We start from the raw sequence: 227,495 nt of genomic DNA on the forward strand, positions 1-227,495 counted from the left end.
GTCATACCAGAGGCTGCTAATGCCAGCGGGTACTACGTGCAAGGAGCGACGGTTTCGCCGAGGCTACCTGCGGCGTCTCAACCTTTCGTTAACGCTCTCGTTGCAATGCTTGGCGTCAGTCGAATACTGGCATCAGGGGAACGCGCGTGCTGTCGATCACTTGCTTGCCGCTGTTTTCAAAGTTCACTGTGACCTTGGCGCCGACGTTGGACTGGACTTGGCCCAGTCCCCAATCGGGCGCCTCTGGATGTCTGACCAACATCCCAGGCTCAAGCATTGCGTTTTGGTCATTTGACAAGGAAGGTCTCCGATGACGAGTGGCTCACAGGATAGCACGACGATGGCAGACACCAAGACCGATCCCGATCTTGTCGCGTTGCTCGGCTCCCGTCTCTGCCATGATCTGGTCAGCCCCATAGGCGCCATCGCCAATGGGCTGGAACTGCTCGAACTGACAGACGGGGCCTCGGAAGAGATCGCTTTGATCCGTGGGTCGGTCCAGGCGGCCTTGGCGCGTATCGCGTTCTTTCGTCTCGCCTTCGGGAAGGCCAGCGATGATGCCGTCGTTTCCGCCCGAGAGGTCCGGGATACGGTCGATGCCATGTATCGCGAGACCCGGACCACTGTGAAATGGCTCGATCAAGACGACCGTCCCCGGTCTGAGTTGCGCTTGGCCTGTCTTGCGTTGAACTGCATCGAGGTTGCGACGCCTTGGGGCGCCGTCGTCGAGGTGTCGCGCAATCCGAACGCCTGGCTGTTCCATGTTGATGCGAAACGCCTCAAGATCGACGCGCCGCTCTGGCAAGGCTTGGGTCGAGGGGATTTGCCGTCCGACCTCCAGGGCTCAGAGGTACAATTCGGCATTCTCGCGCGAGATTGCCGACGGCTGCGCCGCCCCATCTCGGTCAGTGCCGATGACACGCATCTGAGCCTTTTGGTATAAGGGGCGGCCCCGCCCCCAAACCCAACCGGTCATACTGGCCCGTCAGGGGCCGCTCCCTCAGACCGGCTTCAGCCCCGCGCGAAACCGCGCCGCTGTCGCGCGGTAGTGCGCTGCCGAAGCCAACAGCTTTTGCTGCGCCGGGCCGTCCAACTCCCGCACGACCTTGCCCGGTGCGCCCATCACCAAGCTGCCTGGCGGGATGACCTTGCCTTCGGTGACCAAGGCCCCTGCCCCGATGAGCGACCCTGCACCGATGACGGCACCGTTTAGCACGGTTGCGCCCATCCCCACCAAGGCCCCATCTTCGATCGTGCATCCGTGAAGCATGGCCTTGTGACCGATGGTGCAATCGGCGCCAATGGTCAGCGGATAGCCCGCATCCGTGTGCAACACGCAGTTCTCCTGCACGTTGGATCCGCGTCCCACCACGATGGGCTCTCCGTCTCCGCGCAAGGTGCAGCCGAACCAAATGCTGGAGGCCGCAGCCAGGGTCACGCGCCCAATCACGTTGGCATCGGGCGCCACCCAAGCATCCTCCGCGACCTCGGGGGTGACGTCGTCCAGTGCGTAAATCATTGCTCTCTCTCCCGAAATTCGTCGGATAGGCCCCGCGTGAACTGCGACAACCAAGGTTGGCGATCCCGGCGCAGGCGTTCTGCGGTCAAAATCGTCCGCAGGCGATCTTCGGTCTGGTCCAAATCGTCGTTGACCAGGACGTAGTCATATTCCGCCCAGTGGCTGATCTCGGACTCGGATTTCTGCATCCGGCCGGCAATGACCTGGGCGTCGTCTTGACCCCGGTCCCGCAACCGGCGCGCCAGTTCCGCGATGGACGGCGGCAGAATGAAGATCGAGACCACATCGCGCCCCAAAGCGGAGTTGCGCACCTGCTGTCCGCCTTGCCAGTCAATATCGAACAGGACATCTCGGCCCGCTTCCAGGGCCGCCTCGACCGGTGCGCGGGGGCTGCCGTATCGATTGCCGAACACGTCCGCATGTTCCAGCATTTCACCATCGGCAACCATCTGGTCGAAAGCCGCCCGCGATCGGAAAAAGTAATGGACGCCGTCCACCTCACCGTCCCTGGGCGCGCGCGTTGTGGCAGAGACCGAAAAGCTCAGCGTCGGGTCCCAGTCCATCAGGCGACGCGCCAGGGTGGATTTGCCCGCCCCCGAGGGGCTCGACAGGATCACGGCCAAACCGCGACGGGGGGATTGGGACGGGGCGGTCATGGGGTCACTCCACGTTTTGCACCTGCTCGCGCAGGCGGTCGATGACGGTCTTGAGGTCCATACCGATGGCCGTCAATGCCGACATCTGCGCCTTGGAACATAAGGTGTTGGCTTCGCGATTAAATTCCTGGGTCAGGAAGTCCAGGCGGCGGCCCACCGGACCCTCTGCCGTCAACAGATCCCGAGCCGCCGACACATGGACGCCAAGGCGGTCCAACTCCTCCGTCACATCGCCCTTGACGGCCAGCATCGCGATTTCCTGGGCGAGGCGTGCCTGATCCACATCGGCGGCCGCGATGCGATCAAGGGCCGCCGTTAAAGCCGCGGACAAATGGGCGGATCGTTCCGGCGCAAGGTCCGTTGCCGCTCGGGTCAGGCGCTCGATCTCATCAACGTGCTCCCCAAGAACCCGGGCCAGAGCACCGCCTTCCCGCGCCCGGTCGGCATCAAACGCGGTGAGCAACTCAGACAAGTCGCTGCGACAGGTCTCTGGGGTGAGGTCTGGCGCCGTCTCGCCCACCTCCCAAAGACCGCGCAATGCCAAGATGTCGGTCGCTGACACAGGCCCAAGCGCGAGGCCTCTCGCCTCAGCCGTTGCCTGAACCTCGGCCACGGCGTCGAGGGCCGCAGGCAGGGACCCCGCGTTCAATTGTGGCACCCCTCCGCCCGCGGAATTGATCCGCAAGGTAAGCGTCACATTTCCGCGCGCCACTTGGCTGGTCAGCATCTCCCGCGCCAGTGGCTCCAACCCCGGGACGGCTTCTGGCAGTTTGAGCCGCACGTCCAAACCGCGCGCATTCACCGAGCGAAGCTCCCACCGCCGACCGGGCCGATCGAGCGCCGCATATCCCGTCATAGACTTCATGGCAGTGACCTAGAGCCCTTTGCGGCGAGTCGAAACCGGTCTTTCCGAAAACTGCGATGACAGGATGCAAGTCCCATCTGGGCCACACCCCGGCCTGTCCCGCGCTCGGCTGCTCACGGACGTTAACCAGACATGAAGGAAATGCGGGCATTTTAAGGCAACTCGCCTTATTTCTGCCATCGGGTGGCGGGTTTCGCCGCATTTTGGTCCGCATCGGGCCCAAATCGGCGCCCAACAAAGGATAGACCAATGACCGGTCGTGACAGTTTCGATGGTGGGTTTGCCGACACCGGCGCCGATGTCCACGATATCATGGGGCAGCGTATGATGCGCAAATCGCCCCTTCTGGAGGAGGCCTGGCGCTATTGGTCCTCGCTGCGGTCGGGCAGAAACCTGCCAAAGCGCGAGGCGTTGGACCCCCGTGCCATGTCTCTGACACTGGGCCATTCCATGATCCTGGACCGCGTGCGTCCCGGCACGGTTCGCGTCCGCCTCGGTGGGCGTGTCATGAACAGCTTGATGGGCATGGAGGTTCGGGGCCTCCCCGTCCGCGCCTTTTTCGACGTGGCGCAACGGGCGCGTGCCATTGATCTGGTCGAGCATGTCTTCGAAGGACCCTCGACCCTGGAACTGGATCTGATCAGCCAGACCGACAGCGGCCTGACCCATGCGCGCATGCTCATCCTGCCACTCCAGGATGCCTCCGGCGCGGTGAGCAAGGCCCTCAGCGTGATCGCCTTGGACACCTTCGACCCAGAACCGCCCCACCGCTTTTCGATCCTGCGGGAGCGGATCAACCCGCTGACCCGTCAAACGGATACGGCCTTTGCACGATTGGCGCGGCGTGCACCTGTGCAACCACCGATGGAAATGGCCGACCCGGCTGCGCCCTATGCCGCTGGCCCCAAAGCCCGTCCCTATCTGCGCGTCGTAAAATAATCGCCTATCGAGCAGAGGCGAAAAGGGCCGGACGAGCTGATCGTCCGGCCCTTTCCAAATAAGCTACGCCGCCGCTCAGGAGGCCGCGCGCGCCCGGTCTTGACGTAGACCCGACAGTTCCTCGGCAACCAAGAACGCCAGTTCCAAGGACTGCGAGGCATTCAGCCGAGGATCGCACGCCGTGTGATAGCGCAGCGACAAATCTTCGGACGTCACATCTCGCACGCCGCCGGTGCATTCGGTCACATCTTGGCCCGTCATCTCAAAATGAACACCAGCCGGGATCGTGCCGTGATCGCGGTGGACGGCAAAGAACTCCCGCACTTCGGACAAGACCTTTTCAAAGGGCCGCGTCTTATAGCCGGAGTTCGCCTTGATCGTGTTCCCGTGCATGGCGTCACAGGTCCAAACGACGTTGGCATCCATCTCCTGAACGGTGCTGATGAGGCGCGGCAAATGCTTCGCCACTTCGCCCGCGCCGAACCGGGCGATCAAGGTCAGACGACCCATCTCGTTCTCGGGGTTGAGCTTTTCGATCAGGATCTTCAGGTCTTCGGCGGTGGTGGACGGCCCGCACTTCAACCCAATTGGGTTCAGCACGCCCTGGCAGAATTCCACGTGGGCGCCATCGGGCTGCCGCGTGCGGTCCCCGATCCAGATCATGTGACCCGATCCCGCAAGCCATTGCCCACTGAGCGAATCCTGGCGGCAGAGCGCCTCTTCATACTCCAGCAGCAGCGCCTCGTGGGAGGTGTAGAAGTCCACGGTGGACAATTCGGCGTTCGTATCAGCGGTCAAACCTGCCGCCGTCATAAAGTCGAGCGTGTCTTGGATCCGGTTCGCCATATCCCGGTACTGCTCAATGCGCTGGCCCTGCGCGAAGCCCAGAGTCCAGGCATGGACCTGGTGGACGTCGGCGAAACCACCTTTGGAAAAGGCGCGCAACAGGTTCAGCGTCGCCGCCGCCTGGGTGTAGGCGCGCAACATCTTATCGGGGTTCGGGATGCGCGCCTCGGCGGTAAAGGGCAACTCATTGATGATATCGCCGCGGTAGCTGGGCAGCTCCACGCCGTCCTTCATTTCTGTGGCCGCACTGCGCGGCTTGGCGAATTGCCCTGCCATGCGACCCACCTTCACCACAGGCACCTTGGCGCCATAGGTCAGGACCATCGCCATTTGCAGCATGACCTTGAAGGTGTCGCGAATGGTATCGGCGCTGAACTCCGCAAAGCTTTCGGCGCAATCGCCCCCTTGCAGCAAGAAGGCTTCACCGCGTCCGGCGGCCGCAAGCTCCTCTTTTAGCGTCCGGGCCTCGCCCGCGAAGACCAAGGGGGGATAGGTGGCCAGGCGCGCCTCGACCGCGGCCAAGGCGGCCGTGTCGGTATACTCGGGCATTTGAACCCGTGGCTTCGCTCTCCAATCGGCTTTCGACCATGCCATATCATTCCCTCCGGTCGGTCGGTACGGATGCCTGCGATAGCGCAATCAACCGGTCAGGACCAGACGATCCGAGAAGGATTCGCTTGATCCTGGTCACGAAGGCGGTTTTTGCTGTCACCCGCGCCGCCGGGCGCGGGCCGCGCGCAGGGGATTCGCCATGGCAACACAGGGTCGGCACATGACCTCCTCCACCACGCAAGTTCGCCAGGCGAGCGTCTTGACCAAGCCGGTGCCGACGCGGCCCCTCCACTATGTTTTCGTCTTGCTGGATGGCTTTACCTTGATGTGCCTGGCCAGCGCCGTGGACGCCATGCGCATCGCGAACCGGATGGCTGGCGCCACGCTCTATAGCTGGGAAATGATCGGAGAGGGCGGCGGCACGGTCCGGTGTTCGGCCGGCACGGCCTTTGTCATGGACCGCGACCTGGAAGAGATCAGCCGCGATGACACCCTTTTGGTGGTCGGCGGCGTCGACGTTGCCGAGGCGTCTTCCAAACGCATCATCTCCTGGCTGCGGCGTGAGGCGCGCCGGGGGATCACAATCGGCGGGCTTTGTACGGCGTCCTACACATTGGCGGTCGCCGGGCTTTTGGATGGGAAACGTGCCACGATCCATTGGGAAAACCACGACAGCTTTGCCGAGACGTTCCCGGACATCGACCTCACCAAATCCGTGTTCACCGTGGACGGCAAACGCTTGACCACCGCTGGCGGCACGGCAGAGGTCGATCTGATGCTGTACATCATCGCCCGCGATTTCGGTGAGGACCTGGCGTCTCTCGTGGCCGACCAGATGATCTATAGCTCCATTCGCACGGATCAGGACACGCAGCGTCTGTCGATCCCGACGCGGATTGGCGTGCGTCACCCACGCCTGAGCCAGGTGATCCGCGAGATGGAGCAGAACATAGAGGACCCCATCAGCCCCTCCGTTCTCGCAGCCGACGTCGGCATGTCCACACGGCAGCTTGAGCGGCTGTTTCGCCGGTATCTGAACCGCTCGCCAAAACGCTACTACATGGAACTGCGCCTGGGCAAAGCCCGCAACTTGCTGATGCAGACGGATATGTCGATCATCAATGTGGCGCTGGCATGCGGGTTTACATCACCATCGCATTTCTCGAAATGCTACCGGGCGCAATATGGCACGACCCCCTACAGGGAGCGCGGCGCCAAAGCCGCGCCCGCTGGGTGACCGCGCCCATACGCCCCGCCTGCTAGGCCAACGGCAGGACGCCACGCGCCGGACGGCCCCCTAATCGGGCGTCCCCACACGGGCCGCCCGCCCCCCACGGCGCCCGGTTTGAGCCGGCGCGGTGAGGCCCTCGTTCAAAACCTGCGTCATCGGGTGATCCGGGGCGCCATGTGCCGCGAGCAGCCGGGGGATCGCCTCAGTCGCTTTGCGCTCCGTCAGGCTCAAGGCCCAATCCAGAAAGATCGACCGGCATTCCGCCAGGCTGATCCCGTCGATCCGATACGCCTCGTGGATCAGCGCTTTTGGATCGTCCGCACTGCGTCCTTCTTTGGCCATCTCCACCCCTCTCTGACTAGTGCCCGTCAGCTAGACCTAGCCTAGGCCGCGGGCAAGGGCGCCTTCGATCACGACCTGGGCGGCCTCCGCTGCGGCATCGCTGGCCGCCACGACAGCCTCGAAATCTGGCAATCCGAGGCTGCGGGCAACGAACCCTTCCCCGCCCGTTCCCAAGGACGCCGGAACCTCGTCCCCCGTCAGCAACCGCACGACCTGCTGCACCCGCGACAGATGCTGATGGCTTTGGAACAACGTCTGCTGTTCTGCCTCCGTCAGCCATGTCCCGACCACCAGTTGCGCCTGCACATCCCGCGCCGAGCTACCAGCGAGCAGGGTGTTGGCCTGTGCCAAAAGCTCAATGTCCTGGAGGCGCCCCGGTCCGGTCTTTACGGCAATGCCCTGGCCGCCGACCTTTGCATCGGCCAAACGGCGGCGCATATCGACCAGATCTTCGAGGATCGTTGCAGGAGCAAATCGCCCTGCGCCCAAGACCTCCACCCGCGCGGCCTCTGTCATCGAACGCAGATCAGCGTCGCCCGCAACAGCGCGCGCGCGGGTCAGCGCCATATGCTCCCACACCCAGGCCGCCTCCGCCTGATAGCTGCGGAAGGCGGACAGGGACGTCGCCAGAGGCCCCTGCCGCCCGGACGGACGCAGGCGCATATCCACCTCATAGAGCCGACCATCCCCCATGGGCGCGTTGAGCGCCGTAATCAGCACCTGAGTAAATTTCGCCGCCCATTGACCGGGTCCCAGGCCGCGACGACCGTCCGAGAGGGCATCGGCCGCCGCGCCATCGTGCAGGACGACCAAATCCAGATCCGACCGTGCCGTCAAAGATCCGACACCCAGGGACCCCATGCCAAGACCGGCCAGGCGCAGCCCCGCGATGCGCCCATAACGGCGGGCCGTCTCCCCCTCTGCGGCTACCCAACAGGTGCGCAGGACGGCGTCTGCCAGACGCGCGTATTGGCGCGCGGCCTCGTCGGGCGGCACCAACCCGCGCAACAAATGGACGCCAATCCGAAAATGAGCCTCCCGATGCCAACGCCGCACGGCCTCCAGACATTGCTCAAAATCGTCAGACAGACAGAGGTTCGCGTCGTAGTCCTGTGGCAGCGGTGCCAGGAAATCCCCAGCAATCACCGCATCAAACACCGCCGCATTCTGCGCCAGATACCGCGCAAGGTCCGGCGCGACGGCACAAATTTCGCCAACCAACTCGATCAGGATCGGATGCGCATCGAACAGCGACAGGATTTGCACACCAGCAGGCAGGCCCGCGAGAAAACCGTCAAAGGCTGCAAGCGCCTCATCGGGGCGGGCCGCCGATGCCAGCCTGCGCAGCAGCCCTGGCCGAATACGGGTAAAGATTTGCCGCGCCCGATCAGAGCGAAGCGCCGGATACGTCTGCCACCTGTCCAAGACGTCCCGACGATTGAGGAAAACGTCAGAGGCGGGTGCGGGATCGCGCGGACGAAAACGCGGGTCCGTTATCGCCTCTACGGCCTGTAGCCGGGACCGGAGATCCTCCACAAATCCATCCGCGTCGTCCGTGCCCATGAAACACGCAAGGCGCCGGATCCCTTCGGCATCCTTCGGAACGCTATGGGTTTGGGCATCTTGGACCATCTGCAACCGGTGCTCCATGCTGCGCAGCGTGCGATAGGTCACTGACAGAATCCGCGCTGCGTCAGGCTCGACCCATCCCGCCGCCACCAAACGATCAAGCGCCTCTAGGGTTTGCGGCGACCGGAGGGAGGGATCGCGTCCACCGGAGATGATCTGATGGGTTTGGGTGAAAAACTCGATTTCTCGGATCCCGCCCTGCCCCAGTTTCAAATGGTGTCCCGGAACATCCCAGGCGGCGCCGAACCCTTTGTGATCACGAATGCGCAAACGCATGTCATGGGCATCCTCAACCACCGCGTAGTCCAGATGCCGCCGCCAAACGAAGGGTGCGAGCCGCTGAATGAAGGCAGCACCGGCCTCAAGGTCGCCAGCAGCGGGCCGCGCCTTGATCCAGGCCGCCCGTTCCCAGGTTCGACCCATGGCCTCGTAGTACCGCTCCGCCGTTTCCATGGACAACACGATCGGGGTCGAAGATGGGTCTGGGCGCAATCTGAGGTCTGTGCGGAACACATACCCATCGGCGGTAATGTCTGACATTTGAGCCAAGGCCAGCCGAGCAGCTTTCAGCAACTTGGCCCGGACCATGGCGTAGTCGCTCGGCGCATAGCGTGCCTCGTCGAACAACAGGATAAGGTCTATATCGCTGGAATAATTGAGTTCTCCGGCCCCCATCTTGCCCATGGCCAAAGCGACCAACCCGCCGCTCGGGCCGACCAGATCAGCGCCGTGACGGCCCAACGCAAATGTCAGACATTTGTCCAGCGCAGCGTCCGCAAAACGCGTTAGGGCGCGCGTGGCCTCCATCACGGGCCAGACACCAGACACCTCAGCCAAACCTACCAGCAGAGCGGCGCGGCGCTTGGCCTGCCGCAGGGCACGCTTTGGCTCTCCCCCTATGGCGGCCACATCATCCAGAAGCGTCCGAAGCATCACCTCCGGCGAGTGGTACCAAAGGGCGTCTAGCCAATCGGCTTCTTTTGCCATCAGACCAGCGAGATAGGGGCTGCAACCAGCTACCCCTGCCACCAAAGGAGCAGCCTCTGGCGGAACCTTTGCCGCAGCGGCTGCTCCGGCGTCTCGATCAAAAGGAATTGGATGATAGCGGAGGCGATCTAGGAACATATCATACGGTGTGGGCTTGGCTTGGCCTGCGTCAATGGGCACAACACGGCAATGAGCAAGAGTCTGAAACGTGTGATCACAGCCCTAGAGAGTTTCAACCTTGAGGGTCGCCCGATTGAAATGCCCGGCGAAACCCGGACAGCCCAGCAGGCGGCAGACGCCGTGGGCTGTGCCCTGGACCAGATTGCGAAGTCGATCATCTTCGGGTGCGGCGACGGATGCGCGCTCTTCCTCACGGCCGGCGGTCGCCAGGTCTGCCCAGACAAAGCCACCGCCCTCGCCGCCATGCCTCTCACTCGCGCAGATGCGAATACGGTTCGCAAAATCACGGGTTTCGCAATCGGCGGCGTCGCGCCCGTCGGACATGTCACGCAAAGCCCCGTCTGGATGGACCGGCGTTTGCTGGACTTTACAGAGGTCTGGGCAGCAGCCGGAACCCCACGGCACGTGTTCCCAATCAATCCGATGGATTTGCAACTGGTAACGGGCGCAACCGTCGCCGATTTCACCTCAAGTTAGTCGTCTAAGCCACTGTCACGAAAAGAGATCGTGACAAAGCTCCAACGCGTCCACAAGCACGTCTACCTCGTCAGTCGTGTTATATACAGCGAAGCTGGCACGGCAGGTCGCACTGACGCCGAGATGTTCCATCAAAGGCTGCGCACAGTGGTGACCGGCACGCACCGCGACGCCCCGCTTGTCTAGAACAGTGGAGATATCGTGAGCATGGGCCGCCCCATCCAAGGTGAAAGAGAAAATTGCTGCTTTATCAGCGCTTTGCCCCTGCACATTCAACCAGTTCAACCCTGCCAATCTGTCCCGGGCGTAGTCGCGCAGCGTGCGTTCATGGTCGGCAATCGCCCCCATGCCCACGCCCATCATCCACTCCAAAGCGGCGCCAAGTCCGATGGTCTGCACGATCCCGGGCGTTCCCGCTTCAAATTTCATGGGCGGGTCGTTCCAGGTCACACGATCCCGGTGGACCTCCCGGATCATGTCACCACCGCCCATGAAAGGCTGCATCTCCGCCATTCTGTCAGGGTGGATGTAGATCGCGCCAGAGCCGGACGGCCCATAGAGCTTGTGCCCGGTCACAGCATAGAAATCACACCCGAGGTCAGAGACGTCCACCGGCATGTGGACCGCCGCCTGACTGCCATCCACCAAAACAGGGATGCCGCGCGCATGCGCGCCCGCAGCGATTGCCTTTACATCAACAACTGTTCCTAAGACGTTGGAAAGATGGGTTATTGCGATCAGCCTTGTCCGGTCAGTCATCGCGTCCAAGACAACCTGCGGATCGAGATCGCCGTTGACGTCGGGTTCCACCCAGACGAGTTTGACGCCCTGCCTCTCGCGCAGAAAGTGCCAAGGCACGATGTTCGCGTGGTGCTCCATCACCGACAGGATGATCTCATCCCCGGCCTCAAGGCGGGGCGCGGCCCAGCCGTAGCTAACTAGGTTCATCGCCTCCGTGGTGCCTGACGTAAAAACGATATCTTCAGCCCGTGGTGCGTTCAGAAACCGCGCCACAGTCCCGCGCACGGCCTCATAGTTCTCGGTCGAGATGGTCGAGAGGGTATGAAGGCCCCGGTGCACGTTCGAATACTCCTGGGCATAGGCCCGCTGGATCGTGTCCAGAACCACCTGAGGCTTTTGCGCAGATGCCCCATTATCCAAGTACACCAGGGGTTTGCCATTCACCTCACGGGAGAGGATCGGGAATTGCGCGCGTACCGCGTCGATATCAAACATGGGGAGTCTCCGCCACGTAGAGGGAATTGGTCCATATCCAGATGAAGCCGGATACGGTGATCGTGCCGACCAGCGTCTGAGCCGGACCTGGGCCGACAAAGCCTGCCGTCAAGCCGAGCAACAGCAACGCTGGGCTGATAGCAAGGAAAGACCAGAAGAGCGCGACCCTGGACCGCAGGCCCGTGCCCCGCCCGCCGACAACCCGCCCGACCAAGCGCGTGATCCATGCCAGCGCGTACATCACCACTGGAATGATGAAGATCCAGCCCATCAGCGCGCCAGAGATCAGCGCGTCGAATTTGGTATCAGCCACGCTGGAGACGGCCATGCCAGCCTCGCGCGCCTCCTCGGTGAGAACGGCATCAAACGTCGGATCCACCTCCCGTGAGCGCCGCACAATCGCAGGAAGTTGGGACACGAAGCCGAGCACCGACCCAACGGCCAGATAGACAAACGCCACGCGTTCATCTGGACCACGGCTCAACAGATCCACCATCACTTGCCGCGGGCGCAACCACGCCCGCGGGATGTCACGGGTTGCGGCCATTACTGCTGTGCCAGCCAGTCTGCGAGATAGTCGGACACGCGCTCTCTGAGATCATCATCTTCAATCTCATCAAGGGCTTCCGCCAGGAAGCTCAACACCAAAAGGTCCGTTGCGACACGTTTCGGCACCCCGCGCGAGCGCAGATAAAACAGCGCCGTCTCATCGATAGCCCCGGTTGTCGACCCATGGGAACAAGCAACGTCGTCGGCATAGATTTCCAGCTCAGGCTTCGCGAGGAAAACACTGTCGTCGTCGAGCAAGAGGGACTGGCTAATCTGATAGCCATCCGTCTTTTGCGCGCCTTCTTTCACCAGGATCTTCCCTTGGAAGACACCCGTGGCGCCATCGCGCAGAACCTTCTTGAACACCTGGCGGCTTTCGCAGCGCTCGGCGTCATGGGTCACAAACACCGTGTCATCGTGGTGAAAATCACCTTTGCCGAAGGCTGCGCCGGCAACATGCGCGATCGCATCGTCGCCCGTGAGTGTGATCACAGCTTCATTCCGCGTCAGCGCACCGTTTGCCGAAAGCGTAAAGGACTTGATCGTACTCGCCTCGCCAAGCGCGGCGAAGGTGTGGGTGTTGGCGTGCCGCGCGTCGTCCGGGCCTTGCACCCGGATGTGATGGAAGGCCCCACCGTCGGCGACCTCCACCTCAGCGACCGTATTTCCACGCCCGCCTGGGGTGCCGACTTCGAGAAGCGTCATCGACGCGTTGGCCGTTACGCGGATCACGTGATGCAGGATCGGGTCCTCACCCGGCGCGTAGCGGATCACCACGGGCGTCTCTACCGGCGCGGTTGCCCGGATGAGCACGCCATCTTGCGCATAGGCCGTGTTGAGCGATGCCAGAGGACGCACGACGGGTTGCGACCCCGCTGCCTCCAGGGCGCCATAGACCTCACGCGCCCAGTGGATGTCGGTGGTTGCGACAGAGGCGAGTGTCGAGATCTCCAAGCCTGCCGGAGCGTCCCCCGTGAAGGAGACGACGCCGTTCTCGACTGTGATCACAAAGGCTTCGAGATCTGCGAAAACCTCTGTTGTGTTCTCGGTCGCGACAACACCTGGTGCGGCTTGAACGAACGCTTTGGGGTCCGTGTAGCGCCAGTACTCGTCCCGACGTGCCGGTAGGCCGGAGACGCTCAGACGCTCCCGAGCGGCCTCCCGCGCGGATTGCAGCCAACCGGTCGATTCCGGCATCGTCAACGCACCAAGGCGTTGATCAAGATCCGTTTTCTTCGATTCTGGCAGCATCAGGCCACCTCACCCAAGATATCGGCATAGCCGTTCTGTTCGACTTCCAGAGCCAACTCGGGCCCACCCGATTTCACGATCCGGCCATCGGCCATGATGTGCACCACATCGGGTTTGATGTGGTCCAGAAGACGTTGGTAGTGCGTGATCACAAGGAATCCCCGGCCCGCATCCCGCAGGGCATTAACCCCTTCAGACACCAGCTTCATGGCGTCCACGTCGAGACCTGAGTCGGTCTCATCGAGGATACACATCTTCGGCTCCAGCATTGCCATCTGGAGGATCTCGTTCCGCTTCTTCTCACCGCCCGAGAAGCCGACGTTGACCGGTCGCTTCAGCATATCGGCGTCGATCTTGAGCGTCTTGGCCTTGGCGCGGACCTCTTTGAGGAAGTCACCGGCGGACAATTCGTCCTCGCCCCGGGCCTTCCGCTGGGCATTCACGGCGGTACGCAGGAAGGTCATATTGCCGACGCCCGGGATCTCAACGGGGTATTGGAACGCCAGGAACAGACCTGCTGCGGCACGCTCCTCCGGTTCCATTTCCAACAGGTCTTCGCCTTCGAGGGCCGCTTCGCCGCCCGTCACTTCATAGCCGTCGCGCCCCGACAGCACATATGACAAGGTCGATTTGCCCGAGCCGTTCGGCCCCATGATCGCGTGCACCTCGCCCGCGGGCACTTCCAAGTTGATCCCCTTGAGGATCTGCTTGTCTTCTTCTTCAAGTTTGACGTGCAAGTCCTTGATGTTCAGCATGTCTTTCGTCCCTTGTCAGCGCCGCTTGGCGCGATGTTCTTCAAATTTCACCAATTCGCCCTGGCGTTTCGCGCGGGCTTGCCGTTTTGCCGTCTCGGCCCGCTGATACGCCTCGGTCAGCACCGTCATGCGCGCGGCGTGCGCTTGATCCAGCCGCTCCAACGCGTTGATGACAGTGGCAAACACGACCGGCCCGATCAGCAGCCCCGCCATGGCAAGCGGGTAGCCCTCATGCCGCAGCAGCAGGTCAAACAAGCTGCCGCCTACCGCACCGATCACCATCGCAGGCAAAAGAAGGTGCAGCCCGATGCGGGGCAAGACGCGCAGCACCTCCAACGGGGTCGGGATGACCCTGGTGGAGGGCTGCTTCGCCATCAGCCGACCGACCCTTCCAACGAGATTGCCACCAACTGCTGTGCCTCCATGGCGAACTCCATCGGAAGCGCCTGGAGCACTTCCTTACAGAAGCCGTTCACCACCAGCGCCACGGCCTCTTCTTCGTCCATCCCGCGGGAGCGGCAGTAGAAGAGTTGATCATCGTCCACCTTCGAGGTCGTGGCCTCATGTTCCACGCGGGACGAATTGTTCTTCACTTCGATGTAGGGAACCGTGTGGGCGCCGCACTTGTCACCGATCAGCAAGCTATCGCACTGGGTGTAGTTGCGCCCGTTCTTTGCCTTCGGGTGCATCGACACCAGGCCGCGATAGGTATTCTGAGCCTTACCAGCGCTGATCCCTTTGGAGACGATGCGCGACTTGGTGTTCTTGCCCAGGTGGACCATCTTGGTCCCCGTATCCGCCTGCTGGTAGTTGTTGGCGATGGCGATGGAGTAGAACTCGCCCTGGCTGTCGTCACCGCGCAGGATGCAGGACGGATACTTCCACGTCACGGCGGAGCCGGTTTCGACCTGGGTCCACATCACTTTGGACCGCGCACCCCGACAGTCGGCGCGCTTGGTCACAAAGTTATAGATGCCACCCTTGCCGTTCTCATCCCCCGGGAACCAGTTCTGGACCGTGGAATATTTGATCTCCGCATCATCCAGCAGAACCAGTTCCACGCAAGCCGCATGCAGCTGGGCGACGTCCCGCTGGGGCGCGGTACAGCCTTCGAGGTAGCTGACGTAGGACCCTTCGTCCGCGATGATCAATGTCCGCTCAAACTGGCCCGTGTTTTCCGCGTTAATGCGGAAGTAGGTGGACAACTCCATCGGGCAGCGCACGCCCTTGGGGATGTAGACGAAGGAGCCGTCGGAAAACACGGCCGAGTTCAGCGTCGCGTAGTAGTTGTCGGACTGCGGGATCACCGACCCGAGGTACTTCTTCACAAGCTCCGGGTGCTCTTTGATGGCCTCGGAGATCGAGCAGAAAATTACGCCTGCTTTGGCCAATTCGGCCTGGAAGGTGGTGCCAACGGAGACGGAGTCGAACACAGCGTCCACGGCGACCTTACGATCCTCGGGCGCGGGCTCGACACCAGCCAGCAGCGCCTGCTCCTTCAGCGGAATCCCCAGCTTATTGTAGGTCTCCAGCAGCTTTGGATCGACCTCATCCAGGGACTTCGGCTTTTCCGTCATCGAAGCCGGGCGGGCATAGTAATACTGATCCTGGAAGTCGATCTTGGGGTAGTCGACCATGGCCCAGGTCGGCTCTTCCATCTGAACCCAGCGGCGGTAGGCGGCCAACCGCCACTCCAACATCCACTCCGGCTCATCATTCTTTTCGGAGATCAGCCGCACGATATCTTCGGAGAGACCCTTGGGCGCATACTCCATCTCGATATCGGTGTCCCAACCGTGCTTATAGGTCCCCGAAAGGGATTTGACGGCTTCGACGGTTTCCGCGTCAACGCCGTCTTTGACCTGCACTTCGTCCAAGCTCATGCCCGTCTCCTGTTTCTCAGACGTGTGAAGGTTTCCACGAACCGCTCCACGTCCTGTTCCGTTGTTGTGGGCCCCATGGACACGCGGATCGCACAATCCGCCTCGGCCGGCCCGTATCCCATGGCGCGAAGCACCGCGCTTTCCCTCACTTTGCCGCTGGAGCACGCCGATCCGGCGCTGACAGCGATCCCGGCAAGGTCCAGCGCCATGACCTGCGTCTCGCCCTTCCATCCAGGCGTGATCAGACAGGTCGTGTTTGGCAGGCGCTTTGTCTTGCTACCGACGAAAATAGTCGGATTATCCGCAGCCTCAAGACTTGTTTCTAGAAAAGTTCTAAGTTGCGCCACCGGCTCCCATAGACCTTGGTCCAAGTCCCGGGCGGCGGCCTCGGCTGCGGCCCCGAATCCCGCGATCCCGATGATGTTCTCGGTGCCGGACCGGCGCCCCATCTCTTGCCCGCCGCCACGGATCTGGGCGGCCACGTCCAGCCCACGTCGCAGAACGAGGGCACCGATTCCCTTTGGCCCGCCAATCTTATGGGCCGACACGAGGGCCATCTGCACACCAGACCAGTCGAATGCCACCGGCACCTTGCCAAAAGCTTGGGTCATGTCGCTGACGGCCAATCCGCCAGGCATGTCCTGAATGACCCCCGTTTCGGAGTTGGCGAGTTGCAGGGCCGTCTGTGTCGGGTCCTCAACAGCGACGCCGCCCTGCCCATTCACGGCAAGTGCGCCGTCGCCCCAAGCGACCACCGCCTCATGCTCGATCGGGGCCGTGCGAAGCCCGCGTCCGGCCATGGCCAGGGCCGCGCCTTCGGTCGCGCCGGACACAAAGACGACGTCCGCCGCCTCTGCGCCCAACGCAGTCGCGACTTGGGCCCGTGCCCGCTCCACCAGAGCCTTTGCCGCCCGCCCCTCGCCGTGCACCGAAGACGGGTTGCCCACCACATCCATGGCGGCGACCATGGCTGCGCGGGCCTCTGGCCGCAGGGGCGCCGTTGCGTTCCAATCCAAATAGACGCGCCCGCCCATGGACGATCCTCCGTAGCGACGATGATGGGGTTGGGCCGCAGATGGGCCGCCTGAATTCAGTCGTCAACAACCTGCAACAGGCTGGGAACGGCTGGGCACGGTGTCAGATCGTTCTGCACAACATCCGACAGCCGCGTCTGGTGCAGGAAGACATAGACATGGGCCGACAGCGATTCCCAAAGACGGTTCGTCATGCTCTGGGCGCGCGATCCAGAGACTGCCCCCTTGGCCCCGGCCCCCGATTGCAGGGCACTGACCGTCTCATCAACGGCAGCCAGAATGTCAGACACGCGAATGTCCGAGGCAGACCGCGCCAGACGGTATCCGCCGCCCGGTCCCCGGACAGATTCGACAAGCTCTGCCCGGCGGAGTTTGACGAACAATTGCTCCAGATACGGCAGTGAGACGTCTTGTCGTCGAGAGATATCGGCCAGCGAAGACAAACCACCCGTGGGCTGCATGGCCAAATCGGCCAGGGCGACCATTGCGTAACGTCCTTTGGTGCTGAGCTTCATCGCCAGTCCCTCCCACTGGGTTGCCGTTGACCTTGGCGCGGGCACCGCATAACTCTCCGGGACCGCAAGAACAGGCGCCCACGGGCTATCGTCTAGCCCGCCTCGGCGTCAATACATACCGGCCCCGCCCTGCCAGGCGTACCACCAAGGAGTGACGATGCCCGAAGTGATCTTTCCCGGCCCCGAGGGCCGCCTAGAGGGCCGCTATCACCCGCAGAAAGTCAAAGACGCTCCGATCGCAATCATCCTGCACCCGCATCCCCAATTCGGCGGCACGATGAACAATCGCGTGGTGTACAACCTGCATTACGCGTTCATGTCCCTGGGGTTCACGGTCCTGCGGTTCAATTTTCGCGGCGTGGGCCGCAGCCAAGGGGAATACGATCAAGGCGTGGGCGAATTGTCCGATGCCGCCTCGGCGCTGGACTACCTGCAATCCATGAACGCAAATTCAAAGCATTGCTGGGTGGCGGGCTTTAGCTTTGGCGCTTGGATTGGAATGCAGCTTTTGATGCGGCGCCCAGAGATCACCGGCTTTATCAGCGTCTCGCCACCGGCAGACCGTTATGACTTTAGCTTTCTCGCCCCCTGCCCCTCATCCGGTTTGATTATCAATGGCGCCGCTGATCGGGTCGCGCCGCCAGCTGATACGACAGCCTTGGTGAATAAATTGCATGAGCAAAAGGGCATTACGATCACCCATGAAGAGGTCGAGGGCGCCGGACATTTCTTTGAGGATCCGCATATGGATCCGATGATTGAGAGCGTGAAGGGCTATGTCTCGCGTCGCCTGACCGAGACCACGCGGTGACAATAGCGGACCAGCAGCCGAACCACACCGGAGCGCACCTGCGCCCGCTGGGGTGCGCTGTCGTTGGTCCTCTTTACGCCGACCCGCCTGATGCGCGCCCACACGCGGCGCAGTGGGGTCACCCATGAGCATCGCGAACACCCTCGCCGACAAGCTCGCCACGGATGTGATCCGGCACGTAGAGGCGACGGGTGACGAAGAGATGATCACGATCATGGCTCAGACGCTGGGGGATAGCTCCCAGACGCTGCAAGAGGCCTTCATTACCTCCGTCCGGGTGCAGCGGGCCGCAATACGGGCAAATCGCCTGCTGAAGAAACGGATCGCGCAACATGCCGCGAAAACGCCAGACGGCGAACCCGACGGCCTTGGGTGATCGGGCGGACATCGACGCACGCATGGCCTTTCTCATTGAGGCCGGAAAACTCGCGGGCGTGGACCGCGCAACCCGTATCGTGGATGGCAGTCGGGTCGAAAACTCCGCCGAACACTCCTGGCACCTCGCGCTCTTTGCGCTGACGCTCGGCCCCCATGCCCCGGACGGCGTGTCCATTGACCGCGTGATTCGAATGCTGCTCCTCCATGATTTGGTCGAGATTGACGCAGGCGACACCCCGTTTTTCGCGCCCGGATCAGAAGATACGGCCGCCCAGGATGCGGCGGAGTGTCGAGCCGCAGACCGTTTGTTTGGCCTTCTCCCGGTTGAGCAGGCCCGTGCCTTTCGGGCCCTATGGGACGAATTCGAAGCGGCAGAAACACCAGATGCCCGTTTCGCCAAATCCCTCGATAGGTTTCAGCCCCCGAACCTGAACCTCGCAAACGGTGGTGGGTCCTGGGCAGAGTTTGGCGTGGATGAGGACCGGCTGCGCGAGAGACTGGGCCCCCGGATTTCTCGCGGGGCGCCCACACTCTGGGATTGGCTTTCGCCAAAGATCGCTGACTTTTTCGCGAAACGCCGTGCAGATTGATCTGTAGCGCGGCTAATTCGAAAATTATCTTCCTAAAGTTGTATTAAGACGCTATTTCACCCGCCTTAGGGATATTAAGACAGTATAAGCAATTCCCGTGCTTTATGTCATGTATTGAGACAATAGCCGCCATACCCGCGCCATGGTAAATGGCGATACCAGACCCGACTGCCGCGCAATCAGCGCGATGCAGAGACGCCACCTCGATTCTTGGTTCAACGGCCATGGGGGTGGTAGGCCCGGCCAACGGTATGGCCGGGCCGCTTTTTTCTCCCTCAGCCCCTTATTCAAATGCCGGCAGTTCGGCTTCATGATCCCCGGACCAATCGCCGCGGCGCCCATCCCTCAGCAGCTGCCCAGACCATCGGGCCAGCGAGCGGGACGCCTGCGGAGCGCGCCTGCCCTATGGCGCGACGGCCAACTATGGGGTCGGACAGAAAGTCGCTGTATACCGCTGCATACAGTCTAGCCCTGCCCCGCCGGATGCGTTAGGAGGCGCCCGAGACCACCCCCCAGCCGGAGGCTAGAATGACCAAAATCAAGGTAGACAACCCCGTCGTCGAGCTCGACGGCGATGAGATGACCCGCATCATCTGGCAGTTCATCAAAGACAAGCTGATCCTGCCCTACCTGGACGTGGACCTGCTGTACTACGACCTCGGCATCGAAGCGCGCGACGATACCAATGACCAGATCACCATCGATGCGGCGGAAAAGATCAAGGAAATCGGCGTTGGCGTGAAATGCGCTACTATCACGCCCGACGAAGCCCGCGTCGAAGAGTTCAACCTCAAGAAGATGTGGCGCTCGCCCAACGGCACCATCCGCAACATCCTGGGCGGCGTTGTGTTCCGTGAGCCGATCATCTGCTCCAACGTGCCGCGCTTGGTCCCCGGCTGGACCCAGCCCATCGTCATCGGGCGCCACGCCTTCGGCGACCAGTACCGCGCCACCGACATGAAGTTCCCCGGGCCAGGCAAGCTGTCGATGAAGTTCGTCGGCGAAGACGGCACGGTCGAAGAGCACGAAGTCTTCGACGCGCCCTCCTCGGGCGTTTTCATGTCCATGTACAACCTGGACAAGTCGATCATCGACTTCGCCCGCGCCTCGTTCAACTACGGCCTCAAGCGCGGCTACCCCGTCTATCTGTCGACCAAGAACACCATCATGAAGCAGTATGATGGCCAGTTCATGATCCTGTTCCAGAAGGTGTTCGACGAGGAATTTGCCGACAAGTTCAAAGAAGCCGGCATCACCTATGAGCACCGCCTGATCGACGACATGGTCGCCTCGGCCATGAAGTGGAACGGCGGCTACGTCTGGGCCTGTAAGAACTACGATGGTGACGTGCAGTCCGATACCGTGGCCCAGGGCTTCGGCTCGCTGGGTCTGATGACCTCGGCCCTGATGACGCCCGATGGCAAGATCGTCGAATCCGAGGCCGCCCACGGCACGGTCACCCGCCACTACCGCCAGCACCAGGCCGGTAAGGAGACCTCGACCAACTCCATCGCGTCGATCTTTGCCTGGACCGGTGGTCTCAAGCACCGCGCCAAGCTGGACGATAACGCTCAGCTGATGACCTTTGCCGAGACCTTGGAGAAAGTCATCGTGGATACCGTCGAAAGCGGCCACATGACCAAGGACCTGGCGCTGCTGGTTGGCCCCGATCAGAAGTGGCTGACCACCATGGGCTTCCTGGAGAAGATCGACGAGAACCTGCAAGCGGCCCTGTAAGGCGCAAAGCATGGTCGGCGTGCCCCAATTTTTCGCCAAAAATTGGGCGCGCCAATCGCCGAGTTGAAAGACAACGGGGCGGGCTGGACAACAGCCCGCCCCGTTTTGCAGATGGGGCCATGGCACAAGATACAGAGCCCCACCGCGCCCTGGCGCATACGCCCCTCGAAGACGCACAAGCCTTCGTCCTCGGCACTGTTCTCTGTGCCTTAGGCGTACACTTTCTGACATCGGATGGGTTGATCACCGGTCAGACAGCGGGCTTGGCGGTTCTGCTCAGCTACCTCTCCCCCCTGTCTTTCGCCGTCTGGTTCTTTGTCGTGAACCTGCCCTTCTACGTTCTGGGCTGGATGCGGATGGGTCCGCGCTTTGTCGTCAAGACGGGGATTGCTGTCACGCTGGTGTCCGTTCTCTCGACACTTCTGCCCGGGTGGATCACCCTCGACAGCGTCTCGCCCTGGCTATCCGCAACGCTCGCGGGGGCCGTCACAGGCATGGGCCTGATCGTGATCTTTCGGCATGGCGCATCGCTCGGGGGCATCGGCATCCTGGCGCTTTGGTTACAAGAACGGCTCGGCGTTCAAGCGGGCTGGGTTCAACTGGGATTCGACGGCGTGCTGTTTGTGATTGCCGGTGCGGTGCTGGACCTCTGGCTGGTCGCAGCGTCGCTGTTGGGGGCGGCCATTGTGAACATCATCGTGGCCGTGAACCATCGCCGCGACCGGTATGTGGGGCGATGAGATGCGAGACTGGATTTTTCTGACCTTGGCCATCGTCGCCGAAGTCATCGGGACCTCTGCGTTGCAGGCCAGTGCGCAGTTCACGCGGTTGGCCCCAACCGCCGTCACCGTTGTCGCCTACGCCATGTCGTTCTTTTTGTTGGGTATGGCCCTGCGCACAATTCCGGTCGGGATTGCCTATGCGATTTGGTCGGGTCTTGGGATCGTCCTGATCGCATCCATCGGGTGGGCTGTCTTCGGCCAAAAACTCGACCTGCCGGCGGTCGTCGGCCTGTGCTTCATCATCATCGGGATCGCGATCATGAAGCTCTTCTCACAGACAACTGGGTCTTAGCATGGGTCGAAACGAGCGCAGCGTTTGTGGCAGTGCTTTTGGGTCCTCCAACGCCGCTTACCCTCACTAGCGCCGCTCCCCTGCGACAGCATACGGGGACGCCCCATGGGATTGTGCGGCGCTCCATCGAGCTAGCAATCCATGGCCTCCATCGACCGCGCGATCAGATGGTGTTCAAGATCGCCCGCACGGCCTCCAGCGCGTCTTCGGCCTTCGACACGTCCGCGCCGCCACCCTGGGCCATCTCTGGACGACCACCGCCACCGCGGCCGCCGAGCGCCTCTACCGCCGCTTTGACGAGATCGACAGCCGACACCCGCTCGGTCAGGTCCGGGGTCACGCCCGCTGCCACCGCAGGCTTCGCCCCGGTGTCCGCGATGAAGACGACGACAGCCGAACCGAGCGCCTGCTTCTGGGCGTCGATCATCGGGCCGAGATCCTTACCGGACACACCAGCTACGACCTGAAGAACGGCCTGCATCCCATTGATGTCTTGTGCATCGGCACCCTGAGACAGGGCCATCTCGCGCCGCAGTTCCGCCACTTCGTTTTGCAGGGCTTTGCGCTCATCCATCAGGCCTTTAACGCGCCCTTCCACCTCATCTGGCTGCGCCTTGAACAGACCCGCCAGCGACGCCATGCGCTGGTCCTGCGCGCGCAGGTGATCCATGGCGGCCTGTCCCGTCAGGGCCTCGATCCGGCGGACCCCCGCGCTGCTGGCTTGGTCGCCCAGGGCAACAAAGGCTCCGATCTCGCCGGTCCGCCGCACGTGCGTCCCACCGCAGAGTTCGATGGAATAGGTGGCACCGTCGGTTCCCTTCCCGGACCCGTCAGCGGTACCCATGGACACAACACGCACCTCATCGCCGTATTTTTCGCCAAACAGCGCTTGGGCCCCCAGGTCGCGGGCGGCGTCTGGGTCCATGATCCGCGTGCTGACCTCGCCATTTTGACGAATGTAGGTGTTCACCTCGGCCTCGACCTTTGAAAGCTCCTCGGCGGTCAACGCTTTCCCGTGGCTGAAATCGAAGCGCAGGCGATCATCGGCATTGAGCGAACCGCGCTGCGCCACGTGATCGCCCAAAGCACCGCGCAGGGCTTCGTGCAGCAGGTGGGTGGCGGAGTGGTTGGCGCGGATAGCCTGCCGACGGTGAGCGTCGACGATGAGTTCCGCAGGCTGCCCGGTACTCACCTGGCCCTCTTCCACCTCCGCCATATGCAGGAATAACCCGCCGACCTTGCGCGTATCGGTCACCCGGGCACGCCCCGTTTCGGTCGAGATGATACCAGTATCCCCAACTTGACCACCAGACTCGGCATAAAAGGATGTCTGGTTCACGATAACGGTGACCTTGCCGTCCGCCGACGCAGTGCTGTCACCATCGACCACCAAGGCCAGGATCTCGCCCTCGACGTGGTCCGTGTCGTAGCCCAGGAACTCCGTCGTTCCGTGCGCATCGACCAGATCAAGCCAAATGGCCGCGTCGGCTTGTTCGCCGGACCCGGCCCAAGCCGCGCGTGCCCGGGCCTTTTGCTCGGCCATCGCCGCATCAAATCCGTCCGTATCGACGCCTAACCCCTTCTCGCGCAAGGCATCTTGGGTCAGGTCGAGTGGGAACCCATAGGTGTCATAGAGCTTGAACGCCGTCTCCCCGGGCAAAGTTGCCCCATCGCCCAAGGCACTGACCTCGTCCTCCAACAGGCGCAGGCCGCGATCCAGGGTCGTGCGGAAGCGCTCCTCTTCGTTGCGCAGGGTTTCTTCGATCAACGCTTTGGCGCGCCCCAACTCTGGGTAATGCTGCCCCATCTGCTGCACCAGAGCAGGCACCAAACGGTGCATCAGAGGGTCCTTTGCCCCGGCCTGGTGCGCATGGCGCATGGCCCGGCGCATGATCCGGCGCAGCACATAGCCGCGGCCCTCGTTCGACGGCATCACACCATCGGCAATCAGGAAGCCCGTCGACCGCAAATGATCCGCAATCACGCGGTGATGCACATTCTGAGGACCATCAGCATCGGTGGAGGTGGCATGGGCGCTCGCCTCGATCAGCGCGCGCATCAAATCCGTGTCGTAATTGTCGTGCTTGCCCTGCAGCAAAGCACCGATCCGCTCCAACCCCATGCCGGTGTCGATGGACTGCATGTCCAGCGGTTCCAACCGGCCATCGGCGAATTGCTCGTTCTGCATGAAAACGAGGTTCCAGATCTCAATGAACCGGTCGCCGTCTTCGTCCGGGCTGCCCGGAGGGCCACCAGGGATGTGGTCACCGTGGTCGTAAAAGATCTCGGTACAGGGTCCGCAGGGACCGGTCGGCCCCATGCGCCAGAAATTATCATCGGAGGCGATGCGAATGATGCGGTCATCCGGCAGACCGGCGACCTTCTTCCAGATGCCGTGGGCCTCGTCATCGGTGTGGTAGATGGTGACCAGCAGTCGGTCTTTGTCGATGCCGAACTCACCGGTGATCAGCTGCCAGGCAAAGGCGATCGCGTCGTCCTTGAAGTAATCCCCGAAGCTGAAATTTCCGAGCATTTCAAAGAACGTATGGTGCCGCGCCGTATAGCCAACGTTGTCGAGATCGTTGTGCTTACCACCCGCACGCACACATTTCTGGCTGGTCGTTGCTCGATTGTAGTCCCGTGTTTCAACACCTGTGAACAGGTTCTTGAACTGTACCATGCCGGAGTTGGCGAACATCAGGGTGGGGTCGTTGCGCGGCACCAGAGGTGAGCTATCGACGGCGGCATGACCGTTCCGAACGAAATAGTCGAGGAAGGTCGAACGGATATCGTTGAGGCTAGCCATTGTCTGAGGTTCCCTTGAACTGCGCAGGCGTTCCTAGCCCCGGCCCGCTGGCCTGTCGAGGGCCACAATGCGCGAAGGCCGCCCCAACGGACGGCCCCATAACGTTCATCGACGAAAGCCGCAGCTATTCGTCCAAGATCTCGTCCTTGTCCACTTCGCTCATCTGAAAATCCAAACCATGGGCGGCGCGGATCTTATCCTCGATCTCCAGCGCGACCTTTGGGTTATCTCGCAGGAACTGCTTGGAGTTTTCTCGGCCCTGGCCGATCCGTTCATCTGCATAGCTGAACCAAGCCCCGGACTTGTCCACCACGCCAGCTTTCACGCCCAGGTCCAAAAGCTCCCCCATCTTGGAGATGCCTTCGCCGTACATGATGTCGAACTCGACCTGTTTGAACGGCGGCGCCACTTTGTTCTTAACGACTTTCACGCGGGTGGCGTTGCCGACCACTTCGTCACGGTCCTTGATCGCGCCAATCCGGCGAATGTCCAACCGGACGGAGGAATAGAACTTCAGCGCATTGCCGCCCGTCGTCGTCTCGGGCGAGCCGAACATGACCCCGATCTTCATCCGGATCTGGTTGATGAAAATCACCATGCAGTTGGACCGGTTGATCGAACCTGTCAGCTTGCGCATGGCCTGGCTCATCAATCTCGCCTGGAGCCCGGGCGCATTGTCGCCCATGTCGCCCTCCAACTCCTTCTGCGGGGTCAGGGCTGCGACGGAGTCCACGACGACCAGGCTCACCGCGCCGGACCGGACGAGCGTGTCCACGATCTCTAGCGCTTGTTCGCCGGTATCGGGCTGCGAAATCAGCAGTTCGTCAAGGTCGACACCCAGCTTTCGCGCGTACTGCGGGTCAAGCGCATGTTCCGCGTCCACAAACGCGCAGACGCCGCCCTTCTTCTGCTCTTCGGCCACCGTATGAAGCGTCAGCGTGGTCTTGCCCGAGCTTTCCGGACCGTAGATCTCAATGACGCGCCCTTTCGGCAAACCGCCAATCCCGAGGGCGATATCCAGACCCAAAGACCCCGTCGACGTGGCTTCGATATCGGGGAGCTTATTTTCACCCCCAAGTTTCATGATCGAGCCCTTGCCGAACTGCCGTTCGATCTGAGCAAGGGCGCTGTCCAGCGCCTTCTGTTTGTCGCTATTGCGTTTATCAGCCATGTCGAGAAGGTTCGCCGTTGCCATCCGTTCCGCCCTTGTTACATGCTGCCGCCGACGCGGCAATCACGGTTTGTGTTCTCATCTTGTTCTAGTTATACCTGAAACAAAGTGAGAACATTTACAACCCCCATCGGGGTGCTTGAGCCTAGGCGTCGCTTGGTTAAGAAACCGTTACTGGCCAATTTCGGCCCTAGCGTGAAAGGCTTGGCCGCATGTTAATCTTTTGGAAGCACCGCTTCGTTCTCCTGGCGGTCCCGAAAACTGGGACCACCGCATTGGAGGACGCATTGGCGCCCTTGTCCGATGCTGCCATCGTGAATCCGCCGGGGTTGAAACACTGCGGTGTCGCTAAGTATCGGCGGGAATTGGCACCGTTCTTTGAGCAGAAGGGGCGGCGCCCGCTGGAGTTGGTCGCCGTCATGCGTGAACCGGTCGATTGGCTGGGAAGTTGGTTTCGCTACCGCTCTCGCCCGCAACTGGACGGGCAACAGAATTCGACCAAAGGGCTCACCTTCGATGAATTCGTGGAGGCCTACCTTCAAGATCCACAGCCGGATTTTGCCAAGGTCGGGTCCCAAGCCCGCTTCCTGCAAGGTGGGGTCACACATCTCTTTCGCCACGACCGCCCGGCCGATCTGACTGCGTTCCTATCGGACCGTCTTGGCCCACTGCCAGACATCCCGCGAATGAACGTCTCGCCACCGGGTGACCTCGGTCTGAGCGCACGTCTTCACGCGCGCCTTCGGGAAGAAAACGCCGAGGATTTTGCCCTTTGGGACAGCCTGCAGAACGCCGACGACGCCCCCTAGGCCAACACCTTTTCGACCGTGCGCGTCAGATCGGAGAGTGAAAACGGTTTCGGCAGAAAGACGGCATGGGCAACCGGCGCACTCGTTTCGGACAGCGCATCCTGAGCGTAGCCCGACATAAACACCGTGCGGACGGAGGGCCGCTCCTTCAGGGCCTCACGGACCCAAGTGGGTCCGTCCATACCCGGCATCATGACATCCGTCACGAAAAGATCCACGTCTAACTCTTTGTCTTCAAGCGTCTCTAGCGCATCTTCCGCGCTCGCGGCTTCCAGAACGGTGTAGCCCCTCAGACGCAAGGCGCGGGATGCGAACGCCCGGACCGGCGCCTCATCCTCCACCAACAGGACGACAGGTCGGCGAGCGACGATGGTGTCAGCCTCAGACAGGTCAGACGCCGCTGATGCATTGGATGTGGGCGCATTCAACGAAGCGTCCGGCGTCTGGCCCGCCGCTTCCGCCACCACCGCAGACACGGCTTCTGTCAGCGTGTCTGCATTGTCCGGAGCACGCGCGACAACAGGATCCACGAGAGACAGGGCGGGACGCTTTTCTACAGCATCAAGGTCAGACTGATCCGGAAGGCCCCGCGCCCCACGATCAAGTGCCAGAGCCAGTCGCGCGCTGCCAGCGACGGTGAATTCGCGGCCAACCGAGACGTCTCGCACGCGCGGCTCCGAGTCTGCGGGAAAGTAGAGGCTGAAGGTCGCGCCCTGCCCTGGGGCACTATTGGCGAAGATATATCCGCCCGATTGCTTCACGATCCCATAGGCCATGGACAAGCCCAAGCCCGTCCCCTCTCCGGGACGTTTGGTCGTGAAGAACGGCTCGAAAATTCGCTGCAGTTTGTCGGGGGGGATTCCCACGCCTTCATCGCTGACCGTCACAACAACAAACTGTCCCGGCGGCACGGTAACACGGTCGCGGGTCATCGGTTTATCGAGGTAGCGGCACTCCGTCTCAATGCGGATCTCACCGCCGTTGGGCATGGCGTCGCGCGCATTCACCACAAGGTTCATCAGCACCTGTTCCAGCTGCCGACGGTCCCCACGGATTGGAATCAGGGCTGGGTCATGCTCCAACCGCAGGCGAACACGCTCCCCGACCAAACGGTTCAGCAGATGGGTTAGGTCGCCAAGGGTGTCGCGCAGATCGACCTGCTGCATCTCCAGGGTTTGTTTGCGCGAGAACGCCAGGAGCTGACCGACCAGGGCGGCGGCCCGGTTGGCATTCTGCGTGATTTGCGTCAGATCCGCGTGGTCCTCATCCCCTTCTTTGTGGCGCAGCAGAAGCAAGTCGCAATGGCCGGAAATGGCCGTCAGGAGGTTGTTGAAGTCATGGGCCACGCCGCCAGCCAACTGACCGATGGCCTGCATTTTCTGACTTTGCACAAACTGAGCTTCCATGGTCTTCAGCTCTGTCGCGTCATTCAAGACGGCGATCAGACCACCTGCGTCATCTTCAAGCGGACGTCCCAAGGTCACCTGGAGAAAGGTCTCGGTGGCGGCGTCGGAGACACGCACGATCTCTGGCCGATACAGGCCGCGCCCCATGGCCGCCTCGCCGACCCATTCGCGCACGGACCGACCCAAACCTTCGACCATGGCGGCCAAGCGACGCTCCTCTCCATCGGCGGCGGCGGGCAACAGGTCGCGGGCCGAACGGTTTGCAAAAACCACGCGCCCGGTTGAATCCAAACGCAGCAGGGCCACGGGCAGCGCGTCGAGCGCCACGCGCCCATCGTTGCTTTCGCCAGCGGGCATGACAAAGACCTCTTGCCGTCCGTTAACCGCGTCGGACAGCACGAGGCGCACGGACTCCCAACCGGTCTTTGTCTGGATGCGGTTCAGACCCCCATTGACCAGCGGCACCAGTTCAAAAACGTCTCGTATCCGCTTGGCCCGGCGCCCGATTTTGCTCCGCAAAACCTCGTTCATGAACAGAATCGTGCCGCTCGGCCCAAAGGTCAGAACAGGCAGCCCTACGCCGTCCGCCGCCCGGGGCGGACGATCTACCAGGTCTTCAAGTCGCCAAAGATAGCCGCCTGGAATCCGATGCACCGCGACACGGACGTGACCCCGCCGGGTCACGACATCTTCCCTGGCCGTAGCCCCAGCGTCTGCCTGATGCCGAAGCCGATGGACGACCGCGTCGGGGTTGGCAAAGAGCCCATCCAGGGCGCGCGCCATGGTTTCCCCGACCTTGGAGCCGAAGCGATCTGACGCGCTGACGTTCTGGCCATAGATCGCGCCCAGATCATCTGTGCAAAAACCTGCGGCGGCGTCGTGTTCCAGAAAGTCCAAAATGATGCGCAGCCGTCTGCGCGACAAAAACGTGTTCAGAAGGCTGAGGCAGTGGAGCCCTGCTACGATCACGACCATCGCAACCGCAGAGGCCCAGAGCACGACCTTGGTCGCTTCGACGTCAGACAGATAGGCAGCGATTCCCGATGCGATGGCCACGATGATAAACACCGCTGAACCCATGCGTAAGCGTCTGGTTAGCACTGCCACGTGGCCCACGTGATCCATCCCCCCGGCAGCGCCATCGCGCCCCCTGACCTTCGATTCCGTGGTTCCTCTATCGACGCCATAGGTTAAAGTTCCCTTAACGTTCCGAGCAAAACGTTAACGGAAACTAGCACGCCGACGGCAAACGCGCCTAAGCCTTTCGCAAAATGCTAAGGTGAAAGCCGTCCGCGTCGTCCAGCGGGTCGCAGCGCCACTGGGCATCCAACCGCAGATCGGACCGCTCGGACAGGAGCGTTTCGACCACCGCCTCATTTTCGGACCGCAACAGCGAACAGGTCATATAAGCAATCCACCCGCCAGCATTCGTAAGGTCAACGGCCCGCCGAAGGATATCATGCTGGAGGGTGGTCAAAGCCTCCAAACGCTCCGGGATCAGGCGCCACTTTGCTTCGGGCGCACGCCGCCAACTGCCGGAGCCGGAACAGGGCACATCGGCGATCACCCCGTCAAAGGGGGCAAACCGCTCCGGCGTTTCAACAATTTGGATTCCAGCACCTGCCCGGCGCGCCCGGGCTGGCAGGTCTCGCATGCGGCGGGGATCGGCGTCATGGGCCATGATCTCCCCTGCATGCCGGGCCGCCAGGGCTAATGCCTTCCCTCCGCCGCCACTGCACAGGTCCAGAATGCGTTGCCCCGGCACGACTGGCACGCGATCCACAAGCGATTGTGACCCGGCATCTTGCAATTCAAAAAGACCTTCGGCGAAGGCTTCCAAGTTCGTCAAACCCCGGGCCGGACCAACGACCCGTAACGCCGTTGGCGACAGGGGATGCGGCGCCGTCTCAACTCCGTCCTGTGCCAAGCGTTCGGCCACCTGATCCCGTGTCGCCTTTTGGGTATTGGCCCGCAGAACCACCGGCGCGCGATCTCGTAAGGCCAGCAGAACGGCCTCGGCCCTTTGTCCCAGACTGTCGCGGAAACTCGGGAGCAGCCAATCGGGGCAGTCCAACGCCACGGAATCGGGCATAACCCCAGACGGCGGATCGCGATCCCACGGCGCTGGGGCATGGCCCTGCCCCGTGAACAGGGCGTCCAAGTCGGCGCCCTGCCCGCGCAACGTACCAGCTAGCACGGCGCTGCCCTCCATCTGGGACATGTCCATGTCGCTAAGCCCCCCGAGCCAGGCCGAGGATCGAAGACGGCGCAGCGCATCAAAGACATGGTCCCTGACGGCGGCCCGGTCCTTGGACCCCGCGTACCGGCTGCGCCGCGCCCAACGGGTCAGCGCTTGCTCCGCCGCGGCCCCGGCTAGAACACCATCCAGGACCTCTATGGCCGCTTGAACGCGGGCGCCCGGCGTCACGGGCCCAGATCCAACATCACGGCTCGTCCCTCAACCGGCGCGGTAATTCGGGCTTTCCCGCGTGATCTGGACGTCGTGGACATGGCTTTCCTTCAGACCGGCGCCCGTAATCTTCACGAAGGCGCAGTCGGTGCGCATCTCATCCACGGTCGCGCATCCGGTGTAGCCCATGGCCGCGCGCAAACCGCCGACCAATTGGTGCACGACCGCGCCCGCGCTGCCTTTGTAGGGCACCTGCCCCTCGATCCCTTCCGGGACAAGCTTGTCGGAGGCTGCGTCCTTTTGGAAATAGCGATCCGCGGACCCACGGGCCATGGCCGCCATGGACCCCATGCCCCGGTAAGATTTAAACGATCGCCCCTGGTACAGGATGACCTCGCCCGGGCTTTCGTCGGTGCCCGCAATCATCGATCCGACCATGGCGCAGGACGCGCCCGCCGCGATGGCCTTAGCGAAATCGCCCGAGAACTTGATGCCGCCATCGGCGATCACCGGGACGTCCCCTGCCGCGCCGGCCGCGTCCATGATGGCGGTCAATTGGGGCACGCCCACGCCCGCCACGATCCGCGTTGTGCAGATGGAGCCGGGCCCGATCCCCACCTTGACCGCATCGGCGCCCGCATCAATGAGCGCACGCGTGCCAGTCGCCGTGGCGACATTCCCCGCGACGACCTGCACATCATTGGACAACCGCTTGATCCGGTCGACCGCGATCCCCACCCCTTCGGAATGGCCGTGGGCGGTATCGACCACGATCAAATCGCAGCCAGCGGAGATCAGCGCCTCAGAGCGCTCAAACCCAGCATCGCCCACTGTCGTGGCCGCGGCCACGCGCAGCCGTCCGAGGTTGTCCTTGCAGGCCTGTGGGTTCAGGACCGCCTGTTCGATGTCTTTGATGGTCAAAAGCCCCGTCAGGTGACCCTGATCATTCGTCACGAGCAGCTTTTCAATCCGACGCGCATGCATGATCGACCGCGCCTCGGACAGATCCACAGGCTCCCGCAAGATTGCCAGGTTGTCCGCCGTCATCATCGTTGCAACGGGGGTCGCGTCGTCGCTGGCAAAGCGCATATCGCGGTTGGTGACGATGCCGAGAACCCGACCCTTTTCGTCGATCACGGGAAAACCCGTCACGCGATAGCGATCCTGTAGCGCCTTGGCATCGGCCAGCGTCTGATCGGGGCGGAGGGTGACCGGGTTATAGACCACGCCGCTTTCGAACCGTTTGACACGACGCACTTCTTTCTGCTGTGCATCCAAATCTAGGTTGCGGTGAATGACGCCCATTCCCCCGGCCTGGGCCATGGCGATGGCCATCCGCGATTCCGTCACCGTATCCATGGCAGAGCTCAGCAGCGGGATGTTGAGCGCAATGGATTTCGTGACCCTCGTCCGTGTATCCGCCGTCGCCGGGAGCACTTGGCTTTCAGCGGGTACGAGCAAAACGTCATCGAAGGTCAGCGCCTCGCGAATCTCCATCGGGTCTCTCCGGGACATGGGATCGGTTGGCGGTTTCCTGTTTCATGGGATGGCACGAAGGGCAACCCCACAGGAGGGGTCGCCCAAGATGGTGATGGCACGGCGGACACGGGGCGCCGCACGTGCTTGCCCGTCCGAGGGAAAGGCTTGGTTCAGCTCGGAGAGGCGATCAAGACGTCACACGGCGCCGACAGAGCCAGGTCTTCAGCCGTCGCGCCGAGGATCAGGCGCGCCAGACCGGACCGCGCATGGCGCCCAACGGCGATCAGGTCCGCTTGCCCGCCCTCAGCCCGGGTACGCAGCACATGGCCCGGTGGTCCCATGGCCACCAAAGCGGCAAACGGAAGCCCCTCACCCGCCAGCCGAACCGCAGCCCGCTGCACATCCGATTGGAGGCGCTGCTGCGTTTCTTTCGGGATAAGGCCACCGGTCTCGAAAGCATAGGGCGCGGAGGCCAGGACCTCCTGCCAGGCGTGGACCAAGGTGATCTCTGCCGTCGGCGCCATCCGCCGGGCGATCTGTGCGACTGCTTCGGCCCCATCGGAATCGTCCCACCCGACGCTGACGGCCTCATAGGCGACTTCTGGACGGGCCACGGAGACGAGAACGGGCACGTCCAACCCACGGAGCAGACGGGACAGCGTCGGCGCCCCCAGCAACTCGCCAAAGCCGCGATTGCGGTGGCTGCCGACCACAACCAGATCCACGTCCTGCTGGGCAACGATCTTGGGCAGCAGCTTGTCCAGATGCCCGACCTCCACATGGATCGTGGGGGCAAGTGCAGAAAGCCCCTCGTGATCGGCCACCATGGCGGCGAGGACCTGCTCGGCGGCTTCGGATCGGGTCTGCAAAAATGCCGCCGGGACTTCATCGTCGATCACATGGAGGATCCGAAGCGACGCGCCAACGGTCTCGGCCAAATGGGCCGCGCGCAACACGGCGCGGTCGGACCGGGCACTCAGGTCTGTGGCCACTAGAATGGTTTTCATGCTCTCCCCCTCCTTCAATGGTGCTGGACACAGCTTGGCATCTCAGGGGGTATGGCGCCTTGACGCGGATCAATCCGGGCGCCACAAGCGCGCCACACATACCCGCAACCGGGCGTTCCGTGGGCGCCAAAACGACGGAGGACACAGACAGATGTCCCAGATCACCCTGACATTCCCCGATGGCAACACGCGCGAGGTCCCGCCAGGGATCACCGCCGCAGAGGTTGCCGCCGACATCTCCAAATCCCTGGCGAAGAAAGCAATCTCCGCGCAGGTGAACGGCGCCCATTGGGACCTGGCCTGGCCCATCGAAGACGATGCCGCCATCGCGATCAACACCATGCAGGACGAAGAGCCCGCGCTGGAATTGATCCGCCACGACCTGGCCCATGTGATGGCCCGTGCCGTCCAAAGCATTTGGCCCGACGTCAAGGTCACCATCGGCCCGGTCCGCGATTTCGGTTGGTTTTACGACTTCGACCGGGAAGAGCCCTTCACGCCCGAAGACCTGGCCCAGATCGAAGCGGAGATGAAGCGCATCATCGCCGCCCGTGACCCCGTTCGCACCGAGGTCTGGGATCGCGCCCGCGCGCGCCAGCACTACGAGGACGCGGGCGAGCCGTTCAAAGTCGAACTCCTCGATCGGATCCCTGGGGCTGAACCGATCCGCATGTATTGGCATGGCGACTGGCAAGACCTGTGCCGCGGCCCTCACCTGCAACACACGGGCCAAATTCCGGCGGATGCTTTCAAATTGACCCGCGTGTCCTCGGCCTATTGGCTGGGGGACAATACCCGTCCCCAGTTGCAGCGGATCTACGGCATCGCCTTCCGCAACAAGAACGACCTTAAGGCACACCTCAAGTTCCTGGAAGAGGCCGAGGCCCGCGACCATCGCCGCCTGGGCCGCGAGATGGACCTCTACCACATGCAGGAAGAGGCGCCGGGCCAAGTGTTCTGGCACCCCAACGGCTGGACGATCTACACCACCTTGCAGGACTTCATGCGCCGCAAGCAGCGCGCCGACGGCTACGTGGAGGTGAACACCCCCCAGGTCGTCGACCGTAAACTATGGGAAAAGTCCGGGCATTGGGACAAGTACCAAGACCATATGTTCATCGTGGAAGTGGACGAGGACCACGCCCGCGAAAAGGCGGTCAATGCGCTCAAACCTATGAACTGCCCTTGCCACGTTCAGGTCTACAACGATGGCTTAAAATCCTACCGGGACCTGCCGCTGCGCATGGCAGAGTTCGGGTCTTGTTCGCGCTATGAGCCGTCGGGCGCGCTCCATGGCATCATGCGGGTGCGGGGCTTTACCCAAGACGATGCCCATATCTTCTGCACCGAAGAACAGATCGAGGCCGAATGCGCCAAGTTCATTCGCTTCCTGTCTTCGGTTTACGAAGAACTGGGGTTCGACACCTTTGAAATCGCCTTCGCCACCCGCCCCGAAAAGCGCGTCGGCAGCGATGAAAGCTGGGACCATGTGGAAAACGCCCTGGAGTCGGCCATCAAATCGGTCGGGGCACCCTACCGGATCGAGGAAGGCGACGGCGCTTTCTACGGACCAAAGCTCGACTTCTATCTGACCGACGCCATCGGACGCGTCTGGCAGTGCGGGACCTTCCAAGTTGATCCAAACCTGCCGGAACGGCTGGGCGCCACCTACGTGGGCGAAGACGGCGACAAGCATCGCCCCTACATGTTGCACAGGGCCTGTCTGGGGTCTTTCGAGCGGTTCATCGGCATCCTGATCGAGAACAGCGCGGGACGACTGCCCTTCTGGCTGGCCCCGCGCCAAGTCGTGGTTGCCTCCATCGTCTCGGACGCCGATGCCTACTGCGAAGAGGTCGCCGCCATGCTCACCAAGTCAGGCGTGCGGGCCGAGGTCGATTTGCGGAACGAGAAAATCAACTACAAGGTGCGTGAGCATTCCGTCGGCAAGGTGCCCGTGATCTTGGCCATTGGCCGAAAAGAGGTCGAGGATCGCACCGTAACCCTGCGGCGCTTGGGCGAAAAGGCGACCCGTGTCGTGAGCCTGGACGAGGTGCTTGGCGACCTCAGCCGCGAAGCGACCCCGCCCGATCTCCGCTGATCGACGCGGCCTGGTGCCAGAAGAGAAACAATCGGCCCGACCAGGGCCGATTACCACCAGATCACCGTCATTCCGCCGCAAAGCAGCCACAATCCGAGGCTATCGTTTACCTACGGCAACGGTACGACACGGGGTTGATCAACTCCCCCCCAGCGGTCCCCCGGTCGCACCTTTTGCTCTCTCTCCTAAGACTGGCTGGCCCGCGCTTTGATGCGCGGGTCTAGCTGTTTGTGACCTTGATCCTTGCCGGACGGACGCCACCTCTGTGCTATGCTGCTGCGCGTCCTTTCATGACACCCCTGCCCTTGTTGCCCAGGCTCGTTGCCGCGATGGACCGGATCCTTTTGCCAGACGTCGCGCGCCTCACGCTTTCGCCCATTTGCGTGGCGGGCGAACGGTCCTCCGGGCTAACCGACATGACCGTCGACGAAGCGCGTGACATCATGGCCGAAATTGATGCCAAGTCCTCGGCGCTGCTGTCGGTCCTCGCGATCCTTCTGGCGACCTCAGCCTTTGTCTTCTCCCTCCAACAGACTTGGGCGACCCTTGTGATGATGTTTGCCCAGGTGGCGACGATCTCGATTGCGATCCTGTTGCTGCTCAGATGCCTGATCTATGAGCCGACGCCTCGCTTGCGCCATATGTTCGGTCGGGCTGAAGTCGCGCAGGAGCATCGGCTGCAAATCGAAGCCATCAAGCAGGTGCGCTATTTCAATCGCGTTATCGTCCTGACAGTCATCACGGCCGGATTGTTCTTTGCCATGTCTCTGATGGTGGGGATGGACAGCGTCATGACCGTTCCAGACGAGCGATAGGACCGGCCCCAGGACGAAGCGACCTCAGAAGACTCTTCAGTTATCGTCTTCGTCGATCAACGGGTCCACAAGCTCGGACCCCGTTGCCCTATTGGAATTCACGGCGCGCGACACCCGATGCCGTAGAACACGGCCCTCGGGCACCGAGTGCATGAGCCGGGCGGCTCCCTTGCCCGCCTCACCCAGCCAAAGGGCCCAATCCTCTGGGGCGAGCATCACCGGCTCCCTATGATGGATCTCCGACATGGTCGGGCCAGCGGCACAGCTTACGATGGCACAGGTTGGCACCTGATCCGGGCCCCAGGTCTGCCAAATGCCAGCAAAGGCGATGGGGCTGCCATCGGCGTGATAGAAATACCAAGGCAGCCGCGTGCCGTCTTCTGTCTTGACCCATTCATAGAAGCCGGTCGCGGGGATAAGGCATCGTCGCGCGCGGCACGCCTCGCGAAACGCAGGCTTTTCGGCAATCGTCTCAGCCCGCGCATTTATCAAAAGGGGCCCATCGGTCGGACTGGCATACCAATGGGGCAAGAACCCCCACCGCATCGAGACCAGCGCCCGCCCCCCTTCTCCGGCTTGTCGAATGACGGGGACCTGTACGGTGGGGCAGACGTTGAAACTGGGCGTCTCGGGCAGATCGTTTGCTGGCACAGCCTGAAACATCTGTACCATCGCCTCTTGCGGTAACGTCAGGGCATAGCGGCCACACATGTCAGTCTTGCTATACGCCTTCGCTGGTGACCGCAAAAGTCACGCGCGCCTCATAGCCAGGGCCATCGGATCTTGGGCCACAGCTAATCTGGCCGCCAAGTTGAACCGCCGTGGCGCGCATCAATTGACTGCCAAGCCCTGTTCCCTCCTCCTCGCTCGCCCCGCTGCCCAGACCATCATCGCGGCAAATCAACTCGTAGGTGTGGCGACCGTCCCGGCGGCCAACCAGGGTGACCGTACCCGGCTGCGCATCGGCAAAACCGTGTTTAAAGGCGTTGGTCACCATCTCGTTGACGATCAGCCCAATGGCCCCGACCGCCTGACTGCGCAGGGCCAAAGGCGCGATGTCCCAGGTTAAACTCACATCATCGGGCGACAGATCCCGCAACGAGGACAGGATGTCCTCCAGGTATTCGGGGACCGACATCAGACCCTCGCCGCCGTGGCTTTGACGATAGAGTTGCCCGTGCAGCTTGGCCGTCGCCTGAATACGGTTCTGAACTTGCTCCAAAGCCGAGCGCGTTTCTTCCGAGGATGCGGTCGCGGCGCTCATCCGTGCCAGCGCGGCAATGCCGGTGAGGCTATTCTTGACGCGATGGTCCGCCTCTTTGCGGAGTGTGTCTGCCGCGCGCATGGCATCGTGGAGTTCCAGCATCCGCATCGCCTGATCCGCAAGGGTCCGCAAGCCGCGCCGTTGACTGTCGCTCAAACGGCGGGGGGTCCGGTCCATGACACAAAGCGAGCCGAGCATCACGCCATCCGACGTCACGATCTGCGCCCCCGCATAGAATTGCAGCGGATCTTTCTTATCCAGAACCAGCGGGTTGTCGGCGGTGCGCGGATCGGCCCGCAAATCCTCGATCTCTAGAATATCCTGCTGCAAAATCGCATGGGAACAGATCGACGCCTCCAGCCCGGTATGGGTCACAGCCAAACCACAGGCGGCTTCGAACCTTTGGCAGTCCTCATGGACGATAGAGACGAGCGCGATGGGGCAATCGGTGATCTGAGACGCCAGTTCCACCAGATTGGTCATCTGCCCGGCATGGACCCGCTCCCCCAGGCCATACTGACGAATGGCCGCCAACCGTTCGGATTGATTCACCGGTTTGGATGCGAGCATAGGTCTCTCCCCATTGTGGGATCTCGTCCGGGCACACAAAGATCACGGTCCACCGAAACCTTCATCAGAACGCGCCAAACGCCCTGCGACGTATTACCTAGGGCACCAAACGAAAAAAGCCGGGACAAACCCCGGCTTTTCCGATCTTTTTTCAGGCTGTTGGGCTCTGTGGCTTACTTCGCCGTGATCCGACCATCCGTGTAAGGCGTGTAGGAGCCACCCAAATCTGCGATGAAGTCGGCCACCACGACCTCCAGCCCGGGGCCGAAGTCGTAGGCATCGGCTGCGTCGGCGAACATGCCGTAGCCGTCGCCACCGTTGCGCACATAGTTGTTCGTCACGACCTGGTAGGTGGCCGCCGGATCAATGGGCGCGCCGCCGACCATGACGTCGCTGATACGGCTGCCCGGTTCGGCAGCGGCGTCAAAGGCAAAGGTCATCCCCGCAACCTGGGGGAAGCGGCCGGCGCCGTCCTCGATCTGACCGACGCCGTTTTCCAGGGCGTCGATCATGTCCTGACCTGACGCGCTAAAGGTGGCCAGCGTGTTCTGGAACGGGAGCACGGTCAGCACCTCACCCATGGTGATTTCGCCCGCGTCAATCGAGGCGCGCAATCCGCCACCGTTCTGGATAGCAATCGTGACACCTTGGTCGGCCACGCGGTCCAGCATGGCATCGGCGACGAGGTTGCCCATGGCGCATTCCATTGCACGACAGACGGAGCGGTCCCCCTCAATGGCGTCGGTCGCTTCTCCGATCACCCGGGCCTTGAGCTCTTCGATAGGCCCGGCAAGCTCGGCCACGCGGGCTGCGATGCCCTCATCGGGCGTCACGGACGCGTCCAAAAGCGTCGTATCCCCCGAAGCGTCCACCACGTTGCCCTCGCCATCGAAGGCGAGCGTCAAGTGACCCACGTACTTGGAATAGGCATAGGCCTGGACGATCTGAACACCGTTGACCTCGGTCGGGTAAGCCTCCGCGCCGTCTTCGGTGTTCGAGAACTTCGTATGGCTATGGCCACCAACAATGGCGTCGAGACCGGTGGTGCCTTCGGCGATCCGGCGGTCCATGGGCAGGCCCACGTGGTTGAGCGCGATGATCTTGGTGACACCCATGTCGGTCAGGGCGTCGATATCGGCCTGGAGCGCGTCGATCTCATCCTGGAAGATGACATTGGGCCCGGGGGAGGAGGTCTCGACCGTGTCCGCCGCAAGGGCGGAGACGATCCCGATCTTTTCGCCGCCCACCTCCAGCACCAAGTGATCCTCGATCTTGCCGTTCAGCAGGTTCGACTGGCTCAGATCCAGGTTGCCGGAAACCAGCGGCACGTCCACCTCATCCACGAATTCGGCCAGTTGTTCTGGACCGTCGTCGAACTCATGGTTGCCGACGGCCATGGCATCGAAGCCGATGGCGTTCATCATCTCGGCTTCGACGTCGCCCTTGTAGGTCGTGTACATCAACGACCCCTGGAACTGATCGCCCGCGTCCAGAACGATGACGTTTTCGCCCTCTAGCTCCGCCCGCTTGCCGTCGATGAACGTCTTGATCCGCGCGACGCCGCCAAAGCATTCCCCAGCGGCATCGTCCTCGGCGGAACAGGTGCCGTCGTACTTGCTGACAGGTTCAATCCGGCTGTGCAGATCGTTGATGTGCAAAATATGCAGCGTGTAAGCCGCATGACCATCGGCAGCCGCCATGCCAGCGGTCAAAGCTAGGGCGGCAGTTGCCGTCAGAAGTCGGTTCATTTGATTAATCCCCTGGTTGGATACGTCGATGGTGCGCGGCTCGCGAGGCAGTGTCAAAGGGATATGAGCGGTCGTTTGCTTGACGGCGCGGCAGAGGCACGGCACAGGGTCGCGGCATGATCTACAAGATTTTCCGAACGCCCGAATGGGAGGCACTGCGCGCTGACGGCACCACGGCGGGCGCGCCCGTTGATCTGGCCGACGGCTATATTCACTTCTCCACTGCCGAGCAGGCGCCTGAGACGGCGGCGAAGCATTTCGCGGGGGTGGACGGCCTGTGGCTGATCGGGGTCGACGATGCCACTCTGGGAGAGGCACTGAAGTGGGAAGTGTCGCGCGGTGGGGCGAAGTTTCCCCATCTCTACGCCGCCCTCACGCTTGAAGCGGTCGCTTGGGCACAACCCCTGCCCTTGGTCGATGGCCTGCATCAGTTTCCGGCCGGTCTCAAATGATCGAGCGTCTTGGTTTGGCTGCCCTGCGCCAGTTTGATCCCGAGCGGGCCCATGGGATTGCCCTGTCCGCCTTGAACGCCGGGCTTGGACCGCGTGGCGGCCCTCTCACCTCGGAGCGGTTGCAAACGACCGTCGCAGGCCTGCCCTTGCCGAACCCCATTGGCCTTGCCGCTGGGTTCGACAAAAATGCGACGGCCCTGCCCGCCTTGGGACGCAGCGCCTTCGGCTTTCTGGAGGTCGGCGCGGCGACGCCGCGTCCCCAACCCGGCAATCCACGTCCTCGGCTGTTTCGCCTGACCGAGGACCAGGCCGCAATCAATCGCTTTGGGTTCAACAATGACGGGGCGGAGGTGATCGCCTCCCGCCTGCGGGATCGTCCCAAGGGGACGATTGTGGGTCTCAACCTGGGCGCCAACAAGGACAGTACCGACCGTGCGGGGGATTTCGCCTCGGTCCTGGCCACCTGCGGCGCCCATGTGGATTTCGCAACGGTCAACGTGTCCAGCCCGAACACCGAGAAGCTGCGCGATCTGCAAGGCGCAGAGGCCTTGTCGGCCCTGCTGCACGGGGTTCTGTCGGCACGCGATGCCCTGCCCCGCCCCATTCCCGTCTTCCTCAAGATCGCACCCGATCTGACGGAGGCGGAGTTGGAACAAGTCGTCGAAGCGGCGCAGGGCGTTGACGCGATTATCGCCACGAACACCACGCTCGGGCGCGAGGGCCTTGCGTCACGGCACCGGTCGGAGGCTGGGGGGCTATCGGGGCAGCCCTTGTTTGAGCATTCGACCCGCGTCCTGGCCCGGCTGTCGACCCTGACGGATGTGCCCCTTGTCGGGGTTGGCGGGGTGGCCACCGCCGAACAGGCCTATGCCAAGATCCGGGCCGGCGCTTCGGCGGTACAGCTCTATACCAGCCTGGTCTACGGCGGCCTGTCCCTGGTCCGAGAGATTGCCATCGGCTTGGACCGTGCCCTGGCCCGTGACGGCTTCACCACCGTTTCTGAGGCTGTGGGCAGCGGTCGGGCGGACTGGCTGTAAAAGCTTTCTGCCTCCCTGCACGTTCGGGAGAAGGCGGCCTTTAGCGGCTCCTGAGCGGGCACGCGCCGGTTCGGGGCCTCCCCTGGCAAGACTTTGCTGTGGTCTGCGCAGCGCCACGCCCAAACTGGCGTGTTTCGGCGGGTACCGGCCAGTGGGACGGGGCCGCCGTTTTGACCAGAAAGGCCCGATCCCAGAGCATGGGTCTCGGCGGCGTCGGGGCGCGGCCTGGTCCTCTGTTTTCCTCCCCTGGCCGTAGATCGGGTCAGCGTCCCGCACGTCGCCAAACCACCCAAACCGGGGGCGGTCTGACGACTGGTCCCCCGCCCCTGAGGAAGGATTGCGATGATGATATCTAGACGTGACGATGCCAGCCAAGACCTGCTGTCGGCCACCAGTTTCGGGGGCGGAAGCGGCGGTGGCGGTGGGGGGCGGAACGACTCCGGTCGCCGCTCCGACCCGGAGGGCCGCTACGCCGACCGCACAAGCGATGGGTACGACTTCAACGGCAACGGCACGGTCGTGGACGAAGCGGCCACGGCCATCGGGATCGGCGCCTCTATCGCGGGCGGTGGCGTCTTGGGCGCAGTGGGTGTGGCGGCAGGCGCCATAGGCTACGGCGCCGGGATGGACGGCCCCAGTGGCCCAGGATCGGCCGGGCGGAACGACCCACGCTGACGTCTGGAAGTAACGCCATGACCTCCGCCCACATGGGCGCGGGTCACCCGGCCGCCCGCTCCAATGCGGGATACCGGACAGCCAAGGTCACCGCGCGCACCACAAAAGACACCATCAGCGCCGCCCAGAGACCGTCGTTGCCAAGTGCAGGCAACAGAAGGGCCAAGGCGAGTGCATAGGCCCCAAAGCTGACGGCCATCATATTGCGCATGTCGCGGGTGCGGGTGGCACCGATGAACACGCCATCCAGCATGAAGGACCAGACGGCCACCAAAGGCACCGCAACAATCCACCAGAGGTCAGCCCGGGCGGCGGCCCTTACATCTGGTGCGGCGGCCATGGTGTCGATGATCGTCGGACCCAGAACGGCAAAGGCCACGGCAAGCCCCACTGCCGTCGCGGTGCCCCAGATCGTCGCCCGCCAGACGGCGTCGCGCAGTCGCGCGGGATTGCGCGCGCCAAAGGCCTGCCCCACCAGCGCCTCGGCTGCAAAGGCGAAGCCATCCAGCCCGTAGGATGTGACATAGAGGAACTGCAGCAGGACCTGATTTGCGGCCAGGGTCACGGTCCCCAAGTCCGCTGCCAAAAACAGGAACGACAGAAAGGTCGCCTGCAAGAGGACCGACCGGATGAGGATATCGCCGTTCACATTTGCCATCCGGCGCAAGCGCGCCCCGTCGAACACCCGCGCAGGATCGCGCCAAGAGACCCCGCGAAAGGCAGACCGGCAAAACCAGAGCCCCAAGGCAGCCCCGGTCCATTCCGCCAGGAACGTCGCGATGGCCACGCCCTCGACGCCCCATCCGAGCCCGAGCACAAACCAGAGATCCAGGACAATGTTTGTGCCGTTCATGGCAACTTGCAGGATCAAGACCGCCCCGGTCCGTTCCTGCGCGATCAACCAACCGGTGATCCCATAGACCGCGATGGCGGCGGGGGCCGACCAGATGCGAATGGCCATGTAGCCGCGTGCTAGGTCCTCGACCTGTGCCTCGGCGGGGGAAACGGCGAAGGCCGCCGCAAAGATCAGCGCTTGGCCCCCGATCAGGATCAGGCCCGCCCCCGCCGCGATCATCAACGCCCGGCTGAGCAAGGCGACGCATTCGGCTTGATCGCCCGCGCCAATGGCCTGGGCCGCCAGCCCGGTCGTGCCCATCCGCAGAAACCCAAAGATCCAGTAGATCGCCGAGAGGATGATGGCGCCGATCCCCACGGCCCCGATGGGAGCCGCGGCGCCCATTTGACCGACCACGGCGGTGTCCACCGCGCCCAGGATCGGAACGGTCGCATTGGACAGCACCACAGGCACCGCGATGCGCAACACCCTGCGGTGGGTCAGCGGGTCGCTCACCCGTCGCGGCGCGGCATGAGGAAATGCCCCGTGGCCTGGGCAAACAGACGGTCACGGTTGTCCTGCCAGCCCTCTACGTGGACGCTGGCATAGCGGCGGCCAGAGCGGTTCAGCCGCGCCCGCGCATAGGCGTCGCGCGGCAAACCGGACCGCAAGTAATCGACGCTAAAATCGATTGTCTTGGGCAGGCGCGGCAAGGTCGTGGGCGTCAAATGCTCCGCGTCGAGCGCGCCGGACTCCAAATCGTCCCAGAGCATCGACCAGGAGAGCGTCACAATCGCGGTCACCTCAAGGAAGGCCGCCGTGACGCCCCCGTGGAGTGCAGGGAGAACCGGGTTTCCGATCAGCTTGTCGGAATAGTTCAAAACGCCGGTCAACTCGTCCCCACGACGATCAAATGAAATGCCCAAGAACCGGATGTAGGGCACGCCTCCCACCAAGGCCGTCAGGGCCGCGTCGCGCCTTTGCTTGACCACTTGGATAGGTTCGGGCCGCTTCATGCGCTTGAGCCCCGGTCTAGGGTGAAGGCGCCATTGGCAACCGCCACCGGCCCATCGCCGTCCTCGTCAAAGGCCTCGGCCCGAACGAAGGCGACCGAGCGGGTGACATGATGGCAAGTTGCACGGGCCGTGATCCTTTGGCGAGGCTTGGCCGCACGCATGTAGTCGATGCGCAGGTCCATGGTCGCCGTCGACAGGGGCGCCGTCGGGTGACAAAGCACCGCCGCCCCGCCACAGGTGTCCATCAAGGCCGACACCGCGCCACCGTGGACCACGCCCGTCGCCGGATCCCCGACCAAGTCTTCGGACCAAGGCATGGACAAAACGGCCACCCCGGCGGACACCTCTTCGACGCGCATTTGAAGCGCACGGCAATGGGGTAAGGCCGCGATAAACTGCTGGGCTGCCGCGTCGCGTTGCTCGGCCTGGGCGTCTGTGTCTGTTGCTTGGGTCATCCCTTTCCCTTGCCGCAGGGATCGGGCACCGGCAACCCCTCGCACCGCAGGATGACGTGGCCGCCGCGGCGATAGACAGATGCCCCCTGCACATGCCAAGCTTTGGCCGGGAGGGCCGTTATGGCAGACAAGCTCGATTTCAAACAGATGTGCGCCCGGTTCGACGTCACGCCGCGCACGCTCCGACACTATGAGTATATCGAGCTTCTGTTCCCTGAACGCGTTGGCCGCGCGCGGTTCTACGGCTCCCGGGAGATCGCGCGGATGACCCTGATCCTGCGGGGTCGCAAGTTCGGTTTCTCCCTGGAAGAGATCCGCCAATGGTTGGAACTCTATGACGCCGACCCCGAAGGACTGACCCAGAAGCAAGCCTGGATCGACCTGGCCGACAAGCAACTTGCCGAGCTGGATGAGCGCCGCAAGCACCTCAACGAGGCGATCGACGAGCTACGCACCCTGCGCGACAACGTGCAGGTTGATCTCGCCGCCTTGACCAAAGCCTAGGCCACAGCACCGCGCCACTGCCCGCGACATCATCGAAACATGATTCTCCAATCCTGCAAACTGGGATTGAAAGCGCTTTGACGCGACATAAATTTGCGCTAGAGCAAGCTTACGCAAACGGAAGTTACGTCAACTTATAAGTGACGTAACGTCCAAGTTACGTAAACGTCGAAAGTTCTTGTAGCGTGAGGGCGGGTTCCGCATTTCCGGCTCCGCGCCAGAGAGAAACGAACCTGAGGATGGACCAAGAGGATGTCAGACGTCTTGATGACGATCCGCCAAATGTGTGACGCGTTCGAAGTGACGCCGCGGACCCTTCGCTTCTACGAGGCGAAAGAGTTGCTGTTTCCGAAGCGAGAGGGGCAAAAACGCCTGTTCACGCGCCGGGACCGCGCGCGGTTGAAATTGATCCTACGTGGTAAGCGTTTTGGCTTCTCGCTCGAAGAAATTCGGCAACTGCTGGATCTCTATGACTTGGGCGATGGCCAGTTCACCCAATTTGCACGGACCTACGATATCGGTCGCGAACGGTTGGCCGAGATGGTCGCTCAGCGGGACGAGTTGAATACGGCAATCGCCGATTTGGAAGAACAACTGCGCTGGGGGGAAAAGATGCTCGCCCAGATGCAACCGAGAAAGGCGGGCTAACAGGTCTCTCCAGACCACCCGCCGCAGAACCGACCGACTGGAGGAGTCGAGAATGCCCAGCTACACCGCCCCGACCAAAGACATGCAGTTCGTTTTGCACGACGTCCTGAAGGCGTCGGCGCAAGATATCTCTGGCTACGAAGAGATGGATCGGGACTTCACCGGCGCCGTCTTGGACGAGGCGGCGAAGCTGGCGCAGGAGGTTCTGCATCCCCTCAACGCCGTGGGCGATACCCAGGGTTGCGTGTTAGAGAACGGTGTTGTCCGCACACCAGAGGGGTTCAAGGCGGCCTTTGACAAAATGCGCGATGGCGGCTGGACCGCCCTCGACGCGGACCCGGAGTTCGGCGGTCAAGGTTTGCCGTACCTGATGCACACCGCTGTGGGAGAGATCTTTTCCGCCGCGAACATGGCCTTCAACATGTATCCCGGTCTGACCCACGGCGCCTATTCGGCGATCCACGCCCATGGGACCGAGGCGCAGAAAGCCAAGTGGTTGCCCAAAATGGTGACCTGCGAATGGACCGGCACCATGAACCTGACCGAGCCCCACTGCGGCACGGATCTTGGCCTGATGCGCACGAAGGCCGTCCCGCAAGAGGACGGGAGCTACAAAATCAGCGGCCAGAAAATCTTCATCTCCGCCGGCGACCATGACATGGCCGACAACATCATCCACCTGGTTCTGGCCAAAATCCAAGGCGGTCCAGAGGGGATTAAAGGGGTGTCGTTGTTCATCGTGCCGAAGACGCTGGTCGATGACGAGGGCACCCTGGGCGCCCGCAACGGCGTGTCAGTCGGCAAGATCGAAGAGAAGATGGGTATCCACGGCAATTCCACCTGCGTTATGAATTATGACGAGGCGACGGGGTACCTGCTAGGGACGGAACACAAAGGCATGCGCGCCATGTTCACCATGATGAACGAAGCGCGTCTGGGCGTGGGCCTGCAAGGCTATGCCCAAGGCGAAATCGCCTATCAGAACGCCTTGGCCTATGCGCTGGACCGGTTGCAGGGACGCGATGTGACCGGGGCCAAAAACCCAGATGGACCCGCCGACCCGCTGATCGTGCACCCCGACATTCGTCGCAACCTGATGGATCAGAAGAGCTTCGTCGAAGGCGCGCGTGCCTTCACCTTCTGGGGGGCCACGATGATTGACCGGGCCCACCGCAACGAAGACAAGGACGCGGATGGGCTGATCTCGCTGCTGACGCCGGTGATCAAAGGGTTCCTGACGGACAAAGGGTTTGAGTTCGCCACCAACGCGCAACAGGTCTATGGTGGACACGGCTATATCGAAGAATGGGGCATGTCCCAATTCGCCCGCGATGCCCGGATCGCTATGATATACGAAGGCGCCAATGGCGTGCAGGCCTTGGACCTTGTGGGCCGCAAACTGGCCCAAGACGGCGGCAAGCATGTCATGGCCTTCTTCGAGATGGTCAAAACCTTCTGCGCAGAGCACAAGGACGACGACGCCATGAAGGGCTTCGTAGAGCCGCTCAAGGCCGCGTCGAAGGATCTGCAGGCGGCGGGGATGTACTTCATGCAGAACGGCATGAAGAACCCCAATGCGGCGCTCTCCGGCTCCTATGACTTCATGCATATGATGGGGCATGTCTGCCTTGGGCTGATGTGGGGGCGCATGGCCAAAGCCGCCATGGAAAAGCTCGGCGAAGACGGGGCCGACCGCGACTTCCTGGAGGCAAAGATCGCGACCGGGCGCTACTACATGGCCCGGCAATTGCCCGCGACCGCCATGCACCTGGCGCGCATCCAGTCCGGGGATGAGCCTGTCATGTCCCTGGACGCATCGGCCTTCTGAGATCGGCGGGGTCACCCCCGCCCGACGGCCAAGGTTCGGAGGAGATTGGATGCCCAGACCGCAACGCCTGACCCGACGGTTTCCCGCTCAGATGAGCGAGGCGGGATATAGGCGCTTGCGCCGATTTGCCGATGAGGCAGGGTTGGACGAAGGCGAAGCCCTGAGTTTTCTGTTCGAGAACTTCGACAGCGTCACCCATCGGGAGAACCTGCCCCATCGACTGCGGCTCCATAAGGAGATGTTGGCCGCGCGGTCGGCAAATGACGGCACCAGGTGATCGGTTGGATGCCTCCGGCGGGAGGTATTTAGACCGAAGAGAAACCGGCTCCCCTTTCCCAGGTCGTGCAAGGGCCTTCGGGGAACCGGTGGGTGAAGCACTTGGCTTCTCCTCGGACGGTCATCGGCTCTCCAGCCTGTACCGCAGGGGGAGCATGGCCCGTTAACCTTAACGGGCCGTAAACGCCGGGGTCTTCTTCTCGGTGAAAATACTCCGCGGGGGTGCGGGGGTGCGAAACCCCCGCTCTGCCCGCGGCCCTACGAGACGCCATCTGGGAGGAGGCACCACATGACCATCAAGCTGCATTGCTTTGGCGAAAGCGGAAACAGCTACAAGGCCGCGCTCGCTCTGGAGTTGTCGGGTTTGGAATGGGAGCCGGTCTTCGTCGACTTCTTCGGCGGGCAGGCCCGAACGCCTGAATGGCGCGCCGAGAATGGGATGGGCGAGGCCCCGGTCATGGTGGACGGCGATCTGCGGCTGAGCCAGTCGGGCGCGATCCAGCAGTATGTCACGGACAAGACCGGCAAGTTCGGCGGCGCGGCAGACGACAGGTACGAAGTGCTCCGCTGGGTTCTCTGGGACAATCACAAACTCAGCAGCCAAGCCGGGATGACGCGGTTCCTGATGAACTTTCTGCCGGAAGACAAGCGCCCCGCAGAAGTGATCGCCTTTTCCCTAGGGCGGTTGAAGGCAGCTTACGACGTGTTGAACCGGCACCTTGAGGGACGGGACTGGATTGTCGGGAACGGACCAACCAATGCCGACCTCTCCTGCTGTGCATATCTTTACTATCCAGAACCCTTTGGGTTCGAACGTAGCGACTGGCCCCATGTAGACGGATGGCTCGACCGAATCGCGGCGCTGCCTGGCTGGAAACACCCCTACGACCTGATGCCCGGCAACCCATCGGATCGCGCATGACGCTTGCCCGCACATATCCTTTGGCTAGGGTGCCGACATGCTATCTCGGACCGCCCTTGCGGGGATCCACCTCTACCAGCGCTTTCTTAGCCCGCGAAAGGGCTATCGCTGCGCCCACTCCGTGGTCCACGGCGGGACGGGCTGTTCCGGTTATGCCAAGTTCGCAATTCGGGATCATGGTTTCTGGCAGGCCGTACCGCTCATACGCGCGCGCTTTCGTGACTGTGCGCAGGCCTACGAGACGATCAAGCAGCAGGATGAACCGCAGCGAAGCGGAAAGGCCAGGCGACGGGCAGAGAAAACCTGCGACACCGCCTGCTGCGGTAACGAAGCCTGTGCCTCAGGCCTGCCGTCTGCCCTGTGCCGGGGCGGGTCTGCCGCTGGCCCGTCAAAGACTTGCGACGCCAACCCCTGTGATGGCGACATCGGGTGCGGCGGCTGCGACGTCTGCTCCTGCGGCTGAAGCCACCGCTCTTCGTTCAAGACATAACAGCGCCGCCAAGGCGACTGTCCAGTACACCCCCAAGAGGATGCAGCAATGACTGACGCCTATATCTATGACGCCATCCGCACGCCGCGGGGCAAAGGCCGCAAGGACGGGGCCCTTCACGAGGTCTCGGCACCGCGCCTGAGCAGCGTCGTGCTGGACGAATTGGCCGACCGCAACGGCTTCGAAGGACATGCCCTCGAAGACGTCATATGGGGCAACGCGACCCAAGTCATGGAACAGGGTGGGTGCCTCGCCCGGACGGCTGTTCTGGGCTCAAAGCTGGACGAACGGATCCCCGGGCTGTCGATCAATCGCTTCTGCGCCTCGGGCATGGAGGCCGTAAATCTGGCCGCAAACCAGATCGCAGGTGGGGCGGGTGATGCCTATATCGCTGGCGGCGTGGAGTGTATGAGCAGGGTCGCCATGGGCTCGGATGGCGCGGCGGTGGCGGTGGACCCCTCCATCGCAATGAACCAGTACTTTGTCCCCCAGGGGATCAGCGCGGACATTATCGCCACCGAATATGGTTTCACCCGCTACGACGCCGACGCCTTCGCCGTCGAGAGCCAGCGGCGGGCCGCAGCCGCATGGGAGGACAACCGGTTTTCCAAGTCGGTCTTTGCGGTCCGCGACATCAACGGCCTGCCGCTACTGGACCACGACGAATACATCCGTCCCGGAACCGACATGCAGAGCCTGGGCGCCTTGAACCCAGCCTTTCAGGCCATGGGCGAGGTCATGCCCGGTTTCGACAAGGTCGCCTTGATGAAGTACCCCCACCTGCCGGCCATCAATCACGTCCATACGGCGGGCAATTCGTCCGGTATCGTGGACGGGGCCGCTGGGGTTCTGATTGGCAACAAGGCCTTTGGGGAAAAGTGGGGCCTAACACCCCGGGCACGGATCAAGGCGACGGCGAAGATCGGAACGGACCCGACGATCATGCTGACAGGTCCGGTTCCCGTGACGGAAAAGATCCTGGCCGACAGCGGCATGTCCATCGGCGACATCGACCTGTTTGAGGTGAACGAGGCCTTCTCGTCCGTCGTGCTGCGCTTCATGCAGGCGTTCGATGTGGACCATGACCGGCTGAATGTGAACGGCGGGGCGATCGCCATGGGGCATCCGTTGGGCGCCTCCGGGGCAATCATCATCGGCACCCTTCTCGACGAGTTGGAGCGGACGGGCCAGGGCACCGGTCTCGCCACGCTCTGCGTCGCCTCTGGCATGGGCGCGGCCACAATCATCGAGCGGGTCTGACACAGTGGACGAGGCGCGCGTCATCTATCAGGCCTTTCTCGACCATACGTCCCAGGCCGCCTGGGACCGGGATTTTGAGACCGTCGCCGATGCAATGGCCTATCCCCATTATATCGGCACGCGGGGTCGGGAGGTCACCGTGCCTGATCGCGCAAGCCTCATCACACTGGCCCGAGACTTTCGGGACAACCTGCACACGCTGGGGGCCACGGCGTATTACCGCATCTGTCGCGGCGCCACGTTTGGCGGCGACGCCCAGGATCAGATCAACGGCCTGCACGAAACCTTTGTGCTGCGGGGAGCGACGATGCTGCTCACGCCGTTCACAGGCACGATGACGCTGATCTTGCGCAACGGCACCTGGCACGGTGCCGGGATCCGGTCGGATGTGCGCAATGCCGACCTGCGGATCAATGCAGCCCCCCTGCCCCACACTGGCGCCTGCGCGCCCAACGAACACTCCGGCCCGGCCGGACCAAAGACCGAGGACAAAACATGACCGACTTCACTTGGGAGAAGGACGCCGAGGGCGTTGCCACCATCACTTGGGACGTCACTGCGAAATCCATGAACGTTCTGAGCCTCGAGGGCTGGGACGAGTTGGACACCTGCGTTACCGAGGCCCTGGCAGATGACAGCGTCACAGGGATCATCATCACCTCAGGCAAGGATACCTTTGCCGGTGGTATGGACCTGAATGTCATTGCCAAGATGAAGGCCATGTCGGGCGACGATCCGGCGGCGGGCCTGATGGAGGGGCTGATGCGGTCCCACGGAATCCTCCGCAAGATTGAGCGGGCGGGCATGGACCCCAAGACGCTGAAAGGCGGCAAGCCCATCGCCTGCGTGTTGCCGGGCACGGCGCTGGGCATCGGGTTTGAAATCCCGCTGGCCTGCCACCGCATCTTTGCCGCCGACAACCCCAAGGCCAAGATCGGTCTGCCCGAAATCATGGTGGGCATCTTCCCCGGCATGGGCGGCACCACGCGTTTGGTGCGCAAAATGGGCGCTATGGCGGCCTCGCCCTTCCTGCTGGAGGGTAAGCTGTCTGACCCGAAGAAGGCCAAAGCCGCCGGTCTGGTCGATGAGGTCTCGGACGATCCCATGGCCGACGCACGCGCCTGGGTCCTGTCGGCGACGGACAAGGACATCGTGAAACCCTGGGACGCCAAGGGCTATAAGATGCCCGGTGGCGCGCCCTATCACCCGGCGGGGTTCATGACCTTCGTCGGGGCCTCGGCCATGGTGAACGGCAAAACCCAGGGCGTCTATCCGGCGGCCAAGGCCCTGCTGAGCGCGGTCTATGAAGGCGCGCTTGTCCCCTTCGACACCGCCCTGAAGATCGAGGCGCGGTGGTTCACCCATGTGCTGATGAACCCCTCGTCCGAGGCCATGATCCGCTCGCTCTTCATCAATAAGGAAGCGCTGGAGAAAGGCGCCAACCGCCCCGAGGCCCCGGATCAGAAGGTGCAAAAGGTCGGCGTTCTGGGCGCGGGCATGATGGGCGCGGGTATTGCCTATGTCTCGGCCAATGCGGGCATCGAAGTCGTTCTGATTGACCGGGAACAGACCGCCGCCGACAAGGGCAAGGCCTATTCTGAGGGGATCCTCGACAAGGGGATGAAGCGCAAAAAGGTCACCGAAGAGAAGAAGGCAGAGGTGCTGGGTCGCATCACCGCGACCACGGACCTGCAGGCGCTGCAGGGCTGCGACCTGATCGTCGAGGCGGTGTTCGAAGACGTGGGCGTCAAGGCCGAGATGACGAAGGCCGTGGAGGCCATCGTGGGCGAGGACTGCATCTTCGCCACCAACACCTCGACCCTGCCGATCACCGAACTCGCCAAGGCCAGCGCCCGGCCGGAACAGTTCATCGGCATCCACTTCTTCTCGCCCGTCGACAAGATGCTGCTGGTGGAAATCATCAAGGGCAACACGACGGGCGACCGGGCCACGGCCAAGGCGCTCGACTTTGTGCGTCAGATCCGCAAGACCCCCATCGTGGTCAACGACGCGCGCTTCTTCTACGCCAACCGCTGCATTATCCCTTACATCAACGAAGGCATCCGCATGGTGGCCGAGGGCGTGAACCCGACGCTGATCGAAAACGCCGCCAAGCTGCTGGGCTTCCCGCTTGGGCCTCTGCAATTGGTGGATGAGACCTCCATCGACCTGGGCGTGAAGATCGCCAAGGCCACCAAGGCCGCCATGGGCGATGCCTACCCTGATGGGGCCGTGGACGAGGTCTTGTTTGCCTTCGCCGATGCGGGTCGTCTGGGCCGCAAGAACGGCGCGGGCTTCTACGACTACGACGACAAGGGCAAGCGCCAGGGTCTTTGGGGAGAGCTTGGGTCGCGGTATCCGCAGGCCGACACCCAGCCCGACCTGCATGAGGTGCAGAACCGTCTGATGTTTGCCCAGGTCCTAGAGGCAGTGCGCGCGCTGGAAGAAGGCGTGTTGGAGGACATCCGCGAGGGCGACGTCGGCGCCATCCTGGGCTGGGGCTTCGCGCCCTGGTCGGGCGGGCCGTTCAGCTGGCTCGACATGGTCGGCGCCGATTGGGCGGTGGAATGCACCGAAGCGTTGAGCGAGCGCCACGGGGACCGCTTTGCCACGCCCCAGTTGCTCCGCGACTTAGCGGCAGCGGGCGAGACCTTCTATGGACGCGCTGCCGCTGCGCAGGCCGCTTAAGGCAGCCGCCCGCCCATGCGACGCCCGCCCCCCGGGCGTTGCACCCCACTCCGGCCTCAAGGCGAGCCAGTATCGCCACGGGTGCCCGCGAATGACCGTGCAGGCGCCGGGATCGTTTCGCGAATCCGCCCCAATTGACCGTCATCGTTTCCCATGAAGCCCCCCAAACGACTGGGAGAAGGGAAATGAAACACATAATCCTCGCGCTTGTCGCGCTTACGACCTCTGCGGGGGCCGCCCAGGCCCTCGATTTTACGCGCATCGCCAGCGAGCATTCCTTCCGCACGTTTATCGCGGGCCGCACCCTTGTGGACGAATTCGGCGGCACGCTGATCTTTGCGGCCAATGGCGGGATCGCGGGCCAGAAAGACGCTTTGGTCGTCTCGGGCGGTTGGGTGTGGAACAACGGCGCCCTGTGCCATCGGACAAGGCTCGACGGGATCGCGGTCGAAACCGACTGCAAACACCTCTATTTGCGTGGAAATACCGTGGTGATGCAGCAAAAGCGAGGCCGCTCCACCGAGGAGATTTGGACGGTCCGGTAAACCGAACCGCCCTATCCCAAACCGCGCTCAGGCGAAGATGAACGCGTCTGCCGTAATCGGACCGCCTTGGGCAAAATCCGCGACCGTAAGCCCCTGCAACAGCACGGTTTCGGTCCCGGCAAAAAGCTCCGCCGTGCCCGCCGCATCGCGCAGGTTGTTAGCGACCAGGTCGTCGAAGCTTGTCGCGACGCCCAAGCCACGCAGGTCGATCACATCACCATCGGCTGCCGTAAAGTCCGTGATCACATCCTGGCCCGTGGCAAACCCAAAGACAAAGGTGTCAGCGTCGGCGCCGCCCGATAGGGTGTCGCTCCCAGTCCCACCAAACAGGGTGTCGTCGCCACCGCCGCCTTGCAGGGTGTCATTCCCGCTGCCCCCGTCGAGAGAGTCGTCCCCGCTCGTGACGACGTCTGGGTCATCGCCCGTCAGGTTGTCGTTGCCGGAGCCGCCCCCCAAGGTGTCGTCGCCAGCGCCGCCGAACAGGACATCGGCGCCCTGTCCCCCGTCCAAGTTGTCGTTGTCCTCATCGCCGTTGAGGACATCCGTCCCGGCGCCGCCTTCAAGACGGTCCGCGCCGGTGCCGCCGAACAGGACATCGACCCCATCACCGCCGAACAACCAGTCCTTACCGGTTTCCCCAAAGAGAAGGTCAAAGCTGTCGCCGCCGTATAGCGTGTCATGGCCGGTGCCACCGTACAGCGTGTCTCGCCCGTCATCGCCATACAGAAGGTCAAAGCCGCCTTCGCCCTGCATGCGGTCCGCGCCCGCGTCGCCATAGAGAACGTCCGCATCCCCTTGGCCATTCAGGTCGTCATTGCCGTCGCCACCATAGAGCGTGTCGAGGCCAAATCCGCCCCGCAGGTTATCATTCTCTTCCCGGCCATAGACGAGATCATCGCCCGCATCCCCAAAGAGGGTGTCGTTGCGGATGCCGCCGTCCAGCGTGTCGTTGCCGTCGCCGCCGTAGAGGAGGTCTCGGGCGAACCCACCTTCCATGCTGTCGTCGCCCGCGTCGCCATACAGCGTGTCACGGCCAACCTGTCCGTAAATCGTATCGTTCCCGGACCCACCCCGGAGAGAGTCGTCGTTGCCTGAACCGGTTCGAGCAATCAAATCACCGTAGATCAGGTCGTCGCCTTCACCGCCGCTGATCGTATCCTTCAGGAGCCCGCCTTCCAGCGTATCGTTCCCCTGATCACCGCGAATGACGTCGCTTCCCATCTCGCCATGGATGACGTCATCATCGGCACCGCCATCGATCGTATCCCGTTCAACCCCACCAAATATGGTGTCGTTACCAGCGTCGCCGAAGATCCTGTCGCGACCGGCACCAGTCGTAACCGAGTCGTCGCCGTCGCCTCCCAAAGCATAGTTTCGTCCGTCGACGGCAAGCAACGTATCGTCGCCGTTGCCCCCGGAAAGGTAATCATCGCCAACGCCAGCGATCAGCAGATCATCACCGTCCTCACCATAAAGATCATTTCGACGCCCATCATCTTGGCCGTCTTGTGAATGCCCAATAAGAAAATCTGCCCCGTTTCCCCCGTAAAGACTATCAACGCCATTGCCGCCTTCGAGCGTATCATCTTCGTTCTGACCGTGTAGACGATCACTACCGTCCCCGCCCAAAAGTGTATCTTGTCCACCGCCGCCGCGCAGGGTGTCTCTCCCGTCTCCACCATCCAGAAGATCGGGAGAGGCCAAACGAACCGTTTGGTCTTGCTCATCCGCAACGGCATGGCCCGTCATGGAGACGTTCAGTTCGTATTGCCTCCCTTCTTGAACTACTCGTCGCGAGTATCGCGCCGCTTCAATCACGAGAGTGAGATCAGAACCGCTCTCGTTCCTATACTCCAAGTAGGAGTCCAAGCCGGTGTCAGAGCCTTCGCCGCCAAGTCTTCGGCTTGCGTCATCGTTGGACGCGACTTCTCGTTGCGCCGTCAGCACGCCGTCAACGTAACTGCTAGAAAAAACGCGGAGATAGGTATCAAAGCCGTTCGTTCGGTCCGTATCCATATCAAGCGTCAAGGTCTCGCCAGCCGGAAGGGTCAGAACGAAGTTGTCGAAGGCGTTCGCGCCGAGACCAAGAATAGTCGTATGTGGAACGGAATTGTCGCCGATGCGCGGATTGTCAGCAATCACCCATGCCCTCGGATCGTCAATATCCAAGGCCGTTGCAACGGTGCCATTGCTATTGTCATCGTCAACGAGCGAGAAGTCGAGGAGGACGTCGCCATAGAGCACGTCATCGCCACCAAGCCCGCGCAGTTCGCCGACATCAATACTGCTGTCTTCTTGCTGACCCAGAACGTCGTTCTCTTCCGTCCCAATAATGAGTGTGTCTGTCGATAGAATGACGGCCATGGTTTGTTCCTAAAAGCAATTGTACGTACTCTGCGCGATTGAAGGTGCCTTCCCCTGCCATCGGCCCAGAAACCGGAGGGACCCGGCCTGCCGCCCAGAGGTCTGCTATTGGCGGGAACTTGCCAGCAAAAATCTGAAACCCGCCAAGGAATTGGCGGAAATCCACCGATGCGGCTTAAAAAGCGTATCCAAAACGAGCGATATCGTCGGCACAGACCTGTTCCACGCGCGCCCGGGTTGCAGCGGTGTAGTACCCCCTCCAATCCGCCTTGCGGGTGGAGACATTCACACGGCCCATCCGCAGATCGAACCCAAGCAGGTCGGCAAAGGGTTTGAGGTCCGTCTCCAAATGCTCCAGCCGCACGAAGATCGGCATCTGCTGCCCCGCCACGTAGGACGCATAGGGATTGCGGCGCAGGCTGTTGGCCACGCCCGGATCATCCAAAAACCCCGCGAAGTCCTGCGCGCGCGCTACACGGACGGCCTGATGGTCAAAGGTTTGGTCCCGCAGCCAGTGGTAGTAGCTGACCAACCTGTCCCACGGATTGCGCACCAGCGTCACCGGAGTCAGCGCATCCAACGTGTCATCCGGCAAGAGCCCCCGTATGTCCGACAGCTTCGAATGCTTCCAAAGCCTACCGACGGTCTTGGCGGATTTGAGGCGATGTCGCCGCTTGAGTGCCTTGGGCGTATCCCCGATCAGGATGTCATCGGCCTTGGCGCGGTCCTCTAACGCCAAGGCAAGGGCCGTCCCGCCTGTCTTTGGGATGTGGACAAAGACATATCCCCGACCGGGCGAGACAATCACGCCGCCACGCTCCGCCGTCCGCGCAGGGCGATCACGCTGCCAGCCGCCACGATCAGCGCCAAGCCCAACACCCCGAACCAGCCCAAGGTGTCGCCCCAAATGAGCCAACCGAACAACGCAGAAAAGCCAAGCACCGAGTATTCGAAGACCGACACAATCGAGGCCTCCGCCAATTGATACCCACGGGTGAGCAGGATCACCGCCAAGAGCGACCCAATCGCCTGCACGGCACACCAGAACAGCACCTCAGAGTTTGGCCAAACCCAGGCCGCGCTCAAGAAGCCGTCGCCTGGACCCAGCACGGTCATAACGGATACCCCGCCGAGCCCCCAGATCCCCATGGCCGTGAAGATACCCAGTGACAACTCCGCCGCGCCTTCCTCGGGGCACCATTGCCGGGTTGCGATCACGGCTGTTGCGTAAAACGCCCCGGCGAGAAGGGGCAGAAACACAAACGGAGACATCGACGACGGGTCCGGCGACAGGACCAAAATAACGCCCAGGAAGCCCGCCAAGACGGCTCCGATCCGCAGGGGCCCAATGGTCAAGCCAAAGAACGCGACCGAGAAGATCAAAACGAAAATCGGCGCCGTAAACAGGCCCGCCGCCACCTGGGCCACTGGCAGGAACCCAAGCGCCCCGAAGTAGATGATCATGGCCGTGGACATGATGGCAGAGCGGGCCACCAACCCGCGCCAGTTGACCACGCGCAGGCGCCCCCCTCTCAGGGCCAGCCAGCCCAGGATGATCGCCCAAATCATCACCGTCCGAATGATGTGAAAGGTCCACAGGCTCGACTGGTCGGCGATAACCTTCACGAACTGGTCGATGAAGCCGATGATCGCCATGCCGGACAGAATAGCCGCCGCCGCAACAAGGGGTTTGTTGTCCATGCCTCTTGTCCTCGCCCCGTGCCTCGCGTCAGTATCACAGGCCGAGGGGACATGCGCAAGCGGAGGGGGTGCAATGGGCTGGTTACCGGATGAAACGGGTCTGGAGAAATGTGCGGCGAACCATGTGGCGCTGACACCCTTGTCCCATCTGAACCGTGCGGCCTTGATCTGGCCGGATCGGGAGGCTCTGGTCTACGGCGCCGCGCGATGGACCTATGCCAATCTGCGGGATCGCGTGACCCGGCAGGCGGCAATGCTGGCCGCCCTGGGCGTGGCACCCGGCGACGTTGTGGCCACCCTGCTGCCCAATGTCCCGGCGCAGGTCGAAGCGAGCTTTGGCGTGCCCGCCTGCGGCGCTATCCTGAACACGATCAATACTCGGTTGGACGTGGACACCGTGGCCTACATTTTGGGCCATGGCGACGCGAAGGTCGTGCTGGCTGACACGCAATTCATAGCCCTCGCCGAAGAGGCCGCTGCCGCCCAGGACACCCCGCCAACCATCGTCGAGGTCCCGGACCCGGAGGCTGGGTTCCCCGCGACCGGGCGTCACCCGGTGTTCGAAGAGTTGTTGGCCCAGGCAGATCACGGCTTTGAGTGGCACCTGCCCCAGGATGAGTGGGAAAGCATCGCGCTCAACTACACGTCAGGAACGACGGGGCGACCCAAGGGCGTCGTCTATCACCACCGTGGGGCGTATCTGATGACCATGGGGACCGTGGTTAGTTGGCGGATCACGCTGTACCCAAAACTTCTGACAATTGTGCCTCTGTTTCACTGCAACGGATGGTGCCACGCCTGGATGATGCCCCTGGTGGGCGGAACGATTGTTTGTTGCCGGGACGTCTCGGCGGGCGCGATCTTTGATGCCCTGGCCGATGAGCAGGTGACCCATTTTGGCGGCGCGCCTATCGTCCTCAACATGCTGGTGAACGCGGGCGAGGACAGCCGCCGCAGCTTTGACCAAGCGGTCGAGGTCTTTACCGCAGGCGCCCCACCCCCAGCGGCCACTTTGGCCAAGATGGCGGCGCTTGGGTTTAATGTGACCCATGTCTATGGCCTGACAGAAACCTACGGCCATGTGTCGGAAAACATCTGGCAACCGGGCGATTGGGACACCTTGGACGATGGCGCCAAGGCGGCGTTGCGCGCGCGCCAAGGGGTCGCCTTTCCCATGATGGAAGGGCTGGACGTCTTTGATGCGAACCATGCTCCGATCCCAGCAGATGCGCAAACCCAAGGGGAAATCGGCATCCGAGGCAATGCGGTCATGAAGGGCTACTACAAGAACCCCGAAGCCACAGCCGAAGCCTTTGCTGGGGGTTGGTTCCGGTCTGGCGATATCGCGGTCAAGCACCCCGACGGCTACGTACAGATCGCGGATCGTGCCAAGGACATCATCATCTCAGGCGGCGAGAATGTCTCCTCCGTCGAGGTGGAGGGGGCGCTGATGCATCACGATGCGGTCGACCTCTGCGCCGTTGTGGCCCGCCCAGACGACACCTGGGGCGAGGTGCCCTGTGCCTTCGTGGAGGTCAAACCAGGCGCCCAGACGACCGAGGCAGAGCTAATCGCCTTCGTGCGCGCACGGCTCGCCGGATTCAAAACCCCAAAGGCCGTCGTGTTCGGAGAATTGCCCAAGACCTCCACGGGTAAGGTGCAAAAGTTCGTTCTGCGGGAACGGGCCCGCGCCATGCACGCGACCGAGGCCGAGGGCATCGATTGACAGCGATCGAGGGCATAGACCGGTTGGAGACAACCGGCCTTTGGCGCCAATCGGCCGACGACCAGCGCCAGGACGTCTTCGTCTCAATCGGCGAGGCGGAACTGGTGGTCCAGGACAAGACCGGCGCGACCCTGTCCCATTGGTCGCTGCCTGCGTTGGTGCGGCTCAATCCGGGCAAGACACCGGCGCGATATGCCCCGGCCAAGGACGCCGACGAAGAGCTGGAGGTTGAGGACGAAGACATGGTGACGGCCCTTGACCGGGTCGTGAAGGCCGTGGCCAAGGGTCAGCAAAAACCCGGCCGCCTGCGGCGTATCCTGACCGGCCTGATACTTGGTGCGGGCCTCGGGTTGGGGATCATGTGGCTGCCGGGCGCCATGCGGGATCAAGCGGCGCATCTGTTGCCCTTGGCCAAACAGCAAGACATTGGCCGCCGCATGCTGACGGAATTGACGCTGTTGACCGGTCCTCCGTGTGAGACCGTCACCGGCCGCGAAGCGATGGATCGCTTGCAGGAGCGGATCTTGCCCACGACCCCGGCGCGCATCGAAGTTCTGCGAGACTTGCCCCATCCCGCGCTGGCGCTGCCGGGCGACCTCCTCGTGCTGTCCGATACGCCCCTGCTGACCCAGGACGACCCCGATGTGGTTGCGGGGCACCTTCTGGCCGCTGCCCTGACCGCCAAGGTGGACCGTCCGCTTGTGGCCTTCCTCAGCGGTCTAAACACCCTCGATCTGTTGCGCTTGCTATCGGCGGGCGAGGTCACCGACGCGCAGGTCACAGCCCATGTGGAGGGTCTGCTGCTGGATGCGCCGCCCTTGCTGCCTGCGGGGGAGTTGCGCACCGGCTTTGCTGCCGCGCGGTTGGCTTGGGGCGAATATGCTGCGGTCGCGGGTCTGCCCAGGGGCGTGGCAAGTCCCTCTGACATGACGCCCTCCCTCGACGACACCGGTTGGCAGACATTAAGAGAAATGTGCGACGCATAGCGGCTCGATCCTGCTGAGCAGGTCCCGCCCGCCGCGTCAGCCAATGGACCGCAAGGCCGCGCGGATGAATTTCGCGGCGGATCGATAGTGACTGGACCCCGAGGCCTCGGCCCATCGTCCGGTGGTCCAGGTGTTCTTGGCCCCTTTCATCGGCCCACCATACAAGGCGTCTTCGGAGAGGCCCGCGATCAGCGCCCGCAAGGCCGCCGCCCTCTGGACCAACATCTCGACCGCCTCGGACCATGTCATATGCGACTGCCGCAAACGCAGGTCCGCGTTGTAGCGCTTTAGCTCCGACCACTTGTAGCCCTCTGCCGGAAAGAACACCGGTCGTCCGGCTTGGCCATCGGCGTACCAGCCGAGGAACAGATCGATCCAATGGGCGCGATGGGCGATCACGTCCTTTATGGACACTTCTCCGTCCACGGGCACGAAGGCCGCAGCGGGATCCACCTTACCGATCAAGGCGGTGAGCTTGCTATATTCCTTGTCCGTCACGGACAGGAGCTCCGCTTTCGTGGTCGCAGGCATGGCCAAACCCTCCTGACGTGAGGATGTCCCGTGCCCCTAGGGTATGTCGTTGATGGCGATCAAACCCCTGCGGGTCGTGTCAATGTGCGGTCTCATCCACGTCCTTGACGGTGAAGAAGAAGTCTTCGGCCAGATCGCCGGTGACGACCTCATCCGGGATGCAATCGGGTCCGGCCAAGAAGACGTTTGCGCCGAAATGCTTATGCAGACGGCTCAACCGCTCCATCCGGGCGGAGGTGATTTCGGCAAAGAAGGACCCGAAGGCATCTCCGGCCCGCAGTTGCTGAACGCGGGCGCGATGGGCCGCCAGACAGGCCGCATGGGCCTCGGCCACGCCGGGAAGCGCCAACAGACGCTCCATCTCGGTCCGCATCGCAGGCAGCATCCGCTGGATAGAGATGTCTTGCTCTGCGTTGTTGTTCATCCGAAACCAATAGCCCAGCCCCTGGTCCCGCTCCACGTGGTTGACCCGGCCCCTGTCGCGCTTGACCAGAAAGCTCTCGGCGTCGCGAACGGCGTAGTGGTTCAACGTCACCAGATCATAGCCGTAGGTTTCCAGGGAGGAGCGCCAACCCGTGCGCAGCATCTCTTTCGGCATAGGCTGACCGGAGCCGTTGACCCAACGCACCTGCTCCCAAAGGTCGGGACGCAGGCCCTTGGGGCGATGGACCCCGAACTTGCGGTAGATATTCATGTTGCGGAACAGGGTTTTAAAGCCCCAGGCTTGATGCGGCTTGCGGATCAACTGCGGCGCGCAGGACGTGAAGCGCTCAATCGTCGGAGCCGTGTCGAACAGGTGGTGATCGCCGTTCCCGAACAACCGCCAGGTTGCCGAGATCATGTTCGCATCCCCCACCGCGCCAAAGAGGTCACGCAAATGTCCGTCGCCCACATGGACATTGATGTATTCGTCCACATCCATGCAGATGGCCCAACCGGCGCGCGCCATGATCGGTTCGCTTTCTGCAGCGGCCAATGCGGCGTGTTGAGGCTTCATATCCGTCGTGCGGAACGGATTGTCGCGATGTTGGACGATCCGATGGCTTTGCAACAGATCCAGCAGCCGATCCGTCCCGTCCGTGCAATCGTTGGTATAGACGAGGAAGTCGTCGACCCCGATGGCCCGGTGATAGGCGATCCACTCCAGGATGAAGGGGCCCTCGTTCTTCATGCAGGTGACAATGGCCGTTCGCCCCGGAACGCTTGCTGGCAGCGGTCCACCGGCGTCGGCGCTGATGGGCGGCAGCACAGGACTATGGCCAAAGGCGTCCTTGGACAGGGCAAGGAGATCGTCGTCAAGAACAAGACCGGCCTTGGGCGCCAGGGGAAGCTCCAAATCCTCGTGGCAGCGCACGGCCATGGCGCGGTAGAAATAGGCCACGCGCGGATCGGGTGTCATTCCGCCGATCCGCACAAGGCGGAACGGAGCCTCCGGCGGAATGCGGCGCGGATCGCAGGCCCAGCGGCGATTGCCCCCCGCCTCGTCGAACTGATCGCAGATGTGATCACCATAATGGGGGTATCGCCCCTTGCGGACACGCCACGGATAAATCCGCCGCCCCACAAGTGGGACAAGTCCGGTCTCAGAAGCCGCCACCAGATCGAAGACCCCGTGCCCGGGCGCCACAGGCACCAAGATATCGCAAATATCCAGCCAAGCCACGGCCCGCGCCTCTGTAAGGAACCGCCAGCGCAGCGCTTCCAACACGATCAGATCAGCCAGCGGTGCCGTCCAGGGGTCCGGTTCTGGAGAGACCATGCGGTCTTTGCCAGGCGCATCCGGGGCCGCCATTGGGTGTCTTTCGGAGGCCGCGTGTTTCCCGAGGGGCAACGGGCAGTCGACAACCACGCAGCGGGAGAGCGCAAGGGCGTCCCGACCGGGCAAAGCGGCCAAGTCATCGGCCAAGGAGGCCTCACCGGGGCGGCGGCGGTCCAGGATCAGGGCCGCGTCGGCGCCATGCCGTGTGGCGTGGTATCGCATCCAATCGGCCACGGTCGCCGCAGGCTCCCCGTTCCGCGTGGCCATCAGCACGCGACACCCGGCAAGCAAGCCCGGTTCTGGCGTGGCGGGCGGGACACTCGTCGCCGCCCTTTGCAGCGGCAGGGGCAGTCCCGCACGCTCTGGGTTCCAGGTGCCCGTCACCATGAGAGCGGAACTCACCGACAGCACACGATCCACGGACAGTCCATCGACAGAGGTAACGCAGGCGGTCGGGGTCCCCGCACCCAGAAAGACACGGACCTCAGACTGCCCCGCGCCGTCGGGCAGATCCGCCACCACATCCAAAACGCGAATGTCTCCCACGGTCTGCGCGGTGAGTGTCCGGTGTTCGATCATCGGGACGTCCTTTCTGCCCGAAAGCCCTGTCGGAGGAGGTGGCGTCCCAACTCGGGCGTTGGAACGTGGCTGTCACCTGCCAGGATGAGCCGACCGCATAGGCGCGCCCCGGCTGGGGAGGCAAGTATTTCGGCCAGACGGGCGCCGTGCCACGCAACTGCGCACGCCTCCGCCTCTGCGACCATAGGCAAGGCTCTCAAACGCGCCGCCTCAGCGGAGCAAGCCGGGAGTTGGGCCGCAATCATGTTACAAGCCTCGGTGTTGAAGTTGCGTTCCACCCAGTAGGTGAGGTCAATCGCCTTACCCGTTCGGTTGGGCAGCCCACGGGAGCGCTTCACCAGAAACTCATGGACGGAGCGGACGGAGTAATGGTTCACCTGCACCCGCCGCGCGGACGCCTTTGGGTCCCGAGACATCAATATCTGCCCCTCGCGCTGCGCCATCTCAGGCCGCTTCGTGCCGGTATCGTCGTATAAAACCGGGGGCGCGGTTTGTTTGGGCCGATGAACCCCGAGCCCGTCAAAGGGACCATGCCTGCGAAACAGGGTCTTACAGAAGGATCCCAGGGCCGGATACACCATGTCGCGCGGCGCGGCCCGTTGGAAGCGCTCTGCCGGGCTGCCCTGCCCTGGGGCGAGGCGCCCGTTGTTGCCGAACAACCGCCAGCCCATGGCAATCGCCTCCGCATCCGGGCAAAGGTCGATCAGATCAGACAGGTTTTTCAGGCCCATGGAGGCGTCGAGCGCGATCCACTCGTCCACGTCTAAATGGAGCACCCAATCAGCCTCCGTCACCGCCCCATGGGTCCAAGCGGCCTGGAGCGCGCGCCATTGGGGCACTGATCCCTTCTGCCCCAAAACGTCCCCTTGGGGCACATGGATCACGCCCGCAGGGCGCAGGGCTTCCAGGATATCTTCGGTCCCGTCGGAGCAATCGTTGGTGTAGACAAGCACCGTGGCCACGCCAAGCGCCCGTAAATGCGCAACCCAGTCGACCACGTAAGGCCCTTCGTCGCGGAGACAGCTGACGACCGTAATCCGGGGCCCCGGTGCGCGCTGATCAGGCATCCGGCCTCCTACAACATGGTTAACAATCGGATCACTGGCCGTGGATTGCCATGCAAACCGTGAAAAATCGAGGAATTAACATGGCAGTTTTCCGCAGAAGCCCCGGAATTTGTTCCGCCTACGGTAACCATTTCGGGCTATGGTGGGCGGTGTGCCCCATCGTTGAAGGACCCGTTCCATGCCAACCGACGCCATCGCGCCCGATGATCGCCTAACGCCCCTGCGCGATGCAGCCGGGACCGATGGATGGTTCCGGGATGTGGGCGACGTCCATTCAGCCCTGTTCCGTCCAGGCGACGGGACCCTGTTGGTGGAGTTCGACAGCGAACGGTCCGTCCTTGCGCGCGACGGCGCCCTGCCCTGGTCCACGGGCCTCGCGCGCAAACGCGGCTGGGCGACGCTGTCGGTTCTATCCAAAGGACGCACCTGGTTTCGGGACGACGCGGTGTTCGACCTGTTCGATGAGCTGACCGACGATGGGTTCTTTGACGACTACGATACGGTGCTGTTCGTCGGTGCGGGGATCAACGGCTATGCTGCGGCCGCCTTCAGTTTGGCGGCGCCAGGGGCGACTGTCTTCCTGATCGCGCCCTTGGCAACGCTGTCGCGGGATCACACCCCGTGGGAGCCGCGGTTCCGCACGGATCGGGCGCTGCCCTTCACGTCGCGATATGGCTACGCGCCGAGCATGATTGATGGCGCGCGCCGTGTCTTCGTGATCTCCGACCCGACCGAGACCTATGACGCCATGCACGCCAGTCTTTTCCAGGGCGACCACGTTACGCATCTGCGGGCGCGCCACGGGGGCCCCCGCCTCCATCGTCGCTTAGAGGACATGGGGATCTTGGATCGCCTCGTTGCGGGCGCGGTGAGTGGGGCACTGACACCGCTCCGCTGGGCGCAGCTTTGGCGGGCACGTCGCCAGGACGATATTTGGCTCAACAACCTCATGCGCAAGCTAGACCTTATGGAGCGGCCCTGGCTGCAAGCCATCTGCGCGGGCCAGATCCTCACGCGGACGGGCAGTGACGCGGCCCGGCGGCGCATGAACGATGCGCTGTCGCAGCTTGCCGATGCCGGGCGCGAAGCCCCTGCGGGCCTGGACCCTCAGGCCCCCGCTGCGCCGGAACGGATGCGCCTCGCCGGGGAATAACCGCCTTGGCGGCAGCCGGGTCGGCTAGGATGGTGCTGGGTCACGGGATGGCTGTGCTCGGAACCTCGAAGTCGGTCAGCGCTATGGGTCCGTGCGTTCGCATTGGCAAATTTCAACAGCCTTAGCGACGGCAGCAGCAATTATCCGGAGGCGCCCGATGAGAGGTGACAGATCTTCGAAGCGATTTGAGGCACGAGCCGGGTTCGCTGAAACGCCCAGAGCCTGCGATGCAAAGCACTCACAGTAAGGGCGCGGCTAAGACCCTGATGTCCGCGTGCCTTGTAACGACTGGGGAAGGGAGACGTGATCCACATCGGCAGAATTGGTCAGCTCTTAGGAGCAGGTATCGCGCCCTTAGATCGGCACGTCGAAGTACATTGCATCTCTACGCGCGCCGGTTCAGCCGATGCATTCAGCGCAGCCTCAAACCTGTTTCCGGCGCAATGCCACGGACGCACCTCACACAGCGCCTTGGCCTGCGCTCAACCGGCTGGGGTCGTCTCAAACCGCACGTTCGGACCGAGTGGCGAAATGAAGAGACGGCGCTGCCCGCTCACATCGGTCACGATCACCTCGGCGCGGGGACCCGGGCGCCCATCGGGACCGGCTGGAACGCCAGTCGGGTCTTCGATGACAAAGCGCGCGGGGCTGCCCCCTTGGACAAACGTCACCGCATAAGGAAGCTGGTAGCCGCAATCGGCAGTAACACCCGACCAACCACCGGGAACGCCTTCGGGCCGCGCCGCGACGCACCGTGCCCCGTCCGACATGCGAATCGTCACGCGGCTTGGCGTCGCCACGGCGCTCAAGACGCGCGTTTCCCCCGAGGGCACGCCCTCTGGCCCTGCTGAAGAGGTTTCGTCCACAACGACGCATCCGGCCATAAGAGCTGGAAGAGCAAGGAAAAGTGCGGGGCGCATGGAAACCTCCGAGGGCTGGCGATGCGTCTACAGCGGCCAGATCACGGGAATCAGCGCCGCCGAGACAAGCGCGACGATAATGTTCATGCCGATACCCACTTTGACGAAGTCGGTAAACCGGTAGCCCCCCGGACCGTAGACCAACATGTTGGTCTGATACCCGATTGGTGTCGAAAAAGCACAACTGGCTCCCACCATCACCGCGACCACGAGAGGCCGAGGATCAACACCCAACGCCGGTCCAAGGGCAATCGCGACGGGTGTGACCACCACCGCCACGGCGTTGTTGGACACGATTTCCGTCAACGTCGAGGTCAGCAAAAACACCGCCAGGACAAGCAGCGGTGCCGGTAGCCCCAAAAGAAACGGGGCCAACCAATCGACGATCATTTGAACCGCACCAGAGGATTGTAGGGCCGCGCCGACGGCGAGCATCGCGAAAATCATCGCCAAAAGGCGCCCGTCGACGAAGCCAAACGCCTCGTCAGAATCAACACAGCGTGTCAGCAGCACGACAACGGCGCCAATCACCGCCAGCGCAAAGATCGGCGCCAGTCCGAATGCCGACAGCGCCACAATGCCCGCAACGGCGGTCAGCGGAATCCAGAGGTATTCGCGGCGATACCCCTGCTCAGACGGTTTGGTGACCTCGACCAGGTTCATGTCCTGGGACAGGCGCTGGATGTCCTCGCCCGACCCTTCCAGCAGGAGCGTGTCACCAACGCGCAGCACCATCTCTTCCAACTGACCGGACAGGTTCCGATCACGCCGGTGCAACGCAATGGGGTACACGCCATAGCGCCGCCGCAGGCGCAGCGCGCCCAACCTGCGGCCGACCAGTTTCGCATCGGGCGTGATCAGGACCTCTACGGTAGAGGTCTGGACCGCGCCAACTTGGTCCAATCGTTTCAGGGACTTGTTACGCTGGAGAGTCAAGAGTTCTGCGATCTCCGTGCGCAGGATCACCCGATCCCCCATCTGAAGCGTGACGTCCCGCAGGTTACGCCGCAAGGAGGCATCGCCCCGCACCACATCGATCAAGCGTACTCCGTCGCGTTGGAACAGCTTCACATCCAAGGCCTGTCGATCGATCAGGTTTGATCCTTGGGGGATGACAGCCTCGGCGAAGAATTTTTGCCCTTTCCGGGAGGTGAGCGTCGCCGCCATGGACGTCCGCTCTGGCAAAAGGTGGCGCCCGACGAGGTAGAGATACGCCAAACCGACCAGGGCCACCGGCAAGGCAAGGGGCGTGACCTCGAAGATTGTGAACGGGGCCAGACCGCTTGCCCGCGCAACGCCATCCACCAAAAGATTGGTCGACGTGCCGATCAACGTCATTGTCCCGCCTAGGATCGACGCATAGCTGAGCGGGATCAAAAGCTTGGACGGCGCATATCCCATCGACGCAGCCAATTGCACAAAGACCGGGATCATGACGACGACAACGGGCGTGTTCGCCACAAAGCCCGATGCAACCAGAACCACGCCCAGAAGAATGGCCAAGGCCAACCGTGGCCGGGTCGCCGCATGGGATTCCGCGAAGCGCGTGAACCAGTCGAGGGCACCCGTCCGCACCAAGGCGCCCATCAACAGGAAGAGCGCGGCGATCGTCCAGGGCGCAGGGTTCGCCAGAACGGCCACACCGGCCTCGTAAGGCAGAACACCGGTCACCAGCAGAAAGACAGCGCCCCCCATGGCGGTCACTTCGGTGGGGTATGTCTCCCGCATGAAGAGAAGCAGCATGACACCCAGGGTGGCCAGGGTCAGCCAGGCGTCGATGTGCTGAGGCAAGTCAAGCCAGCTCATGGATTTGGCCTTACCGGTCGGACCAAAGCCATTCCCAACACCATCAGAACGCCCGCGACCAGGACCGATGCCGGATACCGCTCCCCCAGAAGCAGGGCAGACCAGAGGACACCGAAGCCGGTCACGAGGTAGGCCGTCTGCCCCGCAAAGACGGCCCCTGCCTGTCCCAACAGCCACAGGAAGCCGGAGTAGACCAAGGTGTGGACAACGGCGATCAAGAGAACAGCAAGGGACGCGGCAACGCGGCCTTCGTCGAACAGTGACAGGGGCTGATCGGACACGAGGGCCAGCCCGAGCGACAGGGGCAGCACAAGCACCATGGCGCCCCACAGAATGGCTAAGGGGTTCACGTCGCCTGTCCCGTTCCGCACGATCAAGGCCGCATTCACCGCGTAGCACAGGGGCGCACAGAGGGCGACGGCCACTGCCCAGGGTGCGCCGCCCGCCAGGTGGCCTTGGGCCAGGGCGATGAGAGCCACAGCCGCCATGCCAAGGCACAGGCCCGCGACCCGGCGCAGGGTCACCACCTCCACGCCAAACAGCGCGCCGATGGGCAACGCCAAAATCGGGATCGTCGCGATCAAGATCGCCATAAGTCCGGCAGGCAGGTGGGCCACAGCCGTATAGGTCGCCAGATGGGGCAGCAGTGTTCCAAGGATCGCCACTTGCACGCAAAGCAGCCAAGCCGCTTGGGGCGGGAACGGGATTTGCAGCCGTCGTAGCAGGACGGCGCCCAAGACCAAGGTCACCACCGCTTGCCAGACCATGATTGCAAAGGGTTGAAAGCCGCCCGCGACCGCAACCTTGTTGAACGGCTGCAACAGACCCCACCCGGCCCCGAACAGCAGCAGGCTGCCCCAAAGGACCGGACGCGGCGCGCTCATCCGGGACCCATGGGACTGAGCCGACCGCCCACCCGGACTTGAGACACGGAGGCTGCGAGACCAGTGCTGTCGTCCGTTTCCACAAAGAGACCGCAGAGCGTTGCGTCTCCGGCCGCAGGCTCGAATCGCGCCTTGTTCATGCCGGTTACAAAGCGGCGGAGTGGCTCCGCCTTCTCCATGCCGATGACGCTGTTGTAATCCCCACACATGCCTGCGTCCGTCTGATAGGCCGTGCCACCCGGCAGGATCATCGCGTCTGCTGTGGGGACATGGGTATGGGTGCCAACGACGACGCTGGCGCGCCCGTCGCAAAAATGGCCCATGGCCATCTTCTCCGACGTGGCTTCGCAGTGGAAATCGATCAACGTGGCTTGCACCGCCCGCCCCAAGGGCTGCGCCTTGAGGAGCGCATCTATGGGCGCAAATGGGTCGTCGTACTGCCGGGACATGAACACGCGACCCAACACCTGTGCCACCAGCAATTTGCGGCCCCCAATTGTGAAGATCCGCGCCCCGGCCCCCGGCGCCGCCTTGGCATAGTTCATGGGGCGCAAGATGCGGCTGTCCTCGCCGATGGCCTGCATCATGTCCTTTTGATCAAAGGCATGGTCGCCGAGTGTGATCACATCGGCACAGGCGGCAAAGATGTCTTTGGCTTGGGCGGCGTTGAGCCCACGACCGGAGGAGGCGTTTTCCGCGTTGACTACAACAGCGTCCAACGCCCAATCCGCCCGCAGCGCAGGCAACCGTTCGGACACGGCGCGCCGACCCGCGCGGCCCATGACATCCCCAAGGAACAAAAGTCTCATGGATGCCGGTTACGCTGTAGCGCGCTGGGCCGAAAGAGATTTCGCTGAAATCTCTTTCCCGATCCTTCGTTGAAGGATCGCATGCGCCCAGTTTTTCAGCGCGGGGCGCAGGCCCCTACCCCTTCACGGCACCTGCGGTCAGGCCGGAGACGATTTGCCGTTGGAAGATCATCACCAACAGGAACAACGGCGCGGTGATGGACACGGCTGCGGCCACGGCCTCCACCTGGTCAGTGGTCGTCGTCTCGCGGTTGAAATACCCGGCGATGGCAGGGACCATCGTCTGATTGGAGGCATCCAACAGCAGCGAAGTCACCAGGAAGTCGTTGTAGGCAAGCAAAAAGCTGAACAGCCCCGTCGTGATCACACCCGGCCACATCACGGGCATGATAACCCACCGAAACGCCTGAAAATGGGTGCAGCCATCGACCCGGGCGCTTTCATCTAGGTCCACCGGAATATTTTGGAAGAAGCTCCGCAGCATCCAGATCGTGAAAGGCTGGTTGATGGACACGAGCACGGCAATCACAGCGAGGGGCTGTCCGTAGAGTGTGGGCGCATTCTCGCCCAGGATCGGAGAGAGAAGCTCAGCGGAATTGATGAACACCGGGAGGTAGCCCGCAACGAGAACCGAATGGGGCAAGGCACGGAAGATCAGCGCGATAATCAGGATCCAGAAGGCGAAAGTGGAGCCCGACCGTGCCAGGCCGTATCCAGCCAGTGTCCCGACGGTCAAGGAGACGGTGACCACCCCAATGGTCACGACCATGGAGTTTCGGAAGTTCTCGTAAAAGGCGTTCTCGACCCAGACGGCGGCGTAGTGCTGCGTCGTCAGGCCAAAGATCGGCTGCCCGAGGGGACCAAGCAGCCCCTCGATGGGTGCGGCAACCACTGGCAGCAGAAAGAACAGGCCAATGACGGCAAGAACCCCAAAGCCGAGAGCAATCACTGCCCAGTTGAAGATCTTTTGCAGTGTGCCCTCCGCCGTCGCCATGGGCATCAGCCAGACGGTCGCGGCTTTGATCGCACCCCAAGCAAAGACGACGAACAGGACAATATCGACAATGCTGATCCCCGCGCCGTCGGCCAAGGTCCGCGGCCCGGAGATGACTTCCCAGGCATTGGACGAAAACGCGTCCACCGGGGATTTGAACGACATCAAGAGGACCCAGACCAGCGGGAAAGCTGCGAGCAACAGCCACACGAGGAGGAAGGCATTGGAGGCCAGCTTCAGCGAAAAGGGCTGGCGCATGGCCCGCGGGATAGATGCGTCGGACATGGGCTCAGCCCCCCCTATGGTCGCGCCAAGTGCGGCGCAGCGGTGCAGCAAGCAAGATCACGACCCCGATCATTGTCAGCATGGCCGAGGCAGAGGCCGACGACACGGCTCGGTTCCCGGCATCATCGGGCGTCAGGTAATCGTAGGTGAGGTACTGCAAGGTGATCCTGTGGGATTCCGATGAGAAGCCGATCACCTCTTCAAAGGCGCGATAGGCGTCCATCAGGTGAATGAGGGTGATGAACACGATCAGCGGCATCAGGTGCGGGATCACAACGTAACGCAGGCGTTCCCACCGGGAGGCGCCGTCGATGACCGCCGATTCTAGCGTGTCCTGGTTCACCGTCTGAAGGCCTGCGTAAAAGATCACGAAAGCAAAGGGCGCCACGTGCCAGACCCGATAGAACATCATAAGAAACTCGATCGCCCAACCGTTCGCCGCGACCGATAAGTCAGTGTTCCACAGCGCCTCAAGCCAGACTGTGACGATGCCGTCCCCATAGAACAGCCACCGGATCGAAAGCGCGCCGATTACGGGCGTGATGATAAACGGCAGGAGCGAGACAAAGATCACGGGCCCTTTCACGGCGCGAGAGGCGTTGTTGACGACAACCGCGATGGCCAGCCCAACAATCAACACCAGGGGCAAAGTGATGAGGGTGAAGGTCAGCGTGAAGCGCAAAGCTTTCCAGAAATCGATCTGGAGCAAGGCGCCAAAGTCCAACCCGCTGAGCGCCGCGATGGCCCGCTCACCACCGAGGACGTTGGCGTAGGACCGGAACCCAACCCATTCGGTGCGCGTCACCGTATTTCCGTCGTCGTCCAGAACCGGGATCGTCTTCACCTCAGTCACGCAGGTCTGTTGCAGGAACCCCGGCGTACAGGTCTCCACCTCTTGGGTGGTAAAGATCGGCTGTGTGACTTGGAATGAATTCACCAGCACCGTGACAAGCGGGAAGGCAATGAACAGGAGCATCAGGAATACCGATGGTCCCACGAACATGGCGAAGGTTTTGAACTTCACGCTGGCCTCCGTGCCGCTGGTGTTTCTGGACCGTTGCATAGGAAAACCGGGGCTGTCACGGAGTTTCACGCCGATGTCCGTCGGTCCCGTCAGAAATCTTGCATAGGAATGCAAAGCGCTGAAAGTCTCACCGGAGTTTGCGCGGAACTCGGGGACCATCGGACGGCTCGCCGCTATGAGATCCCCGCCCTTGGCGGTTTGGTTTCAGCCGTAACGGCGGACGTCGGGGCGTATGGATGCGGAGTGATATTCAGAGAGAGGGCCAAACAGGCGGCCCTTTGTAAGACGTTCTTTCACCTCCTGGATGCGCCGCCACCTGCGCCCCGTTCGCCGTAGGCTTCCATAGCCATGAAAAAGGGGCGGCCCGTTCGGACCGCCCCATCGCTCATACCCTTTGGGTGAGTTACTGCAGCAGACCAGCTTCCTTAGCGGCCGAGGAATAGGCCTCCTCAACGGCGGCCAGAGCCTCCGTCGCCGTACGATCACCGGTGAAGAACGACGGCAATTCGTTCCCCAGGGCGGTGTGCATCAGGCCCATCTGGCTGGTGGAGGGGTAGCTGGGCGGCGCGGGCTGGGCCGTCGCCGTGGCGATAGCACCCTGGGCCATATCACTCGGCTGATAGCCTTCGACCAACCAAATCGCGGTATCATTGGCGCCCTGAACCATCTCGCTGTCCAGACCCTCCATCGCGACGCGGAAGGCGGCTTCGGCCGTCGCGTCGTCGATATTCTTAGCCACGACAATGCCGTCCCACCAGAGTGTGGTTGCTGGCACGCCCCCAGCCATCGCCAGCGGTGCCGCAGCCGATCCGACTTTGCCGACGACCGAGCTTTCCGCCTCGTCGTTCATGGCGCCACCCCGGCTGGCCCAGAGGTTGGCCATGGCAATTTTGCCTTGCTGGAACTGTTGCTGGACGTAGGTGGAATCGCTGACCAGATACTCGGGGTCCATGTATTCGGTCAGGGCCTTCATCATCTCCAACGCTTTGACACCGGCCTCGGAATTGACCGCAGGCGTGCTGTCATCGTTGTAGAAATCGCCGCCGAAGCCCACGAACATGTTGTTGAAGTCTTGGGCAAGGTTCCAGCCGGACTTCATCGTGGCGCCCAATGGGTATTCGACGACACCCGCCTCTTGGATGGCGGCGGCGGCTGTCAGAACCTCATCGTAGGTGGTCGGAACCTCCAGCCCCAGCTCCTCGAAGATGTCGGTGCGGTACATCATGTGCTGCGTGTTCACCATCATGGCGATGGCCATGATCTGACCGTCGATGCGGATCAACTGGTTCGGGCTGAGGTTCTGGCCGTAGGCTTCCACCAGGTCATCCAGGGGCCGGATCGTGCCTTCGTTCAAGAGCGGCGTGACCGTCCCGTTCGACACACCACCCAGGGCATAAAGCGACGGATTGGCCGCGAAGGCCGCGGGCTGCTTGGTCCGGAACTCTTGATCCAGCTCGGCAGAGACGTTGCCGCACTCCGACATGGCATCGGTCACGGCTTTCCAAGCCTCAAAGCCAGCCGACAGTGATTTGACCTCGACCTCATTCTGGAAGGCGCAGGCCATGGCAGAGGTTGTGCCCAGCATGGCGACGGCACCCGCAAGCGCCAGTTTTTTCATCAGCATTGTATAGCTCCCTGATAGTGTTTTCGCGGGTCGGGTTGGCCCGATCCCAAGGCATATGCCCCTGCCGCACCCTGACCTGAGCCAGGCGATCGGTTCAATTCAAATCCCACTTTTCATTTCGGACGGGGTCTCTAGGGTGCCGCTCTGCATACGCTTGCAAGACGCTAGCCCCAGGCCAGCGCCCCGTGCAAGTCGGAATCTAGGGCCACCACGCTGAGGACAAGATGATCGACCACCGTCACACCACGCGCGCCGGGCTGAATGCCCTGCTGACAGCGCCAGACCCGCAGGACGTGGCGCTAGGCTTGCTGGCAGAGGATGCGGTCTGGGACATGATGGCACCGGTCGACCGGGTGACCGGACGGGATGCCATCTTAGAGAGCGTCATCCGTCCCCTACGCGCGGCGCTGGCTTTCCCCCATCGCCGGGATGAGATCGTCATCGGCGGACTGAACCGTCGGGATGAGGGGGGGTATTGGGTCGCCTGCGTCAGCCACGTCGTCGGCACACATGTCGCCCCGCTCTGGGGTGTCGCGCCGTCCGGCAAATTGGCGTTCCTGCGGGTGGGAGAGTTCCACCGGCTGTCCGACACCGGACAGATCACCCAAAGCCGCATTTTGATCGACCTGCCGAACCTGATGATCCAAGCGGGACGCCAGCCCTTTACCCAGGGTCTGGGCACCGAAATGCTGTTCCCTGGCCCCGCCACCCATGATGGCGTCTGCCCGGGCTCCGACGGTGGCAAGACCAGTCTCGATCTGGTCGAGCGGATGCTCGGTGCCCTCCACGTCTACGACCCGGAGACCGGTCACTCCGCCCAGCAAACCGGCGAAGACGGCACCTGGGCGGACGATATGCTCTGGTACGGTCCCGCGGGCATCGGCAGCAATTATCGCTGGGACGGGTTCATGGCAGACCATCGCACCCCGTTTCTTAAGGCATTCCCAGACCGCAAGGGCGGCAATCACTATTGCCGCATTGGTGACGGTCCTTACGCGGCCGTATCCGGCTGGCCCTCCATGACGATGACCCATCGCGGCCCCTATCTGGGTGTCCAACCAACCGGGCGCGCTCTGACGCTTCGGGTGATGGACTTCTATCGCTGCGCGGACGGGCGGATTGCGGAAAACTGGGTGCTGCTCGATTACGTGGATCTGTTCCGACAAATGGGTCACGACATCCTGTCTTAGGACGGACAGGCCAGCAGGCCTGTTGCACGCCTCTTTGCCCTGGCCTATCCCGGCGCCACTATCTCAAGGAGGCTCAGATGCCCACGTCCGTATTCATCGATGGCGAAGCCGGAACCACCGGCCTTCAGATCCGCGACCGTCTCGCCAACCGCGAGGACATCCGCCTGATCTCCCTCGATGCGGACCGCCGAAAGGATACGGACGCCCGCCGCACGGCCTTTCGGGAAGCGGACGTGGCGATCCTCTGCTTGCCCGATGACGCGGCGCGGCAGGCGGTGACCTTGGCCGGGGACACCCGGATCATCGACGCCTCCACCGCCCATCGGGTGGCCGCCGATTGGGTCTATGGAATGCCCGAACTGCCCGGCCAGAGGGAGCGGATCGCCGCTGCCACACGGGTCGCCAATGTCGGCTGTTTTGCCACGGGCGCGATCGCCATTCTGCGCCCACTGACCGATGCGGGTTTGGTGCCAAGCGACGCAGGCGTCGTGTTGACCGGCGTATCGGGCTATACTGGCGGCGGCAAATCGTTGATCGCCGAGTACGAGGCCGGCACCGGCCCTGCCCATTATCTCTATGCCCACGGTCAGACCCACAAGCACCTGCCGGAGATCATGGAATTTGGCGGGATGAGCCGCAAACCGGCCTTTCAACCGGCGGTCGGTGGCTACGCCCAGGGGATGGCGGTCCAACTCCATCTCCACGCCGATCTGCTGCCGGGGGGCGTTGGTCGACACGCCAGGATTGAGGCGGCTCTCCGTGAGGCCTACGCCGGTGACCCCTTCGTGGGCGTGGAAACGGCCCAAGCCCGAATCGACCCGCAGGCTTTGAATGGAACAAACCGCATGGTTTTGTCTGTTCAAGGCGACGGCGAGGGCCGCGTGACCGTGGTCGCCGTCCTCGATAATCTGGGCAAAGGCGCCTCTGGCACCGCCGTTCAGAACCTAAACCTGATGATTGGTGCCAAAGAAACCGAAGGTTTGACATAATCGGCGCTCAATCGCGCCGCCTTTGCGGGTGAGACTTGGTTAACGCCACCAAGGAATGGACCTTAGCCATGTCTCGCCTGCGCTTGCCCTTGTTGTGTTTTGTCCTCGGGGTTGTTTCCACCCCTGCTTTCGCTCAGAAATTCGTCTCCCCGAGCGACTTAGACAACATTCCCCTCGTCACGCCGACGGTCACAGTCCTTGATCTGAATGCGTCCACGCTTCGGGGTGATTTGTTCCAACGTCCAGCGGCATTGCCTCAGACGTTGGATATTCAGCCCGTCCGCCTGCGTGCCAAGCCTGAGCAGGATGCCGAAAAAACCGACGAATAAACCAATATGGCGGCAATCGCCGTCCCAGGCATCGTTCGCATCCGCGACCTCGTTGACGCTCGCTAAGATGTCACTGGAAAACGCCAGGCTGTAGGGCATTTATGGCAGGCAGACAACCAAAGGATATTACCATGTCTCGCCTCCCTCTTTTGACGGTTGCGCTCGTCGCGCTGCCGTCGCTCGCTTTTGCGGCCGGGTCAGGACCCACAACGCCCACGCAAACGACCAAACAATGCACCGGATCGCAGGTCTATGACGCAGCGACCAAGGCCTGCGTAGACAGCCGCGACAGCAGCATGAACGACACCCTCCGGCTCGATGCCGCGCGGGAATTGGCGGCGTTCGACCGTGCCGATGATGCGCTGGCAATTCTTGCCAACCTGGAAAACGCGGAAACGCCCGAAGCACTGACCCTGCGTGGGTTTGCGACGCGCAAGGCTGGCGATTTCGAGACGGCGATGACCTTCTATGACGCCGCGCTGGCCATCGATCCCGACTACATCCTTGCGCGCAGCTATATGGGCCAGGGCCTCGCAGAAAAGGGACAGACCGAGGCCGCGCGCACGCAGTTGGCCCTGATCCGGCAGGCGGGCGGTCGCGGGACCTGGGCCGAAACGTCCCTGGCCCGCGCTATCGAGACGGGACGCGGCTACGGTCAGTGATGCGCAGGCAGTAACCGTTTGGTAACGCGCGTCGGGCCATATGGGGCATCATCACAAGGATGCCCCGGCCCGACGCCATGACACAGCTAAGCCCGACGTTCCCGCCGCCCTTTGACCGGCGTCACCTTAGCCAGGGCCAAAAGGCCGCTGTGATCGTCCGCCTGCTCATCAATGGGGGCGCGGATCCGGGCATTCGCCATCTACCCAAAGAACAACAAAGGCGTCTGGTGCGCGACATGGCCTCCCTCAGGTTCGTCGACCGGGACACGCTCGCCGCAACAGTGGCGGAGTTTGCCTCCGAACTGGACAGCATTGCGTTGCATTTCCCGAGGGAGATTGACCGCGTGCTCGCAACCCTCGATGGCAGCCTATCCCTAGACGTTGTGGAAGGGCTGATTGCCGAGGTAGGTGGTGACGTCGGTGCCCTTGGGGATGCAGCCTGGGACACCATTGGCCTTCTGGACGAAGACGTCATCCTCGATCTCATGTCAGGGGAAACGCCCGAGATCTGTGCGATCATCCTGTCGAAACTACCGGCTGCCAAAGCGGCAAGCCTGATCGGACAGCTTGAAAAGGAGCAGTCAGAAGCAGTCGCGGCGGCCTTCAGTCGAACGGAGGACGTCACTCCCGAGGCGGTCTCTCGCATCGGAAATGCCCTTGGACGGCAATCGGATTCGCGCGCGCAACCCGCTTTCGAGACCGCTGCCGTGACCCGCGTCGCCAATATCTTGAATCTGGCAACCTCAGCGGTGCGTCAGGCTTTGCTCGACCGTCTGGAGGCGACCGATCCGGGCTTTGCCGCGCGCGTCCGCAAGACCGTGTTCAGCTTTGAGAACATTCCCCAACGGCTTGATCCCAGGGATGCCCCGCGCGTGTTGCGCGGTGTCGACAACGCGGTTCTGGTGACCGCGCTTGCAGGCGCGAACGCGGCGCAAGCAAAGGTCGGAGAGTTCTTGCTGAGCGCGATTTCCAGCCGCCTCGCTGACCAGATACGGGAAGACATTGGAAATGCGGGCAAGGTAACCTCCGACCAAGCCGAGGAAGCCATGGCCGAAATTGTCACTGCTATTCGCACCTTGGAAGAGTCGGGAGAGCTGTCGCTCCTTGTGCAAGAAGACAGTGCGGAGTGAGATCGGATGTGTCTGCCGCAAGCGCTGACTTGACCGTTGAGTTCGCGCTATTGGCGGTCGCTTAAAACTAACGGGCCGCCAAGATAATCGCGCACCGAACCAAAGTTAGAAATGGACGATGTCCTACGAGGCAAACAGGTTACGCGGGTGCTGTGTGTAGCCGCTCGCGTCGGCCCCTGACCTTCGCACCAAAACAAAGCACCTTAGGGATTCGATGAATAGCAAGGGCATGCCCCGCTCACACCAAGTAGGGAATGCTAGTCGTGTGCTTTAACCGATCCTGCCTGCATCGACCGACTGTCGCGTCCACAAGCAGGCCCCGGAGTGCAATTCACTGATCTATTCCAGCGGCTTTCACACTGGATGACCTGAAACAGAAACGTTGGCGCGGACACGCATGGCCTCGGTCGAAAGGTCACATGGGTGTTCGGCGCAAAACGCTCCAATCAGCGCCGATATGTCCGAGAACATGCGACGGGTCCGCGATCTAGCTCTCCTCTTAGCAGGAAGCGGAACGACCAATGAACTGAAGGTCTGCAGATCTTTCGGTCAAAACCGTCGTATCAACACACCGCAAAGCGGTATTAGGGGCGTGGCCCATTACGCTCAGAGTTTTACGACTCCAATTCCAGACACCACGATGCAGTTTGACCCCGCGTCCTCGGCAAAGGCCCAGGCCGCTTTCCTATCGCCAAACAGGTTCGCCGCCCTAACGTCTACGTATGGTTTTGGAATTCAAAGATGAGGGGATCTATTGCCCTTCAGGGGACTTCTACATCGACCCCTGGCGTCCGGTGGAGCGGGCGCTGATCACCCATGGGCATGCCGATCACGCGCGCTGGGGCCACCGCTATTATCTCGCAACTGAAGCGGCGGGTCCTGTGATGCGGCACCGTTTGGGCGACATCGCCTTGGACGGCATCGCGTTTGGGGAAAAGCGTCAGATCGGCGACGCCATCGTCACCTTCCATCCGGCGGGACATGTGCCCGGCAGTGCGCAAATACGCGTCGAACACCGGGGCGAGGTCTGGGTCGTCTCGGGCGACTACAAAACCGTTGCGGACCGTCTGTCGGAACCGTTTGAGCCCGTTCGCTGCCATGCCTTCATCACGGAATGCACATTCGGGCTTCCGGTGTTCGATTGGGAAGATGACGCGATCCTCTCCGCGCAGCTCAACACCTGGTGGCAAACCTGCCGCGACAACGGACAACACGCCGCTATTGGTGCCTATTCGCTGGGAAAAGCGCAGCGCGTTATGACCATGGTCGATCCATCGATCGGCCCGATCCTGACCCATGGCGCGGTGGAAAACACCAATGAGGTTCTGCGCGCCCAGGGCGTCCCCCTGCCCGCTTCGGTGCGCGTAACGCGCGACACCGACGTCAAGGCAACGCCTGGAGCTTTGATCATCGCGCCACCATCGGCGCTGGCGGGGTCGTGGCTCCGTAAATTCGGGTCGGTCTCGACCGGAATTGCAAGCGGCTGGATGCGTCTGCGGGGCGTGCGGCGGCGTCGGGCGGCGGAGCGGGGCTTTGTCATTAGCGACCATGCCGACTGGCGCGGGCTGAACGACGCCATTCGCGAAACAGGCGCAGAGCGGGTCTTTGCGACCCATGGATATACCGCGACGTTCAAGGACTGGCTGACCGAACAAGGGTACGACGCTGCCGTGGTTGAGACGGAATACGAAGGCGACGCCCTCGACGCGGCGGACACGGATGCCGATGCGCCGACTGAGGCCGAGACCGTCACATGAGCCAGGTTTTCGACCGGATCCGCCGGTTCACAACACGCTACGTGGATCGCCCGATCCTAGCCCTGCCCCTCCCCGTTGGTATCCACCGCAGTTTGTTTGCCCTCCAAGCCAAACTGATGACCACGGAGGTCGAGGTTGCCGTCCGCTGGCAGGACGTGGGCGGCGTTCCAACGCGCATCGTCTCGCCCCCACGGCCAAAGGGGCGTTTACTCTGGCTCCACGGGGGCGGCTTTGTTCTGGGGTCGCCAGACACCCACGCAGGGCTTACCGACCATCTGGCGCTCGCCTCCGGGTTGGAGGTTTGGACCCCTCGGTATCGTCGGGCGCCAGAACATCCGTGGCCCGCCGCACCTGACGATGTGCGATCCGTGGCCCAAGCGATGCCCCGCCCGTTTCACCTGGGCGGTGACAGTGCCGGAGGCAACCTAGCCCTTGTCCTGCTTGCCCAGGCACTGACCGACGGTCGAGCCCCCTTGAGCGTGACGCTCATCTCGCCGGTTGTCGATCTTCGAGAACGTCAGGATGACTCTCGCACCGATGCGGAAATGTTGCTGCCGCGTGCGTTTCTGCACCGTTGCCGCGCCGCATATTTGCGCGATGCCGATGGCCGAGACCGGCGCCAAAGCCCTGTCCTTGCGGAGTTTCCGGGCTGTCCGCCCGTTCACCTGGAACTGTCTGCACGGGAAGTACTGGAACCGGACGGGATGGCAATCGCAGAGAGGTTGGAGGCCGCTGGCGCCACGGTCCACCTGCATGTGGAGCCTAAAACGCCCCATGATTACCCGCTCTGCGCGGGGCGGTCCTCGGCTGCGGATATGGCCATTCTTCGGATGGCCAAACATCTGGAGGCCCATCAGCCGTGAAGGACTTTGCCAATCTGTTTACCACCTTGGACCAAACCACAAAGACCACGGCGAAAACGGCTGCGCTGAGCGCCTATTTCAAGCAAGCGGCCCCGGAGGATCGGCTTTGGACCATCGCACTCCTGTCCGGGCGACGTCCGAAACGCACAGTGACGGCCACACGACTAGCGGAGTGGGCAGCGGAGCGGGCGAGCCTGCCTGACTGGCTGTTCCGCGCCTCCTACGACGTGGTCGGGGACCTGGCTGAGACGATCCATCTGATGGTGCCACCGGCGGCGCAGAGTGTTGACCGGAGCCTGTCCGCATGGGTCGCGGAGATCCGCGCGCTCGCCACCGCGGAGGAGGCGGACAAACGCAGCGCAATCCTGTCTGCCTGGGATCAACTGGAGGGTGCCGAGCGCTTTGTGTTCAACAAACTCATCACGGGCGGGTTTCGCGTGGGTGTCAGCCAAAAGTTGATGACACGTGCCCTCGCCAGCGCGACCGATATCCCGGAGGCGGAGCTGGCCCACAGGCTGATGGGAAACTGGACGCCCGACACGACCACCTACGAGTCCCTCATCCTGGCGCCGGACCCTGCTGCCGACCAAAGCCGCCCCTACCCGTTTTGCCTGGCCCATGGCGTCGACGGGGACCCGGACGATCTCGGCCCTCCCGAAGAGTGGCTGGCCGAATGGAAGTGGGATGGCATCCGGGGCCAGTTGATCCTTCGTGGAGGGACACATCACCTGTGGAGCCGGGGGGAAGAATTGATCACCCACCGATTTCCTGAACTGGCGCGGGCGTTGGATTTCTTGCCCGATGGGACGGTCCTGGACGGCGAAATCCTGGCGTGGGATCCCGAAAAACAGGTGCCACAGTCGTTTGCCGCCCTCCAGAAACGGATCGGTCGCAAAACCGTCCCGAAAAAGCTTCTGGCCGAGGCGCCAGCCGTCTTACGCGCCTATGACCTGCTGGAAGCCGAGGGTGTAGATGTGCGCGCGCGTCCGTTCGCGGAGCGGCGCGCGATGCTCGAAACCCTCCTGGCCGATCTCCCACCAGAGGCGCCGGTGCATCTTTCGCCGGTGGTTCCGTTCACCGACTGGGCGACCCTCGCCGATGTCCGGGCCGGTGCCCGCGATGCCCAGGCCGAGGGCCTGATGCTCAAACGCCGGAGCAGCCCCTACCATGTTGGTCGCAAGAAGGGCGACTGGTGGAAATGGAAGCTGGAGCCGCTGACAATCGATGCCGTGATGATCTACGCCCAAGCCGGTCATGGCCGCCGGGCGAACCTCTATACCGACTTCACGTTTGCCGTCGCCAAGGACAATGAGTTGGTGCCGTTTACAAAAGCATACTCAGGTCTGACGGACGCCGAGTTTCGCAAGATCACCGCCTGGGTCCGCAAAAACACGCTGGCCCGGTTTGGTCCCGTGCGACAGGTGCCGCCCGAGCAAGTGTTCGAGATCGGCTTTGAAGGCATCCAACGCAGCACGCGGCACAAATCCGGCATCGCCCTGCGCTTTCCCCGCATGTTGCGGTGGCGGCAGGACAAGCCCGTGTCCGAGATCAATACGCACGCGGATTTGCTCGAAATGCTGGAAACCTACGGCTGACGCGGCCTCCCCGCTGGCATAGCCTCTATCCGGCCCGGCGCAATCCTGACCGGGCGGCGCGCCATTCCGCGCAGGCGGCGCCAAAGGCTTCAAACAGGGGGCGCGAGACGGGGTCCTGATCGGCGTTCCACTCCGGGTGCCACTGGACCGCCATGCAGAAGCCCGGCGCGCCATCGATCCAGATCGCCTCGGGCGTATCATCGGGGGCCCATCCGTCAATGCGCACGCGGGGACCGGCCTTTTTGATGCCCTGCCCGTGCAAAGTGTTCGTCTCCACGGTTTCGGATCCAAACAGCCGCGCAAACGGTCCGCCAGCCGTCAGGCGCACAGGGTGGCGCAGCGCGAACTTTTCTTCCAACGTCCCATCGGGCGGCATCCGGTGGTTCATACGACCCGGCAGGTCGCGGATCTCCGGATGCAGGGTCGACCCCATGGCGACGGCGATTTCCTGGAACCCCCGGCAAATGCCCAGTACCGGCTGCCCACGCTCCACCGCCTGACGGATCAGGGGCAGCGCAATGCGGTCGCGGTCCCGGTCGAACTCCCCATGGGCCTCGGTTTCGGGTTCGCCGTATTCCTGGGGATGAACGTTGGGCCGCGCCCCGGTGAACAGAAACCCGTCGAAGACCTCCAACAGCTCGTCGATGCGGGTCACCTCGGGATCAGCGGGGAAGGTCAAAGGCATCGCGCCCGAGACCTTGGCAATCGCCTCCGTGTTCATAGAGCCATTGGCATGGGCGGGGTACTGATCGTTGATCAGGTAGTGGTTCGAAATGATGCCGACGATTGGGCGCATGGGGTCCTCCGGTTGGTTTCACATACCGCCCAAAGGTCCCCACGCAAAGCCATGCCACGTCACAGGTGCCTTGGCCCTGGCGCACGGTCCAAACTATGCCCGTTGTTTCACCCGTCCGCTGTCAGACCGCTGACACCTTCGACACCGGCGGCACCGGCGATCAGATCGTTGTCCGATGTATCCCCGGTGACGCCAACGGCACCGATGACCGTGCCCTTACCGTCTCGCACCAGAATGCCCCCGGGCACGGGCACAACCTGCCCGCCGAACACGCCGTTCGCGGCGGCCATAAAGTAGGCTTGCTGCTCGGCCCGGGCCATCTGAGCGGTGCCGGACATACCCAACATGATGGCGCCATAGGCCTTGCCGTGAGCAATGGCGAAGCGGCCCGGCGAGGCACCGTCTTCGCGTTCAAAGGCGATGACGTGACCGCCTGCGTCCAACACAACGACGGACAGCGGCTTCAACTCCAACTCGCGCCCCTTGGCCAGCGCGAACCGGATGATCTGCCGCGCCTTGCGCAGGTTGATGTCTGCCATTTTGCAATCCTTGTTTGTTTTCTCGGTCTTAGCTCGCGGCCTTCAGGTCGGCACGGCGACGGTGAAGGACCGGCTCGGTGTAGCCGGAGGGCTGGGCGGCCCCGTCGAAGATCAGTTCGGAGGCCGCCTGAAAGGCAATGCCGTCAAACCCAGGCGCCATAGGCCGATATCCGGGATCGCCCGCGTTTTGCGCATCGACCTTAGCCGCCATTTTCTCCAACGCGGCCCGCACCTGATCAGGTGTGATCACACCATGATGGAGCCAGTTCGCCAAAGCCTGAGAGGAGATACGGCAGGTCGCGCGATCCTCCATCAAGCCAACATCGTTGATGTCCGGGACCTTGGAACATCCAACCCCCGCATCGACCCAGCGAACGACGTAGCCCAAGATGCCCTGGGCGTTGTTCTCAATTTCCGCCGCGACGTCCGCATCGGACAGGTTCCGGCCTTCCATCACGGGGATGGAGAGCAGGTCCTCCAGACTGCCGCGCGGCCCGCCCTCTGCCAGGGCCGCCTGCCGGGCCAGCACATCCACCTTGTGATAGTGCATGGCGTGCAGGGTCGCCGCCGTTGGCGATGGCACCCAGGCGCAAGTCGCACCAGCAAGGGGATGGGCGATCTTCTGCTCGATCATATCGGCCATCTGGTCGGGCATGGCCCACATACCCTTGCCGATCTGTGCCCGTCCCCGAAGACCACAGGCCAGGCCGATATCGACGTTCCGGTCTTCGTAGGCAGAAATCCACGGGGTCGCCTTCATCGCCCCTTTGGGCAGCATCGGACCCGCTTCCATGCTGGTGTGGATCTCATCGCCGGTCCGGTCCAGGAACCCTGTGTTGATGAAGGCCACACGGGATTTCGCGGCGCGGATACACTCTTTCAGGTTGGCAGAGGTGCGGCGCTCTTCGTCCATGATGCCGATTTTGACGGTGTATTTTTCGAGGCCGAGCATTGCCTCGACACGGCCGAAGATCTCATTGGCAAAAGCGACCTCGTCCGGCCCGTGCATCTTGGGCTTCACGATATAGACGCTGTCGGTGATGGAATTGCCGCCCGTCCGCGCAAGGTCGTGCATGGCGATCATCGTGGTGATGGCCGCGTCCATCAATCCTTCGGGGATCTCGCTCCCGTCCGGCAGCAGAATCGCCGGATTTGTCATCAAGTGCCCCACGTTGCGGATCAACATGAGCGCACGACCTTTGAGCCGCAGCGTCTCGCCCGTCGGGGTCACGTAATTGCGGTCCTCGTTCAGCTTTCGCGTGAAGGTCTTGCCGTCCTTTGTGACCTCTTCCGCCAGGTCGCCGCGCATCAGACCCAGCCAATTCGCGTAGGCGCCGATTTTGTCTTCCGCGTCGACACAGGCCACCGAGTCCTCGCAGTCCATAATCGCGGACAGCGCAGATTCAAGATAGATGGCATCGATACCGGCCGGGTCGGAGGCGCCGATGCGGCCCTTTGGATCAACATGAACTTCGATATTCAAGCCATTGTTTTGGTATAGGAATATAGATCCATCCCGACGCGTTCCGCGAAGCTGCGCCGGATCCGCCAGAGGCGCATCGGCCACTGACGTCACCGCCGCCCATGTCGTCCCTGAGAGCGGAACGGCGTCATCCAGAAACGCCTTGGCCTGGGCGATCACGCGTGCGCCACGGGCCGCATCGTATCCGCCACCGGACGGCAAATCGCCAATCGCATCCGTCCCATAGAGCGCATCATACAGGTTGCCCCAGCGGGCATTCGCCGCGTTCAAGGCATAGCGGGCATTGGTAATCGGCACGACCAGTTGCGGGCCGGGCGTGCGCGCGATTTCCGGATCGGTCCCTTCGGTCTCAATCTCAAAGTCCGGCCCCTCGGGCACGAGGTATCCGATCTCACTCAGAAAGGCCCGGTAGGCTGCACCGTCGTGGGGCCGACCGCGGTTGTCCCGGTGCCACGCGTCAATTTTGGCCTGCATGTCCGCACGGATGGCCAGCAGCTCCGCATTGCGCGGCGCCAGATCCGTCACCAGCCGCGCAAACCCCGACCAGAAGTCGTCCCGCGACACACCCGTTCCGGGCAGCGCTTGCTCCTCCACAAACTGGGCCAACGGGGCCGCAACGGCCAAACCATATTTGTCGACGCGTTCCATGAGGACCTCCCTGCACTCTGGTTCCAGTTGCCGATTAGCGACAAAATTTCCTATCGGCAACAGGATTGGTTAGGTTTTCTTACCAGATCGCGCAGAACGGCACTTATCCGAGCAGTATTTGACCTCATCCCAGACCGACGCCCACTTTTTGCGCCAGGTAAACGGGCGTCCGCAGGTGGCGCAGTCCTTGGTGGGCAGATCGCCTTTACGTCTCATCTTTCCGGCCATGGCACAGACATAGGCAGCCGACCGGCCCCGACCACGAAAAGTGCCATCGGGCGAAAACGCACTGGCCCCGCCCCGTCACGGCGCCTAGCTTGCCCTCTGCCAAGGCAGGAGACACCCATGCGCGACGCCGCCCCCGATCAATCGCAAACCGTTATTCACCTGGCCGATTACGCCCCGGTTCCGGTGACGGTGACCCATGTGGACCTGCACCTGAGGCTTGATCCCCTTGCGACCGAAGTCTCGGCGCGGTTGACTTGCCGTCGGCAGGGGCCGGGGGTCATGGTCCTCAACGGCGAGGGCTTGGATATGGTGTCCTTGGCAATCGACGGCGTGCCATTGGAGGCGTCGCGCTACATGCTGACGGACACGACACTTACCCTGCATGACGTGCCTGACGCGTTTCTGTTAGAGACCGTGGCCCGCATCGCGCCCCAGGAAAACAAGGCGCTTGAGGGGCTGTATATGTCCAATGGCATGTATTGCACCCAGTGCGAGGCCGAAGGCTTTCGCAAGATCACTTGGATGCTGGACCGCCCGGACGTGATGGCCACCTACGACGTGGAGATTGAGGCCGACCTGCCCGTCCTGCTGTCCAACGGCGATGAGGTGGCGCCCGGCAAATGGCACGACCCCTGGCCCAAGCCGACCTATCTTTTTGCCCTGGTGGCGGGAAACTTGGTGGCAACCACGGATCAGTTTACCACCTGCGAGGGGCGCGCGGTGACGCTCAACATCTGGGTGCGCCCGGGGGACGAGGGGCGTACGGCCTATGCGATGGACGCCCTGAAACGGTCCATGGCTTGGGACGAGACGGTCTATGGGCGGGCCTATGATCTGTCCGTCTTCAACATCGTGGCCGTGGACGATTTCAACATGGGTGCGATGGAAAACAAGGGGTTGAACATCTTCAACTCCAAATACGTCCTCGCATCGCCAGACACAGCGACCGACACGGATTTCGCCCTGATCGAGGGGATCGTCGCCCATGAGTACTTCCACAACTGGACCGGCAACCGCATCACCTGCCGCGACTGGTTTCAACTTTGCCTCAAAGAGGGTCTGACGGTTTTCCGGGATCAACAGTTCAGCGCGGATATGCGGTCGGCACCCGTGCAGCGGATCGGCGACGTGTTGCAACTGCGCGCGCGCCAGTTCCGCGAAGACGCAGGTCCCCTGGCCCACCCTGTGCGGCCCGAGAGCTTTGTCGAGATCAACAATTTCTACACGGCAACGGTCTATGAAAAAGGCGCGGAGGTGATCGGCATGCTGCGCCGTCTCGTGGGGGACGCCGGGTATGCGGCTGGCTGCGCCCTCTATTTTGAACGGCATGATGGCCAGGCCTGCACGATCGAAGACTGGCTGGCCTGCTTCGAAGAGGCTACGGGCCGCGACCTGTCTCAGTTCAAGCTGTGGTATTCCCAGGCTGGCACGCCATTGGTCTCTGTGACGGAATCCTATGGCGACGGTACCTATCGACTGACGCTTCGTCAGACGGTGCCAGACACGCCCGGCCAGACGGATAAGGCGCCGATGGTGATCCCCGTTGCGTGGGGCCTGTTGAACACTGCGGGGGACGAGGTTCGCCCGACCGAAGTGCTAGAGCTCACGGAAGCGGAGACGACGCTGACCTTCGATCTGGACGCGCGCCCGGTCTTGTCCGTTCTGCGTGGCTTTTCCGCGCCGGTGCGGCTGGAATATCAGCAAAGCGACACAGATCGTTTGACCTTGCTGGCCCATGACACCGACCCCTTCAACCGGTGGGAGGCGGGGCGCGCCCTCAGCAAAGATCGACTGTTGCGCCACATCACGGAGGACGCACCCTTTGACGCGGCCTGGCTCGATGCGCTGGCGGCCGTGGCGCTCAATGATGGGTTGGATCCGGCGTTCCGTGCCCTGGCTCTCGCCCTGCCCTCCGAGGATGATCTTGCGCAAAGCCTGCATGACGCCGGTGTCGTGCCAGATCCGACCGCCATTCACGCGGCCCGTAAGCGAGCGTTCGCGGCTGTGGCCGATCGATTGGCAACCGACCTCCCGCGTTTGATGGACGATATGGCCACACCCGGCCCGTACACGCCGGAGGCATCGGACGCGGGCAAACGCGCCCTGCGGGCCGTCGTGCTGCGCCTTCTGACGACACAAGACGGCGGGGGCGCGGCGCGGGCGACCTATGACGGGGCCGATAACATGACCGACCGTATGGCGGCCTTTACCTGCCTTCTGGAAGCTGGGGACCCAAACGTCGCCGACCAGTTCGAGGCGCAATGGTCCGACGACCGTCTCGTGATGGACAAATGGTTCATGGCGCGCGTCGCCCATGCCGAGCCAACCCGCGCCGTCCAAATCGCCCGAGACCTCACGGCGCGCCCCGATTTCGACGCCAACAACCCGAACAGGGTTCGCTCCGTCCTGGGCGGGCTGACGGCAGGCAACCCGGCTGGTTTCCATAACCCAGACGGGTCTGGTTATGAGTTCTTGGCTGAATGGCTGTTAATCCTAGACAAATCGAACCCGCAAACGGCTGCGCGGCTCTCGACGGCGTTCGACGCCTGGCGCCGGTATGACGCCGACAGGCAAGCGCTGATCTCGGCGGCGTTAACGCGTCTGCAAGGGCAACCGCTGAGCCGCGATCTATCTGAGATGGTTGGACGGATACTGGGATCATCCAGTGCGACTGAGGCGTAAGGATCTTTGGATATGGCACGCAAAACGCTCTTGGTGACAGGCGCCTCCTCCGGGATCGGGGCGGCAACCGCGGTCATGGCGGCGGAGGATCACGACCTCGCCCTCCACTACAACAGCAACGCGGCCGGGGCCGATGAGACGGCAGCGGCGGCGCGCGCGAAAGGGGCGCGCGTGACAATTCACCGCGCGGACCTGAGCGACCCGAGCAGCGTCCCGGCGCTCTTTGCGTCGATCGACCAAGAACATGGGCACTTGGATAAGCTGGTGAACAACGCGGGCGTGGTGGATCAGGCCCAACCGGTGACCGCGTTTACGCCGGCCCGTGTGATGCGCATGGTCTCGATCAACCTCTCGTCCCCGATCCTGGTGGCCGGAGAAGCCGCCCGGCGCATGTCTAGCGGTGGCGCGATCGTCAATGTGTCCTCGGCCGCGGCGCGGTTTGGCAGCCCCGGCCAGTATGCGGACTACGCGGCAACCAAAGGCGGGTTGGAGGTCTTCTCCAAGGGACTGGCCCAAGAGCTTGCCCCCCAGGGGATCCGCGTGACGGCCATCCGGCCCGGTATCATCGCCACACCCATCCATGGCAAAGGCGGCGATGCGGAGCGGGTGGACCGCCTCGCCCCCAGCATCCCCATGCGCCGCGCGGGCAGCGCCGAGGAGGTCGCGCGCGCCATCCTCTGGCTGTTGAGCGACCAGGCCAGCTATGTCACCGACACCGTCTTGGACGTCTCCGGCGGGCGGTAGATCGCCGCCACCGGCTCCATCGGATGACAGCTGTGTGGACTTTCGAGTAGAAGTTCAGGAACGACGGCCATAAACGCGCGTTATGCACCGGGGCGTCATGCCCCTGTGATGTGACCATGTTGGGAGGGCAGCTATGCGTGATCGCCTCGACCCTATGATTGCCGAACGGGCCCCTTGGCTGTTCCAGCAAACGTTGACCGCCAAAACAGCATGGCTGGTGCTTGGAAGACTGCTGGCCTACGAGCGCTCGGTCGAGATCGGGACGACCTATCTTGATCGCGAGGTCTCCGAGATCATGGCGGATCTCGCCTACCGGATCGCACGGCAGGTCACGTTCGACGGTTTGGAGAATGTGCCAACCGACGGCCCCGCCCTGATCGTTGCGAACCATCCGACTGGAATCGCCGATGGGATCATCCTGCACGATGTGTTGCGGCAACGACGGTCAGACGCCTTCTACTACGCGAACTCCGACATCCTGCGTGTTTTGCCCCAGTTCGAAGACATGATCGTCCCCGTCGAATGGCGTCCGGAAAAGCGCACCGTTACAAAAACGCGCGAGACGATGAAGCTCACCCGCGAGGCACTGGAGGCGGGGCGCCTTGGCGTTATCTTTCCGTCAGGTCGCCTGGCCAAACGCCGCGGTCTGAGACTCTATGAGCGGCCATGGATGGCCAGCGCCGCCATGATCGCACGCAAGTTTAAGCTGCCGGTGATTCCCGTACACGTCCGGGCCCGCAACTCCGCGATGTTCTATGCTTTCGATGCTCTCCATCCGACGTTGCGCGACATTACCTTGTTCCATGAGACGCTGAACAAGGACGTACAGCCGTTCCACATCACTGTCGGGCGACCGCTGGACGGTGCGGCCCTGCCGAAGGATGCCAACGATGGGATCGAAAAACTCAGGGACGCGACACTGCGACTCGCCAATCGTCGCGATGGTGAAATCAGCTTGACCCAGACACGCCCAGGACGCCGTTGGTTGCCCCGGCCCGCTGGTGCGCCGTCGTAAGAGCTTCATACGATGCGGAAAAATGAAAAGGCTGCCATCAAGATTGATGGCAGCCTTTTTTCCGCCGGTCGGATGGTGCGGTCGAGAAGACTCGAACTTCCACGGGTGTTACCCCACAGCGACCTCAACGCTGCGCGTCTACCAATTCCGCCACGACCGCATCGCCGACGTGGGCGCTGACTAGCCAATGGTTTGCAGCAAGGCAAGGCACAAACGTCACGGTAGGTGACGTATCAAAGCCACTGTCGTCGGCGGCTTTTTAAGCCTATGAAAGCCAGACAATTGACACAGTTTTGTCAAAATTTCTTGTCGCCCCGTTAAGGAACTGTTAACTTTTGGACGTTGGGAACTTTTTTTGTTCATGGGATGGAACAACATGACGAGTATTGTAGGAAGTGCGACGGACGACTCTGTTAACGGAACCGGTGCCGACGAGATGATTCTGGGCCTCGGCGGCGAAGACACTCTCAAAGGCGGCAATGGCGATGACACCGTTTCCGGCGGCGCCGGAGATGACAAAGTCAGCGGCAACCAAGGCAATGATGTCGTTAAAGGCGGCTTCGGCGACGACTTCATTAATGGGGGCGAAGGGAGCGATGTTCTGGTCGGCGGCCACGGGAATGACGAATTCATCTGGACGGCCAATCAGATCGAAGATGGCGCCACCGATGTGATCGTCGATTTTGCTGCGATTGATAAAGGCAAAGGCGTCGACAGCTTGAGCTTGCTCGACTTCGGCGGTGCGACTGTCCAAATCAATGCCATTGCCGTCGGTGACTACGAAGGCGGCGCCATGAATGGTGAGGACCTGCGCAACAACGCGACGGACGACGTCATTCTGACGATCTCCAGCTACGACGAGCATGGCGGTATTATCGCCACGCAGGAGCTTGTCATGCTAGACGTTTGGCGCCGGGACAGCATCGATGCGCTGGAGGCAGCCTTCGCCGAACTCGGCTTCGAAGGCGAGATCGGTGAGTACGTACCGGTCGAGTACGGCGTCGACCTCCTGGCATAAGCCTTTACGAACAAACACGACGTGCGCGCCGAGGTTTTTTTGGTGCGTACGTCATTTCGGTGGTAGCCGCTTATGTCTCCAAATCGCGGCAACCATTAGCTTAGTCGCACCGCCGCCGCTTTGAACACTGTGTTTCATTATTCGCATTGATGTGTTCAATACGATCTATTTTTGCTCTCTGTTGAATGAGAGAAGCGCCTTTATTGACCTTGGGACCATTCAGTAAAGTCACGGTTCGCGCAAATAACCCCTATAAGGTGTTGATACCTAAAACAGTCTCGATCCACGCTGTTATTGTTTCCCATTCTGAGACAATGCGTTTCTACTGTCTTTCAATTTCCGCAATCACGCCTTTGTTTCGCCCAAAGTGTATTGATGGCGCTTACTGCGGCTGTTAATTTTTATTCACGGGTGTGGGTTTTTTACAATGGGGATAAGTAAGAATGGCTGACATACTTGGAACAGACGGAACCGATATTGTTTTCGGGACGCGCCGGAGCGACGAAGTCGTGACATTGGGCGGTGACGACTTTGTTGCAACTGGGCGGGGCCAGGACTTCGTGTCGGGTGGCGAAGGCGAAGACATCCTTGCGAGTGGGAGGTCTGCCGACGTCGTCAAGGGCGGCTTCGGCGACGACATCATTAACGGCGGACGCGGCAGCGATGTGATGACCGGCGGGCATGGTGATGACGAATTCATTTGGGCCGTTACTGATGTCACCAACGGCGCGACCGATGTGATCGTTGATTTCGCCTCCGTCGATAAGAACGGCAAAGGCGTGGACGGGATTTCGTTCCTGGGTGCCTTTGGCTTCAACATCCAAATCGACTCCATCGACGTAGGTGACTTCGGCGGAGAGGAGATGAATGGCGAGGACCTTCGGAACAACAGCACCGATGACGTCGTGCTGACCGTGTCCTCTACGGACTTCTTCGGACGGGTTATCGCTACACAGGAGATTGTCCTCCTGGACGCCTGGCGCCGCGACAGCATCGATGCCCTGGAAGATATGTTTGCAGACCTCGGCTTTGACGGCGAGATCGGTGAATATGTTGAGGCACCGACGTACGACTTGGTGTGACCCGAGCAGAGCGTCCCTAACCACGGATGCGCGCGCCTTCGGGCGCGCGTTTTGCTTGAGGCGCGTGCTGGCACCAGGCGGTTCGTGTTTGACGTGGGACATGACCCATGGCACGGCGTTCCGATGGAACGGGACGGCTCACTTTCAGATGCGACGACGCAACCGGACTGGATCACATCCGGGCCGCTTGTGGACTACAGAACGGCGCTCCGCGAGATGGAGCATCGGGTTGAGAGCATTATTGAGGGCTCCGCCGCCGAGGCGATTTGGTTGTTGGAGCATCCTCCCCTCTACACGGCGGGCACATCGGCCAAGCTGGAGGACCTGAAGGACCCGGACCGGTTTCCCGTCCATCAGGCCCGTCGCGGGGGGCAATACACGTACCACGGGCCCGGCCAACGGGTGGCCTATTGCATGCTGGACCTCGGTCGACGGGGACGCGATGTGCGGGCCTTCGTTCAAACCCTGGAACATTGGGTCATCGATACCCTAGCAGAATTCGGCGTGACTGGCGAAATTCGCGAGGGACGCGTGGGCGTTTGGGTTCCGCGTCCCGATAGGCCGCCCCTGCCCGATGGCACCCCACGCGAAGACAAAATCGCCGCTATCGGGATCCGCCTGCGCCGCTGGGTGAGCTTCCACGGAATCTCGATTAACCTAGAACCGGACCTGGAGCATTTTGACGGCATCGTCCCCTGCGGCATCTCTGGGCACGGCGTGACGTCCTTGGTGGACCTGGGGCTGCCGGTGAGCATGGATGATCTGGATGCGGCGCTGCGGCGGACGTCACCCTGGCACCAAACACCTGCGTGATCCCCTTGGCCGGGAACGCCCCGGTCCCTACGTCTAAAGTTCCGCGACAATTTCCCGCGACATGCGCTGTCTTGTGCCGTTGCCCCCGCGTGCCCCCATCGCTAGAAGGCGGCGACAGACATGCGCGGGGGCGAGTCTTCCGCGTGCCACGAGCAACTACGCAGGAGCGACCAGATGGCAGACGCCGCCATTTCGGGCCACGATCACCACGAGAAGCCTGGCTTCTTTACGCGGTGGTTCATGTCCACGAACCATAAAGACATTGGGATCCTGTATCTCTTCGTATCGGGCCTGGCCGGGTTTATCTCGGTCGCTTTCACCGTCTACATGCGGTTGGAGCTCATGGACCCCGGCGTCCAATATATGTGCATGGAAGGCGCGCGCCTGACGGCTGCCGCTGCGGGCGAATGTACGCCAAACGGGCACCTCTGGAACGTGCTGATCACCGGCCACGGCATCCTGATGATGTTCTTCGTGGTTATCCCGGCGTTGTTCGGGGGCTTCGGTAACTACTTCATGCCGCTGCACATTGGCGCGCCTGATATGGCGTTCCCCCGGTTGAACAACCTGTCGTTCTGGTTGTTTGTGGCTGGCACGTCCCTCGCGGTTCTGTCGGTCGTCGTTCCTGGCGGCAACGGACAACTCGGGTCGGGCATTGGCTGGGTTCTCTACCCGCCGCTCTCCACGACGGAACAGGGGATGTCGACTGACATCGCCATCTTTGCCGTGCACGTGTCGGGCGCCTCTTCGATCCTCGGCGCCATCAACATCATCACGACCTTCCTGAACATGCGCGCGCCGGGCATGACGCTGCACAAGGTGCCACTGTTTGCTTGGTCGATCTTTGTGACCGCCTGGCTGATCCTGCTGGCCCTGCCCGTTCTCGCCGGTGCGATCACTATGCTGCTGACGGATCGTAACTTCGGTACGACCTTCTTTGATCCGGCTGGCGGCGGTGACCCCGTTCTTTACCAGCACATCCTGTGGTTCTTCGGTCACCCCGAGGTGTACATCGTGATCCTGCCGGCCTTCGGCATCATCTCGCACATCGTGTCGACCTTCTCGAAGAAGCCGATCTTTGGCTACCTGCCGATGGTCTACGCCATGGTCGCCATCGGTGGTCTCGGCTTCGTCGTCTGGGCGCACCACATGTACACCGTCGGCATGTCGCTGACGCAGCAGGCCTACTTCATGGTTGCGACGATGATCATCGCGGTCCCCACGGGGGTGAAGATCTTCTCCTGGATCGCGACGATGTGGGGTGGATCGATCACCTTTAAGACGCCCATGCTCTTCGCCATCGGCTTCATCTTCCTGTTCACCGTGGGTGGTGTCACGGGGATCGTGCTGTCTCAGGCGGGTGTGGACCGAGCTTACCACGATACCTACTACGTGGTCGCGCACTTCCACTACGTGATGTCTCTGGGTGCTGTGTTCGGGATCTTTGCCGGGATCTACTACTGGATCGGCAAGATGTCGGGCCGCCAGTACCCCGAATGGGCAGGTAAGCTGCACTTCTGGATGTTCTTCATCGGCGCGAACATCACCTTCTTCCCGCAGCACTTCCTGGGTCGTCAGGGCATGCCGCGCCGCTACATCGACTACCCGGATGCCTTCGCGCTCTGGAACGAAGTGTCGAGCTGGGGTGCCTTCCTGTCCTTCGCCTCGTTCCTCTTCTTCATCGGGATCGTTTTCTACACGATCTTTGCTGGGAAGCGCGTGACCGACGAATCCTATTGGGGTGAGCACGCCGACACGCTGGAGTGGACACTGCCCAACCCGCCGCCGGAGCACACCTTCGAGCAGCTGCCGACCCGCGACATGTGGGACAAGCAGCCGGGCCACTGATGCCAATCAAGGTCATCACCGACCATACACAGGGGGCCCCGGCATCGTCCGGGGCCCCTTCGTCTGTGGTCCTCTCTTTGGAACTCTGGCCGCACCAGTCGCTGACACCTGGCGGGTTCGTCACCATGATTGGCGCAACCTTTGCCATGCTGATGGTGCCTTTGGTCGGCCTCTTGGGCACGGCCGTCCTCTGGGGGGTCTTGCCGTTCGAGCTGCTGGTCTTGGGCCTTCTGTGGTTCGGTCTCAAACGCTCCTGGCGCGACCGCGACATTCTCGAACGCTTTGAGATGACGACAGACGCGGTCACCCTGACGCGGCGCGATCCCGACGGAAGCCTTCGGGATTGGGAAGCAAACCCCTACTGGATGCGCGTCGAACGTCATGAACGGGTTGCCGGAATCGAGGACTATCTGACCCTGGAGGGCGGCCCCCGTAAGGTCGAGATCGGTGCGTTTCTAACCCCCGAAGAACGCCGCCAGTTGGAGCGCCAACTGCTGAACGCCCTCGGTCGCGTCAAAAGCTAGATCGACCGCAGGCCGCCACCGCCGACGTCCAGGCGTGCCACACCGGTTGTCTTGATGACGGCCCAAACGGGCCGCCCCACGACCAAACCCAAACGATCCGCCGACACGCGGGTCACCCGCGCCAACAGGGCGCCATCGCCCGCGCGCAAACGAACCATCACGCCCGGCCCTTGGCCTTGCAACACCTGCTCCACCACCATGGGCAACACGTTCAGCGCGGACAGCCCCACGGGTTCCTGGGTGGCGACAATGACGTCTTCTGCCCGGATCCGAAGGCGAAGCGCCGTGCCGACCCCGCCCTCCACGCCAGCGAGGTGCAGGCATCCGGCTGGCGTCTCCACCTCAGCCAGGCCGTCGGCGATCTTTCGAATGATGCCCGACAGGACCGCCCCGGCTTGGGACGGACCAATATCGGCGGCGACGGTCGGATCCGACAGCATCTCTTCCACCGGGCCAGACCGGACGACCTGTCCCGCGCGCATCAGGACGAGCGTCGAGGCCAAGCGCGCAACCTCCTCAATGGCATGGGAGATGTAGAGGATCGGAATGCCGTGATCCCGCAACCGTTCAAGATAGGGCAGGATCAATCCGCGCCGCCGGGCGTCCAGCGCCGCCAAGGGCTCGTCCATAATCAGGAGCCGCGGTTGCCGTAGAAGCGCCCGCCCAATGGCCACACGCGCCGCCTCTCCCCCGGACAACCCCGCCGTGCGGCGCCCCAAAAGCGGCTTGATCCCCAGCATATCGGCCACCTGACCCGGTGCTGTTCCCGTCGGCGCGCCGTAGAGCAGGTTTCGCTCCACCGTCAGGTGGGGAAACAGCCGTGCTTCTTGGAAGACATAGCCAATCGCCCGCTTGTGCACGGGCACCCAAGCGTTTGGTCCGAAGACTTCCTGCCCGTCCAAAACGATCCGCCCCGCATCGGGCCTCTCCAACCCGGCCACACAGCGGGCGAGCGATGTCTTACCCGCTCCGCTCGGGCCAAAGACCGCCGTGACGCCCGACCCGGCCGTCAACGCCACGTCCAAGGTGAAGCCATCCACGCGCCGTGTGATCGCCACATCCAGCATCAGCGGCCTGCCACGCGTTGGGCCACGCGACGGGCCAACCAGTTGGATAGGATCACCGCGCCGATGGCAACGACCACTGCCACCGCTACGAGACCACGTAGCGGCGCCTCGCCCCCCGGCACTTGCAGAAAGGCGTAAATCGCAGAGGGCAACGTCCTGGTTTCACCGGGGATCGACGCCACAAAGGTGATCGTTGCCCCGAATTCACCGAAGGCCTTGGCAAAGCCCAGCGTCACCCCGGCCAAGATCCCGGGAACCGTCAACGGAAAGGTAATCGTCCACCAGACCTTACGGGGCGACGCCCCGAGGGTGGCCGCCGCTTCTTCCAGTTTGGGATCGACCGCTTCGATGGACAGGCGAATGGCCCGCACCATCAGGGGCAGTGCCATGATCGCCGCCGCCAGGGCCGCCCCGGTCCAGCGAAAGGCGAGGCCCAGGCCCAGGGGCTCCAACACGGCGCCAAATGGCCCGCTGCGCGAAAACAGCAGAAGCAGCGCGTATCCAGTCACCACGGGCGGCAAGACCAACGGCAAATGGACGACGGCATCAAGCAACCCGCGCCCCCTGAACTGACCCTGGGCCAGCAGCCGCGCGATCCAGATCGCGGGCAACAGACTGGCGAGCGTCGCGACGACGGAGACGCGGAGCGACAACGTCAAAGCCTCCAGAGCCTCTGGCGGCAATGTGATCACAGATGGAACCCGTGCCTGGCGAAGACGTCGGTGGCTTGTGCGATATGGTCCAGAAGGGCGCGGGCGCTTGGGGCAGCCCCTGCCAAGACGGCGCCTGGATAGACAATCGGTTGATGGGCACGCGCGGGAATGCGCGCCACGTCTACGGCGCCGGTCCCGACCACGTCGGAGGCATAGACCAGGCCCAAGGTCACGTCCCCGCGCGCCACATAGGCCAAAGCGGCGCGCACATTTTCCGCGAGGATCGCGCGGGGGCGCAGAGCGGTCCACAGACCCAGCGTCTCCAGCGCCTGTTGACCGTAGCGTCCGGCAGGTACCGACAGGGGGTCACCCATGGCGAAGCGCCCCTCTGTGCCCAAGCGTCCCTCAACACCATCGGACGTCAGCTCAATCTGACCCGCGCCAGCCGGGCCAGCCATCACCAAACGGTTGGACGCCACCGACCGTGCGGTGCCTTGCACAACGCCCTGACCCACAAGCCACTCCATCCAATCGGAGGCCGCCAGCAGGACAAGATCCGCCGGAGCCCCCGCCGCCGCCTGTCGCGCAATCGTTCCGCTGCCGCCATAGGACAGGGCGACCGGCTCGGCCCAGGTCGTGGCAATCTCATCCAATGCGGGCTTCAAGCTGGCCGCCGCGAGAACCGTTAAGCCCCCCGCCGCACGTACGGGAGGGGAGACGGACAGCGCCAAACCCGCCAAGACGCTGCGACGCGTCAGACAGCCCAACGGACGACGCACCGTCATCACGCCAGATCCCGTAGTGAACCGTCTGTGACCATGGCGCAGGGCATCAATTCATCTTGCGCTTGGGCGCGAAGGGTAGCGGTGCAACGGGGATGCCATCCTCCAGCAAGGCCTTTGCCTCCTGCGCGTTGGCCTCGCCCCAGATTGGTTTCGCCGGATCGTCGCTGGCGGCGATGGCCCTGGCCTCTTCCGCAAACCGCCCGCCCACATATGTCGCCTCAGCCTCGACCTTCGCGCGCAGGGCGGCGATCTTTGCCTCCACCTCACTTGGGGACGGATCGGAGGGCGTAACCTCGGCCGGAACGCGAACCTTTGGCGCCATCAAAGCCTTACGAACATCCGTATCGCCGCAGACGACACAGGACACCATCCGCTGCGCCGCCAAGGTGTCAAACGCATCAGCGGATTTGAACCAGCTTTCAAAGTCATGTCCCTGACGACAGCGCAGCGCGTATTTGATCATGACCACCCCGTTCATCACCGTGTGCACCGCAAAATAAGGGGTTCGACGGCGGGCGCAATATGGCTTGAAGACGCGGGGCCGACAGCTAACTTTCAGGACATGAGAGCTTTCATGTTTTTGTGCCTATCGGCCCTACCCGCCTCAGCCTTTGAGTTCGACGCGTTGGAAGGGGGGACCCTCGACCTAACCGACCTCCGGGGCCAAGCGGTTCTGGTGGTGAACACCGCCTCGCTGTGTGGCTTCACGGATCAATACGCGGGCCTGCAAACCCTGCATGAGCGGTATGGTGACCGTGGCTTTACCGTCGTCGGCGTCCCATCGGATGACTTCCGGCAGGAATTGTCGGATGATGCCGCCGTGGCCGAGTTTTGTGAGGTGAACTATGGCCTTACCTTCCCCATGACGGCCATCACGCCCGTCACTGGGGACGACGCCCATCCCTTCTATGCCTGGCTGGCGGATCAGGGGGAGCGCCCGCGCTGGAACTTCAACAAAGCGCTTTTGGATCCCGAGGGGCAGCTTGTGACATTCGAGGGGTCCAGCACCCGGCCCCTGTCGCGCAAGATGATCAGCGCCATTGAAGGTGTCCTGCCGGAGTGACCCCCCTCCTCCTCGGATCGGAGATCTATCGCGGCTCGTCCTATGGCAAGTGGCACCCCCTGCGCGTGCCGCGCGTGTCCACTGTGCTGGATCTTGTCCGCGTCCTCGGGTGGCTTCCGCCGGAGCGGTTTCGCATCTCGCCACGGGCCAAGCCGGCGGCCCTCTCCGTCTGGCACACCCCGGAGTACTTGGCCGCGCTAGAAGAGGCTGAGGTCACCGGCGCCGTCGATGACACGACCCGCACGCGCCATGGGCTGGGCACCGTGTCCAACCCGGTCTTTCCAGAGATGTACCGTCGTCCCGCAACCGGCGCAGGTGGATCGCTGCTGGCCGGAGAGATCCTGTCTGGCGGTGGTGTCGTCCATAACCCAGGGGGCGGGACACACCACGGGATGCCGGATCGTGCCTCGGGGTTCTGCTATTTGAACGATGCGGTGCTTGGCATTCTCAGCCTCCGGCGGAACGGCGCGCAACGGATCGCCTATGTGGACATCGATGCGCACCACATGGACGGCGTGGAGTACGCCTTTGCCGATGACGCCGATACTCTGTTGATCTCAACCCACGAAGAGAAGCGTTGGCCTTTCACCGGTGCCTTGGATGACCAGGGTATCGGCCAGGTGTTTAACCTGCCCCTGCCCCGCGCGTGCAACGACAGCGAATTTGCCTTGGCCCGGGACCGGGTGATCCGTCCAGCCGTCGAAGCCTTCGCGCCCGATGCCATCGTGCTGCAATGTGGGGCGGACGCTGTCGAGGAGGACCCGCTGTCCCGCATGGCATTGTCGAACACGGCCCATTGGGCGGTGTTACGCGCCCTTTTACCCCTGGCGCCACGCGTTTTGATCCTCGGCGGCGGTGGCTACAACCCCTGGACGGTGGGCCGTCTTTGGGCCGGAAACTGGGCCATCGCATCCGGTCAGGACATCCCCGACCGTTTGACTCCAGAGGCCGAGGCGATCCTTCGAGCGATCCCGTTTGACGGCAATTCCCGGGGACGAAACCCGCCGGATCATCTGTTCACCACCTTGCGCGACACCCCGCGTCCAGGCCCCATCCGCCAGGACGTCATCGACCGGGTCGATCGCCTCGCCGCGCGCCTGGGCGCCATGCCCGCCCGCGCGGCGGGGTAGACCCCGCCGCCACGACCGCTGTCACAGATGGCGGCACTCCGGCACGGCGGTCTTGACCGTCCCGTCGACCAGCCACTGTTGCAGGTTCTCCACCACCAGATCGCCCATAGCTTGCCGCGTCTCATGGGTGCCAGAGGCCACGTGCGGCGTGAGAACCACGTTGTCCATGGACTTGAGCGCATCGGGCACCTTGGGCTCCGCCTCGAACACATCCAGACCCGCGCCCGCGATGGTGCCCGCCTCCAGCGCTGCGACCAGGGCCGCCTCATCGGCCACGGACCCGCGCGCCACATTGATGAAGATGCCATCGGGTCCCAGGGCGGACAAAACCTCCGCGTTCACCATATGCTGGGTGGAGGCACCGCCCGGCGTGATCGCAACCAACACCTCAACGGCCGCCGCACACTCCGCCGCCGTCGCGTGGTACGTGTAGGGGACGTCCTTTGGCGAGCGGGAGTGATAGTTAATATCCGCGTTGAAGGCCTTGCACCGCTCCGCAATGGTTTGCCCGATCCGGCCCAGGCCAAGGATGCCAACGCGCCGCTTCTGCACGGAACGGGTCAAGGGATAGTTCCCCTCCGCCTCCCAGGCGCCGCTCCGCACATGCCGGTCCGACGGGATCAACTGGCGCGACACGGCCAGCCACAGCATCACAAAGGTATCGGCCACCTCATCGTTTAGGACATCCGGCGTATGGGCAACTTTGATGCCCCGCGCGGCATAGACGTCGGCGTCAATGGCGTCGTAGCCAACCCCATAGGAGGACACGACCTTCAGGTTGGGCGTCGCCGCATCCACATCCTCAGGCACGCCATAGTGCCCGTTGGTGAGGATCGCGGGGTACGACGCCCCGTTGGCGGCCAAAAACCCCGCACGATCCCCTTGGTCGAACAGCACATCGATCTCAAACTGATCCGACAGGGCGTCGCGCATCCGGTCGGTGATATCCCCAATCTGGAGCAGCTTGGTCTTAGCCATCCGCGCGCACCACCTGTCGTTGGCTGCCCAGCTTCTCGATCGTCAAGTCCATCACGTCCCCCTCCTTGAGGTACACCGGGTCCGGCTTCATCCCCATACCGACACCCGGAGGCGTCCCGGTCGAAATCACATCGCCCGGGTGCAGGGTGAACATCTGGCTGAGGTGGCTGATGCACTGGGCCACGGTGAAGATCATCGTATTCGTGTTCCCAGTCTGCCTCCTGTTACCGTTAACATCAAGGTGCATTGCGAGGTTTTGTGGATCGCCCACCTCGTCGCGTGTCACGAGCCACGGCCCAGTCGGCCCAAAGGTGTCGCAGCTTTTGCCCTTGGTCCATTGCCCGGTCAGCTTGGTCTGAAAATGCCGCTCCGACACGTCGTTGCAGACGCAGTAGCCTGCGACGTAGTCCAACGCCTCCTCCTCCGAGACGTACTTGCAAGCCTTGCCGATCACGACGCCCAGTTCCACCTCCCAATCGGTGTGGGTGGATCCGCGCGGCATCACCACATCGTCGTTCGGCCCAACGATGGCCGAAGTCGCCTTCATGAACAGGATCGGATGCTCAGGGATGGCCGCACCCGTCTCCGCAGCGTGGTCGGAATAGTTCAGTCCGATGCACATGAACTTACCGATCTGGCCAACGCAGGGACCGAACCGCACCTCCCGATCCACCTTCGGCAAGGCCATGGGGTCCAATGTGCGCAGCATGTCGAGCGTTGTATCCGACAGCACGTGCCCAGCAATATCGTCAACCTGACCGCTAAGGTCGCGCAGGTCGCCGTTGTGATCGATCATGCCGGGCTTTTCGGCCCCGGCGTCGCCAAAGCGGACGAGTTTCATTGCCTGTTCTCTCCCATAAGGACGTTACGAATTGAGGTATCCCACCAAGAGCGAGATGAAAGCGCCGACATGGACGACCATGATCGCACGGTCGTTCCACATCACACCAACGGCAAACCAGAGCGCGATCCCAACGAAGAAGGCCCATAGGTTCCAAGGTGTGGCGCCTAGCCCGGTCAGACCGTAGCCGACCAGCTGAACGATGGTCGCCACCCATTTAACCACATCCGCCGTGCGACGGTCGAAGCGGCTAGTGGTTGTCACGGGGCAATCCTTTCCCAGCCACGTCCTGATACGCATCCGCCCCGCGCAGCGTCATCCCTTCGGACAGGGGGCCAACTCGGTCGCGGAAGATCTCTTGCCAGGGGGTCTGGCTTGCGGGTGTGAAGGGGTGCGGCGGCAGGGCGCGGCGGCGCTCGGCGAGTTCCTCGTCGGACACGAGCATATTCGCGGTGCCCTTGCCCAGATCGATCCGAAGTCGGTCACCGGTCTGCACCAGGGCAAGTCCACCGCCCGCCGCCGCCTCCGGCGAGGCGTTCAGGATTGACGGGCTGCCGGAGGTTCCAGACTGCCGCCCATCCCCAATACACGGCAGCGCATGGATACCTTTCTTCAGCAGATACGCAGGCGGACGCATGTTCACCACCTCCGCCGCACCGGGGTATCCGATGGGTCCGGCCCCGCGCATGATGAGAATGCAATTCTCATCAATTCCAATGCTTTCATCGTCGATCTTCACGTGAAAATCCTCGGGTCCGTCAAACACGATCGCCCTGCCCTCGAAGGCATCCGGATCGTCCGGGTTCGACAGGTAGCGGTCCCGGAACTCTTGCGAGATCACGCTAGTCTTCATGATCGCGCTCTCGAACAAGTTGCCCTTGAGGTTCAGGAAACCCGCCGCCTCCAACATGGGCGCGTCGATGGGCTTGATGACGTCCGGCAGGACGGAAGAAAGCCCGCCGCAGTTTTGCTCCATGGTCTTGCCATTGACCGTCATGGCACCCGGATGAGGCAGCATGCCGGCAGCGATCAATTGCCCGGTCACGGCGGGCACCCCGCCCGCATGGTAGTAATCCTCGCCCAGGTATTCGCCCGCAGGCTGCAGATTGGTCAGCAAGGGAACGCTATGGCCCAACGCCTGCCAATCGTCATTGTCCAGCGCCACACCCATGTGCCGCGCCACGCCGTTCAGGTGGATCGGCGCGTTGGTCGACCCCCCAATGGCGGAGTTTACGACGATGGCGTTCTCGAACGCCTCGCGGGTCATGATGTCCGACGGCTTCAGATCCTCGTGGACCATCTCCACGATGCGCTTGCCCGTCTCATAACTGATGTGTCCCCGCTGGCGGTAAGGCGCCGGGATCGCCGCCGATCCGGGCAGCTGCATCCCCAAGGCTTCGGCCAGGGAATTCATCGTCGTCGCCGTCCCCATGGTATTGCAGTAGCCAACCGACGGTGTGGACGAGGCGACAATATCCATGAACCCAGCGTCGTCGATTTCTCCGGCGGCATGCATCTCCCGCGCTTTCCAGACGATGGTGCCAGAGCCCGTGCGCTCTCCCTTGAACCAGCCGTTCAGCATTGGGCCGACCGAGAGGGCAATGGCCGGAATGTTGACCGTCGCCGCCGCCATCAGCAGCGCGGGCGTGGTCTTATCGCAGCCGATCATCAGCACGACACCGTCGAGCGGATAGCCGTAGAGCGTCTCTGTCAGACTCAGATAGGCAAGGTTGCGGTCAAGCGAGGCCGTGGGCCGCTTCCCCGTCTCCTGAATGGGATGAACGGGCACCTGCATGGGCACGCCCCCGGCGGCGATGATGCCGTCTCGCACACGCTTTTCTAGCTCCAGGTGGTGTCGGTTGCAGGGGCTCAGGTCACTGCCGGTCTGGGCGATGGCGATGATGGGCTTGTCGCCCTGCAACTCCTCCCGCGTGATGCCGTAGTTCAAATACCGCTCCAGATAAAGCGCGGTCATCTCGCGGTTTTCAGGGTTGTTGAACCACTTGCGGGAACGGAGGTCGGTCATCGGTCGGTCCTGTGTTTGGGGCGCCCAACAGCCGGGGCGGCAGAGGCGTCGAAACGGTCGTTGGGCAGCATCGGGTTCGCATCATCGGCGCAGGGGCGGGCTTTGCACGCACGGGCGGAGCCGTTCAGCACGCTTCGGCTTGCATAGGCCGGACAAAGGGTCGGGGCGTGAGCTTGGCCGAGAACCACTAGAGGCACGTGACCGGGGTCCACCCGAACCGGAGCGCTGTTCGTCATGGTGTCTCTCCCTCTGGCGCGCCAGACCTATTGGCCGGACCAGCCGCCATCGATGATATGGGGGTGCCCGGTGGTAAAGGCGCTCTCGTCCGAGGCCAGGTAGGTGGCCAACGCGGCGATCTCGGTCGCCTGCGCCACGCGCCCCATGGGTTGGCGGGCGACGAATTGGGCCATGGCTTCCTCCTGGCTGCCCAGCTGTTCACCCAACGCGCGCACGCGGTCGTGCCAGGATGGCGATTCGACCGTGCCGGGACAGATCGCGTTACAGCGGATCCCCTGCTTGATGTAATCCACGGCCACGGACTTCGTAATCCCGATCACAGCGGCCTTGGTGGCCCCATAGATGAACCGGTTCGGCGCCCCGATCACGGAGCCGAGTGCCGACGACATGTTGATGATCGACCCGCCGCCCCGCTCGACCATTCCAGGCAGCGCGGCGCGGATCGTGCGGTACATGGACCGGACGTTGAGGTCGAAGCCCATATCCCACTCATCGTCCGTGGCATCGAGGATAGTGCCATGGTGAACGAAGCCCGCACAGTTGAACAAAACATCCGGCTCGGCCCGCGCCACGCCTTCGGCCACCGAAGCATCGTCGCGAGCATCCAAGACGAAGGTTTCACAGGACAGACCTGCCAATAGGTCGCCGTTCACATCGGTCGCAAAGACCTTCGCGCCTTCCGCAATGTACATCTCAGCCGTGGCGCGCCCGATCCCCTGACCGGCGGCGGTGATGAGGGCGCGTTTGCCCTTGAGGCGGTCTGTCATGGCAACTCCTCGGTTGTGCAGGGGGCTAGTGGGTTTCTAATGTGAGCGCAAACATGGAGAGACCGATGACCAAACTCACCCTGCTCGGCACTGGATTGATGGGCGCGCCCATGGCCCGCAACCTGATCGCGGCGGGCCACGACGTGACCGTCTGGAACCGGTCCCTGGACAAGGCCCGCGCCATCGAGGGCGCGACCGTGGCCGAGACCCCAGCCGATGCTGTCGCGGGGGCGCCCCTCGTGATCTCCATGCTGTCGGACGGGCCGACCTCCGACCTGGTGCAAACCGCGGCGATGGAGGCCTTCGCCAAAGGGGCCATCTGGGTTGAGATGGGGTCGATCAAACCTGCCGAGGCCCGTGCCCATGCCGAACGCTTCGCCACGCGCGGCATTGGATACGTGGACGCGCCGGTGTCGGGCGGGACGAAGGGCGCCGAAACCGCGACCCTGGCCATCATGGCGGGTGGAGACGTTGCGGCCTTTGCAGCGGTCGAGGGCACGTTGCAGGCCCTGGGGCGCCCGGTCCACGTGGGCCCCGTGGGTGCCGGGCAATTGTCCAAACTGGCCAACCAAGCCATCGTCGCCTGCACCATCGGCGCGGTGGCGGAGGCCATGCTGCTGCTGGAGGCAGGCGGCGCTGACCCGGCGGCGGTGCGCGACGCGCTCAAAGGGGGGTTCGCCGACAGCACCATCCTGCAACAGCACGGTGCGCGCATGACCGAGCGGAACTTCGTCCCTGGCGGGCTGACGAAGTTTCAGATCAAAGACTTGGACAATGTGCTGGACGAAGCTGCGAACCTCTCGCTGACCCTGCCCGCTGTCCAAGCGGTCAACGACAGGTTCAAAGTGGTGCGCGACGAGATGGATGGCGGCGATTGGGATCACTCCGCCCTGTTCTTGGAACTGCGCGCGCGCAATAACCTGTGAGCAAGCCAGGACACCGCGCGGCGCGGCGCATGGCGCGCTGAGGTCGGTCGGCAGCTTCCCGGCCTGGCCAATGCACCAGGTCATCGGTCGAGGTGCCTCGACTGGTGCGCCCGGATGGCCGCGCGCAACGCCGGCTCATCCCCGGAAACGGCCGCATCCATGATGGCCTCATGCTCCACCACGATCCGCTCGAAGTAGCTTGGGACGCAGTTCGCCTCTAGCCCGACCATCTGCTGGCGAAATTGCATGTAGACATGCTCAAACGTCTCGATCAACGGCGGCAATTTACATTCTGAAATCAACGTCCTGTGGAAGGTCAGCTCCGCGTCCGACCAGATCCCCACGAAGGGCATCGTGTTCTCTGGCGCCCGCGCCAACTGACGCTCGATATGGACAAGCGAATGGTGGGCTGCGGACAACCGCGCCTCCCAGGCGAGCCCGCCATTGCGCATGGACAGAACCGCGCCTTCCTGTTCCAGCAGGACCCGAAACGCGGCGACCTGGGATCGCCGCTCCTGACTGACCGCGCGGGCGCGGAATCCGCGCTGGATCTCGAAATCCACCAGGCCGACCTTGGACAGTTGCAGCAACACATCGCGCACGGTGTTGGCCGACACGCCGTATTGGTCGTGCAGCAACGTCGGCATCAGCTTGGACCCCGGATCGAAGGCACCCGTCAGCAGCCGGTGTTGGAGGTCGGCGTAAATGCTCGGCGTGTCGATTCTTTCACGGCCTTCCGGCATGCGCTCTCCCCCTCAGAAATTTCAATATTCTGCAAAATAGCAATCTGTCTACCGATTTTCATTTTTTGTTTGCGCCATCGCGAATCCTCGTTAGGCTCCGATCACGCCCCTCAACGGGAGGCTCGGAGAACCGGGTTCGAGGGACCGTAACGATAAATGGGAGGACTATGATGAAGACCTTGACGATCGCGGCCATCGCCGCGGCGAGCACCGCCCTATGCAGCGTTGCAGCCTTGGCCGACGGCCATGCCACCACCACCCTTCGGATCCAGACACACTACGCCCCCGAGACGACGTCCGGCAAATTGCTGAGCGAGTTGTTCGACAACATTGAGTTGATGTCCAACGGCGAGATCCAGATCGAGGCCTTCTATTCCTCGTCCGTGGTCAAGTCGGTGGAAACCTTTGACGCGGCGGCCACCGGCATTCTGGACTGCGACGCCACCGGCGGCGGCTATCAGACCGGCAAGAACCCCGCGTTCCAGTTCGTGGGCGACATCATGGGCGGCTATGAGACCCCCGCGCAGCAGTTGTCGTGGCTGTACTACGGCGGCGGGCGCGAGGCCGCGCAGGAGCTGTATAACACTTACGGCATGGAGCTGATCGGTTGGATCGTCTACGGCCAGGAAAGCTTTGCCTCGACCCGCCCCATCGCGGGGATCGAAGATCTGAAGGATTGGAAATTCCGCTCGCCCCCCGGCATGGAAACGAAGATCTTTGAAAAGCTGGGCGCCTCGCCCATCGTGATGGACTTCACCGAGATCTTTACCGCGCTGGAAACCGGCATCATCGACGGGGCGGACGCCTCGGGCCTGGCCAATAATGTGGGCCTGGGTCTCTATGACATCGCGAAATTCGCCAACTTCCCGGGCTTCCACTCCATGCCGTCGGACCACCTGGCCTGCAACAAGGCAGTGTGGGACGCGATGCCGGAGCATCATAAGGCGATCATGCTCACCGCCGTGTCGGATACTGCGCTCAAGTCGGCCCTGATCTTCGAGAAGGAAAACGCCGAAGCCAAGGCCATGCTGGAAGAGCAAGGCGTGACGATCTCCGCATGGTCTGAGGAAGACTTGGCCGAGTTCCGCGCCGCAGCCCAGGCCACCTGGCCCGAGTTCGCGACCACGCCAGAGGCCGAGGCCCTGGTGGCGAGCCATGTCGCCTACCTGACCCAGCTGGGCATCGTGAAGCCCGAGTAATCGGTTCGACACTTCGCCTATCGACGCGGCCCGCCCTTGGGCCGCGTCATTCCCCATGGGGTTTCCGGTGATGCAGATCACACGCATACGCAGCCATGTGCTGCGCTGTGACATGCCCGAAACCCTGGGCTATTCGCAGCAATACTACACGCAACGCACCGCCCATCTGGTCGAGGTCGAAACCTCGGACGGCGTGATTGGCTGGGGCGAGTGTTTTGGCCCCGGCGCGGTGGCACGCGCCAACGCCCACATCGTCGAGGACGTCATTGCTCCGATGGTTTTGGGGATGGATGCACGCGATCGGGACGTGATTTGGCACAAGGTCTATAACCTTCTGCGAGATCATGGCCAGAAGGGCATGCCGCTCCAGGCCTTGTCCGGGGTGGACATCGCCCTTTGGGACATCGCGGGCCAAATCGCCGGCCTGTCTGTTAGCCGTCTGATCGGCGGTCGGTTCCGCGACCGCGTGCCCGTCTATGGCTACGGCATGATGCTACGCCCGGAACCCGCCGCCGATCTGGCCGCGCGCTTTGTGGATGAGGCCGCCGCGATCCGGGACGCGGGATTTCGCGCCACCAAGATGAAGGTGGGGATGGGCGTCCGCGACGATATCCTACTGGCCCAGGCGGTGCGAAAGGGCGTGGGCGACGACTTCGATTTCATGGTCGATGCCAACCACGCGTACGACGTCAACGATGCGCTAGAGGTCGGGCGCGCCTTGGATGACCTGGGCGCCTATTGGTTCGAGGAACCCGTCGCCCCCGAGGATCGCGCGGGCTATGCCACGCTGCGTGCCGCCCTGAAGACCCGCATTGCGGGCGGCGAGGCGGAGTTCACACGGTGGGGCTGGCGGGACCTGCTGGCATCTGGCGGCCTCTCCATCGCCCAGCCGGAGATCTGTGCCCTGGGTGGGATCAGCGAGTATCTGCGGGTCCTGGCGCTCTGCCATGCGCAGTTCACGCCCGTTGTAAACCACGTCTGGGGCAGCGCCATTGCCGTGGCCACCAACCTGCAACTGCTCGCCGCCATGCCGCCCCTGCCCGGCGGCCTGTTCCCGCGGGAGCCGCTGCTCGAATTCGACACAACCGAGAACCGGTTTCGCGACGAGATGCTGACCGACCCGCTCGATATCCAAGGCCAAGTCGCCGCCTCGGGCGGCACGGTGGCCATTCCCGACATGCCTGGCTTGGGGGTCGCGCCCGATCGCGACTTCCTCGCCCACTACCGCATCAACTGACAGGAGGACGCCATGGCGGAGGCCACAAACGATCAGGTGCAAATTGTCCCCGGACCGCTGCAAATCGCGATGCCAGTGGTGTTCACGATCTGCTTTGGCTGGGCCATGTGGCGGATGCCCGCCTTCCTGATGGTGTTTTCCGAACCGGGACCCACGGTGGATGCTCTGGCCCGCCGCTACGCCACCGCAGGGGTTTTGGATTGGGCCGCGCTGGCTGGTGTGTTCGTCTTCGCCGTCCTGGGCGTCATGACCGTGCGCCGCGCGCCCATGGAGTGGGAGGACTGGGGCGTCTTCGACCGCATCTCGGTCTTTATCGGGCGCATCACCATGCTGCTGATCGCGACACTGGTCTGTGTGATGGTCTATGAGGTTGTCCTGCGCTACGTCTTTGAAAAGCCGACGCTTTGGGCCAATGAGATGTCGCTTTGGATGGCGGGGTTCATCTTCATCCTGTCCGGCCTCTACGCCATGCAACAGCGCAGTCATATCCGTATCTTTCTGCTCTACGATATGCTGCCCAAGGCCTTGCAGCGAACCTGCGACGTCATTTCGACATCGCTGATCGTGACCTTCGCCTTCTTCCTGTTTTGGGGCGGCTACGGCGAAAGCCGGGACAAGTTCCTGCGGTGGGAGACGTTCGGCACGGCCTTCGACCCGCCCATTCCCGCGACGCTGAAGCCAATGGTGTTGATCGTGGTGACCCTTGTGGCCGTCCAGGCCGTGGCGAACCTGATCCGCGATTGGAACAAAGAGCCGGTGATCCATTCGGCGGCCGACGACATCGACCAGGACGAAATCGACCGCCTGCGCAAACAGGTCGGCGGGGAATAAGGCCGCAAAGGCCAGACAGAGGGGAGAGGGCACATGGACGTCGGAACAATCTCAATCGTGCTGCTGATCGGGCTGATGCTTTTGCTCGCCATCGGGATGCCGCTGGGCATGGCATCGGCGGTGCTGGCGGTGCTCGTCCTGGTCATGAAGTTCGAACCGAACCTGCTGACCGCCCCGTGGGAGTTCGGGGAAGGCATCCTCACGGGTCGGTTCGGGTCCGGGCCGCTGAACATCCTGGCACAGAAGATCTATGGCCTGCTGACCGACTACGTCCTGATTTCTATCCCCTTGTTCATCTTTATGGCGGCCCTGCTGGAACGCTCGGGTATCGCCAAGGACATGTATTCCTCGCTGAACGTCTGGCTCAGCCGGACGCGGGGCGGCATCGCAATCGTGACCTCGATCATGGCTGTCATCATGGCCGCCATGTCGGGCATCATCGGTGGAGAAGTCGTTCTGCTGGGCCTGATCGCCCTGCCCCAGATGCTGCGCCTGGGCTACGATCAGAACATGGCCATCGGGGTAATCTGCGCCTCCGGCTCGCTGGGCACCATGATCCCGCCGTCCATCGTGCTCATCATCTTCGGCCTCATCACCGAAACCTCGATCAAGGCATTGTTCACGGCGGCGTTTGTGCCGGGCTTCATGCTCGCCAGCTTCATCATCCTCTACATCATCGTGCGCACGCAGATGAAGCCGTCGCTTGCCCCTCTGCCCCCCGAAGACCCCAACGACCCGCCCACGGGCGAGAAATCCATGCTGTTCGGTGCCTTTATGGCAATCCTGGTTGCGGGCTTTTCGGCGGCGTTGTTCCTGCGGGCACTGTTTTTCACGGTCACAGGCCAGAACGTGATCATCGAAAACGTCGACCCCATCGCCTACGGCACGGCAGACTACGTGCCGTTCTTCGGCATCGTCTTTGCGGTCGCCATGGCCTCGATCTTCTTCGTCTTCAAAACCCACCGCGCCAAACGCGGTTGGGACATGGGCAAAGGCCTGGTCGCGCCCATCGTGGTGATCGGCGTGGTCATGGGCTCGATCTATGGCGGGATCTCGGGCATCACCGAGGCCGCCGGCATGGGCGTCGTCGCGGTCTTCGTGATCTCCATCTTCCGGGGCGAGGCGAACGTAGAGCTCGTCTGGGACAGCCTTATGCGCACGCTCAAGTCCACCGGCACGATCATTTGGGTCACCATTGGCGCGGCCACACTCGCCGGGGCCTATACCATCGCGGGCGGGCCAACCTATGTGGCCAACATCATCGTCGCGGCAGACCTGCCGACCATGGGCATCCTGCTGGTCATGATGCTGATCCTGCTGTTCATGGGGGCGTTCATGGATTGGGTTGGGATCGTCCTGCTGATCATCCCCGTGTTCCTGCCCATCGTGCAGCGTCTGCCCATCGAGGAAATCGGCATCCTAGGACACGTTGAGCCTAAGAACTTGGCCGTATGGTTCGGCGTGCTGTTCTGCATGAATATGCAGGTCAGTTTCCTGTCCCCGCCCTTCGGGCCCGCCGCGTTCTACCTCAAGTCCGTGGCCCCGCCGCACATCGCGCTGACGGACATCTTTAAGGGCTTCCTGCCGTTCATCTGCATCCAGCTTTGCGCTCTGTCGGTCCTGTTGATCTATCCGCCCATCATCGAAGTTCTGTTGGACTAGGAGGACGGCTGTGTGGCCTCGCCGAACGAAAGGAGGCACTGACCCGTGCTGACCACCGAGCAGATCGAGGCCTTTCGCCGGGACGGCTATCTCGTGATCGAAGATGTCGTGCCCTCGGGTCTACGCGACGCTCTGGAGCAGGAGTACCGCCGGGTCTTGGCGCCCATCGCGGCGCGCGCCGCGATCTCGGCTCAACCGTCGTTCCTGGAGACGCTGCGCGCCGTCCATGGGGCGGGCGTCGACTGGTTCCAAGCGTTGGACATCAGTCTGCCCGGGACACAGATCGACATAAAGACGCCGTTCCACTACGGCCCAGCAGTCCACGACCTCTTAACCTGCCCCCAGGTTCTGGCGATTGTCCAAAGCCTGCTGGGGTCAGAGGTCACCTCGAACCCGATCCAGCACATTCGCATCAAACCGCCCTCTCGCACCGTGGCGCGGGATGCGCCGGTCCATACGACGGAAACCGCCTGGCATCAGGACCGCGCGGTCGCCCATGCGGAGGCGGACGACACAGATATGGTGACCGTGTGGGTTGCCATGACCAATGCGACCCCCGCCAACGGATGCCTGTTGGTGCAGCCCAAGGAAGCAGATCAAGAGATGCTGCCCCATTGTCCCCTGAATCAGACGGCCATCCCGGCGCGCTTTCTGGAGCGATCGCGCCGCCGCCCCCTCCCCGTTAAGGCGGGCGGGATTATCCTGCTGGACCCGATGACGCCCCATGCCGCCGGTCCGAACGTCAGTGATGGCCTGCGATGGTCCTTCGACCTGCGCTATCAGAGGACCGGAGCACCGACCGGTCGAGCGCAGTTCCCGTCGTTCCCGGTCCTGCCAGGCCCTGCCCCCGACTGGCGCAGTGTCCGTGACCGCTGGCGCGAGGCCCGAACCGCCTGCGCCGCCGCACCGCACATCCCGATCCACCGCTGGACATCGACCAGCCCCCAGTGTGCCTGAGCCATGCCCGATACCATTCGCCTCTCCCCAGACGACACTGTCGTCACCGCCACCCGCGCGCTGGAGGTAGGGACCTCGGTCGAGGGGATTGCGACCCGCGCCTTGATCCCCTCCGGCCATAAGATCGCAACGCAGGCCGTCAAAGCGGGAGACCCCATCCGCAAATACGGACAGATCATCGGCTATGCCGCGCAAGACATCGCAGCTGGCGATCATGTGCATACCCAGAACTGCGCCTTCGCCGCCACCGATCATGCCTATGAGTTCGGCACGGACCTGCGGCCCGTTGCGCCTTCCACGGGCGACACGTTTCAAGGGTATCGCCGGGCGGACGGGCGCGTGGGGACGCGGAATTACATCGCGATTGTCACTTCGGTCAACTGCTCCGCCACCGCCGCGCGCCGCATCGCAGACGCCTTTGGACCGGAGGAATTGGCGGCCTACCCCAACGTGGACGGCGTGGTTGCCTTCGTCCACGGCACCGGTTGCGGCATGGCCAGCGACGGCGATGGGTTCGAAGCTCTCCAGCGCGTCATGTGGGGCTACGCCAAACACCCCAACCACGGCGCGGTTCTGATGGTTGGGTTGGGATGCGAGATGAACCAGATCGACTGGCTGCTCGACGCCTATGGTCTGAAGCAGGGTCCAACCTTTCAGACGATGAACATCCAAAACGTCGCCGGGCTGCGGCGCACGGTTGAGGCCGGGGTCGAGAAGGTCCGCGCCATGCTGCCCATCGCCAACGAAGCGCGGCGCACGACTTGTCCCGCCTCAGACCTGACCGTCGCCCTACAATGCGGCGGCTCGGACGCTTGGTCTGGGATCACGGCGAACCCTGCCCTGGGGCACGCCTGTGACCTCTTGGTGGCGCAAGGCGGGACCGGTGTCCTGGCCGAGACGCCCGAGATCTATGGCGCGGAACATCTGCTGACCCGGCGCGCGCTAACGCCAGAGGTCGGCGCGCGCCTCATTGACCTGATCCGCTGGTGGGAGGACTACACCGCCCGGAACCGTGGCTCCATGGACAACAATCCCTCGCCCGGAAACAAGAAAGGGGGCCTGACCACGATCCTGGAGAAATCCCTGGGCGCCGCAGCCAAAGGCGGCACAACCCCCCTGACGGGCGTTTACAAGTACGCCGAACAGGTACGGGCCAAGGGCTTCACCTTTATGGACAGCCCGGGCTACGACCCGGCCTCTGTCACTGGTCAGATCGCTGGCGGCTGCAATTTGGTGTGCTTCACGACCGGGCGTGGATCGGCCTTCGGGTCGAAACCTGCGCCGACGATCAAGATCGCCACCAATAGCGCACTGGCCGCCCGGATGCCTGAGGACATGGATGTGAACGCAGGCGATATCCTGACGGGCGGTGTCTCGGTCGAGGATAAGGGCCGCGAGATCTATGACCTCTTCCTGCGCATCGCCTCAGGCGAGATGTCCAAATCCGAGGCCCAAGGTCTCGGCGACTATGAATTCGTCCCCTGGCAGATCGGAGCAGTGATGTGAGCGAGACCAATTCTTCCAAGAAGAATTGTCCACCGGTGCGCCTGCTGTTGGCTGGAACGGGTTTGATCGGCGCGCGGCACTTGGCGCATATGGAGACGCACCCGGACCTGGACCTTGTGGGCATCATTGACCCGGATCCTCTGCGGCGGAAGCATCCGAACGCACCGGGCTTTGCATCAATTGATGACGTGGACGTGACTGCGGATGGCATCGTCCTCGCGACGCCCACGGGTAGCCATGCGCCCCTGACCATCGCGGCCTTGGCCCGCGGCTGGCATGTGCTGGTGGAAAAACCAGTGGCCGATACATTGGCCAATGCCGATGCCATGATCGCCGCTGCTAAATCTGCGCAGCGCCATGTGCTGGTCGGGCACCACCGCCGCCACCATCCGCGCGTTGTCGCCTTGAAGGACATCATCGCGTCAGGCCGCCTAGGCACCCCAGTCGCGGCCAGCTTGCTCTGGCTGATGCGCAAGCCGGACGATTACTTCGACGTTGGGTGGCGGTCGGGGCTCGACGGGGCGCCGATCAAGCAGAACCTGATCCATGATGTGGACACCCTGCGATGGCTGTTTGGGGAGGTGACGGATGTGGTTGGCCTCGCCTCCAACGCCGTGCGGGGCGCCGCGCGGCCGGAATCCGGTGGCGCGGTACTGCGCTTCGACAGCGGCGTGACCGCCACGCTGACCTATGCTGATACGACCCCCACACCCTGGGGGTTCGAGGCGGGCACGGGCGAAAGCCCCCATATCCCCCACACAGCCCAAGACAGCCTGCGCATCGCCTGCACCGGCGGCGGCGTGGAATTCCCCAGTCTGCGCACGTGGTCCGGCGCCGCCCATTGGAATGAGGAGCCTAAGCCGACAGAAACACCTGTGGAAGACGGGGTTCCCCTGGTCCGACAATTGTCGCATTTCGCCGCCGTCATTCGGGGCGAGGCGGACCCAGTCGTGGATGCGGCTTCGGCGCGGGAAACCCTCGCCGTGATCCTTCAGATCGAAAAGACCGCAAAATGGGACTGAGGGTTTTGGCGTTGGCCTTGGCGGTTCTGCCCGGCGGTGCCTTTGCCGATACCTGGTGCGACGACCTGTGGTTGGCCCGCAATGCGCTGTTTGCCCAGGCGGGGCAATGCTTCGGGACGCCGCTTGGGCGGGCCACCTTTGGGGAGGATTGCACTGGGGCCGCGTCCCTAGACGATCGCCAGAAGCGCGCGGTTGAGATGATCCGCAGGCAAGAGGCGGCGCTGGACTGCGACGTCGATACCTCTCGCGCGGCGCCCCTAGATGTGGATCACCTAACGCTCCGGCTGCGCATGCCCGACCAACCCATCCGCGATTTCGAGAGCGCCTGCATCGGATGGCAGGGACGCGCCGTGACCCTGCGACACGGGGCCCGCGCGGACGCCGTCGCGGTTATCGAGATCCCGCCGGGCAGCGACATCGGATCCTACCACGCAAGCCCCTATGCGGGGTGGCACTTCCTGACTGTCACGCTTCCCACGGGTCTGACCGCAGCCGGGTGGACCGACAGAGATGTCTTCGCCGAGGGCACGTGCGAGATGTTTGCGGGATGAAGAACCTGCGCTGCGGATTGATTGGGGAGAATATCGGACGCTCCCGCTTGGCAGCCGCGCTTCGGATCATGGCCGACGACGCTGGAATTGGGTTCGAGTTCACGGCCATCGATACGGCAAACGATCCCGATGTGGACTTCGACGCCCTTGTGGATCACCTGCGCCTGCAGGGCTGGACCGGCGTCACCGTCACCCACCCGTGGAAGACACATGCTGCCGCCTGGGCGGGTGACAATATGGGCGCCGTCGGACATTTGGGCGCCGCGAACACGCTCACCTTTGCGCCGGTGGCAGGCGATAACACGGATTACCGTGGCTTTCTCGCGGCCTGGCGGGCGCAGATGGACCGCGCCCCTGGCCATGTGGCCGTGGCAGGGGCTGGCGGTGTCGCGCGTGCCGTTGTTCCGGCGCTGCAAGAATTAGGTGCGGACCAGATCACCCTATGGGACCCGCGCACCGAAGCGGCAAAGGCATTGGCCGACCAAGCCGGTGTCTCGATTTGTTCATTGGCCGACGCGGGCGCTGTTTGCGGTGGCGCAGATGGCTTGGTGAACTGCACACCGCTCGGCATGGCGCCAGACGCGCGGTCCGCCTTTGACGCGGCGTGGTTCGGGCCGCAGGCTTGGGCCTTTGACGCTGTCTATACGCCGACGGACACGCCCTTCCTGCGCCTGGCAGAGGCGGCGGGGCTGACCACGATGACCGGCTTCGACCTGTTTCGGCATATGGCCATGGCCTCGTTTGAAACCTACACCGGCCATCGCCCCGACCCGGCAGCGACCCTCCCGAAACTCGACGCATTGAGACCGGAGTAGCCCATGGAGGTCCTCACCCAGTCCCAGAAAGACAGCTATGCCCGAGACGGTTACCTCCTGTTGGAAAGGCGGCTGTCGTCCACCCAACTCTCTGCTTTGCATGGTGAAATTGATCGCTACGTGGCCCAAGCCCAGGGCCTGACGGCGAGCACGGCAGAGTTGGATCTGGAGGAGACGCATCGGCCCGATGCGCCCAGGGTCCGCCGGATCAAACTGCCCCACACCCATTCCGAGATCTTCCGCGCCCTGATGCTGTCGGACACGATCCTGGCCCCGGCCCGCGATCTGCTTGGGCCGGACCTGCGTTTGCACACGACCAAGCTGAACATGAAAGAGGCCGGTCATGGCGCCGCCGTGGAATGGCACCAGGACATGGCGTTCTACCCCCATTCCAATGATGCGGTGCTGGCGATTGGCGTCTTGCTGGATGACATGGGACCGGAAAACGGTCCGCTCCAGGTCATACCGGGATCACATCTGGGTCCGACCTATGATCATCACGCGGATGGCCATTTCGTGGGCGCCGTTGACCCAGAGGCACTGGGCATCGATATGGCGCGCGCTGTCGCACTGATGGGACCCGCTGGGTCGATCAGCATTCACCATGGGCGCATCCTCCATGGCTCGGCGCTCAACACCTCCACCAAACCGCGCCGCATTTTGTTCTATGAGATGATGGCGGCGGATGCTTGGCCGATCATGGGGTCGATGACCAAGTTCGAGGACTTGGCCGACTACGACGCGAGGATGCTTTGCGGGCAATCGCGGCAGCCCCGGCTTAGCGATTGGCCGGTGCGCATTCCCCTGCCCGCGCCCCCCGTCGGCAAAACCATCTATGAGATCCAGAAAGGGCTGACCGCCCGCGCATTTGAGACCGCAAAGGACTGACATCATGACGAAACCTGCCATCGGATTTATCGGCCTGGGCCTCATGGGCTCGGCCATGGTGCAGAACCTGCTGGACAAGGGATACGGCCTGACCGTGTTGGGCAACCGCGACCGCACGGGCGTCGAGGCGGCCCTGGCCCGTGGCGCGACCGAGGCGTCGAGCGCCCGCGACGTAGCCCAAGCGAGCGACATCGTCATGCTGTGCATGGGAACGTCGGAGCATGTGGAGGGGCGGATGCGCGGTCCGGACGGTGTGATCGCGGGTCTGCGGGAGGACGCGGTCGTGATTGACTTCGGCACCTCCCTGCCCGGCTCGACCAAGGCCCTGGGGGCAGAGGTCGCCGCCGCAGGCGCCGCCTATCTGGACGCACCCCTGGGCCGCACGCCGACCCATGGCCGCACCGGTGAACTGAACATCATGTGTTCTGGCGACAAATCGGCCTACGACAAGGTCGAGTCGGTTCTCAAAGACCAAGGCGAGAACGTCTTTCACCTGGGCGCCTTGGGCAACGGCCATACGATCAAACTGATCAACAATTTCTTCGCTCAAGCCGTAGCCAACAGCATGGCCGAAGCCTTTGCCATAGCCGACAAAACGGGGATCGAGCGGCAAGCGCTGTATGATGTCATGTCGGCTGGGCCGCTGCGGTCGGGCATGATGGATTTCATCAAGGGCTACGCCATCGACGGAGACGCCAGCCAATTGGCCTTTTCGATCCGCAACGCCGCCAAGGACGTGGGCTATTACCGTCAGATGACGGCGGATATGGGCCTTGCGTCGGTCATGTCCTCCGGTGCGTTCACAGCGCTAAGCGACGCGATTGAAGCCGGTCGGGGGGACGAGCTTGTGCCCTTGATGGTGGATGCCTTTTCCGACCGTTTCGGTCAGTAGGTGACGCCGCGCGCCAGTGCCACGGCCGTCCGGCCCCACGCAGACAACATCCCCAAGGGCATCGCCCTTATGCTGTTGGCCTATCTGTTGTTTTCCTTCACGGACACCAGTGTGAAGTGGCTAGGGTTGGCGGGCATCCCGGCACTGCAATTGGCCTTTATGCGCTTCTTCACGCACCTTGCCTTGTCGAGCGGTCCGGTGGTCCGCCACCCGCAGATGCTGGTGACCCCGCGCAAACAGATGATCCAACTGCTTCTACGGGGCGGCCTGCTGCTGATTTCGACGGTCGCGAACTTCCTGGCGCTGGCCTACCTGGATCTGACGGTCACAGCGGCGATCATGTTCTCGGCGCCCATCATGGTCTGCGCGCTCTCTGCCCCTGTGTTGGGTGAACGTGTGGGCCCCTGGCGTTGGACGGCGATCCTGGTCGGGTTTCTCGGCGTGTTGCTGGTGGTTCGTCCCTGGTCGGCGGCGTTTCACCCGGCGGTCTTCTTTTCCCTGACCGCTGCCACGGCGTTCGCGCTGTTTTCGATCATGACGCGTCAGATGTCGGGCGTGGTCTCACCCCGCGTTATGCAGGTCTATGTGGGCGTCGTCGGCGCCACCGCCCTGCTGCCAGCCGCGATTTGGATGTGGCAGAGCCCTGTGACGGGCTCTGATTGGATCTTGTTGGTTTGCGTTGGCGCCTTTGCGTGGGGCGGTCACCATTTCTTCAACCTCGCCCATGGCTACGCACCCGCCAGCGCGTTGATGCCATTCACATATTCCTTCCTGATTTACCTGACGGCGTGGGGATACCTCGTGTTCGGGACGGTGCCAGACCAACAAACCATTCTTGGCGCGATGACCATTTCCCTGGCGGGTTTGGTTATCTGGTGGCGCGAACGTCGCGGGCCAACTGGCGCGCCCCCCGGTCGGGGCAACCCGTAACGTGTCACCTCGCCCCGTGCAGGTTCAGAGGCCAGCCGCCACCTGAGACGCGTCAAGGCACCCAGACACATCCGAGGGGTTGGGACAGCGGTCACAAACTGGGGAAGCAATGACCGCTGTCCCTGGGGAGGGGCATTCTGGCCGGGGAGCCAGACGCCCCAGTCGCACTCCGGTCAGCCGGAGGCGACGAGCTTGGGCGAGGGCTGGCGGTGCGACGGGATCGCTCCGGCGCCGGACGCCCATGTCGAACTCCTGATCCGTTCGACGCTGTGAAGTATCGCGTAGCTCATGGACTGGAGATCAGGACAGTTTCGGGAATTCAATGTGTTGCGCCACCTCTCCATTCAAGCGATGCCACCACGCCGATGGGTCCGCGCCACCCTCCACCAGCAGCGTCGCGGCGCCTTGGCCATCCCCGGACAAGACCAGGGCATCGCCGTCAAAGCTCTCGAAGGTCAGGGACGCCGGTTGGTCGGATGCGGCGAGACGGTCAAGCAACAGGCCCACCGCCAAGCGTTCGCCCATGCGCATGGCATCCCAAGACGCACCGTAGGTATGGATCCCGGCAAAGCTGCGCGCCAAAGCAACATTGGCGGCAAGTTTGTTGAGCTCTCCCTGCAACGTCAGCTGTGATCCAGCATCTTCGGGCGCGGTGGTCGCCACAAGGCAGCTGCCGGTGCCATTAGGAACATAGGTTGTTCCCAGCGTTCCCGTGCCGACTTGGTCCAGTGTCAACGGGGCGGCGCCATCGGTCGATATCTTGAACATCGCTTTCAGAAGCGTCGCGCAGGCCCCAGCCACTGTGGCCTGACGGGCGCCGAAGGCGGCTTCCTTTGGCGCACCTTCGGCGAAAGCCATCGGAAGCATAAGATTTCTGGACAATTGGAACGGAGGACCCTTTGGCTCCCCGCCGAACTGGCCCGTGGTTGGCATCTGATTGACAGCCTCCAACAGGTCGAAGTTCGCGGTGGCTGCCGCCTCCAGCTTTTCGACATGGGTCTCAACCAAGGGCCGTGCGGCACCCAAGCGTGCGCCCTCTCCGTTTGTCACGAGCGTCGCAAGGGCACCCAAAACCTCGGGTTGAAGGCGCCCCCTCCCCCTGGCTGCCTGCTCGGCCAGCAGCACCTGCGCCGCGCTGGCGGCCTCCGAGATCAGAGACAAGACATCGGCAGCGGTGAGGGGCGGCGCCGACGACCGTAAAGACGTCGGCTCTGGCAGACCATCGTCCGCCGCAGCTTCCGCCGCGAGGAGTAGATAATATGCGGTGACGAAGGGTTCCTCGGGGGCGCTCTGCCGCATGCGCGCGGAAAGGTCCCGGGGCGTGCAAATGAAGCCGCGCGTTCCATCAAAGGCCTGCGCGGACGCCGTATCCGCACCATCCTGCACGTCCAACCACTCAGCCCAGTCGCGCATGTAGTCGACACCACTGACATGCCGCGCAATCATCTGAGACATCCGCTGGGTCCCAAAGGTGACGAACCCCATGTCGGGCGTGAGCCCTCCGGTGAGCCCAGAGTTCCCAATCAGCAGGAACTGCGACACATAGGGACCCACGGCACAGCCGGGCGCGGCGGCTCGGAACAAGGACTGCGGTGACAGCCGGTTGCGCTTCCCACGGGGACCTTCGGAAGTTTGAGGCTGCATGTGGCGGTCCGGGGTCGGCGCCCCCTCATCAAACCAGGACATTTTGCGGAGCGCATGGACCGTTGTCGCGGCCCCATGCTGGCCGTCCCGCAACTCCTCGAAGGGTTTGTCCCGCAGGATCGCCATCGCATAAAGCTCGGCCATCTCAGCGGCCAGTTGGTCAGACCCCAAACGAGGTTCTGGCGCGACATCCAAGCCGAGGACCTGCTTGGGCAACGCTTCCCTCGCTGTCGTATTTGGTGGGGAGCCTTTCAGAGCCGCCCAAGACGCACCATCCAGCGCGGTCGTGCGAAACCTGCGGGTTCCCGTCGCCTGCGTCGAGCGCAGTGCGCCATCGCCCGGGATCGCGAGGCCATAGTCATCGTGGTCCTGACCTTTAGAACAGACAACCGCCCACGGGCCCCGCACCAGCGTGACGTCATTGGTCGCACCCCCAAGCGGTGCGACGCATTCACCCTCCTGATGCCCGGAAGGCTGCGCCTCAGAGGTGTTCTGACGCACATGGGTTTCGCCGCCGGAGGATTTCCAGATCCGTGATCCCATTATCATCGGAGTCTCATCAGGAATAAAGTCCCACGCAATTTCAACACCATACACCCGCCATATCTGTCCCTGACGGCTTCGTTACCTAAGTCTTAACGGGGCATCGTGATCGCTCCGTGACTTCTGCGGTGCAGCAACAGTGGTTGGGATGTCTTATATTAAGTTGAATGAAGGCTTGCGTGACCCCACGGCACCCCCTAGCGATCTGAATGGGGAAGCACGGGGCGCACGCCATCGGGGGTCGGTTTTGTATCTGGCGCACATCTGGGGGGATCTCGATATCGCTTCGGGCGGTGTGGCTGGGCTGTTGCCGCCACGCACGAAGGATAAGGCCGTTTTGGCGACCCTGTTGGTCTCCCCTGAGATGCGCAGATCCAGAAAGTGGCTCCAGGCCATCCTCTGGGGTGATGCAGAACCGGATAACGCAGCAACCAGCCTGAGACAGACATTGACCCGGCTCCGGCGTGTGTTCCAGGGCGAGGAGCAGGTCCTCTGCGCGGATCGGCATTCCGTCTGGCTGACCCCTGGTAAGATCCAGGTTGCCCCACGCACGACGGCAGACCAGGTCCTCTTCGAAGGCCTCGATGTCGGGGAAGAGGCGTTCGAGGACTGGCTTTTGGAACAACGGCAAGCTCTGGATCGCGCCCACCCTGCGCCGGACGTGGTGACCTCGGCCCGGTTTGTGCAGGGATTAATTGCGCCGTCAGCACCAGCGCCATCTGCCCGTGTGCGTATCTCGCTTGTGGCAGGCATCGGATCCATGCCCAATGACCCCGAGGTTCATAGGCTGATTGGGCGGGCAAGGGACAGGCTCCATGCCCTTGAGATCTTCGACATCGGCGAGGCCGCAACAGCGGCACTGGCGCCCGAAGGCATTGCCCTCCGGTTAGAGCGTCCCCACCCCAGTATGGCGACCGCGGTGTTTCTGACCAACGGCGGCAGAGACATCCTATACACGCTGACAGAACCGGAGTTTCAGGAAGATCCAAACGCACCAGCAGCATTTGTTGATCGGATCTTCGAGGTGCTGTTGAGCCTGACGGATGGGTCCACCACCGATGACGCACAGGCCGTCGCAGCGCAGATGGATATGCGTCAGGTTTTCGAAGGCCTGTTCATCCCGGGATCCCACGCCAGCAGTGACCTGATGACCCGCGTGGACCGGGCTTTCGACATGGGACAGTCGGGCGTTCTCTTTGGGCTGCGCAACGCCGTGCGCATGTTGTGTTATGGGGAGCGCCTCAATGGTCATGACGCGATCCCCATGGACCAAGTGCTTGCGGATATCCGCGCCTCTCTCTGGCACAGTCCCGACAACGGCCTAGTCCATTGCCTTGCGGCGCATTGCTATTCGTTGTTCGTCCGGGATCATTCCGCCGCATTGGATCATGGGCGCTTGGCCGTTCGGGCCGCGCCAGATTCGGCCCTCTGCTGGGCAATCCTAGCCCTCGCTCACCTGCGCGCGCAGGATGTCAAAGGAGCACTCGGACCCGCGCAAACCGCAAACGCCATCGGTCAGATGAGCCGGTATCGTCCGTTCTACGACGGCGTGAGTGCGGCGAGCCATGCGGCCGCCCAAGACTTTGACACAGCCCTAAAACACGCCCAGCGGAGTTTGCGGCAAGCCCCCGACTTCAGCTCTGCACGTCAATTGATGTTTTTAGCATCTGAGCGGACAGGCAAAGCATCGAACGCAGAAACAATTGCAGCCTCTCTCATCCAATCCGGTCAGAATTTCGGGCGGGAAGGGATTACCTCTGATATATCGCCCGTGAATATCGAATTGCTGCGTCCCGCGATGGCAGAAAGTGCCGCACGGTTGGGTTTTCATTGACCAGCGGCTTAGATGCTGCGCCAAATAACAGTCCAATTCATCCGATTAGATGTGAGAGGCTGAGTCTATGGTTTTACCTCCCTACGGTGCCCCGTCGCGCGAGTTGCGTATTGTCGATGACGGGGCACGCCCCAAAGATTGGAGCGGCTCTGCCGAGGATTGGGCCGCGTTCTATGCCCACTTCGTAGAAGACGTGAGCGAACACATCTCACCCAAATGGGATATGGCCACGGGCACCTGGACCGGCGCCTCTGCGCAATTCGCGACGGAGGCGACCCGCCGCGAATTGGACGTGGTCATCAAAACCCTTCTCGCAAAGGGCATCATGGACCAGATCCCCATCACGCCGACCTACAAAGGGCCCTTACCAAAGCGGACGCATTACTGGCTGTACGCCATCGAAGACTACATCGGACCGTTTTTGTCGCGCTTACAATCTGGCGAGCCGGTCCTGCCACCAGCCGATAAGGAACTGGAGCAGAAAGTCGGGGCGCATCCGGCCAATAGCATCTATTATTATGACGACACCGTTGATCTCCAACAGATGCCAAGCCTATTTGGGCATATGTTTCAACACAAGTACAACGGCATCTTCCAGACAAAGCTGATCTTTCGCCGGGCACGCCCACAACAGACGGCCTTTATGCTTGGCCTGACCGATTTCGAATGGCGCCAAGCCCAGGCCAATGTCCATACGGGCAACCACCCCGCCCTGATCAGCGGCCATTGCGCCCAGGGCCTTCTGTTTGCCTGTACCATCGTCGACAAATTATTGAGCGCCGGGCGGCAGATGGAAGACATTCCCATGGAGGCCTACAGCCAATTTGCCGTGGATTTCGGGGATCGGCGGGTGTTCGGCGGCGTGCATTACCCGACAGACAACATCGCATCCTGGATCGCGGTCATGCGGATGATCCCCTGGGTCTTTCCCGAAAACGGTCCAACCCTCCTAGCCTTCATCCAGTCGGCCATTCGCGACCGCAGCTTGCTCTATGGCGCGATCGAAGGCGCCTTCTCGGCCCCCGATCAACCGCTCCTGCCAGCCTGGACACTGCTGCAACAGGAATTGGCACCGGCGGACGCGGGTGACGTTGCCTAGGCCGCGCCGGGCGTCAGAAAGGCGGAAATCTCGACGCCGGCAGCAGTGAGACGGGCGCGAATATCTCGTGCCATCGCCACAGCGGCCGGACCATCGCCGTGAACACAAATGGACTGCGCCGCCAGGGGAATGGGCGGCCCATCCACCACGGGCATCAGCCCGCTGTCCAGAAACGCGAGCAACCGATCCGTGGCCACACCCGGGTCGTGGATCATGGCGCCCGCGTCTCCGCGTGGGACCAGCTGACCATTCGACAGATATCCCCTATCGGCGAAAATCTCTGAATAGACGGTCAAGGATCGCTCGCGCGCGACCCGCTCCGGTTCGGTTCCAGAAATCGCAAGCAGCGACAGATTTGGATCGATACGTTGGATGGTCTCAACGATCACCTCCGCCACCGAGGCATCCCGAGCCGCGAGATTGGCGAGTGCCCCGTGGGGTTTGACGTAGTCGACGGAAACATCGGCCAAAGCCGCCACGGCACGCAGCGCGCCGATTTGAGCGGCGCACATGCGGCCAATCTCTTCGGGCGACATGGGGATGACGCGGCGACCGAACCCAATCGGATCCTGGAAGCCGGGGTGCGCGCCAACAACCACGCCCTGCGCCTTGGCGAGGCAGAGTGTCTTATACATCGTCTCGGGGTCGCTGGCGTGCCCGCCACAGGCCACATTGGCAGAGGTGACAATCGACAACATCGCCGCGTCATCGCCCATCTGCCAGGGGCCAAACCCTTCGCCTAGGTCCGAGTTCAGATCAATCCGCATGGTTCCCGTCCCTGACGTCATTCACCTCACCAGGGTATCGCAGAGATTGGCGCCAGCGCCAGTTTCCAAGCGCATGAGACCGATCAAAGGTGTGGCCCATTGTCCGATGATTGGACGTCACAGGCGGCCTGCCTAAGTCCAGCCCATGTCGAATGATACACGCTTTGCTCGCCTCTTGAGCCTCTGCCTCGGTGCGCTCCGTCCCCCTCGGGGATGGCGCCGAATTGCGATTGCCTACGCCTATGGCATCATCTGCCGCACGATTTTTGCGGCAGCTGTGCTGGCGATGATTGTCGCCATGTTCTTCGGGATGAGCGAAAGTCTCGGGCGCGTCCCATGGCCCTGGGCGGCCTTGGCCAACGCACTCCTGGTCTTGCAATTCCCCATTGTCCACTCGCTCCTCCTCTCCAAGAAGGGGCGCTCGGTCCTGGGCAGACTGGCGCCGGAGGGCTACGGCGGAACGCTCGGCACAACGACGTTCGCCATCATCGCGTCAATCCAACTCGTGGTCCTATTTGTCCTTTGGACGCCCAGTGGCATCGTCTGGTGGCGGGCGGAGGGTGTTGCGCTCGCTGGGATCTGCGTGGCCTACGCGCTGTCTTGGGCATTGCTGATTTGGGCCAGTTACGACGCCGGGGCGGAGGTGCAGTCGGGCGCCTTGGGGTGGATGTCGCTCGCCGCAGATCGCAAGCCGCGCTTTCCCGACATGCCCACGGATGGGCTGTTCCGGATTATCCGCCAACCGATCTACGTGTCGTTTGCGCTCACCACCTGGACCGTGCCCGTTTGGACACCGGACCAACTGGCCCTCGCCCTTGTCTTAACGGCCTACTGCCTGCTGGCGCCCCTTTTGAAGGAGCGGCGGTTCGCGAAGCGGTATGGGGAGCGTTTCGCGAGGTACAAAGCTGACGTGCCCTATGCCGTCCCAGGGCTGACGCGCAATGGCGTTACCGCGCAAGAACCACGTCGGCCCTGATATCCAAATCGTCCTCGATGGCCGTTACGAGGTAATGGGCCACGTCGGCGCGCGAGATCAGACCATTCCGCCACTGGGACGGGTCGCGTAGGACGCGGTACTTTCCAGTCTTCGCCCCGTTTGTCAGGATTACGGGCCGGACCAGCGTCCAGTCGGTGTCGCTGGCCTCAATCTGATCTTCCTGGCGGTCCTTGTCCTCATAGGGTTTGCCCAAGATGGCACGGTGTCCAATCCGCTCCAGGCTGCTCATGGCGGCCCTGCTGCGGCCCGCCCCAAACCCGGTCACGACGAGAAGGCGGGACACACCTGCAGTCTTCATCTGGGGCAGCAACACCGCCGTCGTGTCCGAAAACAGCGACACCGGCGTCCAGATCATCGACAGGCTTTCCTTGATGCCGAGCGCATAGATCACGGCATCCACACCTTGCAGCGCAAAAGCCACTTGGTCCGCATCATAGGCATCGCCGACGACGGGCTCTAACCCAGGGCGACCGTCTAAGGTGTCCGCCGTCCGGGCAAAGGCACGAACGCGGTGTCCCCGGTCCAGCGCCTCGTCCATGGCGTCACGGCCAATGCCCGAGGTCGCGCCCAGGATCAGGATGTGTTTGCCCATATCGGCATTCCTTTCAGTTGGGTCGTCAGGTCGCCGCGGGTTTGCGCGCGGTACCCATGTAGATGATCGCCCGGCCAGGCAGCCGCCCAAAGACGAAGTCCCCGCGCCGGGTGATACCGCGCGGTCCCAGTCCCGTCATCGGACCCGGATGTAACCCTGCGCGCGTCATCGCCGTGGTCAACTCCGCAGGCGTGATGAACATCTCCGGATCATGGGTGCCCTTCGGCAGCAGTCGCAGCACGTCTTCGGCCATGGTAATGACCGCGAAGCGCGCCAGCGGATTGCGATTAATGGTGTCGAACAGAAACAGGCCGCCGGGCTTCAGGACCCGCGCGACCTCGGCCATGACCTTTTGCAGATCCTGCACGTGTTCCAGAACGTCGACACAGACGACCGCGTCAAAACAGGCATCCTCATAGGGCAGCGCTTCACCAACGCCGACGTCGTATCGGATGGTACGTCCGCCCTGCTCCGCATGGGCGCGTGCTGCTGTGATGGCCTCGCTGGCTGGATCGATCCCGGTCACGGTGGCGCCGCGATCGTCCAACGCCTCCGCCATGAACCCGCCAGCGCACCCCAGATCTAGGACCGCCTTACCTGGCCAGTCGATGGCGCGGTCGAACCAAGCGAGCCGCCCCGGCACCATGTTTTTGAGCGTCCGCACCCACCGGATGTCGTCGGACCACCACTGGCTGGCTACATCATCGTAGATGGCCAGATTATTCCGTGAAACCTGTGTCATGCCTGTCAGGTAGCGTCACCTGTAAGGTGTCAAGCCCGGACCGTTTGCACCCCTACGGACCTGGCTCAGCCAGCCGCACGCGCCGCCTGAAGCGCTTCGGACAGAATGTCGAGGTCGCCGATATGGTTGGCCAGAATCAGGATCAGGCGTGCGTTCAGCGCGTCGCTCTGCGCCTTATCCAGACCATCGTGGGCGGCAATCAAAAGGTCATAGGCCCCATCGGGGTCCGACAGGTTGGGATCAAGCTTCAGGGGCATGGAAACCCTCTTGACCCGTCGCCCGCGCCACAGCGGCAAGCACGGCGTCGGGTGTCGTTTCGGCCCAGCGGGCGAGGATATGGTGATCCGGCCGGATCAGATAAACGGCACCCGGTGCGTCACCGAGAAAGCGAGCGGCCACCTCTGCCGTTGGCCTCTCGATATGCAGATGCGCCAAGCCAGGGACACTCAGATTGGCCTGTCCAAGTGTCAGGACGGTGAAACCGTCGGTCAATGCGTCAAGTAAGAAGCCATTCCCCAATGGCCCGTCGCAGCAGGCCGACCCGGGCCGCGTCTTGACCGGACCATCGAAATCATCGGGTCCAAAGCCATGGTGAGCCTCATAAACGCAGGGCACCGATAGTCGTCCCGAATTAACCAACGGCCGCGCGAAGGCATAGCGCCCGGCGAGGTCCAAAACCGCATCGCGGAACAACCGCGACGCATCGGTCTTTGGCGTCATGAAATCGGTGGAGCGCGACGAATTCAGGATGTTTTCATCGGCGGCAAAGGCCCGCTCCGTATGGTAGCTGTCCAGCAGGGGCTGACCCGCCTTGCCTTTCACGACGAGATCCAGCTTCCACGCCAGGTTTTCTGCATCTTGCACGCCCGAGTTCGCCCCACGCGCCCCAAACGGAGACACCTGATGGGCGCTGTCCCCGGCAAAGAACACAGGTCCATGGCGAAACTGCCGCATCCGACGGCACTGGAACCGATAGATCGAGGTCCAGACCAAGTCATAGGCGGGGACCTCTCCGGTCTGGCTGGATAACATCGCATCAACACGGGCCCGCACGCGGTCGTCCTGCAACTCCACCTCGCGGACGATGTCGGAGCCCAGCTGAAAGTCGATGCGCCAAACGTCATCGGGCTGCTTATGCAGCAGAGCCGATTGACCGCTGTCTTTGAAGGGCGGCTGAAACCAGAACCACCGCTCGGTCGGGAAATCTGCGGACATGCGGACGTCTGCGATCAGAAAGTTGTCCTCAAAAACACGACCGTCGAACCCAAGCCCCATCATTTTGCGCAGCGGTGACCGGGCGCCATCACAGGCGATCAGGTAATCCGCCTCCAGGCTGTAGGGACCGTCTGGGGTGTCGACCTCTAGCCGCGCGTGATCGTCCCGCACCTCTAACCCGGTGACCCGATTGCCGCCCCGGATTTCGATGGGGGCTCCGGCCGCTTGTTCGCGCCGAATGGCCTTAACCATCGCCTGCTCGAAATAAGGCTGCTGAAGATTGATGAAGGCCGGGTGCCGGTCCCCCGGCTCGGGTTGCAGATCGAATTGGAACAACTGCCCGTCACCGTGGAACACGCGGCCCCGGCTCCAGACAATTCCCTTGTCCATCATAGGGGCCGCAGCCCCGAGCCTATGGGCAATGTCCAACGTCCGCTTGGCGAAACAGATCGCTTTGCTGCCCTGCCCCGGCCCCGCGTGATCATCCAGCACCACCACCGGCGTGCCCCGTCGCCCGAGATCCAGCGCCAGCGTCAACCCAACAGGCCCGCCGCCCACCACCACGACCGGATGACGGACACAAGCATCTTGGTCCGCCACACGCGCATAGGGGTATAGGTCAAAGGCTAGGTCATAGTTTGCCTGCACCGCATTGCCGGTCGAGGTCATAGGTGATGCTCCGCTTGGGCCGCATAGGAGGACAAGGCGGTCCTTTGGTAGGTCGGGACACCTAACGCGCCGCCTGCGCGAAAACACAAACCGCCCCCTCCGCCGCTCGCAGGACGGAGACTATGAGTCGGGCCAATCATCCCTGCAACGCCTCCCACATCTCCAGGTCGCGCTGAGCGGTCCAGATCCTGGGTGTGTCAATGTCACGGGCTTCGTCATAGGCGCGGGCCACATTGAACGGCAGGCAATGCTCATAGATCGCATAGTCGTGAAACTTCGGGTCGCAGGTGTCGCGCACCGCGTGCCAAGCCTCTTTCAACGATCCCCCCCGCAGGGCGACCCGGGCCGCTGGGCGGTATGTGGATCGGACGAAATCGGTGGTCGAGGTAATGGCGCGGTCGACCGCCTCCGCCCCAATCAGCGCTCCACCGCGTCCAGGCGCAATTGCGTCGAGATCGAAAGCACGGATCCGCGCAAGCGTGTCGGGCCAGTCGTGAAAATGACCATCTCCACAGTAGCAAGCCGAGCGATCCTCTACGATGTCGCCGGTGAACATGGTGTTCGCATCCGGCACATAGACGACCGCGTCACCCGCCGTATGGGCGCGGCCCAATCGCGTGATGTCCACACGGCGCTTGCCTAGGTAAACAGTCATGCGGTCATTGAAGGTTGTGGTCGGCCAGGTGAGGCCCGGAATACTCTCATGACCTTCGAACAGACGGGGGAAGCGTTGGAACTCGCTATCCCAATCCTCCTGCCCCCGTTCAGCGACCATGGCCCGCGCAGCCTCTGACATGATGATCTGGCCCGCGCCGTAGGCCGAAGCCCCCAGCACGCGGACAGCGTGATAATGGGTCAGCACCACATGGCTGATCGGCTTATCGGTGACCGAGCGGACCTTTTCGATGACCTTCTGGGCAAGTCGCGGCGTTGCCTGGGCTTCGACCACCATGACACTGTCATCGCCGATGATAACACCCGAATTTGGGTCCCCCTCGGCGGTGAACGCCCAAAGATCGCGACCAATCTCGTCGAATGTGATGGTCTTCTCGGTCATATCCCCCTGGGAGGCAAAGGTCTTGGTCATCTCGATTGCTCCTGGAGGACAGCGATAAACTGGGGTGTCACCTTTGCGTGCATCTTTGCCGTGTTCATGATGGCGACGGACGCCAGCTTGCCCGTCACGGCTCCGCCACGTTCGAAACTGCGGACGTCGACTAGGGCCTCAGCCTCACCCGCGGTGGAGACCTGGACGCCGCGCTTCTTGCTGTCATCCTGCGCGCGCGGCCACACCTTTGGCATGGCACCGCCCAGCCGCTCTGGCACAAGAGGGGTCTCTGGCAGCACACGCGCGACGATCCGCTGGCGCAGGGCGTTAGCAATCGACACACCCGCCATCAATCATGCCCCGCGCGATGTTTGACCGTTTGGCTGATGTCCCCGAAAGGACGATTGCCTTCGGTATCTTCAAACCAGATCGTGACCTGATCTCCCTCCGTCAGAAAGGGCGTACGTGGCCCACCATGGGCCAGCGTCTCCACCGTCCGTTGTTCTGCGATACAGGCGTAGCCCAGCCCTCCGTCGGCCACTGGCTGCCCCGGCCCGCCTTGTGCATCCCGGTTCGACACGGTGCCGGACCCGATCACGGTCCCCGCTGGCAAGGCCCGGGTCTTGGCGGCATGGGCCACAAGCTGGCCGAAATCGAAGGTCATGCCCTCGCCCGTCTGAACCCGGCCAAAGGGCTTACCGTTCAGATCGATACACATGGTCCCATGCAATCGCGCGCCGTCCCACCCGGGCAAGGCCTCCGGCGACACGGCGAAGGGTGCGCAGGCCGACGGCGGCTTGGATTGCACGAACCCAAAGCCTTTGGACAACTCGTCGGGGATCAAGGCCCGCAGGGATATGTCGTTGAGCACAGTGACAAACCGGATCGCGGCTGCGCCTTCCTCCGGCGAGGCTCCACAGGGCACATCCCCCGTAATCACCGCCAGTTCCGCTTCGAAGTCGGTGCCCCAGGCCGGATCCGCTAAGATCGGCGCATTTGGCGCCTCAAACACGGCGCAGCCTTGATACATCAACGGATCCGTCCAGAACCGCTCTGGCATCTCCGCCCCCCGGGCCCGTCGCACAAGATCGACGTGGTTCACATAGGCCGACCCATCGAGGAACGTGTGGGAGACCGGCAAAGGCGCAGCGCATTGAGCCGGATCCAGCGCCAAAGCATCCCCATCAGGCGCATAGCTGCCACCGCGCAGCGCCGCCAAAAGGCTGACCGACTGGGCAGGCACACAGGTTTGCGCGTCCTCTGAGACAAGCACGAGGCGGTCGTTCACGGTTGCGAGCCGCACCTCAGCGGCCCTCGCGCCGGTCGGGACGATCCCACTGCATCCGTTCCGGCCCGCGCAAGTCGTGCCCTGGACCTTTGCCGTACTTCTCGGGCGTATTCGTCACGAACTTGTGCCACCAGGAATACAGGATCGCACCGACGGCAAGGCCCAGGAACGCAAAGAAAAACCATCCCCAGAGGTTCATGCCTTATCCTCCCCATCGGTCTTGTCGCGCGACCAGGGCCTGACCCACATTTCGCGCAAGGCCCGTGGCAAACTGATCAGGCCGATGGCCGCCAACGCCAAGACGGCCCAACCGAACAGGCCAAGGGACGACAGAAAGTCCATCATTTGCGCCCCGGCGTTCCGTCGAACATCTTATCCAGATCCGCCCAACAATCGATGTAGTCGTCTTGCAGCGGGGCCTCGCAAGCCGCGAACCGCGTCAAGTGCTGGGGAAAGCGGGTTTCAAACATAAACGACATCGTATCCGACAGCTTTTCAGGACCCAGATCAGCGTTCGAGGCCCCCTCAAACGCCCTTTTGTCGGGCCCATGGGGGAGCATCATGTTGTGCAGGCTCATCCCCCCGGGCACGAAACCCTTGGGCTTGGCATCGTACACTCCGTGAATGTTGCCCATAAGCTCGGACATGACGTTCTTGTGGTACCAGGGCGGGCGAAAGGTATCCTCCGCCACCATCCACCGATCTCGAAACAAGACGAAGTCAATGTTGGCGGTCCCCTCGATCCCGCTGGGCGCGGTTAACACCGTGAAGATCGACGGATCCGGGTGATCGAACAGCACTGCGCCCACAGGGCAGTAGGTCCGCAGGTCGTATTTGCAGGGTGCGTAATTGCCGTGCCAGGCCACCACGTCCAAAGGGGAATGGCCAATCCGCGTTTCATGGAATTGTCCGGCCCATTTGACCGTGACAGTCGATGGCGCGTCACGGTCCTCAAAGGCCGCAACTGGGGTCTTAAAGTCGCGCCGGTTGGCCATGCAATTCGCCCCAATCGGCCCGCGACCAGGCAGATCAAAGGTTTGACCGTAGTTCTCACAGACAAAGCCCCGACAGGGTCCCTCCAACACCTCGGTGCGATAGACCAAACCCCGCGGCAGGATGGCGATCTCCTGCGGTGCGACGTCTATGACCCCAAGCTCCGTACAAAAGCGCAGCCGCCCCTCCTGCGGGACAACGAGCATCTCGGAGTCGGCGGAATAAAAGTAAGCATCCGCCATGCTTTCGGTGATCAGGTAGATGTGGCTCGCCATGCCAATCTGGGTGTTCACATCCCCCGCCGTGGTCATCGTCCGCATGCCCGTAAGCCACGTCAGGGTTTCATCGGAATGGGGCACGGGGTCCCAACGGTATTGGCCCAGGGACACGACATCTGGATCAATATGGGGGGCCGACCGCCAATACGGCAGATCGATCTTTGTGAATCGGTGGGTGTGCTTCACGGAGGGCCGGATGCGATAGCACCATGTGCGTTCATTTTGGTGGCTGGGTGCGGTGAAGGCCGTCCCGCTCAATTGCTCCCCATACAGGCCGTAGTTCACCTTTTGGGGGGAGTTCATGCCCTGCGGCAGCGCGCCCGGCAGGGCCTCGGTCTCAAAGTCGTTTCCGAACCCGGGCATATAGCCAGGGGTCGTGCCAATGGCCGTGGCCGCTTGGGTCAGCCCGGACGGAGACGTCTGCCTATTCATCGCACCCTCCCTTGCGCTGCTCGCACGATATTGGTTGTTTTTGTAACTAACAACAGGGGCGACACCGCGATGGGCGACATAGATCTACGGGCATTCACGCCATATCTTCTGGCGATGGCGGCAGAGACGACCAGTCTCGGCTTTCAATCCACCTACAAAGCTCAACACGGAATGTTGCGGACCGAGTGGCGCGTGTTGTTTCACCTGGGCCAATATGGGCCTTTGACCGCCAAGACGATTTGCGACCGCGCGCGGCTCCATAAAACCAAGGTCAGCCGCGCGGTTGCGGCGTTGGAGGCCAAGCGCTTTCTCACGCGGTCCGAGGATCCTCAGGATCGGCGGTCCGACGTCTTGGAGCTGACAGCATCGGGACAGAAGGTCTTCCGCGCCTTAACCGAGGAGGCCGCCCGGTTCGACGCAGCCTTGATGGAGCGGTTCAGCGCCGAAGAACGGCGCATCCTGCGCCAGTGTCTGACGCGCCTCGCCCAACTCTGAGACCCCTTGCGCGCCCTCAAGCAGGCGCGTATGTCCCAAGGCCTGAGCGCGGGTATGGTGAAAAGGTATCACGCGAGCTTCCCAAGCTTAAGTTACGGGTTCAATTCCCGTTACCCGCTCCAAACTCTCCGCATCACGTCACAGGCTCGCTCGCAGCCCGCCGAGCGATTTCACTGGTCCGCGCCGAAACAGGCGATGCGCCCCATCCCGTTCCCGACGGAGGGAACATAGCGTCCACAGGCTCGGTCTCTGACGGTCCACACGTGGACGCGCAGGCAGAGACGGTGTAGCGCGGGACCAAGATCGCACGACCGGAGGCCTCGCAATGTCCTTGCCGCTGTTAACCCCGCTGACCGGAGACCTTTTGCGACAGGCCGGCGTCCCTGAACCCTTCGCCTTCGGTCAAGCGGACCGGGTGAAGTTCCACGAATTGGATGTCCTCGATCATGTGAACAACGCCAGGTACTTGTCCTGGTTCGAGACCTTTCGCATCGCGTACCTGCGGGCCTATGGCATCTCCGACTACGCAGATACCGAAGGCCGCCCGGTGCTGGTCCTCAAATCAGTGGCCATCGACTACCGCGCGCCCTTGCACCTCGAAGACACCTATGTGGTCGCCGGGCGCACACGGGCCTACCGACGCACCTCCTGGGCGATGGACTACGCTGTGTTTTGTGATGGCAAGCTCTGCGCGACCTCGAACGCGGTCATCTGTCTGATGGAAAACGACTTCGTGACGAAAAAGCCGTTGCCGGAACGCTATATCCAGGCCTTCGAAACCCGCGATGGGGCGCAAAAGGACAGCTAAAGCGCCGACCTCCCCGAGGTCAGGTCGACCGGCGTCCGACACGCGCGCATGCGGCTACCCGCGCCACGCGCGCAATTGCGCCAACAGAGCCTGGGTCGAGGCGTCCTTGTCAGACGCATCGCCGCCCTCGACCAAGGGGCCAAGCGATGTGGCGAGTTCCTTGCCCAGCTCAACGCCCCATTGGTCGAAGCTATTGATGCCGAGCATCACACCCTCCACGAAGACCCGGTGTTCGTACATAGCGACAATCCCACCCAAAACGGCGGGCGTCAGCTTGGGATAGATCAGCGTGGTTGACGGACGGTTGCCCTCAAACACCCGGTGCGCGGCCTGGCGTTCCAACTCGGCCCCGTCAAACCGATCCGCGATCTTGGCGCGCGCCTCGTCCAGGCTGCGCCCTTTCAGCAAAGCCTCCGACTGGGCCAGACAATTCGCGATCAGCAGACGGTGGTGATGATCCAGCGCGGGCTCATGCCCGGCGGCAGCGACCATGAACTCGCACGGTACCGGGGTGCGCCCCTGATGGATCAACTGATAGAACGCATGCTGCCCGTTGGTCCCCGGCTCGCCCCAGACGACGGGTCCAGCGGGTCCCGGCAAAGCATCGCCCGCCATGGTGACGCCCTTGCCGTTGCTCTCCATCTCTAACTGTTGAAGGTACGCGGGCAGCCGTGCCAGGCGGTTGTCATAGGGCAGCACCGCGCGCGTCGGATACCCACACACCTGGTGGTTCCAAATACCCACGAGCGCCAGCAAGACCGGCAAGTTTCGCGCCAGGGGTGCGGTGCGGAAATGGTCATCCATCTCGCGCGCACCACGCAAGAAAGCATCGAAGTTAGCCGCACCGATAGCGATCATCAGCGACAGACCAATCGGTCCCCACATGGAGTAGCGCCCGCCGACCCAATCCTCGAACCCAAAGACGCGGGAGCGGTCGATCCCAAAGGCATCGGTCTTGTCCATGGCGGTGCTGAGCGCGGCAAATTGCGCCGCCGGATCAGCCACGCTGCCCGCCATCCAATCCCGCGCGGTTTTGGCGTTGGTCAACGTCTCGATGGTGGTGAAGGTCTTGGACGCCACGATCACCAACGTCGTCGCCGGATCAAGGCGCTTGGCCGTCTCGGCCCAATCGGCGCCATCGACGTTGGAAACGAAGTGACACGCGGGTCCGTCGTGGTAGGGCGACAACGCCAGGGTCGCCATGGCAGGACCCAGATCCGATCCGCCAATCCCGATGTTGACCACATCGGTGATCCGCCCGCCCTGCCCCTGAAAGGTGCCGTCTCGAACGTCATTGGCAAATGTGCGCATGCGGGCCAGCGTGTCATGGACGCCCGGCATCACGTCGGAGCCCTCCACCATCACCGGACGGTCGCCACGCAATGCCGTGTGCAGGACAGCACGACCTTCCGTCTCGTTGATTGGGGTGCCGTCAAACATCTGGTCGCGGCGCGCGGGGACATCCGCGGCCATCTCGATCAGCAGGTTGAGAGCCTCACTCGTCAGGGACGACTTGGACAAATCGAACAGAAATGGCCCGTCCGTCATGGTAAAATCCGCAGAACGGTTGTCGTCTTTCAGCAAATCCGCGATGTGCGCGCCGCGCATTTCGCGGAGCTTGGCGATACCTGTCCAGAAATCCATTTTTTGTCCTTTATGTCGAGGCCGCCGCACCGTGGCAGAGGCCCGTAAGTCTAAATGCGCGGCTCACGCGGCCCAGTGAACCGTCGCGTCTTTGAGGAAGGCAGCGATGGGCGCGGCCATCGGGTCCATGGTCCGGGCTTTGTCGAGGACGGCGCGCTTTTCGTCCCCCATGATCAAAACATGGGTTTCCATGGCCGTCGCCAAGGCCGGGCGCGAGAGGGTCACCCGAGGCTCCCCGGCCCCGTCGGCGCGCATGGGAACCAGCGTCGGCGCGTCCGGCGCCATAGCCTCCGCCAGGCGGTCGGCGCCGGGAAACAGGCTGGCGGTATGCATGTCGGCGCCCATCCCCAAAAGCAGCAGAGAGATTGGGAACTCCGTGGCGAACGCGCCCGACAGATCTGGGATGCCCTCTTCCGGTGTGGCTGCACCATTCACGAGCGGCACATGAACCGCGCGGGCCGCACGGTCGGTCAAAAGCGTCCGTTTCAGCAAGCTGGTGTTTGACCGCTCATGCCCCTCTGGCACCCAGCGTTCGTCATTGAGAAAGACATGCACCCGGGCCCAATCCAGGTCGACCCCCGAGAGCGCAGCGAATGTCTCGCCCGGAGAGGTTCCGCCGGGGACGCAGAAACTCGCGTGGTCATGGACCATCAGACAATTCTTCAGGGCCGAGGCCAGGCGATCCGCAAGCGACATCGCCAGCATTTCACGGTCAGGATATTCGATCAGGTCCATGGGCAGGGTCCTTTGTCGCAAGTCATCCGAGAAGGCCGGGCGCCAGTCCTTCATCTTAGCCCGTGAAGCAGTGGCGAGGGGCGCCCGTTGGGTCAAGGCCGAGGGATGCCGAACCCCTCAATCTCCCAGATCGCGCCAACGACGGTTATCGCGATGCAACAGCGCAAGTGCCTCTTCCGGCCCAGAGGACCCTTGGGCATAGGCATAGGGCTGCGCCCGCCGCTCGACCCATCCCTCGATGATGGGATCTGTCCAGGCCCAGGCAGCCTCCACCTCATCCCCGCGCATGAACAATGTCTGGTTGCCGCGGATCACGTCCATGATCAGGCGTTCATAGGCATCGGGGATCTCTTCGCCCTCGGGGCCAAGGGCATCGGCGAAGGTCATGTCCAGCGGCACGTTCACAAGACGCATACCGCCCGGCCCCGGTTCTTTGATGGTCATGGAGAGATCCATACCCTCATCGGGTTGCAGCCGGATGGTCAGCGCATTGGCCGGCGCGTGGCCGTCCCGTTCAAAAATCGAATGAGGCGTTTCCTTGAACTGCACCACGATCTCGGACAATCGCTTGGTCATCCGCTTGCCCGTGCGCAGATAGAAGGGCGTGCCCTTCCACCGCCAATTGGAAATCCCGATCTTCATGGCAATGAAGCTCTCGGTACGGCTGTCTGGGTTTTCCGCATCCTCTTGGTAGGACGGCCCCTCCGATCCGGCCTTGTACTGTCCGCGCACCAGTTCCGACTTATCCACGGGGTCCAATGCCCGGATAACCTTCAACTTTTCGTCGCGCAAAAGATCTGGCTCAAACCGCGTCGGGGGTTCCATCGCGGTCAAGCACAGCAATTGCATGAGATGGTTCTGGACCATATCCCGCATGGCGCCCGATGTGTCGTAATAGGCACCGCGCCCGCCTACGCCGACCGTCTCGGCCACGGTGATTTGCACGTGATCGATGTAGCGCTCATTCCAGAGCGGCTCAAAGAGGACGTTGGCGAACCGCACGGCCATCAGGTTCTGGACCGTCTCTTTCCCGAGGAAATGGTCGATCCGGTAGATCTGCGCCTCCTCGAAACTGGCGGCCAGATCGGCGTTCAACTGCTTGGCGGTCTCAAGATCGACGCCGAAAGGCTTTTCGACCACAAGGCGGCTGTCTTCACAGGCGATGCCGTGGCTGCGCAGCCGCTTGGCCAATGGACCAAAGAGACTGGGGGCAACGGAGAAGTAGAACGCCTTGACCACATCGTCGCGCATCGCCTCCTTCAGTTGCGCCCAACCGCCATCCCCCTTTGCGTCGATGGGGATGTAGCTGCACTGCGCCAGAAAGGCTTTGATTTGATCCTTGTCCCGTTTCGCTTTGCTAACGAACTCATTTAGCGCCTCAGACACCAATTTCCGAAAGCCAGCGTCATCCATCTCGGACCGTGCGGCGCCAATGATCCGGGCATCCTCGGGCATCTGCCCGGCAAGGAACCGCCGGTACAGCGACGGCAGGATCTTTCGAGCCGCCAGGTCGCCGGTCGCGCCGAAAAGAACCAAATCAAAGGTGTCGACGGGTATCGTTCTAGAAACCATGGGCGGTCCTTAGGCTTGGGTTAGGGCCAACGGGAACGCCGTTAGCGCTAACGATCTTGTTGCGCGTGTCTTACGCGCCGTCTTGGATCCTGTCTAGCGACAGTTGACAGTCTGTCCACCATCCCGTCGGGCAGACTGACCTGCCCGCCGCCCACCTGTGCCGACACGCCGGTCGTGTCAGGGAAGGAGGTCGGCAGGCCCCGCCGCACCCGAACCGCAAGGTAAGCGAAGGCCTGGGCCTCCAGCATGTCACCGTCGAGGCCAACATCTTCGACAGGGCGAACGGGGCACGGCAGGGCCGCCGTCAGCGCGTCCAGGATTGCCGGGTTCAGGCGACCACCGCCTGTGACAAGCAAACGGTCCGGTGGCTGCGGCATCTGTGTCAGACCATGGCGGACGGAGGCCGCGATGACGGCCACCCAGGTGGCGGCGGCGTGGCTGGGCGGCAAAGCGTCAATGGCCGCCCCGGCCGTGCGAAACGCGTCTCGGTCCAATGACTTTGGCGGCATCTTATAGAAGTACGGATGGCGCAGCAGCTCTGCCACCAACCCTGGGTGGACCTCTCCCTCAAGCGCCAAAGCACCGTCCCGGTCAAATGGCTGACCCAACCAATCCATGCACAGATCGTTGATGGGCGCATTGGCCGGTCCCGTATCAAAGGCCAGCAAGGCCCTGTCTTCGGCCATATCCGTCTTTGCCGGATCGACCCAGGTCAGGTTCCCAACGCCGCCCAGGTTCAGGAACGCCAGGGGCGCTTGGGCGCCGATCCAGCGGGCACAGGCATGGTGGAACGCCGGCGCCAAAGGCGCACCCTGCCCGCCCAAGGCCACATCCGCCGTTCGAAAATCCCAAACCACCGGCCTTCCCAGGACCTGCGCCAGCACCCCCCCGTCCCCCGCCTGATGGGTGCGCCGCGCGTCTGGGTCATGGGCCAGGGTCTGGCCGTGAAACCCGACAAGGTCCGCCTGCGCATAGGGCGCCAGCAGACGGGCGTGGGCCGTCTCCACAACCTCAGCGGCTTCGGCCACCGTCGGCTCCCCAGGCCAGCGCCCCAAGGCCGCACGGATCACAGACCGCTCCGTCTCGGAATAGGCGCGATAGGACGAGGCCCCAAAGCGCGCAATCGTCTCGCCGTCGGTCCAAATCTCGGCGGCGTCCACCCCGTCGAGCGAGGTGCCAGACATTGCGCCCACGGCACGGATCGGCTCCATGTCCCTTTTCCTTCGCAGGTCCATCCTCTATGGCGGACAGGCTGATAAATGGACCGGAAACGCCATGACCTACCACCCCAAATCCGACTTCCTTCGGATCATCACGGAGCGCGGCTTTCTCGCCGATTGCACCGATCTGCACAGCCTGGACGAGAAGCTGCTCGCCGGTGGGGTGCCCGCCTATATCGGTTATGACGCCACGGCGGCCTCGCTGCATGTGGGCCATCTGCTCAACATCATGCTGCTGCGCTGGTTCCAGAAGACGGGAAACAAGCCGATCACGCTGATGGGCGGCGGCACGACCAAGGTGGGCGATCCGTCCTTCCGATCCGACGAGCGGCCTTTGCTGGGACCCGAGGAAATCGACGCCAATATCGCGGGCATGCAGAAGGTCTTTGACCGCTACTTGGCCTATGGCGACGGGCCATCGGATGCGATCATGCGCAACAACGCCGAATGGCTGGACGGGCTGAACTACCTGGAGTTCCTGCGCGACATCGGGCGGCACTTCAGCGTCAACCGGATGCTGTCCTTCGAGTCGGTAAAATCGCGTCTGGATCGTGAGCAGTCTCTGTCCTTCCTGGAATTCAACTACATGATCCTCCAAGCCTATGACTTCATGGAATTGAACCGCCGCTACGACTGCCTTTTGCAAATGGGCGGGTCGGACCAATGGGGCAATATCGTCAACGGCATCGACCTGACCCGGCGGGTGATCGACAACGAAGTCTATGGACTGACCACGCCGCTGCTGACGACCTCTGATGGCCGCAAAATGGGCAAAAGCCAGGGCGGCGCCATCTGGCTAAACGGAGATATGCTGTCGCCCTATGAATTTTGGCAGTTCTGGCGCAACACCACGGACGCGGATGTAGGGCGGTTCCTGAAGCTCTACACGGAGCTTCCCGTCGACGAATGCGACCGCCTAGGCGCGCTGGCCGGGTCGGAGATCAACGACGCCAAGATCATCCTCGCCAATGAGGTCACGACCTTGTTGCACGGGGCAGACGCGGCACGGGCCGCGGAGGCCACCGCGCGGGAAGTGTTCGAGAAAGGCGGGGCGGGTGATGATCTGCCGACGACGTCGGTCACGGCGGAGGAGGCCGCCGCAGGGATTTCCGTGGTGCAGCTTTTCGTCCGCGCGGGCCTCGCCAAATCCGGCAAGGAGGCGAAACGACTGATCGCCGAAGGGGGCGCCAAATTGGATGACGCCCCCGTGACAGACGCGGGGCTGGTCGTGTCGGGTGCGGCCCTGTCGGAGCCCGTCAAGCTGTCGGCGGGTAAGAAACGGCACGCCCTGGTCAAGATCGGCTGATGGACCGGGGCGCAATCGCCGCGCGATTTGCGCCCCACCAGGCCCTCGTAACCACCTTGCTGAACCATGGCATCGAGGGACCCGACGACGGCGCCCATGACATCGGTCACGTTCTGCGCGTCTGGGCCAATGTTCAGACCATCGCCGCCGCCGAGGGTGGTGACCTTCGCATTCTTGCCGCGGCGACCCTGCTCCATGATGCGGTCGATGTGCCAAAGACATCGCCTCTCCGTGCGCAGGCGTCACGCCTGGCCGCCAAGGCCGCACAGGACCGCTTGTTGGGCCTCGAGTGGCAGGCCGAGGACATTGAGAAGGTTGCCCACGCGATCGAGGCCCATAGCTTTTCCGCGGAGGTGACACCGCGCACGGCAGAGGCTCGGGTTTTGCAGGACGCTGATCGCTTAGATGCCATTGGTCTGATCGGCGTGGCACGGTGTTGCGCGGTGTCCGGTCGGTTGGGACGCGCCCTCTATGACCCCCAAGATCCCATGGCGCTACAGCGGCCCTTGGACGACACGGCGTGGGCCCTCGACCACTTCGAGACGAAGCTTTTGCGCCTGGCCGAAGGGTTTAAGACCGACACCGGTCGCAGGCTGGCACAGATGCGGCATGCTAGGTGCCTCGCCTTTCAGCAGGGCCTCATTGCGGAGATCAGCGGAGCCGACGGAACCCTTCCGGCTGGCGCGGCGTTTCCTCTGCAACCGCCACAGCTATCGCAGGAGGATGCCATGAGCGCCCCCGACACAAACGTTGAAACGCAGAAGAAACGCCATTTCGGCCCATTGATCGGAATCACGGCCGGGCTCGTCTTTGCGGGTATCCTGGTGTTCGCCTACATCACGTCCCTAGCTCAGCCCCCCGGAGAAGGGCAAGCGGACCAAGTGGAAAGCCCCTCCGTCAGCGTGCCCGCTGAGAACTGACATCTGCTTGATTGCGGGCAGGGCTTAAACCATGCCGTGCTTACCCTTCGAGGCATATCGTCGGTGCGCAACACGGCGTTCGCTGGGAATTGGTATAGATCCATCAGGTCTGGGTCATACCCGGCCCTGAGATCAGTGTTGCGAAGAGTTCAGCCCCCTCCCCAGGGGGCCCACTGCCAAGTCTTCTCAAATGCAGCGTCGTGGATGCATGTGTGCAGACGCTCGCCGTCGTGGCGCTTTGCCTGTCACAGCACGCATTCGTCACCCGCCGAGGCTGGGTCTCTACCGGCGGAGCCCCCTCCACCGGTAGGGACTTTGGCTTAGCGAGCCTATTCCGTCACCCGCACGACTTCCATCAGATCGGGCGCACCGATAACGGCGCCGTTGGGACCGGCGCCTTTCTTGATCGCGTCTACGACGTCCATGCCATCAGTCACACGGCCCACAACGGTGTATTCCCCGTTAAGGTAGGGGGCAGGCGCGAACATGATGAAGAACTGGCTGTTGGCTGAGTTTGGATTGCTTGACCGGGCCATACCGACCACACCCCGTTCGAAGGGCACCTCCGAGAACTCTGCCGCGAGATCGTCACGGTCGCTGCCGCCCATACCCGCGCGGGACATGTTGCCGCCGATACGCCCGAATTGAACGTCACCGGTCTGGGCCATGAAGCCGTCAATCACGCGGTGAAAGACCACACCGTTATATGCGCCGGAGGCAGCCAACCCGGTGATCTGAGCCACATGCGCCGGGGCCACGTCCTCCAAGAGGTCGATGGTTATGGTGCCGGATGCTTCGCCAGCAACATCGATCTCCAGCCCCGCGGCCAGGGCAGGACCGCTGGCCACCAAAGCCAGGGCGCAGACCAGCTTACGCATCTGCGGCCACCTTCATGGAGATCATCTTGTCGGGGTTTGCAGGCGGCTCACCCCGCGTGATGGCATCCACATGCTCCATGCCTTCGATCACGCGGCCATAGACCGTGTACTGACGGTTCAGGAAGTGGTTGTCCGCAAAGTTGATGAAGAACTGACTGTTGGCGGAGTCGGGGTTCTGGGACCGCGCCGCGCCCAAGGTGCCACGGTCGTGGGGCACACCCGAGAACTCGGCCTTCAGGTCTGGCTTATCGCTGCCGCCGGTGCCGGCCCGGCCCAGGTTGCCGCCTTCCTTGCCGTGGGCCACGTCACCGGTTTGGGCCATGAACCCTTCGATCACACGGTGAAACACCACGCCATCATAGGCGCCTTCCCGCGCCAACTCCTTGATCCGGTCGCAATGGCCGGGGGCCACGTCGGGCAGCAGCTCGATGGTCACTGTCCCGTCCTTCAACTCGATGAGGATCGTGTTTTCGGGGTCTTTGATGTCAGCCATGTCTGGCTCCTTCCTGTCCATTGACGGCAGAGCTAGGACATCGCGCCGCGAAGGGAAAGCCAGATGGCGCGGTTTGGTCCTGGAGCGGGCCTTTTCGCCGGGGATCGCCGCCACGGGCTTCAGATTACGCTGGCCAAACCCATAGACAAAATCCCGTCCCCAGCATGCGCGCCCCCGAGGACGACGGGCACGTCGGACGAGGGCCTAGAGCGGCTTTCCCGCCGTACGGTGCAGCTCTACCACTTCGCCGGACGACAAAGCCAAAGCTGTCGCAAACCGCTTTAGGAAATCCCGCTCCGCCGGGTGGTCCGGGTCAATGGCCGTCAACGCCGCCGCATAGACCTGTGCCTCGGCGCCTCGGGGGACATCACGGGCCAAGCCCTCCGGATGGATGTCTTCGGCCAACGCCGCGTCCAGGGCCGCACGGTCGTGATCCGTTTCCGCATCGTCCAGAATATCGCGCAGGATGGCCCGTTCCTCCGGGTCGATCTGTCCATCGGCGCGCACAGCCTGACCAATGGCGCGGATCATGGCGGCGGCTGTGGCTTCGTCGGTGGGGGCTGCGTCAATGGTCGCAACCGTCTGAGCTTGGTCAGGGACCATACCTGCGGCTGCGGTGCCACCGGCCATGGCCGTCAGACCGCCCAGAAGCCCGCCCATACCGGACCCACCCGAAGAAGTGCCGCCGCCCAAGGCGCCCAGCAACCCGCCGAGGGATCCGCCCGAGGCGCCCCCGTTGCTGCGAGCGTCAGAGATCATCTGCTTGACGCCCTGCATGCCACCCCGTTGGCGGAACGCGTCATACCCCTTGGCGGCGGCAAACCCCAAAGCCATCTTGAAGGCTGTTTTCTTGAGCGACATCGGTCTCTCCCCTCACATGCTGTTGACGGAAGAGATGGGGAGGCCAGGCCGCTCGATCCAGCCCTTGCGGACTTAGGGCAGCAGGTTCGGCACAATCGTGACAATCGACGGGAACGACCACAGGAGCGCCAGCCCGGCCACCTGGATCAGCACGAAGGGGATCACGCCGCGATAGATATGGCCGGTCGTAACCTCCTTCGGCGCGACGCCACGCAGGTAGAACAACGCGAAGCCAAACGGCGGGGTCAGAAACGAGGTCTGCAGGTTCACCGCAATCATGATCGTCACCCATTTGGGATCAAAGGTTCCGCCGTAAATGACGGGACCAACGATAGGGATGACGATGTAGATGATTTCCAGGAAGTCGAGAACGAACCCCAGGATAAACAGCACCAACATCACGATCAGGAAGACCTTCAACTCATTGTCGAAGCTGCGCAGGAAATCCTGGATGTAGTGTTCCCCGCCAAAGGAGATCAGAACGAGGTTCAGGAGCTGCGACCCGATAAGGATTGTGAAGACCATCGAGGTGACCTTGGCCGTCTCGCGCACCACGGGCCCCAAAACACCCGTGCGGAACAGAACCCAACAGGCGTAGAGCAGACCGATGAAGGCCGCATGGTACGCAAGCTGCGCGATGACGCTGGCGATGACATCGGCCGTGGTCGTGGTTTCCAACCCCATGCGCAGATCGAAGTTCACACCGAACAGCAGCATCACCACCAGCGCAAGCGATGCCAACAGGATCATCGAACCGGTCTTATTTTCGTCCTTCAGCTTACGGTACGCGGCCAGCATGATCGCCCCCCCTGCCCCAAGCGCGGCGGCCGGTGTTGGGTTCGTAATGCCACCCAGGATCGACCCGAGAACTGCGACGATCAGAACAAGGGGTGGGAAGACGACGGCCAAAAGCTCATTCTGGGCCAATCGTGCGAAAGCGGGCCAAATCCCGACCATCGTGATCCCCAGCGGCACAGCCATCAGCACGAACGTCGTGCCCGACGACGTGTTGGCCGCAATCAGCAACCAGTCGATCAGGAACGCCAAACCAATCCCCGCCGCACCGATGGCGAGCGGCTTTCCATCTGCTATCGGGTTGATCCCACGGGCGACGGCCAGGACGAGGCCGAGGCCCAGGAACAGAACCGCGACACCCGTTCCGATGGGCGCCGCGCCGAGGACGGCCACGCTGCGCGCGCTCTCCAATTCTTCGGCAGTCAACTCGCGTGCCAGTTGGACGCCGCCTGCCTCGTTGATTGCCGCTTGTTGCGCCACGGCAAGATCCCAGGCGGCTTGGCCGTGCAACTCAATCATAGCGGCCTGACAGGCCTCGGAGACGTTGGTGCGCAGGCTCGCCTGTTCGCCGGCTTGCGAAAAGCTGGACACCGACACGCTTTGGGTTCCGATCACATCCACCATGGCGAGCCCGATGCCGCCCAGGATGATGGCGCCGGGGACCAACAGGAACCAAATCAGCGCATCGTCTTTGGAAATGACGGAACCGTTGCCCGAGTCCAGATTGACCGGCGGTGCCTTGGCCGGGTTCAGGAGAGCGAAACCGAACGCATAGGCGCCATACAGTAACGCCAGCAGGATGCCCGGCAGCAGAGCCGCCTGGAACAAGGTTCCGACCGAGACCACCGCAGGCTCACCCAGATACGTAAGAGCATCGGAACATCCGACCAATTGGGCGCGGCTTTCTTGGGCGGTCGAATAGATATCCCCCGCCAAGGTGCCCAGCAGAACGATAACGATGGAGGGCGGGATGATCTGCCCCAGGGTGCCCGAGGCAGCGATCACACCAGTGGCCAGTTCCGGCGAATAATTGTTGCGCAGCATCGTCGGCAGCGCCAGCAGCCCCATGGTCACCACGGTGGCGCCCACAATGCCGGTCGAGGCGGCGAGGAAGGCGCCCACGATCACGATGGACACCGCAAGACCGCCTGGCAGTGGGCCAAACACCCGTGCCATGGTTGTCAGCAGGTCATTGGCGATCTTGGACCGCTCCAGCGTTATCCCCATCATCACGAACATCAGGACGGCCAGCAACGTCTCGATGGAGGCACCGGCGATCACACGCTCGTTCATGCGGTTGACGATAAAGGCAAGGTTGCGGTCCACGGCCTGTTCCCACCCTTGGGGGAACAGCGCCTCTTCAACGCGGGGCAACTCGGGGTATCGGAAGACCGAAATCGCGTCCCGTCGGACCCCTTCGGCGATCAACTGCGCATATTCGGCCGAGGAGGTGTCGATCGCCGCGTGCAGCAGCAGACCAGCGCTGTCCAAAGCGGCGATGATGCCGAAGCTGATGACACCAGCGCCCGCGATGGCGAAGGCCACCGGGAAGCCCGACATGATCCCGCCAAAGAGGCACAGGAAGACGATAATCAGGCCGACTTCGACCCCGTCCAAACCGAATGGCATGTTGTTTCCCCTCGTCTCGATCCCCGGCCTTGTCCGTGACCAGGTGATCGCCAATCTCGTCTAGTCCGGGCAGACCCGGTGTTCTTGCATGGGCTCTGACGCGGTGAAGACCCGCACAACGTCTTGGCCCGCATCGTCGAATTCGCGCACCACGAGGGCCGTCCCGATCCGCACGGGGTTGCCCTCATTCACGGCGGCAGCCTCATAGGCAGTCGCATTCAATCCTGGAACAGGCCGCGCCTCCGCGAAGGTCAGGCTTCCCGCCTCGCCTCCGGGAAAGAAACCCCCATCGGACAACGTCCCTGACCGATAGGTCCCGCATTCCGCTGGGTCGGTCTTATAGAGGGTCACCGTCTCCGCCCCCAAAGGCGTGGCCAGGGTGACCGACAGGAGCAACAGCAACGCGCGCATCAGTGGATTTCCGCAACGCGTTCGGCGTCTTCATCGCCCAGAACGTCCTTGTCCAGGTAACGGTCCGCGCTCAAATCGCCTTCGCGATATTCCAGCCAAGACCGCCAGAAGAAAGCACAGGCCTGCAGAAAGGCCGTGGCCGCAAACAGCAGGATCAGGACCTTGAACAGGAAGTAGGCGTCAAAGCCGTTTGGGCTGAACCCAATGGTTTCGACATTCCAACGGGCGGCACGTGCCTTCAGCAGCAAACGGTCCAACTGGTCCGAGGCGGAGGTGGCGGGTGTAATCATCGACCGCCAGAAGAAGAACCATGAGAACAGCCAAATCAGAACCAGCGAGGGGATCATGAACAGCATCGTGCCGCACATGTCGATGACGCGCTTGGTGCGGTGGCTGACGGCGGAGTAAACGAGGTCGACCCGCACGTGTCCGCCCTGGATGAATGTCCAGGCCACGCAGAGGCAAACGATCATCGCGTTGTAAAGCTTCAACTCTTCGGAATACCACGACAGGTCTCGGGTGAAGACGCTGCCGAAGGGTCCGATGGAGATCTCGGACACGCGGAAGATGCGTTGCAAAAACACGATCATGATCTGTTGCAACACCATGATCAGCCCGGCCCAGGCGGCGATCCGTCCGATCCAGTTGAGGCCCGCCTCCAGGCCCCGAACGACGCCCCACAAAGCGTCGCGAAAGAAGTATCCCGCCACGGTGATCGCGAGGAACAGGACCAAGGTCACAAAGAAGAACTCAACCGAGGCGCCGTAGTAGACGAGACGCATCAGGCTTTGCTTGTCCTCCAGCGTTTCCCAGGATCCGGTCCAAGCCAACCACGACCCGGGGTTCAAGAGCGCGTACCCCAGATTGTAGATAGCCAAGGCCAGATTGGTGAAAAACCAGGAAATAGCTTCGAGCATCGCGTCCCCCGACTTGCCGCGTGCGAGGCGGGCGTAGGGCTACGTCCCGCAAAGAAGATGGCCCGCCCCAGGGTGGGACGGGCCGATTTGTGTTAGGCCCGCACGCGGTCCCGCTGGGCGCGGTAGGCGCCTTCGGACCGGGTGATCCAGTTCGACGAGGCGGCCATGGATTCCATCGCGCTGTCGTGGACGGTCTTGAACAGGTCGTCGCCCATGTTCTCATCCATAACGGCCTGGGCCGCAGCACCCATGGCATCCCAGACGCTGTCGGGGAATTCGCGGACGGTGACGCCGCCCGACTGCAGACGCTGCAGCGCGGTCCCGTTGTTGGCCAGGAACTGGGCCAGGTTCCACTGGTGGCACTCACCGGCGGCGATCTCGATGATCTTCTGATGCGCGGGGCTCAGGCTCTCGAAGACGTCGCGGTTGGTGGCCAGGGACAGACCGGCACCCGGCTCGTGGAAGCCAGCGGTGTAATAGGTCTTGGTGATTTCCTGGAAACCGGCCTTTTCGTCGGCCCAGGGGCCAATCCACTCGGTCCCGTCAATCGCGCCCGAGGCCAGGGCCTGGTACACTTCGGAGCCGGGCAGGTTCTGAACCGAGGCGCCCATCTTGCCCAGCGCTTGACCGCCGAGGCCCGGCATACGGAACTTCAGACCCTGGAAGTCTTCTGGCCCGCTGATCTCGGTGCGGTACCAACCGCCTGCCTGGGCGCCTGTGTTGCCCGCGAGGAAGGACTTCAGACCGAAGATCTGGCCCAACTCGTCGTGCAACTCCATACCACCGGCGTGGTAGTACCAGTTGACCAACTCCTGCGCGGTCATGCCAAACGGCACGGCCGTGAAGAACGCATAGGCAGGGTGCTGACCGACGAAGTAGTAGTCGGCGCCGTGGTACATGTCGGCCTGGCCAGAGGTCACGGCGTCGAAAACTTCGAACGCACCAACCAACTCGCCAGCGGCCTTCAGATCGACGGTGAGCGAGCCATCGGACATGGCGGTGATGCTATCGGCGGCGCGCTGGGCGCTGTCGTGGACACCGGCGAGGCCACGACCCCAGGTGGTGACCATGGTCAGCGTGCGGTTGCCCTGCGCATAGGCGGGTGCGGCCAGGGCGGCGGCCCCTGCGGCGGCGCCTGCTCCGATGGTGGTATTCTTCAGGAATGAACGACGGTCCATTACTTCCTCCCCTGTATTAACGTACCGCCCTACCCTCCCGGTAGGTGCGGTCGGCCCGGTTTTCGGGCGTGCGGCGGACCCTAGGCTTTCGGGTCGCAGTGTCAAATACCGGAAAACACGTAGACGGCTTCCGAGGGCGGGCGTCGCGTCCGCTTTTCCGTGTGCGGTTACGAGAGGGCGGCGCGTGCGTAATCGTCTGCCGTGCGGGCATATTCTAGCTGGGTCAGCAGCTGTTTTTCCACGAGGTTCCAATCGGTTCCGGCGACAACTTCGATCAGCGGGACGGACGCCATTGCCAGTGCGATACGCTTTGTATGGTCGCGCCGTTCCGCCTCCGCTGCGCCTTTCATGCGGTGCCCGCTCCCGTGGTATTCAACCACGCACACGGGCCGCATCGCCCGGTCTGTGAGACAGAAGTCCACGCGTTTGCGGCTGATTGCGTTGAACCCGGCTTGCGACATGGACCGATCACCATGCCGTACCGTGACGATGGCGGACAGCGCCGTCTCACCATGGACGACCAGGCCGTTCTGATCCGCGAACATCCGCAACTGCCGACCAAGCGATGTCTGCGGCCTGGACATGAGCGGTCGCGCGGTCACCTCGCATTGCTTCAGCTTTTCAAGGCTGGCCTGCCGCGTCGGATCTAAGGTGGGCTGTTTCTCTGGACGCGCGTCCTGCTTCGGCGGTTGTGTCGCACGACGACGCGGAGCAGTCGCGGGTTTGCCCATGACGACAAGCCCGCAGAGGAGAATGCCGCACCCTATGATGACGAGGGGCACGAGATCCGTGAAGAGATGAGCCAAGTTACTGAGGTTCGGAAACAAAATCATATCAATCATGACCCGTCCTCTGCCGCGTGAATGGGGCGATTCTATGGGCCAGTCTGCTTCCGTATCGGTGGGATGCGACCATGGGGCACCGCCCCTTTGCATCCGACCAGACAGACCACTAGGCTGACCAAATGCGCGTCCCCACCCTGTCCTATGGCCAGCGCCTGCTGCTACTGGCATCTCTGCCGATGATCGTGACCGTTGCGGGCATCGCCGTCTTGGTGACCTTGCAGTCGGAGCGGGCCGCAAAGCGTGAAATCGCAGCGCTTGAAACGGCCATGATTGAGGCGAAGCGGCGGGAACTTCGCAACTACGTCCAGCTGGCGCGCACGTCCTTCATTACAATCTATGGGAATGCGGCGCCCGACGATCAGGCGGCTAAGCTGCGCGTCACGCAGATCCTCTCGGCCATGGTTTACGGCCAGGATGGCTTCTTTTTCGTCTACGACTATGAGGGCACCAATCTAGTGGCGCCCCGCCAGACCTGGCTGATTGGCCGCGATTGGTCAGGCTTGGAGGACAGCGATGGCGTGCCCGTTACGGATACCTTGATCGATTTGGCGCGCTCCGGCTCTGGTTATCACACCTATCAGTGGCGCAAGCCCACCACGGGCGAAGAGACCACGATCATGACCTATGTGACCGGCCTCCAGGACTGGCAGTGGGCGATTGGAACCGGGGTCTTTTTGGACGATGTGCTCGAACAGGCGGCTTTGGCCCGCGCGGATGTGCGCGACCAAGTGCGTACTCAGTTTCTGTGGATTGGAACCATCGCATTTGGCGCGTTGATGATCGTCTTCGCCAGCGGGCTGAGCATCACCGTGCGCGAACGCCGCTTGGCGGATGCCAAGCTCAAACAACTGGCCCAAAGGGTTCTGGATACCCAAGAAGAGGAGCGCGGGCGCGTGGCGCGGGAATTGCACGACGGGATCAGTCAGATCCTGGTCGGCATCCGCTACCGCCTGGAACTCGCGCGCCGTCTCACCGCTAAGGGGGACCCTAAGGCAGAAGGGGCCGTAGACGGCGCCATTGAGGGCCTGCAAGGCGCCATCGGTGAGGTGCGGCGCATTAGCCATGACTTGCGCCCTGGCGTGCTGGATGACCTGGGCCTGGGTCCGGCGCTCAAGTCCCTCTGCGAAGCCTTCGAGGCGCGCACGGGCTTGCCGGTGACGTTTCGGACCGTCGTCTTTCGCAACCGGTTGGATATTGAGGCCAAGACGGCGCTCTACCGCATTGCCCAGGAAGCCCTGACCAACATCGAACGTCATGCGGGGGCCAGTCGCGTGTCGGTCCAGGTCTTCGGCCATCGACGGGGCGCAACCCTGCGGGTGGAGGACGACGGCTGCGGCCTCGACCCCAGCAGCCAGGGCCTGGGCCTGCGCAATATGGCGGAACGGGTGGAGCAACTGGATGGCACGCTCCGCCTATTGCCGCATCCATCCGGTCGCGGCACCGTCGTCGAGGCTGAGGTGCCGCTGAGCCATCTTCTTGCCCCACAGACCGGCGATGCAGCGCTTTCCGCCGCAGAGTAGCCTTTGGTTCCCGCCCCAAAATGTGAAGGCGCCTTTGCGTCCGGGAACCCTTAATACACTGAATTGAAAATACTTTCTAAAGCCTTCGCTAAGCCCTGCACGCCTACGGTTCGTGTCGGAGGTGCGGCATGGCACAGGCGAAGACACCGACACTTGAGGGTGAAGTCATTTCCCCCGCCCTCTTTGGCGGAAACTTCTTAGCAGACCGTTATCCCCTGGGGACATCTGGCGGAATCGAATCCCAGATCGACGCCCTTGGGGTCACGGGCCTCCGCTACCCCGGTGGGTCTTTGACCGAGCGGTTGTTCGACATCCGAACCCCCGATGCGCCCCGCGTGACCAATGATGACGGATCGGAGCGGGAGTTCGTTCCCCTCTCGGATTTCCTGGACTACGCCGAGGCAGAGGGCCACGCGGTCACAATCGTCGTCCCGACCCGCGACAACCTGTCTGTCCGCACCGACGCGGCGGGCGACCGCTTCCCGGCCTTCTCGGAGACGGACCTGAGGGACTTCGTCCGTGATGTGGCCACGGGCGTCTACGGCGATGCCGAGATCGAAGCCTTTGAGATCGGAAACGAGTACTGGGGGTCGGGCGAAATGACCGCCGTCGAGTATGGACGCCTTGCCTCGCGAATGGCCGATATCATCGACGACGAACTCCTCGCCGTTAAACTAGAAACCGGCGAAGACCCCGGCATCGACGTCATCGTCCAGGCGGGCACGAACAACGCCTTCTCGAACCTGAGCGATGACTATGCAGGCCAACCGGTTGACGCCGTCTTGGACGCACTGAACGACCGCTTTGACGCCGATTTTCAAGCAGAGGACGTTGTCTTTTTCGGCGGCAAGATCAACTGGCGCGGCGTGAACGATGAACTCGTGCTCCGCGAATTCAGCGCCGATGAGCGTGAGGCCGTCGATGGCGTCGTCACCCATATCTATTCCAAGGAAAGCGTCTCGCCCGGTCAACGCGACTTCGGCCTGAAACAGGTGGAACGCGCCTGGGGGGAAGAGCTGCCTGGTGTCGACATCCATGTGACGGAATGGAACAAGTCGGCGTCGGACAGGCGCTTGGCCGACGATGAGGATTTTGGCCTCTATCAAGCGCACGAGATCCTCGACGTGATGGAAAGCATGATCACGGCGGGGGTGGATCAGGCCCATGTCTGGCCCCTGGTCCAAAACACCCGGAACGCCCTGGCCCCAGACGCCGCCGATGGAGCGCTGAGCCCGGCGGGCGAGATGTTCGCGATGATGTCATCCTCACTGCGCGGCAAGGCCCTTTTGGATTTTGCGCCTCAAGACCGCGACGTCACCGAAGTGCAGACCGGAGAGGCGGACATCCATGGCTTTTACGGCGACGGCGAGTTGGTTTTCTACCTCGCCTCAACCTCACCGAAGGTCGAAACCACGACGTTTGACCTGAGCGGTATGGTTGCCGGAGGGTCTGGCATTGTGTCGGCCAAGCTCCTTGGCGTCGCGGAAGGGGACCTGCCCGGCTCCACCGATGCGCGGGCTATGGTCGAGGATGTGCCGGCAGACGAGGTGTATGACAACGGGACCGTGGTCGCCACGCTCGCCCCTGGCGAAATCCTGGAACTGCGGATCGAGGATTTCGACCCGACAGCAGACTTTCGCACCTTGATGGATCAGGTGGACATGCCCGCCGATCTGCCGCCCCCCGACCCCCGACCGGAGCCGGTCGAAGACCCGGATGATCCGGCGGATGTGGGCCTCCCTGCCCTGCCCGCACCCGAAGAGGATCCAGATGACGACCAATCGGAGCCCCCAGCCGATGAAGACGGCGGAGCGGATGGCGGACTGTTTGAGTCCATGGGTGTCCTCCTCTTGCTGCTGCCAGTGCTGGCCCTCGCCGGTCTGGCGGGCTGACGCGCGGCTTGCAGCAACGGCGAACCTGCCGTATCGCGATCCCATGTGTAGCGATGGCCCTCCGAATGGGTTGCCAAACCCGATTCGCGTTCTGATCGTGGATGACCATGCAATGGTCGCCGAAGGCATTCGCGCCCTCCTGGAAACCTACGATGGTCTGGACGTGGTTGGTGTCCTTCGTGATGGGCAATCGGTTTTGGACCAATGCAGTGTTTTGGCCCCGGATGTGGTGCTGCTGGATCTGAACATGCCAGGGATCAACGGCCTGCAAGTCATTGAAATCTTGCGCGACCGCGAGCCCGATGTCGCCGTATTGGTGCTCTCCATGCATGACGCCCCGGAATATGTGGCAACCGCCATGCGCCATGGTGCGGCAGGCTATTGCCTCAAGGACCAACCCACAGACGAAATCCGCCGCGCCATAGACACCGTAATGTCCGGTGGGCGGTACCTATGCCCCGGCGCCGAAGAAGCGTTGGAGCCAAGCCTTGATGGGTCGGAGCCGCTGACGTCGCGGGAACAGACGATCCTGCTGCTCTTGGCGCAGGGGCGGTCGAACAAAGAAGTTGCCCACGAATTGGATATCTCCGTGCGCACCGTGGAGACTCACCGCAAGAACCTGAAACGGAAGCTGGGTATTTCGTCGACTGCTGGGCTGACGCGGTATGCGTTGGAACATGGCGTCTTGCAGGGGACTGGGCTGACCCGCTGACATGGGCCGTTGGTCTTTGACGGTGTAGAACCGCCGTCATTGACCGCGGCGGAGTGCCCACCATTTCCAAGATCAAATCGAGACGCCTACGACAGCCGCGAAGTTCGGTGGCCCTACACCTTCGGTCCCGGGCAACTCGGAAGGCCGAGACCGTCGGTCACCCCTGACCCATGATGATGCGCACATAATTCCGTGTTTCGCGGTACGGAGGAATGCCGCCATGGCGTTCGACCGCGCCGGGTCCGGCGTTGTAGGCGGCCAGTGCCAATCGCCAGCTGCCGAACTTGCGATACTGCTGCGCCAAATAGCGCGCCCCGCCTTCCAGGTTCTGCTTTGGATCCGCTGGGTTGACGCCAAGGGCGCGGGCCGTGCCCGGCATCAACTGCGCCAGCCCCATCGCCCCCTTGTGCGACTTCGCGGTCGGGTTCCAACCTGATTCCTGGCGCACGAGTCGCAGGAAGAGGTCTTCGGGAATGCCATGGCGTCGGGCGGCGACGCGGGCATCAGGCAGATATCGGGACCGCTGGGATCCGGTGTAGCGCGGAATGCGTTCTTCCTGCGCCAAGTTGGGACGCTCGCGCGTGAGCGGTACCAAGCGGTTGGAATGGGCGTATTGGCTGGACAGACGCCGGTCCATCAGGGCTGTTTGGTTTGAAAACGAGTCTAAGCGATTGCGCGACGACAACATCCCCTGAGCTTCCGCAACACCCCCCGTGACGAGCGCCGCCAGCGCCACGGACCATCCAAATCGATGCATCGACCACCCTCGACTGTCCAATGTCCAACCCGCGCCCCTGTTGCCGAGGCTTCGCGCGTTGCGCGGACGCTACCGAAAGTGGCGGCAATTTCCAACCCTGGCGTCACCTGCTCTGGCGAAGGCGGATCGGTGGCCTTAAAGGTTCGGTAACCATGCCGGGGCCAGACTCCGGCCAAGCACGACATCCAATGGGGGATCCATGGCCGGCAGCGTCAACAAAGTCATCATCATCGGCAACCTGGGCCGCGACCCAGAGGTGCGCACCTTTGGCAACGGTGGCAAGGTCTGCAACCTGCGCATCGCAACGTCTGAGACGTGGCGCGACAAGAACTCGGGCGAGCGGCGCGAAAAGACGGAATGGCACTCGGTCGCGATCTTCAACGAAGCGCTGGTGCGCCTGGCCGAGCAGTATTTGCGCAAAGGCTCCAAGGTGTATCTGGAGGGGCAGTTGGAGACGCGAAAGTGGCAGGATCAATCGGGCCAAGATCGCTATTCAACCGAAGTCGTCCTGCGCCCCTACAAGGGTGAAATGACCTTCCTCGACCGTGCAGGCGAAGGCGGCGGCGGCGGCGGTGGAGGCGGCGGCTATGGTGGGGGTGGCGGCGGCTACGACGACCGTGGCGGCCCATCCGGCGGGTACGGCGGCGGGTCCCAAGGTGGGGGCCAAGGCGGCGGATATGGCGGCCCGTCCGACATGGATGACGAGATCCCGTTCTGAGGACCGGGCCTACCCCACCAAAACACCTAGATCATCCAAACGCCCGAGCGCCCCTGGCGTCGGGCGTTTTGCTTGCCCTGTTGCCATGCCCGCCCTATCGCTTGTCGCCATGACGCAGCACATCACGCCCGCCCTTGCCGCCACGTTTCCCCCGCCCGTGATGGAGGCGCGTCGCTGGATCGAAGGGGCCGTTTTTCCGCCGGACCGCCCGCTTCTGAACCTCAGCCAGGCCGCCCCCGCCGATCCCCCGCCCGAGCCGCTGCGGCAGGCCATGGCCGAGATCGTGCTGACCGACACAAGCGCCCACCTCTATGGCCCCGTCTTAGGAATACCCGAACTCCGCGCCCGCGTCGCCAGCGATTGGAGCACGGCCTACGGTGGCCAAGTGCGGGCCGATCAGGTCGCCATCACCTCCGGCTGTAACCAAGCCTTTGCCGCGTCCTTGGCGACGCTCGCCAGCGCTGGCGATAATGTGATCCTGCCAATTCCTTACTACTTCAACCATAAGATGTGGTTGGACATGGCCGGGGTCGAAGCACGGTATCTCGACACGGACGACGGCCTGCTGCCTGACGCCGAAGACGCCGCTGCGCTGATCGACGACCGTACCCGGGCCATCGTTCTCGTGAGCCCAAACAATCCTGGTGGTGTGGAGTACCCTGCGTCCACCCTTGCCGCGTTCCGGGATCTGGCGCGCAGACGGGGCCTCGCCCTGATCGTGGATGAAACCTATCGCGATTTCGATGCCCGGGACGGGGCGCCCCATGATCTCTTCGCCGACCCGGACTGGGACGAGACGCTGATCCAGCTCTATTCCTTCTCCAAGGCCTATCGCCTGACCGGGCATCGGGTGGGTGCCATATGCGCGGCCCCTGCCCGCTTGGCGCAGGTGGAAAAATGGTTGGACACGGTCACGATTTGCCCCGCCGGACTGGGCCAGAGGGCTGCGCTGTGGGGGATGGAGAACCTCGGCGATTGGTTGGCCGGGGAACGGCAAGAAATCCTGGCACGGCGGGCAGCGATGGACGCCGGATTTGCCCAACTGGGCGATTGGCGGGTCCTTGGGTGCGGCGCCTATTTCGCCTACGTGGCCCATCCTTTCGACCGACCCTCGGACGACGTGGCCAAGGCACTGATTCAATCCGCATCCCTACTTGTCCTGCCCGGTACGATGTTCGGCCCCACGCGCGCGCAGGGTGGATCTGGGCGCGCCGAGGCGACCCTGCGCATCGCCTATGCCAATGCCGACCGCAGCGGGATCGAGGTTCTTTTCGACCGTCTGGCACAGGTGACTGCAAGCGGTCTGTGATCCGCTTGTCCCTGGTCGCGCGGGCGCCTATGCACAGGGGCGAAACCGCGGGAGGGGATGCCATGTCCGACGAGGCCAAGCCGAAGAAAAAGACCAATATTGTCGTCTGGGCCATCCTCGGGCTGTTGGTCCTGGCCCTGGGCGGATTCGGCGCTGGCCAATTTGGGGGCAGCCTGTCCACCGTTGCGACCGTCGGAGACCGGGAAATTACGGTCCAGGACTACGGCAATGCGCTCCAGGCGGAGCAACAGAGGCTCTCGCGCCAAACCGGGCAATCGCTGACCCTGCAACAAATGCGGATGTTCGGCTTGGACAGTCAAATCATGGAGCGTCTGCTCGCCACCGCCGCGCTGGAGGAAGAGGCCGGTCGCATGGGGCTATCGGTTGGCGACGCGGAGGTGGCAGAGCGTATTCGGGCCACGCCAGCCTTTGGTGGCATCACCGGGGGTTTTGACCGAGAGGCCTACGCCTTCGCCCTGCGCAGCGCGGGTCTGAACGAACGGCGGTTCGAAGCGCGGGTTCGCGATGAGGCCGCGCGGGAGCTGCTGCAAGCCGCCGTGATCGGCGGAGTTCAAGCGCCGGAGACTTACGTGGATAGGCTGATGGCTTGGCTCGGTGAGACGCGGGACGCCACCGTCGCCACCGTCACCGTTGAGGCCCTGCCCGCCGGTGCGGTTGCCGTCACCGAAGACCAACTGACGGCGTTCTATGACGAGAACGCCACAAGGTTTGAAACGCCCGAAACCCGCCGGATTACCTATGCCTGGGTGACGCCTAGCGACCTGATCGACCAGATGGACGTGCCCGAGGACAGGATCCAGGATCGCTATGACGACTTGGCGGCAGACTTCAACCGACCCGCCCGCGTCCTGGCGGAGCGCCTGAACTACCTCGACCCCGAGGCCGCAGCCACCGCACGCGCGGCCATCGATGCCGGAGAAACGGATTTCGATACGCTGGTCGCGGATCGGGGGCTAACGCTCGATGATGTGGATGCGGGTGAAATCGCCGCCGATGACGTGCCCGTCGCCGTTGCGGAGGCACTTTTTGGTCTTGAGGAACCGGGCATCGTAGGCCCCATCGAGACCGGCCTGGGCGCCGCTCTCTTTCGGGTGAATGCCATCCTCGACGCCACAATCGTGCCTTTGGAAGAGGTGCGGGAGGACATCGTCGCCTCCCTCGCCCGCGACGCGGCCCGCCGGGACATCGACGCCGCACGGGAGGACATCGACGATCTGCTCGCCGGTGGCGCCACGCTGGAAGAAGTCGCAGACGAGACCGACATGATCTTGGGCACCGCCGAGGTTTTCGCCGGGGCATCCGGCGGCCCCCTGGACTATGACGCCTTTCGGGCCGCGGCGCTGGCCGTAGAAGAAGGCGACTTTCCTGAGTTGGAAAGTCTGTCCGATGGCGGGCTCTTTGCCCTGCGCCTGGACGGGATCGACGCCCCCGTCACACCGCCCTTGGACGAGATCAGGGACAGAGTGGAAGAGGCCTGGCAGGCCGATGACACCGCGCGCCGCCTGGCCGATTTGGCACAAACGCTCGCCGACCGGATCGACGCCGGGGACACCTTCGAAGACGTGGGCCTGACGCCAGATAGCTTAACGGGGATCACGCGGGACGGCACCGTTGAGGGCCTGCCCCGGCGCCTGATTTCGGAGCTGTTTGAGCTAGATAACGGGCAAGTTCTCTCCCAACGGGGTGACGCCCAAACCGCGTTCGTCGTGCGATTGGACGCCGTCAACGCCGTCGATCCCGAGGCTGAGGATACCCAGGAACTGCGCACTGCGTTGGAAACCCAGACCCGGGCAGATGTGGCAGCCGACGTCTTTGATGCCTATGGCCGTGCGGTCCAGGCCCAGATCGGGTTCAGCATTGATCAAGGCGCGGTCCAAGCCGTTCAAAGCCAGCTCCTCGGCGGCGCCCACGGGGGCATGTGAGACATGATCGAACCGAGTTTTGCGGACTTCGAAGCACCGTTCGACACGGGCCAGAACCAAGTGCTTTGGACCCGGCTGCCCGCCGATTTGGACACGCCCGTGTCATTGATGCTCAAACTGGCGGAGGCACAGCCGTTCTCCTTTGTCCTCGAATCCGTCACAGGCGGCGAGGTCCGGGGGCGCTACTCGATTGTTGGCATGAAGCCGGATCTGATTTGGGAATGCCGTGGTGAGACCAGCCGCGTGAACCGCGCGGCCCGCTACGATCCCGATGCGTGGCATGATGCGGGGGCGCCGCTGGACGCGATCCGGGCGCTTCTGGACGAAAGCCGGATTGATCTGCCCGAAGACCTGCCTGCGGCCTCCGCCGGATTGTTCGGATACCTGGGCTACGACATGATCCGCCTGGTGGAGCATCTGCCGAACGTGAACCCGGATACGCTGGATCTGCCGGATGCCGTTCTCATGCGTCCCTCGGTCGTCGCCGTCTTGGATGGGGTAAAGGGCGAAGTGACCCTGGTCGCGCCCGTTTGGGCCGCATCGGGTGCCACTGCCCGGGCCGCCTATGCCCAAGCCGCGGAGCGTCTGCAGGACGCGCTGGCCGCGCTGAGCCGAGCCATTCCCGAACCGCGCGACATGGCCGAGCCCTTCGATCTGCCGGAGCCTAACTGCAACTTCACGCGCGACGGCTATGAGGCCGCAGTGGAGACCGCGCGGGACTACATCGCTGCGGGCGACATCTTTCAGGTCGTGCCATCGCAACGCTGGACCTATGATTTCCCCCTGCCCCCATTTGCCTTGTATCGCGCCCTACGCCGCACGAACCCATCCCCGTTCATGTTCCACTTCGACTTGGGCGACTTTCAGGTCATCGGCGCCAGCCCAGAAATCCTCGTCCGCGTGTTCGGAGACGAAGTCACCATCCGCCCCATCGCGGGCACACGCCCCCGTGGTGCCACGCCCGAGGAAGATCGCGCCCTTGAGGCCGATCTCATGGCAGACGAAAAGGAATTGGCCGAGCACCTCATGTTGCTCGACTTGGGCCGAAACGACGTGGCCCGCGTGTCAAAACCTGGGTCAGTGCGCCCTACCGAAAAGTTCATCGTCGAACGCTACAGCCACGTGATGCACATCGTGTCCAACGTGGTGGGCGAGTTGTCAGAGGACCAGGACGCCCTGTCGGCCTTGCTGGCGGGTTTACCTGCGGGGACTGTCTCGGGGGCGCCAAAGGTGCGCGCCATGGAGATCATCGATGAGTTGGAGCCTGAGAAGCGCGGTGTCTATGGCGGCGGCGTCGGGTATTTCAGCGCGGGCGGTGATATGGATATGTGCATCGCATTGCGGACGGGCGTGGTAAAGGACGGGAAACTCTACGTTCAGGCGGGGGGCGGTGTCGTCCATGACAGCGACCCAGCCGCAGAGTGGCAGGAAACCGTGAACAAATCTCGCGCCCTGAAGAAAGCAGCCGAAGAAGCCGGCAGGTTCATCCGGCGCGGCAATCGATAAGGTGGACGCCTGGCGTTTGGCGCGCGCCTGCATATTTTTGGAACATCAAAAGAGGGGGCGCGCGCGTTAACCTTAACGCTGCATGCGTGTCCGTTTGGTAGCAACGGCTTTCACTGGAACGGCGCGTTGGCTTCTAACGAACACACGGACGGTCCGCCACGGCGTTGCGTTACGCGCCCGTCGGACGTTTCAAGCGGTTCAACACACGATCCAGACCGACCTTGAACAAGGCCCGATCCCGCTGACTATAGGGCGCGGGGCCAGAGGACTGGCCCCCGCTTTGCCCCATCATGCCAGGTCGAAGTTCCGCCATGAGGTCACGGGTTGCGACGGTATCGCCGATGCTCGTCTCGGTGAATTCTTGACCACGTGGATCCAAGGCAGCCCCCCCTGCCTTGAGGACGCGTTCCGCCAAGAGAATATCTGCCGTCACCGTGACCGTTCCCGGTTGCGCGACCTCTGCGATGGCATCGTCGGCCGCATCGAACCCATCGCCCGCCACAAACAGACGGACCAATGGATGCTCGGGCAGCCGCAGATAACTTCCAGCCACGAAAATCGCCTGAACATCGTAGCGGATGGCAATATCGATGATTTCAGCCTTCACGGGGCACGCGTCGGCATCGATGAGGATCATTGAAAATGCTCCGGTGCAAAGGGGACGGTATGCGGACCTTCGGTCGTCTGCACGCGGAGTGCATCATCCAGCGTGACATCCGTGACGGTCAGCGCCTCAGGGATCCGTAAGATCGCGTGGGGAATGACATGGCGTCCCGGCGGGAGCGCCAGCGGCACGTGATCTTCGGACAAGTCTGTTGCGCCAGAGAGCGCAGCCGCGAACCCATCCGCACCCGCGCAGATCGCGTCTTCGATCCCCAGCACGCCCCCATGACATCCGTTCCAGGGGGATGATTGACGGCCGCCGTTGGACATCCACAGGCAGGTGAGCGGCAGTTGCTCGGAGCGCTTGAGCAGGAGGAGTGTATCCCCCTCCCCATGGCGACGCAGCGCGGTCCAGGCCAGACCGGGACGATGGACAATCGCAAGGAAGTCTTCGCACGTCTGATCGGGGTATTGACGCCAAGGCCGAGGGCCCGCCGAGGTCTCCAAAACGTCACCGGATGTCACCTGCCCCGGATGGTACAGGGCATGACCCTCAGCGGTCGGGGCCGCGAAGGTCCGCACACACTTTAGGGGGCCGGTCGACACCTCCCCGCCCGCAGCAAGACGAAACATTGGGTGATGGGCAAACGTACAGGGTTGGGCCAAGTCCAACGTATGGGTCTGATACAGCACCGGGTGTCCGGGCCGAAGGGCGATCTGAGCGCGGATTGACCCCCGCGGGACCGCAAGGGTGGCCGTCAGAGCCTGGGGGGAGGTCGCGGTCACATGCCAGCGATTGTTTGCGGGTGCGCCATGGGGCGGGCCATGGTCCACATCATCCAAGCCAAATGGCGCACAGACAAAGGTCCCGCCCAAGCGTCTGTCGACCCATGGTATCGCAGTATCCGATTGGATGTCGGGCTCGGCCCGCCAAGGGGCGGTGTGCAGGACCTGAACCCCGTCGATGACAAGGCCGGGCAGATGGCCACCGTTTGGATCGAAGGTCGCGCGAATGCCTTTTGCGGCGAGTTGGATCATCACAACGCGGCCAGACCTGCCGTCAGCACCATCGCATCGCTCCCCAAACAGATCACCCGGGCGCCCGCTCCCTGCCAGCGGTGAGGCTCGGCGCCAAAGATGCCCGGGGCCGTTCCTGTCGCTGCGATCCGTTCAATCGCCTGCTCCAGCAGTGCGATGACCTCGGGGGCGTCCGGACGCGTACCCATATCCCACGCCAAGTCTGCTGGCCCCAGAAACACACAATCCACACCCGGTACGGCGCAGATCGCCTCAAGGTTCTCCAGCGCCAAGCGGCTTTCTGCCTGCACCCAGACGGACACTTCACCGTTCGCGCGTTCGAGGTAGTCGGCATCCCGTCCCCACCTACCGGCCCGCGCGACCATGGCGCCAACACCGCGACGGCCCTCGGGCGGATACCGGCAGGCGGCGACCGCTGCGGTGGCCTGCTCGGGCGTGTTCACCATGGGGATCAGGACGGTCTTCGCCCCAAGATCCAAGGTTTGTTTGATCACCCAGTCTTCTGCTACGGGCACGCGCACCACAGCTTCGGGGGCCGCAATCAAGCGGGCGCGAATGTCGGACGGGTCCCAGGCCCCATGTTCCCCGTCGATAACAAGCCAATCGAAGTCTGCATTTCGGGCGATCTCAGCTGCCTCTGGACCTGGCAGGTTTTGCCAGATCCCCCAGAGGGTGTGTTGGGCGAGCAAACGATCTTTGAGTGCGTTCATGGCGTCTCGTTGCCATGGCGATGGGGGCACGGGCAAGCGGCCTGACCTCTGACTCGCGCACTTGGCGCCCAAACCACTGTGCGAAAAGTCGCACAGTGGGACGCCGGGTCAGGCGCCGACGCACCTAGCCCATTGAAATACCTTGGTAGATCGCCCTCACGCGAGTTCCCTTTTGACGTGGCAAGTCGGGCTGCTACGCTTTGATGACGACGCGGGGATGGGAGCCCCGCGCACAGGGAGAACGAATATGAAATACTTGACCACGGCGCCTGTCGCCGCCTTGACCCTTGCCTTTGCAACCGAGGCCATGGCGACGGAGTGGAACGTCTCCGTTTGGGGCAAGCGCCGCGCCTTTACCGAACATATCGAGAAGCTTGCGGAACTGGTTGCCGAACGCTCTGGCGGCGAATTCACGATGAACGTCAGCTACGGTGGGTTGTCGAAGAACCGCGAGAACCTCGACGGGATTTCCATCGGAGCCTTCGAGATGGCGCAGTTCTGCGCGGGCTACCACCGCGATAAGAACCGGGCGATCACCGTTCTGGAACTGCCCTTTCTCGGCGTTCAAACCCTGGAGCAAGAGGTGGCGGTCGCAAACACGGTTTATGCCCACCCCGCCGTGACCGAAGAAATGGCCCAGTGGAACGCTCGGATCCTGATGACCAGCCCGATGCCGCAGTACAACATCGTTGGCACCGGAGAGCCGCGCGCCACCGTGGACAGCTTCGACGGCATGCGTGTGCGCGCCACGGGCGGCATCGGTGCCATGTTCGAGAGCGTTGGCGCCGTGCCGACCTCCGTCACCGCGACCGAGGCCTATAACGCCATGGAATCTGGTGTGGTCGACACCGTGGCCTTTGCCCAGCATGCTCACCTAAGCTTCCGCACCATCGATATCGCCGATTGGTGGACTGAAAACCTGAACCCGGGCACGGTGAATTGCCCCGTCGTCGTCAATACCGATGCGCTGGAGGCCCTGTCTGACGAGCATCGCGCGATCCTGGATGCGGCCGTCACCGAGAGCATTGACTATTACCTCACGAACTACGCCGAATTGCTTGAGGGTTGGGAGGCGACCCTGTCAGAGAAGGGCGTCCAAAAGGTGACCGTCGATGCCGCGGAAATCGCGAAGCTGGCCGAAGGCGCCCAGCCCATCCACCAAGCCTGGATTGAGCAAGCCAACGCCGATGGGCTGCCAGGGCAGGAACTCTATGACCTGGCCGTGCAAGCCGTCGCCGACAACGCCCCTGAGTGAGGGCAAAAGTCTTCGCTGAAGACTTTTGGAAAGACTTTTCACGGAAAAGTCTTGCACCGTCCCGTGTTTGCGGGGCGGTCCGCTTTGACCGAAAGGGCCTGCAATGGCGACCATGTCCTCTGTCTTGACCGATGACAGCAGTCTGTCCCGTCTGGACCGCGCGCTGCTGCGGGTGGAGAGCGCTTTGAACCTTGCCTCTGGCGTGGTGATCTTCGCCCTGGTGGGCCTTGCGATCTACAACGTCCTTGCTCGAAAGCTGCTGAATGCGCCCGTGCCGGGATACGTTGATTGGACCGAGCAGTTTATGGCCGTCTTCGCCTTTCTGGGTCTAGCCTATGTCCAGCGAGAGGGCGGGCACATCCGCATGGATCTCGTCGTTGGCAAGCTACGGGGGCGCTTGCTTTGGCTGTTCGAATGGCTGTCAGTCGTCTTCATGTTGATCGTGACCACGGCCCTCATCTACGGCACGTGGTTCCATTTCGATCGCTCCTTCGATTGGGGCGCACCGAATTTTTCGACCGATAGTTCCATCGACATTTCCCTGCCGCTCTGGCCTGCCAAACTGGCGGTGCCGGTTGCCCTGTCGATCCTGTGGTTGCGGCTTGCACTCCAAATCTGGGCCTACGGGCGCGGCCTGCGGCGGGGCGGCGACCGGATCGTGGCGGTCCCCTTGCCCGAAGACCCGGCTGAGCAAGCCAACAAAGAAGCGGCGACCGTCGCGGGGGCCGACTGACATGGACCAGTTCATCGATATGAAGGCGCTGCTAGACGGCGTCTCTATTTTCAATGTCTCGCTTTGGCTGTCTGGCCTGTTGCTCGTCCTCGTGCTGATCGGCGTGCGGGTGGCCTTTGCGGCGGCGTTTATCGGGTTCATCGGTCTCTGCGCGTTTTTCATGCAGAAACAGGGGTTCGACAGGGGTCTCGTGACGGCGGCCAAGTTGACCGGTCAGATCCCCCACTCAAAATCGACGACCTACGCCCTATCGCTTATCCCAACCTTCATCCTGATTGGGTATCTGGCCTATTACGCAGGTCTCACGCGGTACCTGTTTGAGGCCGCGAAGCGGTGGATCGGCTGGACACCAGGGGGCCTGGGCGTCGCGACGGTCTTTGCGACAGCAGGCTTTGCGGCAGTCTCGGGCGCATCGGTCGCCACATCCGCGGTCTTTGCCCGCATCGCGATCCCGGAGATGCTGCGCCTGGGCTATGATAAACGCTTTGCCGCCGGTGTTGTTGCGGCGGGCGGAACCTTGGCGTCGCTTATCCCGCCCTCCGCGATCCTTGTGATCTACGCGATCATCGTCGAGGAATCCGTCGGCAAGCTGTTGCTGGCGGGCTTTCTGCCCGGCCTGGTGTCAGCCCTGATTTACGCGGCTTTGGTGATGGGCCTGGCGCGCCTGCGCCCCTCTCTCGGGCCAGCGGTGGGCGGCTACACTTGGGGTCAACGCTTTGCGAGCCTGCCCGGGGCGATGCCCATCCTACTCGTGGTCTTCATCATCGTCTATTCGATCTACTTCGGCTGGGCGACGCCAACGGAGGCTGGCGCCCTGGGCGCAGGCGTTGTCCTGACCATGGCCATTTGGAAGGGCATGCGCTGGCAGCAACTCAAGGGTGCCTTGATGGAGGCCGCAAAGCTGACCGTCATGATCTTCGCCATGATCTGGGGCGTTCTGATCTATGTCCGTTTCCTGGGTTTTGCCCGCCTTCCCGATGCTTTCGCGGAGTTCATCACGGGGCTCGACATGGGTCCCTACCAAATCCTGCTGATGATCTTGTTGGTCTATGTGGTGTTGGGCATGTTCATGGATGCCATCGGGATGCTGATCCTGACCCTGCCGATCACCTTTCCCGCCGTTATGGCGCTGAACGGGGCCGAGGCGGGAGGCGTTGGCGCGCTTGGCATGACGAACCAAGAGGCGGCGATTTGGTTCGGGATCATCGTGGTGAAGATGGCGGAGCTCTGTTTGATTACGCCGCCCATTGGCCTGAACTGTTTCGTGGTGGCGGGCGTCGCGCAGGATGCAAAGATGGAGATCTCCGTCCAAGACGTGTTTCGGGGTGCCTCACCGTTCTTTGTGGCGGACGTGGCCACCGTGGCCGTTCTGATCGCCTTTCCGGGCATCGTGCTCTGGCTGCCGGGGCTACTGGGGTGAACGGCGGATTGGGCCAACGGCCGAGCGAAAGGTTTAGGGGACCTTTCGAGGTGCGAACGGGCGGACCTCCGTAGGCTTCAAGTCCAAGGGTCGCACCCAGGCTAGACGCGTTAAGAACGCACGACCTCGCGAAGCATCCTTAAGCCCCCATGACCTGAGCCAATGCCGGATGGGGAAAGCGGCGTCGCAAGGTCACCGCATAAAACGGGACCCGAACCCCGAGATCGAATGGCGCGGTGACGATCCGACCTGAGGCGATTTCGTCGGCCAAGACCACCGACGGCGCCACGGCCAACCCCGCCCCGTCCCGCGCCAGAAGGCGGATCATGGCCATATCATCCACATCGGCGACCACGCGCGGGGCGACGCCCAAACGGGCAAAGACACCCTCCACTTGGGTTCGGATCGCCGTATCGGTCGGCAGGATCAGGGGTTGAGCCGATAGAAGTCCAGCCAAATCTCCTTGGATGACGCGGTCAGGCACGCCATGCAGCCCAACGACCTGTTCGTCGATGCGGGTCGCGGTCAACCCCTCCGCCTCTGGCAATTCCGTCGTCAGCACCACGTCCAGAGATAGTGCCTGGAGGTCTGCGAGAAGCCGCTCTGTCCCGCCGGAGCGTAGCACAACCTCGATGTCGCTCTCCAAGACCGGGCGTAGGAATCGCAGCTGAAAGTTGCGCGAGAGCGTCGATTGCGCCCCGACCCGCAAGGGCAACCCGCCACCGGCCCCTGCCAGACTGGCCAGCAATTCCTCCCCCGCACCAAAGATCCGGTCGGCATGATCGAGCGCGATGCGCCCCGCCTCCGTCAGGACGAGTCGTCGGCCCGCGCGCTCAAACAAGTCATGGCCAAGGCGCGCCTCCAACTGTTTGATCTGTATGGACAGCGCTGATTGAGACAGGTTCAGCCGCTCGGCCGCACGACCAAGGTGACCCTCCGTCGCGACAGCGTGGAAGTAGCGCAGGTGGTGGTAGTTCAGCGGACTCATACTTTTATTTTATAGAACAATAATACGAGAAAGATATATTTTCTATTTCAGCGCCGTCTCCCTATCTCCGCTGCAACACCGGATTGGAGAGATATCATGGACATCATCGCGGGCATCGCCGCCACGCTTCTGGATCAGCTTCAAAAACCCACCCTCGCCTTCCTGATTGGTGGCATGTTGCTCGCCTCGCTTGGCAGCAAGTTTGAGGTGCCGGAGCCGGTCTATAAGTTCATCGTTATCCTCCTGCTGCTCAAAGTCGGGCTGGGCGCCGGTATCTCGGTGCGCGAGGCGGAGCTTTCGGAGTTGGTCTTGCCCGCCCTGCTGGCGGCGGGCGTAGGTATCGGCATCGTTGTCTTGGGGGCGGTGACATTGGCGAAGCTGCGCGGGGTGTCCCAGACCGACGGGCTCGCCACCGCGGGTCTGTTTGGGGCGGTGTCGGCCTCGACGCTGGCGGCAGGCATGGCCGTCCTGGACGACGAGGGGATCGCGTATGAGGGCTTCATCGGCGCGCTCTATCCCTTCATGGATGTGGCGGCCCTGGTCACGGCCATCGTGTTGGCACGGCTTGCCATGGCGCGGCGGACGACGCCCGTAGGCGGCGGCACGATGGCACTGGGTGGCGGTCAGGCGCCGCGCCTGGACAAAGGCCTGTTGCGCGGCATCCTTGTGGATACCTTGCGCAGCCCGGCCATCTCAGCCCTGCTCGTCGGTCTGGCCATTGGGCTGTTTGCCGACCCTGCCTCTGTCTACGGCAGCTTTTATGAACCGCTGTTCCGGGGGCTGTTGTCCGTCCTGATGTTGATCATGGGGATTGAGGCCTGGTCCCGTCTGTCGGAGCTGCGGCGGGTCGCCCATGCCTATGTGGCCTATGGCCTGCTGGCGCCCTTGGTTCACGGCGCGCTCGGGTTCGGTGCCGGAGTGATCGCGCACCATATGACCGGCTTTAGCGAAGGTGGGATCGTGCTTCTGGCCGTGATGGCCGCGTCATCCTCCGACATTTCGGGCCCGCCGACCATGCGCGGCGCTCTGCCCGAGGCGAACCCGTCGGCCTATGTCGGCACCTCCACGGGCTTGGGCACGCCGGTCGCGATCTTGTCCATTCCTTTGTGGATTGCCCTCGCTGCACAGGTCGTGGGCGGAGGAGCCTAACAACAATCGTGCCGGACCGCGCCATCCACGCGGTCCGGTCATCTTTTACAGGGACCGACCGGCCCGGAAGACGGGATCCCAATGCTCAGACGTCGAGCACAGCGTGGAACGGGGGACATCCCCATCGCGGAGCGCGCGTTCCGCGGCGCGCTTACCAATATAGGCAAAGGCCATGACAAACCCGAAGGTGGTCAGGGAAAGCAGTCCAATCAGCGTAGCCATCGTCTTGTCCTTTCCATTTTGTCAAAAAGGGTCGCAACACGAGCGTGCCGCGTGACCCAGACCTTGGCACCTGCTAAATTTGTCCAATTTTTTCAGTAGTATACATGCGCATACGGGTGGAAAGTCGTGTGAAATCGTTCAGTTACGGGCCATCGCGGCACGCTGCCGCACCCGGTCTAGGTTAGCCCACCAGCAGCATGACCACCCCAAAATACACCAAAATCCCGATCCAGCCGTAGGTGGCAGCGACGAAGGCGCCCGCCAGCAAAGCGCCTAGCGCCATACCAACCAGCGCCGCTTGGCGCCCCACTGGCAATGATGCCAAACGCGCCTCAAGGGACATCTGGTCCTGACCCGGCCAGAGCCGCGCGACCATGCCGACGGCAACGGATCGACACAACCGTCCAAGGCGAGTGACTGCGGGTTCTTCGGCCATGACAGGACCCTAGACACCCCTCTCGCCAGAGGCCAGCCCACCCGCACCCGCGCAACAAATGGAAATATCTGCCAGAGACGAGGAAATAATCTCCGCAGCCTGTTGACCCTGCCCCGCGCATCAGTATGGATAGCGCCAGATGTAAGGGACACGCAGATGGCGACGCTTCTCGTAATCGTAGGACAAGGGTGCATGGGCTGAGAGATCGGCAACCATAACGGTAACCATGCGCCCCCCGGAGTTCCCCTCCGGGGGGTTTTTCGTAGAAGCGGCGGTAAGGGAGACAGACGAATGAGCAAGCAAATGACCGGCGCACAGATGGTCGTCAAAGCCCTGAAGGATCAGGGTGTCGATACCGTCTTTGGGTATCCCGGCGGGGCCGTCCTGCCGATCTATGACGAGATCTTTCAGCAAAACGACATCCGTCACTTCCTGGTGCGCCACGAACAGGCCGCCGTCCACGCCGCCGAGGGCTATGCCCGGTCGACCGGTAAGCCCGGCGTGGCTTTGGTCACGTCCGGCCCCGGGGCAACGAATGCGGTCACGGGCCTGACCGATGCTCTGATGGATTCGATCCCGATTGTCGTGCTGACCGGTCAGGTGCCTACCTTCATGATTGGCTCTGACGCCTTTCAAGAGGCTGACACGGTCGGTATCACGCGCCCCTGCACCAAGCATAACTGGCTGGTGAAAGAGACCGACGACCTGCCCAAGGTCCTGCATGAGGCGTTCCACGTCGCGACCAGCGGTCGGCCCGGCCCGGTCCTGATCGACATCCCGAAGGACATTCAATTTGCGTCCGGCCAGTATACCAGCCCCAAACAGGCCCAAACCTCCCACTACCAGCCGCGCCTGAAAGGCGACCCCGAGGCGATTGAGCAGCTGGTCGAGGCCATGGAGACGGCGGAGCGCCCGATCTTCTACACCGGCGGCGGTGTCATCAACTCGGGCCCCGCGGCCAGCCAACTGCTGCGCGAATTCGTCGAGGCCACGGGCTTCCCGATCACCTCGACCCTGATGGGTCTGGGTGCCTATCCGGCGTCGGGTAGCAAATGGCTGGGGATGCTGGGGATGCACGGCCTCTATGAGGCGAACATGGCGATGCACGGCTGTGATCTGATGATCAACGTCGGCGCGCGCTTCGACGACCGGATAACGGGGCGGCTGGATGCCTTCAGCCCCAAGTCGATCAAGGCCCATATCGACATTGACCCCAGCAGCATCAACAAGGTGGTCAAGGCCGATATCCCGATCCTGGGCGACGTGGGTCACGTGCTGGAAGACGCCCTGCGGATGTGGAAGGCGCGTGGCCGCAAGACCAACGCGACCGCCGTCCAGAAGTGGTGGGCGCAGATCGAACAATGGAAGACCGTCGACTGTCTGTCCTTCCAGCAGGAAGGCAAGGTCATCCGGCCCCAGCACGCCGTCGCGCGGCTAGAGGCGCTGACCAAGGGGCACGACCGCTACATCACCACCGAAGTGGGTCAGCACCAGATGTGGGCCGCGCAATACATGGGGTTCGAGGACCCGAACCGCTGGATGACTTCGGGCGGTCTGGGCACCATGGGCTATGGCCAGCCCGCCGCCATGGGCGTGCAGGTGGCGCACCCGGACAGCCTGGTCATCAACGTGGCCGGTGAGGCGTCCTGGCTGATGAACATGCAAGAGATGGGCACGATGGTGCAGTACCGCCTGCCGGTGAAGCAGTTCATCCTCAACAACGAACGCCTGGGCATGGTCCGCCAGTGGCAGGAGTTGCTGCATGGTGAGCGGTATAGCGAAAGCTGGTCCGAAGCCCTGCCCGACTTCGTCAAACTGGCCGAGGCCTTTGGGGCCAAGGGGATTCTCTGCTCGGACCCAGATGACCTGGACGATGCGATCATGGAGATGATCAACCACGACGGCCCGGTCATCTTCGATTGCCTGGTGACCAAGCACGAAAACTGCTTCCCCATGATCCCGTCGGGCAAGGCCCATAACGAGATGCTGCTGGGCGAGGCCGAAACCCAGGGCGTGATCGACGCCAAGGGGAGTGTTCTGGTGTGAGGGTGATCCTGGCGCTGCTGGCTAGTCTAGCCATGACGGCGTGTACGCTCCCTGCGATCTCACCTGAGCGGGCGCAAATTGAGGAGTGGGAAGCGGGTATGTCAGCGCGCTTTCCCGATGCGGCAACGCTTCGGTCCTTCTTGGCAGGGAAGACGTATCGCATATTCGGGTCGCGCCACGGAAATCAGGTCGAGTACTTTCATCAAAACGGGCGGGCGTACCTTTGGTACCCCGGCAACCGGTCTGCAGTCCCATCCCTTTGGACGGTAAGAGAGCGCGAAGATGTTCGACCTGGCCCAGGTAAACTCGAGATTTGCTTCCTCTACGGACCCAGGAGTTATAACCCCGTGACGAGGCGATCTGGAGGTCAATGGGAATGTGAAAGAGCCATTTTCATGATGTCCAAAATCATAGAGATCGTTCCGGGCGACATCTTCGGTTTGGCGTCAGGGTCCATACCCTCCACCTTACCAAAGACCCCGGAACGGTCGCTCGCGCAACTCGCAGGCAGACCGGTCGCACCAACGCTCCTTCCATCGGCGCCGGCAATTCGGAAAGTGTATCGGATCGAAATGCGGCAAAGCATCGAGCGGTCAGCTAGACGAGCCAGAAATTCCAGTCGGTAGTCTGGTCAAGACAACGGCACCCAAAGACATCCATCTTCAAGGACTTTCAGAAATGTCCCCCCTCAAAATCAAAAAAGGCTCCAACAGCCATTCCGCTTACAACCTCCGGCCCACGTTTTCGGACGTGCAGGAACGGCATACACTCGCCGTGATCGTCGATAACGAGGCGGGCGTCCTGGCTCGGGTGATCGGCCTGTTCTCGGGGCGCGGCTACAACATTGAGAGCCTCACCGTGGCCGAGGTCGACCATGAGGGCCACCGTAGCCGCATCACCGTCGTGACGACCGGCACGCCCCAGGTCATTGAGCAGATCAAAGCCCAATTGGGCCGGATCGTGCCTGTCCACGAGGTCCATGACCTGACCGTCGAGGGCAAACCGGTGGAGCGGGAGTTGGCCCTGTTCAAGGTCGCGGGCAAAGGCGACCAGCGGATCGAAGCGCTTCGCCTCGCTGAAATCTTCCGTGCCAACGTGGTCGATTCGACGCTCGACAGTTTCGTCTTCGAGATCACTGGCGACGTCGGCAAGATCGACGCCTTTGCTGACCTGATGCGCCCCATCGGCCTGGTAGAGATGGCACGCACCGGGGTCGCCGCCCTGTCGCGCGGTGCCGAGTGACAGACTGGACGACTGGACGGCCCCCATCCCACACGCCGTCCAATCCCGGCTACAACAGATCGACGGTTTCGGTGAAATCGGTCTGGCGACCGTCGGCATCATACGTCCAATCGCGCCGGTCCCAAGCGTATCGGTCTGACCGATCCTCGGCCACGCGCGACAGGACAACACCGTCGTCATAGGTCGTGGTAAAGACCACGCCGCTGTCATAGGTGACGACGGATTGGGTTAAATCGCCATCGGCATCCCAAGACATCACCTTGCTTTGCCAGCGGAAAAGATCCCGCGTATCCGTCACCTCCTGGCGTGAACGACCACCCGTCTCGTCATAATCGGATACTGTCACGATACCATCGTCATCCCGGCGCTCCGTTCGAGAAAATTCCCCGTCGGCATTGAATTCATAGCGCCAGGAAGACCAATCGTATCGGTCACCCGCATCGTCCTCAACGCGCACCGTTCGATTGCCATCGACAAAGGTCGTCTGGATTATCCGCGAGTCTGCCATGGTCAAGATCTGCCGTGTGACCATACCCTCCGTATCATAGACTAAACCTCGGGACACCCATGGATATGTCCCATCGCCATCCACTTCGAAGGTCCTCGTCTGCGTACCATCTACGGAAATGGACCAGAACGTATCCCCGTTGTCTTGCCGTTCAAACGCGTAGACGACCGTCGAGCCTTGGAACCAATTGAAGATCTCTTCTGGCGGAAGGTACTCGAACATATTCCGACCCACTGCACCCGTCCTGGGATTAATGTCCCAAAGGTCAAGCAGATCGGGGCCAACCGTCAAAACCAGCTTTTCTTCCCAGGCATAAACATCACCAGCGTCGCGCTGTTTGGTTAAATGCACGCCCTCGGCAAAATCCGTCCTTTCAAGGTCCACCAAGCCATTGTCGTAGACGATCTCGCGGGCCACGGCGGTCTCACCATCATAGAAGAACGCCCAGGACGTCCAGGGCGCGACATCACCGTGATCATGGGTAATCCTCTCTTGGAGATGACCTTCCGCATCATAAGTCACGACCCGCTCCAGCAGGGAATCTTCTAGCCGGATCGTGGCCTTCAAGACACCGGGCGCCTGGTAGTAGATGTCCCGTGACAACCAGGGCTCCACATCTGAAGCATCCGTAAGTCGCCGCCGCACAATATCCGGGCCATAGGACGTCCAAACCGTATCCGTAGTGCCATCGTCATAGAGCGTGACCTGGCCGACTTGGTTTCCTTCGCTTGCAAGATACGTCCATCGCTTCGCCCATGGGGCGTCTCCGTCGTCGATTTCGGACAAAACCTGTTCCACGTAATTGAACGTGGGCCACACGCTGGGATCGCCGCCATGGTTTGGAACAAAAGTCTCTGACACTTGCAGACCTGTATCAGGGTCGTAGGTAAGCGTTGCCGTACCAGTCTCAAATCCTTCGCTTCCAGAGAAGCGAGCCTCGTTATCTAGTGTCCGGCTGACCACCACCTGACCGCGGACAGTCGTGACAATCGAACGCCCGTCCAACAGGGTCCTAAACTGAATATCCATTCCTACGAACCTTAACAAAATGAGTATGTTACCCCTATCTTGAAACACCTGGGCGTGATTGAGGCGAGATCTGGACCGGTGCATGACTCGTGACGGGGCCATGGGGCGACCGCGCGTGTCGCTATGGGACAAGACGGTCAGGGTCCGGGCGAGGCAGCCTTTCTCAAAATCATCACCGACCGGAGGTCCGCCATGAAAGACATCGATGCTTTGATCGCCGTGCGGCACCCAATCGGTCGGGCCAGCGGTCTGCCGAATGCCCATTATATGGACGTCAGCACCTTTGCCGAGGAATCCCAGGCTCTGTTGCTTGGGCAATGGGCGGGCTTGGGGGTTGCGGCACAGGTCCCCTGCCCCGGAGATGCCGTGCCGATCACCTTCGCCGGTGTGCCGCTCTTTTTGCTGAGGGACCGCGACGGAGACGTCCGGGTGTTCCAAAATGTCTGCCGCCATCGCGGGATGATCCTGGTGTCGGAGCCTACGAGGATTGAGGGCGCGATCCGCTGCCCCTACCACTCCTGGTGCTATTCCACTCAAGGACGACTCGTCGCAACGCCCCATGTGGGCGGGCCGGGGCGAAACAGCGACCCGAAGTTGGATACATCGGATTTGGGACTGATCGAGGTGCGCAGCCATATCTGGCGAGACGTGGTGTTTGTGAACATCGACGGCACGGCCCCGCCCTTTGAGCGTGCCAACGCTGAGGTGATAGCCCGTTGGGCGGAGTTTGACGCACCTCTCCATCACGACGGTCGGGCGTTTTCGCTGGACATTGCCTGCAACTGGAAGCTGGCGGTCGAGAACTACTGCGAAAGCTATCACTTGCCCTGGGTGCATCCCGGTCTGAACGCCTACTCGCGCCTAGAGGATCATTATCCGATCGAAGGTCGCGGCCACGCTGGCCAGGGGACGGAGGTCTATCGCCAGTTGACGGACGGCCCAAAGCGGTTCCCGGATTTCCCCGGTTTGGCGCCAAAGTGGGACACAGCGGCCGAATACATCGCCGTCTTTCCAAACGTCTTGCTCGGCACGCACCGCGACCATGCCTTTGCGATTGTGCTTCATCCCGATGGCCCGTCGAGGACTCAGGAGCACATCCACATCTACTACGCGACGGAGCAGGCCGAGCCCGACCTGGCGGATCGCAACAGCGCGCAGTGGCGCGGCGTTTTCGAAGAGGATGTCTTCGTGGTCGAAGGAATGCAAAAGGGACGCGCGGCGCCCGGGTTCGACGGAGGACGGTTTAGCCCGGCCATGGATGGGCCAACCCATGCGTTTCACATGTGGGTCGCACAATGCCTTGGGGCCTAAATACCGCCCAGACGGCAGAGATCGAAGCCGGATTGCTGCGCGCCCACGCCCATGGGGACACCCGGACGTTGGTTTCCCTTTACACGGAGGCCGCGACGGAGGCGCCGCCGGACGCCGCCGCGTTTTTGCTGACCCAAGCCTGGGTCTACGCGCTCAGCGCAGGGGATCCGCGCGCCAAAACGCTCTCCGAGACGCTCGCCGCCATGGGGCGTGCTTGAGCCATAGATCAGGTCAATAAGGCGTAATCCTGCGTCAGGAACGGATCAACGCTCGCCTCGCCCAGTTCGATGACTCGCCCGTCATCCATGATCCGGCGATAAAAGCTGGGCGCACCCGTCTCATCATACTCAAGATAGATCGAATCCCAGCTTTTGCTGTCGGAGGCGTCGGCCCGGTAATACGCCGCCAATTTTCCGTCCTCGCCATAGCGCCACTGCCGCCAGTCGCCGTCATCCTCTAGCTTCTGACGCTCCCGCGCCTTGCCGGTCTCTTGATCGTACAGCGTGATTTCCGTCTGCCAGTCCAGGGTGTTCGCCGCATCCACGGATTCCCGCCGAACCTTTCGCCCCTCGTCAAAGGTCATCACGGTCTGCGCCCCGTCGTCGTGGGAGATCCGGTGCGCTTGGATCACGCCTTCATCGTCGTATTGCCAATACTTCTGGGTCCAACTCCAGCGGTCACCGAAATCGTCGTAGGTCTTTTCGATGACCTCGCCGCGTCCATTGTAATCCCAGCGCCACTGCATGCCGTCGTCATCGATCCGCAGCGCGCTGGTGTGTTTGCCGTCGCTGTTGAAGTTCTCCATTTGGACGGCCCAATCGAACTGATCGGTGACGTCCATGTGCAGCTCACCGGTCTTGCGACCCGTCTCATCGAAGGTGATCGTCATCTCGCGCCCATCTTGGTAGCGCTCGAAGATCGTCTTCATCTTACCGGTCTCATGGTAGGTGAAGGTCTTGTACCCATCGCCATCGAAGACGACGCGCTGCATTTTCATGCCAGCCTCGTTCAGGGTGTCGATGCGCAGCCGACCATCGTCATATTGGGTCACGTCCTGCCGCACGCGGCCCGCCGTATCCAGGACCCAGGCGCGCAAAGACCAGGAATAATTGCCGCCAAGATCCGTCGCCAAACGCGCCACGTCGACACCGTTCAAGCTGTAGGTCACGTCCGAGGTGCCGTTGCCCCAAATAACCGTCTTGCTCTCAACGCCCATCGGAAGGTCCCGCAGGGACGGTGCAAGTCGCCCAGCGGGAAGGCCCGCCGTCTTCCAGGCTATGGACTGGGACGCGATCAGCGCGATCTCATCGAGTGTCAGGTCGGCGATGGCCGAAAGGTCGGAACGGCGCATGGGGTATCCTTCAGCTCACTGATACGCGAACCGCAGGGCCCGCCCTACGCCTTTCCCAAGCCGCCAGGTCCGCCCAAAGGCAAGAATTAGGAAATTTGAGGACAATTGTCGTGGTTCGCCCGGATTGTTCCCAACACGGGGGGCGCCGGCCCGATCCGTCGCGTCAGCCGCTGAACCGGGCCTTGAGGGCCTCATGCACCGGGGGTGTGACAAAGGACGAGACGTCGCCCCCCAAACGCGCGATTTCTTTCACGAGTTTCGAGGCAATGGCTTGGTGTTCCGCCTCGGCCATCAAGAACACCGTCTCGATCCCGTTGTCCAAAACACGGTTCATGCCAACCATCTGGAATTCGTACTCAAAATCCGCGACGGCGCGCAGGCCGCGCACGATAACCTGCGCCCCGACATCGCGGGCGCAATCGATCAGGAGATTTTCAAACGGATGGGCCACGATTTCGCAGCCTGTGCGGGCGCTCCAATGGGCCGCCTCGGCCTCGACCATGGCCACCCGTTCCTCCAACGTGAACAGCGGGGATTTATCCCGGTTGATCGCCACGCCGATGACAAGCCGATCCACAAGGGTACAGGCCCGTTTGATGATATCGATATGTCCCCGCGTGATCGGGTCGAAGGTTCCCGGATAAAGGCCTGTGCGCATGGGTCGGTCCCTGGGTCTTGGTCGTTCCTCTGGGTTACATGCCGCGCCCCTACGTTCAAGCACCACCCCCTGCGTCATCCGTGCGACCTTTGGATGGGGCCTGATACCGCACCCTAACCCGACGCGCGCCCTTTCCCCGCCGGGCCCGAGGCCTTTCCACGCCAAATCAGGCTCTGCCGGTTGAGGGACAGCAAATCGGCATCCCCCGCCAGAATCGCCCGCGCCAGAACGACACCCTCTCGCAGTACAGCATCCGAGGCGTGGCGATAGGCCGGGCGCTTGGTAATGGTGTCGTACCAAACACCCCTCGTGGCATGGTCCAGCAGAATCCGTTGAAAGCAGTGGTCCAGATGAACCGGCCAGTCCCGACCCCGCAGGCGCGCCGCACGCGGGAGTGTTTCTCGGGTCAGCGTGAGCCAGGCCAACTCTAGCACGTCTCGGTCCATGGCCGAGACCTAGGCGCCAGGCCGCAAAAGAACAGATGCGTCTTGAACCGAGCCGACGTACACCGGCCAGCATGAGCCCCGAAGCCACCCTCCTCTGCGTCAACAGCGTCTTCGTCGCCTTTGCCTTCCTCTGGGTCTATCCCCGCCTCGCGGAACGGCGCCTGCATCTGATGCTTCGGTACGACATCGCCATAACGGGCGCCGCAATGACCGTCGCTGGGCTGCTCTACGGCGGGAAAGGCCTGGGCTTCACGTTTCTCGACCTGCCGTGGTGGGCCTTCTCCCTCCTCAGCTTGGCCGCGTTAGAAATACCCGCCTGGATACTGTTCCTAAACACCAATGGCGTGGACGAAGAGTGATCCGGATTGGACGAACCTAGTGTCCAGAGATCATGGCCTCCAGCGCGTCCTTCTCCATGCTCACCTCGCTGAGCCGCGCCTTGACCACATCGCCCAGCGAGATCAACCCGACAAGCAGCCCGTCTTCCTCGACTGGCATGTGACGGAAGCGGCCGGTCGTCATCCGTTCCAAAACGGCATCGGACCGATCCCCAGGGGCACAGGTCTGCAGGTCGCGCGTCATCAAACTCGCCACGGTTTGCGACAGTACGTCGCCGCCCGTCTTGGCCATTTCGCGCACGATATCACGTTCGGACAGGATCCCCTGCGCACGCCGCCCATCCGCACTAACCACAAGCGCCCCGATCTTACGCGCGCCAAGTTCGGCCACCGCATCGGCAATCGACGCCTCCGGCCCAATGGTCAAAACACCTTGGTTTGATTTCGTAGCGAGGATCTTGGTTACAAACATCTTTTAGCCTCCCGTCCGATCATGCATGTCCTGCCCCAGCGTCGGCCCGCCGCCGCGTCAAGTCAAGCGTACGTGACAGCGACGGTGTTTTGAGCAACGCTCGCAACATGGACGACCTGACTACAGACGACCTGGATGCGCTCGTCGCGCTCCGTCGCGATTTGCATCGGCACCCAGAGGTTTCGGGTGCTGAGGTGGAAACCGCCGCTCGGGTGACTTCTGAACTGCGTGCCCTTGGTATTCGAGAGGTCCACACGGGCCTCGGCGGTCACGGTGTCGCCGCTGTCATCCAGGGACGATCCTCTGGCCCGACCGTCCTGTTGCGATGCGAGTTGGACGCCCTGCCCATCCAAGAGGCCGGGGCCCCAGACTGGGTCAGCACCCGACCGGGGACGGCACACCTTTGCGGCCATGATGGGCATATGGCATGCCTATTCGGCGCAGCGCGCCTGTTGTCTCGCCAGCCACCGCCCCGAGGCCGCGTGATCTTGCTGTTTCAACCCGCCGAAGAGATTGGGACAGGGGCCATTGCCGTTTGTAGTGACCCACGATTTGAAGCCTTGAAACCCGATTGGGCCTTCGCACTCCACAATCTACCCGACATTCCAAGGGGCCAAGCCCACGTGCCACAAGGTTTGGTCAGCGCGCCGTCTGTTGGGCTGCTCTTGCAACTGAGCGGGCTCGAAGCCCACGCCAGTACGCCAGAGGCGGGCCGAAGCCCGGCGCCCGCCGTCGCCCAACTGATGGACGCCCTACCCGCGCTATCCCATGGCACGTTTCCGGCGCCTGACTTTAAGCTAGTGACCCTCTGCCATGCCGCGCTGGGCACACCGGCATTTGGCATCGCCCCGGGCCAGGCGGAGATGCGCGTGACATGCAGGACCACCTCCGACGCGGATCTTGAGGGGCTGGTTCAGGATGTCCAAGCCCTGGCCCAGGATGCCGCGTCCCGCCAGGGCCTCGACCTCAAGGTTACACATCAAGATCCCTTCCTGGCCGGAATCAACGATCCGAAGGCAGCCGCAATCCTGACCGAGGCGGCACAGGACGTGGGCCTTAGCGTTTCGTCCGGGACGCCGCTGCGCGCTTCGGAAGACTTTGGTCGGTTTGGTCACGGAGCGCGCGCGGCGATGCTGTTGCTCGGGGCCGGACCAGGTCCCATGCTGCATCACCCAGAGTACGATTTTGACGACGGCTTGATTGCCCCCGGCGCGACCTTGCTGGCAAATGGGGCCCGCCTGGCCCTGGCGGCGCAAAAATCTTGACCCAAGACTTTTTCAAGACTTTTCATCGAAAAGTCTTGCCCCCTCCAACCGCGCCACCTCCCGACGGACCCCATCGGCCAGAAGGTTCGCCGTGCGGGTGACCAATGTTCCACCAGCGTCGCCATGGCGCACCAGATGAAACGCGCGGCGTAAGCGCACCGCCTCCCGCAAAAGAGGCACCAAGTCCGGATCAGCGGCGAACATGAAATCATGGATAACGCCTATCCCCGCACCCGCTCGGATCATGCCCAATTGCACGGCTGCGGAGTTTGAGGCCAGACCCGGCGCTTCCGCGCCCACATCCGCGAGGTAGTCCAGATCCGCATCGAAGATCATATCGGGGATGTAGCCGACAATGCGGTGTGACCGCAGGTCGGACCGGTCCCGCAGCGGCGGGGCAGACGACAGATAGCTGCGATGCGCCGCCAAGCTGAGCCCATACTCACAGAGCTTGCGCACCATCAGACGCCCCGCCTTGGGCGGCGACACGGTAATGGCAAGATCCGCCTCCCGTCGGCTCAGGTCGAACACGCGGGGCAGCGCCACAAGCTCTAGTGTTAGGGCGGGGTTCGCCTCAGATAGGCGGGCAAACACCTGAGGTAGAACGTGGTTGGCGATCCCATCGGGCGCGCCAACGCGCACCCGACCGGCCAGCGCTTCACCACCGGCCATGGCCGCGACGCCACCACGGGCACTGTCTGCCATGGCCTCCGCATGGGGCAGCAGTCGGTGCCCCGCATCGGTCAGCGCATAACCTCGAGGGGATTTCAGAAACAGCGCCGCGCCCGCCGCCGTCTCCAACCGCGCGATCCGACGGCTCAAGGTGGCGGGATCCAACCGCAGGCCGGGTGCCGCCTCCGCCAAGGAGCCTGTCCGCGCCACGGCAAGAAAAATGCGCATGTCGTCCCAGTCCATCGGCACTCCTTGCAAATTTGCAAGATCACCCTGCTCAGTTACGCCTATGACCGCAAGATCCGAGGCGTCTAACCTACCCGCAAACACAAAGGGAGCGTTCAGATGCAGCAGATCGGACATTGGATCGAGGGAACTGAGGTCAACGGTGGCGATCGCCATGCGGAGGTGTTCAACCCAGCCACGGGTGAGGTGCAGGCCCATGTGGCGCTGGCCACTTCCGATGACTTGGACCGCGCCGTCACCGTGGCCGCAGCCGCCCAGCCGGATTGGGCCGCCACGAACCCCCAGCGCCGGGCCCGTGTGCTGATGAAGTTCGTGGATCTGCTCCACCGCGACATGGACAAGCTGGCCGAGGCCCTGTCCCGCGAGCACGGCAAGACCCTGCCCGACGCCAAGGGCGACGTCATCCGGGGTTTGGAGGTCGTGGAGTTCTGCATCGGTGCGCCCCACCATCTAAAGGGCGAGTTCACCGATAGCGCAGGCCCCGGCATCGACATGTATTCCATGCGCCAACCGCTGGGCGTGACGGCGGGGATTACCCCGTTCAACTTCCCGGCCATGATCCCGATGTGGATGTTCGCACCCGCCATCGCCTGCGGCAACGCGTTCATTCTGAAACCGTCTGAACGCGACCCAAGCGTTCCCATGATGCTGGCCGCGTTGCTGGAAGAGGCGGGCCTGCCGAAGGGCATCCTGCAGGTGGTGAACGGCGACAAGGTGGCGGTTGACGCCATTCTGGATCACCCAGTCATTCAGTCGGTGGGCTTTGTGGGGTCCACCCCCATCGCGGCCTACATCTACGAACGGGCCAGCGCGAACGGCAAGCGGGCCCAATGCTTTGGCGGCGCAAAGAACCACATGATCGTCATGCCCGATGCGGATATGGACCAAGCCGCCGACGCGCTGGTGGGCGCGGGCTTTGGCGCGGCGGGGGAACGCTGCATGGCGATTTCGGTCGCCGTGCCCGTGGGCGAGGAAACCGCCGACCGCCTGATCGAAAAGCTTGTCCCGCGGATCGAAGCGTTGAAGGTCGGGCCCTACACGGCGGGCGACGATGTGGACTTTGGCCCAGTGGTCACAGCCGCCGCAAAGACCAACATTCACCGCCTGATCCAAACCGGGATCGACCAAGGCGCCGAACTGGTCGTCGATGGCCGTGACTTCAAAATGCAGGGTTATGAGGACGGCTTCTTTGTCGGCGCCCATTTGTTCGACCGCGTGACCAAGGACATGGACATCTACACGACCGAAATCTTCGGGCCTGTCCTTTCGACCGTGCGCGCCAAAACCTACGAGGAGGCCCTCGGCCTCGCCATGGACCACGAATATGGCAACGGCACCGCTATCTTCACGCGGGATGGCGATACGGCACGCGACTTCGCAAAGCGGGTGAACGTCGGCATGGTGGGGATCAATTTGCCCATCCCGGTCCCACTGGCGTACCACACGTTCGGTGGTTGGAAGAAATCCATGTTCGGCGATCTCAACCAGCACGGGCCGGACGCCTTCAAATTCTATACCCGGACCAAGACCGTAACGGCGCGGTGGCCTTCGGGGATCAAAGAGGGTGGGGAATTCTCGATCCCCGTGATGGAGTAATTAGCACCCCTCGACTGGAGGCCCCGCGCCTCCCCTCCCGACCCATAGACCGAGAGCAAAATCATGGCTGCCCGCTTGGGCGGCCATTTTCGTTAGCGGTTAGTCAGGGCCGTCTCAAGCATCACAACCAGGGTAATCGCGCTCGTCAGGATCATTCCAGTCAGCATGTCGTCGCCTTTCGTAAGTGCCTTTGTTCGGTCGAAATCTCGACCTGTCTTGGCCTTACCTTAGCCTGGTCTTGCCCAGATCTGGCGGCGAAAGTGGCTCCCCTAGGTCAGAAAATGTGTCCCATTGTCCGCCATGCAACGGCAAAGGCGCTGCGCGTCGGTCAACGTTTCCATTTCCGTCGATTAGGGCCAATGCAGCTTGGGGTCGCCCGGCAGAATCGGGCAGAATCTGGACACCGTCGAACCAGCGCGAATTGTGGCTAAACCGTGGCAAACGCTGTCGGATTTCTGCTCGCGGGCCTCGGATGAGGGCTTCGCAGCCGAAATAATGGCAGTCGAAAAGCGCAGCCGAGAACCGGTGCAGAGGTGGGAAGCATGCACCGGCGGATGTACAATACTATTGAGAGCGAAACGCGCAGCGCCATCGGGCCAATAGGCGGCGGGCCCCAAGGAACGCCTAGCCGCGCATTAACAGTCCGGTGCCGTCGACCGCGTCGGCAAAAGCCGAGACATCAAGAACACACGGGGCCGACGCTAGACCGCCTGCGCGACCCTCCTGACCGTCCCAGGCTTACGAAGCGGACCCCGCCATCCGGGAGTGACGCATCCGCCGAAGGTCTTCGGCGCTTTGACGCTGGTTTGCCGCCCCGACGGGCACTGCGGGCATATCGCTGACGCGGTTGGACCGCTCGATATCCGAAGTCCGACCAGGGCCGAAGCGATTGCGGTGCATATCCCCAGGCGCAGCCAAAAGGATCAGCAGGATCAACCAACCGACAAACGGCACCAGGCAGACCCAGTACCACCATCCGCTCCGGTCCGTGTCATGGAGGCGGCGGACCGTGACCGCCCACCCCGCAACGGTCGGCCAAATCGCGAGCACCGAGAGGATCGCGAAATAGGTCACCTGTGACGCGGCGATAGACCCCAAATCTGGAAAGGGCGGCGGAACCACCTCGGAAAACGTCCGGTAAGCCGTCGCAACCGCGTCTGCCTGCGCCTGTTGGTACGCTTCAAAGGCGTGAACATAGGGCATCACCAGGGGAACCATGGCCGCTGTTAATGCAACGGTCTGGAACGCGGTAAACCACCAGAACTCGGAGGGTGCAGCACGGCCCGCCCATGTAAATGGACGCGTCATACAAGTCAGCGTGGCCTTGATAGGTCCCATGGTGCGCCTCCGGTGTCGCTCTGCGGGACTGTCACAGCGGAATGGGGCAGCGGTCGGGCCATGCCGCAGCGCTTTGTCGGCGATTTACCGCCCAATGTGTCGAATGGCCCGCGAATATGTGAACGCGCGGGCACTTTTCGCCTGGGACCCGCGTTGGTATCACGCCTTGACCGGACGAAGGAGTTATCGATGAGCCGCCGTACAACCCGTCGCAGCCTCCTGTTGGGGGCCACCGCCGCCCTCGCCGCGCCGACCCTTCTGCGCGCGCAAGAGACCCCTCGCCAATATACCGCCGAACAATTTGGCGGCGTGACCGGCCCGACCGAGACGCGGCGCAACACGGCCAGCTTCCAGCGGATCGACTGGCGCGACCACTTCTCGAGCTTGGGCAAGGCCACGATTGTCTGCGATACCTCCAGCCGGGCGCTGCATTTCTGGGATGCCACTGGCAACGATTACCGCCTCTATCCCACCTCCGTTCCCATGACCGATGAGCTGACCCGCACCGGATACACCGAGATCGTCCGGAAAAAGGTTGGCCCCACCTGGACGCCCACCGCGAACATGCGCGCGCGGGACCCTTCCCTGCCGGAGTTCATGGAAGCGGGCCCGGGCAACCCCCTGGGCACCCATGCCATGTACCTGTCCTGGCCCGCCTACTTGATCCACGGCACCCATGACACGCGCAAAATCGGACGTCGGTCATCATCCGGGTGCATTGGGCTTTACAACGAAAAGATCGCTGAGCTGTTCTCCATCACGCCGATTGGGACCCAAGTTCGTTTGATCTGACCTTGGGAAATGCGGGTCGAAGGTCTTTGCCTCGCCGCAAAGGTCGTCACTTACCGTACAGACCTGTTTCTAGGATCGGCGTGCTCAACCTGTGTCCTAAGGTCAATCGCCCGGACACTTGGGTGAACCCCACAGGTAGAGCGTGAGTGCCGGACACCTCATCAGTGTTACCTCTTGATGAAGCAATCGCTTGATCTGGTAGCCCCACGAAACTGCCGACCGTTAAAGTGTGGACATCTGAGCGGTTAACAGGGGCACGATAGGAGCACTAGGCAGAGAGGGGCCGCAACGTCCTTCGTCCTTGCCAGCCCGCAAGCGGCGCCCGTGTCGCTGCGGTATTCGTGTCGCTCTTGAGCGCCAAGCGCGCCAAATGCGGGCGGGGCGTCTCGTGACGCTGGATCTGGCCATGGCAGCTTATGTGGTCACTGCTAAGGAAGCAGTGCGGGATCGGGACGCGGACGCGCTGGTGATTGCCAAACGTCTGCTCCGGCTGCTCTAGACAGCGCCTGGAGCCTGGGTCCCGTGAGCGTTCAACGGGCCGCACGCCAAACCCTTCAAAGCCTGATGACAGCCGCCGTGCGAGGAGACTCGGCCGCCGCCGAGAGCTTTGCGCGTGGCCTCCGCGACGCCACGCCCGCCGCCGCCCGCGCCATGGCCCAGGCCACGCGTTCTGCCGCGCGGGTCAATACCTCCGATACGCGCACTGCCGAGACCGCCGCGCGCACCGCTGGCGGGCGCGCCCTGGGCGGCGGCGTCACCGCCGGGCGCGTCTATGAGATCGGCGAGCAAGGCCGCGAGTTGTTTATGCCGGGCGTCTCCGGCCAAGTGGTGGCGAACCGTATCTTGCGGGAGCTGGCCAGCCCGGTGGTGGAGGCCCCGGCGGGGCAACCGGAGCTTGGTCTCTTCGCACCGCAGGCGGCGAGCCTCGATCCGGTAACCTGGTCCGAGACCTCAAGCGCGTCCCAGTTCGAGAGCCGCCACGACCTGACTGAGGTCCGGCAAACGGCCTTGATCGCCCGCGCGATCCAGACGTTGGAGACGATCCAGGACCAGACCCTGCAGTCCCATTCGCTTGAAGAGAACATGCGATTTGAGAAGCAGGTATCAGACCTCTCTGCGCGGACGCTCCAACAAACCGAGACACTGGTAAGCGAGGCCCGGTTCGACAGTCGTCGTGATCTGTTCGAGACAGACTTGGTTGGCAGAACGCTCCGGCAAGCGGAGGACCTCACCAGAGTTGCCGAGATCGCGCAGCCGACGGCACTGCGGGGGATCGAGGAACTGGCCCCACGCGCGCTCTTGCAGGACCATGATCCAATCCTGGCCGCATCAAAGACCACGGGACTGCTGTCCGCGATCCGCCCGCCGGATCTACCCGTCAATCGGGAGGTTTTGGAGACCCTACGGACAGTGGGGCAAACGTTGATCACCGAGGCGACCAACGCGGCGGAGGCTCCGCCGATCATAGGCTCGGACGGGTTTCGCGGGCTGCCAGATCTAACCGTCAACAGCGAAGTCATTGAGACCCTTCAGGCGGTCGCGCAGACCATCATCACACGCGCAACGGACACCACTCTGTCCGATCACCGGGATCGCACCCTCACGCTGTCCGACCTGACGGAGCGCACTGCCGTTGCCACAGCCCGCATCGACCGAGGACAGGCCAACGTCGCGGCCCCGGGGACGGTGCGCCATGGCGCCTCCTTCGGCGATGTGCATTTCCATCTGTCGGTCGCCCCCGGCGCAGACCCCAGGGAGATCGCGCGGGCCGCTTATGCCGAGTTGCAGCGCTTGGCCGCGCAGCCTCGGAACACGGCGCTCCACGATGGGGGCGACCATGATTTCTAGCTTCGTCATGATGTGGCTCGGCGCCTTTCGATTTGGCGCCTCCAGGCCCTCCCACGACAAGATCCGCCAGACCAGCACCTACCGCTGGGAGCCGGTGGATCTGGTCGGGCGCAGGCCCCAGCTGCACTTCCTCGGCCCCGGCGAGGAGACCATGGCCCTGGAGGGCACCATCCATCCGCACTTTCGCGGCGGCCTTCGCCAGGTGGAGGCCATGCGCGCCCAGGCCGCCCTCGGCCTGCCCATGCTCATGGGCGACGGCCTGGGCTTCGTGCTGGGCCATTGGGTCATCGCGGGCGTCGAGGACCAGCGCAGCTATCTGATGGCCGATGGCGCCCCCCGCCAGATCGACTTCACCCTCAATCTGGTCCGCGCGCCAGGCCTGCTAGGATAATCCGATGACCCGCCGATACACCACGGGACACCTGTCTGAGCCTCTGGACCGCATCGCCCGCGACCAGGTCGGGGCCGAGACCGATGTGACGGCCATCCTCGACCTCAACCCCGGCCTGTCGGAGACCGGCGCCATGGTCCCGCCGCGCACCACCCTCCTGCTGCCCGCGCGCGCCGACCGCACCCTGGCCACGCCGCGCCGGTTGTTCGGCTGATGCGCCCCCGGGCGGAGATCCTGCTGGACGGGCAGCCCGTCGCCTCGGCCTTCTACTCCGTGCTGACGTCGGTCCATGTGACCGACGAGCTGGGCATCGAGAGCGATACCGTGACCCTTGTCCTCGACGAGGGCCGGGGCGAGATCGCCCTGCCCCGTCCCGGCGCCCGGATCGACGTGCGGCTGGGGTTTCTCGAACAGGGGCTCCACCGCATGGGGACCTTTGCGGTGGACGCCGTCTCCGGCTCTGGCCCGGTGGCGAAGCTGACCCTCTCCGGCACGGCCATCGACCTGGGCAGCCCCATCCGCCAGGCCAAAACGCGGTCCTGGGAAGCCCAAACCCTGCGCCAGATCACCGACACCATCGCCAGCGAAGCGGGCCTGCGTCCGGTCGTGTCGGACGACCTCGCCGATACCTTCTACGCCATGGTGGCCCAGACCGCAGAGAGCGACCTGCACCTTCTGACCCGCCTGGCCCGCCCCCTGGACGCCGTGGCCAAGGCCGCCGACGGGCGCCTGATCCTGGCCAAACTGGGCACCGGGCGCGATGCCAGCGGCGCGGCCTTGGCGCCCGTTCCCGTCACCCGCCGCGACCTGACCGAATGGACCTGGTCCGAGGAGGAGCGCGAGAAGATGGGCCGCGTCCGCGCCCGCTGGCAGGACCTCGCCATGGGCCGCGACGAGGTCGTGGAGGTCGGCGACGGAGACCCCGTCAAGGACCTGCGGAAGGTCCATGCCACCCGGGCCGAGGCCGAGCGCGCCGCCGCCGCCGAGCTGGACCGGTCCCGGCGCGGGGACCTGCGCATTCACTGCCGAGGGCGGTTCCAGCCGGGCCTCTTCGCCGGTGGCCAGGTGGATCTGCGGGGCCTGCGCTCCACCCTCGACGGGATCGGCGATGTCCGCTCGGTGACCCACCATCTGGGCGGGGCCTTGACCACCGCCTTTACGGTCAGCCGCAGAAAGTCTTCAGGGTGATGGGGCCTGTCCCCGGTCGCTACCCCTGCGGTCATTGGAGGTGCCCATGACGACGACGATCCCCGTGTCCAACGCCTGGCCGGACCAGCCCCAAGTGCTGGCCGAGGCCGACACCAGCGGCGCCCTGATCAACACCGGCGGGCGGCGCATCCGCTGGATCACCAGCGCCGCCGGTGCCCCTCCGCCCGTCGCCCCCCGCCACGCGGATATTCTGCTGCCCAACGAACGGATCCCCGTGATCCTCGTCGCAGGCGCGCGCATCTGGCTGGCCTTCGACGCCTCCGGCCCAGCCGAGACCACCATCGCCGCCACCTGGCACGTGGCCCCCTGATGTTCGGCCATCCCTTCGGCAGCCGGGGGACACGCCCCCTTCAGATCTCGGGCACCTTCCGCGTCGGCGAGACCATCACCGCCATCGTCCCAAACGGCGCAACCGTCGCCTGGCACCGCGACGGCTCCCCCATCCCAGGCGCCACAGACCTGACCTACACCCTGGTCGATGCCGACGCCGGAACCACTACAAGCTACGTCGTCACACACACCATCCTCGGCGGACAGGTCGTGGCGGTCACCGTCGATGCCGCCACCGGGCAGGCCACCTCAGTGGATGTTACGGCTGGCCCGCTCACCGAGACGTTCACCTTCAATCAGCCGGTCGATTACATCCTGGTCCAGGACGGCACCTTGGCGGTGCGCGATCCCGTCGGGCTGACCATCGACCGATCCACCGCGCCTGGCACCATCAGGGACACCACGGGGGAGACGCAGTTCGACATCCATGGCGCCATGATCAATCCGCCCGCGCTCGATGACACAATGGCCCAGGCCTGGGACGCGCGGGCCGGGTCTTATGTGCCATCTGAAGCGGTCACCTTCCCCGCCGCCATGTCCGCAGGCGACGTCCTGGTCGCAAGCGTCGGCAGCACCTACCAGCCAGATGGAACCAACGGCATTCGCTGGGGCTGCATCCAACGCAGCTTCTACGTCTACGTCGTCTCCGAGTTGCCCGCGTTCGAGAGCATCTCGCCCAGCCCATTCTTCTGGCCGGGCCGGACCGAGCAACCCTACCATTCCTGCGACGTGGACGCCTGGCTGGACGCGGTCGAAGCCCGGGGACCGAACGGCCAAGCCTTCGATATGACATTCGTCGATTTGCCGGATCTGGCGGCCTACATTGAGCGCATCGACCGCCTGGAGTTATGGGGCCACACCAACCGCAATTCCGGCATGAACGGCTATGAGACGCTGACAACCCGCGAACGGGGCGATGGCAGCAATTACGGTGGCAACCTCCAGCCTTTGGAAGAAACGGGCGCGTTCAATATCCTCGGCAACGTCGCCCCCCGTGCCCTAAAGAAGCGCGCCGCAATCTCAATGATCGCCAATGGCGTCCACCTCCACGATGCCCGCAAATTTACCGGCACTCCAATCCGGGGCGAAGGCGCGCATAGTCAATTCCAATTGTTCCCCGTCATTACCGCCTTATCGGCGCTTGGTCGGACTGCCGAGATTGCGGATCTGCCCACCGTGCTGGGAACCAATCCGCTTTTGACCTGCAAGATCGCGGATCAGCCCTTTGTCGACAGCTTGGCGCCACACACCGATTATCAAAAGCCCCATACCAGCCGCATCCGCACGATCCTCGATATTCTCCAAGATGGGGAAGGCAATACCTGGTTTACCTTCGAGTATTATCGCGATGCCGACGAGGGCGATCCGGTTCGCGTTAATTTTGACCAACTCCTTTGCACTCGCGTGAGCGACGGCATTCAAACCACAATTCGCACTACGCAATCCAAAAACCGGGGGGACGTGGCAGGAGCGCCATTCCAGTATCAAACAGCCGCTGGCGCCGGAGAGCGCTATTCCGTCCAGGTGACTGGCGGAGATTTGGCGCAATTCCAGATTGGCGATCAGATTGTCTGTCTGTCACCCAATCCGCCCCAAATTGGGGACGTCTATTGGCTCCTCGAACCGACGGCGGCCTATTCTTATAATCCGTCGCCGTCGGCGCCTTATATGAATGTGAATGACTTCGCATCCCTTGTGGCCTATGCGGAAGCCTTGGGCGTCATCCCGGACGTGCCTGCGTGGCACGCGCTGAAGGCATTCGTCACATTAAGCAACCAGCCAGATTATCCGTCCGCGACCTTCGATTGGCCGACCCAATTCGGGCCGACATTCGGGCACGACCTCACATCGACGTTCTGGGCAAACCATGCCGGGTTCCTGGGCCTCGCCAATGAAGCCGCAAGCCTCGATAGCCCAGCGACACTCGGCACGGCCTATTTCGTGATCCCGCGCCCAGCGCCAAATACCACCCGCGCCCGGTTCCGCGTCACATTCCGCCTGGTCGAAAGCACCTCCACCAATGACTACCTAGTCGGTCAGGTCAGCGCGGGCGGCCTCCGGTTCAGCGGCGGGTCCGAGGCCAGTATCACCGCGCTAGAGGACGGCAACGGCGATCCGGTCATCTACGGCGCCACAGCGGTCTCGACCGAGCTGACCATCGGCGTCGTCTATGACGTTGAAGTGGACATCGACCACGACGCAGGCACCGTCACCACATCGCTGGGCGGAGACGTGATCGAGACGCTGCCGATCACAGCCGCAAACCCGACCCTTCAAACCAACCGGGACTTCGTCGTCTTCAGCCGGACCGGCAACGGCCAGAGCTTCCCAGCCACCACAGAGTTCCAAGTCGTAACCCTCGACACCTGGACCGACGGTGTCCAAACCCGCGTCCTCGACATCGACACAAGCCGAGACAGCCTCGCCGCCATCAATGCGCTCCCCGAAATCAGAGGCGCCGTCACACAGGGTTAAACACCCCGTTTAACGCCCCCAAACAGGAGGACCCGCAAAAATCAAATGTTGCAAAGGTCACTGTCCCGCAGTGCAAAGGTAACTGTCCCGCTACACGCAGTGCAAAGGTAACTGTCCCGCTACACCGCTACATACATACAGCTACAACGACCGAATGGCTTTGACAGACACCTTCTCGGCAGGTTAATTGAACAGACGTTCAGTTCTTTGGCTTGGGAGGGCCCCATGGACTTCGCACTTTCGGAAGAAAGCCAGGCGATCTTTGACATGGCGCGGGATGTTGGCCTGTCCGAGATTGCGCCCCATGCGCGCGACTGGGAAGCCGCTGGAACCATTCCCAAGGAACTATGGCCGAAGCTCGCTACGCTTGGTTTTGGTGGGCTATATGTCTCGGAAGATCAGGGTGGGTCCGGTCTGAGCCGCTTGGACGCCACGCTCGTATTCGAGGCGCTATCGATGGCCTGCCCCTCGGTCGCAGCCTTTTTGTCGATCCATAACATGTGCGCTAAAATGATCGATGGGTTTGGCTCTGACGACCTGAAGGATCGGGTCCTACCTCGCGCGCTCACCTGCGAGACCTTCTTTAGCTATTGCTTGACGGAGCCTGGCAGCGGGTCTGATGCGGCGGCGCTCAAGACGAAAGCCGTCAAAACCAATACCGACTACCGCCTCACCGGGACCAAGGCCTTCATTTCCGGCGGAGGATACTCCGATGCCTATATCGTCATGGCCAGAACAGGCGAAGCGGGCCCCCGGGGCGTCTCGGCCTTGATCGTCGAAGATGGGGCGGAGGGTCTGTCGTTTGGCGGCCTCGAAGACAAGATGGGCTGGCGGTCGCAGCCCACGCGCCAAGTCCAGTTCGATGATTGCGCGACACCGCTGCACAACTTGTTGGGCGAAGAGGGACGCGGCTTTTCCTATGCCATGGCGGGGCTGAATGGTGGACGGCTCAACATCGCGGCCTGTTCACTGGGCGCGGCGCAGCAGGCCTTGGACCAAACGGTGGCATATGTGCGCGAACGGCGCGCTTTCGGACAGGCGCTTTCGGACTTTCAGAATACGCAGTTTCGTTTGGCGGAGATGGAGATCGAGCTGCAATCCGCCCGCATTTTCCTGCGGCAAGCGGCGTGGAAACTGGATCAGAGCACCCCAGACGCCACGAAGTTTTGCGCCATGGCCAAGAAGCTGGTGACCGAGGCGGGCTCTCGGGTGGTGGACGGCTGCCTGCAATTGCACGGCGGATATGGCTACCTTGGCGATTATGGGATCGAGAAGTTGAGCCGGGATCTGCGCGTCCATCAAATCCTGGAAGGAACCAATGAAATCATGCGTTTGATTGTTGCGCGTCAAATGTTGGCGGCGTGAGCAGGTCCATCGGATCGGCGAGGCCGATCCGATCCGCGGGGGACTTTGCCCCCCGCACCCCCCAGAGGTATTTTTGCCGAGAAGAAGAGGAGGCCCGGGTTAGGACGCCCTCCAAGGAATTTCATCGCGCCGTACTTTCATGCGATCTTTTAGAACGCCTCTGTATGGGAACGAGTGGGGTATGGCCGCGCCCGGCTTCGAAACGATGTGCAAAAAGGGATACGCGACAGACGAGGCCTCATGACCTGTTCTTATGCTGATAGCCTACTCATATGGTCGGGCCACATTTGCGGCCCTTACCCACCAAGGATCTGGAAGCCTGTGACGGAGCATATGTCACTCGGTAGCAGGGAATTGGCTCTGCGGGGGAAGGTAGCCCCGGCGCGAGCCGCCATTGCGGAGCCTGTCTCTGGCACCCCATACACATCAAATCATTGCATCTCAAACCTCAGATTTACCACCAGTTAGACCCCACCATGACCGATATCCTCATCCGTACCGAAGGCCGCGCTGGGCGGATTACCCTGAACCGGCCCGAAGCCTTGAACGCGCTGACCTGGCAGATGTGCATAGACATTGAGGCCGCCCTCGATGCCTGGGCAGAAGATACCGCAGTTGACCTCATCCTCATCGACGGTGCGCCGGGCCGCGCTTTTTGTGCCGGGGGGGATATCGCCGAAATGCATGCCGCGGGGACACGCGGGGACTATGCCTATGGTCAGCGGTTTTGGCGCGACGAATACCGAATGAATGCCAAGCTCTTTCGGTTTCCCAAGCCGGTGGTCACCTTCCTCCATGGGTTCACAATGGGCGGCGGCGTGGGCGTTGGGTGCCATGCCTCGCAGCGGATCGTGGACGACAGCAGCCGCGTGGCCCTGCCCGAATGTGCCATCGGCCTTGTGCCGGATGTGGGCGGTACGCTGATCCTCGCGCGCGCCCCCGGACGGCTGGGCGAATTCCTGGGGGCCACGGGCCATCGCATGGGGCCCGGAGATGCCATCTACGCGGGCTTTGCCGACCTCTACATCCCTGGCAACTGGGACGATCTGAAGTCCGAGCTCTGCGCCACGGGGGACGTGACCTTAGCGGACGCGGCGGGGATACGGCCGCCAGAGGCACCCTTGCGGGATTGGCAAGGCGAGATTGACCTCACTTGGGGCGGTGAGACGCTCGGCGATGTGGCCCGCGCCCTCGCGGACGCCACCGGTCCAGCCGCTGAGGCCGCCCGCAGCGCGATCGACCGCAATGCGCCCCTGTCCATGGCCTGCGCGGTGGAGATGTTGCACCGTCTCGGGGACGATCCGACCATCGAACAGGCCCTCGGGATGGAATACCGGTTCACCCATCGCGCGCTGGAGCATAGCGATTTCGTCGAAGGCATCCGCGCACAAATCATCGACAAGGACCGCAGCCCCCGTTGGCGACATGGTTCAGCCATGGACGTGCCAGCGGTCGAGGTCTCGAGCATGTTACGCCCCCTGCCCCCAGGCACCCCACAACCGGAGCTTACACCATGAACATTGCCTTTATCGGTCTCGGCAACATGGGGGCGCCCATGGCCCGCAACCTTGTAGCGGCGGGTCATACCGTCACCGGCTACGACACCGCGGCGACGCCTGAGGGACTGACCCTGGCCGAAACGGCCGCCGGAGCCGCTCGGGACGCTGAGGTTGTGATAACCATGCTGCCCAATGGCGCGATCCTGCGCAGGGTTGCAGCGGACGTCATTCCCGCCATGGCACCCGGCGCCGCGCTGCTCGATTGCTCCACGGTTGATGTGGACAGCGCCCGGGCCGTGGCCGAACAGGCCGATGCCGCGGGCCTCTTGGCGCTGGACGCGCCTGTCTCGGGCGGGATAGGAGGCGCTGAAGCCGGGACACTGACCTTCATGGTCGGCGGCAGCGACGCTGCGCTGAAGAAGGCCCAGCCGCTGCTCGACATCATGGGGGGGCGCACGGTCCACTGCGGGCCTTCGGGCAACGGTCAGGCGGCGAAGATTTGCAACAACATGATCCTGGGCGCGACCATGGCAGTGACCTGTGAGGCCTTTGCGCTGGCCGACAAATTGGGGCTGGATCGTCAGGCCATGTATGATGTGGCCTCGACCTCGTCTGGCCAATCCTGGAGCCTGACGACCTATTGTCCGGCACCGGGCGTCGGCCCGACGTCACCGTCGGACAACGGCTACCAACCGGGATTCGCGGCGGAGCTTATGGCAAAGGATCTCGGCCTGGCGCAGCAAGCGGCCCGTGCGGTGGGGGCCGTGACGCCGATGGGGGATGCCGCCTTGTCCGAGTACACAACCTTCGTGGACGCGGAAGACGGGCGCGGGCGGGACTTCTCGGCCTTGCTTCCTCGGCTGTCCGATAAGTCCTAGAGGTGACTGCCCTGGCCACGTGCCAGGGCATGACTGTCGGCGCTAAGGACGACAGGTTTCATGTCCGTCCAGGTGACCCTCGCGAGGATGGCGAGCCACTGTAGCACAGGACGAAGAGGAAAGTGGCGCGGTTGACGGGGCTCGAACCCGCGACCCCCGGCGTGACAGGCCGGTACTCTAACCAACTGAGCTACAACCGCGCGTGAGGGGCGGGATAGCCCCAGCGTCCGGGGGCGTCAATGGCCTTTTGCACGCAAGAACGCACCAATCGCATTTGGAGCATCGCGCCACCTTGGCCATGGGCATGGGCGCGATCATGGCGCGTCAATCGCCAGAGTGTTTGTGGGATATGGTGTGCTTGTTGGTTCGGCGACGGCTCCAGCTTTCCATGTCCGCCCCGTTCTACCCCGTGCCAGAGGGAAACGAGGGTCGCGGTCTTTGCATAGGGTCAAAAGCAAGCGTCCCGAGACTGTCAGCAGGTCCTGGGCTATCTCTCATCTGGAAACCAACAGGCCACAGTTCTAAGCCATCGCGTCGACTCCACACGAGAACGGTAGCCCGTTTTATGTAAGCGATTCTTAATACTTGCAGACGTGAAATCAACGAACAGGCAATTAACCGACCAACATCAGCCTGATATGCCGAAGGAACTCAAATCATCGAGAGAGGAAAGTGGCGCGGTTGACGGGGCTCGAACCCGCGACCCCCGGCGTGACAGGCCGGTACTCTAACCAACTGAGCTACAACCGCGCGTGAGACGGTCTCTAGAAGCCTGCGAAAGTGGCGTCAACAGGCACTGGCAAGAATTGTTACGACGTTAGGCGATCTGTTTGCCTTAGCACCAAAACAAGCGCCCTACGAGGTGAGCAGGGTGGACATCACGCGTAATGGGACGCGGGCCCCATCGCCCGGAAGCCCGCCGACACGGGGCGGCGCGCTTCACGCGAAACAACACTGCCGCTCGCTCGGATCGCGTTGCGCGTGCACGACGCGACCCGCTCTGCACCGGACGTGGGACATGAGGCCCGGCGCACAGACGCCGCGCCCCTGCACCAGCCGCCCGTAAGCAAGGAAGCAAACGCCGCTATCGCACCGGCAAGGGGATATGCTCCCCATCATCACCGGGCGGCAGTTGGAAGCGGCCATGGGCCCAATCACCGGCCCGCCACGCCTCCTTCGCCGCGTCGATCTTATCCCGAGAGGACGCCACGAAGTTCCACCAGATGTGTCGCGGACCGTTCAGCGTATCACCGCCCAACAACATCAGCCGCGCGCCCGTTGCGCCAGCCTTGAGCGACAAACGATCCCCTGGGCGGAACACCATCATCTGCCCGGCGGTAAAGTCCTGTCCCGAGACAGTGACCGACCCGTCCAGCACGTAAACGCCTCGATCCTCATGATCGTCCGGCAGAGGAATCGCCGCGTCCGCTTGCAAGATGGCATCCGCATAAAACATGCGACTGGCCGTCTCCACAGGCGCCCGTTCCCCCCAGCCGTCGCCCAGCACAAGGCGCAGAGTCTTGCCTTCGCCCTCCAACACGGGGAGGTCAGCCTTTGGGGCATGGACGAAATCAGCCGGATCGTCTTCACGGTCTTCCGGCAGGGCAACCCAAGTCTGAATTCCGAACAGGGATTTCTTTTCGTCCCGATAGCTGCCGTCCATCCTTTCGGAATGGGTGATGCCCTGGCCTGCAACCATCCAGTTCACGGCCCCAGGCTCAATCCATTGGTCGGTGCCCAGACTATCGCGGTGGTGGATCTTGCCCTGCAACAGATAGGTGACCGTCGCGAGGCCGATATGGGGGTGGGGGCGCACGTCGATGCCCTGCCCTGTCAGAAACTCCGCCGGTCCCATCTGATCGAAAAAGATGAACGGGCCGACCATCTGCCGCTTGGGCGCAGGCAGCGCGCGGCGGACCTCGAAACCGCCCAAATCACGGGCGCGCGGCACGATCACGGTGTCGATGGCATCGACCTCGTCACCGATGGGACAATGGGGGTCGAGTGCAGGGTTCCAGCTCATGACATCCTCCTGGGCTTAGCCTGCCATCAAGATAGGCGGAACGACCCCTTATGCCATTCCCGCCCGACGCACCGTATCGGTGCGCCACTGTAGAGATGGCCTTGCACGGTGGGGCATCTTCGGCCCTATAGGTTCCTAAGGTGGTGGGGGGCACATAGATGACGAAGACGGCACTGGTGACGGGCGCGGCCCGTGGCATTGGCCTCGCGACGACACGGCTGTTCCTGGACCAAGGGCTGCATGTCGTCATGATCGACAACGATGGGGAGGCGCTGTCCACGACAGCATCCGGTTTGACGAACGTCACAGCGGTGGAGTGCGACGTCTCCGACGCCCAGGCGGTGGCCGATGTGGCGCGCGGCTGTGACCGGCTCGATGCCTTGGTCAACAATGCGGGCTTAGCCGACTTCGGCCCCATAGAAGAGACCGGCTTCGACCGCTGGAAGGCTGTGATGGCCACCAATTTGGACGGCCCCTTCCTCATGACGCAGGCACTCACACCGGCGCTGCGCGCGGCGCGGGGGGCTGTGGTCAACATCGCGTCCATAAGTGCACTCAGGGCCTCAACCTTGCGGGTCGCCTATGGCACCTCCAAGGCCGGTGTCGCCCACCTGACGCAGCAGCAGGCGGTAGAACTTGGCGAATACGGGATCCGCGTGAACTGCGTCTGTCCCGGTCCGGTGCGCACCAAGCTTGCCATGGCGGTCCATACCCAGGACATCATCGACGCCTACCACGACGCCATACCCCTCAACCGATACGGCCAGGAGGCGGAGATCGCGGAGGCTATTGTCTGGCTCTGCTCTGACAAGGCCAGCTTCGTGACCGGACAACGGCTTGCGGTCGACGGTGGGTTTGAGGCAACGGGCATTGGCCTGCCAGCACTAAGGACATAAGCGATGCGCTTGCACAGACACCACCTACTGAGGCTGCAAAGCCTACGCGGCATGACCATCGTGCATGTGGGGGCTCACGAAGGCCAGGAGGCGGCGACATATCAGGCCTTTGGCGCCGGTCACGTCGTTTTTGTGGAGGCCGACCCAGACCGCCTGCCGCGCCTGAAAGCCCACGTGGATAAGGTCGCGACCGGAGATAGGCCAAAGCTGACGGAGCTTCTGAGGCTGCCTCGGACGAAATTCACTGTCCTTGGAGCCTTGGTCGGTGACACCGATGGCGCGCAGGTGCCCTTCTATCGCTTTAGCAACGAAGGCGCCTCCAGCTCGATCTTTCGCAAGGCACAGTTGGAGGAAGACCGCTTTCCAACGGTAAGCGAAACGGGTGAGACGCTGTCCCTGCCCATGCAACGGCTAGATACTCTTTTGAAGACGGCGGGTATCGCGCCCGAAACCGTCGACTGCCTGACGCTGGATGTTCAAGGCGCGGAACTGTTGTGCCTGCGTGGGGCGCCCGAAACACTGAGATCGGCGAAGGTCCTGGAAGTGGAAGTGGCCAATTCCGGCTGGTACGCGGGCGGTGTCCTGGTGGAAGAGTTGGAGCCGTGGTTGCAAGAGCGCGGCTTTAGTCGGACCACAATGCTGCGCAAGAAATGGGTCTTTCAGGATGTCATTTTCCGACGCAGCAAGGGATGACCGGGGACCGGACGTAAGAAGCCATTTGCCCTGACGGCGCGGACATGCGTCCTGTTTAACGATCTCTGGCCGACATCCCGACCCCACGCCATCTGGCACGGTCTATGGTGGGTGGTGAGGGGCTCGAACCCCCGACCCTCTCGGTGTAAACGAGATGCTCTACCAACTGAGCTAACCACCCGCTGGGCGCGGCTTACCCCAGCCCTCCGACGGCTGCAATATGCGTCGAGGCGCTGTCTTGCGGTCTTAGCCCAAATTGGGTGCGCGGTCGGTCCGGATCAGGCCGTATCCCAACCCGTTCAACGCCGCTGTCGTCCGATCCGCCGCATCCAACTTTTCAAACAACCGACGCACCAGCGTATCGACGGTGTGGCGCGATACGCCGACGATCTCTGCGATGACGCCATTGGACTTGCCCCGCGCAATCCAATTGAGGACCTCTCTCTCGCGTGGGGACAAATCCCGCTCCAGGGCCATGCGTTCTTCGGTCAATTCGCAATAGCGCAGGTGCGCGATCTGGGCGGCGGCCTTTAACTCGAAAATTTCAGCTGAATTTGGTGGGTCCGCCCGGTTTCCCAAGCCCATCCCCACATAAGCGTTGCGCATATTTGGCCCATAGACCTGCATGGCCAAACCATTTCCCAGATTTGCCGTCTCCAACTCCCGCAGAAATGACCTCTCACTAGCCGTTAGCTCGGTCAGAAACGGGACCTCGCGCCACAGGAACGGCTGCGTCCGCCGGACGGACAAGGCCGTGATGGGATCGATATCCATCAGATGGTTAGACAGATAATGCTCCACCCAATCCTTTGGAAAGCCGTAGGTCAAAACCGCGCTTTCGGAGTCGAGTTGCGCGTTTGTCTTCACATGGTAGCTGAGCTGGCAAATCCCGCGCGGTTTTAAGAAATCGATGCAGATATGCCAAAGCTCACCGGTGGACCCGGCCGAGGCCACCTGCTGGTAAAACGTTGTTAATGACAGATCGGGCAAGACGAATACCAATCAGTGCAACAAGACTTAGCTTTAACCGTACCACGGTTTGCGCCGAGTCTTCTAGCGAACGACCCGATCCCGTCCGTTTTCGACCCAATGCACGACGCCTTGGGGATCCGATAGCTCATCCCATTGGCAAGGCGGTCTATCCGTCAGCATGGCGCGTAGTCCGATGGACACGACCCCATGGGTCACCAGGACACAGGGTCTGGGGAGGCGCCCAAGCAGGTGATCCAGCCGCGCCACCAACTCAGACTGGCTTTCCCCGCCCGGTGCAGCGAATTTCCACAACACGCCGTCGGTCGCCTCTGTCGGTCGCAGGTGGCCCTCCCATGCCCCCATGGAGATTTCGGCCAGGTCCGCATCGATTTGAGCGGAAAGACCTGACAAAGCGGCAGTCCGGCGGGCCCGGCCCCTCGGGCTGACGAAGGCAGGTGCGATGACCCCTAACCGGCGCAAAATCGCCCCTTGCCGCGCCGCCTGAACCCGGCCCAAGGGTGTTAACGCGCTGTCGAGCGCCCCCTGCAAGCGCCCCTCTCGGTTCCAAAAGGTTTCGCCATGGCGCATCAAGATGATTGGTGCAGACATGGACCTCGGATGCCCGGCCCTTGTGCGGCGGTCAAGGCAAACACGTGTTGTCTAAAAGGGGAATGGTGGGTGATGAGGGATTTGAACCCCCGACATCTTCGATGTGAACGAAGCGCTCTACCACTGAGCTAATCACCCGTGAGGGGTCGTCTAGCCAAACCGGCTGGGGGGTTCAAGATCCCCCTGGCCGTCAAACGACAAATTGGAGGCAAGAATTGACGGGTCCGTGCAACGACGCCAATCTCGGGGTCGGCGTCCGATGCGTTCTGCCAGCGCGACGGACGCGATCTGCCAATGGGACGGGAGGAACCATGCCGAAACCAATCATCGCCGCAGCCTTGTCACTCACCCTTGTGGGGGCACAGGTCGCCCAAGCCGGTAACCCTGCGCCGCCCCCGGCGGATCAGACCGTCATCGCGGCTGACACAACCGAGACCGCCGTGGGACACAGACTTGTGCCAATTCTCGCTCTGGTCTTCTTGGCAGCGGCCCTCTCCAACGGTGGTGGTGCCGGTGGCGCGGTCGTCGGGGCAAGCGATATGCGCCTCAAGAAAGACATCGTACCCACGGGCCGAGAGGCCGCGGGATTGCCCGTCTACAGCTACCGCTACCTGGGCGGAACCAAACGGTATGAGGGCGTTATGGCCCAAGACGTCCTGTCTGTCCGGCCAGAGGCCGTGGTCGTCGGCCCATTCGGCTACATGGCCGTAAACTACGGCATCCTTGGGATAGAAATGACCGCCGTCGACTAACGCAGTGGCGGTTGTCTGACTCCTTGGGCCCACGACCGCACGGGCTGCGGACCAAGACATGAAATCGAAAACGGGCCGCGCAGATCCTGCGCGGCCCGTTTGCTTCATACCAAACTTAAGGATCAGTGCGCGACGGCGCCCCGTCCTTCCTGTCCTGCGGAGCGCGCGGCCAGGGCAGCTGCCTCCTCAGCGGCCTCATCCCATTCGATGCCCTCAGGCGCGGACACAAGCGCCCGTTCCAGCACCTCCGAGACATGCTTGACGACGACAATTTCCAAGCCGTCCTTCACACTGTCAGGCAGTTCGGCCAAGTCCTTCTCGTTCTCCTCGGGGATCAACACCGTCTTGATGCCACCGCGCAGGGCGGCCAGCAGCTTCTCCTTCAGACCACCGATGGGCATGGCATTGCCACGAAGGCTCACCTCGCCCGTCATCGCAATGTCGCGGCGCACGGGAATGCCCGTCAGCGACGACACGATGGAGGTCACCATGGCCAACCCTGCGCTTGGCCCGTCCTTGGGCGTGGCGCCGTCAGGCACGTGGACGTGGATGTCCATCGTGTCGAACTTGGGCGGCTTCACCCCGATTTGCGGCGCGATGGACCGGACGTAGCTGCTGGCTGCGTCGATGCTTTCCTTCATGACATCGCCCAGCTTACCCGTGGTCTTCATCCGCCCCTTACCGGGCAGCTTCAGGGCCTCGATATGCAGAAGGTCCCCGCCCACCGACGTATAGGCCAATCCCGTGACGACGCCGACTTGGTCCTCAAGCTCCGCCAAACCGTAGCGGTACTTTTTGACACCCAGGTAGTCGTCCAGATTCTCCTCCGAGACGGTGATCGCCGACTCGCGCTTGCCGACGATCTTTGTCACGGCCTTCCGGGCAACCTTGGCGATCTCCCGCTCCAGGTTCCGCACACCGGCTTCCCGCGTGTAGACCCGCACCATGGCCGTAAGCGCATCGTCGGTCAGCGTAAACTCACCCTTGCGCAACCCGTGGTTCTTGATCTGCTTCGGCAGCAGGTGCCGCTTGGCGATTTCGACCTTTTCATCCTCGGTGTAGCCCGCCAGCGGAATGATCTCCATCCGGTCCAAGAGCGGCCCAGGCATGTTGTAGGAGTTCGAAGTCGTCAGGAACATCACGTCCGATAGGTCGTATTCGACCTCCAGATAGTGGTCCACAAAGGTCGAATTCTGCTCGGGGTCCAGAACCTCCAACATGGCCGACGCGGGGTCGCCGCGCATGTCCTGCCCCATCTTGTCGATCTCATCGAGCAGGATCAGCGGGTTGGTCGTCTTGGCCTTTTTCAGCGCCTGGATGATCTTGCCGGGCATGGACCCGATGTAGGTCCGGCGGTGGCCCCGGATCTCGGACTCGTCCCGCACGCCGCCCAGCGAAATGCGGATGAACTCACGCCCGGTCGCCTTGGCCACCGACTTGCCCAGAGATGTCTTACCAACGCCGGGAGGGCCGACGAGGCAGAGGATCGGACCTTTGAGCTTGGCAGACCGCGCCTGCACCGCCAGATACTCGACGATCCGCTCTTTCACCTTTTCCAGGCCATAGTGATCCTTATCAAGGACTTGCTGGGCTTTGTTAATGTCCTTCTTGACCCGAGACTTCTTGCCCCAGGGGATCGACAGCATCCAGTCGAGGTAGTTGCGGACCACGGTCGCCTCAGCGGACATGGGCGACATGTTCCGCAACTTCTTCAGCTCCGCTTCGGCCTTTTCGCGTGCCTCTTTCGACAGCTTGGTGTTCTCGATCCGCTCCGCAAATTCATCGGCTTCGCTCGCGCCGTCTTCGCCGTCGCCAAGCTCCTTCTGAATGGCCTTCATCTGCTCATTCAGATAATACTCGCGCTGGGTCCGCTCCATCTGAGACTTCACACGGGACTTGATGCGCTTTTCCACCTGCAAGACGCTCATCTCGCCCTGCATCATGCCGTAGACCTTTTCCAGGCGCTCCGACACGGTGAGCATTTCAAGCAGTTCTTGCTTCTGCGCGACCTCAATCCCCAGATGGCCGCTGACCAGATCAACCAGCTTGGCCGGGTCCTGGGCCTCAGCGACGGCGCTCATGGCCTCTTCGGGGATGTTCTTTTTGACCTTGGCGTAACGCTGGAATTCCTCGGCGACCGACCGCATCAGCGCATCGATCGTCGCATCGTCACCGCGGGTTTCTTCCAAAGGCTCGGCGGAGGCCTCAAAGAAGGCGTCGTTCTCAACAAACCCGGTGATTTGCACGCGCGCGCGCCCTTCGACCAGAACCTTGACGGTCCCATCGGGCAGCTTGAGCAATTGCAACACGTTGGCCAGAACGCCGACGCGGTAGATGCCGTCCGTATCCGGCTCATCCACAGCAGGGTCGACCTGACTGCTCAGCAGGATTTGCTTGTCGTCCTGCATCACCTCTTCCAAGGCGCGGACGGATTTTTCGCGACCGACGAAGAGCGGCACGATCATATGGGGAAACACGACGATGTCGCGCAGGGGGAGGACCGGGTGAGTGGTCGAAGTCATAGCGATTTTCCTTTCGCAAAGGACCCTTGCCCCGAGGTTCGGCAGCGTTGGGTCCTTCCGTCATCTGCCCGTAGGTGGGGACGGCGGGGGCGCGGATCAACAATTGCGCCTCGAACTTATGTCGGCGCTCAGTCTGACCACAACGCGGGCGACGCGCAAGGCCACTGCCCTCTGATAGCTAAGGTTTTCCATATGCGATCAGTGCAGCGTCCGGCGCGGAGGCCGAAAGGCGAGGCGTCCCGAAGGGACACACCTGCCACCATTGGACCCGATCACATAAACTGTGAACCAGCCCCAACCGGAAGCCGTCCGCCCCATGGATAGGACCGCTGCAACCCCGCGCCGCGTCGTGCCCAGAACGGGCTGCCGCCTACTCCGTCGCTTGGTCCGCCCGCGTGAGCAATGTCGTCATCGTCACGTAGAGGAACGCCTCGTCCGACCGACCGGTCATTTCCACAACCGACAACAATCGATCGGTGAAATAGGCGATCACGGTCACACGGGCCTCGACCTCAATTTCTGCGGAGACGGTCACGGAGGCCACGAACTGGGGAAGATCGCCCGGACCGCAGGGCGTGTCAGACAACAGGTCGGCCGCATCCTCGTGGTCCGTCGTCTCCAGCAGGGCATCGACGGCGTCCACATCGAGGGCGCCCGGCACAAGATTCGCCAGCAAAGCCTCGTCCGTCATATCCAACAAAACAGGCGTCTCGAACGTCAGACCTGCCGGGGTTTCGGCCAGCGCCACGCCAACCATCCCTTCGTCGAGACGCGACATGTCGAGGGACTCGAAGGACCGGTGTTCCAGTCCCTGCCAGCTCCCCGCGAGCCCTGACAGCTCGGCCATATCCGTCACACCGCAGAGCGAGTCTGCGGCGGCAGGCGATGCCGCCAGGGCGGCGCATAGGAAAAACGGTCCTCGTGTCACAGCGGCTCAATATCCCCTTCGGCGCGCAAGGCGTGGAACTGCGCTTGCCAGGCCGCAAATGTCCCCGCCGCGATGGCCGCGCGCATTCCGGCCATTAACTCCTGATAATAGTGAAGGTTGTGCCACGTCAGCAGCATGCCCGCGATCATCTCTTTGGAGCGGGTCACATGGTGCAGATACGCCCGACTGTAGGTGCGGCAAGCGGGACAGGTACACTCCTCGTCCAGGGGGCGCGGATCGTCCGCATGGCGCGCATTGCGAATGTTCACCTGACCGCGTCGGGTCCAGGCCTGCCCCGTCCGCCCCGACCGGGAGGGGAGAACGCAATCCATCATGTCGATGCCGCGCGCCACGGCCCCCACGATGTCATCCGGCTTGCCCACGCCCATCAGATATCGTGGCTTGTCATGGGGCAATTGCCCGGGCGCATAGTCTAAGCACCCGAACATGGCCTCCTGCCCCTCGCCCACGGCCAGGCCACCAACGGCGTAGCCATCAAATCCAATCTCTTGCAGCGCCTCGGCCGAGGCCGCGCGCAAGTCCTGCTCCAGACCACCCTGCTGTATCCCAAACAGAGCATGGCCGGGGCGATCCCCGAACGCCTGTTTGGACCGCGCGGCCCAGCGCATGGACAACTCCATCGAGGTGGCGATGCGCTCACGGTCTGCAGGCAAAGCGGGACATTCATCGAAACACATGACGATGTCAGACCCCAGCAAACGCTGGATCTCCATGGACCGCTCGGGCGTAAGATGGTGTTTGGAGCCGTCGATATGGCTTTTGAAGGTCACGCCTTCCTCGGTCAACTTGCGTAGACCCGAGAGGCTCATGACCTGAAAGCCGCCACTATCGGTCAAAATCGGGCGATCCCATCCCATGAAGCCGTGGAGGCCACCCAAGGCAGCGATCCGTTCCGCCGTGGGACGCAGCATCAAGTGGTAGGTGTTGCCCAGCAGAATGTCGGCGCCGGTCTCCGCAACGGATCCAGGCAGCATTCCCTTTACGGTCGCCGCTGTGCCCACCGGCATGAAGGCCGGGGTCCGGACCTCCCCGCGGGGCGTTGTGATCATGCCCGTGCGCGCGGCACCGTCAGTAGCCGAAATGTTGAACTGAAACCTGGACGCCATGGCGCTTCCCCACATGCTCTGCCGGGGCGCGTATCATGGTGGGAGCAGCGCGAAAAGGATTGACGAAAAAGGGGGCGCGTCACTCACATCGCGCCCCCCCGTTCACCGCGAAATGCCGGCGCTTCTGTACCAATCGTCACTCGCAATAGGGCACAGTTACGCACCGCGCCCGCTCTAGGCCACCCCCTATTCTGGGGTAGGCGGCGGATTGCCGCCGACCCTTTACGCTGCCGCGCATAATCCTTATGTTTTCGCTCAACAAAGCGGTTACGGCCGCCGTAACATCCCATTCGGAGTTTCATATGACCACCGAGTCTTCCTCCACCGATGGTCCCATGGAAGGGGCGCCGCTGATCGCGCCTTCGACGACGGATCATCCTTTGCACGAACAGATCGTGGACGCCTGCCGCAGCGTGTTTGACCCGGAAATACCGGTCAACATTTACGACCTGGGGCTGGTCTATACCATCGATATCAATGCCGAAAACGACGTGCGCGTGGTCATGACCCTAACCGCCCCGGGATGTCCTGTTGCCGGGGAGATGCCCGGCTGGGTCGCCGACGCCGTGGCCCCCGTTCCGGGCGTGCGCACCGTTGACGTGGACCTCACATGGGAGCCGCCCTGGGGCATGGAAATGATGTCCGACGAGGCGAGGCTCGAACTGGGTTTCATGTGAGAGACGACGCCTAGGGGTCGACAGCTGTCGTTCGCACGTCACATCCACCCGAGAGATGTGATGGACGACAGCAGGAGACGCCGATGACACTGATATCACCCGCGCGGGCCGTATTGTTTGTGGCGGCGACTGCCTTTGGCGCGCCGTCCGTCGCCCAAGACGTCACCCTCGGCGCGCTCAGTTACGGCCCACGTCCCGCCTATCTGATCGACAAAATGGCGCCCAGCGCGTTGAAGGATCAATTGCAAGCCTGCCTGGGCCAAACACCAGAGCGCAGCGACTTTTCCATCGGGCACAGGGGCGCGCCCCTGATGTTCCCCGAACACACTGTGCAGTCGAACCTCGCCGCCGCCCGCATGGGCGCCGGTATCCTTGAATGTGACGTGACGTTCACGTCCGACCACGAACTCGTCTGCCGCCACGCCCAGAACGATCTGCATACGACCACCAACATCCTGGTCACGCCCCTGGCAGAGACCTGCGCCCAGCCCTTCACCCCAGCCAGCGGCAACGAACCGGCCAGCGCAGAATGCAGGACCTCTGACATCACCCTGGAGCAATTTCGCAGTCTCACGCCAAAGATGGACGGCGCCTTTCGCCAAGCGACCACGCCCGAGGCCTACCAAGGCGGGACATCGCGCCACCGGACAGATCTCTATGCCAGCGGCGCTGAGCTGCTGACCCATGCGGAATCCATCGCGCTCTTTTCCACGCTAGGCGCTAAGTTCACGCCGGAGCTTAAGGCCCCCGTGGTCGAGATGCCCCATAACGGATTCAGCCAGCGGGACTACGCCCAGGCGCTGATCGATGACTATAAAGCAGCCGGTGTTCCACCGGAGGATGTCTGGCCCCAGTCCTTTCAGCTTGAGGACATTCTTTACTGGATCGAAGCGGAGCCAGCGTTCGGCGCCCAGGCCGTCTATCTGATGGATGAATTCCGGATCGACGGATACTCGCCCATGGACCCTGAAACCTGGCCCCACAGTATGCAGGAACTGCACGACATGGGTCTGCGCTACATCGCGCCGCCGCTGTGGATGCTTGTCACCGTCGAAGACGGCAAGATGGTGCCCTCAACACTCGCCATGGAAGCACGGGCCGCCGATCTCAAGGTCATAGCTTGGACCCTGGAGCGGTCCGGCCCGCTCGATAGTGGTGGCGGTTGGTACTACCAGTCTGTGGCGGACCTGATCGACACGGACGGCGATATGTTCGAGCTGCTCCATGTCCTGGCGCAGGACGCGGGCGTGGTTGGCGTCTTCTCCGATTGGCCTGCCACAACCACGTTCTACGCCAACTGTATGGGCCTCTGATCGCGGCGGCGTCCCATCGGGCGCCGGCCCGCCACCCATAATGCCAACCGCAGACGCATCCGGGCGCGCTTGCGCCGCTGCAAGTCCCGTTTCATGGCTGCAAACTGCACCCGCTCCCGTTGGTATTCTGTCAATTTTGCAAGGGTTTGGTCAAAGCCGTCCATCATCGGACCCTCCTGTTCAAAGCCTGACCTCAATGTGCCCAGTCACCTGTCCGATTGCAGCCCACCCTGCCCGCAACTAGCCTTTCAGCCATGCAAGAACCGATCCCATGGAATGACCTCGCCCTGTTTGCCGCCGTGGCCCGAACGGGCACCTTGGCAGCAGCGGCGGCGGAGACGGGCACCTCAACGGCCACCCTTTCGCGCCGCATGACAGCCTTTGAGCGGCAGATGGGCAAGCGCCTCTTCCACCATGGCCAGGCAGGCTATGCGATCACCGACGCGGGCCGAGACCTCTTGGACCGGGTCAAGCGGATGGAGGCCGTCGCGGCCGACCTAGACAGGTGGCGCGCAGACAGCACAGCACCCGTGCGCGTCCGCATCTCATCTGGGGTGTGGACGGCCCTGCGTCTGGCCCAAAACCTGCGCGCCTTTTGGTCACCCGACGACCCTTGGATCCCTGAGTTTGTCCAATGCCACAGGATGCTGGACTTGGCCCGCCGCGAGATTGACATCGGCATTCGCAACCTGCGCCCAGATCAGCCTTGGCTTGCAGGTCGGCGCACCGGCGAAACGACCCATTCGGTTTATGCCGTCTCGCCTGAGGTGACCGATTGGATTGGCGGCTCGTTCGAGACCGCGCCCCTACCCTCCGAACGCTGGGTGGAGGCGCACCACGGCGCCCAGGTTGTCACCACAGCCAATGACCCCGCGCTGCGCCTCTCCCTGGCCGAGGCGGGGCTGGGCCGGGTTGTCCTTCCCGATTTCATTGGCCTGACGCGACCGAAACTGGTGCGTCTATCCGACCCAATTGCCGCCCTGACCCGTGAGGAATGGCTCGTCTCTCACCACGAAACTCGGCATGAGCCGGGGATCCGGCACGCGCTGGATGCGGTTGGTAGCTTTCTGGCGCGCACCCCCGCCCCGCCCCCTTGAGACCGCTGGTCAAACCGCCTACTTTCACCTGGCAAGGAGGCACGCCATGTTCGCCATTCCCGGTCAATCGCCCGTCACCGTTACACCCGCTGCCGCAAAGCAGATTGCGCGCCTGATGGCGAAGCAAGACGCAGCGGGCCTGCGCATCGGCGTCAAAAAGGGCGGCTGTGCAGGGATGGAATACACCATGGACTACGTGGCTGAGGTCGACACCCACGATGAGGTGGTCGAGGTGGACGGCGGTGCCCGTGTCATGATTGCCCCCATGGCGCAGATGTTCCTGTTCGGCACGGAAATTGACTACGAAACGTCCCTGCTGGAAGCTGGCTTTAAGTTCCGCAATCCGAACGTCGTCGATGCATGCGGCTGCGGTGAGTCGATCAAGTTCGACGAGACGCTCGGCACGCCAACCTAGCGCGTTTCCGCACCTCCGCGACCGGCGCCCCTGGTCCCCCTAGCCCGGCCAAAGTAAACGGGTCGAAACAGGAGGGTACCATGCCGCAGAAATACGCCGCCGGAAATTGGAAGATGAACGGTCTTGTCTCGGACCTGACCGAAGTTCTGGAAATCGACAAGGGCGTGCAGGACCTGGCCTGCAACACGGTCATCTGTCTGCCTGCCACCTTGATCTACGCCGCAGATGGCGACCCCCGCCAGGTGGTCGAGATCGGCGGCCAATACTGTCACCCCTCGGCGTCCGGCGCACATACCGGTGATATCTCCGCCGAGATGCTCTCCGAGGCCGGCGCTGCCTTCGTGGTCACCGGCCACTCCGAACGCCGCACCGACCATGGCGAAACCGATGCCGACGTGCGCGCGCAGACCGAAGCCGCCTGGCGCGCGGGCCTCGTGGCCATCCTCTGCATCGGAGAAACCCTGGCGCAGCGGGAAGCGGGTGAGACGCTCTCGGTCCTGGCGGGCCAACTCAAAGGCTCCCTGCCAGACGGGGCCACCCCGGAAAACACAATCATCGCCTATGAGCCGGTCTGGGCCATTGGTACTGGCAAAGTCGCGACGCCCGAGCAAGTGGCCGAGGTCCATGACGCCCTGCGCGCGCAGGTCGATCCGGAGATGTCGCTGCTCTATGGCGGATCGGTCAAAGCGGCCAACGCCGCCGAGCTTTTTGCACTGACCAACGTCGATGGCGCCCTTGTCGGCGGCGCCTCTCTCAAGGCCGTGGACTTCGTCCCGATCGCCCGAGCTTTGGCCGCCAGCTAAGCCAAGACCCATCGAGGGGCGGAGCCGATAGCCCGCCCCATTCGATGTTCCCCAAATATGCAAACGCCATGGCATACCCCAAGACGCGCGCATAGAACCTGAAGATCCACGCCCGCTAAGCGGCCCAAGGGCGGGGATCACCCCGCCCTTCCCCACCTATTGAATGATGACCTCCGGCCCCATGACCAGCGTCGGCAACCAGATCGAAATGGCCGGGATATAGGTCACCATGATCAAGAAGACGAAGAGCACGGCCAGGAACGGCGCTGCTGCCTTCACGACCTGCATCATCCCCATGCCCGCCACGCCAGAGGTCACGAAGAGGTTCAGGCCAACCGGCGGCGTGATCATCCCGATTTCCATGTTTACAACCATGATGATGCCCAGGTGAATGGGATCGATCCCCAGTTCGATGGCAATGGGAAAGACCAATGGCGCCACGATCAGCAGCAGGCCCGAGGGCTCCATGAACTGCCCGCCGATCAGCAGGATGACGTTCACGGCGATCAAAAAGGTGATCGGTCCCAACCCCGTGCTCAGCATCACCTCGGCGATGTGCTGCGGGATCTGCTCATCGGTCAGGACGTGCTTCAGGATCAACGCGTTGGCGATGATGAACATCAGCGTCACGGTCAGCTTGCCTGCCTCCAGCAGCGTGCGGCGTGTATCTGGGTGCCAAAGGGCCGTGACCAGAACCCAAGGCGCGCTCAGCAGCGATTTGGGCGTGCCTTCGACTGGACCAGACACGGCCGCCGACAGGCTCTGCGCCTCTTTGGGGGCCAGCGGACCAATGTCACGATAGATGAACATGGCCACGACGAAGGCATAGACCGACGCCACAGCCGCAGCTTCGGTTGGGGTGAAAATCGCATTGGTCAGTCCGGGGACGCCGTAGATCCCGACCATGATGATGACAATCAGCATCAGGCCCCAAAAGGCGTCGCGGAACGACGCGCCGATCTCGCCCCAACCGGCAAACTCACCCTTTGGCATGTTGCGAATGCGGGCGAAGATATAAATCGTCACCATCAACATCCCGCCAGCCATCAGACCTGGGATCACACCGGCCAGGAACATCCGCCCGACGGAGACATCCGTGGCCGAAGCATAGACCACCATCACAATGGACGGCGGGATCAGGATGCCTAGCGTCCCCGCGTTGCAGATGACACCCGCGGCGAATTCCTTGGTGTAGCCCGCTTGGGTCATGGCCGCGATCACGATGGTGCCAATGGCCACCACGGTCGCCGGGGAGGACCCCGACAGGGCCGCGAACATCATACAGGCGAAAACGCCTGCGATGGCCAACCCACCGCGCAGGTGCCCGACGCACGCAATGGAGAACCGGATGATCCGCCGAGCCACCCCTCCGGTGGACATGAAGGACGAGGCCAGGATGAAGAACGGAATGGCCAGGAGCGTGTAGTGCCCCGCCATGGCCTGGTAAAAGCTCTGGGCGATGGACGCCAAGGAGGTGTCCGAAAACGCCAGCAAAAAGAACATGGAGCTAAAGCCCAGAGCGACCGCAATCGGCACCCCGATCAGCAACAGCCCCACGATCATCACGAACAGAAGAACGACTTCCATGGCTCAGGCCTTTCCAGCGGCAGGGGCGGCATCAGCACGATGGGCCGCGGCGACCTCTTCCACGGCCTCTTCGGCCTCGTGGCTGACGATCAGGGATTTCCGGGTGCCGCGCAGCACCGCGACAAAGGCTTGGCTCACGCGAAACAGGATCAGCGCGCAGCCGAACGGTAAGATCACATAGGGCACGACACGGGGCAGTTTTTCATATTCCTCGCCCTGGTTGATGAGCGGCTCCAACCACCCAAACAGCCAGCGCATTGGCGGCACTTGGTCGGTGACGAACCACGCCTGATCCCGGGTCTTTTCGAACCCCGTAGGAAACCAGGCGCCCGAGGTCCGATCCAAGGCCGCAAACGGCGCCCAATAGTCCCAAGCCCCCTTCAGCAGCAGGAACGCATAGGCGAAGGTCACGCAACAGGCGAGCACGGCACAGACTCGTTTGCCCCGCTGCGGCAGGGCGTTGGTGAGGGCATCAACGCCCAGATGGGCCGTCACCTTGAACCCGTAGCTGACGCCAAAGATCACCAACCAGGCGAAGAGGATCAAGATGACCTCCAAAGACCAGATCAGCTGGTCGTTGAACACATACCGCAAGACCACCGCCACAAAGGTCAGCAGGGTCATCAACCCCAACAGCAGCGCGATGGCGGTTTCTTCCAGTGAATGGATGGCACGGCCCAGACGACCGGTCGGTTCATAGCGCTCGGCCATGGCTCCCTCCCCCGAGGTTGATGCGGCGACTCAAGCACGCGTCTGCCATGGCGGAACGGCCAGGCGGTCACGCGTGCGGGACGCATGTGGGTCTTCGGGGCCAAGGACGGCCCCGAAGGATGACAGCGGTCGCGAGTATCAGTTGTTGTAGCTGACCGCGGCGTCGATGTTTTCCTGGCCGATGCTATCGGCGAACTGGGCCCAGACGGGCTTCATCGCTTCGACCCAAGCTTCGCGGGCCTCGGGCGTAAGCTGACGCACCACACCACCAGCGTCGATGATCGACTGTTTCGCGGCTTCGTTGACGGCGGTGGCCTCGGCGTTCCGGGTTTCGGTCACTTCGGCCAGGATCGTCATGAACTGATCGCGGACATCGGCGTCGAGGCTGTCGAGCCAGTCGACCGAGGTCACGACCAGATAGTCGATGATCCCGTGGTTGGTCTCGGTCACGCCGTCCTGAACCTCAAAGAACTTTTGGCCGTAGATGTTGGACCAGGTGTTTTCTTGACCGTCCACAACACCCGTTTGCAGGGCGCCATACACCTCAGAGAACGCCATGGGCTGGGGCGAGACGCCGATGGCCTCCATCTGCGCCACGATCACGTCGGACGGCTGCACGCGAAACTTGAGGCCCGAGGCATCGCCCGGCATCTCCAGCGCCACATTTGCCGACATTTGCTTCATGCCGTTGTGCCAAAAGCCAAGCCCCTGAAGGCCACGGCGCTGCATGCTGTCGAGCATGGCCTGACCGTCATCGGACAGTTGGAAGCGGTCGACCGCGTCGATATCCTGGAACACGAACGGCAGGTCGAACACCTGGAAGACCTTGGTGAAGGCTTCGAACTTCGACAGCGACGGCGCGGCCAATTGGACGTCACCCTGGAGCATCGCCTCCAGCACCTGGTCGTCATTATACAGCGTCGAGTTCGGGAAGACTTCGACACACATGGCGCCGTTCATCTCTTCGTTGACCCGGTCCTGCAACAGGCTTGCGGCGATCCCCTTGGGATGGCGGTCCGTATTGGTGACGTGGGCGAACTTCACGACGATCTCACCATCGTCACAGGCAGCCAGGGCCGTTCCAGCGGTCAGCGTCACGGCGGGCACGGCCAGGGCAAGCGCCGTGGCTGCGGTTGTCAGTTTTTTCATTGTCTTCCTCCCTACGCACCCCCCCTCGGGGTACGGATGCCAGAAAGGTAGCAGCGCAATGAAAACCGTAAAGCGTCACCGCGTCGATCCATAAAGCGTCTCAAAATCAACGGGTAGTACGTCACCCGTGAACGATGTGCAGACCGACGTGCGAAATCCCACACGAGATGGGAGCGCTCACTGTGCGAAAAACCGCACAGGTGCGCTTGTCCCACTGGCTATGCAACGGCCCGCGCATCGACGAAGGGCCCGGCAAGGATTTGTCACACCTTGCGAGGATGCAGCCACAACTCGAACCGACAGACCCCGCCGCCTTGGGCACCGCAGACGACCTCCTGACAAACCGTCCGAGACGACACGAGGGCCTGGTAAAGCCGCGCGAAAACAGCCGTATGCCAATGGCACATTGGGGCGCCGTCGGCCTCTCCCCGGATCAAGGGGTTGTCGTGGATCTCGAACACCCAAGGGGTCACCACCCGAAAACTACCGGTGCCCGCGAACGTCCAGGCGTGTTTCGAAATCGCCCGCGACAACAACGCCGCCGATGCCCCCGGCGGCAAACATCGCAAAACACCCTGGGCCAACTTCGGAATCCGTCGTGCCAGGATGTAGTTCGCGGTGGCAATGCCCGCCTCCGTCCCGATTTGCGGCGCGACCTGGGGCAACTCCTGCCGGATGACCCGATGTAAGGACGCGGCCAGGGTTTCCGGGATCATCCGTGTACCGTCCGGCAAACGGTGGAGCGCGGCGCGGGCGAGGACCCTGTCGCGCGTTTCCCTGCCAACGATGCGATCCAGAACCGGAACGGCCTGCAACACGGCGTTTGGTCCAATCAGCGCCCGGTCGGTGCGGACCGCGTTAGACATCCTCCGCGATCTCTGGGCGATCCCTGGTATCCTGCGCGGCCCCAGCCCGCCGTTCCAACGCGCGAGCCTTGGTTTGCGCCCGCACCGCATCGCGCCGTTCTGCCGCTCGGGCTGCGCGGTCGGCCGCCGCCTCCCAGTCGGCGGTCTGCGCCTCGGCGAGTTGGCGGGTTTCATCGAACTGAAAGTCCACCGATGCCTTGGTTTGCGGCCCCCAATATCCGGCCTTTCCAAGGTCATAGAACGTGCGCTGAAACCCTGCCTTGAGGAAAGCATAGAGGCAGCCCAGCAAATACCGCCGCCGAAACCCCGTTCCCCGCCAAGGGTAGTGGAACAGCGCCTTGCGGCCATAGAACCGACGGTAGTTGTTCATCACGCCGTCGAGCAGTTCGCCCCGCTCCATCGCGGCAGGCTTCATGATCGGCGTGACGAAGTTGTATTTGCTGAAATCGAAAACCTCGACCTGGTCCTTGAGGTCTTGGAACAGCGGGGTGAACGGCCAGGGCGTATACATGGACCAGTTGGCCAGATCGGGCTGCCAGTCCCAGGCCATGCGGTAGGTTTCTTCCAGCGTTTCGGGCGTTTCATTGTCCAAACCGACGATGAACTGCGCCTCCACCAGAATATCGGCATCACGCAACAGGCGGATCGCCTCTTTGTTTTCCTCGACCTTGGTTTCCTTGTTGAACTGGTCCAGCTTCATCTGGGCGGCCGCCTCGGTCCCGAGCGACACATGGACCAAACCGGCCTTTCGATAAAACGACAGCAGGTCTCGGTCGCGGTAGATGTCTGTGACCCGGGTGTTGATCCCCCATTTGACCCGTCGCGGAAGGTCTCGGTCGATTAACTCCTGGCAGAAGGCCACGAACTTCTTCTTGTTTATGGTGGGTTCCTCGTCCGCCAGGATGAAGAAGCCGACACCGTGGTCGTTCACCAGGGCCTCAATCTCATCCACAACGTCCTTTGGGTCGCGTACGCGGTAGTCGCGCCAGAACTTCCATTGGCTGCAAAACGAACAGGTGAACGGGCAGCCCCGCGCGAGGTTCGGGATTGCAACGCGCGTGCCCAGGGGAATGTAGATATACTTGGCCCAGTCCAGCACTGACCAATCCGGCTTGATTTTAGAGAGGTCCTTGACCGTCGAGGCCGCTTGTGTCGCCACGATCTGATCACCATCCCAAAAGGCCAAGCCATGGATCTTGCGCCGATCTTGGGGCCAGCGTCCGTCCCGAATGGCCAGCATGAGCGCGGTGCAAATCTCTTCACCCTCGCCCCGCACGATGACATCGACCCAAGGCGCCTCGCTCAGCACTTGCTTATACATGAACGTGGCATGGACCCCGCCCAGGACACGGACGGCATTGGGCACGACCCGCTGGGCGACCTGCAACACGTCTTCGGCCCGGTAAATTGACGGCGTGATGGCTGTGACCCCCACGACGTCGGGCGCAATCTCGGCCATACGTTGGGCGAGATCTTCGTCCGAGATGTTGTCCGTCATCGCATCAATGAAGTGGATCTCGTCGAAGCCGTTTTGGCGGAGGTGCCCGCTCAGATAGGCAACCCAGGCCGGTGGCCACGTACCGGCAATCTCCGCCCCTCCAGACCTATAGTTGGGATGCACGAACAGGATGCGCATGGGGACCTCCGCATAAGTGTCCCGCATTCCTTACGACTTTGTATGTCTACTTTTATTGACACACATCAATGTCACGATCGGTCGGCGGAGCAGCGTAGCGACGTTCCTAGGCTGTCCATTTACTGTGGCGGCAGATCTCCGAGCAGACGGGCCAACGCCTTGTGCGACCACTGACCGGCGCCTCTGTCGCCGCTAGGGCGTCGGTCGTCCTCCATTGGAAAGGACGGGGCGGATGACTTAGCAAAGGAGGATACTGATTTCGATAAAGCCTGATCCGAGGTCACAAGGAAGGCGGCATCCTGAGATCATTGCAACCCCAGGGTCGGGCGCGGGACCGACATAGCGACGCTGCACAAAACTCTGATGAGACGCCTACACTTTCCTTAGCCGATCTCTTCTTAACAGCCTCCCGGGCCCGCGCCAGACATCCCGTGCTCAAGAACTCCGGTAATCCTCGGCCCTCAAGCCGTGGCGTGTCAGCTTGTCGTAAAAGGTCTTGCGCGGGAGATCCAAATCTCGCGCAGCCGCCGTAGCGGCGCCGTGGTGCCGCGTCAGGGTCTCAACCAGAATGGCACGCTCCACCGCGCGCATGCGGTCGGCCAGGCCAGCGGTGGCACGCGGCACCTCCTGCTCGATCCCCATGGCGTAGCGCATGGCATGGTTCATCAGGGAGCGCGCGTTCCCCGGCCAATCCCGCGCCATCAGCCGGGCCTGCACATCTGGCGGGACATCCGGCAGGGGCAAATCCGCCTGTTCACAGGCCTGCGCGAGGTAGTGTCGGAAGAGAACGGGAATATCGCTCGGCCGTTCCTTGAGCGATGGGATCCGCACGCGCAGCGCCTCCAACCGATAATAGAGATCGACGTCCAGCGACGACAGCAGCGCATCGGGCGGACCATGGGTTGCCGCCAGCAGACGCGCCGCCTCTGGCCCGTCGGGAACCTCGGCCAGCGCATATTGTAAGTCGCGGGGCAGCGCTTCGATCTTGTCGAGGAAGAGGCTGCCTCCCTGGGCACGGGCCAAGGCTTGGGCCAGGCTCGCCTCGTCCAAGGCCGGGGCCGCGCGTTTGACAAAGGGCCCCGCGCTGCGGGGCGACAACAGATGCACCACCTCTGCCACTTTAGAGGTCCCCGTCCCTGGTTCTCCGTGGATGAGGACGGCACCACCGCCACGGGCCACCATCCGGACCGTATCGCGTAAGGCGCCCGCCTCGGGCGAGACCCCGAACAACAGGCGCGCCGCCGCATCCCCAGCTTCCAAAGCGCCCCGCGCCTGCCGCGCGGCCAGGGTCGCCACGCGCAAGTGCAAGGCTCGGCGCAACACCTCGACAAGTTCCGTCGGGTCGCAGGGCTTTTCTAGAAAGGCAAACGCCCCCTCGCTGATGCCGCGCACCGCCGAGGGCACGTCCCCTTCGCCGGTCAAAAGGATCACAGGCAGATCCGCGTCCACACCGCGGGCATATTGCAAAAGGTGAAAACCGTCCCGTCCGGGCATCCGCACATCAGACAGGATCACCCCCGGCAGAGAGCGCGTGATCCGGTCCTTGGCGGCGACAAAGCTGCCCATGGCCGTGACCGACAAGTCGGCCAGTTCCAACGTCTGCTCCAACGCCTCGCGGACCGACGCATCGTCTTCCACCAAAAGGACCTCAGTCATGCGGCCTCCTCCACCGGGGTGGCTGGCTGGAGCGTCACTGTAAACACAGCGCCGCCCCCGTCCACGTTCTCTCCGGTGATCCGCCCCCCAAACCCGGACACGATGCCGTAGCTAATCGATAGGCCCAACCCAAGACCTGCGCCCACCTCTTTGGTGGAATAGAACGGGTCGAAGATGTTGCCCGGGTCGTCCAAGCCAGAGCCGCTGTCCCGCACGCGCAAACCGGGCGGATCCTGCGTGATGGCCACGGTGACCTCGCGACGGGGGCACCCATCGGTCGCGTCCACGGCATTCGACATGAGGTTCACCAAGACCTGGGTCAGACGCACCTCGCCCCCCAGAACCCAGACGGGCCCCTCGGGCAAGTCACAGGTCAGATCGACGCCAGCATCGCTACGCCGCGCCTCGGTTATATCCAGGGCCGAGGCAACGACCGCCTGCAGATCCGTCGGCACCGCCGGTTCCGGCTCCGCCCGCGCAAAGGCGCGCAAGTTCTTGATGATGCGCCCCATGGTGCGGGCCAAATCACCAATACGCGTGAGATTGCGGGCGGCCGCTGTCGGATTGTCCCGCTCCAGGAAGGTCTCCGCGTTTGAGGCAAAGGACCGGATGGCCATGAGCGGCTGGTTCAACTCGTGGCTGATCCCTGCGGACATCTGCCCCAAGGCGGACAGCTTGGACACTTGAACCAGCTCCGCCTGCGCGCGGGTCAGCGCAGCCTCGGCCTCCCGCCTTTCCCGCACTTCGCCCTCCAGCCGCGCATTGGTCCGCTCTAACGCCGCCGTGCGCTCGGTCACGCGCGCCTCCAGCATCTGATTGGCCCGCGCCAGAACCCGGCGCCGTTCCGACAGAACCGCCAGCAGCGCGCCGATCACGAGCAGCAGCGCCCCAACCGCCACCGCGCGGGCAAAGGCCAGGGCGCGGGCAGGTCCCACATCCACAAGGATTTCAGCAGTCAACCCGATCACCGGCAAGGGCAGCGCCAGATGCACCGCCTCGCGCGGGACATAGGGTCCCGCATCCAGCTGCAAGATCTTGAGCCCGGCGATTGGTAAGGCCTGATCGACCCGCGGGGGGCTGCGCATTTCTTCTCGGTTCGACACCAACACCCGGCCAGAGGCGTCGGAGAAGTAGATCACCTGTGGCGCGCCCCGCCAGCTGCGCTCGATGGTGGGCAGTGACCGGCTGACCGCAACGGCGCCCAACACGCCCCCCTCCGGTCCGAAAACGGGCGTTGCATTCGTGAAGTTTCGTCCATCCGGCGATGCGCCGAAGCCCAACGCCCCATGTAGCGTTCGATCCAACCAGGGCGTTCCGGCAACTGACGGCACCTGACCGGATGCCGAGGCGAGCACGCCGCCATCGGGGCGCACCAGCAGCACGTCGGCAGCCCCCGCGCGATCTGCCGTCGCGCGCAACAGGGCCGAGGCCCGCTCCGCCCCCTGCCCATCGATCAACAACCGCTCCAGGCGTGGATCATCGGACAGATGGACCGCCAAATCCCGCGCCCGTTGCAATTCCAACACCAAACGGTCAGCCGCCAAGCTGAGGTCCGATTGCCCCTTGGCCACCGCAGCCTCTAGCGCGTCCGTGAGCGTCGCCCACCAAACACCCCCGGCCACCGCCGAAGCCGCCACCAGATACGCACAGAAAATGACCAACCGTCCCATGGTGCCGCAGGATAGGACCACCCAGCGCGGGGGGAAAGGCCAGAGGCTTGACCCCCGATCCACCGCGCGGCACCCCGGCGGGTATGGAGTGGCTGTCGCAATCCCCAACGGACCCCGCGTTCGTTCAGGACCCTTATCCGTTCTATGACCGCCTGCGCGCCCTCGGCCCCTTGGTGGGCTGGACAGAGTATGGCCTGCCCATGGCTGCCGGCTACGATGTGGTGAACGCCGTGCTGCGCGACCGACGCTTTGGGCGCGAAAATCCGTCGCCGCCGCCTCGCCCCGCCCATCAGGCCGGTTTCTGGGCCGTTGAAGACCACTCCATGCTGGAGCTTGAGCCACCGCGCCACACCCGACTGCGCGCCAGCGTCCTGCGCGCGTTCACGTCGCGCCGGATTGCTGAGATGGAGGAGCAGATCACAGCGCTCGCGCAGGATCTGGTGGCGGCCTTTCCATCGGACCGTTCCTTTGATCTGCTCGACACCTTTGCCCGCCCCCTGCCCGTGCGGATCATCGCGCGCCTGCTTGGTGTGCCCGAAAGCGACGCGCCCCGACTTTTGGCTTGGTCCAACGCCATGGTCGGTATGTACCAAGCGGGTCGGACGGAGGCCCAGGAGCGCGCCGCCGCCAAGGCCGCGACCGCGTTCAGCGCCTACTTAGCGGATATCTTTCGCGCCCCCGTCCCAGGCAGCCTCATCGCCGACCTGCTGGACCTTGCGGGCCAGGATCGACTGTCGGCGCCGGAAGTGACAGCCACCTGCATTCTGCTGCTGAACGCGGGGCATGAGGCCACGGTCCACACGCTAGGCAATGGGGTCGCCGGATTGCTGTCTGCGGGCCTTTGGCATGCCCCCATGACGCCCGCCCTCACCGAAGAGGTCTTGCGCCACGATCCTCCGCTGCACCTCTTCCTGCGCTACGCGACGGAGGATCTGGACCTCCACGGCCATTCCTTCCGCCGTGGGGAGCAGATCGGCCTTCTGCTGGCGGGTGCGAACCGGGATCCCGCAGCCTTTGCGATGCCGGAGAAATTGCTCCCCGATAGGTTCCCGGCGGCACCCACCCCGCTCAGTTTTGGGGCCGGGCGTCATTTCTGTCTTGGGGCGCCCCTGGCCCGGTCCGAGATCCAAATCGGCTTGGCGGTTCTGTCAGAGACGTGTCCAACCCTGCGCCTAACCAACCGCCCGACCTTTGCCGACATTTACCATTTCCACGGCCTATCGGCGTTAAAGGTCACGCTGACCTGACACACCCGTTCGACGGCTTGCACGACCTTACAGCCGTTCGATGCCGCGTTCGGACGCCAGAGCCACCGCACCACCCTATTCCGCTGCGATCTTACCCTTACCCAGCAATGGCTTCAGGTAGTGCCCCGTATGGCTGCCCTCGGCTTCGGCCACCTGTTCGGGCGTGCCAGTGGCAACCACTGTGCCACCGCCATCGCCACCCTCCGGGCCGATGTCGATCACATGGTCAGCGGTCTTTACCACGTCGAGGTTGTGTTCGATCACCACAACGGTGTTCCCGCTATCGACCAATTCGTGTAGCACTTCCAAAAGCTTGCGCACGTCCTCGAAGTGCAGACCCGTCGTCGGTTCATCCAGGATGTAAAGCGTCCGACCGGTGGAGCGCTTGGACAGCTCCTTCGACAGCTTCACGCGCTGCGCCTCACCGCCCGATAGGGTCGTCGCCTGTTGCCCCACCTTGATGTAGCCCAGGCCGACCCGCATCAGCGCGTCCATCTTTTCGCGGATCGACGGCACGGCCTTAAAGAACTCCTGCGCGTCCTCGACGGTCATGTCCAAGACGTCGGCGATGCTTTTGCCCTTGAACTTGATCTCCAGCGTTTCGCGGTTGTAGCGCGCGCCTTTGCAGGTCTCGCACTCCACATAGACGTCAGGCAGGAAGTGCATCTCGATCTTGATGACCCCATCGCCTTGGCAGGCTTCGCAGCGGCCGCCTTTTACGTTGAAGCTGAACCGGCCGGGCTTGTAGCCGCGCGTCTTAGCCTCGGGCAGGCCCGCGAACCAGTCGCGGATCGGCGTGAAGGCCCCCACATAGGTCGCCGGGTTCGACCGGGGCGTCCGCCCGATGGGGCGCTGGTCGATGTCGATAACCTTATCGAGGTGTTCCAGGCCCTTGACGGTCTCACAAGGCGCGGGCGTTTGCCGCGCACCGTTCAGCTTCATCGAAGCGGTCTTGAACAGAGTCTCAATGGTTAGCGTGGACTTACCGCCACCCGACACACCGGTGACGGCGACGAACTTGCCCAGCGGGTAGTCGACGGTCACGCCCTTCAGGTTATTGCCAGTGGCCTTGACCACGCGAACCTTCTTACCGTTGCCCTTACGCCGCGCGGCGGGCACCGAGATCTCACGCCGCCCTGCCAGGTAATCACCGGTCACCGAGGCCGGGTTCGCCGCCAATTCCTCCGGCTTACCATGGGCCACGACGGTGCCCCCGTGGACCCCCGCGCCCGGCCCAATGTCATAGACGTAGTCGGCTTCGCGGATCGCTTCCTCATCGTGTTCGACCACGACCACCGTGTTCCCCTGATCCCGCAGACCTTTGAGCGAGGTGAGCAGGCGGTCGTTGTCCCGCTGGTGCAACCCGATGGACGGCTCGTCCAGCACATAGAGAACCCCGGTCAGACCCGAGCCGATCTGCGAGGCCAAACGGATCCGTTGGCTTTCGCCGCCCGACAGCGTGCCGGCATTCCGGCTGAGCGTCAGGTATTGCAGACCCACGTTGTTCAGAAAGCCCAACCGCTCCCGAATTTCCTTCAGGATCGCCCGCGCGATTTCGTTGTTCTGCTTGGACAGTGCCGCAGGCACCGAGTCCACCCAGTCCAACGCCTCGCGGATCGACATCTCGACCACCTGACCCACATGCAGCCGCGCCTCGGGCTCTGGGCCACCGATCTTGACGGCCAAAGCCTCGGGCCGCAGGCGATACCCGCCACAGGCGCCACAGGGTCTGTTGTTCTGATACCGCTCAAACTCTTCACGGACCCAGGCACTGTCGGTTTCGCGGTAACGACGTTCCATGTTGGGGATCACCCCCTCGAAAACGCGCGTCACCTCATAGATGCGGCCACCCTCATCATAGCGGAACTTGATCTTCTCTTTGCCAGACCCGCGCAGAAACACCTGTTGGATCTTGGATGGCAGGTCTTTCCAAGCCAGCGACTTATCGAACTCAAAGTGTTTCGCGATGCTGTCGATGGTCTGGATGAAGTATGGGCTTTTTCCCTTGTTCCAGGGCGCCAACGCCCCCTTGGCCAAGGGCAACGTCGCGTCCGGCACCACCAGCCGTTCGTCGAAAAACAATTCATGCCCCAGGCCATCGCAGGACGGGCAGGCCCCGAAAGGTGCGTTGAAGGAAAACAGGCGAGGCTCGATCTCCGGGATGGTGAAGCCACTGACCGGGCAAGCGAATTTCTCGGAGAAGGTCACCCGGACCGGGTCGCCCTCCTTCGGGGCGGTCTCCAGGATGGCGATGCCGTCTGCCAAATCCAGCGCGGTGCGGAAGCTGTCGGCCAACCGCTGCTCCAACCCTTCGCGCACAACGATCCGGTCCACGACCACGTCGATGTCATGGCGGAACTTCTTGTCCAGCTCGGGCGGGGTATCCAGGTCGTAGAACTCTCCATCTACCTTAACGCGCTGAAATCCCTGCTTGCGCAGCTCCAACATCTCTTTGCGGTACTCACCCTTGCGGTCGCGCACGATGGGCGCCAGCAGGTAACCGCGCGTCCCCTCAGCCATGGCCATGACCCGGTCGACCATGTCCTGGACCTGCTGGGCCGTGATCGGCTCACCCGTCTCAGGGGAATAGGGCGTGCCCGCCCGTGCAAACAGCAAGCGCAGGTAATCGTAGATCTCGGTCACCGTGCCAACGGTTGAGCGTGGGTTCTTGGAGGTCGTCTTTTGCTCAATCGAGATCGCAGGGCTGAGACCCGTGATGTGATCCACATCTGGCTTTTGCATCATATCGAGGAACTGCCGCGCATAGGCGCTGAGCGATTCTACGTAGCGGCGCTGCCCCTCCGCATAGATCGTATCGAAGGCGAGCGATGACTTGCCCGACCCAGACAACCCGGTGATGACCACAAGCTGATCGCGCGGGATATCCACGTCGACGCCCTTGAGGTTATGCTCGCGCGCGCCGCGCACTTCGATGAACTTTTGCTCGGCCATGGTGCCCCCGACATCTGCAATCCCACTACCTAGGGACGTGGCCCGCCCTGGCAATCCGGGGACAGCGACTCCCCCTGGAACATTTAACGAACATCTAACAAATCGCCGCCGCCCGCGCCAGTGGCCCGGCGCCCTGACCATAAAACCAGCATCAGGCCCAAGGCGGCCGCCCCCACGATGACCCAGATCAGCGCGGCAAGCCCGCCGCCCGTATAAGCCACGGCGAAGACCGGCGTGCCGCTGACCGTGCCCAAATTCCCGAGTTGCGCAATCGCCCCCGTCGCCCGTGCCCTGTCCCCAGCAGAGGCATTCCACGCGGGAATCGACGCGAAACTCGCCCCCGGGATCAGTCCCATGCTCAGGAACGCGGCCTCCACTGCGAAGGGCAGCCCGATCAGCACACCTAACGCCCCCAATAGGGTCCCGGCATACCCGACGGCAGCCACGTGATGGGGTGCAAACCTCCGACACAGGGCGCCACCGGCCAAGGTGGACGCCAGGGTGACAAGCGGTAGGACCGTTGCCAAGGCCGGTCGCGCCAGGGCCTCGGGCAGAAAGGCAATCGCCGCGATGAAGAGAAACGTATAGCAAACGAAGCCCAGACCCGGCGCCATGTAGCGGATCGCGCCGTAGATCTCCCGATGAATGGTTACGGGGTTGAGCGACAGCGGCGCCATCGGGCCGCGCGGCACCCGCCTCCAGAGAACCGCCGCCAGGGCCAGAAGCGCCAAGCCGTGCAACGCAAACAGAAGCGGCAGCCCCCCAGCCCCAAGGATCCACGGAAAGATCTGCGCCGAACCCGCCAGGGAGGCCCCGAAGAACACAGCCCAGAGCCCCATGACGAGGGGCCTGTCCGCGTCCCGGGCCGCAGCCGCCATCAGGGGCGGCCCTCCGACAACCAAGGCGAGGTGGGCCAGACCCTCCACCCCGCGAGAGGCGGCAAACACCCAGTACGGCGGCCCCAGGGCCTGCACCAGCGACATCGCCCCGCCCAGCAGAAGCCCGGCGAGAAACGTGCGCCCAACCCCAAAGCTGGCCGCCAGCCCACCGGCCATGGGGCCGAGGATCAACCCCATGATACCGACCAGAGACACAAGAATGGCGACCGCGGTGACCGGTCGCCCGAAGACGTCGGCCACTTCGGGCAAAACCAGAGAGATTTTGCCAAATTGAGCAGCCGCCAGGAGGCCACCAACAAAGATCAGCCCGACAAGGCCCCACTGCGTGCGTTCCATGGGACCTCCCTGCCAGCGCCCTGCCCGAAAGGCCAGACCATCCCCTTGTGCGTGGTCACGGGGCTTTGACCGAACCGTCTACGCGCCTCCGTCACAGCCATAAGGTGACGGCAGACAATCATCAGAACATCACGGCGATCCGGTCCATGTGAAAGCGGTAGGCGTTGTTGATACAACCGGCATTGGCCCCGCAGGCATCGCGGCCCCGCAAAAAGCCGCGCTGCTCTTCCAGCAGACGGGCGCGGCCCGCATTGCTCAACCGCCGTCTAATCGACTGATATTGGGCGGCCATTTGTGAATCGAGTTGCGCCAGGTTGGCATCGGCGCAGATCGCCAACTCGGTCGGCGTCCCCGCACGGGCGCAATCAAAGCTGGGCCTCACGACTGTGCGAACCGGAGCGGGCGGCGGCCCGCTGACCGCCCGGTGATTGCGGTCGTACTTGAAACGGACACGGAACAACGCCGTCCCATCGATGCGGGCTTGTTCGGGAACCGCACCGGGCGCCACGATGTCGTTCTCGAAGGCCTGCAAGGCGCGGAGCGTCCCTTGCCCGGCGACGCCGTCGATCCCGCCAGGGCGATAGCCCATCTCGGTCAGCATAAACTGCAGCTGCCGCACGTCCTTGCGCGACAAGCTCTGGGCGCCGGCCATCGCCGCGGACATGACCAGGACGAGCGTTAAAACGACATGGAGGATGGATCGTCGCATGGGGCACTCCGACAACAGGACAAATGGAATCAAACCGTATCCCGTCAGAGTGCCCCGCAAGGCAGCCCGGGCCAAGGGGCAAGGCCGTCAGGAGACGACCAGAGCCAGCCCCTCGCGTGCGTCAGAAATGGATGGCGCGACCGTCGGCGTCCAAAACACTTTCGTGCATCATTTCCGACAATGTCGGATGCGGGAACACCGTATGGGCCAAGTCTTCCTCGGTGGTCTCCAACTGACGGCCCACCACGTAGCCCTGGATCAGCTCCGTCACTTCTGCACCGACCATATGCGCGCCCAGCAACTCGCCGGTCTTCTTGTCAAAAATCGTCTTAACCATGCCCTCGGGCTCGCCCAGGGCGATGGCCTTCCCGTTCCCGATGAAGGGGAAGCGCCCGACTTTGATGTCGAACCCAGCCTCTTTGGCCTTCGCCTCCGTCAAGCCAACGCTTGCGACCTGGGGATGACAGTAGGTGCAGCCCGCGATGCTCTCCGGCTTGACGGGGTGGACGTCGTTCTTCCCGGCAATCAACTCGGCGACCATGACGCCTTCGTGGCTGGCCTTATGCGCCAGCCAGGGCGCACCAGCGATATCGCCAATCGCATAAAGTCCCTCGACCCCCGTGCGGCAGTATTCATCGGTCACCACATGGGTCCGGTCAATCTTGACGCCTAGGGCTTCCAGGCCCAGCCCTTCCACATTGCCCACGATGCCCACGGCCGAAATCACCGTATCCACCTCTAGCGTCGTCTCTTTGCCGCCCGCATCCAGCGTCGCGATGACCTTATCCGCCTGACGATCCAGAGATTTGACCGTGGTCTTTTGCAGGATCGTCATCCCCTGCTTCTCGAACTGCTTCTTGGCGAACTTCGAGATCTCCTCGTCCTCCACCGGCAGGACGCGATCCATGACCTCGACGACAGTCGTCTCGGCCCCCAAGGTGTTGTAGAAGCTGGCGAACTCGATCCCGATGGCGCCCGATCCAATCACCAGAAGCTTCTTGGGCATATGGGCCGGTTGCAACGCGTGCTTATAGGTCCAGACCCGCTTGCCATCGCCCTCCAGCCCCGGCAGGTTCCGCGCCCGCGCCCCGGTTGCGAGCACGATGTTCTTGGCCGTCAACTCTTCGGTGCCCTTGTCGGTCTTGACCGCGACCTTCCCCTTACCGGTGAGCGTGGCCTCCCCCATGATCGAAGTGACTTTGTTCTTTTTGAACAGATGCCCGATCCCGCCGGACAGTTGCTTGGCCACGCCCCGCGACCGCTTCACCACGGCGTCCAGATCGTAGTCGATGCCCGTCGCGCTCAGCCCGAATTCCTTGGCACGGTGCATCAGGTGAAAGACCTCCGATGACCGCAACATCGCCTTCGTGGGGATGCAGCCCCAGTTGAGGCAGATACCGCCCAAGTGCTCCCGCTCGATACAGGCAACCGAGAGGCCCAATTGGGCCGCCCGAATGGCAGCTACGTAGCCGCCAGGACCGGCGCCGATCACGATCAGGTCGAAGGATTTGGCCATGGTCACACCTTTCGCGTGAAAAATTGTTTAACGTTGAACTACCCTGTTTCGGCTCGCTTGCCTAGGGCCTGAAGGGCGGGTTTGCACGGGCGCAACGGTCCGTTTGAAACGCAAAAGCCGCCCCAAAGGATCCTCGGGGCGGCCATCTGACCCGACAAGTCTCAAAAACCAGGTCTTGCGCGGGACAGGTCGCCGTTACGCCACGCCCTGCACCTCTCGCAGAATCGCGCCGTAGCCGCCGTCTTCTATAAAGCGCGCCTCCGCTTGCGTGGTCCGACGCCCGAGCGGCTCATTTCTATAGGGGAAGCGCCCAAACCGGCGGATCACCTCCCGATGGGCGCGGGCATGGACCAGCGTCTCCGGTGCGTCCATGCGACTGGCAATCAAACGCACGGCCCGGGCCTGATCGGGCAAAGTCTCCGAGTGTTCCAACGGCAAATAGAAGAATTGACGCGCGGGCGACGCGACCTGCATGTCGTAGCCGCGCACGATGGATTGTCCGGCCACTTCCCGCGCCAAAGCATCGGTCTCGAACGCCTGCGGCGAGCCGCGAAACATATTGCGCGGAAACTGATCCGTAACCAGCAACAGGGCGAGCGCAGAGCGCGCGCAGCACCGCCACGTGTCCAACTGACCGCTGCGCGCCTCCTCCCAGGTCGGCAGAAATCGGTCTCGAATGTCATCGTCCAGACCGTCCCAAGGCGTGTACCACCCTTTCGGTCCGACCTCGTCTAACCAAAAGCTGATGATGTGTTCTGGATCCTGTGCCATGGTCTCTCCTCCCCAAATGCACCTTCTGTCTCCTCCTTCGGGCGCGGCGCCCCGGGCCTAGCCCCGACGGATCACGTCTCCGCTTCGGCGTCCTGGGACAGCTGCTCCTCCCATTCGTCGACGAGGTTGGTCATGGTCACGGGCGTAGCAACGCCCGCCATCACGCCGACAAACGCCGCGCTGTCTTCGACCTCTACCGCTGGGCGCCGCGTCATCCGCCACAGGGCGTACCCCGCCAGGGCTGCCATCAGCACGCCGACGAACAACCAAAATCCGCGTGGCCCCACGGTGTCCATCAACCACCCCGTCAGCAGCGGCCCTCCAATCGCCCCCACTCCGTTCACAAACAGCAGCCGTGCCGAGGCCGACGCCATATCCTCCGGGTCAAGGAAGTCATTTGTATAGGCCAACAGCAAGCCATAAAGCGGGTTCGCCACGCCGCCCATGACGAAAGCGGCCACGAGCAGGCCGCCAAACCCGCCTAGACCGCTAAACCCAAGGGCGCATCCCAGCCCTCCAAAGACCGAGCCCGCCACCACGAGCTGTCGCCGATCCATCCGATCCGACAGCCAGCCGATGGGATATTGCAGCAACATGCCCCCCGCATAGATGGCGGAGACAAATACGGCGATCTGACCCGCGCTCAGATCAATCAACGCGCCATAGACACCGGCCATCCCAAACATCGCCGAGAACATACCACCCAGCAGCAACATGCCCACGAACCCCAGGGGCGACACCTGATAGAGTTCGCGAAAGGACATCGCCTCGGTCGTCTCAAACGGCGGCACGGGGC

The 227,495-nt window shown here is 62.8% G+C and carries 217 protein-coding genes and 6 tRNA genes (2 of these 223 cut by a window edge); 104 read left to right on the forward strand and 119 right to left on the reverse strand.

The features are described from left to right. Together K5R33_RS13370 and K5R33_RS13375 are read right to left on the reverse strand one after the other, a co-directional pair. On the reverse strand, positions 1-5 hold the start of the coding sequence (locus tag K5R33_RS13370) for a GNAT family N-acetyltransferase (RefSeq protein ID WP_220749569.1). The gene continues 742 nt to the left of window position 1, outside the view; the window shows 5 of its 747 coding nt (coding positions 1-5); its start codon is at positions 3-5; the stop codon falls past the left edge of the window. A gap of 110 nt (positions 6-115) precedes the next feature. Continuing rightward, positions 116-262: a DUF3553 domain-containing protein gene (locus K5R33_RS13375; protein ID WP_308442984.1), complete on the reverse strand. Its 147-nt coding sequence runs from the start codon at positions 260-262 to the stop codon at positions 116-118. Between the two features lie 78 nt (positions 263-340). Between K5R33_RS13375 and K5R33_RS13380 the strand changes: the two genes are divergently transcribed. Next, entirely contained in the window at positions 341-943 is a 603-nt protein-coding gene (locus tag K5R33_RS13380; protein ID WP_220749570.1) for a histidine phosphotransferase family protein, read from the forward strand. Between the two features lie 57 nt (positions 944-1,000). On the opposite strand, the gene K5R33_RS13385 is transcribed toward K5R33_RS13380, so the two are convergent. From K5R33_RS13385 to K5R33_RS13395, 3 genes are read right to left on the reverse strand one after another with little or no spacing between them, the layout of a single operon-like run. Further along, positions 1,001-1,519, reverse strand: coding sequence for a gamma carbonic anhydrase family protein (locus K5R33_RS13385; protein WP_220749571.1), 519 nt, complete (start codon positions 1,517-1,519; stop codon positions 1,001-1,003). Then, positions 1,516-2,175: a guanylate kinase gene (gmk, locus tag K5R33_RS13390; protein ID WP_220749572.1), complete on the reverse strand. Its 660-nt coding sequence runs from the start codon at positions 2,173-2,175 to the stop codon at positions 1,516-1,518. The genes K5R33_RS13385 and gmk overlap by 4 nt, the downstream gene beginning before the upstream one ends. A gap of 4 nt (positions 2,176-2,179) precedes the next feature. After that, entirely contained in the window at positions 2,180-3,040 is an 861-nt protein-coding gene (locus K5R33_RS13395; RefSeq protein ID WP_255576408.1) for a YicC/YloC family endoribonuclease, read from the reverse strand. A gap of 249 nt (positions 3,041-3,289) precedes the next feature. Here K5R33_RS13395 and K5R33_RS13400 point away from each other — a divergent pair, with 249 nt between their 5' ends. After that, positions 3,290-3,979, forward strand: coding sequence for a PAS domain-containing protein (locus tag K5R33_RS13400; RefSeq protein WP_220749573.1), 690 nt, complete (start codon positions 3,290-3,292; stop codon positions 3,977-3,979). A 75-nt stretch (positions 3,980-4,054) separates the two neighbouring features. Here K5R33_RS13400 and K5R33_RS13405 read toward each other — a convergent pair whose 3' ends face one another. Next, entirely contained in the window at positions 4,055-5,419 is a 1,365-nt protein-coding gene (locus K5R33_RS13405; RefSeq protein ID WP_220749574.1) for a class II 3-deoxy-7-phosphoheptulonate synthase, read from the reverse strand. A 178-nt stretch (positions 5,420-5,597) separates the two neighbouring features. Here K5R33_RS13405 and K5R33_RS13410 point away from each other — a divergent pair, with 178 nt between their 5' ends. Then, entirely contained in the window at positions 5,598-6,614 is a 1,017-nt protein-coding gene (locus K5R33_RS13410) for a GlxA family transcriptional regulator (RefSeq protein ID WP_255576471.1), read from the forward strand. Positions 6,615-6,674: 60 nt separating this feature from the next. Here the strand turns inward: K5R33_RS13410 and K5R33_RS13415 are convergent, their stop codons facing one another. Next, positions 6,675-6,950, reverse strand: coding sequence for a hypothetical protein (locus K5R33_RS13415; RefSeq protein ID WP_220749576.1), 276 nt, complete (start codon positions 6,948-6,950; stop codon positions 6,675-6,677). 36 nt (positions 6,951-6,986) lie between these two features. Next, entirely contained in the window at positions 6,987-9,704 is a 2,718-nt protein-coding gene (locus K5R33_RS13420) for a [protein-PII] uridylyltransferase family protein (protein ID WP_220749577.1), read from the reverse strand. Positions 9,705-9,755: 51 nt separating this feature from the next. Here K5R33_RS13420 and K5R33_RS13425 point away from each other — a divergent pair, with 51 nt between their 5' ends. After that, the gene (locus K5R33_RS13425; RefSeq protein ID WP_220749578.1) at positions 9,756-10,223 is read left to right on the forward strand and encodes a YbaK/EbsC family protein; all 468 of its coding nucleotides are present in this window, start codon (positions 9,756-9,758) and stop codon (positions 10,221-10,223) included. Positions 10,224-10,238: 15 nt separating this feature from the next. On the opposite strand, the gene K5R33_RS13430 is transcribed toward K5R33_RS13425, so the two are convergent. Genes K5R33_RS13430 through iscR form a run of 8 tightly spaced genes read right to left on the reverse strand, consistent with a single transcriptional unit; the run spans position 10,239 to position 17,446 of the window. Beyond that, the gene (locus K5R33_RS13430) at positions 10,239-11,459 is read right to left on the reverse strand and encodes a cysteine desulfurase (protein WP_220749579.1); all 1,221 of its coding nucleotides are present in this window, start codon (positions 11,457-11,459) and stop codon (positions 10,239-10,241) included. Continuing rightward, positions 11,452-12,006 (reverse strand): YIP1 family protein, encoded by a 555-nt coding sequence (locus K5R33_RS13435; RefSeq protein ID WP_220749580.1) that lies wholly within the window; start codon positions 12,004-12,006, stop codon positions 11,452-11,454. Before K5R33_RS13435 ends, K5R33_RS13430 begins: the two co-directional genes overlap by 8 nt. Further along, a complete protein-coding gene (locus tag K5R33_RS13440) occupies positions 12,006-13,262 on the reverse strand; it encodes a SufB/SufD family protein (RefSeq protein ID WP_220749862.1) in 1,257 nt (418 codons plus the stop codon). The genes K5R33_RS13435 and K5R33_RS13440 overlap by 1 nt, the downstream gene beginning before the upstream one ends. Further along, positions 13,259-14,014, reverse strand: coding sequence for a Fe-S cluster assembly ATPase SufC (sufC, locus tag K5R33_RS13445; protein WP_220749581.1), 756 nt, complete (start codon positions 14,012-14,014; stop codon positions 13,259-13,261). The genes K5R33_RS13440 and sufC overlap by 4 nt, the downstream gene beginning before the upstream one ends. Positions 14,015-14,029: 15 nt before the next feature. Further along, positions 14,030-14,389: a hypothetical protein gene (locus K5R33_RS13450; protein ID WP_220749582.1), complete on the reverse strand. Its 360-nt coding sequence runs from the start codon at positions 14,387-14,389 to the stop codon at positions 14,030-14,032. Beyond that, positions 14,389-15,897, reverse strand: a complete 1,509-nt coding sequence (sufB, locus tag K5R33_RS13455) for a Fe-S cluster assembly protein SufB (protein ID WP_220749583.1) — start codon at positions 15,895-15,897, stop codon at positions 14,389-14,391. Before sufB ends, K5R33_RS13450 begins: the two co-directional genes overlap by 1 nt. Continuing rightward, positions 15,894-16,931 (reverse strand): cysteine desulfurase family protein, encoded by a 1,038-nt coding sequence (locus tag K5R33_RS13460; protein WP_220749584.1) that lies wholly within the window; start codon positions 16,929-16,931, stop codon positions 15,894-15,896. The genes sufB and K5R33_RS13460 overlap by 4 nt, the downstream gene beginning before the upstream one ends. A gap of 56 nt (positions 16,932-16,987) precedes the next feature. After that, positions 16,988-17,446, reverse strand: coding sequence for a Fe-S cluster assembly transcriptional regulator IscR (iscR, locus tag K5R33_RS13465; protein WP_220749585.1), 459 nt, complete (start codon positions 17,444-17,446; stop codon positions 16,988-16,990). A 157-nt stretch (positions 17,447-17,603) separates the two neighbouring features. Between iscR and K5R33_RS13470 the strand changes: the two genes are divergently transcribed. The 6 genes from K5R33_RS13470 (at position 17,604) to K5R33_RS13495 (ending at position 22,036) form a co-directional block, all read left to right on the forward strand. After that, positions 17,604-18,257, forward strand: a complete 654-nt coding sequence (locus K5R33_RS13470; RefSeq protein ID WP_220749586.1) for an alpha/beta hydrolase — start codon at positions 17,604-17,606, stop codon at positions 18,255-18,257. Positions 18,258-18,381: 124 nt separating this feature from the next. After that, entirely contained in the window at positions 18,382-18,633 is a 252-nt protein-coding gene (locus tag K5R33_RS13475; RefSeq protein WP_220749587.1) for a hypothetical protein, read from the forward strand. After that, on the forward strand, positions 18,590-19,225 hold the full coding sequence (locus K5R33_RS13480; RefSeq protein ID WP_220749588.1) for an HD domain-containing protein: 636 nt from the start codon (positions 18,590-18,592) through the stop codon (positions 19,223-19,225). Before K5R33_RS13475 ends, K5R33_RS13480 begins: the two co-directional genes overlap by 44 nt. Positions 19,226-19,753: 528 nt before the next feature. After that, positions 19,754-20,962: an NADP-dependent isocitrate dehydrogenase gene (locus K5R33_RS13485; protein ID WP_220749589.1), complete on the forward strand. Its 1,209-nt coding sequence runs from the start codon at positions 19,754-19,756 to the stop codon at positions 20,960-20,962. Between the two features lie 119 nt (positions 20,963-21,081). Further along, positions 21,082-21,702 carry a YitT family protein gene (locus tag K5R33_RS13490; protein ID WP_220749590.1) on the forward strand — a complete coding sequence of 207 codons (621 nt, stop codon included), beginning with the start codon at positions 21,082-21,084 and terminating at the stop codon, positions 21,700-21,702. A 1-nt stretch (position 21,703) separates the two neighbouring features. Beyond that, entirely contained in the window at positions 21,704-22,036 is a 333-nt protein-coding gene (locus K5R33_RS13495) for a DMT family transporter (RefSeq protein WP_220749591.1), read from the forward strand. Between the two features lie 163 nt (positions 22,037-22,199). On the opposite strand, the gene alaS is transcribed toward K5R33_RS13495, so the two are convergent. Together alaS and recA are read right to left on the reverse strand one after the other, a co-directional pair. Continuing rightward, positions 22,200-24,842, reverse strand: a complete 2,643-nt coding sequence (gene alaS / locus K5R33_RS13500) for an alanine--tRNA ligase (protein ID WP_220749592.1) — start codon at positions 24,840-24,842, stop codon at positions 22,200-22,202. A 124-nt stretch (positions 24,843-24,966) separates the two neighbouring features. Continuing rightward, positions 24,967-26,037, reverse strand: a complete 1,071-nt coding sequence (recA, locus tag K5R33_RS13505) for a recombinase RecA (RefSeq protein WP_220749593.1) — start codon at positions 26,035-26,037, stop codon at positions 24,967-24,969. 188 nt (positions 26,038-26,225) lie between these two features. On the opposite strand from recA, the gene K5R33_RS13510 reads away from it, so the two are divergent. Beyond that, positions 26,226-26,822: a gamma-glutamyl kinase gene (locus K5R33_RS13510; RefSeq protein WP_220749594.1), complete on the forward strand. Its 597-nt coding sequence runs from the start codon at positions 26,226-26,228 to the stop codon at positions 26,820-26,822. Here the strand turns inward: K5R33_RS13510 and K5R33_RS19090 are convergent. The 4 genes from K5R33_RS19090 to K5R33_RS13530 form a co-directional block, all read right to left on the reverse strand. After that, positions 26,819-29,308, reverse strand: coding sequence for an ATP-binding response regulator (locus K5R33_RS19090; RefSeq protein ID WP_255576411.1), 2,490 nt, complete (start codon positions 29,306-29,308; stop codon positions 26,819-26,821). The genes K5R33_RS13510 and K5R33_RS19090 overlap by 4 nt on opposite strands. A gap of 175 nt (positions 29,309-29,483) precedes the next feature. Next, the gene (locus tag K5R33_RS13520; protein ID WP_220749595.1) at positions 29,484-30,656 is read right to left on the reverse strand and encodes an RsmB/NOP family class I SAM-dependent RNA methyltransferase; all 1,173 of its coding nucleotides are present in this window, start codon (positions 30,654-30,656) and stop codon (positions 29,484-29,486) included. Positions 30,657-30,686: 30 nt separating this feature from the next. Then, entirely contained in the window at positions 30,687-32,135 is a 1,449-nt protein-coding gene (gene guaB / locus K5R33_RS13525; protein ID WP_220749596.1) for an IMP dehydrogenase, read from the reverse strand. A 152-nt stretch (positions 32,136-32,287) separates the two neighbouring features. Then, a complete protein-coding gene (locus tag K5R33_RS13530) occupies positions 32,288-33,124 on the reverse strand; it encodes a universal stress protein (RefSeq protein ID WP_220749597.1) in 837 nt (278 codons plus the stop codon). A gap of 151 nt (positions 33,125-33,275) precedes the next feature. On the opposite strand from K5R33_RS13530, the gene thrS reads away from it, so the two are divergent. Together thrS and K5R33_RS13540 are read left to right on the forward strand one after the other, a co-directional pair. Continuing rightward, a complete protein-coding gene (gene thrS / locus K5R33_RS13535) occupies positions 33,276-35,222 on the forward strand; it encodes a threonine--tRNA ligase (protein ID WP_220749598.1) in 1,947 nt (648 codons plus the stop codon). 290 nt (positions 35,223-35,512) lie between these two features. After that, positions 35,513-36,037 carry a hypothetical protein gene (locus K5R33_RS13540; RefSeq protein WP_220749599.1) on the forward strand — a complete coding sequence of 175 codons (525 nt, stop codon included), beginning with the start codon at positions 35,513-35,515 and terminating at the stop codon, positions 36,035-36,037. A 36-nt stretch (positions 36,038-36,073) separates the two neighbouring features. On the opposite strand, the gene K5R33_RS13545 is transcribed toward K5R33_RS13540, so the two are convergent. The 3 genes from K5R33_RS13545 to K5R33_RS13555 form a co-directional block, all read right to left on the reverse strand. Next, complete coding sequence (locus K5R33_RS13545) at positions 36,074-36,748, reverse strand: SOS response-associated peptidase (protein WP_220749600.1); 675 nt, start codon at positions 36,746-36,748, stop codon at positions 36,074-36,076. Positions 36,749-36,758: 10 nt separating this feature from the next. Further along, on the reverse strand, positions 36,759-37,871 hold the full coding sequence (locus K5R33_RS13550; RefSeq protein ID WP_220749601.1) for a histidine kinase dimerization/phosphoacceptor domain -containing protein: 1,113 nt from the start codon (positions 37,869-37,871) through the stop codon (positions 36,759-36,761). A gap of 173 nt (positions 37,872-38,044) precedes the next feature. Continuing rightward, positions 38,045-39,619 carry a bifunctional metallophosphatase/5'-nucleotidase gene (locus K5R33_RS13555; RefSeq protein ID WP_220749602.1) on the reverse strand — a complete coding sequence of 525 codons (1,575 nt, stop codon included), beginning with the start codon at positions 39,617-39,619 and terminating at the stop codon, positions 38,045-38,047. Positions 39,620-39,735: 116 nt separating this feature from the next. Between K5R33_RS13555 and K5R33_RS13560 the strand changes: the two genes are divergently transcribed. The 3 genes from K5R33_RS13560 (at position 39,736) to K5R33_RS13570 (ending at position 41,783) form a co-directional block, all read left to right on the forward strand. Then, a complete protein-coding gene (locus tag K5R33_RS13560; protein WP_220749603.1) occupies positions 39,736-40,071 on the forward strand; it encodes a DUF952 domain-containing protein in 336 nt (111 codons plus the stop codon). Beyond that, positions 40,068-41,108, forward strand: coding sequence for a quinone-dependent dihydroorotate dehydrogenase (locus tag K5R33_RS13565; RefSeq protein ID WP_220749604.1), 1,041 nt, complete (start codon positions 40,068-40,070; stop codon positions 41,106-41,108). Before K5R33_RS13560 ends, K5R33_RS13565 begins: the two co-directional genes overlap by 4 nt. 345 nt (positions 41,109-41,453) lie before the next feature. Further along, positions 41,454-41,783: a hypothetical protein gene (locus K5R33_RS13570; RefSeq protein WP_220749605.1), complete on the forward strand. Its 330-nt coding sequence runs from the start codon at positions 41,454-41,456 to the stop codon at positions 41,781-41,783. A 43-nt stretch (positions 41,784-41,826) separates the two neighbouring features. Here the strand turns inward: K5R33_RS13570 and K5R33_RS13575 are convergent, their stop codons facing one another. Genes K5R33_RS13575 through K5R33_RS13585 form a run of 3 tightly spaced genes read right to left on the reverse strand, consistent with a single transcriptional unit; the run spans position 41,827 to position 44,089 of the window. Continuing rightward, entirely contained in the window at positions 41,827-43,134 is a 1,308-nt protein-coding gene (locus tag K5R33_RS13575; protein ID WP_220749606.1) for an MATE family efflux transporter, read from the reverse strand. After that, on the reverse strand, positions 43,131-43,634 hold the full coding sequence (locus tag K5R33_RS13580; protein ID WP_220749607.1) for a PaaI family thioesterase: 504 nt from the start codon (positions 43,632-43,634) through the stop codon (positions 43,131-43,133). Before K5R33_RS13580 ends, K5R33_RS13575 begins: the two co-directional genes overlap by 4 nt. Continuing rightward, the gene (locus tag K5R33_RS13585; protein ID WP_220749608.1) at positions 43,631-44,089 is read right to left on the reverse strand and encodes a PaaI family thioesterase; all 459 of its coding nucleotides are present in this window, start codon (positions 44,087-44,089) and stop codon (positions 43,631-43,633) included. Before K5R33_RS13585 ends, K5R33_RS13580 begins: the two co-directional genes overlap by 4 nt. 120 nt (positions 44,090-44,209) lie before the next feature. Here K5R33_RS13585 and K5R33_RS13590 point away from each other — a divergent pair, with 120 nt between their 5' ends. The 10 genes from K5R33_RS13590 (at position 44,210) to K5R33_RS13635 (ending at position 53,250) form a co-directional block, all read left to right on the forward strand. Next, positions 44,210-44,593: a MerR family transcriptional regulator gene (locus K5R33_RS13590; RefSeq protein ID WP_220749609.1), complete on the forward strand. Its 384-nt coding sequence runs from the start codon at positions 44,210-44,212 to the stop codon at positions 44,591-44,593. Between the two features lie 252 nt (positions 44,594-44,845). Then, the gene (locus K5R33_RS13595; RefSeq protein WP_220749610.1) at positions 44,846-45,241 is read left to right on the forward strand and encodes a MerR family transcriptional regulator; all 396 of its coding nucleotides are present in this window, start codon (positions 44,846-44,848) and stop codon (positions 45,239-45,241) included. 52 nt (positions 45,242-45,293) lie between these two features. Further along, positions 45,294-47,069, forward strand: coding sequence for an acyl-CoA dehydrogenase (locus K5R33_RS13600; RefSeq protein WP_220749611.1), 1,776 nt, complete (start codon positions 45,294-45,296; stop codon positions 47,067-47,069). Positions 47,070-47,118: 49 nt separating this feature from the next. Beyond that, the gene (locus tag K5R33_RS13605; RefSeq protein ID WP_220749612.1) at positions 47,119-47,346 is read left to right on the forward strand and encodes a hypothetical protein; all 228 of its coding nucleotides are present in this window, start codon (positions 47,119-47,121) and stop codon (positions 47,344-47,346) included. Between the two features lie 288 nt (positions 47,347-47,634). Continuing rightward, the gene (locus K5R33_RS13610) at positions 47,635-48,267 is read left to right on the forward strand and encodes a glutathione S-transferase family protein (protein WP_220749613.1); all 633 of its coding nucleotides are present in this window, start codon (positions 47,635-47,637) and stop codon (positions 48,265-48,267) included. Positions 48,268-48,304: 37 nt separating this feature from the next. Then, positions 48,305-48,730: a membrane protein insertion efficiency factor YidD gene (gene yidD / locus K5R33_RS19240; RefSeq protein ID WP_220749614.1), complete on the forward strand. Its 426-nt coding sequence runs from the start codon at positions 48,305-48,307 to the stop codon at positions 48,728-48,730. Positions 48,731-48,805: 75 nt separating this feature from the next. Further along, positions 48,806-50,017 (forward strand): acetyl-CoA C-acetyltransferase, encoded by a 1,212-nt coding sequence (locus tag K5R33_RS13620; protein ID WP_220749615.1) that lies wholly within the window; start codon positions 48,806-48,808, stop codon positions 50,015-50,017. Positions 50,018-50,021: 4 nt separating this feature from the next. Next, positions 50,022-50,516 carry a hypothetical protein gene (locus K5R33_RS13625; RefSeq protein WP_220749616.1) on the forward strand — a complete coding sequence of 165 codons (495 nt, stop codon included), beginning with the start codon at positions 50,022-50,024 and terminating at the stop codon, positions 50,514-50,516. After that, positions 50,513-52,705: a 3-hydroxyacyl-CoA dehydrogenase NAD-binding domain-containing protein gene (locus K5R33_RS13630; RefSeq protein WP_220749617.1), complete on the forward strand. Its 2,193-nt coding sequence runs from the start codon at positions 50,513-50,515 to the stop codon at positions 52,703-52,705. The genes K5R33_RS13625 and K5R33_RS13630 overlap by 4 nt, the downstream gene beginning before the upstream one ends. Before the next feature lie 185 nt (positions 52,706-52,890). After that, complete coding sequence (locus K5R33_RS13635; protein WP_220749618.1) at positions 52,891-53,250, forward strand: hypothetical protein; 360 nt, start codon at positions 52,891-52,893, stop codon at positions 53,248-53,250. A gap of 27 nt (positions 53,251-53,277) precedes the next feature. Here the strand turns inward: K5R33_RS13635 and K5R33_RS19170 are convergent, their stop codons facing one another. The 3 genes from K5R33_RS19170 to K5R33_RS13650 form a co-directional block, all read right to left on the reverse strand. Then, on the reverse strand, positions 53,278-55,614 hold the full coding sequence (locus tag K5R33_RS19170; protein ID WP_220749619.1) for a calcium-binding protein: 2,337 nt from the start codon (positions 55,612-55,614) through the stop codon (positions 53,278-53,280). Between the two features lie 175 nt (positions 55,615-55,789). Continuing rightward, positions 55,790-56,422, reverse strand: a complete 633-nt coding sequence (locus K5R33_RS13645) for a sulfotransferase family 2 domain-containing protein (protein ID WP_220749620.1) — start codon at positions 56,420-56,422, stop codon at positions 55,790-55,792. Then, a complete protein-coding gene (locus K5R33_RS13650; protein ID WP_220749621.1) occupies positions 56,419-57,315 on the reverse strand; it encodes a DMT family transporter in 897 nt (298 codons plus the stop codon). The genes K5R33_RS13645 and K5R33_RS13650 overlap by 4 nt, the downstream gene beginning before the upstream one ends. A gap of 73 nt (positions 57,316-57,388) precedes the next feature. Between K5R33_RS13650 and K5R33_RS13655 the strand changes: the two genes are divergently transcribed. Both K5R33_RS13655 and K5R33_RS13660 read left to right on the forward strand, forming a co-directional pair. Next, positions 57,389-59,041 (forward strand): AMP-binding protein, encoded by a 1,653-nt coding sequence (locus K5R33_RS13655; RefSeq protein WP_220749622.1) that lies wholly within the window; start codon positions 57,389-57,391, stop codon positions 59,039-59,041. Then, the gene (locus K5R33_RS13660; RefSeq protein WP_220749623.1) at positions 59,038-60,027 is read left to right on the forward strand and encodes a hypothetical protein; all 990 of its coding nucleotides are present in this window, start codon (positions 59,038-59,040) and stop codon (positions 60,025-60,027) included. The genes K5R33_RS13655 and K5R33_RS13660 overlap by 4 nt, the downstream gene beginning before the upstream one ends. A gap of 36 nt (positions 60,028-60,063) precedes the next feature. Here K5R33_RS13660 and K5R33_RS13665 read toward each other — a convergent pair whose 3' ends face one another. From K5R33_RS13665 to K5R33_RS13675, 3 genes are all read right to left on the reverse strand, one after another. Continuing rightward, positions 60,064-60,558, reverse strand: a complete 495-nt coding sequence (locus K5R33_RS13665; RefSeq protein WP_220749624.1) for a ClbS/DfsB family four-helix bundle protein — start codon at positions 60,556-60,558, stop codon at positions 60,064-60,066. 79 nt (positions 60,559-60,637) lie between these two features. Beyond that, positions 60,638-62,896 carry a glycosyltransferase family 2 protein gene (locus K5R33_RS13670; RefSeq protein WP_220749625.1) on the reverse strand — a complete coding sequence of 753 codons (2,259 nt, stop codon included), beginning with the start codon at positions 62,894-62,896 and terminating at the stop codon, positions 60,638-60,640. Continuing rightward, entirely contained in the window at positions 62,893-63,963 is a 1,071-nt protein-coding gene (locus K5R33_RS13675) for a glycosyltransferase family 2 protein (RefSeq protein ID WP_220749626.1), read from the reverse strand. Before K5R33_RS13675 ends, K5R33_RS13670 begins: the two co-directional genes overlap by 4 nt. Before the next feature lie 178 nt (positions 63,964-64,141). On the opposite strand from K5R33_RS13675, the gene K5R33_RS13680 reads away from it, so the two are divergent. Continuing rightward, entirely contained in the window at positions 64,142-65,116 is a 975-nt protein-coding gene (locus K5R33_RS13680) for a phosphoadenosine phosphosulfate reductase (RefSeq protein WP_220749627.1), read from the forward strand. A 482-nt stretch (positions 65,117-65,598) separates the two neighbouring features. Here the strand turns inward: K5R33_RS13680 and K5R33_RS13685 are convergent, their stop codons facing one another. From K5R33_RS13685 to K5R33_RS13715, 7 genes are all read right to left on the reverse strand, one after another. Beyond that, a complete protein-coding gene (locus K5R33_RS13685) occupies positions 65,599-66,036 on the reverse strand; it encodes a hypothetical protein (protein WP_220749628.1) in 438 nt (145 codons plus the stop codon). A 27-nt stretch (positions 66,037-66,063) separates the two neighbouring features. Next, positions 66,064-67,842 carry an SLC13 family permease gene (locus K5R33_RS13690; protein WP_220749629.1) on the reverse strand — a complete coding sequence of 593 codons (1,779 nt, stop codon included), beginning with the start codon at positions 67,840-67,842 and terminating at the stop codon, positions 66,064-66,066. Further along, on the reverse strand, positions 67,839-68,726 hold the full coding sequence (locus tag K5R33_RS13695; RefSeq protein WP_220749630.1) for a DMT family transporter: 888 nt from the start codon (positions 68,724-68,726) through the stop codon (positions 67,839-67,841). Before K5R33_RS13695 ends, K5R33_RS13690 begins: the two co-directional genes overlap by 4 nt. Next, on the reverse strand, positions 68,723-69,535 hold the full coding sequence (locus K5R33_RS13700; protein ID WP_220749631.1) for a TIGR00282 family metallophosphoesterase: 813 nt from the start codon (positions 69,533-69,535) through the stop codon (positions 68,723-68,725). Before K5R33_RS13700 ends, K5R33_RS13695 begins: the two co-directional genes overlap by 4 nt. A 115-nt stretch (positions 69,536-69,650) precedes the next feature. Further along, complete coding sequence (locus tag K5R33_RS13705; RefSeq protein WP_220749632.1) at positions 69,651-70,814, reverse strand: carbohydrate ABC transporter permease; 1,164 nt, start codon at positions 70,812-70,814, stop codon at positions 69,651-69,653. A 4-nt stretch (positions 70,815-70,818) separates the two neighbouring features. Beyond that, positions 70,819-71,838, reverse strand: a complete 1,020-nt coding sequence (locus K5R33_RS13710) for a carbohydrate ABC transporter permease (RefSeq protein ID WP_220749633.1) — start codon at positions 71,836-71,838, stop codon at positions 70,819-70,821. A gap of 403 nt (positions 71,839-72,241) precedes the next feature. Continuing rightward, positions 72,242-73,462 (reverse strand): ABC transporter substrate-binding protein, encoded by a 1,221-nt coding sequence (locus K5R33_RS13715; RefSeq protein ID WP_220749634.1) that lies wholly within the window; start codon positions 73,460-73,462, stop codon positions 72,242-72,244. Between the two features lie 224 nt (positions 73,463-73,686). Between K5R33_RS13715 and K5R33_RS13720 the strand changes: the two genes are divergently transcribed. Both K5R33_RS13720 and argC read left to right on the forward strand, forming a co-directional pair. Then, on the forward strand, positions 73,687-74,652 hold the full coding sequence (locus tag K5R33_RS13720; RefSeq protein WP_220749635.1) for an ester cyclase: 966 nt from the start codon (positions 73,687-73,689) through the stop codon (positions 74,650-74,652). Between the two features lie 77 nt (positions 74,653-74,729). Further along, entirely contained in the window at positions 74,730-75,641 is a 912-nt protein-coding gene (gene argC / locus K5R33_RS13725; RefSeq protein WP_220749636.1) for an N-acetyl-gamma-glutamyl-phosphate reductase, read from the forward strand. Positions 75,642-75,799: 158 nt separating this feature from the next. Here argC and K5R33_RS13730 read toward each other — a convergent pair whose 3' ends face one another. Continuing rightward, a complete protein-coding gene (locus tag K5R33_RS13730; protein ID WP_220749637.1) occupies positions 75,800-76,069 on the reverse strand; it encodes a hypothetical protein in 270 nt (89 codons plus the stop codon). Between the two features lie 32 nt (positions 76,070-76,101). On the opposite strand from K5R33_RS13730, the gene K5R33_RS13735 reads away from it, so the two are divergent. The 5 genes from K5R33_RS13735 (at position 76,102) to K5R33_RS13755 (ending at position 81,977) form a co-directional block, all read left to right on the forward strand. Continuing rightward, entirely contained in the window at positions 76,102-76,632 is a 531-nt protein-coding gene (locus K5R33_RS13735) for a tetratricopeptide repeat protein (protein WP_220749638.1), read from the forward strand. A 77-nt stretch (positions 76,633-76,709) separates the two neighbouring features. Further along, positions 76,710-77,762, forward strand: a complete 1,053-nt coding sequence (locus K5R33_RS13740) for a FliG C-terminal domain-containing protein (protein ID WP_220749639.1) — start codon at positions 76,710-76,712, stop codon at positions 77,760-77,762. 722 nt (positions 77,763-78,484) lie between these two features. Continuing rightward, a complete protein-coding gene (locus K5R33_RS13745; protein WP_220749640.1) occupies positions 78,485-79,519 on the forward strand; it encodes a ligase-associated DNA damage response exonuclease in 1,035 nt (344 codons plus the stop codon). Then, on the forward strand, positions 79,516-80,382 hold the full coding sequence (locus K5R33_RS13750; RefSeq protein ID WP_220749641.1) for an alpha/beta hydrolase fold domain-containing protein: 867 nt from the start codon (positions 79,516-79,518) through the stop codon (positions 80,380-80,382). The genes K5R33_RS13745 and K5R33_RS13750 overlap by 4 nt, the downstream gene beginning before the upstream one ends. After that, complete coding sequence (locus K5R33_RS13755; RefSeq protein WP_220749642.1) at positions 80,379-81,977, forward strand: ATP-dependent DNA ligase; 1,599 nt, start codon at positions 80,379-80,381, stop codon at positions 81,975-81,977. Before K5R33_RS13750 ends, K5R33_RS13755 begins: the two co-directional genes overlap by 4 nt. Before the next feature lie 25 nt (positions 81,978-82,002). Here the strand turns inward: K5R33_RS13755 and K5R33_RS13760 are convergent, their stop codons facing one another. From K5R33_RS13760 to K5R33_RS13775, 4 genes are all read right to left on the reverse strand, one after another. After that, the gene (locus K5R33_RS13760) at positions 82,003-82,773 is read right to left on the reverse strand and encodes a gamma-glutamyl-gamma-aminobutyrate hydrolase family protein (protein WP_220749643.1); all 771 of its coding nucleotides are present in this window, start codon (positions 82,771-82,773) and stop codon (positions 82,003-82,005) included. A 107-nt stretch (positions 82,774-82,880) separates the two neighbouring features. Continuing rightward, on the reverse strand, positions 82,881-83,312 hold the full coding sequence (locus tag K5R33_RS13765; RefSeq protein ID WP_220749644.1) for a GlcG/HbpS family heme-binding protein: 432 nt from the start codon (positions 83,310-83,312) through the stop codon (positions 82,881-82,883). Positions 83,313-83,340: 28 nt separating this feature from the next. Beyond that, positions 83,341-85,443 (reverse strand): malate synthase G, encoded by a 2,103-nt coding sequence (locus tag K5R33_RS13770; RefSeq protein ID WP_220749645.1) that lies wholly within the window; start codon positions 85,441-85,443, stop codon positions 83,341-83,343. A gap of 69 nt (positions 85,444-85,512) precedes the next feature. Further along, positions 85,513-85,659, reverse strand: a complete 147-nt coding sequence (locus K5R33_RS13775; RefSeq protein WP_220749646.1) for a DUF2256 domain-containing protein — start codon at positions 85,657-85,659, stop codon at positions 85,513-85,515. Between the two features lie 129 nt (positions 85,660-85,788). Between K5R33_RS13775 and pepN the strand changes: the two genes are divergently transcribed. From pepN to K5R33_RS13790, 3 genes are all read left to right on the forward strand, one after another. Beyond that, positions 85,789-88,353 (forward strand): aminopeptidase N, encoded by a 2,565-nt coding sequence (pepN, locus tag K5R33_RS13780; RefSeq protein WP_220749647.1) that lies wholly within the window; start codon positions 85,789-85,791, stop codon positions 88,351-88,353. A gap of 12 nt (positions 88,354-88,365) precedes the next feature. Beyond that, positions 88,366-89,097 carry an SDR family oxidoreductase gene (locus K5R33_RS13785; RefSeq protein WP_220749648.1) on the forward strand — a complete coding sequence of 244 codons (732 nt, stop codon included), beginning with the start codon at positions 88,366-88,368 and terminating at the stop codon, positions 89,095-89,097. A gap of 133 nt (positions 89,098-89,230) precedes the next feature. Continuing rightward, positions 89,231-90,112 (forward strand): lysophospholipid acyltransferase family protein, encoded by an 882-nt coding sequence (locus tag K5R33_RS13790; RefSeq protein ID WP_220749649.1) that lies wholly within the window; start codon positions 89,231-89,233, stop codon positions 90,110-90,112. A gap of 73 nt (positions 90,113-90,185) precedes the next feature. Here K5R33_RS13790 and K5R33_RS13795 read toward each other — a convergent pair. Next, positions 90,186-90,272 (reverse strand) — tRNA-Leu (locus tag K5R33_RS13795). 216 nt (positions 90,273-90,488) lie between these two features. Between K5R33_RS13795 and K5R33_RS13800 the strand changes: the two genes are divergently transcribed. The 5 genes from K5R33_RS13800 (at position 90,489) to K5R33_RS13820 (ending at position 95,397) form a co-directional block, all read left to right on the forward strand. Next, positions 90,489-91,130, forward strand: coding sequence for a calcium-binding protein (locus K5R33_RS13800; protein WP_220749650.1), 642 nt, complete (start codon positions 90,489-90,491; stop codon positions 91,128-91,130). Positions 91,131-91,573: 443 nt separating this feature from the next. Next, positions 91,574-92,212: a calcium-binding protein gene (locus K5R33_RS13805; protein WP_220749651.1), complete on the forward strand. Its 639-nt coding sequence runs from the start codon at positions 91,574-91,576 to the stop codon at positions 92,210-92,212. Positions 92,213-92,335: 123 nt separating this feature from the next. Continuing rightward, the gene (gene lipB / locus K5R33_RS13810) at positions 92,336-93,025 is read left to right on the forward strand and encodes a lipoyl(octanoyl) transferase LipB (protein ID WP_220749863.1); all 690 of its coding nucleotides are present in this window, start codon (positions 92,336-92,338) and stop codon (positions 93,023-93,025) included. 174 nt (positions 93,026-93,199) lie between these two features. Beyond that, a complete protein-coding gene (locus K5R33_RS13815) occupies positions 93,200-94,873 on the forward strand; it encodes a cytochrome c oxidase subunit I (protein WP_220749652.1) in 1,674 nt (557 codons plus the stop codon). After that, positions 94,873-95,397, forward strand: coding sequence for a DUF2244 domain-containing protein (locus tag K5R33_RS13820; RefSeq protein ID WP_220749653.1), 525 nt, complete (start codon positions 94,873-94,875; stop codon positions 95,395-95,397). Before K5R33_RS13815 ends, K5R33_RS13820 begins: the two co-directional genes overlap by 1 nt. On the opposite strand, the gene modC is transcribed toward K5R33_RS13820, so the two are convergent. From modC to K5R33_RS13840, 4 genes are read right to left on the reverse strand one after another with little or no spacing between them, the layout of a single operon-like run. Then, positions 95,394-96,464 (reverse strand): molybdenum ABC transporter ATP-binding protein, encoded by a 1,071-nt coding sequence (modC, locus tag K5R33_RS13825; RefSeq protein ID WP_220749654.1) that lies wholly within the window; start codon positions 96,462-96,464, stop codon positions 95,394-95,396. The two genes, K5R33_RS13820 and modC, sit on opposite strands and share 4 nt — an antisense overlap. After that, positions 96,464-97,156, reverse strand: a complete 693-nt coding sequence (modB, locus tag K5R33_RS13830) for a molybdate ABC transporter permease subunit (protein WP_220749655.1) — start codon at positions 97,154-97,156, stop codon at positions 96,464-96,466. Before modB ends, modC begins: the two co-directional genes overlap by 1 nt. Beyond that, positions 97,153-97,902 carry a molybdate ABC transporter substrate-binding protein gene (gene modA / locus K5R33_RS13835; protein ID WP_220749656.1) on the reverse strand — a complete coding sequence of 250 codons (750 nt, stop codon included), beginning with the start codon at positions 97,900-97,902 and terminating at the stop codon, positions 97,153-97,155. Before modA ends, modB begins: the two co-directional genes overlap by 4 nt. A gap of 46 nt (positions 97,903-97,948) precedes the next feature. Beyond that, positions 97,949-98,365, reverse strand: coding sequence for a DUF1178 family protein (locus K5R33_RS13840; protein ID WP_220749657.1), 417 nt, complete (start codon positions 98,363-98,365; stop codon positions 97,949-97,951). A 111-nt stretch (positions 98,366-98,476) separates the two neighbouring features. On the opposite strand from K5R33_RS13840, the gene K5R33_RS13845 reads away from it, so the two are divergent. After that, positions 98,477-98,965, forward strand: a complete 489-nt coding sequence (locus K5R33_RS13845; RefSeq protein WP_308443240.1) for a glutathione peroxidase — start codon at positions 98,477-98,479, stop codon at positions 98,963-98,965. Beyond that, complete coding sequence (locus K5R33_RS13850) at positions 98,962-100,095, forward strand: acetoin utilization protein AcuC (RefSeq protein ID WP_220749659.1); 1,134 nt, start codon at positions 98,962-98,964, stop codon at positions 100,093-100,095. The genes K5R33_RS13845 and K5R33_RS13850 overlap by 4 nt, the downstream gene beginning before the upstream one ends. Positions 100,096-100,116: 21 nt before the next feature. Here the strand turns inward: K5R33_RS13850 and K5R33_RS13855 are convergent, their stop codons facing one another. Genes K5R33_RS13855 through K5R33_RS13880 form a run of 6 tightly spaced genes read right to left on the reverse strand, consistent with a single transcriptional unit; the run spans position 100,117 to position 104,944 of the window. Then, a complete protein-coding gene (locus K5R33_RS13855; RefSeq protein WP_220749660.1) occupies positions 100,117-101,073 on the reverse strand; it encodes a 2-hydroxyacid dehydrogenase in 957 nt (318 codons plus the stop codon). Further along, positions 101,066-101,914, reverse strand: a complete 849-nt coding sequence (locus K5R33_RS13860) for a fumarylacetoacetate hydrolase family protein (RefSeq protein ID WP_220749661.1) — start codon at positions 101,912-101,914, stop codon at positions 101,066-101,068. Before K5R33_RS13860 ends, K5R33_RS13855 begins: the two co-directional genes overlap by 8 nt. 24 nt (positions 101,915-101,938) lie before the next feature. Next, positions 101,939-102,178 carry a DUF6552 family protein gene (locus tag K5R33_RS13865; RefSeq protein WP_220749662.1) on the reverse strand — a complete coding sequence of 80 codons (240 nt, stop codon included), beginning with the start codon at positions 102,176-102,178 and terminating at the stop codon, positions 101,939-101,941. Beyond that, positions 102,165-103,940 (reverse strand): IlvD/Edd family dehydratase, encoded by a 1,776-nt coding sequence (locus K5R33_RS13870; protein ID WP_220749663.1) that lies wholly within the window; start codon positions 103,938-103,940, stop codon positions 102,165-102,167. The genes K5R33_RS13865 and K5R33_RS13870 overlap by 14 nt, the downstream gene beginning before the upstream one ends. Beyond that, the gene (locus K5R33_RS13875) at positions 103,937-104,176 is read right to left on the reverse strand and encodes a hypothetical protein (protein ID WP_220749664.1); all 240 of its coding nucleotides are present in this window, start codon (positions 104,174-104,176) and stop codon (positions 103,937-103,939) included. Before K5R33_RS13875 ends, K5R33_RS13870 begins: the two co-directional genes overlap by 4 nt. A gap of 27 nt (positions 104,177-104,203) precedes the next feature. Further along, positions 104,204-104,944: an SDR family oxidoreductase gene (locus K5R33_RS13880; protein WP_220749665.1), complete on the reverse strand. Its 741-nt coding sequence runs from the start codon at positions 104,942-104,944 to the stop codon at positions 104,204-104,206. Between the two features lie 65 nt (positions 104,945-105,009). Here K5R33_RS13880 and K5R33_RS13885 point away from each other — a divergent pair, with 65 nt between their 5' ends. Next, positions 105,010-105,870, forward strand: a complete 861-nt coding sequence (locus K5R33_RS13885) for an NAD(P)-dependent oxidoreductase (protein WP_220749666.1) — start codon at positions 105,010-105,012, stop codon at positions 105,868-105,870. An 80-nt stretch (positions 105,871-105,950) separates the two neighbouring features. On the opposite strand, the gene K5R33_RS13890 is transcribed toward K5R33_RS13885, so the two are convergent. Continuing rightward, positions 105,951-106,613 (reverse strand): GntR family transcriptional regulator, encoded by a 663-nt coding sequence (locus tag K5R33_RS13890; RefSeq protein WP_220749667.1) that lies wholly within the window; start codon positions 106,611-106,613, stop codon positions 105,951-105,953. A gap of 170 nt (positions 106,614-106,783) precedes the next feature. Here K5R33_RS13890 and K5R33_RS13895 point away from each other — a divergent pair, with 170 nt between their 5' ends. From K5R33_RS13895 to K5R33_RS13950, 12 genes are all read left to right on the forward strand, one after another. Then, positions 106,784-107,812, forward strand: coding sequence for a TRAP transporter substrate-binding protein (locus K5R33_RS13895; RefSeq protein WP_220749668.1), 1,029 nt, complete (start codon positions 106,784-106,786; stop codon positions 107,810-107,812). Between the two features lie 70 nt (positions 107,813-107,882). Then, positions 107,883-109,049 carry a mandelate racemase/muconate lactonizing enzyme family protein gene (locus K5R33_RS13900; RefSeq protein WP_220749669.1) on the forward strand — a complete coding sequence of 389 codons (1,167 nt, stop codon included), beginning with the start codon at positions 107,883-107,885 and terminating at the stop codon, positions 109,047-109,049. 12 nt (positions 109,050-109,061) lie between these two features. After that, entirely contained in the window at positions 109,062-109,880 is an 819-nt protein-coding gene (locus tag K5R33_RS13905; protein WP_255576424.1) for a TRAP transporter small permease subunit, read from the forward strand. Positions 109,881-109,913: 33 nt separating this feature from the next. Next, positions 109,914-111,542 (forward strand): TRAP transporter large permease, encoded by a 1,629-nt coding sequence (locus K5R33_RS13910; RefSeq protein ID WP_220749670.1) that lies wholly within the window; start codon positions 109,914-109,916, stop codon positions 111,540-111,542. Positions 111,543-111,587: 45 nt separating this feature from the next. Next, a complete protein-coding gene (locus K5R33_RS13915; RefSeq protein WP_220749671.1) occupies positions 111,588-112,499 on the forward strand; it encodes a phytanoyl-CoA dioxygenase family protein in 912 nt (303 codons plus the stop codon). A 3-nt stretch (positions 112,500-112,502) separates the two neighbouring features. Further along, complete coding sequence (locus tag K5R33_RS13920; protein ID WP_220749672.1) at positions 112,503-114,005, forward strand: UxaA family hydrolase; 1,503 nt, start codon at positions 112,503-112,505, stop codon at positions 114,003-114,005. Beyond that, entirely contained in the window at positions 114,002-115,027 is a 1,026-nt protein-coding gene (locus K5R33_RS13925) for a Gfo/Idh/MocA family protein (RefSeq protein ID WP_255576426.1), read from the forward strand. The genes K5R33_RS13920 and K5R33_RS13925 overlap by 4 nt, the downstream gene beginning before the upstream one ends. Continuing rightward, entirely contained in the window at positions 115,018-115,578 is a 561-nt protein-coding gene (locus K5R33_RS13930) for a DUF4453 domain-containing protein (RefSeq protein WP_220749673.1), read from the forward strand. The genes K5R33_RS13925 and K5R33_RS13930 overlap by 10 nt, the downstream gene beginning before the upstream one ends. After that, on the forward strand, positions 115,575-116,393 hold the full coding sequence (locus tag K5R33_RS13935) for a shikimate dehydrogenase family protein (protein ID WP_220749674.1): 819 nt from the start codon (positions 115,575-115,577) through the stop codon (positions 116,391-116,393). The genes K5R33_RS13930 and K5R33_RS13935 overlap by 4 nt, the downstream gene beginning before the upstream one ends. A gap of 3 nt (positions 116,394-116,396) precedes the next feature. Continuing rightward, positions 116,397-117,281: a phytanoyl-CoA dioxygenase family protein gene (locus tag K5R33_RS13940; protein ID WP_220749675.1), complete on the forward strand. Its 885-nt coding sequence runs from the start codon at positions 116,397-116,399 to the stop codon at positions 117,279-117,281. 4 nt (positions 117,282-117,285) lie between these two features. Next, positions 117,286-118,173 (forward strand): NAD(P)-dependent oxidoreductase, encoded by an 888-nt coding sequence (locus K5R33_RS13945; RefSeq protein ID WP_220749676.1) that lies wholly within the window; start codon positions 117,286-117,288, stop codon positions 118,171-118,173. Then, positions 118,174-119,103, forward strand: coding sequence for a DMT family transporter (locus tag K5R33_RS13950; protein WP_255576427.1), 930 nt, complete (start codon positions 118,174-118,176; stop codon positions 119,101-119,103). Between the two features lie 300 nt (positions 119,104-119,403). Here the strand turns inward: K5R33_RS13950 and K5R33_RS13955 are convergent, their stop codons facing one another. Next, the gene (locus K5R33_RS13955; RefSeq protein WP_220749677.1) at positions 119,404-121,296 is read right to left on the reverse strand and encodes a phosphatase PAP2 family protein; all 1,893 of its coding nucleotides are present in this window, start codon (positions 121,294-121,296) and stop codon (positions 119,404-119,406) included. 142 nt (positions 121,297-121,438) lie between these two features. On the opposite strand from K5R33_RS13955, the gene K5R33_RS13960 reads away from it, so the two are divergent. Both K5R33_RS13960 and K5R33_RS13965 read left to right on the forward strand, forming a co-directional pair. After that, complete coding sequence (locus tag K5R33_RS13960) at positions 121,439-123,124, forward strand: AfsR/SARP family transcriptional regulator (RefSeq protein ID WP_220749678.1); 1,686 nt, start codon at positions 121,439-121,441, stop codon at positions 123,122-123,124. Positions 123,125-123,191: 67 nt separating this feature from the next. Continuing rightward, complete coding sequence (locus tag K5R33_RS13965) at positions 123,192-124,223, forward strand: phosphatase PAP2 family protein (RefSeq protein WP_220749679.1); 1,032 nt, start codon at positions 123,192-123,194, stop codon at positions 124,221-124,223. On the opposite strand, the gene K5R33_RS13970 is transcribed toward K5R33_RS13965, so the two are convergent. Further along, positions 124,220-124,990, reverse strand: a complete 771-nt coding sequence (locus K5R33_RS13970) for a LamB/YcsF family protein (RefSeq protein ID WP_220749680.1) — start codon at positions 124,988-124,990, stop codon at positions 124,220-124,222. The genes K5R33_RS13965 and K5R33_RS13970 overlap by 4 nt on opposite strands. A gap of 145 nt (positions 124,991-125,135) precedes the next feature. Here K5R33_RS13970 and K5R33_RS13975 point away from each other — a divergent pair, with 145 nt between their 5' ends. After that, positions 125,136-125,966: a methyltransferase family protein gene (locus K5R33_RS13975; protein WP_220749681.1), complete on the forward strand. Its 831-nt coding sequence runs from the start codon at positions 125,136-125,138 to the stop codon at positions 125,964-125,966. On the opposite strand, the gene K5R33_RS13980 is transcribed toward K5R33_RS13975, so the two are convergent. From K5R33_RS13980 to hmgA, 10 genes are all read right to left on the reverse strand, one after another. Then, the gene (locus K5R33_RS13980) at positions 125,938-126,579 is read right to left on the reverse strand and encodes an NAD(P)-dependent oxidoreductase (protein WP_220749682.1); all 642 of its coding nucleotides are present in this window, start codon (positions 126,577-126,579) and stop codon (positions 125,938-125,940) included. The two genes, K5R33_RS13975 and K5R33_RS13980, sit on opposite strands and share 29 nt — an antisense overlap. A gap of 25 nt (positions 126,580-126,604) precedes the next feature. Next, complete coding sequence (gene ubiG, locus K5R33_RS13985) at positions 126,605-127,321, reverse strand: bifunctional 2-polyprenyl-6-hydroxyphenol methylase/3-demethylubiquinol 3-O-methyltransferase UbiG (protein WP_220749683.1); 717 nt, start codon at positions 127,319-127,321, stop codon at positions 126,605-126,607. Positions 127,322-127,386: 65 nt separating this feature from the next. After that, positions 127,387-127,578, reverse strand: coding sequence for a DUF2783 domain-containing protein (locus tag K5R33_RS13990; protein ID WP_220749684.1), 192 nt, complete (start codon positions 127,576-127,578; stop codon positions 127,387-127,389). Continuing rightward, on the reverse strand, positions 127,562-129,205 hold the full coding sequence (locus K5R33_RS13995; RefSeq protein WP_220749685.1) for an FAD-dependent oxidoreductase: 1,644 nt from the start codon (positions 129,203-129,205) through the stop codon (positions 127,562-127,564). The genes K5R33_RS13990 and K5R33_RS13995 overlap by 17 nt, the downstream gene beginning before the upstream one ends. 136 nt (positions 129,206-129,341) lie before the next feature. After that, on the reverse strand, positions 129,342-130,292 hold the full coding sequence (locus K5R33_RS14000; RefSeq protein ID WP_220749686.1) for an MBL fold metallo-hydrolase: 951 nt from the start codon (positions 130,290-130,292) through the stop codon (positions 129,342-129,344). Then, entirely contained in the window at positions 130,289-130,603 is a 315-nt protein-coding gene (locus K5R33_RS14005; protein ID WP_220749687.1) for a hypothetical protein, read from the reverse strand. The genes K5R33_RS14000 and K5R33_RS14005 overlap by 4 nt, the downstream gene beginning before the upstream one ends. Beyond that, on the reverse strand, positions 130,603-131,556 hold the full coding sequence (locus K5R33_RS14010) for a fumarylacetoacetate hydrolase family protein (RefSeq protein WP_255576430.1): 954 nt from the start codon (positions 131,554-131,556) through the stop codon (positions 130,603-130,605). Before K5R33_RS14010 ends, K5R33_RS14005 begins: the two co-directional genes overlap by 1 nt. 1 nt (position 131,557) lies before the next feature. Beyond that, a complete protein-coding gene (locus K5R33_RS14015; RefSeq protein WP_220749688.1) occupies positions 131,558-131,740 on the reverse strand; it encodes a hypothetical protein in 183 nt (60 codons plus the stop codon). Then, positions 131,737-131,886 (reverse strand): hypothetical protein, encoded by a 150-nt coding sequence (locus K5R33_RS14020; protein ID WP_220749689.1) that lies wholly within the window; start codon positions 131,884-131,886, stop codon positions 131,737-131,739. The genes K5R33_RS14015 and K5R33_RS14020 overlap by 4 nt, the downstream gene beginning before the upstream one ends. Beyond that, positions 131,883-133,244, reverse strand: a complete 1,362-nt coding sequence (gene hmgA / locus K5R33_RS14025) for a homogentisate 1,2-dioxygenase (RefSeq protein ID WP_220749690.1) — start codon at positions 133,242-133,244, stop codon at positions 131,883-131,885. Before hmgA ends, K5R33_RS14020 begins: the two co-directional genes overlap by 4 nt. Positions 133,245-133,313: 69 nt before the next feature. On the opposite strand from hmgA, the gene K5R33_RS14030 reads away from it, so the two are divergent. The 3 genes from K5R33_RS14030 to K5R33_RS14040 all read left to right on the forward strand — a co-directional run bounded on the left by K5R33_RS14030 (position 133,314) and on the right by K5R33_RS14040 (position 134,547). Then, complete coding sequence (locus K5R33_RS14030) at positions 133,314-133,739, forward strand: MarR family winged helix-turn-helix transcriptional regulator (RefSeq protein WP_220749691.1); 426 nt, start codon at positions 133,314-133,316, stop codon at positions 133,737-133,739. A 48-nt stretch (positions 133,740-133,787) separates the two neighbouring features. Next, positions 133,788-133,861, forward strand: a tRNA-Gly gene (locus K5R33_RS14035). Between the two features lie 203 nt (positions 133,862-134,064). After that, positions 134,065-134,547 (forward strand): acyl-CoA thioesterase, encoded by a 483-nt coding sequence (locus tag K5R33_RS14040; protein ID WP_220749692.1) that lies wholly within the window; start codon positions 134,065-134,067, stop codon positions 134,545-134,547. A 54-nt stretch (positions 134,548-134,601) separates the two neighbouring features. Here K5R33_RS14040 and pgi read toward each other — a convergent pair whose 3' ends face one another. The 4 genes from pgi to K5R33_RS14060 form a co-directional block, all read right to left on the reverse strand. Then, a complete protein-coding gene (pgi, locus tag K5R33_RS14045) occupies positions 134,602-136,191 on the reverse strand; it encodes a glucose-6-phosphate isomerase (RefSeq protein WP_220749693.1) in 1,590 nt (529 codons plus the stop codon). A 63-nt stretch (positions 136,192-136,254) separates the two neighbouring features. Next, the gene (gene pgl / locus K5R33_RS14050; protein WP_220749694.1) at positions 136,255-136,926 is read right to left on the reverse strand and encodes a 6-phosphogluconolactonase; all 672 of its coding nucleotides are present in this window, start codon (positions 136,924-136,926) and stop codon (positions 136,255-136,257) included. Positions 136,927-137,043: 117 nt separating this feature from the next. Then, positions 137,044-138,498, reverse strand: a complete 1,455-nt coding sequence (gene zwf / locus K5R33_RS14055) for a glucose-6-phosphate dehydrogenase (protein ID WP_220749695.1) — start codon at positions 138,496-138,498, stop codon at positions 137,044-137,046. Positions 138,499-138,545: 47 nt separating this feature from the next. Then, the gene (locus tag K5R33_RS14060; RefSeq protein WP_220749696.1) at positions 138,546-139,709 is read right to left on the reverse strand and encodes an anhydro-N-acetylmuramic acid kinase; all 1,164 of its coding nucleotides are present in this window, start codon (positions 139,707-139,709) and stop codon (positions 138,546-138,548) included. Positions 139,710-139,773: 64 nt separating this feature from the next. Here K5R33_RS14060 and tyrS point away from each other — a divergent pair, with 64 nt between their 5' ends. Then, positions 139,774-141,024: a tyrosine--tRNA ligase gene (gene tyrS / locus K5R33_RS14065; protein ID WP_220749867.1), complete on the forward strand. Its 1,251-nt coding sequence runs from the start codon at positions 139,774-139,776 to the stop codon at positions 141,022-141,024. Next, positions 141,024-141,944 carry an HD domain-containing protein gene (locus tag K5R33_RS14070; protein WP_220749697.1) on the forward strand — a complete coding sequence of 307 codons (921 nt, stop codon included), beginning with the start codon at positions 141,024-141,026 and terminating at the stop codon, positions 141,942-141,944. The genes tyrS and K5R33_RS14070 overlap by 1 nt, the downstream gene beginning before the upstream one ends. 329 nt (positions 141,945-142,273) lie before the next feature. Here the strand turns inward: K5R33_RS14070 and K5R33_RS14075 are convergent, their stop codons facing one another. From K5R33_RS14075 to K5R33_RS14110, 8 genes are all read right to left on the reverse strand, one after another. Beyond that, entirely contained in the window at positions 142,274-142,822 is a 549-nt protein-coding gene (locus K5R33_RS14075) for a peptidylprolyl isomerase (protein ID WP_220749698.1), read from the reverse strand. Further along, positions 142,815-143,315 carry a peptidylprolyl isomerase gene (locus K5R33_RS14080; protein ID WP_220749699.1) on the reverse strand — a complete coding sequence of 167 codons (501 nt, stop codon included), beginning with the start codon at positions 143,313-143,315 and terminating at the stop codon, positions 142,815-142,817. The genes K5R33_RS14075 and K5R33_RS14080 overlap by 8 nt, the downstream gene beginning before the upstream one ends. 204 nt (positions 143,316-143,519) lie before the next feature. Beyond that, on the reverse strand, positions 143,520-144,176 hold the full coding sequence (locus K5R33_RS14085) for a DUF533 domain-containing protein (RefSeq protein ID WP_220749700.1): 657 nt from the start codon (positions 144,174-144,176) through the stop codon (positions 143,520-143,522). Between the two features lie 72 nt (positions 144,177-144,248). Further along, positions 144,249-146,600 carry a TRAP transporter large permease gene (locus tag K5R33_RS14090; protein ID WP_220749701.1) on the reverse strand — a complete coding sequence of 784 codons (2,352 nt, stop codon included), beginning with the start codon at positions 146,598-146,600 and terminating at the stop codon, positions 144,249-144,251. 60 nt (positions 146,601-146,660) lie between these two features. Further along, entirely contained in the window at positions 146,661-147,011 is a 351-nt protein-coding gene (locus K5R33_RS14095; RefSeq protein WP_220749702.1) for a hypothetical protein, read from the reverse strand. Next, positions 147,011-147,928 (reverse strand): TRAP transporter small permease subunit, encoded by a 918-nt coding sequence (locus K5R33_RS14100; RefSeq protein ID WP_220749703.1) that lies wholly within the window; start codon positions 147,926-147,928, stop codon positions 147,011-147,013. Before K5R33_RS14100 ends, K5R33_RS14095 begins: the two co-directional genes overlap by 1 nt. Positions 147,929-148,020: 92 nt before the next feature. After that, a complete protein-coding gene (locus K5R33_RS14105) occupies positions 148,021-149,106 on the reverse strand; it encodes a TRAP transporter substrate-binding protein (RefSeq protein WP_220749704.1) in 1,086 nt (361 codons plus the stop codon). A gap of 167 nt (positions 149,107-149,273) precedes the next feature. Beyond that, positions 149,274-149,948, reverse strand: coding sequence for a DUF2726 domain-containing protein (locus K5R33_RS14110; RefSeq protein WP_220749705.1), 675 nt, complete (start codon positions 149,946-149,948; stop codon positions 149,274-149,276). Positions 149,949-150,070: 122 nt separating this feature from the next. On the opposite strand from K5R33_RS14110, the gene K5R33_RS14115 reads away from it, so the two are divergent. From K5R33_RS14115 to K5R33_RS14125, 3 genes are all read left to right on the forward strand, one after another. Next, on the forward strand, positions 150,071-151,471 hold the full coding sequence (locus K5R33_RS14115; RefSeq protein ID WP_220749706.1) for a cache domain-containing protein: 1,401 nt from the start codon (positions 150,071-150,073) through the stop codon (positions 151,469-151,471). A 128-nt stretch (positions 151,472-151,599) separates the two neighbouring features. Continuing rightward, positions 151,600-153,363, forward strand: coding sequence for a hypothetical protein (locus K5R33_RS14120; protein ID WP_220749707.1), 1,764 nt, complete (start codon positions 151,600-151,602; stop codon positions 153,361-153,363). A gap of 43 nt (positions 153,364-153,406) precedes the next feature. Next, positions 153,407-154,075 carry a response regulator gene (locus tag K5R33_RS14125; protein ID WP_220749708.1) on the forward strand — a complete coding sequence of 223 codons (669 nt, stop codon included), beginning with the start codon at positions 153,407-153,409 and terminating at the stop codon, positions 154,073-154,075. 157 nt (positions 154,076-154,232) lie between these two features. Here K5R33_RS14125 and K5R33_RS14130 read toward each other — a convergent pair whose 3' ends face one another. Further along, positions 154,233-154,832: a lytic transglycosylase domain-containing protein gene (locus tag K5R33_RS14130; protein ID WP_220749709.1), complete on the reverse strand. Its 600-nt coding sequence runs from the start codon at positions 154,830-154,832 to the stop codon at positions 154,233-154,235. A gap of 199 nt (positions 154,833-155,031) precedes the next feature. Here K5R33_RS14130 and ssb point away from each other — a divergent pair, with 199 nt between their 5' ends. The 4 genes from ssb to trpE all read left to right on the forward strand — a co-directional run bounded on the left by ssb (position 155,032) and on the right by trpE (position 160,308). Continuing rightward, positions 155,032-155,550: a single-stranded DNA-binding protein gene (ssb, locus tag K5R33_RS14135; protein WP_220749710.1), complete on the forward strand. Its 519-nt coding sequence runs from the start codon at positions 155,032-155,034 to the stop codon at positions 155,548-155,550. Positions 155,551-155,659: 109 nt separating this feature from the next. Further along, the gene (locus K5R33_RS14140) at positions 155,660-156,859 is read left to right on the forward strand and encodes an aminotransferase (protein WP_220749711.1); all 1,200 of its coding nucleotides are present in this window, start codon (positions 155,660-155,662) and stop codon (positions 156,857-156,859) included. Positions 156,860-156,921: 62 nt separating this feature from the next. Then, positions 156,922-158,802 (forward strand): SurA N-terminal domain-containing protein, encoded by a 1,881-nt coding sequence (locus K5R33_RS14145; RefSeq protein WP_220749712.1) that lies wholly within the window; start codon positions 156,922-156,924, stop codon positions 158,800-158,802. Positions 158,803-158,805: 3 nt separating this feature from the next. Beyond that, positions 158,806-160,308 (forward strand): anthranilate synthase component I, encoded by a 1,503-nt coding sequence (gene trpE / locus K5R33_RS14150; RefSeq protein WP_220749713.1) that lies wholly within the window; start codon positions 158,806-158,808, stop codon positions 160,306-160,308. A gap of 169 nt (positions 160,309-160,477) precedes the next feature. On the opposite strand, the gene K5R33_RS14155 is transcribed toward trpE, so the two are convergent. The 3 genes from K5R33_RS14155 to K5R33_RS14165 are packed head-to-tail and all read right to left on the reverse strand — an operon-like array spanning position 160,478 to position 162,659. Further along, positions 160,478-160,945 (reverse strand): YaiI/YqxD family protein, encoded by a 468-nt coding sequence (locus K5R33_RS14155; protein ID WP_220749714.1) that lies wholly within the window; start codon positions 160,943-160,945, stop codon positions 160,478-160,480. Further along, positions 160,942-161,949 carry a hypothetical protein gene (locus K5R33_RS14160; protein WP_220749715.1) on the reverse strand — a complete coding sequence of 336 codons (1,008 nt, stop codon included), beginning with the start codon at positions 161,947-161,949 and terminating at the stop codon, positions 160,942-160,944. Before K5R33_RS14160 ends, K5R33_RS14155 begins: the two co-directional genes overlap by 4 nt. Then, positions 161,949-162,659, reverse strand: a complete 711-nt coding sequence (locus tag K5R33_RS14165; protein WP_220749716.1) for an HpcH/HpaI aldolase family protein — start codon at positions 162,657-162,659, stop codon at positions 161,949-161,951. The genes K5R33_RS14160 and K5R33_RS14165 overlap by 1 nt, the downstream gene beginning before the upstream one ends. A gap of 247 nt (positions 162,660-162,906) precedes the next feature. Here K5R33_RS14165 and K5R33_RS14170 point away from each other — a divergent pair, with 247 nt between their 5' ends. The 3 genes from K5R33_RS14170 to K5R33_RS14180 all read left to right on the forward strand — a co-directional run bounded on the left by K5R33_RS14170 (position 162,907) and on the right by K5R33_RS14180 (position 166,067). After that, positions 162,907-163,914, forward strand: coding sequence for a C4-dicarboxylate TRAP transporter substrate-binding protein (locus K5R33_RS14170; RefSeq protein ID WP_220749717.1), 1,008 nt, complete (start codon positions 162,907-162,909; stop codon positions 163,912-163,914). A 103-nt stretch (positions 163,915-164,017) separates the two neighbouring features. Next, positions 164,018-164,647 (forward strand): TRAP transporter small permease subunit, encoded by a 630-nt coding sequence (locus K5R33_RS14175; protein ID WP_220749718.1) that lies wholly within the window; start codon positions 164,018-164,020, stop codon positions 164,645-164,647. Between the two features lies 1 nt (position 164,648). Continuing rightward, positions 164,649-166,067 (forward strand): TRAP transporter large permease, encoded by a 1,419-nt coding sequence (locus K5R33_RS14180; RefSeq protein WP_255576437.1) that lies wholly within the window; start codon positions 164,649-164,651, stop codon positions 166,065-166,067. Positions 166,068-166,206: 139 nt separating this feature from the next. Here K5R33_RS14180 and K5R33_RS14185 read toward each other — a convergent pair whose 3' ends face one another. Continuing rightward, positions 166,207-167,055 (reverse strand): LysR family transcriptional regulator, encoded by an 849-nt coding sequence (locus K5R33_RS14185; protein WP_220749719.1) that lies wholly within the window; start codon positions 167,053-167,055, stop codon positions 166,207-166,209. Between the two features lie 96 nt (positions 167,056-167,151). Between K5R33_RS14185 and K5R33_RS14190 the strand changes: the two genes are divergently transcribed. Next, a complete protein-coding gene (locus K5R33_RS14190; RefSeq protein ID WP_220749720.1) occupies positions 167,152-168,204 on the forward strand; it encodes a sodium-dependent bicarbonate transport family permease in 1,053 nt (350 codons plus the stop codon). Positions 168,205-168,249: 45 nt separating this feature from the next. Here K5R33_RS14190 and K5R33_RS14195 read toward each other — a convergent pair whose 3' ends face one another. Together K5R33_RS14195 and K5R33_RS14200 are read right to left on the reverse strand one after the other, a co-directional pair. Continuing rightward, entirely contained in the window at positions 168,250-168,426 is a 177-nt protein-coding gene (locus tag K5R33_RS14195) for a hypothetical protein (RefSeq protein ID WP_220749721.1), read from the reverse strand. A gap of 181 nt (positions 168,427-168,607) precedes the next feature. Further along, entirely contained in the window at positions 168,608-168,862 is a 255-nt protein-coding gene (locus tag K5R33_RS14200) for a hypothetical protein (protein ID WP_220749722.1), read from the reverse strand. Between the two features lie 291 nt (positions 168,863-169,153). Here K5R33_RS14200 and K5R33_RS14205 point away from each other — a divergent pair, with 291 nt between their 5' ends. Then, positions 169,154-170,908: an acetolactate synthase 3 large subunit gene (locus K5R33_RS14205; RefSeq protein WP_220749723.1), complete on the forward strand. Its 1,755-nt coding sequence runs from the start codon at positions 169,154-169,156 to the stop codon at positions 170,906-170,908. Positions 170,909-171,586: 678 nt separating this feature from the next. Next, positions 171,587-172,150 carry an acetolactate synthase small subunit gene (gene ilvN / locus K5R33_RS14210; RefSeq protein ID WP_220749724.1) on the forward strand — a complete coding sequence of 188 codons (564 nt, stop codon included), beginning with the start codon at positions 171,587-171,589 and terminating at the stop codon, positions 172,148-172,150. A 49-nt stretch (positions 172,151-172,199) separates the two neighbouring features. On the opposite strand, the gene K5R33_RS14215 is transcribed toward ilvN, so the two are convergent. Then, entirely contained in the window at positions 172,200-173,687 is a 1,488-nt protein-coding gene (locus tag K5R33_RS14215) for a hypothetical protein (RefSeq protein WP_220749725.1), read from the reverse strand. Between the two features lie 192 nt (positions 173,688-173,879). Here K5R33_RS14215 and K5R33_RS14220 point away from each other — a divergent pair, with 192 nt between their 5' ends. Both K5R33_RS14220 and K5R33_RS14225 read left to right on the forward strand, forming a co-directional pair. Continuing rightward, positions 173,880-174,998 (forward strand): aromatic ring-hydroxylating oxygenase subunit alpha, encoded by a 1,119-nt coding sequence (locus tag K5R33_RS14220; RefSeq protein ID WP_220749726.1) that lies wholly within the window; start codon positions 173,880-173,882, stop codon positions 174,996-174,998. Further along, the gene (locus K5R33_RS14225; RefSeq protein WP_220749727.1) at positions 174,983-175,216 is read left to right on the forward strand and encodes a hypothetical protein; all 234 of its coding nucleotides are present in this window, start codon (positions 174,983-174,985) and stop codon (positions 175,214-175,216) included. The genes K5R33_RS14220 and K5R33_RS14225 overlap by 16 nt, the downstream gene beginning before the upstream one ends. Positions 175,217-175,224: 8 nt before the next feature. On the opposite strand, the gene K5R33_RS14230 is transcribed toward K5R33_RS14225, so the two are convergent. The 3 genes from K5R33_RS14230 to K5R33_RS14240 form a co-directional block, all read right to left on the reverse strand. Beyond that, entirely contained in the window at positions 175,225-176,349 is a 1,125-nt protein-coding gene (locus tag K5R33_RS14230; protein WP_220749728.1) for a hypothetical protein, read from the reverse strand. Positions 176,350-176,512: 163 nt separating this feature from the next. Next, on the reverse strand, positions 176,513-177,007 hold the full coding sequence (gene coaD, locus K5R33_RS14235) for a pantetheine-phosphate adenylyltransferase (protein ID WP_220749729.1): 495 nt from the start codon (positions 177,005-177,007) through the stop codon (positions 176,513-176,515). Positions 177,008-177,120: 113 nt separating this feature from the next. Continuing rightward, positions 177,121-177,453, reverse strand: a complete 333-nt coding sequence (locus K5R33_RS14240) for a hypothetical protein (RefSeq protein ID WP_220749730.1) — start codon at positions 177,451-177,453, stop codon at positions 177,121-177,123. Positions 177,454-177,488: 35 nt separating this feature from the next. Here K5R33_RS14240 and K5R33_RS14245 point away from each other — a divergent pair, with 35 nt between their 5' ends. Then, on the forward strand, positions 177,489-177,812 hold the full coding sequence (locus K5R33_RS14245; protein WP_220749731.1) for a hypothetical protein: 324 nt from the start codon (positions 177,489-177,491) through the stop codon (positions 177,810-177,812). Between the two features lie 16 nt (positions 177,813-177,828). Here K5R33_RS14245 and K5R33_RS14250 read toward each other — a convergent pair whose 3' ends face one another. Next, on the reverse strand, positions 177,829-178,263 hold the full coding sequence (locus K5R33_RS14250) for a CBS domain-containing protein (protein ID WP_220749732.1): 435 nt from the start codon (positions 178,261-178,263) through the stop codon (positions 177,829-177,831). A gap of 107 nt (positions 178,264-178,370) precedes the next feature. On the opposite strand from K5R33_RS14250, the gene K5R33_RS14255 reads away from it, so the two are divergent. Continuing rightward, the gene (locus K5R33_RS14255; protein WP_220749733.1) at positions 178,371-179,528 is read left to right on the forward strand and encodes an amidohydrolase; all 1,158 of its coding nucleotides are present in this window, start codon (positions 178,371-178,373) and stop codon (positions 179,526-179,528) included. Between the two features lie 12 nt (positions 179,529-179,540). Here the strand turns inward: K5R33_RS14255 and K5R33_RS14260 are convergent, their stop codons facing one another. After that, positions 179,541-180,443: a LysR family transcriptional regulator gene (locus tag K5R33_RS14260; RefSeq protein WP_220749734.1), complete on the reverse strand. Its 903-nt coding sequence runs from the start codon at positions 180,441-180,443 to the stop codon at positions 179,541-179,543. Positions 180,444-180,545: 102 nt separating this feature from the next. On the opposite strand from K5R33_RS14260, the gene K5R33_RS14265 reads away from it, so the two are divergent. Beyond that, positions 180,546-182,042, forward strand: coding sequence for a CoA-acylating methylmalonate-semialdehyde dehydrogenase (locus K5R33_RS14265; RefSeq protein WP_220749735.1), 1,497 nt, complete (start codon positions 180,546-180,548; stop codon positions 182,040-182,042). 738 nt (positions 182,043-182,780) lie between these two features. Here the strand turns inward: K5R33_RS14265 and K5R33_RS14270 are convergent. Next, positions 182,781-183,380: a DUF805 domain-containing protein gene (locus tag K5R33_RS14270; RefSeq protein ID WP_220749736.1), complete on the reverse strand. Its 600-nt coding sequence runs from the start codon at positions 183,378-183,380 to the stop codon at positions 182,781-182,783. A 189-nt stretch (positions 183,381-183,569) separates the two neighbouring features. On the opposite strand from K5R33_RS14270, the gene K5R33_RS14275 reads away from it, so the two are divergent. From K5R33_RS14275 to mmsB, 10 genes are all read left to right on the forward strand, one after another. Next, positions 183,570-184,172 carry a L,D-transpeptidase gene (locus K5R33_RS14275; RefSeq protein WP_220749737.1) on the forward strand — a complete coding sequence of 201 codons (603 nt, stop codon included), beginning with the start codon at positions 183,570-183,572 and terminating at the stop codon, positions 184,170-184,172. A 522-nt stretch (positions 184,173-184,694) separates the two neighbouring features. Then, on the forward strand, positions 184,695-186,020 hold the full coding sequence (locus K5R33_RS14280) for a hypothetical protein (protein ID WP_220749738.1): 1,326 nt from the start codon (positions 184,695-184,697) through the stop codon (positions 186,018-186,020). Beyond that, the gene (locus tag K5R33_RS14285) at positions 186,010-186,411 is read left to right on the forward strand and encodes a phage tail protein (protein WP_220749739.1); all 402 of its coding nucleotides are present in this window, start codon (positions 186,010-186,012) and stop codon (positions 186,409-186,411) included. Before K5R33_RS14280 ends, K5R33_RS14285 begins: the two co-directional genes overlap by 11 nt. A gap of 4 nt (positions 186,412-186,415) precedes the next feature. Beyond that, positions 186,416-186,625, forward strand: coding sequence for a tail protein X (locus K5R33_RS14290; RefSeq protein WP_220749740.1), 210 nt, complete (start codon positions 186,416-186,418; stop codon positions 186,623-186,625). Further along, the gene (locus K5R33_RS14295) at positions 186,625-187,599 is read left to right on the forward strand and encodes a phage late control D family protein (RefSeq protein WP_220749741.1); all 975 of its coding nucleotides are present in this window, start codon (positions 186,625-186,627) and stop codon (positions 187,597-187,599) included. The genes K5R33_RS14290 and K5R33_RS14295 overlap by 1 nt, the downstream gene beginning before the upstream one ends. Positions 187,600-187,645: 46 nt before the next feature. Further along, a complete protein-coding gene (locus tag K5R33_RS14300; RefSeq protein ID WP_220749742.1) occupies positions 187,646-187,930 on the forward strand; it encodes a hypothetical protein in 285 nt (94 codons plus the stop codon). Continuing rightward, the gene (locus tag K5R33_RS14305; protein WP_220749743.1) at positions 187,930-190,425 is read left to right on the forward strand and encodes a hypothetical protein; all 2,496 of its coding nucleotides are present in this window, start codon (positions 187,930-187,932) and stop codon (positions 190,423-190,425) included. The genes K5R33_RS14300 and K5R33_RS14305 overlap by 1 nt, the downstream gene beginning before the upstream one ends. Positions 190,426-190,650: 225 nt before the next feature. Then, positions 190,651-191,790, forward strand: coding sequence for an acyl-CoA dehydrogenase family protein (locus K5R33_RS14310; RefSeq protein ID WP_220749744.1), 1,140 nt, complete (start codon positions 190,651-190,653; stop codon positions 191,788-191,790). Positions 191,791-192,266: 476 nt separating this feature from the next. Next, complete coding sequence (locus K5R33_RS14315; RefSeq protein WP_220749745.1) at positions 192,267-193,307, forward strand: enoyl-CoA hydratase/isomerase family protein; 1,041 nt, start codon at positions 192,267-192,269, stop codon at positions 193,305-193,307. After that, positions 193,304-194,167, forward strand: coding sequence for a 3-hydroxyisobutyrate dehydrogenase (mmsB, locus tag K5R33_RS14320; RefSeq protein ID WP_220749746.1), 864 nt, complete (start codon positions 193,304-193,306; stop codon positions 194,165-194,167). The genes K5R33_RS14315 and mmsB overlap by 4 nt, the downstream gene beginning before the upstream one ends. 123 nt (positions 194,168-194,290) lie before the next feature. Here mmsB and K5R33_RS14325 read toward each other — a convergent pair. The 3 genes from K5R33_RS14325 to K5R33_RS14335 form a co-directional block, all read right to left on the reverse strand. Further along, a tRNA-Asp gene (locus tag K5R33_RS14325) sits at positions 194,291-194,367 on the reverse strand. 473 nt (positions 194,368-194,840) lie between these two features. Further along, positions 194,841-194,917, reverse strand: a tRNA-Asp gene (locus K5R33_RS14330). A 334-nt stretch (positions 194,918-195,251) separates the two neighbouring features. Continuing rightward, positions 195,252-196,190, reverse strand: a complete 939-nt coding sequence (locus K5R33_RS14335) for a pirin family protein (RefSeq protein WP_220749747.1) — start codon at positions 196,188-196,190, stop codon at positions 195,252-195,254. A 158-nt stretch (positions 196,191-196,348) separates the two neighbouring features. On the opposite strand from K5R33_RS14335, the gene K5R33_RS14340 reads away from it, so the two are divergent. Together K5R33_RS14340 and K5R33_RS14345 are read left to right on the forward strand one after the other, a co-directional pair. Further along, the gene (locus tag K5R33_RS14340) at positions 196,349-197,086 is read left to right on the forward strand and encodes an SDR family NAD(P)-dependent oxidoreductase (RefSeq protein WP_220749748.1); all 738 of its coding nucleotides are present in this window, start codon (positions 196,349-196,351) and stop codon (positions 197,084-197,086) included. Positions 197,087-197,089: 3 nt separating this feature from the next. Continuing rightward, positions 197,090-197,779, forward strand: a complete 690-nt coding sequence (locus K5R33_RS14345; protein ID WP_220749749.1) for an FkbM family methyltransferase — start codon at positions 197,090-197,092, stop codon at positions 197,777-197,779. A gap of 105 nt (positions 197,780-197,884) precedes the next feature. Here the strand turns inward: K5R33_RS14345 and K5R33_RS14350 are convergent. From K5R33_RS14350 to K5R33_RS14365, 4 genes are all read right to left on the reverse strand, one after another. Then, positions 197,885-197,960 (reverse strand) — tRNA-Val (locus K5R33_RS14350). Positions 197,961-198,025: 65 nt separating this feature from the next. Next, positions 198,026-198,769 (reverse strand): helix-turn-helix transcriptional regulator, encoded by a 744-nt coding sequence (locus tag K5R33_RS14355; RefSeq protein WP_220749750.1) that lies wholly within the window; start codon positions 198,767-198,769, stop codon positions 198,026-198,028. A 63-nt stretch (positions 198,770-198,832) separates the two neighbouring features. After that, positions 198,833-199,360 (reverse strand): histidine phosphatase family protein, encoded by a 528-nt coding sequence (locus K5R33_RS14360; protein ID WP_220749751.1) that lies wholly within the window; start codon positions 199,358-199,360, stop codon positions 198,833-198,835. 63 nt (positions 199,361-199,423) lie between these two features. Then, positions 199,424-199,498 (reverse strand) — tRNA-Val (locus K5R33_RS14365). Positions 199,499-199,671: 173 nt separating this feature from the next. Here K5R33_RS14365 and K5R33_RS14370 point away from each other — a divergent pair. Next, complete coding sequence (locus tag K5R33_RS14370; protein WP_220749752.1) at positions 199,672-200,112, forward strand: tail fiber domain-containing protein; 441 nt, start codon at positions 199,672-199,674, stop codon at positions 200,110-200,112. A gap of 122 nt (positions 200,113-200,234) precedes the next feature. Here K5R33_RS14370 and lon read toward each other — a convergent pair whose 3' ends face one another. The 3 genes from lon to tgt all read right to left on the reverse strand — a co-directional run bounded on the left by lon (position 200,235) and on the right by tgt (position 204,689). Beyond that, a complete protein-coding gene (lon, locus tag K5R33_RS14375; RefSeq protein ID WP_220749753.1) occupies positions 200,235-202,634 on the reverse strand; it encodes an endopeptidase La in 2,400 nt (799 codons plus the stop codon). 370 nt (positions 202,635-203,004) lie between these two features. After that, a complete protein-coding gene (locus tag K5R33_RS14380; protein ID WP_220749754.1) occupies positions 203,005-203,562 on the reverse strand; it encodes a hypothetical protein in 558 nt (185 codons plus the stop codon). Continuing rightward, entirely contained in the window at positions 203,559-204,689 is a 1,131-nt protein-coding gene (tgt, locus tag K5R33_RS14385) for a tRNA guanosine(34) transglycosylase Tgt (protein ID WP_220749755.1), read from the reverse strand. The genes K5R33_RS14380 and tgt overlap by 4 nt, the downstream gene beginning before the upstream one ends. A gap of 302 nt (positions 204,690-204,991) precedes the next feature. Between tgt and K5R33_RS14390 the strand changes: the two genes are divergently transcribed. From K5R33_RS14390 to tpiA, 5 genes are all read left to right on the forward strand, one after another. Beyond that, positions 204,992-205,366, forward strand: coding sequence for an SUF system Fe-S cluster assembly protein (locus tag K5R33_RS14390; protein ID WP_220749756.1), 375 nt, complete (start codon positions 204,992-204,994; stop codon positions 205,364-205,366). An 83-nt stretch (positions 205,367-205,449) separates the two neighbouring features. Beyond that, positions 205,450-206,679: a glycerophosphodiester phosphodiesterase family protein gene (locus tag K5R33_RS14395; protein WP_220749757.1), complete on the forward strand. Its 1,230-nt coding sequence runs from the start codon at positions 205,450-205,452 to the stop codon at positions 206,677-206,679. A gap of 254 nt (positions 206,680-206,933) precedes the next feature. Next, positions 206,934-207,776 (forward strand): LysR family transcriptional regulator, encoded by an 843-nt coding sequence (locus K5R33_RS14400; protein ID WP_220749758.1) that lies wholly within the window; start codon positions 206,934-206,936, stop codon positions 207,774-207,776. A 46-nt stretch (positions 207,777-207,822) separates the two neighbouring features. Next, positions 207,823-208,191, forward strand: a complete 369-nt coding sequence (locus K5R33_RS14405; protein WP_220749759.1) for a HesB/IscA family protein — start codon at positions 207,823-207,825, stop codon at positions 208,189-208,191. Between the two features lie 80 nt (positions 208,192-208,271). Further along, entirely contained in the window at positions 208,272-208,994 is a 723-nt protein-coding gene (gene tpiA, locus K5R33_RS14410; RefSeq protein ID WP_220749760.1) for a triose-phosphate isomerase, read from the forward strand. Between the two features lie 156 nt (positions 208,995-209,150). Here the strand turns inward: tpiA and K5R33_RS14415 are convergent, their stop codons facing one another. From K5R33_RS14415 to K5R33_RS14445, 7 genes are all read right to left on the reverse strand, one after another. Beyond that, positions 209,151-210,581 carry a TRAP transporter large permease gene (locus K5R33_RS14415; RefSeq protein WP_220749761.1) on the reverse strand — a complete coding sequence of 477 codons (1,431 nt, stop codon included), beginning with the start codon at positions 210,579-210,581 and terminating at the stop codon, positions 209,151-209,153. 3 nt (positions 210,582-210,584) lie between these two features. Next, positions 210,585-211,292, reverse strand: coding sequence for a TRAP transporter small permease (locus K5R33_RS14420; RefSeq protein WP_220749762.1), 708 nt, complete (start codon positions 211,290-211,292; stop codon positions 210,585-210,587). Positions 211,293-211,430: 138 nt separating this feature from the next. Continuing rightward, the gene (locus K5R33_RS14425; RefSeq protein WP_220749763.1) at positions 211,431-212,441 is read right to left on the reverse strand and encodes a DctP family TRAP transporter solute-binding subunit; all 1,011 of its coding nucleotides are present in this window, start codon (positions 212,439-212,441) and stop codon (positions 211,431-211,433) included. Between the two features lie 263 nt (positions 212,442-212,704). Continuing rightward, a complete protein-coding gene (gene bchJ / locus K5R33_RS14430) occupies positions 212,705-213,307 on the reverse strand; it encodes a bacteriochlorophyll 4-vinyl reductase (protein ID WP_220749764.1) in 603 nt (200 codons plus the stop codon). Further along, positions 213,300-214,943 carry a magnesium-protoporphyrin IX monomethyl ester anaerobic oxidative cyclase gene (gene bchE / locus K5R33_RS14435; protein WP_220749765.1) on the reverse strand — a complete coding sequence of 548 codons (1,644 nt, stop codon included), beginning with the start codon at positions 214,941-214,943 and terminating at the stop codon, positions 213,300-213,302. The genes bchJ and bchE overlap by 8 nt, the downstream gene beginning before the upstream one ends. A 435-nt stretch (positions 214,944-215,378) precedes the next feature. Further along, on the reverse strand, positions 215,379-216,599 hold the full coding sequence (locus tag K5R33_RS14440; RefSeq protein WP_220749766.1) for a sigma-54-dependent transcriptional regulator: 1,221 nt from the start codon (positions 216,597-216,599) through the stop codon (positions 215,379-215,381). Then, a complete protein-coding gene (locus K5R33_RS14445) occupies positions 216,596-218,269 on the reverse strand; it encodes a sensor histidine kinase (RefSeq protein WP_220749767.1) in 1,674 nt (557 codons plus the stop codon). Before K5R33_RS14445 ends, K5R33_RS14440 begins: the two co-directional genes overlap by 4 nt. Before the next feature lie 47 nt (positions 218,270-218,316). Here K5R33_RS14445 and K5R33_RS14450 point away from each other — a divergent pair, with 47 nt between their 5' ends. After that, the gene (locus tag K5R33_RS14450) at positions 218,317-219,516 is read left to right on the forward strand and encodes a cytochrome P450 (RefSeq protein ID WP_308442985.1); all 1,200 of its coding nucleotides are present in this window, start codon (positions 218,317-218,319) and stop codon (positions 219,514-219,516) included. A 75-nt stretch (positions 219,517-219,591) separates the two neighbouring features. Here K5R33_RS14450 and uvrA read toward each other — a convergent pair whose 3' ends face one another. From uvrA to K5R33_RS14480, 6 genes are all read right to left on the reverse strand, one after another. Then, a complete protein-coding gene (gene uvrA, locus K5R33_RS14455) occupies positions 219,592-222,468 on the reverse strand; it encodes an excinuclease ABC subunit UvrA (RefSeq protein WP_220749768.1) in 2,877 nt (958 codons plus the stop codon). 83 nt (positions 222,469-222,551) lie between these two features. Continuing rightward, positions 222,552-223,703 (reverse strand): MFS transporter, encoded by a 1,152-nt coding sequence (locus K5R33_RS14460; protein ID WP_220749769.1) that lies wholly within the window; start codon positions 223,701-223,703, stop codon positions 222,552-222,554. Positions 223,704-223,824: 121 nt separating this feature from the next. Then, positions 223,825-224,412 (reverse strand): lysozyme inhibitor LprI family protein, encoded by a 588-nt coding sequence (locus K5R33_RS14465; RefSeq protein WP_220749770.1) that lies wholly within the window; start codon positions 224,410-224,412, stop codon positions 223,825-223,827. Positions 224,413-224,533: 121 nt separating this feature from the next. Then, the gene (lpdA, locus tag K5R33_RS14470) at positions 224,534-225,928 is read right to left on the reverse strand and encodes a dihydrolipoyl dehydrogenase (RefSeq protein WP_220749771.1); all 1,395 of its coding nucleotides are present in this window, start codon (positions 225,926-225,928) and stop codon (positions 224,534-224,536) included. Positions 225,929-226,123: 195 nt separating this feature from the next. Then, positions 226,124-226,699: a DUF924 family protein gene (locus K5R33_RS14475; protein WP_220749772.1), complete on the reverse strand. Its 576-nt coding sequence runs from the start codon at positions 226,697-226,699 to the stop codon at positions 226,124-226,126. Positions 226,700-226,770: 71 nt separating this feature from the next. Continuing rightward, positions 226,771-227,495: the 3' portion of an MFS transporter gene (locus tag K5R33_RS14480; protein WP_220749773.1), read on the reverse strand. It continues 538 nt past the right edge of the window; the window shows 725 of its 1,263 coding nt (coding positions 539-1,263); its start codon lies off the right edge, out of view — the gene reads right to left on this strand; the stop codon is at positions 226,771-226,773.

The sequence above is a fragment of the Jannaschia pagri genome, from assembly GCF_019655435.1.
Classification (GTDB): Bacteria; Pseudomonadota; Alphaproteobacteria; order Rhodobacterales; family Rhodobacteraceae; genus Jannaschia; species Jannaschia pagri.

Bases quoted from the DNA above. Each gene is read 5' to 3' on its own strand.
- K5R33_RS13375 (WP_308442984.1), bottom strand. From the start codon at position 262: ATGTTGGTCAGACATCCAGAGGCGCCCGATTGGGGACTGGGCCAAGTC.
- K5R33_RS13380 (WP_220749570.1), top strand. From the start codon at position 341: ATGGCAGACACCAAGACCGATCCCGATCTTGTCGCGTTGCTCGGCTCC.
- K5R33_RS13385 (WP_220749571.1), bottom strand. From the start codon at position 1,519: ATGATTTACGCACTGGACGACGTCACCCCCGAGGTCGCGGAGGATGCT.
- gmk (WP_220749572.1), bottom strand. From the start codon at position 2,175: ATGACCGCCCCGTCCCAATCCCCCCGTCGCGGTTTGGCCGTGATCCTG.
- K5R33_RS13395 (WP_255576408.1), bottom strand. From the start codon at position 3,040: ATGAAGTCTATGACGGGATATGCGGCGCTCGATCGGCCCGGTCGGCGG.
- K5R33_RS13400 (WP_220749573.1), top strand. From the start codon at position 3,290: ATGACCGGTCGTGACAGTTTCGATGGTGGGTTTGCCGACACCGGCGCC.
- K5R33_RS13405 (WP_220749574.1), bottom strand. From the start codon at position 5,419: ATGGCATGGTCGAAAGCCGATTGGAGAGCGAAGCCACGGGTTCAAATG.
- K5R33_RS13410 (WP_255576471.1), top strand. From the start codon at position 5,598: ATGACCTCCTCCACCACGCAAGTTCGCCAGGCGAGCGTCTTGACCAAG.
- K5R33_RS13415 (WP_220749576.1), bottom strand. From the start codon at position 6,950: ATGGCCAAAGAAGGACGCAGTGCGGACGATCCAAAAGCGCTGATCCAC.
- K5R33_RS13420 (WP_220749577.1), bottom strand. From the start codon at position 9,704: ATGTTCCTAGATCGCCTCCGCTATCATCCAATTCCTTTTGATCGAGAC.
- K5R33_RS13425 (WP_220749578.1), top strand. From the start codon at position 9,756: ATGAGCAAGAGTCTGAAACGTGTGATCACAGCCCTAGAGAGTTTCAAC.
- K5R33_RS13430 (WP_220749579.1), bottom strand. From the start codon at position 11,459: ATGTTTGATATCGACGCGGTACGCGCGCAATTCCCGATCCTCTCCCGT.
- K5R33_RS13435 (WP_220749580.1), bottom strand. From the start codon at position 12,006: ATGGCCGCAACCCGTGACATCCCGCGGGCGTGGTTGCGCCCGCGGCAA.
- sufC (WP_220749581.1), bottom strand. From the start codon at position 14,014: ATGCTGAACATCAAGGACTTGCACGTCAAACTTGAAGAAGAAGACAAG.
- K5R33_RS13450 (WP_220749582.1), bottom strand. From the start codon at position 14,389: ATGGCGAAGCAGCCCTCCACCAGGGTCATCCCGACCCCGTTGGAGGTG.
- sufB (WP_220749583.1), bottom strand. From the start codon at position 15,897: ATGAGCTTGGACGAAGTGCAGGTCAAAGACGGCGTTGACGCGGAAACC.
- K5R33_RS13460 (WP_220749584.1), bottom strand. From the start codon at position 16,931: ATGGGCGGGCGCGTCTATTTGGATTGGAACGCAACGGCGCCCCTGCGG.
- iscR (WP_220749585.1), bottom strand. From the start codon at position 17,446: ATGAAGCTCAGCACCAAAGGACGTTACGCAATGGTCGCCCTGGCCGAT.
- K5R33_RS13470 (WP_220749586.1), top strand. From the start codon at position 17,604: ATGCCCGAAGTGATCTTTCCCGGCCCCGAGGGCCGCCTAGAGGGCCGC.
- K5R33_RS13475 (WP_220749587.1), top strand. From the start codon at position 18,382: ATGAGCATCGCGAACACCCTCGCCGACAAGCTCGCCACGGATGTGATC.
- K5R33_RS13480 (WP_220749588.1), top strand. From the start codon at position 18,590: ATGCCGCGAAAACGCCAGACGGCGAACCCGACGGCCTTGGGTGATCGG.
- K5R33_RS13485 (WP_220749589.1), top strand. From the start codon at position 19,754: ATGACCAAAATCAAGGTAGACAACCCCGTCGTCGAGCTCGACGGCGAT.
- K5R33_RS13490 (WP_220749590.1), top strand. From the start codon at position 21,082: ATGGCACAAGATACAGAGCCCCACCGCGCCCTGGCGCATACGCCCCTC.
- K5R33_RS13495 (WP_220749591.1), top strand. From the start codon at position 21,704: ATGCGAGACTGGATTTTTCTGACCTTGGCCATCGTCGCCGAAGTCATC.
- alaS (WP_220749592.1), bottom strand. From the start codon at position 24,842: ATGGCTAGCCTCAACGATATCCGTTCGACCTTCCTCGACTATTTCGTT.
- recA (WP_220749593.1), bottom strand. From the start codon at position 26,037: ATGGCAACGGCGAACCTTCTCGACATGGCTGATAAACGCAATAGCGAC.
- K5R33_RS13510 (WP_220749594.1), top strand. From the start codon at position 26,226: ATGTTAATCTTTTGGAAGCACCGCTTCGTTCTCCTGGCGGTCCCGAAA.
- K5R33_RS19090 (WP_255576411.1), bottom strand. From the start codon at position 29,308: ATGGGTTCAGCGGTGTTTATCATCGTGGCCATCGCATCGGGAATCGCT.
- guaB (WP_220749596.1), bottom strand. From the start codon at position 32,135: ATGGAGATTCGCGAGGCGCTGACCTTCGATGACGTTTTGCTCGTACCC.
- K5R33_RS13530 (WP_220749597.1), bottom strand. From the start codon at position 33,124: ATGAAAACCATTCTAGTGGCCACAGACCTGAGTGCCCGGTCCGACCGC.
- thrS (WP_220749598.1), top strand. From the start codon at position 33,276: ATGTCCCAGATCACCCTGACATTCCCCGATGGCAACACGCGCGAGGTC.
- K5R33_RS13540 (WP_220749599.1), top strand. From the start codon at position 35,513: ATGACACCCCTGCCCTTGTTGCCCAGGCTCGTTGCCGCGATGGACCGG.
- K5R33_RS13545 (WP_220749600.1), bottom strand. From the start codon at position 36,748: ATGTGTGGCCGCTATGCCCTGACGTTACCGCAAGAGGCGATGGTACAG.
- K5R33_RS13550 (WP_220749601.1), bottom strand. From the start codon at position 37,871: ATGCTCGCATCCAAACCGGTGAATCAATCCGAACGGTTGGCGGCCATT.
- K5R33_RS13555 (WP_220749602.1), bottom strand. From the start codon at position 39,619: ATGAACCGACTTCTGACGGCAACTGCCGCCCTAGCTTTGACCGCTGGC.
- K5R33_RS13560 (WP_220749603.1), top strand. From the start codon at position 39,736: ATGATCTACAAGATTTTCCGAACGCCCGAATGGGAGGCACTGCGCGCT.
- K5R33_RS13565 (WP_220749604.1), top strand. From the start codon at position 40,068: ATGATCGAGCGTCTTGGTTTGGCTGCCCTGCGCCAGTTTGATCCCGAG.
- K5R33_RS13570 (WP_220749605.1), top strand. From the start codon at position 41,454: ATGATATCTAGACGTGACGATGCCAGCCAAGACCTGCTGTCGGCCACC.
- K5R33_RS13580 (WP_220749607.1), bottom strand. From the start codon at position 43,634: ATGAAGCGGCCCGAACCTATCCAAGTGGTCAAGCAAAGGCGCGACGCG.
- K5R33_RS13585 (WP_220749608.1), bottom strand. From the start codon at position 44,089: ATGACCCAAGCAACAGACACAGACGCCCAGGCCGAGCAACGCGACGCG.
- K5R33_RS13590 (WP_220749609.1), top strand. From the start codon at position 44,210: ATGGCAGACAAGCTCGATTTCAAACAGATGTGCGCCCGGTTCGACGTC.
- K5R33_RS13595 (WP_220749610.1), top strand. From the start codon at position 44,846: ATGTCAGACGTCTTGATGACGATCCGCCAAATGTGTGACGCGTTCGAA.
- K5R33_RS13600 (WP_220749611.1), top strand. From the start codon at position 45,294: ATGCCCAGCTACACCGCCCCGACCAAAGACATGCAGTTCGTTTTGCAC.
- K5R33_RS13605 (WP_220749612.1), top strand. From the start codon at position 47,119: ATGCCCAGACCGCAACGCCTGACCCGACGGTTTCCCGCTCAGATGAGC.
- K5R33_RS13610 (WP_220749613.1), top strand. From the start codon at position 47,635: ATGACCATCAAGCTGCATTGCTTTGGCGAAAGCGGAAACAGCTACAAG.
- yidD (WP_220749614.1), top strand. From the start codon at position 48,305: ATGCTATCTCGGACCGCCCTTGCGGGGATCCACCTCTACCAGCGCTTT.
- K5R33_RS13620 (WP_220749615.1), top strand. From the start codon at position 48,806: ATGACTGACGCCTATATCTATGACGCCATCCGCACGCCGCGGGGCAAA.
- K5R33_RS13630 (WP_220749617.1), top strand. From the start codon at position 50,513: ATGACCGACTTCACTTGGGAGAAGGACGCCGAGGGCGTTGCCACCATC.
- K5R33_RS13635 (WP_220749618.1), top strand. From the start codon at position 52,891: ATGAAACACATAATCCTCGCGCTTGTCGCGCTTACGACCTCTGCGGGG.
- K5R33_RS19170 (WP_220749619.1), bottom strand. From the start codon at position 55,614: ATGGCCGTCATTCTATCGACAGACACACTCATTATTGGGACGGAAGAG.
- K5R33_RS13650 (WP_220749621.1), bottom strand. From the start codon at position 57,315: ATGGACAACAAACCCCTTGTTGCGGCGGCGGCTATTCTGTCCGGCATG.
- K5R33_RS13655 (WP_220749622.1), top strand. From the start codon at position 57,389: ATGGGCTGGTTACCGGATGAAACGGGTCTGGAGAAATGTGCGGCGAAC.
- K5R33_RS13665 (WP_220749624.1), bottom strand. From the start codon at position 60,558: ATGCCTGCGACCACGAAAGCGGAGCTCCTGTCCGTGACGGACAAGGAA.
- K5R33_RS13670 (WP_220749625.1), bottom strand. From the start codon at position 62,896: ATGATCGAACACCGGACACTCACCGCGCAGACCGTGGGAGACATTCGC.
- K5R33_RS13675 (WP_220749626.1), bottom strand. From the start codon at position 63,963: ATGCCTGATCAGCGCGCACCGGGGCCCCGGATTACGGTCGTCAGCTGT.
- K5R33_RS13680 (WP_220749627.1), top strand. From the start codon at position 64,142: ATGCCAACCGACGCCATCGCGCCCGATGATCGCCTAACGCCCCTGCGC.
- K5R33_RS13685 (WP_220749628.1), bottom strand. From the start codon at position 66,036: ATGCGCCCCGCACTTTTCCTTGCTCTTCCAGCTCTTATGGCCGGATGC.
- K5R33_RS13690 (WP_220749629.1), bottom strand. From the start codon at position 67,842: ATGAGCTGGCTTGACTTGCCTCAGCACATCGACGCCTGGCTGACCCTG.
- K5R33_RS13695 (WP_220749630.1), bottom strand. From the start codon at position 68,726: ATGAGCGCGCCGCGTCCGGTCCTTTGGGGCAGCCTGCTGCTGTTCGGG.
- K5R33_RS13700 (WP_220749631.1), bottom strand. From the start codon at position 69,535: ATGAGACTTTTGTTCCTTGGGGATGTCATGGGCCGCGCGGGTCGGCGC.
- K5R33_RS13705 (WP_220749632.1), bottom strand. From the start codon at position 70,814: ATGTCCGACGCATCTATCCCGCGGGCCATGCGCCAGCCCTTTTCGCTG.
- K5R33_RS13715 (WP_220749634.1), bottom strand. From the start codon at position 73,462: ATGCTGATGAAAAAACTGGCGCTTGCGGGTGCCGTCGCCATGCTGGGC.
- K5R33_RS13720 (WP_220749635.1), top strand. From the start codon at position 73,687: ATGATCGACCACCGTCACACCACGCGCGCCGGGCTGAATGCCCTGCTG.
- argC (WP_220749636.1), top strand. From the start codon at position 74,730: ATGCCCACGTCCGTATTCATCGATGGCGAAGCCGGAACCACCGGCCTT.
- K5R33_RS13730 (WP_220749637.1), bottom strand. From the start codon at position 76,069: ATGCCCTACAGCCTGGCGTTTTCCAGTGACATCTTAGCGAGCGTCAAC.
- K5R33_RS13735 (WP_220749638.1), top strand. From the start codon at position 76,102: ATGTCTCGCCTCCCTCTTTTGACGGTTGCGCTCGTCGCGCTGCCGTCG.
- K5R33_RS13740 (WP_220749639.1), top strand. From the start codon at position 76,710: ATGACACAGCTAAGCCCGACGTTCCCGCCGCCCTTTGACCGGCGTCAC.
- K5R33_RS13745 (WP_220749640.1), top strand. From the start codon at position 78,485: ATGGTTTTGGAATTCAAAGATGAGGGGATCTATTGCCCTTCAGGGGAC.
- K5R33_RS13750 (WP_220749641.1), top strand. From the start codon at position 79,516: ATGAGCCAGGTTTTCGACCGGATCCGCCGGTTCACAACACGCTACGTG.
- K5R33_RS13760 (WP_220749643.1), bottom strand. From the start codon at position 82,773: ATGCGCCCAATCGTCGGCATCATTTCGAACCACTACCTGATCAACGAT.
- K5R33_RS13765 (WP_220749644.1), bottom strand. From the start codon at position 83,312: ATGGCAGACATCAACCTGCGCAAGGCGCGGCAGATCATCCGGTTCGCG.
- K5R33_RS13770 (WP_220749645.1), bottom strand. From the start codon at position 85,443: ATGGAACGCGTCGACAAATATGGTTTGGCCGTTGCGGCCCCGTTGGCC.
- K5R33_RS13775 (WP_220749646.1), bottom strand. From the start codon at position 85,659: ATGAGACGTAAAGGCGATCTGCCCACCAAGGACTGCGCCACCTGCGGA.
- pepN (WP_220749647.1), top strand. From the start codon at position 85,789: ATGCGCGACGCCGCCCCCGATCAATCGCAAACCGTTATTCACCTGGCC.
- K5R33_RS13785 (WP_220749648.1), top strand. From the start codon at position 88,366: ATGGCACGCAAAACGCTCTTGGTGACAGGCGCCTCCTCCGGGATCGGG.
- K5R33_RS13790 (WP_220749649.1), top strand. From the start codon at position 89,231: ATGCGTGATCGCCTCGACCCTATGATTGCCGAACGGGCCCCTTGGCTG.
- K5R33_RS13800 (WP_220749650.1), top strand. From the start codon at position 90,489: ATGACGAGTATTGTAGGAAGTGCGACGGACGACTCTGTTAACGGAACC.
- K5R33_RS13805 (WP_220749651.1), top strand. From the start codon at position 91,574: ATGGCTGACATACTTGGAACAGACGGAACCGATATTGTTTTCGGGACG.
- lipB (WP_220749863.1), top strand. From the start codon at position 92,336: ATGGAACGGGACGGCTCACTTTCAGATGCGACGACGCAACCGGACTGG.
- K5R33_RS13815 (WP_220749652.1), top strand. From the start codon at position 93,200: ATGGCAGACGCCGCCATTTCGGGCCACGATCACCACGAGAAGCCTGGC.
- K5R33_RS13820 (WP_220749653.1), top strand. From the start codon at position 94,873: ATGCCAATCAAGGTCATCACCGACCATACACAGGGGGCCCCGGCATCG.
- modC (WP_220749654.1), bottom strand. From the start codon at position 96,464: ATGCTGGATGTGGCGATCACACGGCGCGTGGATGGCTTCACCTTGGAC.
- modA (WP_220749656.1), bottom strand. From the start codon at position 97,902: ATGACGGTGCGTCGTCCGTTGGGCTGTCTGACGCGTCGCAGCGTCTTG.
- K5R33_RS13840 (WP_220749657.1), bottom strand. From the start codon at position 98,365: ATGATCAAATACGCGCTGCGCTGTCGTCAGGGACATGACTTTGAAAGC.
- K5R33_RS13845 (WP_308443240.1), top strand. From the start codon at position 98,477: ATGTTTTTGTGCCTATCGGCCCTACCCGCCTCAGCCTTTGAGTTCGAC.
- K5R33_RS13855 (WP_220749660.1), bottom strand. From the start codon at position 101,073: ATGGCTAAGACCAAGCTGCTCCAGATTGGGGATATCACCGACCGGATG.
- K5R33_RS13860 (WP_220749661.1), bottom strand. From the start codon at position 101,914: ATGAAACTCGTCCGCTTTGGCGACGCCGGGGCCGAAAAGCCCGGCATG.
- K5R33_RS13870 (WP_220749663.1), bottom strand. From the start codon at position 103,940: ATGACCGACCTCCGTTCCCGCAAGTGGTTCAACAACCCTGAAAACCGC.
- K5R33_RS13875 (WP_220749664.1), bottom strand. From the start codon at position 104,176: ATGACGAACAGCGCTCCGGTTCGGGTGGACCCCGGTCACGTGCCTCTA.
- K5R33_RS13880 (WP_220749665.1), bottom strand. From the start codon at position 104,944: ATGACAGACCGCCTCAAGGGCAAACGCGCCCTCATCACCGCCGCCGGT.
- K5R33_RS13885 (WP_220749666.1), top strand. From the start codon at position 105,010: ATGACCAAACTCACCCTGCTCGGCACTGGATTGATGGGCGCGCCCATG.
- K5R33_RS13890 (WP_220749667.1), bottom strand. From the start codon at position 106,613: ATGCCGGAAGGCCGTGAAAGAATCGACACGCCGAGCATTTACGCCGAC.
- K5R33_RS13895 (WP_220749668.1), top strand. From the start codon at position 106,784: ATGAAGACCTTGACGATCGCGGCCATCGCCGCGGCGAGCACCGCCCTA.
- K5R33_RS13900 (WP_220749669.1), top strand. From the start codon at position 107,883: ATGCAGATCACACGCATACGCAGCCATGTGCTGCGCTGTGACATGCCC.
- K5R33_RS13905 (WP_255576424.1), top strand. From the start codon at position 109,062: ATGGCGGAGGCCACAAACGATCAGGTGCAAATTGTCCCCGGACCGCTG.
- K5R33_RS13910 (WP_220749670.1), top strand. From the start codon at position 109,914: ATGGACGTCGGAACAATCTCAATCGTGCTGCTGATCGGGCTGATGCTT.
- K5R33_RS13920 (WP_220749672.1), top strand. From the start codon at position 112,503: ATGCCCGATACCATTCGCCTCTCCCCAGACGACACTGTCGTCACCGCC.
- K5R33_RS13930 (WP_220749673.1), top strand. From the start codon at position 115,018: ATGGGACTGAGGGTTTTGGCGTTGGCCTTGGCGGTTCTGCCCGGCGGT.
- K5R33_RS13935 (WP_220749674.1), top strand. From the start codon at position 115,575: ATGAAGAACCTGCGCTGCGGATTGATTGGGGAGAATATCGGACGCTCC.
- K5R33_RS13940 (WP_220749675.1), top strand. From the start codon at position 116,397: ATGGAGGTCCTCACCCAGTCCCAGAAAGACAGCTATGCCCGAGACGGT.
- K5R33_RS13945 (WP_220749676.1), top strand. From the start codon at position 117,286: ATGACGAAACCTGCCATCGGATTTATCGGCCTGGGCCTCATGGGCTCG.
- K5R33_RS13955 (WP_220749677.1), bottom strand. From the start codon at position 121,296: ATGATAATGGGATCACGGATCTGGAAATCCTCCGGCGGCGAAACCCAT.
- K5R33_RS13960 (WP_220749678.1), top strand. From the start codon at position 121,439: ATGTCTTATATTAAGTTGAATGAAGGCTTGCGTGACCCCACGGCACCC.
- K5R33_RS13965 (WP_220749679.1), top strand. From the start codon at position 123,192: ATGGTTTTACCTCCCTACGGTGCCCCGTCGCGCGAGTTGCGTATTGTC.
- K5R33_RS13970 (WP_220749680.1), bottom strand. From the start codon at position 124,990: ATGCGGATTGATCTGAACTCGGACCTAGGCGAAGGGTTTGGCCCCTGG.
- K5R33_RS13975 (WP_220749681.1), top strand. From the start codon at position 125,136: ATGTCGAATGATACACGCTTTGCTCGCCTCTTGAGCCTCTGCCTCGGT.
- K5R33_RS13980 (WP_220749682.1), bottom strand. From the start codon at position 126,579: ATGGGCAAACACATCCTGATCCTGGGCGCGACCTCGGGCATTGGCCGT.
- ubiG (WP_220749683.1), bottom strand. From the start codon at position 127,321: ATGACACAGGTTTCACGGAATAATCTGGCCATCTACGATGATGTAGCC.
- K5R33_RS13990 (WP_220749684.1), bottom strand. From the start codon at position 127,578: ATGCCCCTGAAGCTTGATCCCAACCTGTCGGACCCCGATGGGGCCTAT.
- K5R33_RS13995 (WP_220749685.1), bottom strand. From the start codon at position 129,205: ATGACCTCGACCGGCAATGCGGTGCAGGCAAACTATGACCTAGCCTTT.
- K5R33_RS14000 (WP_220749686.1), bottom strand. From the start codon at position 130,292: ATGACCAAGACCTTTGCCTCCCAGGGGGATATGACCGAGAAGACCATC.
- K5R33_RS14005 (WP_220749687.1), bottom strand. From the start codon at position 130,603: ATGGCGGGTGTGTCGATTGCTAACGCCCTGCGCCAGCGGATCGTCGCG.
- K5R33_RS14015 (WP_220749688.1), bottom strand. From the start codon at position 131,740: ATGAACCTCTGGGGATGGTTTTTCTTTGCGTTCCTGGGCCTTGCCGTC.
- K5R33_RS14020 (WP_220749689.1), bottom strand. From the start codon at position 131,886: ATGATGGACTTTCTGTCGTCCCTTGGCCTGTTCGGTTGGGCCGTCTTG.
- hmgA (WP_220749690.1), bottom strand. From the start codon at position 133,244: ATGAATAGGCAGACGTCTCCGTCCGGGCTGACCCAAGCGGCCACGGCC.
- K5R33_RS14030 (WP_220749691.1), top strand. From the start codon at position 133,314: ATGGGCGACATAGATCTACGGGCATTCACGCCATATCTTCTGGCGATG.
- K5R33_RS14040 (WP_220749692.1), top strand. From the start codon at position 134,065: ATGTCCTTGCCGCTGTTAACCCCGCTGACCGGAGACCTTTTGCGACAG.
- pgi (WP_220749693.1), bottom strand. From the start codon at position 136,191: ATGGATTTCTGGACAGGTATCGCCAAGCTCCGCGAAATGCGCGGCGCG.
- pgl (WP_220749694.1), bottom strand. From the start codon at position 136,926: ATGGACCTGATCGAATATCCTGACCGTGAAATGCTGGCGATGTCGCTT.
- zwf (WP_220749695.1), bottom strand. From the start codon at position 138,498: ATGGTTTCTAGAACGATACCCGTCGACACCTTTGATTTGGTTCTTTTC.
- K5R33_RS14060 (WP_220749696.1), bottom strand. From the start codon at position 139,709: ATGGAGCCGATCCGTGCCGTGGGCGCAATGTCTGGCACCTCGCTCGAC.
- tyrS (WP_220749867.1), top strand. From the start codon at position 139,774: ATGACCTACCACCCCAAATCCGACTTCCTTCGGATCATCACGGAGCGC.
- K5R33_RS14070 (WP_220749697.1), top strand. From the start codon at position 141,024: ATGGACCGGGGCGCAATCGCCGCGCGATTTGCGCCCCACCAGGCCCTC.
- K5R33_RS14075 (WP_220749698.1), bottom strand. From the start codon at position 142,822: ATGCGTAAGCTGGTCTGCGCCCTGGCTTTGGTGGCCAGCGGTCCTGCC.
- K5R33_RS14080 (WP_220749699.1), bottom strand. From the start codon at position 143,315: ATGGCTGACATCAAAGACCCCGAAAACACGATCCTCATCGAGTTGAAG.
- K5R33_RS14085 (WP_220749700.1), bottom strand. From the start codon at position 144,176: ATGTCGCTCAAGAAAACAGCCTTCAAGATGGCTTTGGGGTTTGCCGCC.
- K5R33_RS14090 (WP_220749701.1), bottom strand. From the start codon at position 146,600: ATGCCATTCGGTTTGGACGGGGTCGAAGTCGGCCTGATTATCGTCTTC.
- K5R33_RS14095 (WP_220749702.1), bottom strand. From the start codon at position 147,011: ATGCGCGCGTTGCTGTTGCTCCTGTCGGTCACCCTGGCCACGCCTTTG.
- K5R33_RS14100 (WP_220749703.1), bottom strand. From the start codon at position 147,928: ATGCTCGAAGCTATTTCCTGGTTTTTCACCAATCTGGCCTTGGCTATC.
- K5R33_RS14105 (WP_220749704.1), bottom strand. From the start codon at position 149,106: ATGGACCGTCGTTCATTCCTGAAGAATACCACCATCGGAGCAGGCGCC.
- K5R33_RS14110 (WP_220749705.1), bottom strand. From the start codon at position 149,948: ATGATTGATATGATTTTGTTTCCGAACCTCAGTAACTTGGCTCATCTC.
- K5R33_RS14115 (WP_220749706.1), top strand. From the start codon at position 150,071: ATGCGCGTCCCCACCCTGTCCTATGGCCAGCGCCTGCTGCTACTGGCA.
- K5R33_RS14120 (WP_220749707.1), top strand. From the start codon at position 151,600: ATGGCACAGGCGAAGACACCGACACTTGAGGGTGAAGTCATTTCCCCC.
- K5R33_RS14125 (WP_220749708.1), top strand. From the start codon at position 153,407: ATGTGTAGCGATGGCCCTCCGAATGGGTTGCCAAACCCGATTCGCGTT.
- K5R33_RS14130 (WP_220749709.1), bottom strand. From the start codon at position 154,832: ATGCATCGATTTGGATGGTCCGTGGCGCTGGCGGCGCTCGTCACGGGG.
- ssb (WP_220749710.1), top strand. From the start codon at position 155,032: ATGGCCGGCAGCGTCAACAAAGTCATCATCATCGGCAACCTGGGCCGC.
- K5R33_RS14140 (WP_220749711.1), top strand. From the start codon at position 155,660: ATGACGCAGCACATCACGCCCGCCCTTGCCGCCACGTTTCCCCCGCCC.
- K5R33_RS14145 (WP_220749712.1), top strand. From the start codon at position 156,922: ATGTCCGACGAGGCCAAGCCGAAGAAAAAGACCAATATTGTCGTCTGG.
- trpE (WP_220749713.1), top strand. From the start codon at position 158,806: ATGATCGAACCGAGTTTTGCGGACTTCGAAGCACCGTTCGACACGGGC.
- K5R33_RS14155 (WP_220749714.1), bottom strand. From the start codon at position 160,945: ATGATCCTCATCGATGCCGACGCGTGCCCCGTGAAGGCTGAAATCATC.
- K5R33_RS14160 (WP_220749715.1), bottom strand. From the start codon at position 161,949: ATGATCCAACTCGCCGCAAAAGGCATTCGCGCGACCTTCGATCCAAAC.
- K5R33_RS14165 (WP_220749716.1), bottom strand. From the start codon at position 162,659: ATGAACGCACTCAAAGATCGTTTGCTCGCCCAACACACCCTCTGGGGG.
- K5R33_RS14170 (WP_220749717.1), top strand. From the start codon at position 162,907: ATGAAATACTTGACCACGGCGCCTGTCGCCGCCTTGACCCTTGCCTTT.
- K5R33_RS14175 (WP_220749718.1), top strand. From the start codon at position 164,018: ATGGCGACCATGTCCTCTGTCTTGACCGATGACAGCAGTCTGTCCCGT.
- K5R33_RS14180 (WP_255576437.1), top strand. From the start codon at position 164,649: ATGGACCAGTTCATCGATATGAAGGCGCTGCTAGACGGCGTCTCTATT.
- K5R33_RS14185 (WP_220749719.1), bottom strand. From the start codon at position 167,055: ATGAGTCCGCTGAACTACCACCACCTGCGCTACTTCCACGCTGTCGCG.
- K5R33_RS14190 (WP_220749720.1), top strand. From the start codon at position 167,152: ATGGACATCATCGCGGGCATCGCCGCCACGCTTCTGGATCAGCTTCAA.
- K5R33_RS14195 (WP_220749721.1), bottom strand. From the start codon at position 168,426: ATGGCTACGCTGATTGGACTGCTTTCCCTGACCACCTTCGGGTTTGTC.
- K5R33_RS14200 (WP_220749722.1), bottom strand. From the start codon at position 168,862: ATGGCCGAAGAACCCGCAGTCACTCGCCTTGGACGGTTGTGTCGATCC.
- K5R33_RS14205 (WP_220749723.1), top strand. From the start codon at position 169,154: ATGAGCAAGCAAATGACCGGCGCACAGATGGTCGTCAAAGCCCTGAAG.
- ilvN (WP_220749724.1), top strand. From the start codon at position 171,587: ATGTCCCCCCTCAAAATCAAAAAAGGCTCCAACAGCCATTCCGCTTAC.
- K5R33_RS14215 (WP_220749725.1), bottom strand. From the start codon at position 173,687: ATGGATATTCAGTTTAGGACCCTGTTGGACGGGCGTTCGATTGTCACG.
- K5R33_RS14220 (WP_220749726.1), top strand. From the start codon at position 173,880: ATGAAAGACATCGATGCTTTGATCGCCGTGCGGCACCCAATCGGTCGG.
- K5R33_RS14225 (WP_220749727.1), top strand. From the start codon at position 174,983: ATGCCTTGGGGCCTAAATACCGCCCAGACGGCAGAGATCGAAGCCGGA.
- K5R33_RS14230 (WP_220749728.1), bottom strand. From the start codon at position 176,349: ATGCGCCGTTCCGACCTTTCGGCCATCGCCGACCTGACACTCGATGAG.
- coaD (WP_220749729.1), bottom strand. From the start codon at position 177,007: ATGCGCACAGGCCTTTATCCGGGAACCTTCGACCCGATCACGCGGGGA.
- K5R33_RS14240 (WP_220749730.1), bottom strand. From the start codon at position 177,453: ATGGACCGAGACGTGCTAGAGTTGGCCTGGCTCACGCTGACCCGAGAA.
- K5R33_RS14245 (WP_220749731.1), top strand. From the start codon at position 177,489: ATGCGTCTTGAACCGAGCCGACGTACACCGGCCAGCATGAGCCCCGAA.
- K5R33_RS14250 (WP_220749732.1), bottom strand. From the start codon at position 178,263: ATGTTTGTAACCAAGATCCTCGCTACGAAATCAAACCAAGGTGTTTTG.
- K5R33_RS14255 (WP_220749733.1), top strand. From the start codon at position 178,371: ATGGACGACCTGACTACAGACGACCTGGATGCGCTCGTCGCGCTCCGT.
- K5R33_RS14260 (WP_220749734.1), bottom strand. From the start codon at position 180,443: ATGGACTGGGACGACATGCGCATTTTTCTTGCCGTGGCGCGGACAGGC.
- K5R33_RS14265 (WP_220749735.1), top strand. From the start codon at position 180,546: ATGCAGCAGATCGGACATTGGATCGAGGGAACTGAGGTCAACGGTGGC.
- K5R33_RS14270 (WP_220749736.1), bottom strand. From the start codon at position 183,380: ATGGGACCTATCAAGGCCACGCTGACTTGTATGACGCGTCCATTTACA.
- K5R33_RS14275 (WP_220749737.1), top strand. From the start codon at position 183,570: ATGAGCCGCCGTACAACCCGTCGCAGCCTCCTGTTGGGGGCCACCGCC.
- K5R33_RS14285 (WP_220749739.1), top strand. From the start codon at position 186,010: ATGATTTCTAGCTTCGTCATGATGTGGCTCGGCGCCTTTCGATTTGGC.
- K5R33_RS14290 (WP_220749740.1), top strand. From the start codon at position 186,416: ATGACCCGCCGATACACCACGGGACACCTGTCTGAGCCTCTGGACCGC.
- K5R33_RS14295 (WP_220749741.1), top strand. From the start codon at position 186,625: ATGCGCCCCCGGGCGGAGATCCTGCTGGACGGGCAGCCCGTCGCCTCG.
- K5R33_RS14300 (WP_220749742.1), top strand. From the start codon at position 187,646: ATGACGACGACGATCCCCGTGTCCAACGCCTGGCCGGACCAGCCCCAA.
- K5R33_RS14305 (WP_220749743.1), top strand. From the start codon at position 187,930: ATGTTCGGCCATCCCTTCGGCAGCCGGGGGACACGCCCCCTTCAGATC.
- K5R33_RS14310 (WP_220749744.1), top strand. From the start codon at position 190,651: ATGGACTTCGCACTTTCGGAAGAAAGCCAGGCGATCTTTGACATGGCG.
- K5R33_RS14315 (WP_220749745.1), top strand. From the start codon at position 192,267: ATGACCGATATCCTCATCCGTACCGAAGGCCGCGCTGGGCGGATTACC.
- mmsB (WP_220749746.1), top strand. From the start codon at position 193,304: ATGAACATTGCCTTTATCGGTCTCGGCAACATGGGGGCGCCCATGGCC.
- K5R33_RS14335 (WP_220749747.1), bottom strand. From the start codon at position 196,190: ATGAGCTGGAACCCTGCACTCGACCCCCATTGTCCCATCGGTGACGAG.
- K5R33_RS14340 (WP_220749748.1), top strand. From the start codon at position 196,349: ATGACGAAGACGGCACTGGTGACGGGCGCGGCCCGTGGCATTGGCCTC.
- K5R33_RS14345 (WP_220749749.1), top strand. From the start codon at position 197,090: ATGCGCTTGCACAGACACCACCTACTGAGGCTGCAAAGCCTACGCGGC.
- K5R33_RS14360 (WP_220749751.1), bottom strand. From the start codon at position 199,360: ATGTCTGCACCAATCATCTTGATGCGCCATGGCGAAACCTTTTGGAAC.
- K5R33_RS14370 (WP_220749752.1), top strand. From the start codon at position 199,672: ATGCCGAAACCAATCATCGCCGCAGCCTTGTCACTCACCCTTGTGGGG.
- lon (WP_220749753.1), bottom strand. From the start codon at position 202,634: ATGACTTCGACCACTCACCCGGTCCTCCCCCTGCGCGACATCGTCGTG.
- tgt (WP_220749755.1), bottom strand. From the start codon at position 204,689: ATGGCGTCCAGGTTTCAGTTCAACATTTCGGCTACTGACGGTGCCGCG.
- K5R33_RS14390 (WP_220749756.1), top strand. From the start codon at position 204,992: ATGACCACCGAGTCTTCCTCCACCGATGGTCCCATGGAAGGGGCGCCG.
- K5R33_RS14395 (WP_220749757.1), top strand. From the start codon at position 205,450: ATGACACTGATATCACCCGCGCGGGCCGTATTGTTTGTGGCGGCGACT.
- K5R33_RS14400 (WP_220749758.1), top strand. From the start codon at position 206,934: ATGCAAGAACCGATCCCATGGAATGACCTCGCCCTGTTTGCCGCCGTG.
- K5R33_RS14405 (WP_220749759.1), top strand. From the start codon at position 207,823: ATGTTCGCCATTCCCGGTCAATCGCCCGTCACCGTTACACCCGCTGCC.
- tpiA (WP_220749760.1), top strand. From the start codon at position 208,272: ATGCCGCAGAAATACGCCGCCGGAAATTGGAAGATGAACGGTCTTGTC.
- K5R33_RS14415 (WP_220749761.1), bottom strand. From the start codon at position 210,581: ATGGAAGTCGTTCTTCTGTTCGTGATGATCGTGGGGCTGTTGCTGATC.
- K5R33_RS14420 (WP_220749762.1), bottom strand. From the start codon at position 211,292: ATGGCCGAGCGCTATGAACCGACCGGTCGTCTGGGCCGTGCCATCCAT.
- K5R33_RS14425 (WP_220749763.1), bottom strand. From the start codon at position 212,441: ATGAAAAAACTGACAACCGCAGCCACGGCGCTTGCCCTGGCCGTGCCC.
- bchJ (WP_220749764.1), bottom strand. From the start codon at position 213,307: ATGTCTAACGCGGTCCGCACCGACCGGGCGCTGATTGGACCAAACGCC.
- bchE (WP_220749765.1), bottom strand. From the start codon at position 214,943: ATGCGCATCCTGTTCGTGCATCCCAACTATAGGTCTGGAGGGGCGGAG.
- K5R33_RS14440 (WP_220749766.1), bottom strand. From the start codon at position 216,599: ATGACTGAGGTCCTTTTGGTGGAAGACGATGCGTCGGTCCGCGAGGCG.
- K5R33_RS14445 (WP_220749767.1), bottom strand. From the start codon at position 218,269: ATGGGACGGTTGGTCATTTTCTGTGCGTATCTGGTGGCGGCTTCGGCG.
- uvrA (WP_220749768.1), bottom strand. From the start codon at position 222,468: ATGGCCGAGCAAAAGTTCATCGAAGTGCGCGGCGCGCGCGAGCATAAC.
- K5R33_RS14460 (WP_220749769.1), bottom strand. From the start codon at position 223,703: ATGGAACGCACGCAGTGGGGCCTTGTCGGGCTGATCTTTGTTGGTGGC.
- K5R33_RS14465 (WP_220749770.1), bottom strand. From the start codon at position 224,412: ATGCGACGATCCATCCTCCATGTCGTTTTAACGCTCGTCCTGGTCATG.
- lpdA (WP_220749771.1), bottom strand. From the start codon at position 225,928: ATGGCCAAATCCTTCGACCTGATCGTGATCGGCGCCGGTCCTGGCGGC.
- K5R33_RS14475 (WP_220749772.1), bottom strand. From the start codon at position 226,699: ATGGCACAGGATCCAGAACACATCATCAGCTTTTGGTTAGACGAGGTC.